Here is a 225,132-nt window from a genome sequence, read left to right as displayed (position 1 = left end):
ACAGCTTCGGGTCCAACTGGTCGGCCAGCTTCAGGGCGGCGTCACGGGTGGGGAAATCCAGGGCGACGATGATGGGCGTCTGGCAGGCGGACATGGGCGGGCTCTCAGGCAAGTCGAAATCGGCGCGCATTGTAGCGGAACCGGCGCCCGCGCGGCACCCGATGATCGGCAAATCGTGGCGAAGGCCGTGTCCGGGGCGGCGTTCGGCGCTATTGTGTCGATCCCGATACACAACCGACACGCCGGCAACATGCGTGCGCGCTAGCCTCGCCCGCCGCAACACGTCCCTACAGCAGCCCTTCCCGCCCCACGGCCGGACGCCTATGCTGAAACCACAACCTCGCAGCCTATCTTTGTGGTTGGCGGCCCACTGGCAGATGAACAGCCCCATGCACAACACCCAAGCCCCCGTGAACGAAGAGCACAAAGACGACAAGCGCTGGAGCATCCGCGCGCTGATCGTCGACGATGACGTGCCGATCCGCGAGCTGATGATCGACTACCTGGCCCGCTTCAACATCCACGCCAGCGGTGTCAGCGACGGCGCCGCCATGCGCCAGGCCCTGCTGGCCGAACATTTCGACGTGGTGGTGCTCGACCTGATGCTGCCCGGCGAGGACGGTCTGTCGCTGTGCCGCTGGCTGCGCGCCGAGTCGGACATCCCGATCCTGATGCTCACCGCCCGCTGCGAACCCACCGACCGCATCATCGGCCTGGAACTGGGCGCCGACGACTACATGGCCAAGCCGTTCGAGCCCCGGGAGCTGGTGGCGCGGATCCAGACGATCCTGCGTCGTGTGCGCGACGACCGCACCGAGCAGCGCGCCAACATCCGCTTCGACAACTGGCGCCTGAACAGCGTCCTGCGCCAGCTGATCGCCGACGACGGCCTGGTCGTGCCGCTGTCCAACGCCGAGTTCCGCCTGCTGTGGGTCTTCATCGAACGCCCGCGCCGGGTGCTCAGCCGCGAACAGCTGCTCGACGCCGCCCGGGGCCGCTCGATCGAGGCGTTCGACCGCAGCATCGACCTGCTGGTGTCGCGCCTGCGGCAAAAGCTGGGCGACGACCCGAAAGCGCCGCAGCTGATCAAGACCGTGCGCGGCGAGGGCTACCTGTTCGACGCGCGGGACATCGGCTGATGCGGGCGCGCTTCGACACGCTGTTCGGCCGCCTGTTCGGCGTGCTCTTTCTGGCGATCGTCCTGGCGCACCTGTTGGCCTTCGCCTGGTTCAGGCTGTACGGCCCTCCGCCGCCGCCCCCGATGCCTGCGCAGTTCTCCGGGCAGTTCGACCCCAAGCGGCCGCCGGACCCGCGCTTTGCCCAACGCCCTCCCCGGCCCTGGTTCGGCGGCCCGCTGGTGCCGCTGACCTTCCAGTTCGTCTCGCTGATGATTGCCGCCTGGTACGGCGCCAAGCTGCTGAGCCGGCCGATCCAGCGCCTGAGCGACGCCGCCGAACGCCTGAGCGAGGATCTCGACAGCCCGCCGCTGGACGAATCCGGCCCGCGGGAGGCGCGGCAGGCGGCGCACACCTTCAACCTGATGCAGCGACGCATCCGCGAGCAGGTGCAGCAGCGCGCCCGGATGCTCGGCGCGGTGTCCCATGACCTGCGCACGCCGCTGTCGCGCCTGAAGCTGCGCCTGGAGAACATCAGCGACGACCGCCTGCAAGGCCAGATGCGCCAGGATCTGGACGACATGATCGGCATGCTCGACGCCACCCTGACCTACCTGCACGAACAGCGCACCAGCGAAGCGTTGCAGTGGATGGACGTGCAGGCGCTGGTCGAGTCGTTGTGCGAGAACGCCCAGGATCAGGGCGCCGACGTCCAGGTCAGCGGCCACTGCGCGCCGTTGCAGGTGCAGCCGATGGCGCTGCGTTCGTGCATCAACAACCTGATGGACAACGCCCTGCGCTACGCCGGCCAGGCGCACATCGAACTGCACGACCAACGCGGGCACTTGCTGATCCGGGTGGTCGATCACGGCCCCGGCATCGCGGCGGACAAACGCGAAGCGGTGTTCGAGCCGTTCTACCGGCTGGAAGGCTCGCGCAACCGCAACTCCGGCGGCGTCGGCCTGGGCATGACCATCGCCCGGGAGGCGGCGCAGCGCCTCGGCGGGCAACTGACCCTGGAAGAGACCCCGGGCGGCGGTCTCACCGCCGTCATCCTCCTGCCCCGCGCCTGAGATCCGGCCGAGCCCTCTATGAGGGCGAGCCTGCTCGCGATAGGGCCCTCACCCCCACCAGAGAGACTGGCTGACAGAACGCCTTCGCCAGCAGCCTCGCCCTCACGCGTGTGTACTGCCCGGTACAAAACCCACATACCCACGACAACTCGCGCCCCGAGGCTGCACAAGCCGGTGCACCCACCGGTTTCCAGCCCAAGGAGTGAGCCCGATGATCGGCAGCGTCAGCAACTACACGAGCTATACCGGCACCAGCAGCACCGCCACGCAAAACGCCCGCAGCCAGCAACTGCAGAAGGAGCTGTTCGCCAAGCTCGACAGCAACGGCGACGGTTCGGTGGATCAGGACGAATTGGGCAGCGCCCTGTCGCAGAAGTCCGACGATGGCCTGCTGGTCAGCCTGAGCCAGCAGTTCGGCGATCTGGACAGCGATGCCAGCGGCAGCCTCAGCGCCGAAGAAATGACCGCCATGGCGCCTCCGCCGCCACCGCCCCACGACCAAGCGCCGAACACCGAACTGGCCGATGCCCTGATCAGCGCCCTGGACACCGACGGCGACGGCGCCATCAGCGGCGACGAACTGAGCACCGGCCTGACCAGCGCCGGCAGCACTGCCGACAGCAGCGAAATCTTCTCGGTTTTGGACAAGAACCAGGACGGCGTCGTCAGCCAGGACGAGCTCGCCGCCAGCCTCGCTCCTCCATCGCCGCCGCAGCAGCCGATGTCCGGCGATGAACTGTTCAGCCAGCTCGATGCCGACAGCGACGGCAGCGTCACCGCCACCGAACTGAGCAGCGCCGTGCAGACCGGCGCCAGCGCCTCGTCCTCCGACACCGACAACGCCGCCGCGCTGCTCAAGGTGCTGGACAGCGACGGCAGCGGCGGTGTCAGCAGCGACGAGTTGAAGGCTGCGCTGCAGGCCGGCCGCGAACGCCCGAACGACGAAGCGACGGCCGACACCCGACAGTCCACGGCCCAGGCGCTGAACCGCATGATCGCCAACCTGAGCAAGCAATACTCGCTCGACAACGCGGCGCCGGTGGGCAAGTACCTGAATGTGTCGACTTGAGCCGAAGGCATGACGGGCAGGCCCGCTCTTGCAGGTTCCTGTGGGCGCAACTGCCTTGATCCGGCCTTGCGGCGCCTCGACTGACGCCATCGCCAGCAGGCTGGCTCCTACAGGGGATCTCTGCTGAACGCGAGATTGTCGTTCAACGCAAAACCCTGTGGGAGCCAGCCTGCTGGCGATGGGGGCGCAGCCGATGGCCGGGCAACGCCTCAGCGCCGGTCTTCGACCCGCGCCTGGCTCTTGCTCCAGTCGGTCAGCAGGCTGTAGGCCACCGCCAACAGGGTCGGCCCGATGAACAGGCCGATGAAGCCGAACGCGATCAAGCCGCCGAACACTCCGAGCAGCACGATCACCAGCGGCAGGTTGCCGCCGCGGCTGATCAGGTACGGCTTGAGCACGTTGTCCACGCCGCTGATGATGAACGTGCCCCAGATCCCGAGAAATACCGCCATCCCGTAGTCGCCCTTCCAGGCCAGCCACGCCGTGGCCGGGATCCACACCAGCGGCGGCCCCATCGGGATCAGGCTGAGCAGGAAGGTGACGATCCCCAGCACCAGCGCCCCCGGCACCCCGGCGATCAGGAAGCCGATCAGCGCCAGCAGCCCCTGGGCCGCCGCCGTGCCGATCACCCCGTTGACCACCCGCTGCACCGTGCCGGCCACCAGTTCGATGTAGTAACCGGCGCGGTCGCCGATCAGCCGCTCGAGCAGGCTGTGGACGAACGCCGCCAACCGCGGGCCGTCACGGTAGAAGAAGAACACGAAGACGATGCTCAGGGTCAGTTCGAGCATGCCGCTGCCGATCTGCGCGCTGCGCGCCAGCAGCCAGTTGCCGACCTGCCCGAGGTAAGGCTTGACCGCCACGATCACCGCGGCGCCCTGCTGATCGATGCTGTTCCAGACCCGCACCAGCCGCTCGCCCACCAGCGGCACGGCGCCCAGCCAGTCCGGCGCCTCCGGCAGGCCGTCGACCTGCACGTCCTTGATGAACGACGTGGCGTCACGCACATGGTCGGCCAAGTTGAACCCCAGCCATACCAGCGGCGCCGCCACCAGCAGCATCCAGCCGAGGGTCAGCACCAGCGCCGCCAGGGACTCGCGGCCATTGAGCCAACGGGTCAGCAGGCGCATCAGCGGCCAGCTGGCGAACGCCAGCACCGCGCCCCAGAACAGCGCCGACCAGAACGGCGCCATCACCCACAGGCTGGCGCCGAACAGCACCAGCAGGAGGATCTGCACCAACAGCCGATCGTTATTGAGCATGTGAGGTCCCGAAACAATGATTCAGCCAAAGAGTAGGCGAACACGCCGCCCGTGTCCGCCCGATGTGCCTAGCGCAACAGGTCGATGCGCAGGCCGGAACCATCCCCGCTGCCGGTTTCCATTCGGGCCGCACGCACGCCGGAGCCGATCAGCGCCTGGCGCCAGGCCTCGGCCTTCGGTCCTGCGACCGTCACCCGCAGCGTAGTGTCGAGGTTCAGCCCACGGGACAGCAGGCGCAGCCAGGTGTCGTCCGGCTCGCCGGAGAGTTTTGGGAAATCCAGCTCGCCGGTGCTCTTGAGCTGGCGCAGCAAGGTCGCGGAGGTCGGCAGCAGGTCACCCAGCGGCGCGCCGGATTCGAACTGCTCGACGTGCAGGTAGGCCTTGCGGTTGCCCCGCGTGATGCCGTAGAGCGCCACCAGCGTGTTGTCCCGTGGCGCCGCCAGCCTCAGCAGCAGATAGGCCTGCTGCTCGTCGGCGCCGTACAGCTTGGCGTTGCCGAACACTTCGTTGGCCCACAGGCTGCTTTCGCCGCAATCCCGGGCCTGACACCAGAACAGCAGTTCGGCGTCCTGCTTCTGCAGGGCCTCGCGGGCGACGGTGAAGGCTTCGGTGGAGGAATGCTCCGGCGGCAGCTCATAGGTGACGGAGGTGGTCTGGCCGCGGGCGCCGACCTGGCCGTCGAAGCGCAACTGGCCGCTGATCTTGCGGATGGCGCCCAACGGGTAGATGCGTTCCATCTCGACGGGCGCGCGGTAATCGACGATCTGGGCGTCGGCCAGGCGCGGCACGATCGGCAGATCCTGGCTGCCGGGCAGGTCGGCGGCCGACGCCGCGGCGCTGAAGCAGCCCAGCGCCAGCAGGCTGATGAATCGAATGCGCAGGCTCATCGGATCGGCATGGCCTGGGCGCCCTGGAGGCGGTGCGGGGTTGCGGTGCGGAAATCCATCTTGGTCGTCTCCCATTTCAACCCGCTCAGCCTCGACAGTTGCCCGGCGCAAGTCAAGGAATGGCGAAGAACCGATTGAAACAGTCTGCGACAAGCCCCGCGCCGGACGCGTCGTTCAGGTGCAGGTGGTGCCCGCCGGGCAGCTGTTCACGACTGAAGGGTAGACGCTCCAGCAGCTCCGGATGCTTGGCCAGCATGCCGTCGGCCGCCACCACCAATTGCGCGGGGCAGGTGATGCGCTGGACGAACGCTAGCGCCTGCTCCTGGGTCAGGCGCAGCGGCGACGGCAAGGTCAGGCGATTGTCGGTGCGCCAGGTGTAGCCGCCCGGCACCGGCATCAGCCCGCGTTGCGCCAGCAGTTCGGCGGCCTCGCGGCTGACCGCCACCAGGCCTTTCATGCGCGCTTCGATGGCGCGGTCGAGGGTGGCGTAGACCGGTTTGCGCTTGTCCCGCAGATCCAGTTGCGCCTGGAGGGCCATGCCCATGCGTTCGGCGGCGTTTTCGCCCTTGTCGGTGGGCGGGATCACCCCGTCGATCAGCGCCAGGTGGCTGATGCGCTCCGGCATCGAGCCGGCCAGCACCAGCGAAACGATGGCCCCCAGCGAATGCCCGAGCAGGCCGAAGCGCGTCCAGCCCAATTGCTCGGCGACTTGCAGCACATCGTGGGCGTAGTCCCACAGCGCATAGCCGGCGCCGTTCGGGCGGTGCCCGGAATGCCCGTGGCCGGCCATGTCCAGGGCGACGATGCGCAGGCCTTTGAGCATCGGCGCCAGGCGGGCGAAGCTGTTGGCGTTGTCCAGCCAGCCATGCAGGGCGATCACCGGCAGGCCGTCTTCGGGGCCGAACAGGTGCGCCGCCAGTTCGATGTGCGGCAGGCTCAGGCGCACCTCTTCGACGGCCGGGCTCATGCGCAGTCCTTGCTTTGGCGGCTGTCCCAGCGTTCGAACAGCCCTTTGAGCAGCCGCGCCGTGTCCTGCGGGCGTTCGAGGGGAAACATGTGGCCGCCGGGCATGCTCAGCGCCTCGCCCTGGGGCAGGCGCCCGACGTGACGGGTGTGGTGGTTCATCACCACACGGCTCTTGTGCCCGCGCACCACCGCCAGCGGCACTTTCAGCTGACGGGTGCGGCCGGGGCTGGTGTGCGGCACGCTGCGGTAGATGCTGATTTCGGTGGCCGGGTCGAAGCGCAGGCGCAGCTTGTCGCCGACCTTGTGCAGGCCGTGCTGCAGGTAGGCATCGAAGCATTCCGGGTCGAAGCCCCGGAACAGGGTCTTGCCGGCGAAGTAGCTGCGGGCGCTGGCGAGGTCGGCGAACTCTTCGCGCCGGCCCAGGGTGCGCCCTGCCGGGGTCAGCCGGTCGATGAAGCCGAAACGCTTGGCGGCGCGGATCACCCACTGATCGGTGCGGGTCAGCACCGGCGAGTCGAGCATCACCACCCCGCGGTACAGCTCCGGGCACCGCAGGGCGGCATGCAGGTGCAGCATGCCGCCGAAGGAGTGGCCGACGCCCCACACCGGTTCGTCTTGCTGGCGCAGGTGATGAACCAGCTCGTCCACGAGGTTGTGCCAGTTGTCGTCCGCCGGGAAACGCGGGTCATGGGCGTGCTGCTCCAGATGCGCGACCCGGTATTCCGGCGCCAGCGCCGCGAACAGTTTGCCGTAGGTGCCCGAAGGGAACCCGTTGGCGTGGGCGAAGAAAATCGGTTGCGGCATACCGGCAGATCCATGAGCGGAAAACATGCGGCGATTGTCCGCAAGAGCGCGCCGCGCAGCAATGACCGTAACTGCCAGGAATGATGACAGTCCGGTCATGGCTATGGCGCAATCGTCACTCAGCGCGCCGGCGGTCGCTCGCCCAGCGGCACCACCGCCATGGTCAGCCGCGACACGCAACTGGCCTTGCCTTCGTCGCTGGTCAGGCGGATGTCCCAGACATGGGTGGTGCGCCCTAAGTGAATGGCCTTGGCCACCGCCGTCACCCGCCCGCTGCGCAGGCCGCGCAAGTGGTTGGCGTTGATCTCCAGGCCCACGCAATAGAATTTGCTGGCGTCGATGCACAGGTAGCTGGCCATCGAGCCGACGGTCTCGGCCAGCACCACCGAGGCGCCGCCGTGCAGCAAGCCATAGGGCTGGTGCGTGCGGTGGTCGATCACCATGCTGGCGGTCAGGGACTCGTCGTCGAAGGCTTCGAAGCGGATGTCCAGCACTTCGCCGATGGTGTTTTTCTGGATCGCGTTCAACTGCTCGATGTTCGGGGTGGTGCGCCACAGGCTCATCGCAGGGTTCCCTTTATTGTTTTGTTCGTCGCTCAATCCTGCCACAGCACCGCCTCGCCGCGCTCGCTCCATTGCGCAAAGCTTGCCCCGTAGGCGTCCTCGATGACGTTGCGCTTGATCTTCAGGGTCGGCGTCAGGAAGCCGTTCTCCACCGCCCACGTGTCCTTGACCACCACCAGCCGATGCAGGCGCTCGTGCTTGTCGAGTGCGGCGTTGACGTCCTCCAGCAGCCTTTCCAGGCTCGAATGCAGCCCGGCGCGGCCCTCGTCCCGGCCGGCGAGCGACAGCACGCACAGCCCCAGCGGCGCGATCAGGCCGTCCCCGACCACGCACACCTGCTCGATCCGCGAATGCACCGCCAGGCGGTTCTCGATGGGCGCCGGCGCCACGTACTTGCCTTTGCTGGTCTTGAAGATTTCCTTCAGCCGCCCGGTCAGGCGCAGGCGCCCCTCGGCATCCTGCTCGCCCTTGTCGCCGGTGCGCAGGAAGCCGTCGTCGGTCAGGGTCTCGGCGGTCTTCTGCGGATCCTTGTAGTAGCCGAGCATGTTCGCCCGGCTGCGCACCAGCACTTCGCCGGACGCGTCGATGCGCACCTCGACGTCCGGGCACGGCTTGCCGATCCAGCCCTGCCGGTACTCGCCGGGCAGGCAGATGTGCGAATAGCCGCAGCTTTCGGTCATGCCGTAGACCTCCAGCACCTCAAGGCCAAGCTTCTGATACCAGTCGAGCAAGGCCTGCGGCACCGGCGCCGCGCCGGACAGCGCCACGCGCAGGGCGTCCAGCCCCAGCCCGGCCAGCACCTTGTGGCCGACCCGCTTGCCGATGAAGGGCAGCCCCAGCAGAAAATCGAGACGCTTGGCCGGGATCTTGCCGTACACGCCCATCTGGAACTTGGTCCAGATCCGCGGTACGCCGAACATCGCCGTCGGCCGCGCCCGTCGCAGGTCGGTTAGGAAGGTGTCGAGGCTTTCGGCGAAGAACACCGTCTGGCCGGTGTAGACCGCCGCCAGTTCGACGAACATGCGCTCGGCGACGTGGCACAGCGGCAGATAGGACAGCAACCGGTCGTGCTCGCCCAGGCCGAATAGCTGCGTGCCGCGGGTGGTGGCGAAACCGAGGTTGCCGAAGCTGTGCATCACGCCCTTGGGCAGGCCGGTGGTGCCGGAGGTGTAGATGATGGTCGCCAGTTGATCGGCGTCGGGACGCGGATCGTCCTGGATCGGCGAGCTGCGCTGCAGGTCTTCCCAGCTGAAGTCGAAGCTGCCCCCAGGATGCAGCGGCAGGCTGACGGTCGGCAGGCCCTCCGGCACGCCGGCCGACATCGCCGGCCAGTCGTCCAGCTTGCCGATGAACGCCAGCACGCTGTCCGAATGGCGCAGCACCTGGCCGGCCGACTCGGCGGTGAGGTTCGGATAGAGCGGCACCGACACGTGCCCGGCCATCCAGATCGCCAGATCGGCGATGATCCAGTGCGCGCAGTTCTTCGAGATCAGGGCGATGTGGCTGCCCTGGGGCAGTTCGCGGGCGCGCAGCCAGTGCGCCGCGCAACGGGCCTGATGGCCGACGTCGGCCCAGGTCAGGGTTTCGACCTGCCCGCCGCCGAGGGGCTGCACCAGGAAGCGTTGTCGGGGGTGACGGGCCTCGCGTTCGTAGAACACGTCCAGCGGCAATCGGAAAGGGGCAGGCATGGGACTCGCTCCTGGTTTTGGGTCAGGAGCAAGCGTAGTCAACCAAGCAAGTGCTTGGTTGGAAATTTCGCACAAATCATTTCAAGGCAATCCCGTGCTGCGGTGCGCCGTCTGACGCCATCGCGGGCAAGCCCGCTCCCGCAGGGATCCGGGGTGCATGCAGAATCTGCGGCCGCCGAAAAACAAAGTGGGAGCAGGCGCCTGCGCCTCAAGGATGCTTGAGGCTGTTGAGCGTCATCGAGCCGATCAGCAGTTCGCTGTGCTCAAGTTCGGCCAGCCCGGCGGTGCTGACCTTCTCCGGCGGATAGCCGGCGCCGTGCTGCAGGTAGCTCAACAGGTGCCCCACCAGCGGGTTGTGGCTGACCAGCAAGACATTGCTGACCGACACCAGTTGCTCGGCGACCTTGTCCGGGTCGGTTTCCGGCATGAGCCAATCCACCGTGCGGATCTCCGGCTCGAAGCCGAGCGCCTCGCGCACCAGTTGCGCCGTCTGCTGCGCCCGCAGATAGGGGCTGGCGTAGATCGCCGTCAGCGGCTGGCCCATCAGCCTGGCCGCGCTGCTCAGCACTTCCTTGCGGCCATGGGCGGTCAGTTCCCGCTCGGAGTCGGCGCGCGAGCCGTAGGGCTCGGCCTCGCCGTGACGCAATACCCAGAGTTTCATAGCTTGGGTTCCTCATCTCGAACCGGGTGCGCAGCCGGCGCAACGGTGTGCGGCGCTTCGCCTTCCGGGGTGCGCGGCGTCGGCCAGTCGGCGAACGGCCAGGGTTTCTGGTCGCTGTGGAAACTGCCGAAACGGCCGATCTGGGCCAGGAACTGGCTCAGGCTGTCGCCGAAGTTCATCAGGCCGGCGTTCGGGGCGCCGTAGATCAAACGATAGATCAACTGCACCAGCACCACGGCCCCGAGGATGAACTGCGCCACCTGCCAGACCAGCGCGTACACGATCATCCACAGTACCCGCAGGAGAATGGATTCGTAGCCCGCTTCGTTTTTCGGATCGCTCATGTCTCGTCCCCTGCTGACTCAGTTGAAACCACTGGTGGAAATGAAATCGACATCGGTCTTCGGCTCGCCGCGCATCAACAGGCCGATGACCTGCTCCAGCGTGCGCCCTTCGAACAGAATCGCATGCAGCCCGGCGACCAGCGGCATGTACACGCCGACCTCCTGCGCCTTGGCCTTGAGCACCTTGAGCGTGTTGACCCCTTCGGCCACCTCGCCCAGGCGCGACACCGCCTCGTCCAGGCTCAGCCCTTGGCCCAGGGCGAAGCCGACCTGGTAGTTGCGGCTCTTGGGCGACGAACAGGTGACGATCAGATCGCCCACCCCGGCCAGCCCCAGGAAAGTCATCGGGTTGGCGCCCTGGTTCACCGCGAACCGGGTCATCTCGGCCAGGGCTCGGGTGATCAGCATGCTCTTGGTGTTTTCGCCCATGTCCAGCGCCACCGCCATGCCGGCGATGATCGCGTAGACGTTCTTCAGCGCCCCGCCCAACTCCACGCCGAAGCGGTCGGCGCTGGCGTAGACGCGGAAGGTGCGCCCGTGCAGCGCGGCCTGCACCTGGCGGCACAGGTCTTCGTCCTCGCTGGCGACCACCGTGGCGGTCAACGCATGCTCGGCGATCTCCCGCGCCAGGTTCGGCCCGGACAGCACGCCGATGCGCGCCTCTGGGGCGATCTCTTCGAGGATCTGGCTCATCAGCTTGAAGGTGTGGGCTTCGATGCCCTTGGTCAGGCTGACCAGCATCTTGCCCCGCAGCCGTTCGGCATGGCTGGCCAGCACGGTGCGCAGCGCGCTGGAAGGCAGCGCGACAAAGCACAGGTCGCAGGCGTCGAGGGTCTCTTGCAGGTCGGTGACGGGGGTCACCTGAGGCAGGATCTTGATGCCTTTGAGGTAACGCGGGTTCTCGCGGTTGACCCGGATGGCCTCGGCCTGCTCGGGGTCGCGCATCCACTGCCGGACTTGATGGCCGTTCTCGGCCAACAGATTGGCCACGGCGGTACCGAAACTTCCGCCTCCCAGGACCGCGATCGGGCGCTGTTCAGTCATATGTAATCCGTCAATCCATACCAGTGGCGATGGCGGCATTATACGGGGCGGCCCCCGCCGGGACAGCCCCGGCAACAATTACCGCCGCATGTAGGAAGAAGACCAATAAAACCGAGGAAAATGCCTGCATCGTGAATGGAAAAGTCACTGCGCTCGGTTAACATGCGCGCCACTTATTCGCTATCAAGGCTGTCTCGTGTCTTTTGGTCCATCTTCCACACGTTCCTCCCTGCTGCTGGCGCTGCTGTTCAGCCCGGCCGTGCTGGCGGACGACCTCTTTCTGGACAGCGAGGCCCTGCCGCAGATCCTGACCGCCACCCGCCTGAAACAGTCGCCGGCCGAAGTGCCCGGCAGCATGACCGTGCTCGACAGCGAACTGATCAACGCCAGCGGCGCCCGGGACATCAGCGAACTGCTGCGCCTGGTGCCGGGCATGATGGTCGGCGACATCAGCGGCAACCAGGCCGCCGTCAACTACCACGGCACCAACGCCACCCAGGCACGGCGCATGCAGGTGCTGATCGACGGCCGTTCGGTGTACCGCGCCGGCCTGGCCACGGTGGACTGGAGCGACATCCCGGTGGCCATGGAAGACGTGGAGCGCATCGAGGTGTTCCGCGGCCCCAACACCGTCAGCTACGGCGCCAATGCGCTGATGGCGGTGGTCAACATCATCACGCGCAACCCGGCGGACAGCCACGGCACGCGCATCAAGATCAGCCGCGGCCAGCGCGGCATCAACGACTACTACGCCAGCCAAGGCACCGGCTGGAACGGCGGCAACCTGCGCCTGTCGCTGTCCGGCCAGCAGGACGACGGCTTCGATGAAGACCGCACCGGCGCCGACTACCGCGACAGCCGACGCCTGGACCGCGTCAGCCTGGCGGTCAGCCACACGCTCAGCGACGATCAGAGCCTGGATTGGCAGATCAACGCGAAGGACGGCACCAACCAGCGCCCCTACACCTACCGACCGGTGTTCTACGGCATCACCGCGGCCGGCAACAATTCCGACGTGATCGCCAAGGACTACGCCGGCTCGGTGCGCTGGAACCTCGACGTCAATCCCGACCACAGCCTGTATGTGCAGGGTTCGGCGCAGCACTGGGACCGGCAGCAGACCTGGCGCGCCTGCGACGCGGAAGTGTCGTTCAGTCCGCAACTGACCGAGCTGTGGAAACTCAACCCCAACTACACCGAACTGCTGGCGCGCAACATGAACCGCTTCACCGGCCCCGGCGCACCGCCCGGCACGCCGGCCGAGATGGCGCTGGCCAACCAGGTGCTGGACCAGTGGCGCAACGGCGCCAGCCGCACCGTGTGCGGCGACATCGACCAGAGCATCCGCGAGTCGCGCTATGACCTAGAACTGCAGGACACCCTCAGCCTGTCCGACAGCCTGCGCCTGGTCAGCGGCATGAACTACCGTTACGACCGGGCCGAGTCCGAAACCTATTTCAACGGCACGCTGGACGACACCACCTGGCGCACGTTCGGCCAGTTGGAGTGGCGCGCCAGCGAACACTGGCTGCTGCAGGGCGGTGCGATGTTCGAAGACACCCGTCTGGTGGGCAGTTCGCTGACGCCCAGGTTCGCGGTCAATTACCTGATCAATCCGCGCCACGGCCTGCGCGCGGTGTATTCGGAGGCGATCCGTTCGCCGGGCATGTTCGAGAACAACGTCAACTGGAGCTATCAGGTCTCGGGGCTGCGGCCCTACGCCTACGGTCAGTCCTCGGCCCGCTACTTCGTCAAGACCCGCGGCCCCGGCGACCTCGACCAGGAACGCATGCGTTCGCGGGAACTGGGCTACAACGGCTTTTTCGCCGACCTGGGCCTGGCCCTGGACGTGAAACTGTTCTACGACGAAATCACCGGCATGATCAGCGAGCCGCTGCGCAACAATCAGTTCATCGCCAGCAACGCCAACAGCGCCCGCTTCCGCGGCACCGAAACCCAGGCGGACTGGCGCCTGAGCGCCGCCGACCGGTTGCGCCTGACCTATGCCTTCGTCGACGCGCAGGCCAGCAACCCCCAGGACCAACAGTTCACCGCGCGCAACAGCGGTTCCGCCGGCTGGCTGCGCGACTGGGGCCGGGGCTGGAGCAGCGCCCTCTTCTACTACGGCGACAACGCGCTCAACGGTTACCGCTTCGAGCGGGTGGACACGCGCATCGCCAAACGCATCCCCCTGGGCAAGGCCCAGCTGCAATTGGCCGGCGTGGTGCAGCAGCGTCTGGACCATGAGCCGACCACGTTCGTCGACAACAACTACGACGACCGCCGCGTGATGTACCTCAGCGCGGAGCTGGAGTTTTAAGATGCGTCTGCCCCTGTCACGGAAGATGCCGGGCGTCGGCCACTGGCTGGCCGGGCTCTGCCTGTTCCTGACAGCGTGGCTGCACGGCGTGGCCGTGCAGGCGGCGGACATCCTGTTGACCGGCGCCGAGGAAAGCCCGGGGGTGCAGTCCTTCGTCCAGGCCCTGAGCGAGCTGCGCCCCACCGACCGCGTACGCTTCCAGCCGTTGGCCAGCCTGCCGGCCCCGGGCAAGCTGCCGGCCAGCCTGCGCCTGATCCTGCTGGATCTGCCGAGCCTGGACTGGCGCCTGCAAGAGACCCCGGGGCCGGCCACCCTGGTGCTGCGCATCAGCCGCCTGCAAGCGCAGCAGCGCTTCGGCAACGCCCAGCCGCCGTCGCACCTGAGCCTGCTGTGGAGCGACCCGATGCCCGGCCGCCAACTGCAGCTGATCCGCCGGCTCCTGCCCCAGGCCCGCCGGGTCGGCGTGCTGTTCGACCGGCACAGCGAGTTTCTTTTGCAGGAGCTGCACCTGGCGGCCCGGTCGCTGGATCTGGAAATCGTCGGCGAGCGCTGGGACAACACCCGCGACAGCCGCCCGTTGCAGGCCTTGCTGAAAAACAGCGACGTGCTGCTGGGGCTCGACGACCCTGACCTGTACAACCCCAAGACCGCGAAAAACCTGCTGCTCAGCAGTTATTCCCGACAACTGGCGCTGATCGGCCCCAACGTCGCGTTCGTGCGCGCCGGCAGCCTGGCCAGCAGCTACAGCGACCAGAGCGACTGGCTGGCCATTCTCGACGCCTTGCTCGACCGTCCGCCGGCCAACTGGCCGCGCACGCTCTACCCCGATCGTTTCAAGGTCTCAAGCAATGCCCAGGTGGCTCGTTCCTTAGGTATCGAACTGCCCGATGAAGTGTCTGTGGCCAAGGATTTGGCCGAAGGAGAGCGCCGACCATGATTTTCCGCCGCCGCTGGGACATCAACACCCGCACCCAACTGATCAGCCTGGGCCCTGCGCTGTTGCTGACTTTGCTCCTGATCACCTTCTTCACCTTCGTGCGCATCCAGGATCTGCGCCAGGAGCTCACCCGCACCGGCCAACTGATCGCCAACCAACTGGCGCCGGCCACCGAATACGGGGTGATCTCCGGCAACAACGAAGTGCTGGAGAGCCTGCTCAAAGCCACCCTGGCTACGCCCAACGTACGTTTCCTGGAGGTGCAGGACAGCGGCAACCGAGTGCTGGCCTACGTCGAGCAAGCGGCGAACGCCCACAACCGCCCGCATCAGGTCGAGGTGTTCCAGGCGCCGGTCAGGCTGCAGCGGATCGCCCTGCACAACGACTTTTTCCAGGACAGCCGTCCGGCCAGGAACGGCACCGGCGAGGATTACCTGGGCCGGGTGATCGTCGGCCTGTCCAGCGACGCCTTCAGCCAGCGCCAGCAGGAAATCCTGCTCAAGGCCGGCATCCTCGCGCTGTTCGCCCTGCTGTTCACCTTCGTCCTGGCACGGCGGCTGGCCGGCAGCCTGTCCCAGCCGATCCGCGACATCGGCCATGCGGTGCGGGCCATCCAGGACGGCGACTTCAAGACGCCGCTGCCGATCGTCGACGACACCGAACTGGGCGCCCTGTCGCAGCACATCAACAACCTGGCCCAGGCCCTGGAACAGGCCAGCCGCGAACAGCAGCAGGCCATGGCGCAACTGATCCAGACCCGCGAAGAGGCGGAAAAGGCCAACAACGCCAAATCGGACTTCCTGGCGATGATGAGCCATGAACTGCGCACGCCCATGAACGGCGTCCTCGGCATGCTGCAGTTGCTTGAGACCACCGAGATGACCGAAGAGCAGATCGAGTACGCCGCCCTGGCGTCCGAGTCCACCGAGCACTTGCTCAAGGTCATCAACGACATCCTGGACTTCTCGCGCATCGAGCGTTCGGAGCTGGAACTGGAGCACATCCCCTTCAACCTGGCCGACCTGATCGCCGCCTGCGCCCAGTCGTTCCAGCACAGCGCCCTGCAGCGCGGCTTGAGCCTGCAGTTGCGGATCCCGGACGACATGCGCGATCTGCAGGTGCAAGGCGATCCGACGCGGATCCGGCAGATTCTGGTCAACCTGGTGGGCAACGCGCTGAAGTTCACCGAACAGGGCCAGGTCGGCATCGAAGCGCAATGGCAGTCGCTGGATCACGAACTGCTCTGGTTCACCTGCTCGGTGCGCGACAGCGGCATCGGCATCTCCCCGCAAAGCCTGGAACTGATGTTCAACGCGTTCCAGCAGGCCGACAGCTCGATCTCCCGGCGCTACGGCGGGACGGGGCTGGGCCTGCCGATCGCCCGCACCCTCGCCGAACGGATGGGCGGCACCCTGCGGGCGCAGAGCGAAGAAGGCCGCGGATCGGTGTTTACCCTGGAAATCCCCTTGGCTATATATAAGCAGGCGTTGCCGACGCTGGCGGCGCCACGCCTGCCCGCCGGCGACGGCCACGGCGAGGGGCGCAAGGTGCTGCTGGTGGAGGACAACCCGGTCAACCAGACCGTGATCGAAGCGATGCTGCGCAGCCTGGGCTTTGCCGTCAGCATCGCCACCGACGGCGCGCAAGCGGTGCGCTGCGCCGACGGGCAGCGATTCGAAGCTATCCTGATGGACTGCCGGCTGCCGGTCATCGACGGCTACGAGGCGACGCGCCAGATCCGCCGCCTGCCCGCCTGCAACGATGTGCCGATCATCGCGCTGACCGCCAACGCCTTGCAGGGCGACCGGGAAAACTGCCTGTCGGCGGGGATGAACGACTATCTGGCCAAGCCGTTCAAACGCAACGATTTGCAGCAGATCATGCAGCGCTGGGTGCAGTAAGGGACAGCCTTTCAAGCATCTGCGACTGGCGTGGAAAGCGAAAGTGCGGCAGTCTTAGGCTCCCGAACGGGCCTCAAAAGGGGCTTGAATAAAAATTTCAGTGCACAAGTGTACATTCATGTCCTTGGTGCTGTGACTTTCACTACAACGCAATAGTCTATGAGTAGGCTGCCGGATCGAGGCATGAACGCTTCGGTCGGCCGGGAAGAACGCCCCACCTGCCGCATGGGACTATTGAGGAGCTCGCATGACCAAACAAAACGCCTTTACCCGGGAAGACCTGCTGCGCTGCAGTCGCGGTGAGCTGTTCGGCCCAGGTAACGCGCAACTGCCCGCCCCGAACATGCTGATGGTGGATCGCATCACCCACATCTGCGAAGAAGGCGGCAAGTACGGCAAAGGTGAATTGGTCGCCGAGCTGGACATCACCCCGGACCTGTGGTTCTTCGCCTGCCATTTCGAAGGCGATCCGGTGATGCCGGGCTGCCTGGGCCTGGACGCCATGTGGCAACTGGTCGGCTTCTTCCTGGGCTGGCAAGGCCTGCCGGGCCGCGGCCGTGCGCTGGGTTCGGGCGAAGTGAAGTTCTTCGGCCAGGTGCTGCCGACCGCCAGCAAAGTCACCTACAACATTCATATCAAGCGCGTCCTCAAGGGCAAGCTGAACATGGCCATCGCCGATGGTTCGGTCAGCGTCGACGGTCGCGAAATCTACACCGCCGAAGGCCTACGGGTCGGCGTGTTCACCTCCACTGACAACTTCTAAGGGTTATCCGCATGCGCCGCGTCGTTATCACTGGTCTGGGCATCGTTTCTTGCCTGGGCAATGACAAAGAGACCGTCTCCGCCAACCTGCGTGCAAGCCGCCCTGGCATCCGGTTCAACCCGGAATACGCCGAAATGGGTCTGCGTAGCCAGGTTTCCGGCTCCATCGACCTCAACCTCGAAGAACTGATCGACCGCAAGGTCTACCGTTTCGTCGGTCACGCAGCCGCCTACGCCTACCTGGCGATGGCTGACGCGATCAAGGACTCCGGCCTGACCGAAGAGCAGGTGTCCAACCCGCGCACCGGCCTGATCGCCGGCTCCGGCGGCGCCTCCACCCTGAACCAGATGGAAGCGCTGGACATCCTGCGCGAGAAAGGCGTCAAGCGCGTCGGCCCGTACCGCGTGACCCGCACCATGAGCAGCACCGTGTCGGCCTGTCTGGCCACACCGTTCAAGATCAAGGGCCTGAACTACTCCATCGCCTCCGCCTGCGCCACCAGCGCCCACTGCATCGGCACTGCGATGGAACAGATCCAGATGGGCAAGCAGGACATCGTCTTCGCCGGTGGCGGCGAAGAAGAGCACTGGAGCCAGTCGTTCCTGTTCGACGCCATGGGCGCCCTGTCCAGCAAGCGCAACGACACCCCGGAAAAGGCCTCCCGCGCCTACGACGCCGACCGTGACGGTTTCGTCATCGCCGGCGGCGGCGGCATGGTGGTGGTCGAGGAGCTGGAGCACGCTCTGGCCCGCGGCGCGAAGATCTACGCGGAAATCGTCGGCTACGGCGCGACCTCCGACGGCTACGACATGGTCGCCCCGAGCGGCGAAGGCGCGATCCGCTGCATGCAGCAGGCGCTGTCCACCGTCGACACCCCGATCGACTACCTGAACACCCACGGCACCTCGACCCCGGTCGGCGACGTCGCGGAAATGAAAGGCGTGCGCGAAGTCTTCGGTGACAAGGCGCCGGCCATCAGCTCCACCAAGAGCCTGTCGGGTCACTCCCTGGGCGCCGCCGGCGTTCACGAAGCGATCTACTGCATGCTGATGATGGAAGGCAACTTCATCGCCGGCTCCGCCAACATCGACGAGCTGGATCCGGAAGTGGCCGACCTGCCGGTGCTGACCCAGACCCGCGAGAACGCCAAGATCGACACCGTGATGAGCAACAGCTTCGGCTTCGGCGGCACCAACGCCACCCTGGTGCTGAAGCGCTGGACCGGCAAGTGATTTCACGCTGCTGAGCCGCACATGAAAAACGCCCCGACCGGTTCGGGGCGTTTTTTTTCGCCTGGAGAAACCTCGCCGCCGGACGCCCGCCAAGGCACAACGGCTTGCGCAAAGGGGTGCGCAACGCCCCGCCAACATGAAACATCTGTCATGCAACTTCCCGCCCTGCGACTGAATGTCGCGTATCACGCGGGCTCCAGCACTGTTGCGAAATCCGCAAGGATACATTGCAGAAACCGAACGTTTACTTAGCAAGCTAACAAACTCTATAAAAGAGTCCTGCACATGCCTTGCTGCAGATAACAGAGATTGGAGCTAGCAGATGACTGTAAAAGTGACTGAACGCGACGATTCACACATGTCCCATGAAGGCGTGGCCGCCGGCGTACGGATCTGGGACGTGCATCAACAGGACTTGCTGGTGGGGATGTTCCACAACGAGGCCGACGCCCACAGCTACAAGGCCGAGCTGGAGCTGCTGGAGCGCCAGCGCGAACAGGGCTGAGCGGCAAGCGACACAGCATCCATAACGACGAACCCCGCCATGAGCGGGGTTCGTCGTTATGCGTGTCGGACGCTTACCACATCAGATCGTCAGGGATCTGATAGGCCGCGTACGGATCGTCCTCGTCCGTGACCTCTTCGGTCTTCTCGTTCATCTGCACGATGCGCTGCGGATCGCGCTCCTGGATCTTCAGGGCGGCCTCGCGCGGGATCACTTCGTAGCCGCCGGCGTGGTGCACGATCGCCAGCGAACCGCTGCTGAGCTTGTTGCGCATCAGCGTGTTGACCGAGAGGCGCTTGACCTTCTTGTCATCGACGAAGTTGTAGTAGTCCTCGGTGTTCAGCTTCGGCAGGCGCGACACCTCGATCAATTGCTTGATCTGCGCGGCGCGGGCCTTGGCCTCAGCCTTTTCCTGCTGCTGGCGGTTCAGCTCCTGGTCGCGCTTGACCTTCTCGGCCTGGGCCTCCTGGGCCGCGCGCTGCTGCGAGTCGTCCAGCTCGATTTGCCCCTTGTGGGCCAGGCGTTGCTGCTTTTGCTTGTCCTTGCTGACTTGCTTGACCTGCTTTTGGTTGACCAGCCCTGCCTTGAGCAACTGGTCGCGAAGGGAAATACTCATGGTGCTTACTCACTTGGGCAAATTGCTCAGCCGCAGCCGGGCGCATTCTTTTCCTGTCGTTTGGCTTCGCCCCACAAGGCGTCCAACTCTTCGAGGGTGCAATCTTCCATGGGACGACGGGTGTCGCGCAATGCCTGTTCGATAAAACGGAAACGCCGCTCGAACTTGCCGTTGGCGCCGCGCAGCGCGGTTTCCGGATCGACCTTCAGGTGCCGGGCCAGGTTGACCACCGTAAACAGCAGATCGCCGATCTCGTCGGCCACCGCCGCCGGGTCGTTTTCCGACATGGCCTCAAGCACCTCGTCGAGTTCCTCGCGCACCTTGTCCAGCACCGGCAAGGCGTCCGGCCAGTCGAAACCGACCTGCCCGGCGCGCTTCTGCAGCTTGGCCGAGCGCGACAAGGCCGGCAGCGCGGCGGGCACGTCGTCGAGCAGCGACAGTTGCCGCGGCTCGGCGGATTTCTCGGCGCGCTCTTCGGCCTTGATCTCTTCCCAACGCTCCTTGACCTGCTCTTCGTTCAGCCGCGGCACGTCCAGCGGCGCATACAGATCGCCGGTGGGAAACACGTGCGGGTGACGGCGCACCAGCTTGCGGGTGATGCTGTCCACCACGCCGGCGAACTCGAACCGCCCCTCCTCCCGGGCCAGCTGGCTGTAATACACCACCTGGAACAGCAGATCGCCCAACTCGCCCTGCAAGTGATCGAAATCGCCGCGCTCGATGGCGTCGGCGACCTCGTAGGCCTCTTCCAGGGTGTGCGGGACGATGGTGGCGTAGGTCTGCTTGATGTCCCACGGGCAGCCGTACTGCGGATCCCGCAGACGGTTCATCAGGTGCAGAAGGTCTTCCAGGCTGTACGTCATGTCTGTCTCACCACAAAACCCTGCGCAAGCGGGCAGGCCCGCTTGCGCCGTTGCTCCTCAAGGCGTGCGGTTGCGCCGCGTCTCGATGATGTTCGGCAACTGGGAAATCCGCCCCAGCAACCGCCCCAGCGCGTCCAGACCCGGGATCTCGATGGTCAGGGACATCAGCGCGGTGTTGTCCTCCTTGTTCGAGCGGGTGTTGACCGCCAGCACGTTGATGCGTTCGTTGAGCAGCACCTGCGAGACGTCACGCAGCAGCCCGGAACGGTCGTAGGCGCGGATGACGATGTCCACCGGGTAGGTGAGCACCGGCACCGGGCCCCAGCTGACCTGGATGATGCGCTCCGGCTCGCGGCCGGCCAGTTGCAGCACCGAGGCGCAGTCCTGGCGGTGGATACTCACGCCGCGGCCCTGGGTGATGTAGCCGACGATCGCGTCGCCCGGCAACGGCTGGCAGCAGCCGGCCATCTGCGTCATCAGGTTGCCGACGCCCTGGATCTGGATGTCGCCGCGCTTGCCCGGCTTGTAGCCGGCGGCCTTGCGCGGGATCAGCTCCAGCTGCTCGTTGCCGCGCTCCGGCTCGACCAGCTGCTGCGCCAGGTTGACCAGCTGCGCCAGGCGCAGGTCGCCGGCACCGAGGGCGGCGAACAGGTCTTCGGCGGTCTTCATGTTGGCCTTGTCGGCCAGCTTGTCGAAGTCCACCGCCGGCAGGCCGAGGCGGTTGAGCTCGCGCTCGAGCAGGGTCTTGCCCGCCGCGACGTTCTGGTCCCGGGCCTGCAGCTTGAACCAGTGGACGATCTTGGCCCGCGCCCGGGACGTGGTGACGTACCCCAGGTTCGGGTTCAGCCAGTCGCGGCTCGGGGTGCCGTGCTTGCTGGTGATGATCTCGACCTGCTCGCCGGTCTGCAGGCTGTAGTTGAGCGGCACGATCCGCCCGTTGATCTTGGCGCCGCGGCAGTTGTGGCCGATCTCGGTGTGCACGCGGTAGGCGAAGTCCAGCGGCGTCGCGCCCTTGGGCAGGTCGATGGCATGGCCGTCCGGGGTGAAGATGTAGACTCGGTCCGGCTCGATGTCGACCCGCAGCTGTTCGGCCAGGCCGCCGATGTCGCCCAGCTCTTCATGCCACTCGAGCACCTGACGCAGCCAGGAGATCTTCTCTTCGTAGTGGTTGGAGCCGGACTTGACGTCGGTGCCCTTGTAGCGCCAGTGCGCGCAGACGCCGAGTTCGGCCTCCTCGTGCATGGCGTGGGTACGGATCTGCACCTCCAGCACCTTGCCTTCCGGGCCGATCACGGCGGTGTGCAGCGAGCGGTAGCCGTTCTCCTTCGGGTTGGCGATGTAGTCGTCGAACTCTTTGGGGATGTGCCGCCACAGGGTGTGGACGATGCCGAGCGCGGTGTAGCAGTCGCGCATCTCCGGCACCAGCACGCGCACGGCGCGCACGTCGTAGATCTGGCTGAACTCCAGGCCCTTGCGCTGCATCTTTCGCCAGATCGAATAGATGTGCTTGGCCCGGCCGCTGATGTCGGCCTCGACGCCGGTGGCCTGCAGTTCGTTCTTGAGCTGGGTCATCACGTCGCTGATGAAGCGTTCGCGGTCGAGCCGCCGCTCGTGCAGCAGCTTGGCGATCTGCTTGTACTGGTCAGGCTCCAGGTAGCGGAAGGACAGGTCCTCCAGCTCCCACTTGATGTGGCCGATGCCGAGCCTGTGCGCCAGCGGCGCATAGATGTCGAACACCTCCCGGGCGACCCGGTTGCGCTTCTCGTCGTCGGCGGTCTTCACCGCCCGGATCGCGCAGGTGCGCTCGGCCAGCTTGATCAGCGCGACGCGCACGTCGTCGACCATGGCCACCAGCATCTTGCGCAGGTTCTCGACCTGGCCCTGGGTGCCCAGCACCATGGACTGACGGGGGCTGAGGCTGGCGCTGATCGCCGCCATGCGCTGCACGCCGTCGATCAGCTTGGCGACCACCGGGCCGAACCGCTGGCTGACCGCCGCGAGCTCGATCTGGCCTTCGCGCACGCCGCGGTACAGCACGGCGGCCACCAGGGAATCCTGGTCGAGCTTGAGGTCGGCCAGGATCTCGGCGATCTCAAGACCGGTGCTGAAGCTGCCGCTGCCCTCGGTCCACAGATTGTTCGCCGCTTTGGATTGCTGCTCGGCCTGACGGGCGTATTCGCAGGCCTCCTTCAAGGCTTCGCGATCCAGCGCCAGATCGACGCTGACCGCATGATCGAGCCAAGCCTCGAGATTGATACTGCCGTCGGTGTTGATCGGCTGGTGTGCTCTCACCTGTACCATCTTGCTTTACCTTCCCTACGACGCAGATTCAATGCGTCAAATCGCTGACCTTCATTGCCCGTTCGCGCTCGCGGGGCTGGGACGAGCGCTGTCCGGGCGGACCAGACGGATCAGACGGGCCATCCTAGCCCGCTTCAAATAACGCCATGGCCTCGACATGCGCCGTCTGAGGAAACATATCGAGAATCCCGGCACGTTTTAACCGGTAGCCCTGCTTGATCAATTCGACCGTGTCGCGCGCCAGAGTTGCAGGGTTGCACGACACGTACACCAGCCGTTGGGCACCCAGGGTCGCCAGCTTGCGCACCACCTCGAAAGCACCGTCACGGGGTGGGTCCAAGAGTACCGCAGAAAAGCCGTTTCCGATCCATTCGGCATCGGTCAAAGGCTGGGATAAATCGGCCTGAAAAAACTTTGTGTTATGCAAATTGTTGCTGGCGGCGTTCTCCGCCGCACGGTCGACCATCGTCTGCACGCCTTCGACCGCCACCACCTCACGCACGGCCTTGGCCAACGGCAAGGCGAAGTTGCCCAGGCCGCAGAACAGGTCGAGCACACGCTCATCGCCCGTGGGCTTGAGCCACTCCAACGCCTGGGCGACCATCGCCTCGTTGACGCCGGCGTTGACCTGGATGAAGTCGCCCGGACGCCAGGCCAGCTCCAGCCCCCACGTCTCCAGGCGGTAGCCCAGCGACTGCGTAGGGTCCGCCGGCTGCGGCTCGCCTTCGCCGTGCAGCCACAGCTGCGCCCCGTGGAACGCGCAGAAATCCTTGAGGATCGTCAGGTCCGCATCCGACAGCGGCGCCGTGTGCCGCAGCAGCACCGCCAGCGACGAGCCGCTGAACAGTTCCACATGCCCCAGCGCCTGAGGCTTGCCCAGGCGGCGGAGCATGTCCGGCAGCCGGCTCATGATCGGCTGCAAGGGCTGTACCAGCACCGGGCACTCGTCGATCGCGACAATGTCCTGGCTGCCGGCGGCGCGAAAGCCCACGTCCAGCCGCTTCGCCTTGGCGTCCCAGCGCACCGCCACCCGGGCGCGGCGTCGGTAGCCGAATTCGGGGCCGGTCAACGGCGCGGCCCATTCTTGCGGTTCGACGCCGGCGACCCGCGACAGCTGCTCGGCCAGCATGCGCTGTTTCAGGGCAAGCTGTTCAGCGTGGGGCAGGTGCTGCACGCTGCAGCCGCCGCAGCGGCCCGCGTGCGGGCAAAGGGCCGGACGGCGCAGTTCGCTGGCCTTGAGCACGCGCTCGGCGCGGGCCTCGACCACTTTACCGTGGGCGCCGAGCACCCGCGCCTCGACCTCCTCGCCTGCGAGGGCGCCGAGGACGAACCAGGTGCGGCCTTCGAAGAACGCGATGCCGCGACCGTCATTGGCCAGGCGCTCGATGCTCAGGCGCTGCTTCTTGCCGGTCGGGAGTTGCGGGGCCTTGCTGCCGCCGGTGGGCTGGAAGCGCAGGCCTCTTGCTTGCTTGGCCATCAGTTGGGCGCGTCGAACAGGCCGGTCGACAGGTAGCGGTCGCCGCGGTCGCAGATGATCGCGACGATCACCGCGTTCTCGACTTCCTTGGACAAGCGCAGCATCGCCGCCACCGCACCGCCCGAGGACACGCCGCAGAAGATGCCTTCTTCGCGGGCCAGGCGACGGGTGACGTCTTCGGCTTCGCTCTGCGCCATGTCGACGATGCGGTCGACGCGGTCGGCCTGGTAGATCTTCGGCAGGTATTCCTGCGGCCAGCGGCGGATGCCGGGAATGGCCGAGCCTTCCATCGGCTGCAGGCCGATGATCTGCACGTTGTCGTTCTGTTCCTTGAGGTAGCGCGACACGCCCATGATGGTGCCGGTGGTGCCCATGGAACTGACGAAATGGGTGATGGAGCCCTGGGTCTGGCGCCAGATCTCCGGGCCGGTGGTGGCGTAATGGGCTTCGGGGTTGTCGCCGTTGGCGAACTGGTCGAGCACCTTGCCGCGGCCTTCGGCCTCCATCCGCTGGGCCAGGTCGCGGGCGCCTTCCATGCCCTCTTCCTGGGTGACCAGGATCAGCTCGGCGCCGTAGGCGGTCATCGCCGCCTTGCGCTCGGCGGTGGAGTTGTCCGGCATGATCAGGATCATCTTGTAGCCCTTGATCGCAGCGGCCATCGCCAGGGCGATCCCGGTGTTGCCCGAGGTCGCCTCGATGAGCGTGTCGCCGGGGCGGATCTGCCCGCGCAGCTCGGCGCGGGTGATCATCGACAACGCCGGACGATCCTTGACCGAACCCGCCGGGTTGTTGCCTTCCAGCTTGAGCAAGAGGGTGTTGCTGGTGGCGCCGGGCAGGCGCTGCAAACGCACCAGCGGCGTGTTGCCGACGCAATCGGCGATGGTTGGGTACTGCAAGGTCATGGCGTTTTTCGCAATCCGGACAGCGGGGGCGCCTATCATACCGGCAAACCCGCGCCGGCCATATCACGCAAAGTATGGTGCTTATGGCTTATGGGAATAAGTGAAGAAACCGCGGGGCCGTCAGCTGATCTGCGGCTGCAGCCCGTCCGCCGCCGGCGCAGGCCGGCCCTGCACCGCCTCGCAGGCGGCGTCGTGCGCCTTCAACCGCAGGTTCAGCCGCAAGCCGTCTGCGCCGTTCTCGGCCCACAGCCTGCCGCCCTGACGCTGCACCGCATTACGCGCGATGCTCAGGCCCAGGCCGAACCCGCCGTCGCCGGGCCGCGAGCCGTCGAGCCGGATGAACGGCGAGAAGATCCGCTCCAGGTCCGCCTCGGCCACGCCGCCCCCCTGATCCTCCAGCCACAGGTGCCAGTAATCGCCGTCGCGCCGCCCGCCGAGCCGCACCACGCCGCCCGGCGGCGAATGGCGGATGGCGTTGCGCAGAATGTTTTCCAGCGCCTGGGCCAAGGTGTTGAGGTGGCCGCGCACCCAGCAGGAGGCCTTCACCGTGCACTGCAACTGCAGGCTCGGCCAGCCGCTTTCGTAGCAGGCGTTGTCGGTCAGCATTTCCCACAGGGCCTGGATCTGGATCGCCTCGTCGGGCAGCGGCGTGCGCTCGGTGTCGAGCCAGGCCAGCTGGAGGGTGTCTTCCACCAGCCGCTGCATGATGTCGACCTCGCGCCCGATCCGTTCGCGCAACGGCAACAGCGCCTGCTCGCCTTCGCTGGCCACCCGCAGGCGGCTCAATGGCGTGCGCAGTTCGTGGGACAGGTCGCGCAACAGTTGCTGCTGCAGCGCGACGGTCGATTGCAGGCGCTCGGCCATCGAGTCGAAGGCCCGGGCCAGTTCGCCGAGTTCGTCGGGACGCTCGGTGATGCCGCTCGACAGCCGCACATTCAGTTGGTCGGCGCGCCAGGCGTTGGCCTGTTCGCGCAGGTTGTTCAGCGGCATCACCAGCAGGCGGTACAGGCCGACGCACAGCAGCAGCGTGAACAGGCCGGGGATCACCCCGTTGGTGATGACCCGCCAGAACGTCTTGTAGCGCCCCGGCAGGAAGCGCTCGGGCAGCTCGATCACCAGGCTGCCGGCGGACGGGTTCTCGGGGAACGGCACCCGCAGCCACGGCAGGCCCTTTTTGTGGATCGGCCAGTCAGGCCCGCGCAGGAAGGTCAGGCGCAGGGTCTCGGCCTCGCTCAACGGCTGGCTGCCCAACGATTGCAGGTGGCCGCCGATCACTCCGACCCAACCCGCCTCGCGCCAGTGCATGGTCCGCAGCCAGGCGTCGACGCCCTCCTGCCGCCCTTCCCGCCAGGCCTGCTCGGCCTCGGCCGCATAACGGGCCAACGTGCCCCGAGCCTCGTCGGACAGGAACTGATTGCGCTGCTCCATGTAGCGGCCCCAGGACCAGCTCAGCCAGATCATCAGCAGACAGAACGCCACCAGCAGGCAGGCCAGTTTCCAGAACAGCGAGTGTCGCCCCGGCAGCTCAGACGGTTTCATCGGGTGCGCTCAATACGTAACCCTTGCCCCACACCGTGCGCACTTCGCGCTCGCCGTAGCCGACGGCCTTGAGTTTGCGGCGGATCTGGCTGATGTGCATGTCGAGGCTGCGGTCGTGGGGCGCGTAGCCGCGCTGCAGCACGTGCTGATAGAGGAAGGCCTTGCTCAGCACCTCTTCGGGGTTGCGGTCGAGGGTCTCCAGCAGGCGGTACTCGCTGCGGGTCAGGCCGGCGGGCCGGCCTTGGTAGGACACATCGCACTGTTCATCGTCGAAACGCAGCGCGCCCGCCGCGACGGGTTCGGCCAACGGCGCCGGACGCCGGTCGAGCGCGACGCGCCGCAGGATCGCCTCGATGCGCACATGCAGCTCGGCCATGCTGAACGGCTTGGGCAGGTAGTCGTCGGCGCCGAGGCGAAAGCCGCTGATGCGGTCGGCTTCGGCGCCCAGGGCGGACATCAGCAGCACCGGCGTGGAGTGGCTCTGGCGCAGTTGCGTGAGCACATCGAGCCCGTCCAGCCCCGGCAGCAGGATGTCCATCAGCACCACGTCGAACGGCTGGTGCCGGGCGACATCGAGGCCCTCCTGGCCGTTGCGGCACCAGGTCACCTGAAAGCCGCTGCGGCCCAGGTGCTCGTGGACATAGGCACCGAGCACAGGATCGTCTTCGATGGAAAGGATGCGGGGCTGGCCAACAGAGACAGGAGTCATGACTATCTGCAAATAATTCTCAGTTGGCGGATTATTCAAGATTGCCGGGCGCCGGGCAACCCGAGCCTGATCCGGCAGACGGACGTCGCGGCTTCGGCCGATGGACGGCGGCGGCATTTTTCCCAAGATTGCCCGCGAGCAAATCGCTACACTGCGCCAAAGCCGCGTGCCGGACGCACGCGAGAGTCAACGGATCAGCGGGATGCGGGAGATGGGCGTGCTCAAGAAACTGGGAATCAAAGGTCGCGTGCTGTTGCTGACCCTGTTGCCCACCAGCCTGATGGCGCTGGTGCTGGGCGGCTACTTCACCTGGACGCAGCAAGTCGACCTGCAGGCCCAACTGATGCAGCGCGGCGAAATGATCGCCGAGCAACTGGCGCCGCTGGTGGCGCCGGCCATGGGCCACGGCGACAGCGAACTGCTCGAACGCATCGCCACCCAGTCCCTGGAGCAGTCCGACGTGCGCGCCGTGACCTTCCTGGCGCCGGACCGCTCGCCCCTGGCCCACGCCGGCCCGACCATGCTCAACCAGGCCCCCAGCGGCGACAGCCTGCAACTGCTGCGGCGCAGCGGCAACGATGCGACCCGCTACCTGCTGCCGGTGTTCGGCAAGCACCGCAACCTGGCCGGCGAACTGATCCCCGAAGAGTCCGACCGCCTGCTCGGCTGGGTCGAACTGGAACTGTCGCACAACGGCATGCTGCTGCGCGGCTACCGCAGCCTGTTCGCCAGCCTGCTGCTGATCGGCGCAGGCCTGGCCGGCGCGGCGCTGTTGGCCGTGCGCATGGGGCGCACCATCAACCGGCCGCTGAGCCAGATCAAGCAAGCCGTCGCGCAGCTCAAGGACGGCCACCTGGAAACCCGCCTGCCGCCCCTCGGCAGCCAGGAACTCGACGAGTTGGCCTCCGGCATCAACCGCATGGCCGGCACCTTGCAGAACGCCCGGGAAGAACTGCAGCACAGCGTCGACCAAGCCACCGAAGACGTGCGCCAGAACCTCGAAACCATCGAGATCCAGAACATCGAACTGGACCTGGCGCGCAAGGAAGCCCTGGAGGCGAGCCGGATCAAATCCGAGTTCCTGGCCAACATGAGCCACGAGATCCGCACGCCGCTCAACGGCATCCTCGGCTTCACCCACCTGCTGCAGAAAAGCGAGCTCACCCCGCGCCAGCTCGACTACCTGGGGACCATCGAGAAGTCTGCCGACAGCCTGCTGGGGATCATCAACGAGATCCTCGACTTCTCCAAGATCGAGGCCGGCAAGCTGGTGCTCGACCACATTCCGTTCAACCTGCGCGACCTGCTGCAGGACACCCTGACCATACTGGCCCCGGCCGCCCACGCCAAACAGCTGGAGCTGGTCAGCCTGGTCTACCGCGACACGCCGCTGTCGCTGGTCGGCGATCCGCTGCGGCTCAAGCAGATCCTCACCAACCTGGTCAGCAACGCGATCAAGTTCACCCGCGAAGGCACCATCGTCGCCCGGGCGATGCTCGAAGAAGAGCACGAGGACAGCGTGCAGCTGCGCATCAGCATCCAGGACACCGGCATCGGCCTCTCGGCCCAGGACGTGCGCGCCCTGTTCCAGGCCTTCAGCCAGGCGGACAACTCGCTGTCGCGCCAGCCGGGCGGCACCGGCCTGGGGCTGGTGATCTCCAAGCGCCTGATCGAGCAGATGGGCGGCGAGATCGGCGTGGACAGCACGCCTGGCGAAGGCTCGGAGTTCTGGATCAGCCTGAGCCTGCCCAAGACCCGCGACGACACCGACGACCTGCCGGCCGCGCCATTGCTCGGGCGCCGGGTGGCGGTGCTGGAGAACCACGAACTGGCCCGCCAGGCGCTGCAGCACCAACTGGAGGACTGCGGCCTGGACGTCACCCCGTTCAACACCCTGGAGAGCCTGACCAACGGCGTCACCGGCGCCCACCAGACCGAGCAGGCCATCGACCTGGCGGTGCTCGGCATCACCAGCAACGACATGCTTCCGGAACGGCTGAACCAGCACATCTGGGATCTCGAACACCTGGGCTGCAAAGTGCTGGTGCTGTGCCCGACCACCGAACAGACCCTGTTCCACCTCTCGGTGCCCAACCCCCACAGCCAGCTTCAGGCCAAACCGGCCTGCACGCGCAAACTGCGGCGGGCGCTGTCGGACCTGGTGCTGCCGCGCCAGACCCGCAGCGAGCCGGGCGAGCCGCTGTCCAGCCGTGCACCGAAAGTGCTGTGCGTCGACGACAACCCGGCCAACCTGCTGCTGGTGCAGACGCTGCTCGAAGACATGGGCGCCAAGGTGCTGGCCGTGGAAAGCGGCTACGCGGCGGTCAACGCCGTGCAGAGCGAAGCGTTCGACCTGGTGCTGATGGACGTGCAGATGCCGGGCATGGACGGCCGCCAGAGCACCGAAACCATCCGCCAGTGGGAAAGCGAACGGCACTGCACGCCGCTGCCGATCGTCGCCCTCACCGCCCACGCCATGGCCAACGAAAAGCGCGCCTTGCTGCAAAGCGGCATGGACGACTACCTGACCAAGCCGATCAGCGAACGGCAACTGGCCCAGGTGGTGCTGAAGTGGACCGGGCTGGCGCTGCGCAATCCGGTGCAGGAGCGCGCCGCCGACGGCGTGGCCGGCCCTCAGGATCTGCCGGTGCTCGATCACGAGGAAGGCCTGCGCCTGGCCGCCGGCAAGGCGGATCTGGCGGCGGACATGCTGGCGATGCTGCTGGCCTCGCTTGAGGCCGACCGGGAAGCGATTCGCACGGCCCGCGACGGCAACGACCAGAACGCCTTGCTCGAACGGGTGCACCGCCTGCACGGCGCCACCCGGTACTGCGGCGTGCCGCAACTGCGCGCCGCCTGCCAGCGCAGCGAAACCCTGCTCAAGCAGCAGGATCCCAACGCCGCCCAGGCGCTGGACGAGCTGGATCGGGCGATCAACCGCCTGGCCGCGCAAGCCAGGATCAGTGCCTGATCCAGGACAACGCCGGCGGCGCCACGGACGGCTACAGTGAGCGTGGGCCATCAGGCCCCGCGACCCGGTTTCAGGAGGCCAGCATGCGCACGATCGTTTTCAGCAGCCAGACGTATGACCGCGACAGTTTCCTCGCCGCCCCCTGCCCGGACGGCATCGAGCTGCACTTCCAGCCGGCGCGGCTGTGCCTGGACACCGCCGCGCTGGCCGAGCATCACGAGGTGGTCTGCGCCTTCATCAACGACGACCTCGGCGCACCGGTGCTGGAACGTCTGGCCGCCGGCGGCACGCGGCTGATCGCGCTGCGTTCGGCCGGCTACAACCACGTCGACCTGGCCGCCGCCCGGCGCCTGGGACTGGCGGTCGTGCGGGTGCCCGCCTACTCGCCCCATGCCGTGGCCGAACACGCGGTGGCGTTGATCCTGGCGCTCAACCGGCGCCTGCACCGCGCCTACAACCGCACCCGCGAAGGCGATTTCAGCCTGCACGGCCTGACCGGCTTCGATCTGGTGGGCAAGACCGTCGGCATCGTCGGCACCGGGCAGATCGGCGCCACGTTCGCCAAGATCATGCACGGCTTCGGCTGCGAACTGCTGGCCTACGACCCGTACCCCAACCCCGCCGTCGAAGCGCTGGGGGCCCGCTACCTGAGCCTGCCCGAGCTGCTGGCCCGGTCACGGATCATCAGCCTGCACTGCCCGCTGAACGCGCAGAGCAAGCACCTGATCAACCGCCAATCGCTGGCGTGCCTGCAACCGGGGACGATGCTGATCAACACAGGGCGCGGCGGGCTGGTCGACACACCCGCGCTGATCGACGCCCTGAAGGACGGCCAGTTGGGGTATCTGGGGCTGGACGTCTATGAGGAGGAGGCGCAGCTGTTCTTCGAAGACCGCTCCGACCTGCCGCTGCAGGACGATGTCCTCGCCCGCCTGCTGACCTTCCCCAATGTGATCGTCACCGCCCACCAGGCCTTCCTGACCCACGAGGCCCTGGGGGCGATCGCCGAGACGACCCTGCGCAACATCGCCGCCTGGGCGCAGGGCGCGCCGCAGAACCGGGTCGAGGCCTGAGCCGGCTCAGGACGGCTTGAGCGACGACGCCAGGATCAGCAACGCCAGCCAACCGAAGCCCAGCAGCCGCTGTTTGGCCGAGTGGCCGCTGCGCAGCAGGAACCAGACAAAAAAGCCCGGCAGCAGGAACACCATGATCTTCAGCCAGCCTTCCACCGGCCGCGAACCGTCGGCGTTCAACTGAGGCTCGACCGGTTGCGCCGCCTGCGCACGCCGGCGGCGACCGGCCGCCGCCGGCGTGGCCCGTGGCTGCGGCGCAGGCGCTGCGGGCGCGATCGGAGCTTCGGGAACGGATTCGTTGCGCGGCAGGCGGCCAAAGGAAATCGGCGACTTCGTTGCTTCAGCGCCGGCCGCGCCCTGCTCCAGCGGGGCTCCGCAATGGATGCACGCCGACGTCTGCGAGCTGATACTGCGCTTGCATTCATAACATTCGATCAGCGCCATGTTCCGTTCCTTAGAAAAAAGAAGCGGCAGTTTGCCATGACTGCGGTGCCGGTTTGAACCGGATCGAAGGTCGCAAGCGCGCGTCATTCTGCAATCCGGCCCGTGCTAGCATGTCGCGCATATTTGGAGGCTCCATGGTCGAACACGATTTCCGCTACACCCTGATGAACCCGCAACACACCCTCACCGAATGCCGCGCCATCGTGCCGGGCCGCTATCAGGTCACCGGCAACGGCGGCTCGATCCGCGTCGGCGACGTCCTGGTGGTCACCCTCAAGGGCAGCAAGGACCTGTCCATGCGCCTGACCGTCGAAACCGTCCGCCACCTGATCAACCCGCCGGGCCAATGGACCGCGATGACCCAGGGGCCGGTGTTCGGCGAACTGGCGATCCACACCTGGCAGGTCAACTGCGATGCGTGCGCCAAAGCCCTGAGCTTCGAGTTCGCGGTGGACGCCAAGCTCGGCAAGCCGGCCGAGACGGCCGCCGCCACCGCACGCATCGCCGAACTGGGCTGGCAGGCCGTGGGCGGCAAGCATGTGTGCCCGAGCTGCCGGGAGTCCGCGTGATGAAACACCTGGCCCTGACCGCCGCCGTCGGTGCCGGCCTCGCCGGGTGCGCCGCCGAGCCGGTGCAGCTGCAGCAGAACCGCAGCTACATCCTGGAATGGATCGGCGAACGCCCGCTGATGGACTACAGCCACTTGACCGTCACCCTGGGCGACGATGGCCGGGCCTACGGCAACGGCGGCTGCAACCATTGGTTCGCGCCGTACACCCTGGACGGCGACAAACTGAGCTTCGGCAAGATCGGCAAGACCCGCAAGCAATGCGCGCCGGCGCTGATGGAGCAGGAACAGCGCTTCTTGCAGGCGCTGGAGAAGGTCGAGCGCTGGGACGTCTCGCCGATCGAGCAGATGCGCTTCTGGCCCGTCGAAGGCAAGCCGTTGCGCTGGTGGCTGGAAGAAGGCTGAACCCGTTTTGCGGCGAGGGAGCACGTTCCCTCGCCACAGCGCCCCTTCAGTTGGTCGCCTTCAGCGCCTCCAGCTTCGCCATCACCCCCGCCGCCGTCTGCTCGCCCAGCAACTGCTCACGCACCTTGCCCTTGTTGTCGATGATGTAGGTCACCGGCAAGGCCTCGCTGCGCGGCAGTTCGAACAGGTCCGCCGGATCCTGCGCCAGCACGGTGAAGCGGATGCCCAGCTTCTCGCTGGCGCCTTTGAGCTCCTCACCTTGCACGTTGTCGAAGTTGACCCCGAACACGCCGATCTTCCTGTCCTTGAGCTGCTCGGCCAAGTGGTTGAGCTCCGGGATCTCGGTGCGGCACGGGCCGCACCATTCGGCCCAGTAGTTGAGCACCACCCACTGCTTGTCGAGGCGCTCGGAGGCCACTTTCTGCCCGTTCTGATCGATGCCATAGTCGTTACCGCAGCCCCCCAGCATCAACGCTCCGATGATCGTCAATGCCGCTGCCAGTCGCCGTGTCATGTCATGTTCCTTGTGAAAAATTGAATGCGCCTGCGACCCGTCGCCTCCCGAGGTTCTGGATTGCGCGCTGCACAGTTAGAATAGCCGCCACTTTACGCCATAAGCGACCCGCCATGACCGATCTGACGCTCTATCACAACCCGCGCTGCTCGAAATCCCGTGGCGCACTCGAACTGCTCGAAGCCCGTGGCCTGACCCCGAACGTGGTGCGTTACCTCGAAACCCCGCTGGACGCCGCGCAGATCAAGGCCTTGCTCGGCAAGCTGGGGATCGGCGCCCGGCAACTGCTGCGCACCGGCGAAGATGAATACAAAACGCTTCAGCTGGCCGACAGCAGCCTCAGCGAAGAACAACTGATCGCCGCCATCGCGGACCATCCGAAACTGATGGAGCGCCCGATCCTCGAAGCCGGCGACAAGGCCGTCATCGGCCGTCCGCCGGAGCGGGTCCTGGAGCTGCTGCCGTGAGCGATCCGTACATTCTGGTCCTGTATTACAGCCGCAGCGGCTCGACCAACGAGATGGCCCGGCAAATCGCCCGCGGCGTCGAACAGGCCGGGCTCGAAGCGCGCCTGCGCACCGTGCCGGCGATCTCCGCCGAGTGCGAAGCGGTGGCGCCGGACATTCCCGACGAAGGCGCGCTGTACGCCACGCTGGACGACCTGAAGAACTGCGCCGGCCTGGCCCTGGGCAGCCCGACCCGCTTCGGCAACATGGCCGCGCCGCTCAAGTACTTCCTCGACGGCACCAGCAACCTCTGGCTGACCGGCGCCCTGGTGGGCAAGCCGGCCGGCGTCTTCACCTCCACCGCCAGCCTGCACGGCGGCCAGGAGACCACGCTGCTGTCGATGATGCTGCCGCTGCTGCATCACGGCATGCTGATCACCGGCCTGCCCTACAGCGAATCGGCGCTGCTGGAGACCCAGGGCGGCGGCACGCCGTACGGCGCCAGCCACCATGCCGGGGCCGACGGCAAGAGCGGCCTGGACAGCCACGAAATCGCGCTGTGCCGCGCCTTGGGCGCACGCCTGGCGAAAACCGCGCAGAAGCTGGGGAGCTGAGGATGGCGAAAAAGCCCAAAGTCTTGCCCGCCGTCGAATGGCTCGCGCCGCGGGTGTGGGTGATGCGGATCGTCAGCCTGCTGTGCTTCTTCGCCCTGGCCGGACTGCTCGCCGCCTACTACCTGGTGTTCGCCGACCTGCACGGCGCGCGCCCCTGGGTGATCCTGCTGATCGAGCTGATCCCGTGGATCGTGCTCGCGCCGGGCATGGTCACGGGCAGCCCGCGGGGGCATTCGTGGATGTGCTTTGCGGTGAACCTGTACTTCATCAAGGGCGCGCTGGCCGCGTATGACCCGGGCCGTCAGCTGTTCGGCGTGCTGGAGATGATCGCCAGCCTGGCGGTGTTCTGCTCGGCGCTGCTGTATGTGCGGTGGCGGTATCAGCTGGACCGCAAGCGGGCGGGCGAAGGCGAGGTCAGCGTCGCCTGACCGCTCGCCATCGCCAGCAGGCTGGCTCCCACACGGGATCTGCGGTGCTCACAAATCCCCTGTAGGAGCCAGCCTGCTGGCGATCGCAGACAACCCCGATCTTAATGATTGACGGTATAGGCCAGCATCATCGAGATCTGGCTCATCGGCCGTCCGCCGCTCTCTTCGTGCCAGCGGTTGAAGGCGTCCTGCACCGTGGCCAGGTCGCGCAGGCTGCTCGGCACCTTGTCGATGATGCCTTGGGCGTTCAGCGCCGCCACCACGTCGTAGCTCGGCACGAAGGTGTCCTTGCCGGCCATCCGCAGGAACCGCGGCGCCGACAGCCCGCCCAGTTGGTGGCCGCGCTTTTTCAGGTACGTCCACAGGCCGACGATGTCGGTCACCGGCCAGTCGGCGAGCAAGGCGCCGAAGCTGCCCTTCTCTTTCTCCACGTCCAGGATGAACTGCGCATTGCGCGGCACGCTCTTGAGCTTGCCCAGGTGGCGGATGATCCGCGCGTCCTGCATCAGGCGCTCAAGGTGCTCGGCGCTCATCAGCACGACCTTTTCCGGGTCGAAGCCGAAGAACACCTCCTCGAAGGCCGGCCACTTGGCGTCCACCAGGCTGTGCTTGAGCCCGGCGCGGAACACTCGCAGGGCCATGGTCGACAGGTAGCGGTCGTCGCCCACCGCACGCAGTTGCGCCGCGGTCTTGGGGACAGGCAGGTGGGCTTCCAGTTCGGCCGCCGAACCGAAACGGTTCAGACAGTATTCGTGCAGCCACTTGTAGTCGCGCATGCCCTCTCCTGAGGTCTGAAATGAATGTCGCCCGAGAACACAAACGACAGTGGGAGCCAGCCTGCCGGCCCACAGGGTTCCCGGCTATAGCAGAATCCCTGTGGGAGCTGGCTTGCCAGCGATGAGGCCGGCACATCCAACATCACCGGAGCCTGACCCACCGCCATCGCCAGCAGGCTGGCTCCCACCTTGACGGGGCCTAGAGATTGACGACGTTGACGAAGCGCGAAGCCGCCGTCTCGTCGATCTTCAGGCTGGTGAAGTCGAACAGGTTGCGGTCGGCCAGTTGCGACGGCACCACGTTCTGCAGGCTGCGGAAGATGCTTTCGGTGCGGCCCGGGGTCTTGCGTTCCCAGTCCTGGAGCATTTCCTTGACCACCTGGCGCTGCAGGTTTTCCTGGGATCCGCACAGGTTGCACGGGATGATCGGGAACTGCTTGAAGTCCGAGTAGGCCTGGATGTCCTTCTCGTTGCAGTAGGCCAGGGGGCGGATCACCACGTTGCGGCCGTCGTCGGCGCGCAGCTTGGGCGGCATGGCCTTGAGGGTGCCGTTGAAGAACATGTTCAGGAAGAACGTCTCGACGATGTCGTCGCGGTGGTGCCCCAAGGCCATCTTGGTCGCGCCGATCTCGTCGGCGAAGGTGTACAGCGTGCCGCGGCGCAGGCGCGAGCACAGCGAGCAGGTGGTCTTGCCTTCCGGCACCAGTTCCTTGACCACCGAGTAGGTGTCCTTCTCGACGATGTGGTACTCGATGCCCAGCTCTTTGAGGTAGGCCGGCAGGACGTGCTCGGGGAAACCCGGCTGCTTCTGGTCCATGTTCACCGCGACGATCTCGAACTTGACCGGCGCGACCTTCTGCAGGTGCATCAGCACATCGAGCATGGTGTAGCTGTCTTTGCCCCCGGACAGGCAGACCATCACCTTGTCGCCGTCCTCGATCATGTTGAAGTCGGCGACCGCTTCGCCGGCCAGGCGGCGCAGGCGCTTTTGCAGTTTGTTCTGGTTGACGGTGAGAGTGCCCATGACGCGAAATCCGTGAGGTGTGACGAAGGGCGGGCATTTTACGCAAAAACGCCGCCCGGGCGAAGGGCCGCGGGTCTGTCGCTGCGCCGGCGGCTCAAGTCCCTGCGGCGATTAAGCCCTGGGTTTACAGCGCGATTTGCTCTAAGCCCCTACACCCTGTGCGGTCAAGACCTTCCTATACTGCGACATAAGGTCGCATCGATGTCTGGAGACCTGAATTTGCTCGGCCACCTTGGCCCGAAGGCGCTCCGTTGGGGGGCGATGGCAATACAAAGAGGAGTGACTGGCATGATCCATCACGTAGTGGGGCTCTTCACCCACCCCGATCAGGAATGGAAGGAAATCCGTGGCGACCAGGAAGAAAGCATCAGCCACATGTACCTGACGCACACGCTGATCCTGGCGGCGATCCCGGCGGTCTCGGCGTTCATCGGCACGACCCAGGTCGGCTGGGTGATCGGCAGCCGTGCGCCGGTGATGCTGACCCTCGAGAGCGCGCTGTGGATGACGATCATGTCGTACCTGGCGATGCTCGGCGGCGTGGCGGTCATGGGCGCGTTCATCCACTGGATGGCCCGCACCTACGACGCCAACCCGAGCCTGGCCCGTTGCGTGGCCTTCGCCACCTACACCGCGACGCCGCTGTTCGTCGGCGGGCTGGCGGCGCTGTATCCGCACATGTGGCTGGGGATGATCGTCGGCACGGCGGCCATCTGCTACACGGTGTACCTGCTCTACGTGGGCCTGCCCACCTTCATGAACATACCGACCGATGAGGGATTCCTGTTTTCCAGCTCGGTGCTGGCGGTAGGCCTGGTGGTGCTGGTGGCCATCATGGCGTTCACCGTGATTGTCTGGGGGCTGGGCGTGGGCCCGGTCTACACCAACTAGCGATCCCCCCGAAAAGAACAAGATCCGCCAACACCAGGCCGCCGCAAGGCGGCCTTCTCATGCCCGGGAAAGCCGCGACCATTCGGCGGTCCGGCGATGCGCAAGGCCGGAAGGTTGCGGCATACTCCAAGCCTCTGGAGATCCATCAAGCATGCCCGAGCAACTCAATACCCGCGTCGAAGACTGTTTCCAACTCGCCGAATCCTTTTTCAAACGTCCTTTCAAGCGCCCCGTGGTGAGCCTCAAGCTGCGCGGGCAAAAAGCCGGGGTCGCGCACCTGCACGAGAACCTGCTGCGCTTCAACCCGCAGCTGTACCGGGAAAACACCGAGCATTTCCTCAAGCAGACCGTGGCCCATGAGGTCGCGCACCTGATCGCCCATCAACTGTTCGGCGACCGCATCCAGCCCCACGGCGAGGAATGGCAGCTGATCATGCGCGGCGTCTACGAATTGCCGCCCGACCGCTGCCACACCTATGAGGTCAAGCGCCGCAGCGTGACCCGCTACATCTACAAGTGCCCGTGCGCCGACAGCGACTTCCCGTTCACGGCCCAGCGCCATAGCCTGGTCAGGCAGGGGCGACGGTACCTGTGCCGCAGATGCCGGAACACCTTGGTGTTCAGCGGGGAGATGCGGGTCGAATAGCGCGGATCCTGTGGCGCCTGTTCCGGCCCGATCGCCAGCAGGCTGGCTCCCACACTGGATCTTTGGCGTTCACACATCCCCTGCTGGCAAAGGGCCGGGACAGCCGCTAGAGCACCACCTTGGCCTGCCGCAGCGCCTCGATCTCCGCAGCAGCGAAGCCCAACCCCTCCAGCACCTGATCCGTATGCGCCCCCAGCGCCGCCCCGACATGCCGCGGCGGCGGCAACGCTTCGGAGAACTTCAGCGGGCAAGCAATCTGCGCCTGGGCCGTGCCGTCCCCACGCGGTACCTGCGCCACCAGCGCCCGCGCCTGCAACTGCGGATGCCCCACCGCCTCGCCCAGATTCAACACCGGTTCGACGCAGGCATCGATGCCGGCGAACAGCTCGCACAGGTCGGCAAAGTCATGTTTCTCGAACTCGACCTTCAAGGCCTCCTTGAGCGCCCGTTGCTGCTGCGGCTTGGGTGACAAACCCTGGGCCGCCAGTTCCGGCCGCCCCAGCGCCGCACACAGTTGCTGCATGAAGGCCGGCTCCAGGCTGCCCACCGACATCCAGCGCCCATCCCGGGAGCGGTAGTAATCGTAGAAGCTGCCGCCATTGAGCATCTGATCTTCCCAGCCCGGTAGTTCACCACACGCCAGATACCCGGCGCCGGCCATGGCGTTCAGGCTGAAGGCGCAGTCGGTCATGCTCACGTCCAGGTGTGTGCCCTGCCCGCTCTGCTGGCGAGAAATCACCGCCGCCAGCAAACCGATCACCCCGTGCAGCGAGCCGCCGGCGATATCCGCCACCTGCATGCCCAGCGGCAACGGCCCGCTGTCGGCGCGCCCGGTGTGGCTGGAGAGCCCGGCCAGGGCCAGGTAATTGATGTCGTGGCCGGCGCGATCCTTGTAAGGGCCGGTCTGGCCGTAGCCGGTGATCGACACGTAGATCAGCCGGGGGTTGATCGCCTTCAGTGCCTCATAGCCCAGCCCCAGGCGCTCCATCACGCCGGGACGGAACTGCTCCAGCACGATGTCGTAGTCCGCCAGCAAACGCTTGATCACCTCCAGCGCTTCGGGCTGCTTCAGGTCCAGGGCCAGGCTGCGCTTGTTGCGGTTGAGGTAGGCGTGGCTGGCCGATATCCCGTGATCGTGGGGCGGCAGCACCCGCACCAGATCCAGGCGGATCGGAGATTCGATGCGCAGCACCTCGGCGCCCATGTCCGCCAGCAGCAGCGACGCGAACGGCCCCGGCAGCAGGGTCGAGAAATCCAGGATTTTCAGTGAGGCCAGCGGTGCGGACATGGGCGATCTCCGTGAACGATCCCAGCAGCCTAGGCAGCCCCGGCCGGGGCGGCAATCACCGGATGCGTCAGCGGCAGTGACCGTTGCGCTCAAACCGCAGGCAAGAAAAAACCCGCCGCAGCGGGTTTCTTCATGACGCCAGCGTTACTTGACGCTGCTTGGGGTCGCGCCTTCGGCCACGCCCAGGTCGTCTTCCGGACGGGTATCGGCGATGCCGCGACCGCCCGAGGCCAGCTCGGCCTGCAGTACGTCGGTGTCCAGCTCCTTGACCCACTTGGCGACCACGATGGTGGCGACGGCGTTGCCGACCAGGTTGGTCAACGCACGGGCTTCGGACATGAAGCGGTCGATGCCCAGGATCAGCGCCAGGCCGGCCACCGGCAGGTGACCGACGGCCGACAGCGTGGCCGCCAGCACGATGAAGCCCGAACCGGTCACGCCGGCCGCGCCTTTGGAGGACAGCAGCAACACCACCAGCAGGGTGATCTGATGGGTGATGTCCATGTGCGTGTCGGTGGCCTGGGCGATGAACACGGCGGCCATGGTCAGGTAGATCGCGGTGCCGTCGAGGTTGAACGAGTAGCCGGTCGGGATCACCAGACCCACGACGGATTTCTTCGCGCCCAGACGCTCCATCTTGATCAGCATGCGCGGCAGCACCGATTCCGACGACGAGGTGCCGAGCACGATCAGCAGCTCTTCACGGATGTAGCGGATCATCTTCAGCACGCTGAAGCCGTGCATGCGGGCGATGGCGCCGAGCACGATCAGGATGAACGCCAGGCACGTGATGTAGAAGCACGCCATCAGTTGACCCAACTGCACCAGCGAGCCGACGCCGTAGGCGCCGATGGTGAACGCCATCGCACCGAAGGCACCGATCGGCGCAAGCTTCATGATCATGTTGATGATGTTGAACATCACGTGGGCGAAGCGATCGATGAAGTCGAGGATCGGCTTGCCGTAGGCGCCCAGGCGGTGCAGGGCGAAACCGAAGATCACCGAGAACATCAGCACTTGCAGGATGTCGCCGGTGGCGAAGGCGCCGACGATGGTGCTCGGGATCACGTTGAGCAGGAAGCCCACGACGCTCTGCTCGGCGCCTTGCTGCACGTAGGTCGCGACTTTCGAGGCGTCCAGGGTGCTCACGTCGACGTGCATGCCGTTGCCGGGCTGCACGATGTTGACCACGACCAGGCCGACCAGCAGGGCGATGGTCGAAACGATTTCGAAGTACAGGAGCGCGTAGCCGCCGGTCTTGCCGACCGATTTCATGTTCTGCATGCCGGCGATGCCGCTGACGACGGTGCAGAAGATAATCGGGGCGATGATCATTTTGATCAGTTTGATGAACCCGTCACCCAGCGGCTTTACGGCCACACCGAGCTGCGGATAGTAGTGGCCGAGCGCGATACCGATGCAGATTGCGACGATCACCTGGAAATACAGGGATTTGTACAGTGGCTGACGAGTCGTCATTGCAAGTTTCCTCAAGAGTCCCGCGGGCAACATCCATCTGTTGAACACGACACTTGAATTGCGAACCCTCCTGCACTGGAGGGATTTGTTGTGTCGAGCGACGCTTTCCGGACCGGCTCGGCGCACGCTTCTGGCGCTTGTATCGCAAACCGCGTGCCACTTTGGCGCATTTCGCTGAAAGCCTTTTGATATCAGGGATTGCGGCCCGATCACGGTCACCGTTGCGCCGACTCGACGTGGCGGATTTCCGCCAACACGCCCGCTCTCGTCCTACAATTTGGCGGAAATCCGCCTTGTTGCACGTTCGGGCCGCCAGCTACCATCCGTCGCCTGAGGGAGGACTTGCCGCTTATGCGCGAACGCACCATTGCCAGCCATTTCGCCCGCGCCGCCCTGGTCGGCGCGCAGCGTGCGGGCCACGACTGCTCGCCGTTGCTGCAGCAGCTGGGCATCAGCCCCGAACTGCTGGAGGAGCCGCGCGCGCGAATCGCCCCTGAGCAGTTCACCCGGCTGATCCAGGGCCTGTGGCTGGCGCTGGACGACGAGTACCTGGGCTTCGGCCGGGCGCCGAGCAAACCCGGCAGCTTCGCCATGATGTGCCATGCCGTGATCCATTGCCGCACGCTGGAGAAGGCGCTCAACCGCGGTTTATTGTTTTATAGCCTATTCCCCGAGGCCCCGCGCCTGACCCTGCACCGCGAGGACGAGTGGGTGCGCCTGAGCCTGGACGATTCGCAGTTGTGGGATCCGGATCACTTTCTGACCGAAAGCCTGCTGGTGATCTGGCATCGCCTGGGCAGCTGGATGATCGGCCAGCGGATCCGCCTGGAGCAGGCGACATTCAGCTACCCCAAGCCTGCCCACGGCGCCGAGTACGATCTGCTGTTCTCCTGCCCGTTGTCGTTCTCGGCCGGGCAAAGCAGCCTGCGCTTCCACAGCCGCTACCTGAACATGCCGCTGCTGCAGGACGAGCGCACCCTCAAGCATTTCCTCGAACGCTCCCCCGCCGACCTGCTGTCGCGCCCGGACGACGGCAACAGCCTCAGCAGCCGGCTGCGTCGCCTGCTCAGCCAGGACAGCGCGCGCTGGCCGGACCTGGAAGCGGTGGCGGCGCACCTGCACATCAGCCCGCAGACCCTGCGCCGGCACCTGCGCGAGGAAGGCACCAGCTTTCAGGAGCTCAAGGATCAGCTGCGGCGGGATATCGCCATCTACCACCTGGGACGGGCCGATCTGTCGTTGCAGGCGATCGCCGAGCAGTTGGGGTTTTCCGAGCCGTCGGCGTTTCACCGGGCCTTCAAGAAGTGGACGGGTCTGACGCCGGGGGCTTACCGGGCGCAGGAGCATTGAGCCGGATATTCGACCGGATCGAATGGCCCCTTCGCGGGCAAGCCCGCTCCCACAGTGATCGTGGGTGTTCACCACTGTTGTGCAGACCGCGGAACCTGTGGGAGCAACTGTCTTGACTATGCCCTGCGGCGCCTGATCCACCGCTATCGCTGGCAAGCCAGCTCCCACAAGGGATCCTGGTCGCCCATAGGGGACAAGTACCCCAAAAAAACTGTGGGAGCGGGCTTGCCCGCGATGAGGCCCGCAAGACCAACGCCCAACGGTCAGACCGCCGGAAAGTGAATCCTGAACGCCGCCCCGCCCATCGGCGAATCCCCCAAGGTCAGCTTGGCGCTGTAGCTTTCGATGATGTCCTTGACCACCGCCAGGCCGATGCCCTGCCCCGGATGCTGCCGGTCCAGCCGCTCGCCGCGCTCCAGGATCCGTGCACGCTGATCCTGCGGCACGCCGGGGCCGTCGTCTTCCACGCACAGCTCGACCCCGGCCAGGCTCTCGCGCACGCTGATGCGCACTTCGCCCAGGCACAGGCGGTAGGCGTTCTCCAGCAGGTTGCCCATCATTTCCAGCAAGGCGCCCTGCTCGATCGGCACGTAGCAGTGCTCGGGCAGGTCGAAGGCGACCCGCACACGCTTGTCGCGGTAGACCTTGTCCAGGGTGTCGCACAGGCTCTGCAGCACCGGGCGCAGGCGCACCTGATGGCGCACCAGCCCGCTCTTGCGCAGGCTGGCCCGCTGCAGCTGGTAGCTGATCTGCTGGCTCATGCGTTCGATCTGGTTCTGCAGCACCCAGGCCTGGTCCCGGTCCTGGGGGCGCAGGGCCATGTCTTCGCTGACGCCTTGCAGCACCGCCAGCGGGGTTTTCAGGCTGTGGGCCAGGTCGTCGAGGGAGTCGCGGTAACGGCTGCGCTGCTGGCGTTCGCTGTGCAGCAGGCGGTTGAGCGAGCCGGTCAGGCGCAGCAGTTCGCGCGGGTGCTGTTCGCTGAGGCTCTCGCGGGTGCCGCTTTCGATTTCGTCCAGCTCCTGGCTGAGCCGGCGCAGGGCCTTGAGGCCCCAGGTCAGGCCGATCCACAGCAGCGCCAGCAGCACCAGCAACGCGGCGCCGAAGCCCAGATAGAGATTTTCGCGCAGGCCCTCCAGGGTGGTTTCGTACTCGCGCACCGGTTGCAGGGCGACGATGCTGAACGCCGCGCTCTTGCCGCCCAGCAGCTTGACTTCGACGTCGTAGACGAAGAACTCCTGGCCGTTGCTCTCGCGGATCCGCGCGAACTCGTTGCCGAGGCCGTCGTAGCGCGGCTTGTAGTTGATCTGCTCTTCCTGGGTCGCCTTGGAGCGCCAGACCAGATGCCCTTCGCGGTCGTAGATGTAGCCCAGCAGGCGGAAATCGGCGAGGTTGAAGCGCTCGTCCGGCAACTGCGTGGGCATCACCAGGCGACCGTTCTCCACGCGTGCGGCGGAGATCAGCGTGGTGACGTCCGACGCCAGGCGCTGCTCGATGGAATCCTGCAGCGCCAGGCTGAACGCGCCCTGCATCGCCGGCAGCAGGGCGAGCATGAACAGCACCGCCAACGTCGTGGCGGCGAGCATCAAGCGAACGCGAAGGGAGCGGATCAAGTGCAGCGCTCGTTGAACAGGTAGCCCAGGCCGCGCACGGTGTCGATCGGCTTGAACCCGGCCGGGCCTTCCAGTTTGCGACGCAGCCGGCCGACCAGCACTTCGATCACGTTCGGATCGCGCTCGTCGTCATCCGGGTACAGTTGCTCCATGAGGCGATCCTTGGGCACCACCTGCTGATGGTGGCGCATCAGGTATTCGAGGATCCGGTACTCGTAGGCGGTCAGCGCCAGCGGCTGTTCGTCGAGGGTCGCCTGCTTGCGGTTGAGGTCCAGCAGCAGCGGGCCGGCGACGATGGTCGACTGGGTGAACCCGCTGGAGCGGCGCAGCAGCGCATTGAGGCGCGCTTCGAGCTCCTCGAACTGGAACGGCTTGACCACGTAGTCGTCGGCGCCGGCGGCCAGGCCTTCGACCTTGTCCTGCCAGTTGCCGCGGGCGGTGAGGATCAGGATCGGGAACGCCTTGCCCCCCGAACGCAGCTGACGGATCAGGTCCAGCCCGCCCATGCCCGGCAGGCCGAGGTCGATCACCGCCAGATCGAAGTTGAACTGGCCGGTCTGGTACAGCGCCTCCTCGGCGTTGGCCACGGACTCGACCACATGGCCGCTTTCCGTGAGGCGGGTTTGCAGGTGATGGCGCAGCAGCGCTTCATCTTCGACGACCAACAGCTTCATGACCTTCTCCCAGTCAATCGATATTTCCGGACACAACAGGTGGAAGCCAGCCCGCCGGCGATGGCGGTCCGGCAGCCGACAAAGGGTCGACCGTCAGGACGCCATCGCCAGCAGGCTGGCTCCCACAGGGCTTTGCAGTCAACCGCGCCTCAGAAAGCGTAGTTGGCCGACAGGTACGTCTGGGCGCTGCTGGTCAAGTCCAGCGAGCCCTGCTTGCTGCCGCCGCGCTCGCTCATCTCGGTGCTGGCGTTGCTGCGCAGGTAACGGTAACCGAGTTCCACCGAGGTGTTCTGCGACACTTGCTGCAACACACCGAATTGGCCGCCGACGGCGTAACCGATGTCGCTGTCGTGGCTGAAGCCCGGGGAATTCTGGCTCAGCTTGGTCAGGCCGGCGGTGGCGCCGCCGAACAGTTTGGTGCTGTCGCCCACCGGATAGAACAGATCGTAGCTGCCGAGCAGGTTTTCCTGGCGCAGTTTAATGCCATTGTGCGAACCGGACACGGTGTCGTAGGTGGCGTAGTAGCGGCCCTGGCTATTTTGCTGACCGAGGCGCACGCCCCAAGTGTTGTCCTTGCCGATCACGCCGTCGGCGTCCGGGTGACCCAGGTTCTCGTTCAGGGCGTTGGACTTCTTCACTTTGTCGCTGGTCTGGCCGAACGTCAGGCCGGCGAAGTTGGAGGTGGTATCGGCATGGGCGGCGATGCTTGCGCTCATGACGGTGAAGGCCAGCAGCAGTTTGTTCAAACGAGTCATCGGATGTTCCTCTTGGGTGCTCTTCAGGTATGGCGCAAGGTTAACGGCCCTCCCCTGTACCGCCCCTGAACGCTCTCTGAACCTGCGCTGAACCAAATGGACTAGGCTGTCTTGACCCCTTTTCTGTCAGGAGACCCGACCATGCGCCTGTTCCTCGCCCTCACCCTGCTCCTCGCCAGCGGTTTCAGCCAGGCGGCGATCAAGACCCAGGAGATCCCTTACCAGAGCGCCGACGGCACGAAGCTCATCGGCTACTACGCCTACGACGACGCCCTCAAGGGCCCTCGCCCGGGCGTGGTGGTGGTGCATGAATGGTGGGGGCTGAACGACTACGCCAAGCGCCGCGCCCGCGACCTCGCCGGGCTGGGCTACAGCGCCCTGGCCATCGACATGTACGGCGACGGCAAGAACACCGAGCACCCCAAGGACGCCATGGCCTTCATGCAGGCGGCGCTCAAGGACAGCGCAGCAGCGGGCGCGCGGTTCCAGGCCGGCCTGGACCTGTTGAAGAAACAGCCGCAGACCGACCCGCAAAGACTCGCCGCCATCGGCTACTGCTTCGGCGGCGGCGTGGTGCTGAACGCCGCGCGCCAAGGCGTGCCGCTGGCCGGCGTGGTGAGTTTCCACGGCGCGCTCGCCACCAGCACCCCGGCCGCGCCCGGCAGCGTCAAGGCGAAGATCCTCGTCGAGCACGGCGCGCTGGACAGCATGGTCACCCCAGACAACGTCGCGGCCTTCAAGGCGGAAATGGACAAGGCCGGGGCCGACTACCGTTTCGTCACCCTCGACGGCGCCAAGCACGGCTTCAGCAACCCCGACGCCGACCGCCTGAGCCACGGCGAACATGGCGGCCCGGACATCGGCTACAACAAGGCCGCCGATGAAAAGTCCTGGGCGGACATGCAGGCCTTCTTCAAGAACATCTTCGGTTGACCCGAAGGCATCGCCGGCAGGCTCGTTCCGATGCGGGAGCGAGCCTGCCGGCGATGAATCCGCCGCCGGCCTTGAGCTGAGCACCGGCCACCCGGCAAAATGCCCCCCATGAATGCCGAACCCCTGCTCCCCGCCTGCTGCTCCGCGCTCGACGCCCATTGGCCGTTGCCCACGACGCTGCCCGACACCGTGCTGCTGAGCACCCGTTTCGACCCGTCACGCCTGCTCGGCGATGACTTTGCCCGCGCCGCCATCGAGCCCCCGCCGAGCATCCAGCGCTCGGTGGCCAAGCGTCAGGCCGAGTTTTTGGCCGGACGCCTCTGCGCCCGCGCTGCGCTCCAGCAGTTGGAAGGCATAGGCGTGGTGCCGGCCATCGGCGAGGACCGCGCCCCGGTGTGGCCGGCGCACATCTGCGGTTCGATCACCCACGGCACCGGCCGCGCGGCGGCGATCGTCGCCCGCAAGCGGCACTGGCGCGGGCTGGGCATGGACCTGGAAAACCTGCTCGACGCCGAACGGGCCGAGCGCCTGGCCGGGGAAATTCTCACCCCGCCGGAACTGCAGCGCATGGCCGCCGGGCCCAGGGACCAGATCGCGCTGTGCGTGACGATGACGTTCTCGGTGAAGGAAAGCCTGTTCAAGGCCCTGTATCCGATCGTGCAGCAGCGCTTCTACTTCGAGCATGCCGAAGTGCTGGAGTGGACGCCGGAAGGCGCCGTGCGGTTGCGCCTGTTGACGAACCTGTCCGGCGAATGGCGTAACGGCACGGAACTGGAGGCGCAGTTCGGGGTGCAGGACGGGCAACTGCTGAGCCTGGTCAGCATTCCCTCCTGAAGGATTGAGCCTTCACTGACGCCATCGCCAGCAGGCTGGCTCCCACAGGTTCTGCGGTGAAAGGTAGGAACAGGCTGGCACAGCCGACGTTTCAGCGCCTGTCCCGCCGCCATCGCCGGCAAGCCGGCTCCCACATTGTCCGGTGCCATCCATCAAACGGTGGGAGCCAGCCTGCTGGCGATGACGCCGTTGAGGACAATCGGTGCAATGCCATGCCTGCAGACACTGTCACACAGTGTGGGAGCGGGCTTGCCCGCGATGACGATGGCACCGTCACCGCAGGACTCAGCGCCGTTCCTGATTGCGCGGCCAGCTCAGGCTGAAGCACGCCCCGCCCAGGCTCTTGCTCTTGCCGATCAGCGCCCGGCCATCGTGCCAGTGGATGATCCGCCGCACGATCGACAAGCCCAGCCCATGCCCGCCGGACGCCCGTGTGCGGCTGTCGTCCAGGCGCAGGAACGGGGTGAAGATCTTCTCCCACGCCGCCTCCGGCACACCGGGCCCATCGTCCTCGACGTCCACCCGGCAGCGCAGCTGGCCCACCTGATAGCTCACCGTGACCTTCGAGCGCGCATGCCGCATCGCGTTGCGCACCAGGTTCTGCAGCGCCCGGTGCAGGTAGCGCGGCTCGGCCTCGACCCAGGCATCGTCGCAATCGGCCGCCGACAGGCACAGCCCGCGCTGCACCGTGACCTCGGCGCGCAGCGGCGCCAGCTCGGCGATCACCTGATTGACCAACGCATCAAGGTCGATGCGCTGGAAGGTCAGCGCCGGCGAGCCTTGCTCCAGCCGCGCATAGGTCAGCATCTCGTCCACCAGCTTGTCGAGATCCTCGATGTCGTGGTCCATGCCTTCGCGGTATTTCTCCAGCGCCTGCGGGGTGGTGGCCGAGCCGATCATCTCCAGCCCGAAGCGCAGGCGCGCCACCGGCGTGCGCAACTCATGGGACACCGCACGCACCAGCTCGCGCTGGATGGCCAACAGCTGCTGCAGGTGCTCGGCCATGCCGTTGAACGCCGCCGCCAACTTGCCCACCGAGTCGGCGCCCCGCGCCGGCACGCGGGTCTCCAGGCTGCCCTTGGCGATGCGCGTGGCCGCCGCCTCCAGGCCGCGCAGGCGCCGTTCGAGCTGACGCACCAGCAGATAGACGATCAGGCCGATCAGGGTCAGCCCGAGGGCGGCGATCAGCACCAGCCATTCCGGTGGATAAGGGTTCATCTGGTACAGCGGGCCGATCTCCAGCACCCACGGCGTGCCGACCATGCCGGCGAACACCCGGATCGAGTCGCCGCCCTTGCCCAGCGCCATTACCGTGTCGCCCTCGGCCACGCGGCGGCTCTGGTCTTCGTCCATGTCGGCGTCCTGCACCGTGACCAGCCGCAGGTCGAAGCCGAAGCCCTTGTCGTCCTTCAGTTGCGCCAGCCGCTTGGGCTGGTCGCCCACCGGCACCCGCACCAGTTCGTCGGCCAGCAGATAGATAGTCGCCCGCGCCAGTTGCTCGCTGATCTGCTGCACGTCGCCGGTGAGCACCAGTTGCTCCTTGTCGCTGACCAGCCGGTAGACCCGCGCGGCGTGCGGCCCGGTCTGCTCCACCAGGGCCTGGCCGCGCAGCACGCGGGTGCGCTGGGTCAGGTCAAGGTCGGTCTGGGCGAAGGTCTTCAGCGCCAGGGGAATGCCCAAAAGCCGCTCCCACACCAGCAACGCGCGGTGGCGCTCGGTTTGGTTCATCGGCTGCAGGTTGTCGGCCATCAGCGAAAAGGTGCCATGGGCCAGGCGCTCGCGGTACTGCTCGCTGCGCACCTGATTGAGCAGGTGCAGGGCCAGCACGCCGAGCACCGCCACCAAAATCAGCGCGGCGCACATGCCGCCGTAGATGCGCAGGAAGATCGAATTCACAGCGGCAGTTCTGCGCAGGCTTCCGGCACGAACAGGTAGCCTTTGCTGCGCACGGTCTTGATCAGCCGCGGATGGTCCGGGTCATCGCCGATCTTGGGGCGGATCCGCGAAATGCGCACATCGATCGAACGGTCCTGGCCGTCGTAGCCGATGCCCCGCAGCGCGGTGAAGATTTCCTCCCGGGACAGGATCCGCCCGGCGTTGGACACCAACAGCCAAAGCAGGTCGAACTCGGCGCTGGTCAGCTCGATGCCGCTGTCGCCCAGCCAGGCCTCGCGCAGCGCGCTGTCCACCACCAGGGGGCCGAACTGCAGGCGGCGCGCCTTCTCCGCCGCCGGCTCCGGCGCTTCGCTGCGCCGCAGCAACGCCTGGATGCGGGCCAACAGCAGGCGCGGGCGCACCGGTTTGCAGACGTAGTCATCGGCGCCCAGGTCCAGGCCCAGAATCTGGTCGGCGTCATCGGTGCGGGCGGTGAGCATCAGGATCGGCCCGTCGTAGCGGTCGCGCACCTTGCGGCAGATGCTCAGGCCGTCTTCGCCCGGGAGCATCAGGTCGAGGATCACCAGATCCGGCTGCTCCTTGACGATCCGCGCCGCCGCCAGGGCGCCGTTGCCTTCGATCTCCACCCGCAAACCGTTGGCCTGCAGGTATTCGCGGGTCAGTTCGGCCAGACGCTGGTCGTCCTCGACTATCAATACCTGCCAGGCTTCTTGCTCCACGGGTGACCTCTGCTTGCCGATGCTGCCGATAAAGGAAGGGGTTTCCCGGCGGGGAAACCATCAGGATCCTCCCGTCTTTTTGTCATGTTTGGGGAGGATAAGAATGCTAGCGCACGGGCCGATTGTATAAACGTCGACCGGCGAGAACACAAGTCGGCAAATGCGTCTGGACACGCTGCCTTTTTGTGATAGGGTTCGCGCCCTCAAAAATTTGCCGGCGTCATTTTTTGCGGCGGAAAACAGTGACAAACGGTCTGGCCCGGCAGGTTCGCGGCCTACACGCGATTTCTCGTTTTCCCACACAATTTACGCACAGGGTTATCCACAGGTAGTACGTTGCAATCCCTCCCCCAAACGCATTATCTTGTAGCCCGCGCGCAAAAAAACCCTAGATGTTGGGGTTGGCGCCCAAAACCCAAACACAAACCCGGCAGTGAATTCAAGGCTTTTTATTGCCATTGTCGGGTTGAACCAAACGTATTTTCAGAAGCCCAAACCGCGCCTGCGGATGGCAACCGTTTTTCAGCCGTTCACGGCGATGACGGTACGGGAGTTGCAGTCCGGAACTGCCCCCGGAACGGAATGCGGTTTCACGCGCACCGCGCGTGACCGAAGACTTCGGCATGGAAGCGGCGCCCACAAGGCCCCCTTCCTGAACTGTCCCGAAGTCGTTATGCCCGGCGCTTGCCGGCTGTAGTGCTTCAGGACGGAACGGTGGGCACCGAGACGGTGCCCAAACAAACATAGAGAACGTGGAGACACCCATGCAAACCGACACAACTCGCGAGAACCCGCAGGGCACCTTGCCGCAGGCCGCCGATTCGAATTCGGATCTGGCCGCCACCGCGCCTGGCCAACTGCGCGTGATCAAGCGTAATGGCACTGTCGTTCCTTACACCGATGACAAGATCACCGTCGCTATCACCAAAGCGTTCCTCGCAGTTGAGGGCGGCACCGCTGCCGCCTCGTCGCGAATCCACGACACCGTCGCCCGCCTGACCGAACAGGTCACCGCGACCTTCAAGCGCCGCATGCCGTCGGGCGGCACCATCCACATCGAAGAGATCCAGGACCAGGTCGAACTGGCCCTGATGCGCGCCGGCGAGCAGAAAGTCGCCCGCGACTACGTGATCTACCGCGACGCCCGCTCCAAGGAGCGCGCCACCCGCACCACCGCCGAAGCCCCGGTGCAGGCTCACCCGTCGATCCGCATCACCCGTGCCGACGGCAGCCTGGCGCCGCTGGACATGGGCCGCCTGAGCACCATCGTCAGCGAAGCCTGCGAAGGCCTGGAAGAAGTCGACGGCGAACTGATCCAGCGCGAAACCCTGAAGAACCTGTACGACGGCGTGGCCCTGAACGACGTCAACACCGCCCTGGTGATGACCGCCCGCACCCTGGTCGAGCGTGAGCCGAACTACTCGTTCGTCACCGCTCGCCTTTTGATGGACACCCTGCGCGCCGAAGGCCTGGGCTTCCTGGGCGTCGCCGAGAGCGCGACCCACCACGAGATGGCCGACCTGTACGCCAAGGCCCTGCCGGCCTACGTCGCCAAAGGCATCGAGTTCGAACTGCTGAACCCTGTGCTGGCCGACTTCGACCTGGAGAAACTGGGCAAGGCGATCAACCACGAGCGCGACCAGCAGTTCACCTACCTGGGCCTGCAGACCCTCTACGACCGTTACTTCATCCACAAGGACGGCGTGCGCTTCGAACTGCCGCAGATCTTCTTCATGCGCGTGGCCATGGGCCTGGCCATCGAAGAGAAGCAGAAAGAAGACCGCGCGATCGAGTTCTACAACCTGCTGTCGTCCTTCGACTACATGGCGTCGACCCCGACCCTGTTCAACGCCGGCACCCTGCGTCCGCAGCTGTCCAGCTGCTACCTGACCACCGTTCCGGACGACCTGTCGGGCATCTACGGCGCGATCCACGACAATGCCATGCTGTCCAAGTTCGCAGGCGGCCTGGGCAACGACTGGACTCCGGTGCGTGCGCTGGGCTCGTACATCAAGGGCACCAACGGCAAGTCGCAAGGCGTCGTGCCGTTCCTCAAGGTGGTGAACGACACCGCCGTGGCCGTGAACCAGGGCGGCAAGCGCAAGGGCGCTGTCTGTGCGTACCTGGAAACCTGGCACATGGACATCGAAGAGTTCATCGAGCTGCGCAAGAACACAGGTGACGACCGTCGCCGCACCCACGACATGAACACCGCCAACTGGATCCCGGACCTGTTCATGAAGCGCGTCTTCGACGACGGCAAGTGGACCCTGTTCTCGCCGTCCGAAGTGCCGGACCTGCACGACCTGACCGGCACCGCCTTCGAAGAGCGCTACGAGTACTACGAAGCCCTGACCGAGTACCCGGGCAAGATCAAGCTGTTCAAGACCATCCAGGCCAAGGACCTGTGGCGCAAGATGCTCTCGATGCTGTTCGAGACCGGCCACCCGTGGCTGACCTTCAAGGATCCGTGCAACCTGCGCAGCCCGCAGCAGCACGTGGGCGTGGTGCACAGCTCGAACCTGTGCACCGAGATCACCCTGAACACCAACAAGGACGAGATCGCGGTCTGCAACCTGGGCTCGATCAACCTGCCGAACCACATCGTCGACGGCAAGCTGGACACCGCCAAGCTGCAACGCACCGTGAACACCGCCGTGCGCATGCTCGACAACGTGATCGACATCAACTACTACTCGGTGCCGCAGGCGAAGAACTCCAACTTCAAGCACCGTCCGGTGGGCCTGGGCATCATGGGCTTCCAGGACGCGCTGTACCTGCAGCACATCGCCTACGGCTCGCAGGAAGCGGTCGAGTTCGCCGACAAGTCGATGGAAGCCGTCAGCTTCTACGCGATCCAGGCGTCCTGCGACCTGGCCGACGAGCGCGGCGCCTACGAGACCTTCGAAGGCTCGCTGTGGTCCCAGGGCATCCTGCCGCTGGACTCCCAGCAGATCCTGATCAAGGCCCGCGGCCAGAAGTACATCGATGTGGACCTGAACGAATCCCTGGACTGGGCACCGGTTCGCGCCCGTGTGCAGAAAGGCATCCGTAACTCCAACATCATGGCCATCGCACCGACCGCCACCATCGCCAACATCACCGGCGTGTCGCAGTCGATCGAACCGACCTACCAGAACCTGTACGTGAAATCGAACCTGTCGGGCGAATTCACCGTGATCAACCCGTACCTGGTGCGCGACCTCAAGGCCCGCGGCCTGTGGGACTCGGTCATGATCAACGACCTGAAGTACTACGACGGTTCGGTGCAGCAGATCGAGCGCATCCCGGCGGAGCTCAAGGCGCTCTACGCCACCGCGTTCGAAGTGGACACCAAGTGGATCGTCGACGCCGCCAGCCGCCGCCAGAAGTGGATCGACCAGGCTCAGTCGCTGAACCTGTACATCGCCGGCGCATCGGGCAAGAAGCTGGACGTGACCTACCGCATGGCCTGGTACCGTGGCCTGAAGACCACCTACTACCTCCGTGCCCTGGCCGCGACCAGCACCGAGAAGTCGACCATCAACACCGGCAAGCTGAACGCGGTATCCGCGGGCGGCAACCACGGCGACGACGCTGTCCTGGCGGCACCGACTGCACCGGCAGGTCCTGCTCCGGTGCCGAAGGCCTGCGCCATCGACGAGCCGGATTGCGAAGCTTGCCAATAAGCTGAGCGCCTTCAGGCGTTGCGAGACGCCTGAACGAACAACCCCCGACAGACCTTCGGTTTGCCGGGGGTTTTCTTTGGGCGCAGGAAAAACGGGCCACAAAAAACGGCGAAGCCCCTTCAGGCTTCGCCGTTTCCTTTGCCGCTACGGGGTATCAGACCATGAACGACTCGGTCATCGCCTGCCCTACGACCGGAATGGTGAAGCTGTCACCGTTGGCGGTCGTGAAGGTCTCGATGGTGGCGGAACCGGCGTACCAGTCGGCCAGCACCACCGCGTTGCCCTTGTAGCCGGCGTTCCAGTCGGACGCCTTGTAGATGTAGGCATTGACGCCGTCGCTCGCGATGAACACATCCGCTTTGGACTGGATGTTCGACAGCACGACCTGATCGCCGCTGGAGCTGCCGTCATCCTTGATCACGAAACGTCCCCCCGTCCCGGTCACCTTGTAGGTGTCGGCGCCTTCTCCGCCGAAGGCAAAACCGTTGCCGACCATGATCAAGGTGTCTACGCCCGCGCCACCGAACAGCTGGTAGCCCGGCCCTTCGCCCACCATCGCGTCGTTGCCTTCGTCACCGTAGGCGATGCCGGCGTAGACCGTGATGCTGTCATTGCCGGCGTCGCCGTGCAGAATGCTGCCGCGGTCGTTGCTGGCGCTCCACATGTCGTCATCGCCGTTGCCGCCGAACAGCATGTCCGCTTCCGCCGGACCGCTGCGGTCAGGGCCGTTGAACGCAAACGGCTCGTACTTGCCGCCGTGGATCGTGTCATGGCCGTCGCCGCCGCGGATCACGTCATTGCCCGCACCGCCATAGAGCTCGTTGTTCAGGGCATTGCCGGTCAACGTATCGTCGAAGGCCGAACCGTGCAGGCCTTCGATGTTGACCAGCACGTCGCCGGTGGCGTCGCCGCCGGTCACGGTGTTGGCCAGCAGGTCGATCTGCACCGCCGCCGAGCTGCCCAGGTACCAGGCCGCGTCGGCGCCCGCGCCGCCGTCGATGTAGTCGGCGCCCTTGCCGCCGATGAACGTCTCGACGCCGGCCGTGCCGATCAGCGTGTCGTTGAACGCGGTGCCTTCCCAGTTCTCGATGTTCAGGTAAGTGTCGCCGGCCGCAGCCCCGGTCAGCGGCTGGCTGAGATCCAGCGTGATGGCCGAGCTTTCGAACGCAAAGCTGACAGTGTCACGTCCGTAGCCGCCGTCGAAGATGTTGGCCTGGTCGTTGCCCATGAAGGTGTCGTCGCGACCCGAGCCGACGATCTTCTCGATGCTCTGGAAAGTGTCGCCCTTGGCGATCGCCGTGTGCTCGCCGGTCTTGAGGTTGACGACCACGCCCACCGGGCCGATGTCTTCATAGCTGACGGTGTCGAAGCCGTCGCCGCCGATGAAGGTGTCGCCGCCGTCGCCGCCCATCAGCACATCGTTGCCGGCACCGCCGGTGATGACGTTGTCCAGCGCGTTGCCCCGGGCCAGGAAGGTGCCGGTGCCGGTGTAGGTCAGACGCTCGATGCCGGCGTTCATGACGTAGAAGGCCTGGTTGGTGCGCACCTCATCGTTGCCGCCGTCGGCCAGCTCGATGATCGAGCCGAACGTGGCATTGTTGAGGATGTAGACGTCGTCGCCGGCGCCGCCCTGCACGGTGAAGGAGCCCGAGTTGGCGTTGCTGACGAATACGTCGTTGTTGGCCGAACCGATGATCTTCTCGATCCCGGTGAAACTGTCGCCTTCGGCGTCGCCGCCGGCACCGGTGCCGGCTCCGGCGCCGGTGGCGCCCAGGGTCAGGGTCACGCCCTGTGCCGACTGCGAGTAGTCCGCCACGTCGACGGCCGTGCCGGCGCCGCCGTCGAAGCGGTCCGCGCCGCTGCCGGACATGAACGTGTCGCCGTACTGCGAGCCGCGGATCAGCTCGATGTCGGTATAGGTATCGCCTGCGGCGATGCCGCTGTGCACCCCGGTCTTGAAGTTGAGCGTGACGGCCGCGCCGCTGTCTTCGTAGCTGACGGTGTCGGTGCCGGCGCCGCCGATGAAGCGGTCGGCGCCTGCGCCGCCCATCAAGGTATCGTTGCCGGCGCCGCCGGTGATGATGTTGTCGGAGGCGTTGCCGCGACCGGTGAAGTTGCCGGTGCCGGTGTAGGTCAGGCGCTCGACCTCGGCGCTCAGCGTCATGTTCGCCAGCGTCGTGCGCACTTCGTCGTTGCCGCCGCCGGCGGTCTCGACGATGGTCTGGAAGGCCGGGCCGTTGATGATGTACAGGTCGTCGCCCGCACCGCCCTCCAGGGTGAAGGCCCCGGCGCCGGTGGTGAACACATCGTTCTGGGCCGAACCGACGATCCGCTCGATGTTGGTGAAGGTGTCGCCCTGAGCGTCGCCGCCCTGCCCGCTGCCCGTGCCGACCGTGGCGAGGGTGATGTTGACGGCCTGTTCGGAGGTCGAGTAGTCGACGGTGTCCACGCCACCGACGACGCCGCCGTCGAAGATGTGCGCCTCCAGCCCGCTGACGAAGGTGTCGCCGAACTTGCTGCCGCGGATGATCTCGATGTCGGTGAAGGTGTCGCCGGCGGCGATGCCCCCATGGACGCCGGTCTTGAGGTTGACCGTCACGCCTGCTGCGGTGCTGTCTTCGTAGCTGACGACATCGGTGCCGGCGCCGCCGATGAAGCGGTCGCCGCCGGCGCCGCCCATGAGCAGGTCGTTGCCGGCGCCGCCGGTGATGATGTTGTCCGAGGCGTTGCCGCGGCCGGTGAAGTTGCCGGTGCCGGTGTAGGTCAGGCGCTCGACTTCGGCCGACAGCGTCAGGCTGGCCTGATTGGTGCGCACTTCGTCGTCGCCGCCGCCCACCGATTCGATCACCGCCGCCGAGCCGTTGCCGTTGATGACGTAGACGTCGTTGCCGGCGCCGCCGCTGAACGTCGTGGAGCCGGCCGTCACGGTGAACACGTCGTCGAAGGCCGAGCCGTAGAAGCCTTCGATGTTGCTGAACAGGTCGCCTTGGGCGTCCCCGCCCGAACCGCTGCCGGCGTTGCTCGCCACGGTCAGGCTGACGCCCTGGGCAGAACCGGCGTAGCTCACGGTGTCGGTGCCGGTGCCGCCGTCGAAAGTGGTGGCGCTTTCATCGGCGACGAAGTTATCGGCGTAACTGGAGCCGCGGAACACTTCGATGCCGCTGAACGTATCGCCCGTGGCGATGCCCGTGTGGACGCCGGTCTTGAGGTTGACCGTCACGCCGACGCCCGAAACGATGTCTTCGTAGCTGACGGTGTCGATGCCCGCGCCGCCGATCAAACGGTCCGCGCCGGCACCGCCGATCAGCAGGTCGTTGCCCGCGCCGCCGGTGATGATGTTGTCGCCGGCGTTGCCGCGGCCGGTGAAGTTGCCGCTGCCGGTGTAGGTCAGGCGCTCCACTTCGGCGCTCATGTTCATGCTGGAAAGGTTGGTGCGAATCTCGTCGTCGCCCCCGCCGGCCAATTCGAGGGCCCCCGCACCGCCGGCGCTGTTGATGATGTAGATGTCGTTGCCGGCGCCGCCGGTGAACGACGCGTTGCCGGACGTGATGGTGAAGACGTCATCGTAGGCCGTGCCGATGTACGACTCGATGTTGCTGAACATGTCGCCTTGGGCATCGCCGCCGGAGCCGGTGCCGGTGGTGCCCGTCACGGTCAGGTTCACCGCCTGGTCGGACAGGGCGTAGCTCACGCTGTCGTAGCCGACGGCACCGTCGAAGGTGTTGGCCGACGCATCGGCGAAGAATTTGTCGTGGTAGGTGGTGCCGCGGATGACCTCGATGCTGTCGAACGTGTCGCCCTTGGCCAGCCCGGTGTGCTCGCCGGTCTTGAGGTTGACCGTCACGCCGAGGCCGGAGTTGTCGTCTTCGTAGCTGGCGGTGTCGATGCCCGCGCCGCCGATCAGACGGTCCGCGCCGGCGCCGCCGATCAGCACGTCGTTGCCCGCGCCGCCGGTGATGATGTTGTCGCCGGCGTTGCCGCGGCCGGTGAAGTTGCCGCTGCCGGTGTAGGTCAGGCGCTCGACTTCGGCGCTCATGCCCATGCTGGACAAGCTTGTGCGGATCTCGTCGTCGCCGCCGCCCGCCAGTTCGCTGACACCGGAGAAGGTGGCGCTGTTGATGATGTAGACATCGTTGCCGGCGCCGCCGCTGAAGGATCCGCCGCCGGACGTCACGGTGAAGACATCGTCGTAGTCCGAGCCGATGACCACCTCGATGTTGCTGAACGTGTCGCCCTGGGCGTCGCCGCCGGTCCCGCTGCCGACACCGCCTGCCATCGTGATGTTCACGGCCTGCTCGGAGAGGGCGTAACTCAGGGAGTCATAGCCGTTGCCGCCATCGAACGCGTAGACGTTGCCGTCGGCGACGAATTTGTCGTGGTAGGTCGTGCCGCGGATGACCTCGATGCCTTCGAAGGTGTCGCCCAAGGCCAGCCCGGTGTGCACGCCGGTCTTGAGGTTGACCGTCACGCCCGCACCCGATACGTCATCTTCGTAGCTGGCCGTGTCGGTGCCGGCGCCGCCGATCAACCGGTCAGCCCCCGCCCCACCCATCAGCACGTCGTTGCCGGCGCCGCCATCGAGGATGTCGTCGCCCGCCATTCCGCGGATCTGGTCATCTCCTGCGGTGCCCACCAGATTGTCAGGGCCGTTGGAGCCATTAATTACCGCCATTGCATCTTCCTTGTGTGTGTTGTGGAAACTACGGTGAAACAGGGAATGAAGCTTCCTGATTTCCATATCGCCAAGCCGTGTCCTGGCTCAATGAAGCAGGTGAAAGGGTTTTTGACACGTACGTGCCGGATGCGGCGGGAGTGCAAAAATCAAACCAAGAATCCGACGAACGGCAGTCAGTTGTTCTATAGACGATTTCGGCAGGCATAAAAAAACCGGCGCCACTGGCGCCGGTTCTCTTGTTGCGATCAACCCGGATCAGGTCATCTGAATGATGGTCTGCATGATGGTGCTTTGGGTCGAGATGGTCTTGGCGTTCGCCTGATAGTTGCTCTGGCCCTTGATCAGATCCACCAGCTCGTTTGTCAGGTTGACGTTCGACTCTTCCAGCGAGTTGGATGCCACTTCGCCCAGGGTACCGGTCTTCGGTGCGTCGTAGCCCGGGATGCCCGAAGCGTAGGTCTCTCTCCAGGCGGTGCCGCCGACAGGCTGCAGGCCCTGTTCGTTGGTGAAGCTGGCCAGCGCGACCTGGCCGATGGCCTTGCTCTGGTTGTTGCTGAAGTTGGCGAACAGGGTGCCGGTGCCGTCGATGGTCAGGTTGGTGATCTGGCCGGTGGCGTAGCCGTCCTGGGTCGGGATCGAACGGGCGGTGTCGGCGTTGAACTGGGTGGTCTTGGCCATCGAGATGGTGATGCCCGCCGGGTTGGCCGACGCGCCGTTGGCTTTCCAGACGCCGTTGGTCACGGTGCCCGGCACCCAGCCAGTGAGTTTCAGGTCGCTGCTGATGATGGCAGGGCCACCCGCAGGATCCGGAGTGCTGACCTGAGTCAGTTTGCCGGCGGTGTCGAAGGACATGGTCGAAGCCACCGGTGGGGTGGTCTTCGGATCGCTGCCGGTGGCGTCCGGGTTGCGGCCGTCCACCAGGGTGTAGACCTTCCAGGTGTTGGCGCCGGTCTTGACCATGTACTGGTCCATGACGTGGGAGTTGCCCTGGCTGTCGTACACCGGCGTGCTGAACGACTTGGTGTAGGTCGCGGTGTTGCTCGGGTCGAACTTGCCTGCCGCCACGGTATCGTCGATCACCGGCGCGGTGGAGTTCAGGTTGATGGTCGAGGTCACGAGCGAGGTGGACTTCGGCGCCAGGTTCGAGGTGTCGATCTTCAGGTCGGTCAGCACGCCGTTGATGATCTTGCCGTTGGCGTCCACACCGTAGCCTTGCAGGCGCGAGGTGTAGTCGGTGTTGGTGATGAAGCCGTCCTTGTCGACCTTGAACGTGCCGGCACGGGTGTAGGTGATCGAACCGTTGTTGCTCAGGGTGAAGAAGCCGGAACCGTTGATGCCCATGTCCAGCACGTTGCCGGTGTTGCTGATGTCACCTTGGGTGAACTGCTGGGACACGTTGGCCAGGCGCACGCCGTTGCCGATGACCTTGCTGCCGCTGCCCAGGCGGGTCGACGAGTAGACGTCGGCGAATTCGGCGCGGGAGGACTTGAAACCGGCGGTCGCGACGTTGGCGATGTTGTTGCCGGTCACGTCCAGTTGTTTGTTGGCTGCATAGAGACCGCTGAGGCCGATGTTAAAAGACATATTTCACTCCTTTGTGCCGGTGGGTCGGCTCTATATACCAATGGTTTGTACTTTGGACAGGGCGACGGTGCCCTTGCCGGACAGGTTGAGCATCAGCTCGCCGCCGGTCTGGCTGATCGTCACGCTGGTGACGGTGGCCGGCAGGTAGGTCGCCAGGTCCGTCGCCGTGCCGTTGATCGGGGCATTGGCCTTGACGGTGTAGGTGCCGGCGGCGACCAGGTTGCCGTCCTTGTCCTTGCCGTCCCAGGTGAAGCTCGCATTGCCTGCGGCGCGGCTGCCCAGGTCGATGGTGCGCACGGTCTTGCCGGCGCTGTCGGTGATGGTGACGGTGCCGCCGGCGATCGACGAGGTGACGTTGACCGAACCGGTCATGCCTTTGCTCGGGTCGTCGAGCTGCACGGTGTTGGTCTGCACAATCACGTTGCGGCCCACCAGCGACGAGGCCTGCAGGGCCTGCGACGAGTTGTAGTTGCCGGCCAGCGAACTGACGGTGCTGTTGAGGGTGGTGATGCCTTCAAGGCTGCTGAACTGCGCCAGCTGGGCCACGAACGCGCTGTTGTCCTGCGGGTCCAGCGGGTTCTGGTTCTTCAGCTGGGTCACCAGCAGTTGCAGAAACGCGTCCTTGCCCAGGGCTTTGCCGCCGGTCGAACTGTTGGTGGCCGAAGCGATGCCATCGGCGGTCGAACTGGTCTTCTTCGACGAGTTCGCCAGGATGTCGTTCAGGCTCAGGCTGCTGGTGGTATCGGTAACGCTCATGGCAGTCGCCCCTTATCACTGACCGAGGGTCAGAACCTTCTGCATCATGGTCTTGGCGGTGTTCATCATTTCCGCGTTGGTCTGGAACGAACGGCTCGCGGAAATCATGTCGGCCATCTCTTCCACCACGTTGACGTTCGGGTAGTAGACGTAGCCCTTGGCGTCGGCCGCCGGGTGGTTAGGCTCGTAGCGCGCCTCCAGGTTGCTCTGGTCTTCGACCACGCCCAGCACCTGCACGCCCTGGCCTGCGGCGTCCTGGTTCTGGAACAGGGAGTTGCCGCCGGAGCTCTGCTCGCCCTGGAACATGGTGGCGAACACCGGGTGACGGGCGCGGTAGGTCTGGTCGATGCTCGACGAGACGGTCTCGGCGTTGGCGATGTTCGACGCCACGGTGTTCAGGCGGGTGTTCTGTGCGCTCATGCCGCTGCCGGCAATGTTGAAAACGCTGGACAGGGACATGGATTACTCTCCGCGCAGGGCCGATACCAGCCCTTTGAATTTGCTGTTGAGCAGGGTGAAGCTGGCCTGGAAGCCGACCGCGTTCTGCGCGTAGTTCGACTGCTCCAGTTGGGCGTCCACGGTGTTCTGGTCGATCGACGGCTGCATCGGCGTGCGGTACATCAGCGACTCGTCGCCGTTGCCCAGGCCTTCGGCCTCGATGTGACGGCTGTTGGTCATGTTCAGGGCGAAGGTGCCGTTGGCGTTCTTCTGGCTCTGGGCCTCCAGCACCTTGGAGAAGTCCAGGTCCCGGGCCTTGTAGTTCGGGGTGTCGGCGTTGGCGATGTTGTTGGCCAGCACCTCGGCGCGCTGGGCGCGGAAGCCCAGAGCCTTTTCGTGGATGCCGAGCGCTTTGTCGAAGCTGATGCTCATGTCGGGAACCTTCAGGTGACCGGAGTTTTTCGTAATCGGGTTATAGCAAGCGGCATGCCAATTTATAAAAGCCCCGGATTACGGGGCCTTGCCGACCAACGGCAAGGCGGCAATGCCAGAAAAGCGGCAACGGGTTTCCGCCGCCTGCCGCTTTTCTGCCGCTTGAGGCACAAAAAAACGGGAGCCCTCGCGGACTCCCGTTTCTTGTGTCGCCATGTGCCGGTCACTTCGCCTGGTAGATGATCCCCGGGCTGCACTGCACCATCTGGTAATGGTCGGGCAGCCCGTTCAGCGCTTCGGAAGCGCCGAGGAACAGGTAACCGCCCGGCTTCAGCGTGCTGTGGATGCGCATCAGGATGTCTTTCTTCACCTCGGCGGAGAAGTAGATCAGCACGTTGCGGCAGAACACGATGTCGAACTTGCCGAGGCTGGCGTAGCTGTCGAGCAGGTTGAACGAGCGGAACTCCACCCGGCTCCTGATCGGCGCCTTGACCGCCCAGCGGCCCGGCCCCTTCGGATCGAAGTAGCGCTGCAGGCGATCGGCGGACAGACCGCGGCCGATGGCCAGGCTGTCGTACTCGCCGGTCTTGCAGTTGGTCAGCATGCTGCCGGACAGATCGGTGGCGACGATCTGCACGCCCATCTTCAGCTGGCCGATGTTGGTCCGCTCGAACTCGTCGATCGACATCGACAGCGAATACGGCTCCTGGCCCGACGAGCAGGCCGCCGACCAGATCCGCAGACGCTGGTTGGGGCTGGCCTTGATCGCCTCGGGCAGCACCTTGTTCTTGAGGACCTCAAACGGATAGGTGTCGCGAAACCACAGGGTCTCGTTGGTCGTCATGGCATCGACCACCTGCTCGCGCAAACCGCTGCGCGGCTGGGTCTGGATGCGCTGCACCAGCTCACCCAGGGACTTGATGCCTTGCTGCTCCATCAGTTTGTTGAGACGGCTCGACACCAGATACTGTTTGTTTTCACCGAGCAAGATGCCACAGGCTTTCTCCAGGAACACCCGGAACTGTTCGAAATCCAAATTACCCGTAGACAAATTGATGCCGCCTCTTAAATCGTGTTGACCGCCAGGGGCGAACGCCCCTAGCTGATATCTGCTGCTTTGATCCGGTCGACTACCCGGGATGCCAGGTCATCAGGACGGAACTTGGCCAGGAAGTCATCGGCACCGACCTTCTTGACCATCGCCTGATTGAACACACCCGACAACGAAGTATGCAGGATGATGTGAAGCTTTTGCATGCGCGGGTCGCTGCGGATCTCGGCCGTGAGGGTGTACCCGTCCATCTCCGGCATCTCGATGTCGGAGATCATCATCAGGAACTCTTCTTCCGGCTTCTTCCCTTCGTCGACCAGCTTGCGCAGGTAATCCAGCGCCTGCCGGCCGTCGTTCAGCGCCACCACCTCGACGCCCACCGTCTGCAGGCAACGCGTGACCTGCTTGCGCGCCACCGACGAGTCGTCGACCGTCAGCACCCTGAGCGACAACGCCTTGCTCTGGGTCTCGACGTCCACCACGCCGTGCGAAATCGCCTCCGGCGTCGGCGCGACTTCCGCCAGCACCTTCTCGACGTCGATGATTTCGACTAACTGATTGTCCACCCGAGTCACAGCGGTCAGGTAGTGATCGCGACCGGTGCCCTTGGGCGGCGGATGGATCTCTTCCCAGTTCATGTTGACGATGCGCTCCACCGAGCGCACCAGGAAACCCTGGGTCTTGGTGTTGTACTCCGTGATGATCACGAACGGACTGTTCTTGTCTTTCAAAGCCCCGGAACCGGTCGCCATCGCCAGATCAAGGATCGGAATGGTCGCCCCCCGGATATTCGCCACCCCGCACACGACAGGACTGGACTTGGGCATCAGCGTCAGTTGGGGACATTGCAGCACTTCCCGAACCTTGAACACGTTGATCCCGTAGAGCTGCTGACCGTCGAGACGGAACAACAGCAGCTCCAGGCGATTCTGCCCCACCAGTTGCGTGCGCTGGTTCACCGAATCCATTACACCAGCCATGCACAGACTCCTACGCCAACGCCAAGTGTTGTTGCGACGCACATTCGTTGCCAAACGGCACGGCGCTTGCTTTTTAACCCGTATGAACACTCAAACGACATTTTTTCGACGCCCGGCATCCCCGATCCGCAGATGGCTTTGCGCGGCGTCGGCCGTTTGCTTCTTTTTCGCTGGCAGCCCTGCCGTTGCTGATGCGGTTACCTTGCCTGACATGCTTATCGGCGTCACTCAAGGCTTTCTTGAATTCACCGTAGAAGACTATCTGGCCACCAGTCAAACGGAAGGCCGCTACGAAATCGAAGTCAACCAGCTCGACCCGCGCATGCGCATGCCTATGTGCGACAAGGAATTGACAGCCTCCCTGGAGAGTCCCGCACGTCCGCTGGGACGGGTGACGGTCAAGGTGCGCTGCGAAGGCGCATCCCCCTGGACGGTGTTCGTGCCCGCTCAAGTCCGCCTGTTTCGCGAGATCGTGACCACCACCCGTCCCCTCAAGCGCGCCGGGATCATCGAACCCCAGGACGTGACCTTGCGCGAGCGCGACGTGAGTCAGATCAACCAAGGTTTCCTGACGTCGGTGGATCAGGCGATCGGGCAGAAATTGACCCGACCAACGGTCGCCGATCAGGTGATCACCCTGGTGCACCTGGAGCAGGCGGAAGTCGTGCGCAAAGGCGATCAGGTGGTCATCACCGCCCGCAGCGGCACGCTGGCCGTGCGCATGCCGGGCGAAGCCCTGTCCAACGGCGGGCTCAAGGAACAGATCCGGGTGAAGAACCTCAATTCCCAACGGGTCATCAAGGCGCAGGTCATCGCGCCCGGCCAAGTGGAAGTGGCGATGTAGAAAACTGGCGCAGACCGCAGCCGTTCCCTAAACTGTGCCGCATCGGCAGACGTGCCGGCGCTTGCAGGCTCATTGACGAAAGGGCCTAAAGTTTTCCAGGGGATGGCCGAGAACATGGCAAGCGTCCAAATTCCCAGAGGTTTTTTTGACATGGTCATCGATTTCAGCCGTTTGAACAGCTCCTCGTCACTTACGGGCGGCACACGCACCAGCGCTCCCAAGGAAACTGCCGAAACCGGCGCTTCCGCACCGCTGAACGCCCCGGCCGAACAGGCCACTGCCGCAAAAAGCGGGGAATCGGTACACCTCAGCAATGAGGCTCAACAGTTGCAGAAGATCACTGACAAGCTGCGCGACCAGCCCGTCGTCGACAAAGGCCGGGTGGCCGAGTTGAAGGCGGCGATCGCCGATGGCAGCTACAAGGTCGACAGCAACCGTGTAGCCAGCAAACTGCTCAACTTCGAAGCCCAGCGCTAGGCCCCGGTCTGCGCCAGGCTTTTGGACGCTTAAAACCCAAGGCCAGCCATGCACGACACAACTTTATTGCAACTGATCATCGACGACTTTGCTCCAGCTCAACAATTGCTGGAGTTGCTGCAAAGCGAGTACCTTGCCCTGCACGGTCGCGACATGCCGCTGCTGGAAGAAATTCTGGCGAGCAAGCAGGCGTTGATCATTCTGCTCGAACAGCATGGCCGCAAGCGCAGCGAGATCCTCGCCAGCCTCAACCTGCCCGCTGACCGCCAAGGCCTGGAGCAACTGGCCAGCCAATCGAGCGTCGGCGACCGGCTGCTGTCCCAGAGCGACGTGCTGACCGACCTGATCGCCCAGTGCCACGCCGCCAACCTCAAGAACGGCCAGTCGATCCGGATCCAGCAGGCCGCCACGGCCAACCAGCTGAAGATCCTCACCGGCGGCGAGCCTCCCGCGCTCTACGATGCCAGCGGCGCCTTCGCGAACCTGCAGAAACCACGCGCACTCAGCCAGGCGTGAGCCCTTCCATGCCGGCGCCCTATCAACACGTGAAACATGCTGGCAAAATGCTGGCTAGCCGTAGTCAAATTTTGTCTGGAGATTGATTCAACGTGTCCAATGCCCTCAGCGCGGATGATGCTCCGCAGCCACCCAAGGTGCTCACCACGCCCCTGGAGATCTCCAGCAACCTGCGCCAGCTGCAAGAAAGCCACGACCCTTTGATCATCACGTTCCTGGAGCGCAGCCAACGCTTTCAGAGCTACCTGATCAAGGTCGACCGTGACAGCGGCACCATCGCCCTGGACGAAATGATCCCGCGCGACGGCGAGCGTTTCCTCCAGGCCGGCGAGCCGTTCAAGGTCGAAGGCTTCCACGAGGGCGTACGCATCGCCTGGGAATGCAGCACCCCGCTGACCATCGAAGAATCCGCAGGCGACCGCTTCTACAGCGGCGCCATGCCGACCGAAGTGGTCTACCACCAGCGCCGCAACGCCTTTCGCGCGGCCCTGAAGCTGACCGACCTGGTCAATGTCGAACTGGGCGGCGAAAAGCTCAAGTCGCCCCTCTCCGGCAAACTGCTCGACATTTCCGCCACCGGCTGCAAGCTGCGCTTCGAAGGCGACATCACCGGGCGCCTGCAACTGGGCCAGGTCTACGACCGCCTGATCGCTCCCCCGCTGTTCGGCAACCAGTCGGCCTCGGTCGAACTGCGCTACCTGCATTTCGAAGAAAAGCTCAACATGACCTTCGCCGGCCTGCGCTTTCACAACATCAGCGGCCCGGCGGCGCGCAACGTCGAGCGTTTCGTCTACCAACTGCAGCGCGAGGCCCGTCGTTTCGACAAGGACGACTTCTGACCGTCAGGCCAGCGCCATGAAAAACGGGCAGTCACTCAGGGTGACTGCCCGTTTTTCGTTGCGGCAAAGGAAAGGGCCCGTCAGGGCTTGGCGGGCTCGGCGTCCGCCTTGGCAGGCACATCCCCCGCCGCTGCCGGATCGGCATCCGCCGCAGGCTCCGGGCTGACCGAACTGTGCATCTGCTCCTGCACCACCTGCTCGTCCACGCGCGGGTCAAGGGCCGCCACCAGCGGCGAGCTGGACATGCTGTCAGGCATCGCCACGTGATGCAGCGGCGCGTCGTCGACCTGATGCAGGTTGGTCACGGCCTTCGGCCGGATCCGCCACACCAGCACCAGCGCAAAGAACGTGAAGAACGCATACAGGCTCTGGCTGCCGAACAGCTTCATCAGCACCCCTGCCGCCAGCGGACCGATGCTCGCGCCCACGCCGTAGGTCACCAGCAGCATCGCCGTCAGCGACACCCGCCGCTCGCTCTCGACATGGTCGTTGGAAAACGCCACCGCCAACGGGTACAGGCAGAACTGCACCAGCGAACACAGGAAGCCGACGATGAACAACACCTCCAAAGGCACCTGCGGCAGGATCGCCAGGGGCAACGCGGCCACCGCCAGCACCAAGGCAAAACTGCGGATCAGCAACGCCCGGTCGTAACGATCCGACAGCCAGCCCAACGGCCACTGCACCAGCAGCCCGGCGAAGATGCAGCTACCCATGAACAGACCGACCTGCTCGGTGGACAGCCCCTGCTGCGAGGCGTACAGCGGCGCCAGGCCGTAGAACGAACCGATGATCAGCCCCGCCCCCAGCACCGTGCTCAGCGACTGTGGCACGCGCTTGATGAAGAAGCGCGGTTCCATCGGCGCCGGGTGCAGCGGCGCGGGGTGAATCCGCCGGGTCAGGGCCACCGGCACCAGGCACAGGGCAAAGCACAGCGCCACCAGCATCAACAGCTCCGGGCCCAAGCCCGGATGCATCACCAGGATCAGTTGGCCCAGCACCAGCCCCAGGTACGAGGCGATCATGTAGCCGCTGAACACCAGGCCGCGCTGGTTGGCGTCGGCCTGCTCGTTGAGCCAGCTCTCGATGACCATGTACTGGCACATCATGCCGAGGCCGACGATGGTCCTGAGCACCAGCCACGCCGGCAGCCAGTCCACCAGGCCATGGCCCAGCACCGCCGCACCGACGATCCCGGCGCACGCGGAATAGGCGCGGATATGCCCGACCCGGGCGATCAGCCGGTGGCCGATCTTGCCGCCCAGCACCAGGCCGAAATAGTTGGCCGCCATCAACGCACCGACCCACAGTCCGTCGACATGGTCGGCCGCCAGGCGCAAAGCCAGATAAGTGGAAAGGAGGCCCGAACCGATCAGCATCATCAGCGAGGCGAAATACAGCGCTCGAAAGGATTTCCAGATTTGGCGCATCGGCGTTCCGAGCGGCTCCTTGCGGTAAGTGTCGGGCTATCCGAACGATAGCCCGACGGCGGCGGTTCGTCAGGCCTGGGCAGCTAGAACGCGCCGTTCCCAGGGAGTGATTTCATCGAGGAAACTGGTCAACTCCATGCTCTTCGAAGCGATGTAGCCTTCGATGAACTCCTTGCCGAACAGTTCCCGGGCCAACTGGCTACGCTTCAGACGCTCCAGCGCCGCGTGCAAGGTACATGGCAGCGAAAGATTGTCCGGCACCTCGAACTCGCCCTGGATCGGCGCGGTCGGCTCAAGCTCATGCTCGATGCCGTGCAGGCCGGCGGCCAGGCTGGCGGCGATCGCCAGGTACGGGTTGGCGTCGGCGCCCGGCAAGCGGTTCTCGACCCGGCGGGCCACCGGCGAGCTGGCGGGAATGCGCAGGCCCGCCGCACGGTTGTCGTGGGACCAGCAGGCGTTGTTCGGCGAGGCATAGGGATGGCACAGGCGCTGGTACGAATTGACGTTCGGCGCGAACAGCGCGGTGAAGTCGGCCAGGCCCGCCTGCTGCCCGCCGATGAAGTGGCGGAACATCGCGGTCGGCTGCCCGGCCTCGTCGCTGAACACGTTCTTGCCGCTGCCGGTTTCGACGATGCTCTGGTGAATGTGCATCGAACTGCCCGGCGTGTGCGCCAGCGGCTTGGCCATGCACACCACGGTCAGGCCGTGCTTGAGCGCGACTTCCTTGAGCAGGTGCTTGAACAGGAACGTCTGGTCGGCCAGGAGCAGCGGATCGCCGTGCAGCAGGTTGATCTCGAACTGGCTGACGCCCATCTCGTGCATGAAGGTATCGCGCGGCAGGCCCAGGGCCGCCATGCATTTATAGACGTCGCTGAAGAACGGCCGCAGGCCGTTGTTGGAACTGACGCTGAACGCCGAATGGCCGTCCTCGCGGCGCCCGTCCAGGCCCAGCGGCGGCTGGAACGGCTGGGTCGGATCAGTGTTCGGCGCAAAGACAAAGAACTCAAGCTCGGTCGCCACCACCGGCGCCAGGCCGCGGGCCGCGTAACGGGCGATGACCGCCTTCAGCTGGCCGCGGGTGGAGAGGCTGGAGCTTTCGCCGGTCAGCTCGTCGGCGTCGCAGATCGCCAGCGCCCGGGGCTGTTCGCTCCACGGCAGGCGATGGATCTGCGCAGGGTCGGCCACCAGCGCCAGGTCGCCGTCGTCGCTGCCGTAGAACCGCGCCGGCGGATAGCCGCCCATGATGCACTGCAGCAGCACCCCCCGGGCCAACTGCAGACGCCGCCCTTCGAGGAAGCCCTCGGCGGTCATCACCTTGCCCCGTGGCACGCCGTTCAAATCCGGCGTGACACATTCAATCTCATCAATGCCCGTCAATCGCTGCGCGAGTGAACGCTGGCCATCGGTTGTCATGACGCAATCCTTGTTATTGTGCGAGCCGCGAACGGCGACCCGTACAAAATAGGCTTCGGCTGTTCGGAATATCAAGCAGTCGCCAACAAAAAGCCGAACAACCCGCAGAACACCTGAAAAGCCGGGGCTTCACGGCAAATAGAGACTGAACACCCCGCCGCCCAACGGGCCGCCGTTGCGGATCTCGGTACGCCCCTCGACACCGTTGCGCTGATGCAGCGCGGCGATGCGCCCGGCGAAGTACAGCCCCAGCCCGGTGCTGCCGCTGCTGTGGTTGATGCCCTGCACATAGTCGGCCTGGCGCTCAAGCATCTCGGCCGGGTAGCCTTCGCCGTCGTCGTTGACGCTCAGCACCAATTGCCCGGCTTCGTCGCTGACGGTGATCAGCAGCGACTCTCGGGCATAACGGATTGCGTTGTTGATGATGTTGCCCAGCACCGAGGCGACCAGTTCGCGGTCGAAGAAGCCCAGCGGGCTGAGGGGATCGACCTCGTACGTGACCACGATCCCGCGACTGGCGAACACCTCCTGGTGCGCGGCCAGTTGCGCTTCGATGAAGTCGTCCAGCTCGTGGTAGGCCGGCTGCAGGGGCATCTGGTTGACGCCCAGCTTGTACAGCGCCAGCAGCTGCACCAGCATGCCGTTGAGGTGCGCGAACTCGAAGTCGATCACCCCCTGCTCCGGCCCCTGGCGCTGCGCCTCGGGCAGCCGCGCCAGCCATTGGCTGTGGGCCTGGGTCAGCATCGCCAGAGAATTCTTCATGTCGTGCACGGTGGATGCGATCACCGTGGAGAAATCCAGTGCCTGCTCGTCTCGGTTCATTCGCCAAACGCCTTGCTTTTCAGCTTCTGGTAGCGCGGGTAACGCGCGTCGGTGTCGGGCATCAGGCCAACCGTTTTCAGGCAGGCCCGACATTCTTCCAGCTCCGCCGACGGCACTTTGGTGTCGGTGCCGTGCAGCAGCGACTGCGCCATGTTCAGCGCGATGCTGATGTTCTTCGGTTGCATCTTCAGCGCCCGGCGGAACACCTCGCGGGCTTCGGCCAGGTTGCCGGTCTTGTACACCCGCACGCCCTGACGGTTGAGTTCGGCGGCGGCGTTGCTGGAACTGAGGATAGCCGGGTCGTCGGTCAGCTTGGCGATGTCTTTCATCACCGTCGGATCGTCGCCGTAGATTTCCGCGCAGCTCTTGAGCACCGAGGTGCCCGCCTCGGTCTGGCCGAGCATCTGCAACTGCTTGGCCACCAGCAGCGCCGCTTCCGGGCTCATGAACTGCTCCATGCCGTCCAGGCGCAGCAACGCCTGCTCGGTGAGCTTCTCGGCGGTTTCGGCATCGTTGAGCAACAGGCTGGTGGCCTTCATCAGGCGCGCACGGATCTGCAGGCCCGGATCGGACGGGTTTTCCTTGGCCACCAGGCTGAGGGTGGTGTTGATCTCCAGCCGGGTGCGGGTGTCCAGCCCCTTCTCGCTGCCCTTGCTGATCAGCGCATGGGCCAGGCCGAGATTGCTTTCCGGATCCTTGAAGCGCGACTGCGCGCCCTGGTGCACGGCCTGGCGGTAGGCGCGGGAGGCGGTGTCGAAATCTTCGTTGGCCATCGCCAGCTTGCCCAGCAGCGCCTGCCGGCGCACCGCCAGCGGCGACAGGCGGATCGCTTCTTCGAGCACTTTCTGCGCGCCCTTGCTGTCGCCCTCGGCCACCAGCACCTCGGCCATGCCGTCGTACAGCGCCGGCATCATCGGGAACATTTTCAGGGCCTTTTCATAGACGCCCTTGGCCTGGGCGATCTGGCCGCGCTTGAACAGCAACTGGCCCAGCCCGGCGAACGCCCACGGCAACGGACGGTCGGCCAGGATGCTGTCGTACAGGCGTTCCAGCGCTTCGTTCTGGTTCATGTCGCGCAGGGCATCAGCGCGGTAGCGCAGGCACAGCGGCGAATAGCGGATGTCCTGCTTGCACAGGGCGATGCAGGCGTTGAGCACCTCGACCGGCTTGCCGCGGTCCAGGGCCTGCAGAATCGGCTTGAGCAGGGTCTTGCGCTGCTCCAGGCGCTCCAGGCGCTGGGCCAGGCCGATGCGGTTGAACGGCTTGGTCAGGTAGGCATCGGGCTCGTGTTCCAGGGCACTGAGCACCATCGCCTGACTGGTCTCGGCGGTGACCATCACGAACACCGCCTCGTGGCTGATCAGCTTTTCCATCATCAGGTCTTCCAGCACCTGCTGACCGTTCTTCTTGCCGTCCCCCAGGTGGAAGTCCTGGAGGATGAAATCGTAGGACTTCTGCGAACACATCTTCAGCGCCTGCTCGCCGCTGTCGGCGGTGTCCACGTCCTTGACCCCGAGCTCGCGCAGCATAGAACGCACGGAACTGCGGTAATCCGAAAAATCATCGACGATCAGAAAACTCTTTTGGTGATACGACGACATCGAGGATTTCCAGGCAATTGAAGAGGACGGATCGAGGCTTTGCGCAGGCGCGCAGATGATAACGGCAGGCCAAATGCTATCAAGCGATTTCGCGCGATTCCGCCGTCACCCCAAGGGTTATCGGCCGGATCAACGGTTCTCTTGAAGCCGGGCTTCAAGATTCCTTGCGGCGGGATTACCCTTCGCGGCTGTTCTTTTCATCCAACCGCAAGGGATTGATCGTGTTCATCAAAGGAAGCTGTGTTGTATCGGCGTGTGCGTTGTTGTTCGCCCAGGCCGCTTGGGCGAGCGGCATGGATTGCGAGAAGGCGCAAAGTGTCGTGGAACACGCCATTTGCGCGGACAAGCCGCTGTATGGACTGGATGCGGAGATGGGCTCGACCTACCGCAAACTGATCAAAGCCGCCCCGCAGGCGCAGGCCGAACTGAAGTCGAGCCAGCGCCAATGGCTGAAGACCCGTGACGGGTGCGCCGACAACATCGCTTGCCTGCACCAGCAGTACCAGGATCGCTTGCAGACATTGAACGCGCAGTGGTTCGAGGCTATCGCCTACAAGCCCGACGACATCGACCGGGAGGTCATGGAGGATCTGCGCCAACGCGCTCTCAAGAAGATCGAGGACAACTCGGAGTTTGCGCTGGAACGGGCACTGGGCACGCTCGCGAGCAAAAGAGGCGAAAGCTCGTTCTCCGGCGATCCGAGCGAGGACGGCGCCTACGATCAAACGACCTTCCCCAAGGCCCGGCCCGAAGGGGTCTCGCCGGATGAATGGAAAGCCCTGAACGCCTCCGGCCTTGATGCGGATGCGGAGCAAGGCCGGGCCACTTACACCTTGATCGACCTGGACGGCGATGGCCAACGGGATCTGTTCGTCTCCACCTATTCCGGCGGAACCGGCCTGGTCAACATCTATGAAACGTTCCATCGCGACGGAGCGCGGTTCACACGACGAAAGGCCCCTTACGATCCTGAAGCGATCAATGACCGCTACTCGTTATCGACCAGTGATCGCGGCGCCAACCAATCGGTTGGCTGGATCGAATCTCACGGAAGGATGTACCTCACCTACTTCAACGGCTCCTACGGCACCGACCGGCTCTATCTGCTCAACCCGCTGAAAATCAACAGCCAGATCCCCACCGTGACGGTCCGTTACGAGTACCGACTGACCGTACCCGCCACCCAGTACGCCGAAGACAACAACGCCAGCTACACGCTGGAGCCGGGCCTGCAAACGGCGCTCACCGAAGCCTTGACCGAATCGAACGCCGGCAACCCCCAACAGCTCAAGCAGGGCACGGCCCCCCTCTGCCCCATTCCGGCCTCCGGGCAAGGCGACGATGACTACTACAGCTACGGTGCGGGCTACTACGCCATCGAATCGGTCACGGACATGGCGGTGACCATCGGCAACGAGTGCTTCATCGCCAGGCTGAACAACTGGTTCGGCAGCTACAGCGAAAAGGATGGATTGCCCGCATTGCTCACACTGCGCAAACCCGGGGTTGAGGGTCAGGAGCGGAGTTATTCGGTCAACGGCCGGCGCCGAGCTACCGAGGTCAGCGCCACGATCGGCAAGGCTGAAGAAGGGATCGGGCTCTTTTGAGGGCCGGCGGAACACCATGAAAAAGCCCCGCCAGATCGCTCTGCACGGGGCTTTCGAAAGGATGGTGTCCCAGGGCAGGTTCGAACTGCCAACCTTCCCCTTAGGAGGGGGATGCTCTATCCAATTGAGCTACTGGGACACGCGGTTGCCGTTGTGACGGACGGCGTGCATGTTAACGGCCATGCCCCTGTTTGTCATGTCATCCGTAGGGCTTTTTGAGCGTAGGCAGGCACCCTGCAATGTCGCGGGAGCTTTCGTCGTGCATTTTGCATCCCATTAAAAGGCCACCCTTGCGAAATGCACGTCAACCCCTGCGAAAGACCCTTTCAAATGCTTGTTTTTAAAGGACTTCACAGCGGTTAGACTATTGGCACGCCGGCTGCTTCGCTTGTTCCCAAAGAACAAACGGAGATCAGCCCATGAACAGCGCTCTCTTGCTCGCCAATGCGATCGCCCTCGCGGTTCTGGTGGGGTTTCATTTTGCGCCACGGGAAGACGCCTCGGTGGCCCAACGCCTGCCGCACTACCTGATGGTGCAGAAAGCGCCGCAATGGGCGGTGCTGAGCGACCGCCAAGTCTTCGCGCCGCAGGAGGTCAACGAGCCAGGGCACGCATTGCCGGCGCAATCGACCGAGCGCCTGGCGTTCTAACTTTTTTCAGGAGGACTGCATGTCCAGATCGGCCTTGGGATTGTTGATCCTCGCCCTGCTCAGCGGCATCGCTCACCTTTCGCTCTTCGAAGAGACGGAGATTTCCCTGCCGTTGATCGGCTGCGGCGCATTCGCCGTCCTGTTCGTGCTGGCGCTGGTGGCCGGCCGCAAGATCAAGTTCGACCCGGTGCTGCGCTGAGCTTCACCCACGCCAGCAAGCGGGCGACGGTGTCCGCCAAAGCCCCCGAATTGTCGAGCCGATGGATCGGCGCCTCGCCGACCGCATCGCCCGCCACGAACAACGCATTGCGCGCCAGCCGCGCATCGATCTGCGCCAGGGTTTCCCGCCCCCGCCTGAGCAAGCGCTCGCGCAGCACGTCATCCCGCACCGTCAACAGCACCGGCAACAGCGTCGGATAGCGCTCGAACGCCTCGGCCAAGTGTCCGCGCGAGCCGTTGACCAGCACATGCCGCCCGGACTGCAGCCATTGATCGATCTGCACCGGAATGCCGTAGCTAAGGCCGTTGGCCTGCCATGACAGCGCGAAATCGCCGGCGCTGCGGCGTCGCTCGAACTCCTGCGGCGTCACGCCGACCGCCTCTTCGCCCACCGACTCCGCCGACCGGGTGATCACCCGCCGCACCACTTCGCAGCCGAGCGCCCTGAGCGGTTCGCGCGCAGCGTCGATCAGGCTGTCCTTGCCCGAACCGGACGGCCCCATCAGGTAAATCAGCCTGCCGTCCATCCTGAAAATGCCCTCCGGCAACGGTTGCGCCCTAGAAAATCGGCCATTTGCCACTATCCTTTAAAAGGTAGGGAAGAAGGATCGAAGCCACATAGCATGCACGTTCTGGCGCCGTCGGGCACCCGTTCTCGTGCATCGGGATGCGGTCGGCGATGCGCACTGGGCGATCTTTTCAAACCAGTCCGCATTTCTGATAATTGGTGCTGGCATTACGCCTTTACCCAGATCAATATTTGTCACAGAATTGACGCCAAGGATCTGGCAATTTTGAGGCATGATGCGGGCCTCTTAACAATTCAGGTTGAACCATTTGGCGAGGGTGCTTGTCCTACCACTCATCCTGCGGCCAATTCCGAGAACCGCTCCCCTGAACTAACCGGTTAACTATATGCGCCCATTGAAACAGGCAATTTATTCCAGCCGCACGGCTGACAAGTTCGTCGTACGCCTGCCAGACGGAATGCGTGAACGCATCGCCGAGGTGGCTCGCAATCATCACCGCAGCATGAACTCAGAGATCATTGCCCGTCTTGAGCAGAGCCTCATTCAGGAAGGCGCACTGGGCGAAGAGTTGAGCATGCGCCTGGACAGCCCCGAGCTGTCGCTGCACGAACGCGAACTGCTGCAACGCTTCCGTCAGCTCTCCCACCGCCAGCAGAACGCCCTGGTGTCGCTGATCGCCCACGACGCCGAAATGGCCGCCGACGCGTCCTGAGCCGCACAGAACATCTCAAGCCAGCCTGCATGCTGGCTTTTTTTTGCCCGGCATTCGGCCAAGCGCTTTTTTGCAGGCAACAAAAAGCCCGCCGATGGGCGGGCTTTTCAGGTGCGGTCAGAGCAGGAAGATCGTCGCCAACCCCAGGAAGATGAAGAAACCGCCGCTGTCGGTCATCGCGGTGATCATCACGCTGGAGCCCATGGCCGGGTCACGCCCCATCTTCGCCAGCGTCATCGGGATCAGCACCCCCATCAACGCCGCCAGCAGCAGGTTCAGGGTCATGGCCGCCGTCATCACCACTCCGAGCGACCAGCTGTGGTACAGCAGGTAAGCGACCACACCGATCACGCCGCCCCAGATCAAACCGTTGATCAGGGCGACCGCCAGCTCCTTGCGCATCAGGCGCGAGGTGTTGCCGGTGCTGACCTGATCGAGCGCCATGGCCCGGACGATCATGGTGATGGTCTGGTTGCCTGAGTTGCCGCCGATGCCCGCCACGATCGGCATCAGCGCCGCGAGCGCCACCAACTTCTCGATCGAGCCTTCGAACAGGCCGATCACCCGCGAGGCGACGAACGCCGTGATCAGGTTGATCGCCAGCCAAGCCCAGCGGTTGCGCAAGGACTTCCAGACCGAAGCGAAGATGTCTTCCTCTTCGCGCAGACCCGCCATGTTGAGGACTTCGCTTTCGCTTTCCTCACGGATCAGGTCCACCATTTCGTCGATGGTCAGACGGCCGATCAGCTTGTCGTTCTTGTCCACCACCGGGGCAGAGACCAGGTCGTACCGTTCGAACGCCTGTGCTGCGTCGTAGGCGTCCTCGTCCGGGTGGAAACTCACCGGATCGCTGGCCATGACTTCGGCAACCTGCTTCTCAGGATCGTTGACCAGCAGACGCTTGATAGGCAGCACGCCCTTGAGCACGCCGTCGTAGTCGACCACGAACAGCTTGTCGGTATGGCCCGGCAGCTCCTTGAGACGACGCAGGTAACGCAGCACCACTTCCAGGCTGACATCCTCACGGATGGTCACCATCTCGAAGTCCATCAGCGCACCGACCTGCTCCTCGTCATAGGACAGGGCCGAACGCACACGCTCGCGCTGCTGGTTGTCGAGGGACTCCATCAGCTCGTGGACGACGTCCCGCGGCAACTCAGAGGCCAGGTCGGCGAGCTCGTCGGCGTCCAGCTCCTTGGCGGCGGCCAGGAGCTCGTGATCGTCCATGTCGGCGATCAGCGACTCACGGACGGAATCGGACACTTCAAGAAGGATGTCGCCGTCGCGGTCAGCCTTGACCAGTTGCCAGAGCGTCAGACGGTCGTCCAGCGGCAAGGCTTCGAGGATGTAGGCGACGTCGGCGGAGTGCAGGTCATCGAGCTTGCGCTGCAGCTCGACCAGGTTTTGCCGGTGAACCAGGTTCTCGACCCGGTCGTGATGAGCGCCTTCCTGGCGATGGGTCAGGTCTTCGACGACCTTCTGGCGCTGCAGCAGCTCAACGACCTGAGCCAGGCGATCCTGCAGGCTTTCCTGTGTTTTCTTTACTTCAACTTCAGACATAGGCGAACTCCACTCCCAGCAGCGGGGCACGCCGGAAGGATCAATCAGTCAATTCTTGATTGGTGAAACGGGCTACTGAACAACTACTGGGTAAGTCCATGGAGGTTTTCCATAAGCCCCGGCGGGGCTGACGGGCGCAATGATACACCGCTTGACGGTTTAAAACGTTAAAAAATCATGGCTGAAACAAGCGCTTGCGAGACAAAGCTCAGCGCCGCCCTGATCCATGGAACTGCGACGACTCATCCTGAAAAGAAAACACACCGGCAACGGAAAAAGCAGCGGCTACCCTTGGACATTGCCCGTCACGGAGGACGCCCGATGCCCTTGAAACCAACCCCGATCGTTTTGACCACCCTGCTCTGCCTGCCGCCCGCCGCCGGGGCGACCACCGTCCATCGCTGCGAGGCCGAAGACGGGCGCATCACCTTCACCACCTTGAGCTGCACAAATGGCGAACGCCTTTCACGACACGAAGTAAGCCCCTACGCACCGGGGTCGGTCGTACCCCTGCTGCCGGAAGCCCGTCATGAAGAAACCGCCGGCCACCCAGGCAAAAGGCGCGAGCCGGCCATCATCGGCCGCGCACAAGACCCCTGCGGCAACCTGATCGACGCCAGGCAGAGGCGTGAAGCGATCATCAACCGTAGAGTCATCACCGGCATGAACCCGCTGGATGTCGAGAGCGCCCTGGGCAAACCGGACAAGATCACCCAGCGCAACTCATCCATGACCTATCGCTACGACCTCAAACGGGGCCGCAGTGCGCAGGTGGATTTTGACGAGAAAGGATGCGTGACGGGAAAAGCCAAATCCCGGACAGCAAAAAGCCCGCGTTAAACGCGGGCTTTTTGGTGTATGGTGCACTCGACAGGATTCGAACCTGTGACCGCTCGGTTCGTAGCCGAGTACTCTATCCAGCTGAGCTACGAGTGCATTTTGTGTTTTTAGACCAGACCACAACTGGTTGAAGCCGAGTCGCCTATATCGCTATAAACAACTCTTAAATGGTGCACTCGACAGGATTCGAACCTGTGACCGCCCGGTTCGTAGCCGGGTACTCTATCCAGCTGAGCTACGAGTGCATTTGTTGCCGCGCATTATAGACCGTTGAATCTTTTTGTAAAGCACTTTTTCTAGTAATTTCAACAACTTACCGAAAAAGCCAGATTACAACGAACTACGAAAATAATGGCGGAGAACGGGGGATTCGAACCCCCGACACCCTTGTGAGGTGTACTCCCTTAGCAGGGGAGCGCCTTCGGCCACTCGGCCAGCTCTCCGCAACACGGGGCGTATATTAACCAGCTTCTTCCCCGTTTGCAAACATAAAAATCGATAAAAATTAATGGGTTGGTTCTTCGTCCTTCTCTTTCTTGATACGCAGGTAAATTTCCTCACGGTGCACGGCCACCTCTTTGGGGGCGTTGACGCCGATGCGCACTTGATTTCCTTTGACGCCGAGCACGGTCACGGTGATTTCGCCATCACCGATAATCAGGCTTTCTGCGCACCGACGAGTCAGAATCAGCATACCTTTCTCCTCACGCATTTCAGTTCAGGGACAACAGTCTGCAAAAAAAAGGCACCCGACCTACAACCGGAGCGATCGTAGCCCTACATGCCTGAGTATTGACCAGCGCAAGCAAAAGAACAGTTTCCCGTCTGCGCCATTCAAAAAATAAAGGGCGCGGTCAGACCGCGCCCTTCAGGTGACGCGTCACTCGCCCTGGCGGGCTGGAGCGTCCAGTTCGAAAGCCGTGTGCAGGGCGCGCACGGCCAGTTCCAGGTACTTCTCTTCGATCACCACGGACACCTTGATTTCCGAGGTCGAGATCATCTGGATGTTGATGCTTTCCTTGGCCAGGGATTCGAACATGCGGCTGGCAACGCCTGCGTGGGAACGCATGCCGACGCCGACGATCGAGACCTTGGCGATCTTGGTGTCGCCGACGACCTCACGGGCACCGATCTCGCGGGCGGTGTTTTCCAGCACAGTCTGCGCGGACTGGTAGTCGTTGCGGTGCACGGTGAAGGTGAAGTCGGTGGTGTTATCGTGCGCGACGTTCTGCACGATCATGTCGACTTCGATGTTCGCGGCACTGATCGGGCCGAGAATCTTGAACGCCACGCCCGGGGTGTCTGGCACGCCACGGATGGTCAGCTTGGCTTCATCGCGGTTGAAGGCGATGCCGGAAATGATCGGCTGTTCCATGGTTTCCTCTTCATCAATGGTAATGAGGGTGCCCGGACCCTCCTTGAAGCTGTGCAGTACGCGCAGCGGGACGTTGTACTTGCCGGCGAACTCCACCGCACGGATCTGCAGCACCTTGGAGCCGAGGCTGGCCATTTCCAGCATCTCCTCGAAGGTGATCTTGTCCAGGCGCTGAGCCACGGACACCACACGCGGGTCAGTGGTGTAGACACCGTCGACGTCAGTGTAGATCTGGCATTCGTCAGCCTTGAGCGCGGCGGCCAGCGCCACGCCGGTGGTGTCGGAACCGCCACGGCCCAGGGTGGTGATGTTGCCGTGTTCGTCGACGCCCTGGAAACCGGCGACGACGACGACGCGGCCGGCCTTCAGGTCGCCGCGGATCTTCTGGTCGTCGATCTGCAGGATGCGCGCCTTGTTGTGCGCGCTGTCCGTCAGGATCCGCACCTGGTTGCCGGTGTACGACACCGCCGGCACACCGCGCTTGATCAGCGCCATGGCCAACAGGGCGATCGTGACCTGCTCACCGGTGGAGACGATCACGTCCAGTTCACGGGGAACCGGCTGGTCGTCGCCACTGATTTGCTTGGCCAGATCGATCAGACGGTTGGTTTCGCCGCTCATTGCAGACAGCACAACCACCAGGTCATCGCCGGCATCGCGGAATTTCTTAACCTTGTCGGCGACCTGCTCGATTCTCTCGACGCTGCCGACCGAGGTGCCTCCAAATTTCTGTACGATCAAAGCCATTTCAAAGCCGCCTCTGCCCATGAAGGGCGCCCAATAATCACTCGAACGGCCATCGGGCCCGCCACTAGACTGCGGGCCCGGCGGCGCGTCTTATAAACCCTGCTCGACGAACGGAACGGTCAGCGCCAATGCGCTGTCCAGTGCGCCGGCGTCTGTACCGCCGCCCTGCGCCATGTCCGGGCGACCGCCGCCCTTCCCGCCCACTGCCGCAGCAGCCTGTTTCATCAAATCACCGGCTTTGAGTTGGCCAGTCAGGTCCTTGGTCACGCCAGCGACCAGTACGACCTTTTCCTCATGGACACTGCCGAGCAGGATCACTGCGCGGCCGAGTTTGTTCTTCAGCTGATCGACCAGCGCCAGCAGCGCCTTGCCGTCCTGACCGTCCAGACGCGCAGCCAGCACCTTCACGCCCTTGACGTCCGCAGCCTGGGCCGACAGATCGTCGCCGGCGGCGCTGGCGGCCTTGGCCTGCAGCTGCTCGAGCTGCTTCTCCAGCAGGCGGTTGCGCTCCAGCACAGCCGACAGCTTGTCGATCAGGTTGTCGCGGCTGCCCTTGACCAGGCTGGCCGCTTCCTTGAGTTGCTCTTCGGCCGCGTTCAGGTAGGCCAGCGCCGCAGCGCCGGTCACCGCTTCGATGCGGCGCACGCCGGAGGCCACACCGCCTTCGCTGATGATCTTCAGCAGGCCGATGTCGCCGGTGCGGTTGGCATGGATGCCGCCGCACAGCTCAACGGAGAAGTCGCCGCCCATGCTCAGCACGCGCACGCTGTCGCCGTACTTCTCGCCGAACAGCGCCATTGCGCCTTTCTTCTTGGCGGTGTCGATGTCGGTCTCTTCGGTCTCGACCGCCGAGTTCTTGCGGATCTCGGCGTTGACGATGTCTTCCAGCGCCTTGAGCTGTTCAGGCTTGATCGCCTCGAAGTGGCTGAAGTCGAAACGCAGGCGCTGACTGTCCACCAGCGAGCCCTTCTGCTGGACGTGGTCGCCCAGCACCTTGCGCAATGCCGCGTGCAGCAGGTGGGTGGCCGAGTGGTTCAGCGAGGTGGCGTGGCGCACGTCGGCTTCGACGTGGGTCTCCACCGGTGCGCCGACGATCAGGCTGCCCGAGGCCAGCACGCCGTGGTGCAGGAACGCGCCGCCGGTCTTGGTGGTGTCGCGCACGTCGAAACGGCTGTTGCCGGCCTGAATGTAGCCGCAGTCGCCGACCTGGCCGCCGGACTCCGCATAGAACGGGGTCTGGTTCAGCACGATCACGCCTTCCTGCCCTTCACTCAAGACGTCCACGGACTGGCCGTCTTTATAGAGCGCGACGACTTTCGCCGAACCGCTGGTGGCGTGGTAGCCGGTGAATTCGGTGTCGACGTCGACCTTGACCAGGCTGTTGTAGTCCAGGCCGAACGAGCTGGCGGAACGGGCGCGCTCACGCTGGGCTTCCATTTCGCGCTCGAAGCCGGCTTCGTCGATGGTCAGGCTGCGCTCGCGGGCGATGTCCGCGGTCAGGTCCATCGGGAACCCGTAGGTGTCGTAGAGCTTGAACACCACGTCGCCCGGCACGACTTCGCCCTTGAGCTCGGACAGGTCCTGCTCGAGGATCTTCAGGCCCTGCTCCAGGGTCTTGGCGAACTGCTCTTCCTCGGCCTTGAGCACGCGCTCGATGTGCGCCTGCTGGGACTTGAGTTCAGGGAAGGCTTCGCCCATCTCGGCCACCAGCGCGGCGACGATCTGGTAGAAAAAGCTGCCCTTGGCGCCCAGCTTGTTGCCGTGGCGGCAGGCGCGACGGATGATCCGGCGCAGCACGTAGCCGCGGCCTTCGTTGGAAGGCAGCACGCCGTCGGCGACCAGGAAGCCGCAGGAACGGATGTGGTCGGCCACCACTTTCAGCGAAGCCTGGCCGTCGTTGGTGCAGCCGATGGCCTTGGCCGAAGCGGTCAGCAGGCTCTGGAACAGGTCGATCTCGTAGTTCGAGTGCACGTGCTGCAGCACGGCGCTGATCCGCTCAAGGCCCATGCCGGTGTCCACCGACGGTGCCGGCAGCGGATGCAGCACGCCGTCGGCGGTGCGGTTGAACTGCATGAACACGTTGTTCCAGATCTCGATGTAGCGGTCACCGTCCTCTTCCGGCGAGCCCGGCGGGCCGCCCCAGATGTCGGCGCCGTGGTCGTAGAAGATCTCGGTGCACGGACCGCACGGGCCGGTGTCGCCCATGGTCCAGAAGTTGTCGGAGGCGTACGGCGCGCCCTTGTTGTCGCCGATGCGCACCATGCGCTCGGCCGGCACGCCGACTTCCTTGGTCCAGATATCGTAGGCTTCGTCGTCGGTGGCGTAGACGGTCACCCACAGCTTTTCCTTCGGCAGGTTCAGCCACTTGTCGGACGTCAGGAACGTCCAGGCGAAGGTGATGGCGTCGCGCTTGAAGTAGTCGCCGAAGCTGAAGTTGCCCAGCATTTCGAAGAAGGTGTGGTGACGGGCGGTGTAACCGACGTTTTCCAGGTCGTTGTGCTTGCCGCCGGCGCGCACGCATTTCTGGCTGCTGACGGCGCGGGTGTACGCGCGCTTTTCCTGGCCCAGGAAGCAGTCCTTGAACTGGTTCATGCCTGCGTTGGTGAACAGCAGGGTTGGGTCATTGCCCGGAATCAAAGAGCTGGAGGCTACACGGGTGTGGCCTTGCTCTTCGAAGAAGCGAAGGAAGGCTTCACGGATTTCTGCGCTTTTCATTAGGTTCTTCCACGGAGGCTGCGGCCAAAGGCCTGTGCAAAACGTCGACAGACGAAGCAACGGCAAAGGGCCGCATTATATCGGCCCTGCGCGCGGGGTACAGCGTGTTTATACGATAGAAGCAGTCAATTGGGCCGCCAACGCTGTCACTTGCGCGAAAACGCGACGAATGCCTCGACCACCTGCCCGATTTGCGAGCGATTGACGTCCATGTGCGTGACCATCCGCAGCCGGGCGGCGGCGCTCAGCCGGATCCCGCGCTCCGCCGCAAACGCCTTCAGGGCGTGGGCACGGTCGCCCATCTGCACGTAGACCATGTTGGTCTGCACCGGCTCGACGCTGAACCCTGCATTGCGCAGCCCTTCGGCCAGCAACTCGGCGTTGGCGTGGTCGTCCGCCAGGCGCTCGACGTTATGCTCCAGCGCGTACAGCCCCGCCGCCGCCAGCAGACCGGCCTGGCGCATGCCGCCGCCGACCATCTTGCGCAACCGGCGGGCCTTGCCGATCAGCTCGGCCGAGCCGCACAGCACCGAGCCGACCGGAGCGCCGAGGCCCTTGGACAGGCACACCGAGACCGAATCGAAATGCCGGGTGATCTGCCGGGCATCGACGCCCAGCTTGACCGCCGCGTTGTACAGGCGCGCGCCGTCCAGGTGCAGGGCCAGGCCGTGCTCCTGGGTGAAGCTTCGGGCCCGGGCCAGGTATTCCAGCGGCAGCACCTTGCCTTGCATGGTGTTTTCCAGGGCCAGCAGACGCGTGCGGGCGAAATGGAAGTCATCGGGCTTGATCGCGGCGGCCACCTGGTCCAGATCCAGCGAACCGTCGGCCTGCACCTCCAGCGGCTGCGGCTGGATCGAGCCGAGCACCGCCGCACCGCCGCCTTCGTACTTGTAGGTGTGCGCCTGCTGGCCGACGATGTATTCGTCGCCCCGCCCGCAATGGGCCATCAAGCCCAGCAGGTTGCTCATGGTGCCGGTCGGCACGAACAGCGCGGCGGCAAACCCCAGCCGTTCTGCCAATTCGGCTTCCAGACGGTTGACCGTCGGATCCTCGCCATACACATCGTCACCGGTGGCCGCGCGGGCCATCGCTTCAAGCATTGCGGGAGACGGTTGGGTGACGGTGTCGCTGCGAAGATCGATAACGCTCATGAACCTGGCCTCAAGTCAGCAGGGGAAATCCCTTTTCGTTTTGGAATTACTGCGGGCATGGCGCGGATTAATCAACCCTTGGGCAAGGAAAAGTCGCCGCGTGAAGCGAAAAATTCGATGGCAATCATCACAAAGGCGCAATGCATCGCCAAAGGAACTGTGTTAAAAACGCTGCGCCGCCGGACAAAGGGCGGCACAACGTTCTCAGGGCGGGGTGCAATTCCCCACCGGCGGTAATTGCGCGCAACGCGCATAGCCCGCGAGCGCTTGGCGGCAGGCACGGTTCAGATCGTGTCCGACGGCAAGGTCAGCAGACCCGGTGTGATTCCGGGGCCGACGGTCACAGTCCGGATGAAGAGAGAACGGGATTGACGCCAAAGGGCCGTCTGCGTGCTTGCGCGCGCGTACCCTTGATCCCTTTCGATTCATATCGCCCTGTTTTTCACACAAACAGGAGTCAGAACATGCAACCCACCGCAATCGACAGCAAAGCCAAACACACCCAGGGCGAGCGCGTCGCGTTCATCCAGGCCTGCTGGCACAAGGAAATCGTCGACCAGAGCCGTAAAGGTTTCGTCGCCGAAATGATCGCCCAGGGCTACCAGGAATCGGACATCGATTTCTTCGAGGTCGGCGGCGCGTTCGAAATGCCTCTGCACGCCAAGCTGCTGGCCAAGACCGGTCGTTATGCCGGTATCGTCGCGGCCGCCCTGGTGGTGGACGGCGGGATCTACCGTCACGAGTTCGTCGCCCAGTCGGTCGTCAGCGGCCTGATGCAGGTGCAGCTGGAAACCGAAGTGCCGGTGTTCTCGGTGTCCCTGACCCCGCACCACTTCCATGCCGGCGAAGAGCACCAGAAGTTCTTCTTCGAGCATTTCGTGCACAAGGGTCAGGAAGCGGCGAGAACCTGCGCCGACACGCTGCTGAAGATCCGTGCGCTGCGCCGCAGCGAGCCGCGTGCCGTAGCGGTCTAAGCGCCGAAACCTGTGGGAGCCCGCCTGCTCGCGAGGGCGGCGGGTCAGTCACCATCGATGTCGGATGGGCCGGCCGATTCGCTGGCAAGCCCGCTCCCACAGGATCTGCGGTGCTTCCGGATTCAGTGAAGGAAGCCTGCAGGGTTCGTGCGGCGTGATCAGGCCAGTTGATCGTCCGTGGTCGGCACGATCAGGATGCCGGCGCGCAGGCCGTTCTTGACCTTGGGGTTGGGGAAGATGATCCGCGCGCCCTGCTCTTCGATGATCCAGCGGGTATTGGCCAGGTCTTCGGCCAGCACATACCCCATGTCCAATTCCGAAAAGTTCTCGATGTCCGCCGGCAGGTTCAGGCGGAAGGCGTCGCTGTGCTTGATGATTTCCCGGGCCACGCTGAACAGCTGCAGGCCGTCCAGGCCTTCTTGCGCCTGTTCGGGCTCGTTGCCTTCGATGATCTGCTTCAGGCGGTTTTCCAGCAGCGACACGTTGACCCCGGCGTTCTGCCCGAACGGCCGGGCCTTGCCCAGCTCGAGGGTGAAGGACTCGGCGCCGAGCTTGTCGTAGGTGTACGAGCTGAACACGATCGACGGCTTGTTCTGCAGCAGCACCGCTTCCATGCCCGCCGCCCGCAGACGGGCCAACTCGCGCCGGGAATGCTGGCGCCCTTCCTTCCACGGGTACAGGGCAAACTGCTCGATCTTCGAACCGCGGATCGCGGTGTGCAGGTCGTAGTGCAGGCGCTGACGGTCCGGCAGGTTGAAGAAACTCGCCGCAAGGCGCTCCAGCTCACAGGCACGCAAGGCTTCGCAGCCGCTGCTTTGTTCGTGACGGCCGTTGAACAGCCGGTTGACGTCCTGCTCGATGAAGCGCTCGCCCTTGCGGATCGCTTCCGGGTTGCCGAACAGGAACAGAATGCGTGCGCGCGGCTTCAGGTCGCCGCGGGCGATGTCATGCAACAGGCGGTCGAGCAATTCGATCGGCGCGGTCTCGTTGCCGTGGATCCCTGCAGACAGCAGCAGGTCCAGGCCATTGTCGCGCGCTTCGGGCGGCCGCACTTCCAGCGCGCCCTCGCTCAACCAGCGCATGCGCACGCCTTCGACAGTCAGTTGAGTCTTCTCCGCCGGTTCGCGGCCGGCGAGGGTCAGTTCAAGCAGTTTGCCGAGGGCGAGCATAGAGCGGTTTCCTTAGTGGTCGTGGTTGCAATCCGGGCCGTGCACATGTTCCTCGCCACCGAGGTCGGCCGGTTCCATTTCCAGTTGCAGACTTACCAGATTAGTCGCCAACGGGCGCAGCAGCAGGTTGGCGTACTCTTCGTCGTCTTCTTCGACGTCGACGCCGATCAGCAGTTGGCCGCGGCCGTCCTGCTGGATCCACAGCTCCTTGCCTTGCCACATGACCGCGACGCGGGTGCAGGAGGTTTGCAGTTGCGTGCCGTCGGTGTCTTCAAGGATCAGCTGCAGGGAATCACTCATGTTTACGCTCTCTTGGGAGATGAAGCCGTGCGCCGCGCGAAGGCGGCGCACCGGCCATCAATTGATCTGGAATGGATAAACCGCGCCCAGTTTAAGGATTTGCGTCAGTTCATCCAGTGCCGTCCGGCATTCAAGCAGCAATTGCGGATCCGCCAGATCGTTTTCGGTCAGGCGGTCGCGGTAGTGCTTTTCAACCCATGCGGTCAACGAACCGTACAACGGTGCCGTCATGATAACCCCTGGATTGACCGCCGCCAGTTCGGTTTCGTTGAGTGCGACACGCAGCCTCAGGCAAGCGGGGCCGCCGCCGTTCTGCATGCTTTGCTTCAGGTCGAAGACCTTGACCTCGCGAACCGGGCCGCCGGAGCCGGTCAGGCTTTGCAGGTAGTTCCAGACGCGCTCGTTGCCGCGGCACTCTTCCGGCACGATCAGCAGCATCGAGCCGTCAGGGCGCGACAGCAACTGGCTGTTGAACAGGTAGGAGCGCACCGCGTCATCCACGGTGACCGCCGAACGCGGCACGCAGATCGACTGGAACTTGCCGCCGACCTTGGCGAGCTTGGTTTGCAGCTCGGCCAGCATCTGTTCGGTCTCCAGGAACGCGTCCTCGTGATAGAACAGCACCTCGCCGTTGCCCACCGCGATCACGTCATTGTGGAACACGCCCTGATCGATCACCGCCGGGTTCTGCTGGGCGTAGACCACGCCGTCGTCACGCAGGCCGTGCAGGCGGGCGACCGCCTGGGACGCTTCGAGGGTCTGGCGCGCCGGGTACTTCTGCGGCGCCGGATAACGGGTGTCGAACGCGCTGCGGCCGAACACGAAGAACTCGACGCCGGCCTCGCCGTACTCACGGCAGAAACGGGTGTGGTTGGCCGCGCCTTCGTCGCCGAACTGCGCCACCGCCGGCAACGCGGCGTGATGGGCGAAGTGCTGCTGATCGGCGAACATCGCCCCCAGCACGCGGCTGGTGGTCGGGTGTTCGATGCTGCGGTGGTACTTGCAGTTGAGGTTGGCGGCGGTGAAATGCACGCGGCCGTCGGCGGTGTCGGCGCTCGGGCTGACCGTGGCGGCGTTGGCCACCCACATGCTCGACGCCGAGCAGCTGGCGACCAGCAGCGGCATCGCTTCCTTGGCGGCGCGCTCGATCACCTGGGCATCGGTGCCGCCGAAGCCCAGACGGCGCAAGGCAGCCACGTCCGGACGCTCCTGCGGCGCCAGCACGCCCTGGACAAAGCCCATGTCCATCAGCGCCTTCATTTTCGCCAGACCCTGCAGCGCGGCTTCCTTCGGATTGGAGGACTGCTGACTGTTGCTTTGGGAGGCGACGTTGCCGTAGGACAGGCCACCGTAGTTGTGGGTCGGCCCCACTAGACCGTCAAAATTGACTTCACAGGATTTCATCAGCGAGGCTCCACGAGAATCTGTTGTTATAGGCTTGCGTAACGGTTCTTTGAGACTGCGGCGCGGCTTTCGCGGGCAAGCCCGCTCCCACAGGTCGGCAGGTGTTTGCACCTATGTGCCCTGCATCGATCCCGTGGGAGCCAGCCGGCCTGCCGGCGATGGGCATCACGCCATCTTCACGCCCGGCGTCAGGGCCGCCGGCAGCACCAGGTCCGGGGTTTCGAGCGAGGCCACCGGGTAGGCGCAGTAGTCCGCCGCGTAGTAGGCGCTGGCGCGGTGGTTGCCCGACGCGCCGACGCCGCCGAACGGTGCGCTGCTGGCGGCGCCGGTCAGTTGCTTGTTCCAGTTGACGATGCCGGCACGGCTTTGCAGCCAGAACTGCTGGTAACGCGCCTCGGAATCCGACAGCAGGCCGGCAGCCAGACCGTAGGCGGTGTCGTTGGCTTCGGCGATGGCCGCGTCGAAATCGGCGTAGCGGATCACTTGCAGCAGCGGGCCGAACAGTTCTTCGTCCGGACGCCCGGCCACAGCGGTCACATCCAGGATGCCTGGCGTCAGCAAGGCCGACTGCGCCTGCGGTTGGGTCATTTCCAGCAGCGGCACCGCACCGTTGGCCAAAAGATGCGCCTGGGCATCCATCAGGGCCTTGGCCGCGCCCAGGGAAATCACCGAGCCCATGAACGGCGCCGGCTGGCGGTCGAACGCGCCGACCTCGATGGTCGACGTCACCGCCACCAGGCGCGCCAACAGGCTGTCGCCCCAGGCGCCTTGCGGCACCAGCAGACGGCGGGCGCAGGTGCAGCGCTGGCCGGCGGAAATGAACGCCGACTGAATGATCGTGTAGACCGCTGCGTCGAGATCGGCGACCTGATCCACCACCAACGGGTTGTTGCCGCCCATCTCCAGGGCGAGGATCTTGTCCGGGCGCCCGGCGAACTGCTGGTGCAGGTGATTGCCGGTGCGGCTGGAGCCGGTGAAGAACAGGCCGTCGATGCCTGGATTGGCCGCCAGGGCGATGCCGGTTTCGCGGGCGCCTTGCAGCAGGTTCAGCACACCGGCCGGCAGACCGGCCTCGATCCAGCACTTGACCGTGAGCTCGGCGACCTTCGGCGTCAGCTCGCTCGGCTTGAACAGCACGCTGTTGCCGGCCAGCAACGCCGGCACGATGTGCCCGTTCGGCAGGTGGCCAGGGAAGTTGTACGGACCGAACACCGCCACCACACCGTGGGGCTTGTGGCGCAGCACGGCGGTGGCGTCGCCCAGCGGGCCGCTCTTCTCACCGGTGCGTTCACGGTAGCTCTGCACCGAGATCGCGATCTTGTTGACCATGCTGGTGACTTCGGTCGCCGCTTCCCAGAGCGGCTTACCGGTTTCCTCGCCGATGGCGCGGGCCAGCTCGTCGCTGTGGCTCTTCAGAGTGGCGGCGAATGCTTCGAGCACGCCGATGCGCTCCTGCAGAGAACGCTTGGCCCAGGCCGGAAATGCCTGGCGCGCGGCGTGCACCGCCGAATCGACCTGGGCGGCGGTTGCGCCCTGGCCTGACCACAGCACTTGCTGGGTCACCGGGTTCAGCGACTCGAACGCATCCCCCTGGCCGGCCAGCCACTGACCTGCGATGTATAGCGAATTCATTGTTTCGACTCCCGGGCTGCGGACAACGGAACGGCGCGCACCTGATCGCCGGCATTGAGTTGAAGGCGTTTGGCGGTCAGCGGATCGACCACCAGGGTGCCGGCGGCCAGACGCGCCGGGGCTGCAGTGATCCGGCAGTCCTCGCGCTTGCGGTTATGGATGATGAACGGCGTGGCGTCGTCGCCCGGCGTGCCCACCGCCAACACCAGCGCCTGGCTGTCGCGCACCGCGCGGATCTTGCCGGTTTCGCACTCGATGGCGGGGCCGGCGTCGAAGATGTCGACGTAGCCCTGATAGCTGAAGCCTTCGCCCTTGAGCATCGCCAGCGCAGGCTCGGTGTCCGGGTGCACCTGGCCGATCACGGCACGTGCGTCTTCGGACAGGAAGCAGGTGTACAGCGGGAACTTGGGCATCAGCTCGGCGATGAACGCCTTGTTGCCGACGCCGGTCAGGTAATCGGCCTGGCTGAATTCCATCTTGAAGAAATGCCGGCCCAGGCTCTCCCAGAACGGCGAACGGCCCGCCTCGTCGGAGACGCCGCGCATCTCGGCGATGATCTTGTTGCCGAACAGCTGCGGAAACTCGGCGATGAACAGCATCCGCGCCTTGGACAGCATGCGGCCGTTGAGGCCGGTGCGGTAGTCGGCGTGCAGGAACAGCGAGCACAGCTCGGAGTTGCCGGTCAGGTCGTTGGCCAGGAACAGGGTCGGGATCTCGCGGTAGATGTTCAGCTCCTGGGAGGCGCTGACGGTCAGGCCGACCCGGAAGTTGTACCACGGCTCACGCAGGCCGACGGCGCCGGCGATGGCGGAGATCCCCACCACGCGGCCGTTGTCGTCTTCGAGCACGAACAGGTAGTCCGCATCGCCGCGGCCGGCTTCGCCGCGAAAGGTCTTCTCGGCCCAGCCGACCCGGTGGGTCAGGCGCTCTTCGTTGGCCGGCAAGGTGGTCAGGCCGGTGCCGGTGCTGCGGGCCAGGTCGATCAGAGCGGGTAAATCGCTGCTGCGTACGGGACGAACGATCATGCTATCTCCTCAAACGGGCCGCCAACGCCACCCGTGAAACTCGCTAAGGCGTTAAACCGCCACCAGGCGCACGCTGGCGCCCTCGCCGACGCCCAGGGCTTCGGCCGCTTCCAGGTCCAGGGTCACCGGTTTGCCGGGCGCGTAGTCCAGCTCCAGCAGAACGGCGCGGTAATCCTGCAACTGCGCGTTGGCCACCAGGTACTGGCGCCCTGCGCCCTTGACCGGCTCGCCGATCTTCACCGGCACGACGCGGCTCTGGGCGATCGAGCGGATCCCCGAGACGCGGGCGTGCAGGGTCGGGCCGCCGTCGAAAATGTCGATGTAATGATCGGTCTCGAAGCCTTCGCGCATCAGGATGTCGAAGGTGATCTGCGCACGCGGGTGCACCTGGCCCATCGCCTCCTGGGCGGAGTCCGGCAGCAGCGGCACGTAGATCGGGTAGTGCGGCATCAGCTCGGCCAGGAAGGTGCGGCTCTTGAGGCCGCACAGGCGCTCGGCCTCGGCGTAGTTGAGGTCGAAGAAGTTGCGGCCGATGGCGTCCCAGAACGGCGAGTCGCCGTTCTCGTCGCTGTAGCCGACGATCTCGGTCACCACCGAGTCGGCGAAACGCTCAGGATGGCTGGCGACGAACAGCAGGCGGCCACGGGAGTTGAGCTCGGCCCACGGCGAGCCCACCAGGTCGCGCTGCACGTAGAAACTGGTCAGCAGGCTGTTGCCGGTGAGATCGTGGCACTGCGAAAGCACGTGGATCTTGTTGTGGATCTTCAGCTCGCGGGAAGCGTGCACGAAGGTCTCGTTGCGAAAGCTGTAGAACGGTTCGGAGTAGCCGGCCGAGGCGACGATGGCCGAGCAGCCGACCAGCTTGCCGGCGACGGTGTCCTCAAGGACGAAGAAGTAGCTTTCCTCGCCGTTGAAGCTGACCTCGGCGGAGAACGACGCCTCGCTGGCGGCGATCTTGTCGCTCAGGCGCTCCACGTCGTCCGGCAACGAAGTGACACCGATCGGGCTGTCCGCAGCCAGACGCTGTACCTCGCCCAGGTCAGCCATTTGCGCAGGGCGCATCACCAGCATGGTGTCACTCCTTTCTCTCATGAAAATCACAGGTGAAAAATTCCGCACCGTCCCCGGGTCGACCCAGAGTCGATTGTGGGAGCCAGACTGCCGGCGATTGCGTCCTTTCAGGCAACAGTGATGTTGGCTGTCAGGCCCTCATCGCCAGCGGGCTGGCTCCCACAGTATGTGTCGGTGCGAAACGAAAATCGGGTCCGGCGCCTGAGCGGTCAGGCGCCGGAGGGTCAATCAGGCTTGCGTCAGCTTGGCCACGGCGCGCTCGAAGCGCTCCAGGCCCTGATCGATGTCGGCGTCGTCGATCACCAGGCTCGGCGCGAAACGGATCACGTCCGGGCCGGCCTGCAGGATCATCAGGCCTTCACGCTCGGCGGCGTTGAACACGTCCTTGGCCTTGCCTTTCCAGGCATCGCTCAGCACGCAGCCGATCAGCAGGCCCAGACCGCGCACCTGGGTGAACAGGCCGTACTTCTGGCCGATCTGCTCCAGGCGGGTCTTGAACTTGTCGTGCTTGGCGTTGACGCCGTTGAGCACTTCAGGGGTGTTGATCACGTCGACCACTGCCTCGGCCACCGCGCACGCCAGCGGGTTGCCGCCGTAGGTGGTGCCGTGGGTGCCGACGACCAGGTGCTTGGCCAGCGCTTCGGTGGTCAGCATCGCCGCGATCGGGAAACCGCCGCCCAGGCTCTTGGCGCTGGTGAGGATGTCCGGGGTCACGCCGAAATGCTGGTAGGCGAACAGTTTGCCGGTGCGGCCCATGCCGGTCTGCACTTCGTCGAACACCAGCAGCGCGTTGTGCGCATCGCACAGCTCGCGGGCGCCTTGCAGGTACGCCAGCTCGGCCGGCAGCACGCCGCCCTCGCCCTGGATCGGTTCCAGCACCACGGCGCAGGTCTTGTCGGAAACGGCAGCCTTCAGGGCCGCCAGGTCGTTGTACGGCACGTGGGTGATGCCGGTGATCTTCGGACCGAAACCGTCGGAGTACTTCGACTGGCCGCCGACGTTCACGGTGAACAGGGTGCGGCCGTGGAAGCTGTTCAGCGCGGCGATGATTTCGTACTTCTCGCTGCCGAAACGGTCGAACGCCACGCGGCGGGCCAGCTTGAACGCGGCCTCGTTGGCTTCGGCGCCGGAGTTGCAGAAGAACACACGCTCGGCGAAGGTGGCGTCGATCAGCTTGTGCGCCAGGCGCAGGGCCGGCTCGTTGGTGAACACGTTGGACACGTGCCACAGCTTGTTCGCCTGCTCGGTCAGGGCGCCGACCAGCGCCGGATGCGCATGGCCCAGCACGTTGACGGCAATCCCGCCGGCGAAGTCGATCAGCTCGCGGCCGGTCTGGTCCCAGACGCGGGAGCCTTCGCCACGCACCGGAATGAAAGCGGCAGGCGCATAGTTGGGAACCATTACCTGGTCGAAATCGGCGCGTTGTACCGCAGCGTGCTCAACGGACATCGGAGTCTCCTGATGAGGAACACCCGCCTGAAACTGGCGGGAGATGGGGGGATTGTAAGGACAGTTCTCAGCCCGGCCTTGTCGCCAAGCGACAACTTCTTATAGCGCAAACCCCGGTTTTTCCCGGGTTTACGGCAATGCGACAAATAGGGTCGCAAAGGCGCAGTTTAACTGGCGACCGGGGTTTGCGGCAGACCTGTCACTTTGTATCCGATGCCGTTTTTCCGTGTGCGGTACATATGTACCGCACATGGCGCTCACCGATGGAGTCTGCTGTCCGCCCATCAATCAGCACGGCTCGCCCTGCGATGAACCCCCACCCTGTTGCCATCATCCGACCGACAATGCCATCACCGAAATGCCCCCCCGGATATTCTGGAATTGCCCATGGAAATCGCCCAAATCATTGAGTTGCGCGGCAATCCGCTTGCGCAGGAGAGCATGCGGTGCTGTCGGCTTGTTTCCGAACGGCAGCGGTCGATTTCGGCGCGCAAGCCATCATCGAACAAACGGAGGGGAGATTACGGACAGCGGGGCCTGCGGAACCGAAGAGCAAGCGCCCTCAAGCGCGGATCAACCGCGCTCCGGCGGCACCGAGGACAGCTCGAACGGGCTGCTGCTGCGCCGCTGGTTGCGGTCTTCCCGCGGCGTGGCGCCGAAGAAGTTGCGGTAGGCGCTGGAGAAATGCGGCCCCGAGGAGAAACCGCAGGACAGGCCGATCTGGATGATCGACTTGCTGGTCTGCATCAGCATCTGCCGGGCCTTGTTCAGGCGCAGCTCCAGGTAGTACTGGCTCGGCACACGGTTGAGGTACTGCTTGAAGATCCGCTCCAGCTGCCGGCGGGACACGCACACGTGCTGGGCGATTTCGTCGGTGGTCAGCGGCTCTTCGATGTTGGCTTCCATCAGCAGCACCGCCTGGGTGAGCTTCGGATGGCTGGAGCCCAGGCGGTTCTGCAGCGGAATGCGCTGACGCTCGCCCCCTTCGCGGATGCGCTCGACCACCAGTTCCTCGGAGACCGCGCCGGCCAGTTCAGCGCCGTGGTCACGGGCCAGCACCGCCAGCAGCAGGTCGAGCACCGACATGCCGCCGCAGGCCGTGAGACGGTCGCGGTCCCAGTCGAACAGATGGCTGGTGGCGATGACCTTGGGGAAGCGCTCGGCGAAATCGTCCTGCCAGCGCCAGTGCACGGCGGCACGGTAGCCGTCGAGCAGCCCCAGTTGCGCCAACGGGTACACGCCGGCGGACAGCCCGCCGATCACGCAACCGGCGCGCACCAGTTGCTTGAGCGCGCTGGTGAGGTTCGGCGCCAGGGCGGCCGGCGGCTCGTCGGCGAGCAGGAACAGTTTCTGGAAGTTCTCCAGCTTGCCGGACCAGGGTTCGCCAGGCAGTTGCCAGCCGCTCTCGCTCGGCGGTTCGGCCTGCAAGAACGACAACTCGTAGACCACCTCCGGATGCACCCGCTGAGCGACACGCAAGGCTTCCTCCGCCAGCGCCAGCGTCAGAGCTTTAGTGCTGGGCCAAATCAGGAAACCAATTCGATGGGCAGTCATGGGCGGGCAATCCGAAACGAGGTAACAGTATTGAAGGCATGGGCCAATGCTAGCCCGTAATCCTGAACCCGACATAGATCCAGTGTGGGAGCGAACCCGCTCGCGAAAGGGTTGGGTCAGTCAACGATGAGAATGACTGACCTGCCGCTTTCGCGGGCAGGCTCGCTTCCGCAGGGGAAATGAGCCAGCATCCAGGCTGCGAAGCATGCACTAACGTGGTGCATAAAGGGAGCGTTTACTTGAGGCTGCCCGAGAGGAATTGCTGCAGACGTTCCGACTGCGGGTTGACCAGCACTTCGCGCGGGTTGCCGCTCTCTTCCACCAGGCCTTTGTGCAGGAACACCAGCTGGTTCGACACTTCACGGGCAAAGCCCATTTCGTGGGTCACCACCACCATGGTGCGGCCTTCCTGGGCCAGGGACTGCATGACCTTGAGCACATCGCCCACCAGTTCCGGGTCGAGGGCCGAGGTCGGCTCGTCGAACAGCATCACTTCCGGCTCCATCGCCAGCGCACGGGCGATCGCCACACGCTGCTGCTCGCCACCGGACATGTGCCCCGGGAAGGCGTCCTTGCGATGGGCCACGCCCACCTTGTTCAGGTAGTGCTCGGCCTTCTCGCGGGCCTCGGCCTTGGACACGCCCAGCACATGCACCGGCGCTTCCATGATGTTTTCCAGCGCGGTCATGTGCGACCACAGGTTGAAGTGCTGGAACACCATCGACAGGCGCGAGCGCATGCGCTGCAGCTGTTTCGGGTCGGCCGCCTTCAGCGCGCCGTCCTTGTTCGCCACCAGCTTGAGCTCTTCGTTGTTGAGCAGGATCTTGCCCGCGTGCGGCTGCTCGAGCAGGTTGATGCAGCGCAGGAAAGTGCTTTTGCCGGAGCCACTGGAGCCGATGATGCTGATCACATCGCCGGCTGCCGCCTTCAGGGACACGCCCTTGAGCACTTCGTGACTGCCGTAGCGTTTATGCAGGTCTTGGACTTCAAGTTTGTACATGCGGTCGGTTCTCACAAAAACAGTCAGTCAGTCGTTGAGCAAGCGCCCGTGACGCAGCGCTTCGCGCCCCGCCACCTTGGCCAGCCAGAAACCGGGTTGGGCATATCGCAGCCGTTCAATGGCAAACAGCACCCCGGACGTACCAGCACACACCGTGCTGACCCGATCGGACACAGGGTCGATCACTTCAAAAATCTCATCGCCGGCCTCGACCCATTCGCCGGGCCTGCGCAAAAAGCTCACCACACCGGGGTGCGGCGCGAACAGCAACTCAGTGCCCTCGAACGGCATGCCTTCGCAAGGCTCGTGCGCCGGCTTCGGCCACTCGCCGCCGATCAGGCCCTGCTCGGCGAGGAACGCCAAGATACCTTCGGCCCAGTCCTCGGCCTGCGCCCGGCCGGTGTCGGCCTGGCCGCCCAGCTCGACGGTGGTCGCCAGGCAGGCCAGGGGAATCGACGCCTCCGGGAACTGGCGCGACAGGCGCAGCCACGGCAGCGAGCAGGCTTCGTCGAAGGAGCTGCCGCCGGAGTCTTCCGCCAGCAATCCCACTTTAACGTTCAGGTGCGCGGCCAGCGAACGCCACTGCGGCCAGTGCTGCGGCAACGCGTACAGGTGCAGCGCGGCTTCGGCGTCGCAGTGCAGGTCCAGCACCACGTCAGCGGTGCAGGCGTGGCTGAGCAGCACGCGCTGCATGCCTTGCAGTTGGCTGCTCGCCTCGGGCAACGCCGCCAGGTGATCGGCCATCGCCTGACGGATCAGCCGGACGTTGGCGTGCGGATCATCGCCCAGGCGTTCGCCCAGCGCCGCTGCGACCGGTGCGCTCAACTCGACGAAGTCGCGGTTGAAGTTCTTGCCGCTGCCCGCCTCGAACCGGCCCTGGTGATTGCCTTGCAGCAATTGGCCAAGACCCAGCGGGTTGGCCACCGGCACCAGTTCGATGACGCCGTTGAGCAGGCCTTGGGCTTCGAGCTCGCCGAGGCGCTTCTTCAGTTCCCAGGCGGTACGCATGCCCGGCAGTTCGTCGGCGTGCAGGCTGGCCTGGATGTAGGCCTTGCGCTCCCCGCCTCCGAAGCGGAACACCGAAATCCGGCGCTCGCTGCCCAGGTGGCTCCACGGCAATACGTGGTCGATGCGTTCCATGTCAGTGCTTCCGCGGGGCCAGGTAGCTCAGCCAGCGGCGCTCGGCCAGCTTGAACAGGCGCACCAGGATGAAGGTCAGGCACAGGTAGAACACGCCGGCGGTGATGTACGCCTCGAACGGCAGATAGAACTGCGCGTTGACGGTGCGGGCCGCGCCGGTGATGTCGATCAGGGTCACGATGGACGCCAGGCTGGTGGTCTGCAGCATCATGATCACTTCGTTGCTGTACTGCGGCAGCGCCCGGCGCAGGGCCGACGGCAGCAGGATGCGCTTGTACATCTTGAAGCGCGACATGCCCACGGCCTTGGCCGCTTCGATCTCGCCGTGCGGCGTGGCCTTGAGGCTGCCGGCGATGATTTCGGCGGTGTAGGCGCTGGTGTTGATCGCGAAGGCCAGGCATGCGCAGAACGTCGCGCTGGACAGCCACGGCCACAGGAAGCTTTCGCGCACGGCCTCGAACTGGGCCAGGCCGTAGTAGATCAGGAACAGCTGCACCAGCATCGGCGTGCCGCGGATCACGTAGGTGTAGAGCCAGGCCGTCATGTTGACCACCGGGTTCTTCGAGACGCGCATCAGGCCCAGCGGCAGCGCCGCGAGCAGGCCGAACAGCAGCGACAGCGCGAGCAGTTTGAGGGTGGTCACCAGCCCGCCGAGGTACAGCGGCAGCGACTCCCAGATGACGTTGTAGTCGAAGATCATAGCTCAGCCGCCCTTACGCCTACCGAGTAGCGCTTCTCGAGGTGACGCAGCGCCAGCAACGAGACGCTGGTGATCACCAGGTACATCGCCGCCACTGCCAGGAAGAAGGTGAAAGGCTCGCGGGTGGCGTCGGCCGCCTGCTTGGCCTTGAACATCATGTCTTGCAGGCCGACCACGGAAATCAGCGCGGTGGCCTTGGTCAACACCAGCCAGTTGTTGGTGAAGCCCGGGATCGCCAGGCGGATCATCTGCGGCACCATCACCCGGAAGAACACCTGCACACCGCTCATGCCGTAGGCCATGCCCGCTTCGGCCTGCCCCTTGGGAATGGCCATGAACGCGCCACGGAAGGTTTCCGAGAGGTACGCACCGAAGATGAAGCCGAGGGTGCCGATGCCGGCGGCCAGCGGGTTCAGGTCGATGTATTCGTCGTAGCCGAGCATCGGCGCCACGCGGTTGAGCATGTCCTGGCCGCCGTAGAAAATCAGCAGGATCAGCACCAGGTCGGGCACTCCGCGGATCACCGTGGCGTACAGGTCGCCCAGCCACGCCAGCCAGCGCACCGGCGACAGCCGCAGCGCGACACCGATCAGACCGAGAACGATCGCCAGGGCCATGGACGACAAGGCGAGCTGAAGCGTCAGCCATGCGCCGTCGAGGATGACAGCCCCGTAGCCTTTCAACATGATTCAGGTCCTCGAAAGTTGGGATGAAAAAATGGCGCAAACCGCAGAGATTCTGTTGCTTGCGCCATTTCGGACGGATCGTGCGACGAACTTACTTGCCGTAAATGTCGAAGTCGAAGTACTTGTCCTGGATTTGCTTGTACTTGCCGTTCTCGCGGATGGCCGCGATGGCAGTGTTGATCTTGTCCTTGAGCGCGTCGCCCTTGCGCACGGCGATGCCGACGCCGTCGCCGAAATACTTCTCGTCGGTGAACTGCGGGCCGACGAACGCGAAGCCCTTGCCGGCGTCGGTCTTCAGGAAGCCGTCATTCAACAGGGTAGCGTCTGCCACGGTGCCGTCGAGGCGACCGGCGGCCACGTCGAGGTAGATTTCGTTCTGCGAGCCGTACGGCTTGATCTCGGCACCCAGCGGGGCCAGGATCTCACGGGCGAAGCGCTCGTGGATCGAGCCGCGCTGCACGCCGATGTTCTTGCCCTTGAGCTCGGTCAGGCCGTCGCTGACAGCGGTGCCTTCCTTCATGACCAGTCGGGCCGGGGTGTTGTAGTACTTGTTGGTGAAGTCCACGGATTTCTTGCGGTCTTCGGTGATCGACATGGACGACAGGATCGCGTCGATCTTGCGCACCTTCAGGGCCGGGATCAGGCCGTCGAACTCTTGCTCGACCCACTGGCACTTAACCTTCATCTCTTCGCACAGGGCGTTGCCGATGTCGTAGTCGAAACCGACGATGCTGCCGTCCGGGGCCTTGGAGGCGAATGGAGGGTAGGCCGCTTCGATACCGATCTTCAGAGGCTTTTCGTCAGCGAACGATGGCAGGGACAGCACGGACAGTGCCAGGGCGCCAAGCAGCACAAGTTTCTTCATCTTGGGACTCCATCGGTAAAGGGCAAAAACGGCAGAGTGAGCGACAGCCCAATATGCGAATGGGTGGATCGGAAAGCGGCGCTGCATCGGTCGGACGTTTCCCGGCGAAAACGCCTGGGGTTTAAACACGAGCCACGACGAGCGAGTGATCGGCATTCTAGCGACAGGCCCGAAGCCGATATTTCTTCAATGCGACAACTAATTACAGATGCACCGAGAAACCCGCCCGAGCAGATTGACAGCTCCGCAATTTCATGCAAGAGCAAAAGACAGTGAACCGATCTATGTTGCAAATTGCGGGCCTATTATTCGCAAACCCTTCTAATCCGGCAAGCGCAGCGTTCCGTCTAATTTTGCGCAGGGCATTTTGAGGCCCTGAAACCGGGCGCGGCGTTTCCCATTGCCCCGTTGCGGAGCGGGCGGTTACACATTCAGTAACTTGAAGACGGGCCGGTAACAGCGGGAAGCGTCTGACGGGGGAAACCGATAATTATTGGTTGGGGAGTTTTCGCAGATTCTTCACTTGCCTGACCGATTGCCATCGCTGGCAAGCCAGCTCCCACAAGGTTTCGTGGCGGGTTAGGGATATCGGTTTCCATGCAAATCCCTGTGGGAGCTGGCTTGCCAGCGATGACGCCAACCCTCCCGCCCGAGAATCCGCAGACAGAAAAAAGCCCCGCCCGGCATGCGCCGGACGGGGCTTTTCAGCACGTCAGACCCGCCGCTTACGCGACATTCATGGTCTTGTGGGTATCGATCAGGTGCTGCACCACGCTTGGGTCCGCCAGGGTCGAGATGTCACCCAGCCCTTCGTACTCCGCGGTGGCGATCTTGCGCAGGATCCGGCGCATGATCTTGCCCGAACGGGTCTTCGGCAGCCCCGGCGCCCACTGGATCACGTCCGGCGAAGCGATCGGGCCGATTTCCTTGCGCACCCAGTTCTTCAGTTCCAGGCGCAGTTGCTCGGTCGGCTCCTCGCCGTTCTTCAGGGTGACGTAGACATAGATGCCCTGCCCCTTGATGTCGTGCGGCACCCCGACCACCGCCGCTTCGGCGACTTTCGGGTGGGCGACCATCGCGCTTTCGATCTCGGCGGTGCCCATGCGGTGGCCGGACACGTTGAGCACGTCGTCCACCCGCCCGGTGATCCAGTAGTAGCCGTCGGCGTCGCGACGGGCGCCGTCACCGGTGAAATACATGCCGCGGAAGGTCTTGAAGTAGGTGTCGACGAAACGGTCGTGATCGCCGTACAGGGTGCGCGCCTGGCCCGGCCACGAATCGAGGATCACCAGGTTGCCCTCGGCCTCGCCCTCGATGATGTTGCCCAGGTTGTCCACCAGCGCCGGCACCACACCGAAGAACGGACGCGCCGCCGAACCCGGCTTGAGGGCGTGGGCGCCCGGCAGCGGGCTCATCATGTTGCCGCCGGTCTCGGTCTGCCACCAGGTGTCGACGATCGGGCAGCGGGACTGGCCGACGTTCTTGTAGTACCAGTCCCAGGCTTCCGGGTTGATCGGCTCGCCCACCGAACCGAGCAGGCGCAGGCTGCTGCCGTCCGCCCCTTCGACGGCCGCCGTGCCGGACGCCATCATGGCGCGGATCGCGGTCGGTGCGGTGTAGAGGATGTTGACCTTGTGCTTGTCGACGATCTTCGCCACCCGGGTGATGTCCGGGTAGTTCGGCACGCCTTCGAACAGCAGCGTGGTCGCGCCGTTGGCCAGCGGGCCGTAGACGATATAGGAGTGCCCGGTGACCCAGCCCACGTCGGCGGTGCACCAGTAGATTTCCCCCGGACGGTAGTCGAACACGCGCTCGTGGGTCATGGCCGCATACAGCAGGTAACCGCCGGTGGTGTGCTGCACGCCCTTCGGCTTGCCGGTGGAGCCGGAGGTGTAAAGGATGAACAGCGCCTCTTCGGCGCCCATCTCTTTGGGTGCGCACACGGTGCCGGCCACTTTCATCAGGTCTTCGTACCAGATGTCGCGGTGCTGGTTCCACTTGATGTCGCCGGCGGTGCGCTTGCACACGATGACTTTCTGGATGCTGCTGGTTTCCGGGTTGGTCAGCGCGTCGTCGACGTTGGCCTTGAGCGGGATCTTCTTGCCGGCGCGGATGCCTTCGTCGGCGGTGATCACCACTTTGGAGCGGCAGTCGATGATGCGCCCGGCCAGGGCTTCCGGCGAGAAGCCGCCGAACACCACCGAGTGGATCGCGCCGATCCGGGTGCAGGCCAGCATGGCGACCACGGCTTCAGGGATCATCGGCATGTAGATGGTGACCACGTCACCGCGGTGCACATCCTGGCCGCGCAGGGCGTTGGCGAACTTGCAGACTTGTTCGTGCAGTTCGCGGTAGGTGATGTTGCGGCTTTCGGAAGGGTCGTCGCCCTCCCAGATGATCGCGATCTGATCGCCGCGCTCGGCCAGATGACGGTCGAGGCAGTTGTAGGAAACGTTCAGGGTGCCGTCGGCGAACCACTTGATGTCGACGTGATGGTCGTCGAACGACGTCTGCTTCACCGCGGTGAAAGGTTTGATCCAGTCGAGGCGCTTGGCCTGTTCGCGCCAGAAGCCGTCCGGGTTGACGACCGACTGCTGATACATGGCTTTGTAGGTTGCCTCGTCGGTCAGCGTATTGGCCGCAACTTCAGGGCGAACGGGATACAGGGAAGCCGCACTCATCTTTCCTACCTCGGTGTAATAGTTGTTTTTGTATGACCCTGTTGTAGCCGGGGCGCCCGTATAGAACCATTCGACGATGGTAGTAACAAGCCCCTACAAAACATCCAGACAATCCCGAAGCACGCCATAACCGAGCCCGCCCAGTTAACCGCAGCCCTTGTGGGATCTGGCCTGCCGGCGATTCCGGCGACTGGGTATTCCAAGCGGTCCACCTCCGCGGTAAGCCTCCGCTTACACGATATCGGGCGATTGTTACGAAATCTGCCAAAGGTGTTTATCAAAACCCGCTCTGTTTACCCCCACCCCGCCTCCCTAGAATCTGCCTCGCCGACAAGGCAAAGCGATTAACAACGTTACAGCCCCCACGAAGGCCGTTAATCACGCTCCGCTTCAAGTAACCCAAGCAATGAAGTTCCACACGCAACCCCAAAAAGGTTGCGTGCCCCCACTCGACCTCAAGAAGGTAACTTTGAAATGAAAGCTTTATTGGTTCTGGCCCTCAGCAGTCTGTGCGCAACCGCCATGGCAGACGAGGTCCCGACTGATGTCGCGCAGCAACAACCGGTGATCGAGGAATACACTTACTCCACCCACCTGGACATCGCCAAAGTGGTGTCCATGAGCGAAGTGCCGAATGTGTGTGAAGTGGTGCCGATGAAAATGGAATACGACGACTCCAAGGGCCAGCGCCATATCCTGCGTTACAGCGTCATGGGCAACGGTTGCTCCAACGGCTGACCGGGACTGCACCGCACCGGCCCGTTCAGCGATGCGCTGAACGTCGATTCCAGCCCGGCTTCGGCCGGGCTCAGTTGTGTTTTCCGATGCCGAAAGGGCTTGCAAAACACAACATATAGTGAAAACACGGTTTTTTTGTTCGTTTTTTGAACAAACCCGCAAACGCGAGATTTTTGCGAAAAAAAATCTTCTGCCGCCAAAGCCCCATAAACTCTCGCTCCGACCGAAAAAGCCGCCCTCCTGACCGCCCCATGCGCGGATTCGCCCCACCACGGCGGGGAAAAATTCCCTATAATGCCGCCCTAAACGGGCCTGCAATATTCCCTTACAGGGATCCGCAGCCAGTCCGGAGCCTCGCAGCAGCGTCCGACGACGCCTGCGCCCGTCAGAGGCTCCCGGCACCCGTACAAATTCAAGTTTTATTGCCTGCCTTAGCTGCTGCAAAAAACGATTCCTTTAGATCCAACGCGGCCGGTACGGCCGTGTGAACAACCCACAACCGGTTTTCACACGGGCATCCGGCCCTCACGCAGGAGACGACACGTCATGCTGAGCTGGGACGATTTCGACAAAGAAGACAGTGAAGCAGCGGCCAAACCAGCCGCCGCCGGCAACAATGCCGAAGCCACCCTGGACCGCCTCGACAGCGCCGGCGGCGCCGCCGCCCTCGAGGCCCGCGCCGTGACCGCCAACGACTCGGCCGCCGTCGCCCGCGCCAAGGCCGCACTGGATTCGCTCGACGTCGCCGAAGGCCTCGCCGAACTCGAAGGCTCCGCCGCCCGTGTCGCCGTCGACGAAAAGCGCATGATCAACTGCCGCGCCGACCTCAACCAACTCGTACCGTTCAAGTACGACTGGGCCTGGCAGAAGTACCTGGACGGCTGCGCGAACCACTGGATGCCGCAAGAAGTCAACATGACCGCCGACATCGCCCTCTGGAAAAACCCGGAAGGCCTGACCGAAGACGAGCGCCGCATCGTCATGCGCAACCTGGGCTTCTTCTCCACCGCCGACTCCCTGGTCGCCAACAACCTGGCCCTGGCCGTGTACCGTCTGATCACCAACCCGGAATGCCGCCAGTACATCCTGCGCCAGGCCTTCGAAGAGGCGATCCACACCCACGCCTACCAGTACTGCATCGAATCGCTGGGCATGGATGAAGGCGAAATCTTCAACATGTACCACGAGATCCCGTCGGTCGCGAAGAAAGCCGCCTGGGGCCTGAAATACACCCGCGCCATCTCCGACCCGGAATTCAACACCGGCACCGTCGAAACCGACAAGGAACTGCTGCGCAACCTGATCGCCTACTACTGCGTCCTGGAAGGCATCTTCTTCTACTGCGGCTTCACCCAGATCCTCTCCATGGGCCGCCGCAACAAGATGACCGGCGTCGCCGAGCAGTTCCAGTACATCCTGCGCGACGAATCCATGCACCTGAACTTCGGCATCGACGTGATCAACCAGATCAAGATCGAAAACCCGCACCTGTGGGACGCCGAAATGAAGGAAGAAGCTTCGCAGATGATCCTGCAAGGCACCCAGCTGGAAATCGAATATGCCCGCGACACCATGCCTCGCGGCGTGCTGGGCATGAACGCGGCGATGATGGAGGACTACCTGAAGTTCATCGCCAACCGTCGCCTGTCGCAGATCGGCCTGAAGGAAGAATACCCGGGCACCACCAACCCATTCCCGTGGATGAGCGAGATCATGGACTTGAAGAAAGAGAAGAACTTCTTCGAGACTCGTGTGATCGAGTACCAAACCGGTGGTGCGTTGAGCTGGGATTGATCCCCGGTTCGCCACGGTTTGACGGTTGCGGCCTGAGTCGACCAGCCGAAAAAGCAAAAGCCCCGATCTGATCGGGGCTTTTTTTTGCCCGAATATCCGTCCTCTGTGGCGAGGTAGCCGCTCCCTCGCAACGGCGCCTTGACCTGGTCGCCGCAACGCTCCCATGCTTGTCCGCAGACGCAAGCCCCAAGAGGCGGATCGGTATGTGCGCAGACCGGATCACGGCAGAGCAGCGCTCCAGGCTCATGGCGCAGATCAAGGGCAAGGACACCAAGCCTGAACGGGTCGTCCGCTCCTTGTGCCATGCGATGGGGCTGCGGTTTCGTTTGCATCGGCGAGACCTGCCGGGGTCGCCTGACCTGGTCTTTCCCAAGCATCGGCTGTGCCTCTTCGTGCACGGTTGCTTTTGGCATCGGCATGGCTGCAAGTTCGCGTCCGTTCCTAAAACGCGCCCTGAGTATTGGTCGCAGAAGTTCGAGGCCAATGCCCAACGGGACGAGCGTTGCATTAACAAGCTGAAGCTGTTGGACTGGCGTGTCGATGTGATCTGGGAGTGCGAACTCAAGGATCTTGATCGCATCAAGGAACGCATTCAGACGCTCACCGCCCCGCTCCACTGAAGGAACCAGTACCCGCCATGAAGTTCGACCTCGCCTATTGCGTCAGCCTCGACGACAAACTTTCGATCTATGACGTCCGCGACCTCAACTTCGACGAGACAGTGGACTTCGATTCGGCCAAAGAACAATTCCAGTGCCCCAACGATGCCTGCCGCACGGCGTTCGAGGCGTCGAACGGACTGGTGACGTTCAATGCCAAGAACGTGAACTACGTACGCACACCGCACTTCAAGAACCTGCCGACGACGCAGCATGTGGCGGGATGTCCGTACGCGAGCCTGAAAGCGTCGGCGTCGGGAAGCGAAACAGAGGACGGCGACGAAGGGCGGGAAGAGCACTTTCCGTCTGAGTTGCTGCTGACCCGACGTGAATACGTGCGCAAGCCGCCGGCTGTGGAAGTGGGGGCGGATGTGCGGCGGGACGATCCGCTCCGTGCAGAGCCGACGAACGCCAAGCCGTCCGCAGGCCGCGACACGGCGCCGGACAAGACCACGGTCTTCGCCCACCCGGTGGAATGTTTCGTGTCGAACTTCGCCGACAAGGAACTGCTCAAGCGCATGCCGCTCAAGATCGGCGAACACACCGCGCCCTATGGTTCGTTCTTCAAGAAGGTCGAATACCTGCTGGACAACAAAGGGCTGATCTACTGGGGCAAGATCAAGGAGATCAAGGACTACACCCAAAGCCTGCGCATCGACTTCGAACAGAAGGTCTGGTTCAAGCAAGCGGACGAGGCGAAGAAGAAACCGTATTCGGTGAACGTGTACCTGAGCAAGAAACTCATCGACAACTACCGCAAGCGCAAGGCGTTCCTGGAAGAGATCAAGCACGCTATCGACAGCGACAAGGAACTGTTCTGTTTCTTCTATGGCGTGACGCCGGAGCTGAAGCAGGTGCCGAGCAAGAAAAACCCCGAACAGACGTTCGGGGTGTTCAGTGCAAACATTGAAAACCTGGATCACTTCATAGTGCGGGAAGCGCCGGGGTTGGCGTGACCCTCAGCCCTGGGGCAGTTGCAGTTTGACGACGCCGGGGTGTTGCTTGACCACCGAGTACGGCAACACGGACCACTCGGGGTTGTCACAGTTGCGTTGGATGCGCGCGAAGTAAGCGCCCATGTAAATGCCCTTCGCCGTGAAGTGCCAGTTGGAATATCCCCAGACACTTTCGTCGGTGTAGTCGCACTCGCCGTCGTCTTCGGCAGGCTTCTTCATTTCTTCGGGATAGAGCGTGGCGAACTGTTTGACCAGCCATGGCGCCATGACCTTGCCCTGATCGTATTCGGTCGCTTGACTGTCAGGCTTGCCGATCCACAGCACATCCTTGAGCTTCAACAGCTCGCCGGTGCGCACATCGAGGTTGATCGGCGAACTGCCGAAGTCCGGATGGGCACCGCCGCAGTTGTAGCCGGTGGAAATCTCCAGGCTGACCACTTCCGGCGACAGGAACGTGGGGGCAGCCCCTTGATCGAACTCGGCATATTCGCCGCCATCCATCATGCAGCGGTGATAGTCGCTGACTTCGCTCCAGAGCCGGCCGAGCAGATGTTCGTTGATGCGTTGCCGTTCTTCTTTTGCGTAGCCGGACTCGACCGTGAACAGTGAAATCTTCGACTCAGGCTCTGCCCACCATTGCAGGTCGTAGCCCATGAACGTCTCTTTTTTCACCGGCTTGAGCGTGAGCCCGCGCAGCCGCAGATACTCGTAGGGGTCGCTGCCCGGCAATGCAGCGACATAGGGCAATGCGCCTGGCGCCGGGGCAGGCAATGCGGCCTGAGTGAGACGCACCGGCAGCTTTTTGCCCTGCGGGCTCTGCCACTCGCCCTGCCAGCCGTTGCCGGCCCGTGTCAGCGTGAGAGTCGGCAAGGGTTTGTCTTCTGCGCTGTAACGGGAGTTGCCTTCGTTGAGCGTGAGCACGCCGTCCTGCAGCGTACCGCCGAGCTCCAGGTCACGGTGGTACTTCTCGTAGAAATAGCGACCGCTCACCTGTTCCGCATCGGCGGTGTTCACTTCCAGGACGATCGGCATCTTGCCCAGCGTACCGGTAAAGACCTGACGGGTATCGGCGGCGTGAGCAGCCGTCATAAGCGCGAACAGCGCAGTGGCCGCCAAGGCCGGACGCAACAATCCCTTGAACATGAATCGATCCCTGAATGAGTAGGAGGTCGCGCCGGGCTTGGAACCGGCGCAGTCAAACGCGGGGCGCATTATGGCGAGGTTGCGTGCGGGAATCGAGGCGCAGCCGCTTGCACCGTTCGTCCGGTCAACTGCCGTTGGTTCGCAAAAACGCGAAATTGCGTTTGATCCGGCCTGAAAACAACTGTACAAAAACACAGTACATTTTCAGCCAGCATTTCTGCGCCCGGAGCACACCACCATGGCCACTTCTGCGATGAACCTCATTCTCGAACGCATTGCCCTGTTCCAGTTCACCCCGACGCACTGCGCCCAGGCCCGGGCGATGCTGGGCTGGAGTGTGGAGGCGCTGGCGCGGGAGGCCGGCGTCTCCACGGATGACATCCAGCGCTTCGAAGCGCAGCAGGACGTGGCGGAGGCCTCGCGCCTCGCGTTGACCTACCGCTTCGAGGCGCAGGGGCTGGTGTTTTTCCCCGGCTTTGCGCCGGCGCGGGGCGGGAATGTGAAGGGCATGACGCACGACCTTGGCGGCCGCAGCGACTTCGCGATGGCGGAATAGTCCGGTTTGCCTCGCAGGCGCGAACCGGTTCGGTACCCTCAGGCCCCCTGCACCAGCACCTCTGCATCCCCTTCCACCGCCAGCCACCACGCACTCCCGCGATGTGGCTGCGCCAAGTTGAAGACCTCCCCCATCTGCGGAGTGGTGATGGCGACGCTGCGGTCCCAGGCGAGGGCCAGGATACGGTCGAAGGGTTCGTGCCAGGCGTGCATCGCCAGGTCGAACGTGCCGTTGTGGATCGGAAACAGCCAGCGGCCCTTGAGGTCGAGGTGGGCCTGCAGGGTCTCCTCCGGTTGCATGTGCACGTGGGGCCATTCGACGTTGTAGGCACCGGTTTCCATCAGGGTCAGGTCGAACGGGCCGAACTGTTCGCCGATGCGCCTGAAGCCATCGAAGTAGCCGCTGTCGCCGCTGAAGAAAATTCGCGTGTCACCGTCGATGATCACCCACGAAGCCCAGAGGGTGCTGTTGCCGTCGAACAGGCCACGACCGGAAAAGTGCTGCGACGGCGTGGCGATGAAGCGGATGCCGGCGACGTCGGTGCCTTGCCACCAGTCGAACTGGCGAACCTTGTCCGCGTCGATGCCCCACTTGGTCAGGGTGTCGCCCACGCCCAACGGGGTAAGGAACACCTTGACCTTGTCCGCCAGCGTAAGCACGGCCTGTTGGTCGAGATGGTCATAGTGGTTGTGGGACAGGATCACCGCCTCGATCGGCGGCAGTTCGTCGATGCTGATCGGCGGCTGGTGAAAGCGCTTGGGGCCGGCCCATTGCACCGGCGAGGCACGTTCGGCGAACACCGGGTCGGTGACCCAGAACTTGTCTTGCAGCTTGAGCAGCAGGGTCGAATGGCCAAGGCGGTAGACGCTGTGGTTCGGTGCCGCCAACAGGTCGGCGCGGGTCAGGGCCTGCACCGGAATGGCGGCGGCCGGACGGGTATTGCGCGGTTTGTGGAAGATCATGTTCCACATGATGCGCATCATCTTGCCAAAACCTTCACGCTGCACCGGCGCATGGTTGCGAAACAGCCCCTGGGCCTGGCGGGAGGCTTCGGGCGCGGTGGCGTTGCTCATCGAAGAAACGGATTCGGCCATGACGGAATGACTCCAGAGAACCGCGCCATGCACGGTCTTCCAAGGGTAGGACAGTAAATGGCCAAGGCACGCACGCATCAGCCGGACATCTGGTTTTAGGGTGCACCGATTAACGCAACATTACACTGACCGGTGTACTTTCTAGGTTGCATCAAACCGGACGGCAAGTAAACTGCCGAGTGTAATTTCACCCTCTGCCTGCCGAATCGAACTTATGACAGCCCCCCAACGCCTCACCGACCGCAAACGCGAAGCCATCATCCAGGCGGCGATCGCCGAATTCCGCGCCAACGGGTTCGACGTCACCAGCATGGACAAGATTGCGGCCACCGCCGGGGTGTCGAAACGCACGGTGTACAACCACTTCCCCAGCAAGGAGGAGCTGTTCACCGAAATCCTCAACCAACTGTGGGCGCGGATTTCCGCCGAGCAGACCACGCCCTACAGCGCCGACCAGCCCCTGCGCGAGCAATTGCGCGAGCGGGTAATGGCCAAGGTGCAACTGATGGCCGACGAAAACTTCCTCACCTTGGCCCGGGTGGTGATCGCCACCACCATTCATTCCCCGGAAAGGGCACAGAACATGGTGGCGCGTCTGGGCGAGCGGGAGGAAGGCCTGACCTCCTGGATACGGGCCGCCCAGGCCGACGGCCGGTTGAAGCCGGCGGATCCCGAATTCGCGTCCCAGCAGATACAGGGTCTGATCAAAGCGTTCGGTTTCTGGCCACAGATGTCCATGGGCCGGGCGGCTCTGAACCCAGACATGCAGCACACCGTCGTGGAGGCGGCGCTGGACATGTTCCTGGCCCGCTATCAGCTCTAGCCCGGGCTTCCGTTGCTTCTGCCCACGGTTAAATGGCTCGGAAGGACACTGATTATTCCCGCTGGAATAAATGACAATGTCCGACAATTTGCCGATGAACGGTAAGTCCGAGAAGAACACATCAAAGTGTTTCAGAATGAATCTGGCGCAGAACATCATGGAAAACCAACGCGGCAAAGGCTTGTCATTCGCCAGACGCATTTACTTGCCGCGGGCCATCGGCCTGGGTGTCGGCTTCTTCAGCGTCGGCGCCGCCCTCTATCCGCTGGGCATGCCGGCCTGGCTCTGGGCCTTGCTGGTGTTCAACGGGTTTATCTGGCCCCACCTCGCCTACCAATGCTCCAGCCGCTCGGCCTTCCCCTACCGCGCCGAACGCCGCAACCTGCTGTATGACTCGGTGTGCGGCGGTTTCTGGACCGCGTGCTTCCAGTTCAACCCGCTGACCACCGTGACCATCCTCTCGATGATGACCATGAACAACGTCGCCGCCGGCGGCCTGCGCCTGTTCGTGCCCGGCGCCCTCGCCCAGCTGGCCGGAGTGCTGCTGGGCTGGGCGCTGTTCGGCGTGCGGTTCACGCTCACGGCCACGCCGATTCAGGTCTGGGCCTGCCTGCCGATGCTCACCCTCTATCCGCTGGCGTTGGGCATGGTCTGCTACCGGTTGGCGATCAAGCTGGCCGAACACAAGCGCACCCTCAGCGCCTTGAGCCGCACCGACAGCCTGACCGGCCTGCTCAACCACGGCGCCTGGAAAGACCTGCTGCACCTGAAGTTCGACCAATGCCGGGCGCACGGCAGCCAGGCCATTCTGGCCTTGATCGACATCGACCACTTCAAGGCGATCAACGACAGCTACGGTCACATCGTCGGCGATACCGTGCTGCGACAACTGAGCCATGAAATCAAACGCCTGCTGCCGGACAGCGAACTGGCGGGCCGCTACGGCGGCGACGAGTTCTGCGCGATCCTGCCCAACCTGCCGCTGAACAAGGTCGAGGCCTTGATGGAGCAACTGCGCCAGGCCCTGGATCGCTACCGCCACCCGGACGTGCCCGCCTTGCGGGTCAGCCTGAGCATCGGCCTGGCCCGTTACCAAGGCCTCTACCCCGACGCACTGGACTGGCTGGATGACGCCGACAAGGCGCTCTACACCGCCAAGCACACCGGACGGAACACCGTCTGCGTGGCCTTGAGCCGATCCAGCGTCTGAGTCCGCCCAGGCGTCTTGCAGCGCCGAGGCTGCCGCCATCGCCAGCAGGCTGGCTCCCACAGTGTTTTACGTGACCACCAGCCCGGCCTCGGCCATCCGCCCCCCGCACAACGCTATAGTGACCCGTAACCCCAGAGCCCCACCGAGCCGACCATGACCCCGTCCAAACCCGATTCAGCCGCTGTCGACCACCTGCGTTTCCACCGCCCCCATGCCCACCTCGCCCCCACCTTCGGCACCGACGCCTTCGCCCTGCGCGCCGAGGCCTTTGCGCGGTTCTTCGGCACGCCCATGTTCTTGGGGGCGCAGACGCTGGTGGTGGTGCTGTGGGTCGCGCTCAACATGTCCGGCGTCACCCATTTCGACGTGTACCCGTTCATCCTCCTCAACCTCGCGTTCAGCCTGCAATCGGCCTACGCCGCGCCGCTGATCCTGCTGGCCCAGACCCGCCAGGCGGCCCGGGACAAGGCCCAGTCGGAGGCCGACGCGCAGCACCGCGAAGCGCTGGCCGTGGCCAACAGCGAACGCCAGGCCCAGGCCGCGAAGAACGCCGCGCAACTGCTCGAACTGCTGGAGCAGAACACCCGGCTCACGGAAATGACCAAGAACCTGACCGAGCGCATCGAAAGCCTGACCAGCGAGCTGCATCAGCACATGCGCGACAATCCGCAGCGCTGAGCCGCGTCACGGCAAGCGCAACGCCCGCCCGAGCTCGTCGAACAGCGTGACCACCGCACGCAACGCCCGGCAGTCCGGCCGGGTCAGCAGCCAAAGGGCCGTGTCGTGGCCGTGCAGCGGTTCGCTCAAGGCTTGCAGACCGTCGCCGATGAGAAAGTCCGGCAACGCCGCCACCCCCAATCCGCCCCGCACCAGTTCAGTGACAGACAGCATGCTGTTGCACCGATAGGCAGGCGTCACGCCGGGCCAGTGCTGACGGCGCCAGACCACGGTCGGGTGATCGGGCAGGAAGTCGTCCGGTGCGATCCAGGCCAGTGCGCCAAGATCCGTGGCATCGACGTTGCGCAGGTAACGTTCGCTGGCGCACACCCGGTAGGAAATCTTCGCCAGCTGCCGTCCGACCAGATGCTCCGGCGGCGTGCGGGTCAGGCGCAGGGCGATGTCGGCGTCGCGGCGGCTGAGGTTGGCGAAATCGTTGGAGGTGCAAAGCTCCAGGGTCAGCGCCGGATAGTTGGGCATGAACTGCGCCAACGCCGGCAACAACAGGCCCTGCAAGACCGAGTCGGTGCAGGTCAGGCGCACGGTGCCGCTGACCACTTCCCCGCCCTGCTCCACGCCGATCCGCGCCGCCTCCAGCGCCTGCTCGGCGCGCTCCGCCTGTTCGGCCAGCGTCCGCGCCAGCGTGGTGGGCAGGTAACCGGCGCGGCTCTTTTCGAACAGTTGCTGGCCGAGCGCGGATTCGAGGCGGCGCACCGCGCGGAACACGGTCGACACATCCACCTTCAGCAACTGCGAGGCCCGGGCCAGGGAGCCGCCGCGCACCAAAGCGAGGATCAGCGACAGATCCGGGTAGTCGAGACGATAGTGCGTGGCTGCATTGATCACTTGGGCAAACGCCAATATTGAGTGCGTGGACGCCAATCTATAGTGGGCCCGATCCCACAACAAGCACGGTGAACCCTCATGGAATCCAGAGCCCTGCGCATCGCCCTGATCGGCGACCGCGACCCGAACGTCACCGCTCACCAGGCAATCCCCGTCGCCCTCGGCATGGCTGCCGAACACACCGGCCTGACTGTGCAGTTCGAATGGCTGGCCACCGACCGGATCGACGCCGATACGCCCTTGGCGGCCTTCGACGGTGTCTGGTGCGTCCCGGCCAGCCCTTACAGAAGCGAAGACGGCGCGTTGCGGGCGATCCGTTTTGCCCGCGAACGGCAGCGCCCATTCCTCGGCACCTGCGGCGGCTTTCAGCATGCGGTGCTGGAGTTTTCCCGCCATGTGCTGGGCTGGGCCGATGCCGAACACGGCGAAGTGTCCCCGGATTCGAACCGCGCAGTGCTTTCGCCGCTGAGCTGTTCGTTGGTGGAGACGATGGACAGCATTCACCTGGAAGCCGGTTCGTTGATCGCCAAGGCGTATGAAACGTCGCAGATCCTTGAGGGCTATCGCTGCCGCTACGGTGTGAATCCGCAGTTCCAGCAAGACTTGCTGAACGGCCCTCTGCACGCGGTGGGCCACGACTCGTCCGGCGATCTGCGCGCCATCGAACTGACCGGTCACCCGTTCTTCGTCGCCACGCTGTTCCAGCCCGAACGGGCGGCGCTCAAAGGCCAGTTGCCGCCGTTGGTGCGTGCGTTTGTCCAGGCCTGCGCGGAGGTACGACCATGATCGCCCAGACCCCGAAGGCGCCCTACTACGCGGTGATTTTCACCTCGTCCCGCACCGAAGGGGATCAGGGCTATGCCGAGGCGGCCGCCCGCATGGTGGAGCTTGCGCAACGCCAGCCGGGTTTCCTGGGCACCGAGTCGGTCCGGGGTGACGACGGCGTGGGGATCACGGTGTCGTACTGGACGAGCGAGGCGGCGATCCTGGCGTGGAAAAACCATCCGGAACACCAGGCCATCCGCGAGCGCGGGCGTTCGACCTGGTATTCGGCGTTTCATACGCGGGTGTGCAAGGTGGAGCGGGATTACCGGTTCGGCTGAAGGCTGCAGTGTCATTGAGGCCCCATCGCCAGCAGGCTGTCACCAGATCCCCTGTGGGAGCCAGCCTGCTGGCGATGGCGATAGGCGGGTCACCCCGGACTCAGCCCTTGACCAGGCTGCGCACCGCCACGATCTCCGGCACCTCCCGCTTGCGCATGTACACCCGCAGCGGTTCGGTGATGTTGATCCGGTCATCGATGTGTTGGTCGAGCAGCAGCTGGATCAGTTCGCGCTTGAGGGTCATGGCCTGGTCCGGGGCCTGGGCCCAGACGAATTCGCTGGCCGGCACGATGCCGTCGTCGGCCACGTCCATGCCGAAGGAGTCTTCGCTGAAGCGCACGATGTAGCGGCCGGTCTTGCGGTTGAGGCCGACGAAGCCCTTGAGGTCGTCGGCCGCCTGGCAGATGAGTTGGGATGTGATGCGCATGGTAAACCTCACAAGAGTGATCGAAGGTTTACACGCAGGGCATTGAGGCACACCCTCTGCCGGGGTGGTTGCCGTGGCCAAGCGTACTGCAAACAAACGCACAAAAGTGCGGAAATTTTCGCTTTCAGTACGTTTATGTCGGTCTTGCGATAGCACGTTTTCGTTTGAGTTGCTAAAAGGGACATCTTCGAAAATACCTGCGAAAGGACCTCGACATGCCCGCCACTTTCACCAAAAGCGCCCTGATGCTGAGCCTGATGCTCGGTCTCGGCCAGGCCCACGCCGCCCAGCCGGCCCCTGCCGAACTGGCCGCTTCCCTGGGGATTCCGCGCCCGGCGGTGATCGCCCACCGCGGTGCCTCCTTCGACGCGCCGGAATCCACCGCCGCGTCCTACAAACTGGCCCGCGACCTGGGCGCCGATTACCTGGAGATGGATCTTCAGCGCAGCAAGGACGGCGTGCTGTTCGCCCTGCACGACAACAACCTGCAGCGCACCACTGACGTCGCCACCAAGTTCCCTGAGCGCAAGGACAGCCCGGCCAACGCCTTCACCATGGCCGAGCTGAAAACCCTGGACGCCGGCAGCTGGTACAACAAGGCTTATCCGGACCGCGCACGCGCCTCCTATGCGGGCCTGAAAATCCTGACCCTCGACGAAATCATCGACATCGCCCAGGCCAACCCCAAGCACAAGCCGGGCCTGTACATCGAGACCAAGGAGCCGCAGCTGTTCCCCGGCATCGAACATGACCTGAAGGAAAAGCTGCAGGACCGCGGCTGGCTCAGCCCGGCCGGTTCGAAACTGGCCAAGAGCGAACTGGGCGTCGGCCAGGGCAAAGGCAAGGTGATCCTGCAGACCTTCGAGAAGAACAGCCTTGAGCTGCTGGAGAAGGAAATGCCGCAGGTGCCGAAGATCCTGCTGCTGTGGGTCGGTGAAGGCAGCATCGAACCGAAATCCAAGGTGGCCTTCGCCGACTCCGGCGAGAAGGACAAGAACGCCTACTACGGCAAGCAGGAGCCGAAGTCCGAGGCCGAGTTCAAGCAGTGGATCGACTACGCCAAGGCCCAAGGCGCCATCGGCACCGGCCCGTCGGCGAAGCTGACCCACGGCGGCGACCAGAGCTACTCGGACCTGGTGCAACCATGGATGAACCAGTACACCCACGATCAGGGCCTGCTGGTGCACGTCTACACCGTCGACGAGCCGGTGGACTTCGAGAAGGTCATGGCCGCAGGCGTGGACGGCATCTTCACCAACCGCGCCAGCGAACTGCTCAAGTTCTACAAGCGCCCGGCCGCCGCCAGTGTGGATCAGGTGCTCAAGAACAACGGTTTCTGAGTGAAGCCGGACACCCCGTGGACAGGCCGCCTGTGGCTCGGGCACGACCATGGCCTGATCCACGGGATGTCGGGGCGCACCGCGCCCCATTCCCACTACGCCCACCAATTGATTCTGGCCCCCGACCGCCCGGTGACGGTGTTGCTGGATGATGCCCCCGTCACCGCCTCCCGCCTGCTGATCCCTTCACAGGTTCGCCATGCCATCGTCGAGGCGCCGGATCCGCTGTTCACGGTGTACGCCGAGCCCTTGGCGCTGGAGGCGCAGGTACTGCGCGATGCGCTGTTCGATGCGGATCTTTCCCTGACCGCGCTCGAACAGACGCTGCGCGACTGCCCCCGCCGCCGGCACGCCGATCCCCGGATCGAACGTGCGCTTGTGGCCATCGACGCCTCGCTGGCGGACAAGGTCGCCGCCCGTACCGTGGCCGACAGCGCCCATGTGTCCCTGAGCCAGTTGCAGCGGCTGTTCGTCAGCCAGGTCGGCCTGCCGGTGCGGCGCCTGGTGCTGTGGCGGCGCCTGCGGTTGGCGATGGCGCAGGTGCTGGCCGGCCGACCGGTGACGGAGGCCGCCCATGCCGCCGGGTTCGCCGATTCGGCGCACTTTTCCCGCAGCCTGAAGAAACTGTTCGGCGTCACCGCCCGCCAAGCCTTGCAGCACATGGAACTGCGGCTGCTGGACTGACTCAGCGGCGCAGCGCCTCGGGCACCGCCGGCTCCTTGGCCAGGTGCGCTCTCGCAAACGGGTCGAGCAACTGCGCCACGTAGTCCCGGGGGAAATCCGGCCGGCTGCCGATGCCCAGATCGCCTGCACCGATCCGGTAATCCTGCGTGTGGAAAGCGGTGCCCAGCAGCCGATCCCACACGGTGAAGAACAGCCCGAAATTGACGTCCCCCGCCCGCCCGTACTTCATGTGATGGAAGCGGTGCAGCGGTGCCCAGGCGAAGACATGGCGCAACGGCCCCAGGCGCATGTCGACGTTGGAGTGCTGCAGCAAGAGCTGGATCGCGATGGCGAACGCCAGCAGCACCGCGACCTCGGCGGGAATCCCCAGCACCAGCAGCGGCAGCAGCCCCGCCGTGGCTTCCAGCGTCTGATGCAGCGGATGCTTCATCAAGCCGTTGAAGCCGTACAAGCGCTCGACGCTGTGGTGCACCGCATGCAGCCGCCATAGCCAGCGCACCCGGTGGCTGGCGTAGTGCATCAGGCTCATGCCGACGTCGGCCACCAGCACCGCCAGGCCCAGTTGCAGCCACAACGGCCACGCCCGCGGCCACAGCCCGTCGACCGCCAGCAGCGCCGCCAGCCCCGGCAGCGCCAGCAGGCCGAGGGCGTTCAACGCCTCGTTGACCGACGCGTGCAGCAGGTCACGGCGGCGGTCGCCGATGGGCCGGTTCCAGTCGGGTTCGTAGGGCAAGGCCCGTTCCGCCGCGAACGACACCGCCAGCGCCAGCACAAACAACAGCAGCAGCCACCCGGCCGATCCGCCCGCCAGCCACACGGCGGCGCCGATGAATCCCACGAAGAACAGCGGCGCGTAACACCACGCAAGGATGAGTCTCATGTCCACCTCCATTGATTGAAGGCTGAGCATGAAAGGGAGGGACACCAGGCAATTGAACAAACGACGCAAACCGCCGCGGCGCTTTTTAAGGGTGAATTAAGTTGCGGCGGTTAACCTGAACTCACTTGAACGAATCACCTGAAAGGAATAACCCATGAAGACTTTGACTGCCCTGTTCACCGCCGCCGCCCTGACCCTCACCGCTGGCCTGGCCCAGGCCGACGTGCGCGTCGACCAGATCCCGCAACTGGTCAAGGACGGCAAGATCAAGCCGCTGGAGGACATGAACCAGGCCGCGCTGAAACTGCATCCCGGCGCCACCATCACCGACACCGACCTGGACAACCACTTCAACGGCTACGAATACGAAGTCGAACTGCGCACCGCCGACGGCAAGGAGTTCGACGTGGACTTCGACGCCACCACCGGCAAGGTGCTGAGCAACAAGCAGGACACCTGATTCGGCAGATGGTCCCTCCCAGCAGGGCAATTGACTTGATCCTGGCCGGCGGTGGCTGAACGGACGCCATCGCCAGCAGGCTGGCTCCCACAGTGTCTGGGTTCAAACCTGTATCTGTGAACGACCCGGAACCTGTAGGAGCTTGCCTGCAAGCGATGAGGCCGGCACTGCCAACATCCCTGTTGCCTGCCCCACCGCCATCGCTGGCAAGCCAGCTCCCACAGTGTCTGGGCTCAACCCTGCATCTGAGAACGACTCAAAACCTGTGGGAGCTTGCCTGCAAGCGATGAGGCCAACCCAGTCGATATCCCTGTTGCCTGACCCACCCCCATCGCTGACAAGCCAGCTCCCACAGTGTCTGGGTTCAACCCTGCATCTGTGAACGCCCCGGAACCTGTGGGAGCTTGCCTGCAAGCGATGAGGCCAACCCAGTCGATATCCCTGTTGCCTGACCCTCCCCCATCGCTGACAAGCCAGCTCCCACAGTGTCTGGGTTCAACCCTGCATCTCCCACAGTGTCTGGGTTCAACCCTGCATCTGTGAACGCCCCGGAACCTGTGGGAGCTGGCTTGCCAGCGATAGGGCCGGCACTGTTGACATCTCCAGTGCCTGCCCACCGCCAACAGTCTGCCCCCCACAGGTTCGCAGGCGTCAGGCGCTCAGGCGGGCGGTGACTTCGTTCAGTTGCCCCGACAGCCCGTGCAGGTTCTGGCTGGCGCTTTCGGTGCGCTGGACGTTGTCGAGGTTGGTGCTGGCGATCGAGGTGATTTCGGTCAGGTTGCGCGAGATGTCTTCGGCCACCGACGTCTGTTCCTCGGCCGCTGTGGCGATCTGACGGTTCATGTCGCGGATCGCTTCCACCGCGTGGGTGATGCGCTCAAGCATGGCGCCGGCCTGGGTCACCTGCTCGACGCTTTCGTCGCTGCGGGTCTGGCCGCTGTCGATGGCATGGGCGGCGTCCACCGCGCCCGTCTGCACGCTGTGGATGATCTGGTTGATCTCGATGATCGACTCCGCCGTGCGCTGCGCCAGGTTGCGCACTTCGTCGGCCACCACCGCGAAACCGCGTCCGGCCTCACCGGCCCTGGCCGCTTCGATGGCGGCGTTGAGCGCCAGCAGGTTGGTCTGCTCGGCGATGCCGCGGATCACTTCCAGCACCTTGCCGATGCGGCCGCTGTCGGCCTCCAGGCGACGGATCACCGTGGCGGTGTTGGCGATCTCGCCGCGCATCTGGGTAATGGCGTGAATGGTGTTCTGCATGACCTTCTCGCCCTGCTGGGCGGACTGGTCGGCATCGTCGGCGGCCCGCGCCGCGTCCGCCGCGTGACGGGCGACTTCCTGGGCGGTGGCGGACATTTCGTTCATCGCGGTGGCCACCTGGTCGGTGCGGCTGAACTGCTCGTTGGTGCCGCCGGCCATCAGGGTGGCGATGGCGTTCAGCTCGCCGCTGGCGCTGTCCAGATCCTTGGCGCTGCGTTGCAGGTGGCTGAAGGTCTCGGCGAGGAAGTCGCGCAGGGTGTTGGCCGCCGCGGCCAGGTTGCCCAGCTCGTCCTGGCGGTTGCTGGCCACCCGCTCGGCGAACTTGCCCTGGCTCAACAGGCTGACGTAGTCGATCAGTTTGCGGATCGGCTCCACCAGGTTGCGGTTGACCAGCCACAGGCTGAGCAGGCCGATCAGCAGTCCGGAGGCGAGCATCACCAACAGGCCCAGCCACACGGTGCGGTCGGCGCTGGCGCTGATCAGCGCCGATTGCTCGGTGCCTTGCTTGCGCAGTTCGACCACCAGCTCGCTCATCTGGTCGCTGGCGGCGCGGTCCACGCCCTTGACGGCGGCGTCGCCGGCCGCAGGATCGGCCCCGGCGGCCACGTAGGCGTCACGGCCCTTCTGGTAGGCGGCGCCCAGCAGACGGTGCTCTTCGCGCAGGCGTTCGATGCGGCTCTTGAGTGAAGGCTCGATGCCGGACTGGCTCGCCAGTTCGCCCAGGATGGTCTGGACGTCACGCTGACGCTCCTCGAACTGGCCCCAATACTTGGCCAGGTCCGCCGGCTGCTTGCCGCGCAGCAAGACATTCTTCCACTCCTGCACCTGCACCTTGAACTGCAGGTTGGCTTCGTCGATCAGTTGCGAGGTGTGCAGCGGGCCGGCGATCAGCTGGCTGTAGCTCTGCACGCCGTTGGACAGGAAATGGAAGCAGGACAGCGCGATCAACAGCATCGCCAGCAGGCTGCCGCTCAGCAGGGCGAGAATTTGCGCTCTCAGGGATTTTTGCAGCATCGCAAGGTACTCATGACAGGGATGAGGCACGCCCGGTAAGACGTGAATGGTGCCGGACATCCGTGTCGGCGGGCCTTGGCTCTTGGCCGAAGGCGCGCAACCTAACCCATGCGTGATCGGCGCGCCAGCGCGCTTCTTGAGAAAGATCCGACCGCCGGTAAGCCCTTGACCCGCCGTCACTTTACCGTCACGCAACGGTCACAAAGCCTCGCCATGATGGGGCACACGTGAGCCTGTCTCTCCCGCGACAGACGCCCTCCCCTGCGAGTCTCCATGAACCACAGCCTCGACCTCGGTCATCGCGACCCCGACCTGTTCGGTTTGCTCTACGGTTTTCGCTTCCGCCCCGGCGAACGCGGCCGCGAAGTCGATTCGGCCACCGCCCTGCGCTGCCTGCAGAACGACGGCGAAGGCGACGAGTTCCTCTGGCTGCACCTGAACCTGGCCCACGCCGCGTGCGAGCGCTGGATGAAGAGCCACCTGCAATTGCCGGAGGAGTTCTTCGAAGCGCTGCACGAAGGTTCACGCTCGACCCGCATCGAACACGTCGACTCGGCCTTGCTGGCGGTGGTCAACGACGTGGTGTTCAACCTCAGCAGCATGGTGTCCTCGGACGTCTCGACCTTGTGGGTCTGCGTGCGCGGCAAGCTGATCGTCAGCGCGCGCCTGCAACCGCTGCACTCGGTGGACAAGCTGCGCTCCTCGGTGAAGGCCGGCGAATGCTTCCGCTCGCCGCTGGAGCTGCTGGTACACCTGCTGCGCGACCAGGGCGAAGTGCTCACCCAGATCGTGCGCAAGACCAGCCTCAGCGTCGATCAGGTCGAGGACGAACTGCTGTCCTCGCGGCTGTCGACCAACCGCGCCGAGCTTGGCGCCAACCGCCGGGTGCTGGTGCGCCTGCAACGGCTGCTGGCGCTGGAGCCGGGCTCGCTGCTGCGCCTGCTCAACCGCCCGCCGGCGTGGCTGCAGAAGGAGGACGTCAAAGAGTTGCGCAAATCCACCGAAGAGTTCGCCTTGATCATCAACGACCTCACGGCCCTGGGCGAGCGGATCAAACTGTTGCAGGAAGAGATCGCCGCCAACGTCAACGAACAGAGCAACCGCACGCTGTTCACCCTGACCGTGGTCACGGTGCTGGCGCTGCCGATCAACATCATCGCCGGTTTCTTCGGCATGAACGTCGGCGGCGTGCCCCTGGCGCAGGATCCGGAGGGGTTCTGGATCCTGGTGGCGCTGGTGGCGACGTTCACCCTGATCGCCGGACGCTGGGCGTTTCGCAAACGGCGCGATTACTGAGTCGCCGCCATCGCCAGCAGGCTGGCGATGATCCGGACCAACGGCGCAGCCAATCCACCAAACACTGATCTGCCGCAGTCTCTCTGTAATATTCAGCAACGATCATGGGCGACACTCCTTCCCCCGCTCAGGATTGTCCTCCCATGGCGACGCCCTCCCTGACCGCCGGCCAACCGACTGCCTCCAGCGGCCGGCCGACACTCGACAAGAAAACCGGCCCCTTTACCTACGTGGTGTTTTTCGCGGTGCTGGCCCTGGGGCTGCTGTTCACCGCCTACAGCCTGGTGCACGACATGCACGAGCTGGGCACGGTGGTCACCACCTGGACACCGTTCCTGCTGTTGGGCGTGGCACTGCTGATCGCGCTGGGGTTCGAGTTCGTCAACGGCTTCCACGACACCGCCAACGCGGTGGCCACGGTGATCTACACCCACTCGCTGCCGCCGCACTTCGCGGTGATCTGGTCCGGGTTCTTCAACTTCCTCGGGGTGCTGCTCTCCAGTGGCGCGGTGGCGTTCGGCATCATCGCCCTGCTGCCGGTGGAGCTGATTCTGCAGGTGGGCTCCTCCGCCGGTTTCGCGATGATCTTCGCCCTGCTGATCGCCGCGATCCTGTGGAACCTCGGCACGTGGTGGCTGGGCCTGCCGGCTTCTTCGTCGCACACCCTGATCGGCTCGATCATCGGCGTCGGCGTGGCCAACGCCCTGATGCACGGGCGCGACGGCACCAGCGGCGTGGACTGGGCCCAGGCGACCAAGATCGGCTACGCGCTGCTGCTGTCGCCGCTGGTGGGCTTCGGCTGCGCGGCGCTGTTGCTGCTGGCCCTGCGCGCGTTCGTCAAGAACCGCTCGCTGTACAAGGCGCCGAAGGGCAACACCCCGCCGCCATGGTGGATCCGCGGCCTGCTGATCCTGACCTGCACCGGCGTGTCGTTCGCCCACGGCTCCAACGACGGCCAGAAAGGCATGGGCCTGATCATGCTGATCCTGGTCGGCACCCTGCCGATGGCCTACGCGCTGAACCGCACCATGCCCGCCGACCAGACCCTGCAGTTCGCGGCGGTGGCCGAAGTCACCCAACAGGCGCTGGTCAAGAGCGCGCCGCTGCCGGCCCCGGCCGACCCGCGCCCGGTGCTGTCGGACTACGTGCGCAGCAAGGAAACGACGCCGCAGTTGGTCCCGGCCCTCGCTGCGCTGACCGGCCACATCGGTGAAGAAGTGAAAGGCTACGGCTCGCTGTCCAAGGTGCCCGCCGAGGCCATGGGCAACGTGCGCAACGACATGTACCTGGCCAGCGAAACCATCCGCCTGATGGACAAGAACAAGGTCGGCGGCTTCGACGCCGACACCACCGGCAAGCTGCAACTGTTCAAGCAGCAGATCGACAACGCCACCCGCTTCATTCCGCTGTGGGTGAAGATCGCCGTGGCCATCGCCCTGGGCCTGGGCACCATGGTCGGCTGGAAGCGCATCGTGGTGACGGTCGGCGAGAAGATCGGCAAGACCCACCTGACCTACGCACAAGGCGCCTCGGCCGAGTCCGTGGCGATGCTGACCATCGGCGCCGCCGACATGTTCGGCCTGCCGGTGTCGACCACCCACGTGCTGTCCTCGGGCGTGGCCGGCACCATGGTCGCCAACGGCGGCGGCCTGCAGATGAAGACCATCCGCAACCTGCTGATGGCCTGGGTGCTGACGCTGCCGGCGGCGATCGTGCTGTCGGGCAGCCTGTATTGGCTGTTCACCCTGATTTTCTGAACCGCCCGTCACCGTAAAATCCCGGCCCGCTTCAGGGCCGGGATTCTTTCGTGCCCGCCTGCCGGGCGCCCGGCCGTCCGATAACCCTGCCATCGGACACCGACCGCTCAGATTGCGCTTCAGTTTGCCGGCATGATGCCGACTCATAAGTCATTCGATGCATTCAGGGAAAAGAACCGTGAACCTGTATATCAATCAGCTGCAGCAAAAGGCTGACTTCAAAGAAGCCATCTACGCCGGCGACATCTTCCTGAACACCCAACTGCGCGCCGCCCGCCAGTTGTGCGAATTCGCCCAGGAAAGCATCACCGCAGCGTTCGACGGCGAAACCCGCCACCAGGCGCTGCACACGCTGATGCCGGTGGAAGAGTTCGTGGTGCGGGTGACCCGCCTCAAGGGCCAGTTCACCAACAGCCTGCGCGCCAAGGAGCTGATCCTGAGCTTCATCGACGAGATCGGCGTCGACCCGCACGAATACATCTTCGACGTGCCGCGCATCCGTGTGGTGCCGAACTACGACTACCTGCACGCCGGCGTCAGCTACGCCTACAAGCCGCACCGCGACACCTGGTACGGCAGCGTCGATTGCCAGATCAACACCTGGATGCCGGTGCACACCATTTCCCCGGACCAGACCATGATGATCAACACCGGCTACTTCGATGTGCCGGTGAAGAACTCGTCCGCCCAGTGGAGCCTCAACGACTGGATCAACAACCAGCGCCACAAGGCCAAGGACAACCTCAAGGAAGAAGTCCGCGTGCACCCGGTGCCGCTGGAAGAGATCGACACCGCAGCCGAACTGCGCGTGGCCGGCAACACCGGCGACATGCTGATCTTCTCCGGCTCGCACCTGCACGGCACGGTCGCCAACCACACGCAGCACACCCGTTTCAGCGTCGACTTCCGCCTGATGCACCTCGATGACCTCAAGCACAACCGCGGCGCGATCAACGTCGACAGCGCGTGCCCGGACGTCGGCGCCGGCTTCAAAGACTACTTCCACGCCCACGACTTCTCGAATTTCCAAGGAATCCAGCAATGACCAAGCGTCGCATCACGCCTGCCGAAGCCCAATACAACGAAACCCGCGCCGGCGTCCTCAAGCGCGTGGACGCCGAATACGTGGCCGACGCCCCGTTCGTGTTCGCCAACCGCATCGGCGTCACCGCCGCGCTGTCGCGCATGGAACTGTTCAAGAAAGTCGCCGAGATCCCGGGCGCGATCATCGAGTGCGGCGTGTACAAGGGCAACTCGCTGATGCTCTACATGCACCTGTCGATGATCCTGGAGCCGTACGCGATCAACCGCTCCATCGTCGGCTTCGACACCTTCGAAGGCTTCCAGAGCATCAGCAAGACCGACGATCCGGCCGACGTCAACGAAACCATGTTCTCCGACACCGACCAGTCGCTGATCCAGGACATGATCGACGCCAACGACCTGCTGCGCCCGGTCAACCGCATCCCGCGCTGCGAACTGGTCAAGGGCGACATCGTCAAGACCGTGCCGGAATGGGTCAAGACCCGTCCTGACCTGGTCGTGGCCATGCTGATCCTGGACACCGACCTGTACGAGTCAACCAAGGTCGCGCTGGAGACTTTCCTGCCGTACATGCCCAAAGGCGCCATCGTGGTGCTGGACGAAGTGGCCTACCGCAACTTCCCGGGCGAAACCAAGGCCCTGCGCGAAGTGCTGGACCTGAACAAGATCGAACTCAAGCGCCTGCCGTTCGATTCGTGCGTGGGTTACTTCCACGTTTGATCGCGTAGCGGGGGCAGTTGCCTTGCGCTGCCCTCACTGACGTATCGCCAGCAGGCTGGCTCCCACAGGGGATCCGGGTGAACGCAACCTTTGTGTTCACCGCAGAACCTTGTGGGAGCCAGCCTGCTGGCGATGGCGCCGGGCCGGCCGGCGCCGTTCCCTTCAGCCCTCGCAGGCACTGCGCAGCACCAGCCGCTCGCGCACCACGTCATACGCCCAGTGGTACACATAGGTGTAGGGCAGGAAGAACAGCAGCACGCCGATGTCGAGCAGGAACGCCTGCCACAGGCTCACCGACAGCCACCAGGCGATCAGCGGCACGCCCAGCAGCACCAGTCCCCCCTCGAACAGCAGCGCGTGCACCACCCGCACCCAGGCGTTGTGGCGGATGCGCAAACGCTTGAGCACACGGTCGAACGCACCGTTGAACACCACGTTCCACACCAGCGCCAGCACGGCGACGACCACGGTGACCACGCCCATGTCGAGCAGCGGCTTGCCCATGATCCAGGCCAGCAGCGGCGTGCAGATGAGGATCGCCAGCACCTCGAAACCGATGGCCTGGCAAATGCGTTCAGTGATGGATTTAGGGGCCGTCATGACCTGACTCCTTGAGTGATGATGGTTGCCATCATCCAACCCCGCATCGATACTTCATAATCAATAACCATCGATCAAGGCGATAGTTCATGGCCTCTCAAGAAGTGCTGCAGGCGTTTGTCCAGGCCGCGACCCAAGGCTCGTTTTCGGCGGCGGCGCGCAAGCTGGGGCGCAGCCAGTCAACCGTCAGCGCCGCAGTGGCGAGCCTTGAGATCGACCTGGATCTTGTCCTGTTCGACCGCAGCAGCCGCAAGCCGACCTTGACCCCGGCGGGCCATGTGATGCTGCAGCGGGCCGAGGCGATCCTGGCGGCCGGCAGCCGCCTGGAAATGACCGCGCGGCAACTGGCCCAAGGGGTCGAGCCGAAGCTGACGGTGGCGATTTCCGACACCTACCAGTCCGACCGCTTCGAAGCGTCGCTCAGCGCGTTCGAACAGCGTTACCCGGATCTGGAGCTCGAATGCCTGATCGCCGAATGCGACGACCTGATCGCCTTGGTGCAACGGGGCCGGGCCCATCTGGCGTTCGTCGAGATGCGCGACCATTACCCGCCGGACCTGGAGACCGCCACGGTGAACGAGCGCACTGAGATCGCGTTGTTCGTCGGACGCGGGCATCCGCTGGCGGCGCTGGAATCCATCGATCCGCAGACGCTGGAGCAACACCGCGAACTGCGCCTGGCGACCATCGTCAATCCCTACGGCTCCCGGGCCAAGGGCCGCGTCTGGTCGGCGCCCAGCTACCTGATGCTGTTGGAGATGGCCCAGCGCGGGTTCGGCTGGGCGCCGCTGCCGCGCTGGCTGGTGGGGCGCTTCGGCAACGGCACGTTGACGGAGCTGAACGTGCGCGGCTGGCCGAAACCGGTGTTCGTCGATGCGCTGTGGTCGCGGCAGTTTCCGCCGGGACCGGCGGGCAGCTGGATGCTCAGCCAGATGCTGGAATAGCGGCGCGGCCGATCGCGAGCAGGCTCGCTCCTACAGAGGAATGAGCGCCCTTGCGGGAGCGAGCCTGCTCGCGATGGCGTCCCCGCAAACAACCGCTCAAGCCGCGTCGATCACCGCAGGCCCGTTCACCTGAAAGAACTCATGCAGGCCACGCATAGCCGGCAGCTCCAGCGCCTGCGCCGCATAGCACAGGCCCACCCGCCGGGTCGGTGCCGGCAGGTGCAGCGCCCGCACCGCCACCCGCTCGTGCCCCGCAGCCAAGGAGCGTGGCAGCATCGCAGCGCCGATGCCTGCCGCCACCATGTGCAGCGCCTGACGCAATGATCCGGCATGCCCGGCCACGGCCTGAGGCGAACGGCCGTACAGCGCCATCAGGCGCTGATGGGACGGGTGCTGCGGGCAGGTGATCCAGTCTTCGATGGGGGCCCACGCCGTCTCGGCAGCGGCCATCGGGTGATCGGCCGACAGTGCCAGCACGTAGGGTTCCTCCCACAGCGGCAGGAACAGTTCGTCCTCGCAGCACATCTCTTCGACCGCCAGCCGACCGTCGCCCAGGCACCCCTCCTCCAGCGTCAGCAGCAGGTGAGGCAAGGCTTGGCGGGCCATGCGCACGAAGGCTTCGATGTGGCTGGCGGCGATGTCGCCTTCGATGCCCAGGGTCAGTGGCACACGGTGCTCGCCGCTGCGGAACATCCGGCTCAGGGCCTGGGCCTCGGCCACCATGCGCCGGGCCTGCGGGTACAAAAGGCGCGCCTCGTCGCTGACCTCCACCCCGCGCGGCTGGCGCAGGAACAAGGTGGCGCCGAGCTCCTCCTCAAGCTGTTTGACCGTCACCGACAGCGTCGGCTGGCTGATGAACAGGCGCTGCGCCGCTGCGGTGATGTTGCGTTCCTCGAACACGGCGAGAAAGGCTTTGAGATGGCGGATATCCATAGAGCGTTCCGATGCCAGACAGAGAAATAAGGCATTTTTCAGCCTGAAACGGGCTAAATATACTGCGCCGCACATCCAGCCATTCGTTTTTTTTGCTTCAGGAGTGCAGTCATGAGCAAACCGTTGATCATCGTCACCGGAGCCAGTTCCGGCATCGGCGAAGCCGCCGCCCGCCGCCTGAGCGCCGCCGGCCACCCGCTGCTGTTGCTGGCCCGGCGCATCGAACGCCTGGAGGCCCTGGCGCTGCCGAACACCCTCAGCCGTCGGGTGGACATCACCGACCGCACCGCGCTGCTGGCCGCCGTCGCCGAGGCCGAAGCGCAGTTCGGTCCGGCCGATGCGCTGATCAACAACGCCGGGGTGATGCTGCTGGGCGAGATCAGCCAGCAGGATCCGGCCCAGTGGGAGCGCATGCTCGATGTGAACGTGAAGGGCCTGCTCAACGGCATCCACGCCGTGGTGGCCGGCATGATCGAACGCAAGCGCGGCACGATCATCAACGTCAGTTCCGTGGCCGGGCGCAAGACGTTCCCCAACCACGTGGCGTACGTCGGCACCAAGTTCGCCGTGCACGGGCTGTCGGAGAACCTGCGCGAGGAACTGGCGCCGCACAACGTGCGCGTCACCACCATTGCGCCGGGTGCGGTGGAGACCGAGCTGCTGAGCCACACCACGGACGAAGCGATCAAGACCGGCTACCAGGCGTGGAAACAGGAAATGGGCGGCACGGTGCTCAGCGCCGAGGACGTGGCCACGGCGATCGCCTATGCCTATGAACAGCCCCAGGGCGTGTGCATCCGCGAAATCGTCATGGCGGCGACCCGGCAGCAGGCCTGATTGCCGCGCTGCCGGCCTTGAGGGCCCCATCGCCAGCAGGCTGGCTCCCACAGGAGGACGATGTGCACCGCAACACTTTGTGAGGGCCAGCCTGCTGGCGATGGCTGCGTATCAAGCAGCATGGATGCCGTCAGTGCCGGCCTCATCGCTTGCAGGCAAGCTCCTACAGGATTTTGTGGTGGGCGGGGATCTTGCGGACACCGGCGATCATTGTGGGAGCTGGCTTGCCAGCGATGGGGCCGGCACTGCCCCCCCACAACGGCGATGCACACCGCAACATCTTGTGGGAGCCAGCCTGCTGGCGATGAGGCCGGCACCGGTACACAAGGCTCAACCCAACTCGCGCAACCGCCCCTCGATGAACCGCCGCTCCGGCGCCTGCCGGGTCAGTTCCAGTGCCCGGGCATACGCCGTCCGCGCCTCGTCGGTCCGCCCCAACTGCCGGCAGAATTCCGCCCGCGCCGAATGCGCCAGGTGGTAATCCTGCAGCTCGCCGCGCTCCAGGATCCCTTCGATCAGCGTCAGCCCGGCCAGCGCCCCGTCGCGCTTGGCCACCGCCACCGCCCGGTTCAGCTCGATCACCGGCGACGGCGTCACCCGCAGCAGCACGTCGTACAGGCCGACGATCTGCGCCCAGTCGGTCTCGTCCGCCGTCGGCGCCTCGGCATGCACCGCCGCAATCGCCGCTTGCAGGCAGTACGGCCCGAACCGCCGGGTGGTCAGCGCCCGCTCGACCAGCGCGCCGCCCTCGGCGATCAATTGCGCATCCCAGCGCGTACGATCCTGGTTCTCCAGCAAAATCAGCTCGCCTTCAGGCGACGTCCGCGCCGCCCGCCGCGACTCATGCAGCAGCATCAGCGCCAACAGGCCCATGACCTCCGGCTCCGGCAACAGCTCCATCAGCAGCCGGCCGAGGCGGATCGCTTCGCGCGTCAGGTCTTCGCGCACGACCTGCGCGCCGTCGGAGGCCGAATAGCCTTCGTTGAACACCAGGTAAATCACCCGCAGCACGCTGTCCAGCCGCTCGGGCAACTCACTCAGGCTCGGCACCTGATAGGGAATCTTCGCGTCACGGATCTTGGCCTTGGCGCGTACGATGCGCTGGGCGATCGTCGCCGGCGCGCAGAGGAACGCCCGGGCGATCTCTTCGGTGGTGAGGTCGCAGACTTCCCGCAGCGTCAGCGGCACCTGCGCATCCGCCGCCAGGGCCGGGTGGCAACAGGTGAACATCAGCCGCAGGCGGTCGTCTTCCACGTCATCGTCGCTCCACTGGGCCTGTTCCAGTTCTTCCACCTGGGCCAGCAGCCAGGGCCGCGACGCCTTGAACCGCGCACGGCGGCGCAACACGTCGATGGCCTTGAAGCGCCCGGCGGACACCAGCCAGGTGCGCGGATTGTCCGGCACGCCGTCGCGCTGCCAGCGCTCGACCGCGACGAAGAACGCCTCGTGCAAGGCTTCTTCGGCGAGGTCGAAATCCCCCAGCAGACGGATCAGCGTCGCCAGGATCCGCCGCGAGTCTTCGCGGTAGACCTGCTCGACCCGCGCCTTGACCTCTGCGTCCGCCATGGGTCAGACGTTCAGCTGACGAACCGGGCGCACCTCGACGCAACCGACCCGGGCCGCCGGAATGTGGCCGGCGACCTGAATGGCTTCGTTGAGATCCCGGGCGTCGATCAGGTAGAAGCCGGCCAACTGTTCCTTGGTTTCGGCGAACGGGCCGTCGGTGACCGACACCTTGCCGTTGCGCATGCGCACCGTGGTGGCGGTCTGCACCGACTCCAGCGCCTCGGCGGCGACCATCCGGCCGCTGCCCTGGATCGACTCGGCATACGCCCAGCATTCGGCGTCTTCGGGGCTGTCGGGCGACGAGTGCAGCAAGCGCTCGTCGCTGTACACCAGGCATAGGTATTTCATCGCTCACTCCTGAACCGGACGGATCAACTATGGCCGCAGATCGGCGCTTTGGCGAACCGTGCGCCGCTTACGGCTGCACGTCGAACAAGGTCGCGCCGCTCATCGGATCGAACGGGGCCGACCAGTGCTCGTGGACGATCTTCCATGCGCCGCCCTCCTGCCGGTAGCACGCGGTGACCCGCATCCAGCAGCTCTGGGTTTCGCCCTTGTCGTTGGTGCCGCCGCAATTGGCCACCCAATGGGCGAAGGCGATTGTGTCCGCCGTCTCGATGGCGACTTCGTGGAACTCGAAGATGTGCGGGCCGGGGCACATTTCCATGCAGGCGATCCAATGCGCCCGGTAGGCGGCCTTGCCCTTGAATTGCAGGGCCTTGATCGCGTCGAAGGAGACGATGTCGTCGGCGTAGAGGGCCATGACCTTGTCCACGTCCTTGGACATGACGGCTTGGCGGTAGGTGTCGATCAGGGTCTGGATCTGCGCTTGTGCGTTCATGGGTGTTCTCCGTGATTGTTGTTGGAAGACACCCTTAGTCGTACGGCGATCCGCCGGATCGACAAGGCACGAAAATTAAATGTTTCGCCCTCACCGTGCTCGGTAGAATCCGTTGCTCAACTTCGTAGGAAAAAGGAAATTCCCGTGTCAGCCAAACTCGTGCCGTACGACAGCCTGAATGCCGCCCAGCGTCAGCAGATCGAGACGATCGAAATCCACCCCGGGCAGATCAAGTTTTCCGGCGACATCCACACCGCCCTGCAGACCCTGCGCACGAATGCCGGCGTGAAGGGCTTTGCCCTGCTGGACGACGACGTGCCCGTCGCCTTCCTGCTGCTCAAGCGCCCGCCGGCGATGCCGGAATGGGCCGACGAGCACAGCGCCACCCTGCATGCGCTTCAGGTCGACCACCGCGCCCAGGGCCGTGGCTACGGCAAGGCCTGCCTGCGAGCGCTGCCCGAGGCCGCGCGCCAGGCCTGGCCGCAGATCAAGGGCCTGCAACTGGCGGTGGACGCCGACAACGATGCGGCCATCGCGCTGTATGCCCGGCACGGTTTCGTCGACAGCGGTCAGGCGATCCTGGGCCGGGTCGGCTACGAACGGCGCATGGGCCTGGTGTTCTGAAACCGTGGAGGGATGCACGATGATCGATTCGATTGAAGCCCTGGAAGCCCTTTACGGCCTGCCTCACGAACGTGCGGTGCGCAAGCAGATTGGCTTTCTCAACGAGGACTACCAGGCGATGGTGCGGCTCTCGCCGCTGGTGATCGTCAGCTCCGTGGGCGCCGACGGCCTCGACAGTTCACCGCGCGGCGACACCGCAGGCTTTGTGCGGATCCTCGACGAGCGCACCCTGGCCCTGCCGGACCGGCCGGGCAACAACCGCATCGATACGCTGCGCAACGTGCTGCACGACCCGCGGGTGTCGCTGCTGTTCATCATTCCCGGCATCGGCGAGACGTTGCGGGTCAACGGCACGGCCGCCATCAGCGCCGATCCCGACCTGCTGGCCAGCTTCGCGGTCAACGGCAAGCCGGCGCGCACGGTCCTGCTGGTGACGGTGGAGGCGGCGTTTTTCCATTGCGCCAAAGCGTTCGTGCGCTCGGATGCGTGGAACCCGGACACCCACCTGCCGCGCTCGGCGCTGCCCAGTGCGGGGGCTTTCCACAAGCGCCTGAACGATGGCCAGTTCGACGCCGAAGCCTACGACCGGGAAGCGCCGGCGCGGGTGCAGAGCACGCTGTACTGAGCGAAGTCATGCGGTGTCTTCAATGACGCCATCGCGGGCAAGCCCGCTCCCACAGGGGACTCGGCCGGATGCAGAGTCTGCGATCACCCCGATCCAATGTGGGAGCCAGCCTGCTGGCGATGGCATCAACGCATCGTCACTCCCACAAAGAAATCCTGTGGGAGCGGGCTTGCCCGCGATAGCGGCCTGTCAGCCAACACCGCTCTCAGAGCGTCAGGATCATCTCATGCCACGCCATCCCGCCGTGGTCGGACTCGGACGGTTTGATGTAGGCAAAACCGAACCCGGCGTACAGCGGGATGTGCCGCTCTTTGCACATCAGATGGATCGTCGCCTTGCCCAGGCCGCGCATGCGCTCGATGAAGGCGGTCATCAGCAGCTTGGCCAGGCCTTGCCCCTGATAGTCCGGGTGCACCACCACCGACATGATCACCACATTGGGGCCGGCCGGGTCGTGGCCGATCAGTTCCTTGAAGGCCTCGTCCGACATCTGCACCTCGAACGCCGCACCGGAGTTGACGAACCCGGCCACGACGCCGTCCACCTCGGCGACGATGAAACCGTCCGGCCAGGTGGCGATGCGCGTGGCGATCTTCTCGCGGGTGGCGGCCTCATCGCCTTCGTAGGCGAGGGTTTCGATGGCGTAGCAGCGATCCAGGTCGGCAGCAGTGACGTGGCGGATGACGGGGTTCATGGCGGCTCGGAATCAGTGAAGACAGGGCCGCCAAGAATAAAGGAATAAGGTGTTCATATCGATCCGCATGGGCGCAGTAAAGCCTGCGTAAAAGCGCTTTTCTTCGGATTCGGGACGGTCTATTCCTGACGCCTGTCTCTGATCACCCGAGGGGGGGAACCGTTTATGAGCAGCGTGGAAATCGGTTTGTTGATGGTGTTGGGCATCAGCTTCTTCGGCTTCGTCACCCTGGGCATCGACCTGTGGCGGGCACGACGGATCAAGGGCAAGTAAGGCTCGACCGGCAGCGCGAATCGGATTCGCGCTGCCGATGGCCGATCAGGTCTTCTTTTCGACCGGGACGCAGATTTCCAGCTTGCCGGTCTTGAGCTTCGGATTGAAATCGGCGCTGTAGCGTTCCAGCTCCGGGGCGTTGAGCCCTTTGTACTCGGACGCCGGCAGCCAGGTGTTGTAGATGTAGTCAATGGTCTGCGGCAACAGATCCAGCGAACCCTTGTGTTCGAACACCGCGTACTGGCGCGGAAGGATTTCGATCCAGGGATACTTTTCCTGCGGGAAGTCATCCAGCTTGCGGATTTCGACCCCGGCCATGTAATCGAAACCGCCGTTGCCGTCGAAATTGCTGCAGACGCCGTAGGTGACTTCGCCCTTCTGCCCCGGAATGTTTCCGATGTGCGGAATCAGTTTTTCCCATAGCGCGGGGATGTCTTGAACAGTCTCTTTGGTGAAGCGATCGCGAAAACCTGCAATCAGCAGGAAGTGTCCATGTTCGAAGCGAGGTTCAGCCACTTCGACGCGTTTCTGCTCATCCATGACTCGACTCCTTGAACGAAAAAAGTGGGTTCGGCTGGGAGTATAGAAGCCAAACCCGATTCGCACATTCAGAGCGAATGCAGGGCCTCGGCGGCGCCGGAACCGACGAATTCGTTATAGCCGGATACGATCACGTAGACCGCGAAATAGCAGAAGATCGCTGCAGATGCCAGGTAGGAGTAGCGCAACAGCTTGTCACCCAGCAGCTTGCCGCCATGGCTCGCGGCGAAGCACAGCCCCGCCGACCACAACAGCCCGGCGCACAGGAAACCGCCGAGGAACAGCGCCGAGCTCAAAGGGCCGCCGCCACCGGAGCGGGCGATCAACGTGCCGCCCACCGCCGCGAACCAGAGGATGGCGCTGGGCGACGACATGGCGAGAAAGATCCCGCGAAAGAATTCCTTGCGGTGGGAGTTCTGGCTCACCTGCGCCGTCTCGGCCAGCAGCGCTTCGTGATGGATCGCCGAATAAATCATCTTCGCCGCGAAGTAGACCAACAGCGCGGAGCCACCGATCCACAGCGTCCAGCGCACGGTTTCGTACTGCAGCAGCACGGTCATCCCCGCCAGCGCCAGCACCGCGTAGACCAAATCGCCGACGCAAGTGCCGAGGCCCAGCGCGAAGCCTTGAAAATAGCCGCGCTGCATCGCCAGGGTGATCATCGCGATGTTGGCCACGCCGATATCCAGGCACAGCGAAAGGCTCAGCAAGAAGCCGCTGGTGAATTCCATTGACCGTTTTCCTTGGGAAAAAATTGTTGTCGTGCACGCTGGACAGTCTGCCACCGCTGCCCTTATCTTCCGCCACAGGTCACCGCAGTGACCAGCGTCGCTCGGACGGTTCCGGGCGCTTACGTTATCCGAGGCAACAATGGCTGAACAAGGTTCGCCGCGCCGCTTTGCGCGCATCGATCGACTCCCCCCTTACGTCTTCAACATCACCGCCGAGCTGAAGATGGCCGCCCGCCGCCGTGGCGAAGACATCATCGACCTGAGCATGGGCAACCCCGACGGCGCCACGCCGCCGCACATCGTCGAGAAACTCGTCACCGTCGCCCAGCGCGAAGACACCCACGGCTACTCGACGTCCAAGGGCATTCCGCGCCTGCGCCGGGCGATCTCCAACTGGTACAAGGAACGCTACGAGGTCGACATCGATCCGGAAAGCGAAGCCATCGTCACCATCGGTTCCAAGGAAGGCCTGGCGCACCTGATGCTGGCGACCCTGGACCAGGGCGACACGGTGCTGGTGCCCAACCCGAGCTACCCGATCCACATCTACGGTGCCGTGATCGCCGGCGCCCAGGTGCGCTCGGTGCCGCTGGTGCCCGGCGTGGACTTCTTCGCCGAGCTTGAGCGGGCCATCCGCGGCTCGATCCCGAAACCGAAGATGATGATCCTCGGCTTCCCGTCCAACCCCACCGCCCAGTGCGTGGAACTGGACTTCTTCGAACGGGTGATCGCCCTCGCCAAGCAGTACGACGTGCTGGTGGTGCACGACCTGGCCTACGCCGACATCGTCTACGACGGCTGGAAGGCCCCGTCGATCATGCAGGTGCCCGGCGCCAAGGACATCGCGGTGGAGTTCTTCACCCTGTCCAAGAGCTACAACATGGCCGGCTGGCGCATCGGCTTCATGGTCGGCAACCCGGAACTGGTCAGCGCCCTGGCGCGGATCAAGAGCTACCACGACTACGGCACCTTCACCCCGCTGCAGGTGGCGGCCATCGCGGCGCTGGAAGGCGACCAGCAATGCGTGCGCGACATCGCCGAGCAGTACCGCCAGCGGCGCAACGTGCTGGTCAAGGGCCTGCACGAACTGGGCTGGATGGTCGAGAACCCGAAGGCTTCGATGTACGTCTGGGCGAAGATCCCCGAGGCCTACGCGCACCTGGGTTCGCTGGAGTTCGCCAAGAAACTGCTGGCCGAGGCCAAGGTCTGCGTGTCGCCGGGCGTCGGTTTCGGTGAGTACGGCGACGACCACGTACGCTTCGCCCTGATCGAGAACCAGGACCGGATCCGCCAGGCCGTGCGCGGGATCCGCGGGATGTTCCGGGCGGACGGGCTGGCCCCGAAGACCGGCGCCTGATCTGGCGGCACTCAATGTGGCGAGGGCGCTTGCTCCCCCGCCGCGAAAGATCCCTGTCCCATGGCTTCAGGCACAAAAAAACCGCATCGCTGCGGTTTTTTTGTGCCTGCCGGATCGTTTACACGAACAGCGACAGCAGCAGGATGAAGCCCAGGCCGACCACCGACAGGATGGTTTCCATCGCCGTCCAGGTCTTGAAGGTTTCCGCTACGGTCATGTTGAAGTACTGCTTGACCAGCCAGAAACCGGCGTCGTTGACGTGGGACAGGATCAGGGAACCGGCGCCGGTGGCCAGCACCAGCAGCTCACGGTTCACGCCCGGGATCATCCCCACCACCGGCACCACGATGCCGGCGCCGGTGATGGTCGCCACGGTGGCCGAACCTGTCGCGATGCGGATCACCGCCGCCACCAGCCAAGCCAGCAGGATCGGCGAGATCTGCGCGCTGACCGCCATGTGGCCGATCACGTCGCCCACGCCGCTGGTCACCAGCATCTGCTTGAAGCCGCCGCCGGCGCCGATGATCAGGATGATCGCGGCGGTCGGCGCCAGGCTCGCGTCGAGCCACTTGAGCATCTGGTTCGAGCCGATGCCCTGCTTGTAGCCGAAGGTGTACAGCGACAGCAGCAGCGCCAGCAGCAAGGCCGAGATCGGGTGGCCGATCATGTCCATCCAGGTGCGGAAGAAATGGCCGTCCGGCAGCGCCACGTCGGCGAAGGTCTTGAGCAGCATCAGGAACACCGGCAGCAGCACGGTGAGCAAGGTGATGCCGAAACTCGGCAGGTCGGTCGAATCGGTCTCGCGGGCCAGTTGGTCCACCAGCTCCTGATTCGGGTGACCCGGAATGTGCTTGGCGATGAACGTACCGAAGATCGGGCCGGCGATGATGGCGGTCGGCAGCGCGACGATCAGGCCGTACAGGATGGTCTTGCCGATGTCGGCGCCGAACACGCCGATGGCCAGCAGCGGGCCCGGGTGCGGCGGCACCAGGCCGTGCACGGCGGACAGGCCGGCCAGCAGCGGGATGCCGATCTTGATGATCGACACGCCGGTGCGCCGGGCGACGATGAACACCAGCGGGATCAGCAGCACGAAGCCGATCTCGAAGAACAGCGGAATGCCCACCAGGAACGCGGCGAACATCATCGCCCACTGCACCCGCTCCTTGCCGAAGGCGCGGATCAGGGTCTGGGCGATCTGGTCCGCGCCGCCGGATTCGGCCATCATCTTGCCGAGCATGGTGCCCAGCGCCAGGATGATGCCGACGAAACCGAGCACGCCGCCGAAGCCGTCCTGGAACGCCTTGATGATGGTGCCGATGGGCATGCCGGAAGTCAGGCCGAGGAACGCGGCGGCGATGGTCAGGGCGATGAAGGGGTGGATCTTGAACTTGGTGATCAGGACGATAAGCCCGATCACCGTGACCACTGCATCGAGCAGCAGGTAGGCGTCGTGGGACATGCCAAACATAGGGGGTGTCTCCTGGTTTGTTGTTGTTATTAAAGCGGGTTGATCAGAAGTCGGGAGGACAGCGCTATCTCTTCGAACACAGTCATACCGCCTGTTTCAGACCGTTGGCCAGCCACCATTGGTGGGCCTGGGCGGCCAGCTCGTCGACGCTGTGCACCGAGGCGTCGAGCGCCAGGGTCAGCGGTTCGCCCTTGGGCGATTCGAGCGTGGCGAACTGGCTTTCGATCAGCGTGGCCGGCATGAAGTGGCCCGGCCGGTGGGACACGCGGTCGGCGGCCACTTCGGGGGTCAGTTCGAGGAACACGAAGCCCAGGCCCGGCAAGGCGCTGCGCAAGCGTTCGCGGTAGGCATGCTTGAGGGCCGAGCAGGTCAGCACCGGGCGCTCGCCCAATGCGTCGACGCGGCGCAGCTCTTCGCACAGGCTGTCGAGCCAGCCGGCGCGGTCTTCATCGTTCAGGGGGATCCCCGCGCTCATCTTGTCGATGTTCGCGGCCGGATGGAAAGTATCGCCTTCAATGGCAGTGGCGCCGCTCAACTGGCACAGGGCCTGACTGACGCACGTCTTGCCGCAACCGGCAACGCCCATGATGACCAGGGCGGTGATGGGATGATTCATGTAACACCTCAGCGCGCAGACAGCGCTACCTTTGCTAGCTATGACTCTAGTGCACAGGCAGACATTGCCGACGCCTTCTTGTCGTTTTTTTGGGTTGCAGCAGGTTGATGCCCCACGCCAAAGAGCGAGGATCAGGCAAGCCTCGCTCACGCATTTGCAGCTGCAAAAGGACAGCGCTACCTTAGTGCCTTGATTTTTGTTTGGCAAGCCGCCCGATGACCACCCCCAAGAACGATAAAAACACCCGCACCACCGGCCGTCCCACCCTCAATGAAGTCGCCCGCCTGGCCGGGGTCAGCCCGATCACCGCATCGCGCGCGTTGCGCGGGGTCAGCACCGTCGCCACCGAACTGGTGGAAAAGGTGCAGAAAGCCGCCCTCGACCTCAACTACGTGGTCAACCCCGCCGCCCGTGCCCTGGCCTCGGCCCAGAGCCATTCGGTGGTGGTGCTGGTGCCTTCCTTGTCCAACTTGCTGTTCATCGACACCCTGGAAGCCATTCATCGGGTGCTGACGCCCAAGGGCTTCGAAGTGCTGATCGGCAACTTCCACTACTCCCGCGACGAAGAAGAGAAACTGCTGCGCAACTACATGGCCTACCAGCCGCGCGGCCTGCTGCTGACCGGCTTCGACCGCACCGAAAGCTCGCGGCGGATGATCGAGGCCAGCAACATCCCCTGCGTCTACATGATGGAACTGGACAGCGCCGCCGGGGTGAACTGCGTCGGTTTCTCCCAGCTCAGCGCCGGCGAGACCGCCGCCGAGCACCTGTTGTCCCGCGGGCGCAAGCGCCTGGCTTACATCGGCGCGCAGCTCGACCAGCGCACCCTGCTGCGCGGCGAAGGCTTCCGCCGCGCCGTGCAGCAGGCCGGCCTGTACGACCCGGACCTGGAGGTACTGACCCCGCGCGCCTCGTCCGTGGGCCTGGGGGGCGAGCTGTTCCTGCAACTCTTGGCGACGCACCCGGACGTCGACGCGATCTTCTTCGGCAACGACGACCTGGCTCAGGGCGCCCTGCTCGAAGCCCTGCGGCACGGGATCAAGGTGCCCGAACAGGTGGCGATCCTGGGCTTCAACGACCTGCCCGCCTCGGAACACATGGTGCCGCGCCTGAGCAGCATCAGCACCCCGCGCGAGGCGATCGGCCGGCGCGCGGCAGAACAGATGCTGACCCTGATGGCCGGCAACAGCGTCGCCCGGCCGGTGGAAGACATGGGCTTCGAACTGAAGGTCCGCGAAAGCACCTGACCGCGAAAAGCCTGCTCGCGATAGCGGCGCGTCAGCGCGGCATCGGTCACTGACCGATCGCCATCGCGGGCAGGCTCGCTCCTACAGGGGCAATCCGCCGGGCTCAGGAGCCCAACAACTCGACCAACGCCAGCGCCCCCTTCTGCAAGGGCTGGCGCTTGAGCCACACCGCATGCACCGGCAGCACCAGGCCGTTTTCGATGTTGCGAAAGTTCAGCCGCTTGAGCCGCCCCGCATCGAGCCACGGCTGCACCACCGACAACGGGAAGTTGCCCCAGCCCAACCCCGCCTCGACCATCTCCAGGGCCGTGGCCAGGCTGTCGGTGCGCCAGTGGGACTCGGCCACCAGCGGGCGGGTGTCGCTGACCGGCAGGTCGCGGCTGGCGACGACGATCTGCCGCACGTGCACCAGATCCTCCAGAAACAGGTCCTGCCCTTGCCACAGCGGACTGTCCGCCGCCAGGGTGGCGATCATCCGTTCGCTGCCGACGAACTGAAACCGCTCGAGCACGTTCATGCTCAGCCCGGCGAACGCCAGGCACACACTGACCCGACCGCTGTGCAGCATCGCCAGCACATCATCCTGCGGGGCGGTCAGCACTTCGACGTCCAGCAGCGGATGGCGTCCGGCGAGCACCTTGATCGCCGCCATCAGCCGGCGCCGGTCGATGTCCGCCGCCACGCCGATCGACAGCCTGCTCTCCAGCCCCAACGACAACTGCACCGCGTGCACCTGCAACTGCTTGAGCTGTTCGGCGATCAGCCGTGCGTGGGGCACCAGCGACAGGGCCATCGCCGTGGGCTGCGGCTCGCGGTGACGGCGGTCGAACAGCGGATAGCCAAGTTCAGCCTCCAGGTTGCCGATGCCCATGCTCACCGCCGACGGCACCTTGCCCAAGGCCCGGGCGGCGGCGGAAAACGAGCCGCGCTCGATCACCGCCAGGAACAGTTCGATGCTGTCGCTGCTGAAATTCAAACCCATCACCTATCAATAAACCTGAAAGCTTCTGACTTTTTCTGTCACTAACATTGAAGCTATCTTTCGCCGACTTGGCCAGCCCCGCTGGCCGTCAGTCGCAAGAAAGAGGCAATCCCCATGCAAGGCGTCAAACGCAAACTGGTCTACGTGTCGCTCTACGAAGTGATCGGTATGACCTTCTCCGCCCTCGGCCTGGCGCTATTGTCCGGCACCTCCCCCGGCAGCACCGGGCCGTTGGCGGTAATCATCACCACCATCGCCGTGACCTGGAACTTCATCTACACCTCGCTCTTCGAGCGCTGGGAAAGCCTGCAGACGTCCCGCACGCGCACGGTCAAACGGCGCATCGCCCATGCCGTGGGTTTCCAGCTGACGCTGATCGTGTTCCTGATTCCGCTGATCGCCTGGTGGATGGACATCAGCCTGGTGCAGGCTTTCCTGCTGGATCTGGCGCTGATCGTGTTCATCCCCTGCTACACGTTTGCCTTCAACTGGCTGTTCGACCGGGTGTTCGGCCTGCCGGCCTCGGCGTTGCCGGATCCGGTGGCGTGAGGGGCAACGGTCAGCCACTGCCGCCGACCGGCAAAGGCTGACCGCCCAGAAGGCTGCAGCCGCACTCAACCCATTGAAAATATTGAATTTAAAAGAAGGCACGGTAATTGCTGAAGTTAACCCGACAGTCATTACCTACAGGTCAATCCATCATGTTGGTCAGTGCCAAACAACAGCAAATCATCCATCTGCCCAAGCATTTGAATGACGATGCCACCACCACTGCGGCCGCCGGTCTGCAAGGCGGCCTCGCCCCGATGCTGCAGACCCTGCAAGCCCAGGCTCAGGCGCAGAATGCCGAAACCACCGCCAAGGTGCAGGACTCGGCGACCCAGGTCGCCACCCAGCAAGTCAGCGAGGCCGCGCGCATCAGCGACAACGTCGACGAAGCCTTCGCCAAGACCCGCGTCGGCCTGCAGACCACCGACGCCTCCAACGCCAAGACCGGCGCCAAGACCGCCACCGAAGAGTTCAAGGACTACATGAGCAAGTCGCCGGAGCAGCGCCTGCGCGACAGCATCCTGCAGGAAATGGGCCTGACCGAGGACGACATCAAAAACATGCCGCCGGAGAAGCAACTGGCCGTGGCCAAGGAAATCGCCCAGCGCCTGCAGGACAAGATGAAACTGGCGCAATCGGACAAAGAGAACGTCAACGACATCAAGGACAGCGACAAGATGGCGGACAAGTTCCTCGCCTCGCTCTGAGCACCTTGAATCGGTCGTAAAGGAAAACCCGTGGGAGCCAACGCCAGCAGGCCGGCTCCCACAGGGATCGTGGGTGAACGCCGAATTCGCGGCCGCCGCAAGACAATGCGCGAGCCGGCCGGCGAAGGCGTCAGTTCAACTGCAACGTCTCATTGAACTGGCTGATCGCATCCACCACATGCCGCGACCCCTGCTGGATCTCGCGGATCGCATCCCCCGCCTCGTTCGCCAGCTCCACCCCCAGCCCCGTGCGGCTCAGGCTCGACTGCATGCTCGACACCGCGCTCAACGACAGGTCATGGTTCTTGCGCACCACTTCGACGATTTCCAGGGTCGCCTGACTGGTCCGCGCCGCCAGGCTGCGCACCTCGTCCGCCACCACCGCGAACCCGCGCCCGTGCTCCCCCGCCCGCGCCGCCTCGATGGCCGCGTTGAGCGCCAAGAGGTTGGTCTGGTCGGCGATGCCGCGGATGGTCTGGACGATGGTGCCGATGATGTCCGACTGCTTGCTCACCGCATCGATGCTCAGCGCCGCCTCGTTGAGGTCGCGGGAAATGTCCTGAATGATCTGCACGGTCTGCTGCACGACCTGCGAACCCTTTTGCGCGCAGGCGTCGTTTTGCACCGAAGTGCTGTGGGCCGACTCCGCAGCGGTCTGCAACGTGTTCATCTGGTGGGTGATGTCGCTGGCGAACTTCACCACTTTGTACAACCGTCCCTTGGCGTCGAACAGCGGGTTGTAGGAGGCTTCGAGGTACACCGTCTGCCCGGACTTGTTCTTGCGCTCGAAACGGTGCGAGTGATATTCGCCGCGGTTGAGCGACGCCCAGAACGCCTTGTACTGCGCCGACTCGGCCTCGGCCCGGTGACAGAACAGGCTGTGGTGGTGGCCGATGATCTCATTGAGCGAATACTGCATGGTCTTGAGGAAGTTCTCGTTGGCGGTGATGACATTGCCTTCGGGCGTGAACTCGATCACCGCCATGGATCGGCCGATCGCCGCGAGCATGTTTTCCTCTTCGTGCTCCTTGTTGACGCGGTCGGTAATGTCCGACGCCACTTTGATCACGCTGCGCACTTGTTTGTCCGGGCCGTACACCGGCATGTAACTGGCTTCGAGCCAGATTTCCCGACCGCTCTTGTGCAAGCGCAGGAACGTACCGCTGATCGGCTCCCCACGGGCCAGGTCGCGCCACAGCTTCGCGTACTCTTCGCTGCGGTAGAACGCTTCCTCGCAAAAGATCCGGTGATGCTTGCCGCGCACCTCGTCGGCACCGTAGCCCATGGTCCGGCAGAAGTTTTCGTTGGCATCCAGCACGATGCCTTCGGGGGTGAATTCGATCATGGCCATCGACCCGCTGATGGCCGCCAACTTGGCGTTGGCTTCGGTCAGGGCACAACTGAAACGTTCGATTTCCTGCAGGTCAGCCTTGTGATGTAGGTTGAACATGTTTCTGTCACCTTCCGCGCGGTCTTTTGATTTGATGAAAGTTCAGGTCTTTCAAGATCCACCACTACGTTCCACAGAACAGGCACACGCCTTCCTCCACGGGAGGAAGTTGTCAGGTGATAAATGATGTTTAATCCGAGCGTCCCTCTGGCGACGTTCTTATCAAGACATCCTTCTCTTGATAGCCCGCACGCGGGCCAACCCTAACATGCACGAGAACTTCCATTTAACAGATGCTCCTTGTCGGTACAGTGTCGGTGCCTTTAATTGCGCACTCTGGCAGCTATTGTTCAGCCACTAACTGTTTGCGGTCGAATCGCATTGAGTTGCGATCGACATAGTTAGTTACACGTGAGCATAGACAGGGCAATACCCGGCGCAAGGCCATTAGTCGGCCAGTACCGAGGGCGAAATGAACAAGAAACGGTTCAGCGCAAGGGACGCGGAGAAGGAAACCGGGTGAAGTGTGTCGCCCCTGCTCCAGACCTGCCGGAGCGACAACATAGATCAGGCCAAGGGGCGTTTTGACGGAAGCCATCGCCAGCAGGCCGGCGCCCACCCTATTTGCCCGTCAGTGAACTTCAAAGGCCCGCCGTCACGTTGCTGGCCACCTGCGCCGGCACCCACGGTGTCCATACCTGCGGCTGATCGCGCAGGAACGTTTCGGCGACCTGACGCGGCGGCTGGCGTTTCTCGCTCATGCCCGCCAAGGTGCGGTTCAGCTGATCGATGGGAAAGTCGACCTTCTCGAAAAACGCCACCAGGTCCGGGTACTGCGCCTTGAACGGCGCCGACACGCCGATGGCCAGGCTGGCCGGCATCGAACGGGTGCCCTTGGGGTTGGGGTTGCTCGCGTCGGCCAGGGTCTTCCAGGCTTTGGCGTCGAACGGCGGCTCGTCGAGCTTGACCAGTTTGTAGCGGCCCAGCAAAGGCGTCGGCGACCAGTAGTAGAACAGCACCGGCTTGCCGCGCTTGATCGACGACGCCACTTCCGCATCCAGCGCCGCGCCGGAACCGGTGCGGAAGTTGACGAAACTGTCGGTCAGCGCGTACGCCTTGAGCTTCTGGCTGTTGACGATCTCCGACGTCCAACCGGTCGGGCTGTTGAGGAAACGCCCGCGGTTCGGATCCTCTGGATCGCGGAACACGTCCTTGTAGAGCGGCAGGTCCGCCACCGACTTCAGCTCCGGCGCCAATGGCTTGATGCCGCGCTCCGGGTCGCCCTTGATCACGTATTCCGGCACCCACCAACCTTCGGTGGCGCCCTTGACCGTGTCGCCCAGGCCGAACACCTTGCCTTCGGCGGCCGCCTTGACCCACGCCGGACTGCGCCCGGCCCACTCTTCGCCGATCACCTGGATATCGTTCTTCGCCAGTGCCGCTTCCAGGCTGACGGTGCTGCCCGGCAACGTGTCGGTCGGGTAGCCGTAGCCCTTCTCGACGATCAGGCGCAGCACTTCGGTGATGAAGCTGCCGCTTTCCCAGGTGATGTCGCCGAAATGGATCGGCGCGGTTTTCTCGGTGGCCACGGCGTGGCCGACGGTCAGGCTCAGGGCGAGCAGCGAACCACCGAGCAGTGTTTTGGTCGATCTCATGCGGACCTCTTGTTCTGTAGGGGGCGGATCAGGGGTTGGTTGGCGCTGTGGCGGTCGCACAGGGCTTGGGAACGGGTCATGTAGTCGCTGACCGAGCGCTGGGAAATGCCCAGTTCGGCGGCGATCTGCGGGTAGGTGAGGCCATCGACGCGGGCCAGCAGGAAGGCCGAGCGCACCTTGCCCGGCAAGCGCTTGAGGCTGCGGTCCAGACAGCCGAGAGCCTGCGACAGCTGCGCCAGCTCTTCGGGAGACGCGCAGGCCTGCGGCTCGCACAGGTGCAGGGCATTGAGGTGACGCCGCTCTAGGTCGGCCCGCCGCCAACGCTGGTACAGCAGGCGCCGGGCGATGGTGGTGAGCATGGCCCGGGGCTCGCGGATCGCGTCGGGGCCGGAGGACTCGAGCAATTGGGCGAAGGTTTCGGCAGCGATGTCCTCGACGCCGGCATCGTCGCTCAGGTGCTGCCGCAGGCGAGCGCACAGCCAGCGGTAATGGGCCCGGAACAGGCCTTCGACGGGGTGACGACGGGACAGGACGGCGCCGGACATGTGGGCTCCTTGGGTTAGGGTCGCGGTATGTCCGGTTGTCCGGTGGCGCGATCCTAGCAAGGCGCCTTATGCGTTAAAAATACTCAAAAAGAATTTTTATATTCCAGATTTGAATTGATGAACCCGCTACTGCACATGGCCATAACCCAACGCCTGCGCCTCGTCCCGATAGCCGAGCAGGATCCGGTAATCGCTTTCGTTGGCCGGCAGCACTTCCGGCAGGCCGAGGGTCTGCGCCACGTCCGGCAACGCCCTCAGCGCCCGGTTCATTGCCTGACGCAGGTTCTCGGCCTGTTCGTCCGTGGCGCCGATCCGGGTGATGAAAGGCAAGGTGGGGCTCGGTTCGCTGCGCTCCACCACCCGCAGCCCCTCGACCTCGACGGCGGCATGTCGCGCCAGGTAGGCGTAGGTCACGCTGTCGATGGCCGCCAGATCCGCGCGCTCCTCGCGCAGCCAGCGCAGGCTCTCGCGGTGGCCGCCGCTGTGCCCCACCGATCCGAAGAACCTTCCCTCACGTTGCAGCGGCGCCAGGCGCTGGCGCAGCAGGTTCATGCCGCTGTTGGAATCGTCGCTGTTGATCACCCCGCGACTGCCGCGAAAGTCCGCCAGTGCGCTGCGCGGATCGGCGGCCCGGGCGAGGATCAGGCTGCAATGGTGGCCGGCGCCGCTGTCGGGCAGTTCGTAGCGGGGCCGTCCGACGAGGCGCACCCGGCCGTTCAACGCCGTCACCAACGGATAGCCGCAGGTCTGGGCCAACAGCAAATCGGGGGACAGCCAGAGCTCAGGCAGCGACAGGCCTTCGGCGCTGAGCCGGCTATGGCCCAGGTGGTCGAGGATCTGCGCCAACCAGCGTTCGTTGGCGGCGCGGATCGGTTCCGGGGCCGTGTACATCAAGAGTTCGGCGTGGCGTCGGGTCATGAACGGTCATCCATTCAGCGAGTTTCCTGTGTAGGCGCGAGCCGGCTCGCGATGGCGGTGGATCAGTGAAAGGGATGCTCAGGGCTGTCGATCGGCTTGAGCCCATGCCTGCGCCACAACTGCCCGTATCCCTGCACCACGAACCCGCCGCTGCGCGCCACCCACTGCGCCCGGCGCATCCGGTAAGCCTGGGGCAGGTCGTACCACGCCAGTTTCGGCAGGTCATGGTGCACCAAGTGAAAGTTGAGGTTCAGGAACAGCCAGCGCCATGGCCATCCCGCCTCGTTGAGCACGGTGCGCTGCTCCGGTCGCACGTGCGGGCGGTGTTCGTAGTAGGAGCGGATCATCGCCACCGACAGCGCCGGCACGCTGATCAGCAAGAGGTAATGCCATACCGGCAGTACGCTGCAACGGGCGATGAACACCAGCATCAGCACGGTCAGGGCGCCGTGGGTCAGCCACATGCGCCAGGCCTGCCGCTCGCCGCGCTTGAGGCGTTGCAGCTCTTCGCCGGCCAGCGCCAGCAACGCCAGCGGCGCGCCGAGGATGAAGCGGCCGAGCACGGTCTTGTTCAGCCAGTGCAGGCTGCGCCCGAGCAGCGAACTGCCGCGCCAATGTTCGGCGCTCAGGTAGCGGCTCTCGGGGTCGATGCCGGGGGTCGTCAGGTGTTCGTCGCGATGGTGCTGCAGGTGACTGTCGCGGTAGAGGGTGTACGGATACCAGACCGCGAACGGCGCATAGCCCAGCAGCTTGTTCAGCGCCACCCAACGGGTCGGGTGGCCGTGAAGCAGTTCGTGCTGCACCGACAGCCACAGCACCAGCAACGGGATCAGCAGCGCGGTGCTCCACCACAGACCGAGCCGACCGCTGCCCAGCACCACCGCGAACCAGGCACCGTAAACGCCGATCAGCAGCAGCCAGGTCGGCCATTCGGTGCGGGCGGTGAAGCGTCGGCGCAGGGCTTCGATCTGCTGGCGATGGTCATCGTCGAAATAGTGGGTCATGGCAAGGCTCGGCACAGGATTCACCTCCTTCTGTGCAACGGCCCTCGCCAATCTTGCAGATTATTTTTTCAGGGATGCGCGCCGTATAATCCGCCCCTTTCGCCAGCCCGGTGCCCCGCCATGCCCGACACCCTGTACGCCCGGCTCGACGCCCTGTCCTGGCCGCTGATGAACAAGTTCTACCGTACCCACGGCTCGTCGATGAAAGCCGTGCGCGAAGCGCAGCTGTGGGTGGCCCGGCGCGAAGAGATCGTCGCCGCGCTGTGCCTGCGGCCGGTGGCCGGCGGGCACTGGCTGACCGGCTTGTTCGTCGCTCCCGACTGCCGCGCGCAGGGCCTGGCGGCCCGGCTGATGGCCCAAGCGGTGAGCGGTGTGGATGAACCGGTGTGGCTGTTCTGCCATCCGGACTTGCGGGGTTTCTACGAGCGGCACGGGTTCAGCGTCGACACCGCCCTGCCCTACGCCCTGGCCGAACGCCTGAGCCGCTATGCGCGAAGCAAGCCGATGATTGCGATGGGGCTTGAGCCGCGTCGGAGCTGACCGGCGGGCTGATTGACTGATTGGCTGATTGGCTGATTGGCTGATTGGCTGATTGGCTGATTGGCTGATTGGCCAGGATTCTCCTGTGGGAGCCAGCCTGCTGGCGATAGCGCAATGTCAGCCACCTCTTCCTCGACGGACGCGCCGCCATCGCCGGCAGGCGGGCGCCTGCAGGTCCAGAATCAGTCGTCGGCGTTGGGATCGAGGTCGGGGAACATCACCTCGGTGAAACCGAACTTGCTGAAATCGGTGATGCGCGACGGGTACAGCCGGCCGATCAGGTGGTCGCACTCATGCTGCACCACCCGTGCATGGAAGCCCGACGCCGTGCGCACGATCGGCTGGCCCTTGGGGTCGACGCCTTCGTAGCGGATCTGTTGATAGCGGTCCACCGCGCCACGCAGGCCGGGCACCGACAGGCAGCCCTCGAAGCCCTCTTCCGTCAGCGGGCTCAACGGCGTGATCAGCGGGTTGATCAGGATCGTCTGCGGCACCGCTTCGGCGTCCGGATAACGCTCGCTGCGCTCGAAGCCGAAGATCACCAGCTGCAGGTCGACGCCGATCTGCGGCGCCGCCAGCCCGACGCCGCCGACGCTTTCCATGGTCTGGAACATGTCGTCGATCAATTGCCACAGTTCAGGGGTGTCGAACATCTCGGCCGGCACCGGCGGCGCGATGCGCAGCAGGCGCTCGTCGCCCATCTTCAGGATTTCACGGATCATGGTCAGGCTTCGTCTGCGTTCGGCTTGAGCGAATGGTCGCGCCCCAGGCCGGAAACGTGTTGTTTGGGATGTTCGGCGAGCTCGCCGGGGACTTTCTCGCCCGGATCCTTGCCCTCGCTGGACATGTGTTCGATCACCGCGTTCATCTCCGCGCCGAGCAGCAGCACCGCCGCGGAAATGTAGAAGTACAGCAACAGCACGATGATCGCGCCGATGCTGCCATACATCGCGTTGTAGTTGGCGAACGTCTTGACGTAGAACGCGAAGCCCAGGGAGGCGACGATCCAGACCACCACCGCCAGCACCGAGCCGGGGGTGATGAAGCGGAACTCCTGCTTGACGTCGGGCATCACGTAGTAGATCACCGCCACCGCGACCATCATCAGGATCACGATCACCGGCCAGCGGGCGATCGTCCACACCGTGACGACCGCTTCCTCCAGCCCCACCTGCGACGCGATCCAGCCCATCACCTGGGGCCCGAGCACCATCAGCGCGGCGGCCACCAGCAGCATCCCGGCGATGCCGACGGTGTAGATGACCGACAGCGGAAAGCGCTTCCAGATCGGCCGGCCCTCGACGACGTCGTAAGCGGCGTTCATCGCGCTCATCATTAGCCGCACGCCGGCGGACGCGGTGTACAGGGCGACCACGATACCCACCGACAGCAAGCCGCCCTTGGACTGCTGCAACTGGTCGATCACCGGGTTGACCTGCTCCAACGCCTGGGGCGGCAGCACCAGCTCCGATTGCAGGCGCAGCCAGGAAAAGAAGTCCGGCAGGTGCAGGAAACCGATCAGGGCGATCAGGAACAGGATGAACGGGAACAGCGAGAACAGCATCTGGTAGGCCAGCGCCGAGGCATAGGTCGACATCTCGTCGGCGATGAATTCAGTGACCGTGCGCACCATCACCCGGTGCAGGGGCAGACCTTTCATGTCCGGAAAAATCATTCGCGTCTCCTTTCGCCGCAAACAGGTTCAAGTCGTGGCGACTCAGGGGCCGTGCTCTTTCATCAAGGTAGCTTACTTGGCGCCGTTGAAACACCGTGTTCCGTGACCGCAGGTGAACGGCACAAAAAACGGCCATCCTTGGATGGCCGCCGGGGTGAATCGTTCAAGGCCGGGTCACGCCTTGTCGACACCTTTCTTGATCGCGTCCTTGGCTTTGCCGACCGCTTGCTGGGCTTCGCCTTTCTTTTCCTGCAGCTTGCCTTCAGCCTGCAGACGCTGGTTGTCGGTGGCCTTGCCGACGCCTTGCTTGACGTTGCCGACCGCTTCGTTGGCCATGCCTTTCACTTTATCGCTCGTGCTGCCCATGGTGATTCTCCTTGGAACATTGACGGGGAAATGTCATTACGCAACGGTGGACTGACCGCGTTCGCCCAAGGTTTCATTTATTTTCGGCGGCCTTCATTCGTCGCGCCGGGCATGCCGGGCTTTATGTTTGCCGGGTTTGCCCCGAGAATGGCCACCTGACGGGCGCCACGCGCCCAAGACCGACCCGCAGGATTCCCATGAAACTCGACAAACCGCAGGCCATCGCCCGAATCAACCAGCAACTGGGCGGAGCCGTGCTCGGCGTCAACAACTGCCACTTCACCGAACTGAACCGCAACCGCAACATCTGGTGGTTCGACATCCCGATGTCGCGCCTGGCGATCGGCCAATACCCGTGGATCCACCTGCTGATGCACACCCCGGCCACCGACGAGTTGCTGCACGTTAAGGTGCCGACCGCGTTCCTGCGCGAACAGCTCGACGGCCTGGTGGTGCGCAACCAGGGCAAGCGCAAGGCCGCCCTGAGCCTGGAACTGAGCGCCGACAAGGATTCGTTCCTGCAGGACATGCGCCCGGCGGGCACGAACGTGAACTTCGCCAGGTTCCGCCAGTAAGGCAGAACCCGCCCTCGCCACGGCCACCGGCAAAAAAAAGCCCCGCATCTGCGGGGCTTCTTGTCTACGCGGCGCTGGCGTTCTTGGCCTTGATCTTCTTGAGCTCTTCGTCGCGCAGTTCGCGGCGCAGGATCTTGCCGACGTTGGTGGTCGGCAGCGAATCGCGAAACTCCACCGAACGCGGCACCTTGTAGCCGGTGACGTTGGCGCGCATGTGCTCCATCACCTGTTCCTTGGTCAGGGTGACGCCCGGCCGCGCGACGATGAAGATCTTGATCGCCTCGCCCGACTTCTCGTCAGGGATGCCGATGGCCGCGCACTGCAGCACGCCCGGCAGGGTCACCAGCACGTCTTCCAGCTCGTTCGGGTACACGTTGAAGCCCGAGACCAGGATCATATCTTTCTTGCGGTCGACGATGCGCATGTAGCCGTCCGGCTGGATCAGCGCGATGTCGCCGGTCTTGAGCCAGCCTTCGCTGTCGAGGATCTCGTCGGTGGCCTCCTGGCGCTGCCAGTAGCCCTTCATCACTTGCGGGCCCTTGACGCACAGCTCGCCGATCTCGCCCATCGGCTGCTCGACGCCGGCATCGTCGACGACCTTGCACAGGGTCGACGGCACCGGAATGCCGATGGTGCCGATCTGGATGTTCTGGATCGGGTTGACCGTGGCCACCGGGCTGGTTTCGGTCATGCCGTAGCCTTCGCAGATCGGGCAGCCGGTGACCGCTTTCCAGCGCTCGGCCGCCGCCAGTTGCAGGGCCATGCCGCCGGACAGGGTGACCTTCAGCGCCGAGAAGTCCAGCTTGCGGAAGCCTTCGTTGTTGCACAGCGCCACGAACAGGGTGTTGAGGCCGACGAAGCCGCTGAACTTCCACTTCGACAGTTCCTTGACCATCGCCGGCAGGTCGCGCGGGTTGCTGATCAGGATGTTGTGGTTGCCGATCAGCATCATCGCCATGCAATGGAAGGTGAACGCGTAGATGTGGTACAGCGGCAGCGGCGTGATCAGGATCTCGCAGCCCTCGTTGAGGTTGGAGCCCATCAGCGCCTTGCACTGCAGCATGTTCGCCACCAGGTTGCGGTGGGTCAGCATCGCGCCCTTGGCCACGCCGGTGGTGCCGCCGGTGTACTGCAGCACGGCCACGTCGCCGCTGGCCGGGCTGGCCTCGGCCACCGGCTGGCCCTGGCCCTTGCTCAGCACGTCGTTGAACTTGACGGCCTTGGGCAGGTGATAGGCCGGCACCATCTTCTTCACGTACTTGATGACGCTGTTGATCAGCAGGCGCTTGAACGGCGACAGCAGGTCGGCGACCTCGGTGACGATGACGTGCTTGACGCCGGTCTTGGGCACCACGGCCTCGGCCAGGTGGGCCATGTTCGCCAGGCACACCAGGGCCTTGGCGCCGGAGTCGTTGAACTGGTGTTCCATCTCCCGCGCGGTGTACAGCGGGTTGGTGTTGACCACGATCAGCCCGGCGCGGATGGCACCGAAGACGGCCACCGGGTACTGCAGGACGTTGGGCAGCTGCACGGCGATTCGATCACCGGGCTGCAAATCGGTATGCTGTTGCAGGTACGCGGCAAAGGCACCGGACAATTCGTACAGTTCACCGTAGGTGATCGTCTTGCCCAGGTTGCTGAAAGCCGGTTTGTCGGCGAAGCGCTGGCAGGACTGCTTCAGCACTGCTTGAATATTCGGGTACTCGTCTGGATTGATGTCGGCAGCAATTCCAGCGGGGTACTTATCCTTCCAAAAGTCTTCGATCATGGAAGCCCACTCCTCAGCAACGCGAATTCAACACCGCATTCGATGCGATTGTTATTGGTGTGTGTTTATTGTGGTGAGTCTGGCTTTTCTTCAAGGCCGAGAAGTCACAAAGCGCGCCGAGAGTAGCAGCTTTGCCAAGGGGCGACTAGAGCCAAAAGTGGTCGCCACAGTCATTTAAATGACTCAAGACCTTTTAAAAGTCATTTTAGAGCAAAAAACCTATACACCCTTGAAAGCCCCGGTTTTCGGGGACATCCCCCTAAAAAATCGCGAGCAGGCCCGCGCCTACAGAAGTGTCCATGCCTCTGTAGGCGCGAGCCTGCTCGCGATGGCGTCAGACGCAGTTCGTCAGGCGATGTCCCGCAGCTCCCGCCGCAGGATCTTGCCGACCGGCGTCATCGGCAACGACTCGCGCAGCACGATGTGCTTGGGCACCTTGTAGGCGGTGAAATTCTCTTTGCAGTAGGCCTTGAGCTCTTCCAGGCTCACGCCGGTTTCCCGGGCCACCACAAACAGCTTCACCGCCTCGCCGGAGCGCTCGTCCGGCACGCCGATCACCGCGCAGTTGGCCACCTTCGGGTGGGCCATCACCACGTCTTCGATTTCGTTGGGGTACACGTTGAAGCCCGAGACGATGATCATGTCCTTCTTGCGGTCGACGATGCGCACGAAGCCGTCGGGATCGATCACGGCGATGTCGCCGGACTTGAACCAACCGTCGGCGTCGAGCACCTCGGCGGTGGCTTCGGGCTTCTGCCAGTAGCCCTTCATGATCTGCGGCCCCTTGATGCACAGCTCGCCGCGCTCCCCTGTCGCCTGCTCGACCCCTGCGTCGTCGATGACCTTCAAGGTGGTGCCCGGCACCGGCAGGCCCACCGTGCCCAGCCGCGACTGGTCGCCATAGGGGTTGGTGCAGGCCACCGGCGAGGTTTCGGTCAGGCCGTAGCCCTCGGTGATGCGGCAGCCGGTGAGCTGTTCCCAGCGCTCGGCGGTGGCCTTGACCAGCGCGGTGCCGCCGGAGTTGGTGAGCTTGAGGCTGGAGAAGTCCAGGGACTTGAAGTCCGGATGATCCATCAGCGCGACGAACAGGGTGTTGAGCCCCAGCAGCGCCGAGAAGCGCCAGTTCTTCAGCTCCTTGATGAAGCCGCCGATGTCCCGCGGATTGGTGATCAGCACGTTGTGGTTTCCGGAGACCATCATGCACATGCAGTTCGCCGTGAACGCATAGATGTGGTACAGCGGCAGCGGCGCGATCATCACCTCCTGCCCTTCGCGCAGCAGCGGCTGGCCGTCGCTGCCCAGCTGGGCGAGGCAGGCGCGCACCTGCTGCATGTTGGCCACCAGGTTGCCGTGGGTGAGCATCGCGCCCTTGGCCAGGCCGGTGGTGCCGCCGGTGTACTGGAGCACGGCGATGTCGTCCAGGCCGACCTTCAGCGGCTTGATGCCCAGGCCCCGGCCCAGGCGCAGCGCGCTCTTGAACGACAGCGCCTGGGGCAGCGAATAGGCCGGCACCATCTTCTTCACCTTGCTGACCACCGTGTTGACCAGCCAGCCCTTGGCGGTGGGCAACAGGTCGCCCATCTTCGCTTCGATCAGGTACTGGATGTCGGTGTCCGCCAGCACTTGCTGCACCTTCTGGCCGAACATGTTCAGGTACACCAGCGCCCGGGCGCCGGAGTCCTTGAACTGGTGACGCATCTCCCGCGCGGTGTACAGCGGGTTGGTGTTGACCACGATCAGCCCGGCCCGCAACGCGCCGAACACGGCGATCGGATAATGCAGGACATTGGGCATCTGCACCGCGATGCGGTCCCCCGGCACCAGATCGGTGTGCGCCTGCAGGTAGCCGGCGAACGCCGCGCTGTGACGTTCGAGCTCGGCGTAGGTCAGGGTCACGCCCATGTTGCTGAACGCCGGGCGGTCCGCGAATTTCTTGCAGGAACGCTCGAACACCTCGATCACCGACTTGAACTCACCCGCGTCGATGTCCAGGGGCACGCCCGCCGGGCGTTTGTCATTCCAGAAATCAGGTTGCATTGTTCTTGTCCTCTTTACCTGAGCCGTTCCGGGGCCGCCTCTCTGTCACTTTTGAATGCGCAGCGCGAAAAGCGGGGCTCCCCGGACACTAGCAGCTATGGTCAATCAGGCAAATACGGGCAGCGTCCCCATTGATCCCGTGAATCTTGCGGCCGTGGCGCGGGCGGATCGGACGCGCTATACAATGCAACGACCTCGAACCGGGCAGCTCTGCAAAGGAATCGCCATGATCCACGACACCTTCTGGCTGGACGCGAATGACCGCACCCGCCTCTTCGTCAACCAGTGGCTGCCCGCCGCGCCGCTGAAGGCGGTGATCCTGCTGGCCCACGGCATGGCCGAACACAGTGCCCGCTACGCCCGGCTGGCGGATCGGTTGTGCGCCGAAGGCTACGGCGTGTACGCGCCGGACCTGCGCGGACATGGCAAAACCGCCGATTCCGGCACCCTCGGGCATTTCGCCGACGACGACGGCTGGTGCAAGGTCGTCGGCGACCTGGCCAGCCTCAACCAGCACATCGGCCAGGCCCACCCCGACGTGCCGATCGTGCTGCTCGGCCACAGCATGGGCAGCTACCTGGCCCAGGCCTATCTGCTGCACCACAGCGCCAGCCTGCACGGGGCGATCCTCAGCGGCTCGAATTTCCAGCCCGTGGCGCTGTACCGCGCGGCACGGCAGATCGCCCGCTTCGAGAAACTGCGCCAGGGCGCCAAGGGCCGCAGCGCGCTGATCGAATGGCTGTCGTTCGGCTCGTTCAACAAGCGCTTCAAGCCGGCGCGCACCGCTTTCGACTGGTTGAGCCGCGATCCGGCCGAAGTCGACAAGTACGCCACCGATCCGCTGTGCGGTTTCCGCTGCACCAACCAGTTGTGGATCGACCTGCTCGGCGGGTTGCAGCAGATCAGCAAAGCGTCCAATCTCGCCCAGATCGATCCGGGCCTGCCGCTGCTGGTGATCGGCGGCGAATGTGATCCGGTGAGCGAAGGCAAGCGTCTGACTGATCTGGCCGATGCCTTGCGCGCGGCCGGCAGCCAGAACCTGCAACTGAAGATCTATCCGCAGGCGCGGCACGAATTGTTCAACGAGACCAACCGCGACGAAGTGACCGCCGATGTGCTGGCCTGGATCGACCAGGCCCTGAGCCACCGCCGGCCGCACCGGTCCGAGTAATCTTTCTGGATTCACCCCATCCGTCACAGGAACCGAAACCGATGACCCAGGTTACCAACATCCCTTACGAAGCCCTTGAAGTCGGCCAGACCGCCAGCTACAGCAAGACCGTCGAAGAGCGCGACATCCAGCTGTTCGCCGCGATGTCCGGCGACCACAACCCGGTGCACCTGGACGCCGAGTTCGCCGCCGCCAGCATGTTCAAGGAGCGCATCGCCCACGGCATGTTCAGCGGTGCGCTGATCAGCGCCGCCGTCGCCTGCGAGCTGCCTGGGCCCGGCACCATCTACATCGGCCAGCAGATGAGCTTCCAGAAGCCGGTGAAGATCGGCGACACCCTGACCGTACGCCTGGAGATCCTTGAGAAACTGCCGAAATTCCGCGTGCGCATCGCCACCCGCGTCTTCAACCAGCGCGACGAGCTGGTGGTGGACGGCGAAGCCGAGATCCTGGCGCCGCGCAAGCAGCAGACCGTGACGCTGCCGACCTTGCCGGCGATCAGCATCGGCTGACGCGAACCGGCATGGCCCAAAACAATGCGGGAGCGAGCCTGCCCGCGAAAGCCGTCTGACAGTCGATACCGATGCTGACTGTTCTGACGCCATCGCGGGCAGGCTCGCTCCCACAGTTCCGGCTTTAGCGGTGTTGGATCATGAGCGCGCGCGGGCCTGATTGCGCAGGGCCTTCACCTGATCGTGATTGCGCTGCACACCGTGGTACTGGCGTTCGACCAGGTCACGGATGCCCACCAGATTGTGCTTGTTGATCTTGTCGATGGCGTCGCGGTACGCCTTCAGGGCGTGGTCCTCGCCGCGCTCGGCCTCATTGAGCACCGCTTCTTCATCCTTGCCGGTGAACATCGCCTTGACGTCGACCCAGCGGCGGTGCAGATCGCCGCTGACGCTGGTGGAGGTTTCCGGATCGCCGCCCATCGAACGCACGGTCGCCTGCAGTTCGGCGGCCGCCGCGGCGCAGTCGCCGGAGCGTTTGACGAACAGCGCCTTGAGTTCCGGATGCTTGATGTCTTCGGCACAGGTCTTGAACCCTTCCTGACCGTCCTTGCTGGTTTCGATCAGGTCGTTGAGTACGGAGATGGCCTCTTTGTTCATGTCGGTCATTTTTCGATTCCTCACATTCGATGGAAGATGCAAGGAGGTGTTGCAGCGGCCGTGCCAGCGCCAGATTCTGAATTAACCCATTAAAAATCAATGAGTTATAAAGAAAGGCAAAATCTGTATCCCCTTTATTTGCATGATCTGTCATTTGGCCTGCATGCAGAATGCCTGTATTTTCCGAAGCGTAACGAATCCGGATCTACCCCCGATGAACCCTGAGAAACTCGAACTGCTGATCACCCGCGAAATGCCTTTCGGCAAGTACAAGGGACGCATCATCGCCGACCTGCCCGGCCCGTACCTGAACTGGTTCGCCCGTGAGGGCTTCCCGAACGGCGAGCTCGGTGGCCTGCTGGCGCTGATGCACGAAATCGATCACAACGGTCTGTCGGACCTGCTTGAACCGCTGCGCGCCAAACACGGCAAACCCGCCCCGCGCCACTGAGGCGCCCCCCCTGTTGCGAGCCGACCATGCCCGATAACACCCGCCGCGCCCGAGACGAAGCCTTCTGGCAAACCTTCGCCGACCGCTACGATGTCCAGCCCGGCCCGATCAACCTGGAAAACGGCTACTTCGGACGCATGTCGCGCACCGTGGTCGAGGAATACCAGCGCAACATCGAGCTGATCAACAACAGCAACTCGGTCTACGTGCGCCAGCGTTTCGAGCAGCACGACAGCCTTGAGATCCGCGCGCATCTGGCCGAGCTGATCGGCGTGCGGGCACAGAGCGTCGCCTTCACCTGCAACGCCACCGCCGCCCTGCAGTCGCTGATCCGCAACTACAACCGGCTGCGGCCGGGCGACCAGGTGCTGATCAGCGACCTGGAGTACGACACGGTCAAGAGCGCCATGCGCTGGCTCGCCGGCAGCCGCGGGGTCGAGGTGATCGAGATCGAGCATGCGCACCCGGCCAGCTTCGACGGCTTGCTGGCGACGTACCGCGAAGCGTTCGTCCGCTACCCGAACCTCAAGCTGATGGCGCTGACCCACGTCACCCACCGCACCGGCCTGGTGATGCCGGTGCAGGCCATCGCCGCGCAGGCGAAGGAGCACGGGGTGGACATCATCCTCGACGGCGCCCATGCCCTCGGCCAGATCGATTTCGACCTTGAGGCGCTGGACATCGCCTTCGCCGGCTTCAACCTGCACAAATGGATCGGTTCGCCGCTGACCCTCGGGTTCCTCTACATCGCGCCGCAGCGTCTGGCCGACATCGATCCGGACATGGCGGAAGCGCACTTCCCGGTCACCGACATCCGCTCGCGCACCCCCTACAGCACCCCGAACTTTCCGGCGCTGATGACCCTGCCCCTGGTGTTCGAGGAACACCGGGCACTGGGCGGCGCACCCGCCAAGGGCGCGCGGCTCAACCACCTGCGCGACCTGTGGGTGAAGGCCGTGCGCAACCTGCCGGGCATCGAAGTGATGACCCCGGACGACCCGCGCCTGTACTGCGGCATCACCTCGATGCGCTTCACCCGTCACCCCGACCAGCAGGTGCTGGTTGATCGCTTGCTCAACGAGTTCAACCTGTTCACCGTGGCGCGCAACGGCTCGGCGTGCGGCCCCTGCATCCGCATCACGCCGGGGCTGACCACCACCGCAGCCGACATGCAGCGCTTGGTCGTCGCCCTCAACGAACTGCGCTGACCTCCTGCACCGTGTACTTGTCGAAGTCCTCGGGCTTGATCTGCGTCGACACCGCAAAGGTGTCGATGCCGATCGTCAAATGGCCGAAGAACCCGTCTTCGTGGCTGTCGCGCCCCACCGGCCAGACGGTCAGCGTCGAGGCCTCGCCGCCCATGCCGCTGAAGTAGGCGTCCTGATCGTTGCCCAGGGGTGACGAGGCGCGTCCGCGATAGGCCTTGGCGTTGAGCACCGCCCGGGAGACGACCTCGGGAAAGTACAGCTGGCCGACCCAGGCGACATGACGTTCCTCCAGGTACGCGTGGCCGCTGGGGATGCGCACCGCCACATGGATGTGCAGCGTGCGCCCGGCGTAGTAGCCGGGATAGATGGTGGTGAAGCGTACCCGCCCCTTGGGGTCGCTGAACTGGCTGCCACGCAAGTAAGTGTCGTCGTCGGTGCGCGGCACCGAACCGACGGCCTCCGCGTCGACCTCCACATCCGGATCGACCCGGCTCCAGCCGGAATAGGCACCGCGGGCATTGCAGTGCCAGATGTCCACCAGCGCACCGTTGACCGGCTCGCCGGTCATGGCGTCCACGATGGTCAGGCGCAGCAGCAACGGCAGGCCCTCGGCGCCTTCGCTGATGTTGCGCCGCAGCAGTTTCGGATTGCGGAAGTACGGCCCGGCGACTTGCTCGGGGGCCAACTGGTAAACCGTGCAAGACGACGGCGCTGAAGACTGATCATCCATGACGCGTTCTCCTTTGCGTAAGAAGCACGCAGGTTAGCGCCGCTGGTGATCGGTCGTGCGGTAACTATGTATCGCGGCATGTATCGCGGCATGTATCGCGGCATGTATCGCGGGATGTATCGCGGGATGTGCTGCGGGATGTCCCCCGCCGCTTTTCGCCGGGCAAAAAAAAACGGTGCACCGACCAAGCGCACCGTAAAGCCGTAGAACACACAACGAAGTGTCGGGTGAAGCGGAATCAGTCCAGCAGCGCCAGGGCCTCGGCGGTGCATTCCTGAATGCGGGCCCAGTCGCCGTTCTTGACCCACTCCGGATCAAGCATCCAGCTGCCGCCCACGCACATGACGTTCTTCAGCGCCATGTAGCTCTTGATGTTGGCCGGGCCCACGCCGCCGGTCGGGCAGAATTTCACTTCGCCGAACGGGCCGCCGAGGGCCTTGATCGCTGCCACGCCGCCGCTGACTTCGGCCGGGAACAGCTTGAAGCGGCGGTAGCCCAGGCCATAGCCTTCCATGATGCCGGAGGCGTTGCTGATGCCCGGCAGCAGCGGCACCGGGCTGGCGACGCTGGCTTCGAGCAGGTCGCGGGTGATGCCCGGCGTGACGATGAACTGCGAGCCGGCGGCTTCGGCGGCGGCCAGCATGTGCCGGTCGAGCACGGTGCCGGCGCCGGTCACCAGTTCCGGACGCTGTTCGCGCAGGATCTGGATCGCCTTGAGGCCGAACTGCGAACGCAGGGTCACTTCCAGTGCCGTCAGGCCACCGGCGGCCAGGGCGTCGGCCAGCGGCAGCACGTCCTGTTCGCGGGCGATGGTGATCACCGGCAGGATCCGCGCCTTGGCGCAGAGGCTGTCGATCAGGGCAACTTTGTCCGCCATGGAAACGGTCGGGGATGGGTTTGTCATAGCGGCTGTTCCTTGGCTCATGGGCACCAGTAGATCTCTAACGTGGGTTGCAGAAACGCGCGAACCGGCATGGCGGCGACATCGTCGCCGGCCACTGCGGCGTTCAGGGTGGCCAGTTTGGACTGGCCGGAAATCGACAGAATCTTGTGCCGGGCCGAGGCCAGCAGCGCTCGGCTCATGGTCAGGCGCTGACGCGGCACGCTCGGCGCCAGCATCGGCCAGCAACGGCGGGTGCCGTCGGCCTGCAGGGCCTGGGCCAGGTTCGGGCTGTCGGGGAACAGCGAGGCGGTGTGCCCGTCGTCGCCCATGCCCAGCACCAGCACATCGATGGCCGGCAGCTCGCCCAGCAGGCGGTCGGCCTGTTCGGCGGCCTGTTCGACGCTGGCGGCAGCGCTGTACAGGCTCAGGAACTGCGCCTTGGCCGCCGGGCCCTTGAGCAGGTACTGCTTGAGCAGGCCGGCGTTGCTGTCGGCGTGTTCCACCGGCACCCAGCGCTCGTCGGCCAGGGTCACGGTAACGTTCGCCCAGTCCAGGTCCTGCTTGGCCAGGTGCTGGAAAAACGCCACCGGGCTGCGCCCGCCGGACACCACCAGCACCGCGTGGCCACGGGCGGCGATGGCATCGCCCAGTTGCTTGGCCACGCTCAGCGCCAGGCCTTCGGCCAGCAGCACCGGGCTCTTGAAGGCATGGGCGCTGACGCCCGCCGGCAGTTTCACATCAGATATCGCCATACCACGACCTCCCGTCCCGCGTGATCAGTGCGATGGAGCTCATCGGCCCCCACGACCCGGCCGCATACGGCTTGGGCGCATCGCCGGACTTCTTCCACCCGGCGATCAGTTGGTCGCACCACTTCCACGCGGCTTCGATTTCATCTTTACGGACAAACAGGTTCTGGTTGCCGTTCATCACTTCCAGCAACAACCGCTCGTAGGCGTCGGGGATCCGCGCGCTGCGCCAGGTGTCGGAGAAATTCAGCTGCAGCGGCCCGCTGCGCAGTTGCATGCCTTTGTCCAGGCCTTGGTCCTTGGTCATCACACGCAGGGAAATGCCTTCGTCCGGCTGCAGGCGGATGATCAGTTTGTTGCTGATCTGCAGGCGCTGCTCCGGCGCGAAGATGTAGTGCGACGGTTCCTTGAAGTGGATGACGATCTGCGACAGCTTCTGCGGCATGCGCTTGCCGGTGCGCAGGTAGAACGGCACGCCGGCCCAGCGCCAGTTGCGGATGTCGGCACGCAGGGCGACGAAGGTTTCGGTGTCGCTCTGGGTGTTGGAATTGGGTTCTTCGAGGTAGCCCGGCACGGACTTGCCTTCGCTGTGGCCGGCGATGTACTGGCCGCGCACCACCTGGGTGGTCAGGCCTTCCGGACTGATCGGCGCCAGGGCCTTGAGCACCTTGACCTTCTCGTCGCGGATGCTGTCGGCGGATAGGTCGGCCGGCGGGTCCATGGCGATCAGGCAGAGCAGCTGCAGCAGGTGGTTCTGGATCATGTCCCGCAGTTGGCCGGCCTTGTCGAAGTAGCCCCAGCGGCCCTCGATGCCGACCTTCTCGGCCACGGTGATTTCCACGTGGGAGATGTAGTTCTGGTTCCACTGGGTCTCGAACAGGCTGTTGGCGAAACGCAGGGCGATCAGGTTCTGGACGGTCTCTTTGCCCAGGTAGTGGTCGATTCGGTAGGTGCGGTTCTCCGGGAAGAACTGGGCCACGGCGTCGTTGACCTTGCGCGAGGATTCCAGGTCCGAGCCGATCGGCTTCTCCAGCACCACGCGGGTGTTCTGGGCCAGGCCGACCTTGGCCAGGTTCTCGCAGATCGCGCCGTACACCGCCGCCGGGGTGGCGAAGTAGGCGATCATGCGCTGGGCGGTGCCGGCCGCCTCGGCCAGCGCCTCATAGTCTTCGGCCTTGAGGAAGTCGACGTGCAGGTAGCTCAGGCGCGCCAGGAAGCGCTCGGCCACCGCCTCGTCCAGCTCCTTGCCCACGTAGCGGCGCAGCTCGGCGGCGATGAACGCCAGGTGCTGCTCCACGGTGCCGGCTTCACGGGCCAGCGCGATGATGCGCGTGTCCTCGTGCAGCAGGCCGGCGCCGTCCAGGTGGTAAAGGGCAGGAAACAGCTTGCGCAGGGCCAGGTCGCCGAGGGCGCCGAACAAGGCAAAGGTGCACGGTTCTACCGTAATCGAAGGCATGATGTTTGTTCTTTTATCAAGTTAAGCTACAAATACCTTTTTTCAAGGCATCACTCAAGGGAAAATGTAGTAATAACCACAACATTTTCGCAAAATGCAGATTCCGAGTGGTGGTCGATCGGAGCCGACAGTAGGATAGGCCACCGTCACGGGCCGCATCAAAGGCCCAATTTGCATAGCCGCGCGCCTACCCGCGCCGGTGAATTAGGAACCCCATATGGACCGCGTGCGAAATTTACTGGAACAGATCCAGAGTCGCCTTGAAGAGCTGAACAAGGCCGAACGCAAAGTCGCCGAAGTGATCCTGCTCAACCCACAGCAGGCCACCCGCTTCAGCATCGCCGCCCTCGCCCAGGCGGCCTCGGTCAGTGAGCCGACCGTCAACCGCTTCTGCCGTTCGTTCGGCGTCAGCGGCTACCCCGAACTCAAGCTGCAACTGGCCCAGAGCCTGGCCAGCGGCGCCGCTTACGTCAGCCGCGCAGTGGAGGCCGACGACAACCCCGAGGCCTACACGCAAAAGATTTTCGGCAGCGCCATCGCCTCGCTGGACAGCGCCTGCCAGGCCCTGGACCCGAACCTCATCAGCCGCGCCGTCGACATGCTGATCCAGGCCCGGCAGATCCACTTCTTCGGCCTCGGCGCCTCGGCCCCCGTGGCCCTGGATGCGCAGCACAAGTTCTTCCGCTTCAACCTTGCGGTCTCCGCCCATGCCGACGTGCTGATGCAGCGCATGATCGCGTCGGTGGCGCACACCGGCGAGCTGTTCGTGATCATTTCCTACACCGGGCGCACCCGCGAACTGGTGGAAGTGGCGCGCATCGCCCGGGAGAACGGCGCCTCGGTGCTCGGCTTGACCGCCGAGAACTCGCCGCTGGCCAAGGCCAGCACCCTGAGCCTGAACATTCCGCTGCCGGAAGACACCGACATCTACATGCCGATGACCTCGCGGATCATTCAGCTCACCGTGCTGGATGTGCTGGCGACCGGCATGACGCTGCGCCGCGGGGTGGATTTCCAGCCGCACCTGCGCAAGATCAAGGAGAGCCTGAACGCGAGCCGCTATCCGGTGGGCGACGAGTTCGACTGATCCGCAACTTCCGTGACCGTCCCGCTCCCACAGGGAGCCGTGTCGCCAATCAAACTGTGGGAACCAGCCTGCTGGCGATGGCGGAGTGTCAGCACCCTAGATGTCGGCAGCTGCGGCGTCATCGCTTGCAGGCAAGCTCCTACAGGATTCGGTGAGATACCGCAGGCACCCACGATCCCCTGTGGGAGCCAGCCTGCTGGCGATGGCGCCAGCAAAGGCAGCGCAAAACCCGGCTCAGGCCGCCGCCCAGGCCTGCAGGCTCAGGTGCGCCTTCTCCCCCGGCGCCAGGTGCAGGCTGTCGGTGCCCCCCGCCGCCGCTTCCACGCAGACGAATTCCGTCACCTCGTCCCAGCTCACCCCCAGCAACGGCCGTGAACCGGGGTGCCACACCACGGTGTCGGCGCTCTCGCCGGTGTCGATGCACAGCTCGCGCTGCCAGGCGCGGTCCTTGAGCTGCAGTTCGCCGTCGTGCTGGAACACCCGCTGGCAGCCACCATCGACCCGCAGCTCGCCTTCCTGCTGGCAAGCCTCACGGCTCAACTGGTCGTAGCCCTGCGCCCCTTCCAGTCCAGACAGCGCTATCTCACTGACGTCGCCAATGCGCCAGTAAGCGTGCAACGCCTGGCTCAACTGGCACGGCATGTCGTCCTGATGCTCGGTGCTCAGGCGCAGGTCCATGCGCTCGCCCAGGTGCGCATGCAGGTCCACCTGCCAGTCGCACAGCTGCAGTCGCCAATGCAGGCGCACGCCGTCCTCGGCGCTGGCGCTGTCGAGCAGCTTCCAGTCCAGCAGCCGCGCCCAACCGTGGGACGGCCAGGCGTTCTCGCTCGGATGGCGGCCGTACCACGGCCAGCACACCGGCACCCCGCCGCGGATCGCACCGACGTGCGGCCACTTCGCCGCGCACCACAGCCACGGTTTCTGCCCGCGCGGCTGAAAGTGCAGCAACTGCGCGCCCTGACGACTGAACACCGCCTGGCACAGCGGATGGTCGATCACCAGCACGTCGCGCATCTGATAGCGCTCCCAGGCGAACACCGGCCGTTCGCGCAGGGATCTGAAGAAGCGTTGCAGCGGATGCTCATGCATGGGCCACGATCCTGAAAATCACGTGTCACAGGGCGGCGCCGGCCCCAAAAAAAAGCGGACAGCCAGGGCCGTCCGCAAATATGCGCACATGGAGAGGAGCTTATCGCAGACGCGTCAGAACACCGACTGAATTTTCAGGCCGGCGACCAAAGCGTTGTCGACTTCATCCACACCGCCCGGATGGGTGATGTATTGCAGGTTAGGGCGCACGGTCAGCCAGTTGGTGACATGGAAGCCGTAGTTGATCTCGTAGTTGTATTCGGTTTCGCGCAGCGGCGAGAACACTGGGTTGTCGTAGTCCGAAACGCCGTTGGCGACGTTGAGCAGCTCGGCGTTCTTCTTCACGTCGTCGTTGACGTGGATGCGCGCGAAGCCGATGCCCACGTCATCCTTGGGACGCGCGTCGAACGGGCCCTTGTAGACAAACATCAACGACTGGTAGTTGTCGATGAAGTTGGTGTCCTTGTCGTGGAAGGTGGCGTTGGCCGCGATGTTCAGGCCACGGGACGCGTCGCCGTTGTGGCTGGTGAGCTGCTGCTGGGCCACGAACCAGTAGCCGTGCTTGCTGCTGTGCACGCGGTAGGCGTCGCCGGTGGTCGCGGCGTCCAGGCCGTTGCCGTCCTCACGCACGTCGTTGGCGTCGGCGGTGCTCTTGTAGTAACCCACGCGGTATTCGCCCGGCAGGCCGTTGACCTTCGGCGACCAGACCAGCTCGACCGGCAGCACGGTGCCGGCGGTGCCGCTGCCGCTGAGCTTGAAGCCGTTGCCGTGCTCCAGCTGCGACGGGTTCTGGTTGTACGCGCCGATCTGCGCATACAGCTCGTCGTTGATGTTGTACTTCACGCGGATCGCCGCCTGGCTGACCGGCCAGTTGTACCAGATGTTGGTCGCCCAGTTGCCCACCTGGGAGCCGCAGAACGCCAGGTTCTGGAAGTCGCACGGGAAGGTGTTGAAGTCTTCGCCTTCGCCGAAGTAACCGGCCTTGACGTCGAGCTTGTTGTCGAAGAACTGATGCTGGATCCACAACTGGGTCAGACGCACCATGTGGCCGCGGCCGTAGACTTCCTGCGAGGAGCTCAGGGTGCCGGCGCGCGGGTCGCCGATGCGGTCGTTGGAGATGTTTTCGCCGTTGCGGTTGGTCAGCTGGATCTTGGCCTGGGTGTTGTCCCAGCCCCACAGTTTCTGCAGGTCCAGGGCCACGCCCAGACCGAACTGGTCGCTGTAGCGGCCGGTCTTGTCGTCGTTGTAGCCGCCGTGCAGGTTGGCGCCCATCTCGCCGACGTAGTCCATCTTGATGTCGATGCCTTGCTCGATGAGCTTGGTGCGCTCGCCGCCCCAGTCGCCGGTCATCCACTTGGAATCGGAGCTGAACGCATCGGCGGCCATCGCGTTGCCGGCCAGCACCAGTGCGGCGGCGGCCGACATCCGGCAGATCAAACGGGCATTGACGTGTTTCATTTTCATCCCTACATCCTCGTCTTTATTGTTATTAACTGTTTTTTTCCAACGCGGTTTACACCCCTGTGGGAGCGGGTTTGCCCGCGCCCACATTTGTTCTTCAGCGCCCCTTGAACTGGGCGACATTGGCCGAATGCGCTTCGGCCTTCGCAACACCCGCAGTGCCCAAGCGCTCCCCGGTCTGGGCATCGAACAGCAGCACCTTGGCCGGATCGAACTGCAGGGTCAGGGTCTCGCCCACCTGCGGCGCCACGTCCGGCGCCAGGCGGCAGCAGACCTTGGTGTCGTTGAGGTTGACGAACACCAGGGTGTCCGGACCGGTGGGCTCGGTGACCTGCACTTCGGCACGGATGGTCGGCGTACCGTTGGCGTCGCCGTAGGCCAGGGCGATCTGCTCCGGGCGCAGGCCGAGGATCACTTCGCGATCCTCAAGCCCCGCGTCCTGCACGCCCAGCGGCAGTTCGCAGCGGGCCTGGCCGCTGTCGAGCAGCGCCACCAGACGGCCGTCCTTGCGTTGCAGGCGCAGGGGGATGAAGTTCATCGGCGGCGAACCGATGAAGCTGGCCACGAACTGGTTGGCCGGGTCGTTGTAGATTTCCTTCGGCGTTCCGAACTGCTGGATGATCCCGTCCTTCATCACCGCCACCTTGTCGCCCAGGGTCATGGCCTCGATCTGATCGTGGGTCACGTAGACCGTGGTGGTCTTGAGGCGCTGGTGCATCAGTTTCATTTCGGTGCGCATCTCGACCCGCAGCTTGGCGTCGAGGTTGGACAGCGGCTCGTCGAACAGGTAGATCTTCGGCCGCCGCGCCAGCGCCCGGCCCATCGCCACGCGCTGCTGCTGGCCGCCGGAGAGCTGGCCCGGCTTGCGGTTGAGCAGGTGCTCGATCTGCAGCAGCTTGGCGACCCGGGCGACTTCCTCGTCGATGGCCGGCTGGCTCATCTTGCGGATCTTCAGGCCGAACTCGATGTTCTCGCGCACGTTCATGGTCGGGTACAGCGCATAGGACTGGAACACCATGGCGATGTCGCGGTCCTTGGGGCTCATGCCGCTGACGTCCTGGTCGCCGATCATGATCGCGCCGCCGGTGATGGTCTCAAGGCCGGCGATGCAGTTCATCAAAGTCGACTTGCCGCAGCCCGAAGGCCCGACGAGGATCAGGAACTCGCCGTCCTTGATCGACAGTTCGATGTTCTTCAGGGTGTCCGGCAGGCCGGCGCCATAGGTCTTGTTTACATTGCGAAGTTCGAGCGTAGCCATGATTACCCCTTGACCGCGCCGGCCGTCAGCCCGCGCACGAAATACTTGCCTGCCACCACATAGACCAGCAGGGTCGGCAGCCCGGCGATCATCGCCGCTGCCATGTCAACGTTGTATTCCTTGACCCCGGTGCTGGTGTTGACCAGGTTGTTCAGCGCCACCGTGATGGGCTGCGAGTCGCCGCTGGAGAACACCACGCCGAACAGGAAGTCGTTCCAGATCTGGGTGAACTGCCAGATCAGGCAGACCATGATGATCGGGGTGGACATCGGCAGGATGATCCGCCGGAAGATCGTGAAGAACCCGGCGCCGTCCAGCCGCGCCGCCTTCACCAGCGCATCGGGGATGGTCACGTAGTAGTTGCGGAAGAACAGCGTGGTGAACGCCAGGCCGTAGACCACGTGGATGAACACCAGGCCCGTGGTGGTGCTGGCCAGGCCCATCTTGCCGAGGGTGAACGAGGCCGGCAGCAGGACGGTCTGGAACGGCAGGAAGCAGCCGAACAGCAGCAGGCCGAAGAACAGTTGCGAGCCGCGAAAGCGCCACATCGACAGCACATAGCCGTTGAGCGCACCGATGGCGGTGGAGATCAGCACCGCCGGAACGGTGATCTTGATCGAGTTCCAGAAGTAGCCGTCCACCGTGCCCCAGGCCTTGACCCAGCCGATGCCGCTGACCACGGCCGGCCAGCTCAGGAGGTTGCCGGTGCTGATGTCTTCCGGGGTCTTGAAGCTGGTCAGCAGCATGACCACCAGCGGCACCAGGTACAGCACCACGGCGAGCAGAAGCACGGCGTGGATGGCGATGCGGCTCAGGCTGACGGAAGGTTTGTCGGCGAGGTTAGTCATGGCGCTTGGTCCTCAGCTCGGAATACAGGTACGGCACGATGATCGCGAGGATCGCGCCGAGCATCAGGATGGCGCTGGCCGAGCCCATACCCATCTGGCCGCGGCTGAAGGTGAACGAATACATGAACATCGCCGGAAGGTCCGAGGAGTAGCCCGGGCCGCCGGCGGTCATCGCCGCCACCAGGTCGAAACTCTTGATCGCGATGTGGGCCAGGATCATCACCGCGCTGAAGAACACCGGACGCAGGCTCGGCAGCACAACTTTCCAATAGATGGTCGGCATGCTCGCGCCGTCGATCTGGGCGGCGCGGATGATCGACTGGTCGACGCCGCGCAGGCCCGCCAGGAACATCGCCATGATAAAGCCCGAGGCTTGCCACACCGCCGCGATCACCAGGCAATACACCACCCGGTCAGGGTCGATCAGCCAGTCCAGACGGAAGCCTTCCCAGCCCCAGTCGCGCAGCAGCTTGTCCAGGCCCATGCCGGGGTTGAGCAGCCATTTCCACGCCGTGCCGGTGACGATCATCGAGAGCGCCATCGGGTACAGATAAATGGTGCGGATGAACCCTTCGCGGCGGATGCGCTGATCCAGGAACACCGCCAGCAGCACGCCGATCACCAGGGTGATGCCGATGAACAGGCCGCCGAACACCGCCAGGTTCTTGCTCGCCACCCACCAGCGGTCGTTGTCGAACAGGCGCGCGTACTGCGCCAGCCCCGCCCACTTGTAGGTCGGCAGGAACGTCGAGGTGGTGAACGACAGGACGAACGTCCACAGGATGTAGCCATAGAAGCCCACCAGCACGATGAACATGCTCGGCGCCAGCACCAGCTTGGGGAGCCAGCGCTGCAACGCATCGAACGGCGAGGCCTTGCTGAACACAGCGACAGAACTCATGGGGAAATCCAGTACAGGGATTGAGGATCGCAAGCTGCGGGAGCCAGCCTGCCGGCGGTCGCGGTTCGTCAGCCGACACATCGGCCGGCTGCTCCACCGCTTTCGCGAGCAGGGCTCGCCCCTGCAGGGGCGAGCGTTACTTGGCCGACTTGACGGCGGTGCCCAGCTTCTTGGCCGCGTCGGCCGGGTCGGCTTTCGGGTCGTTGATGTAGTTGGTCACCACATCGAAGAACGCGCCCTGCACCGCCAGCGTGGTGGCCATGTTGTGCGCCATGCTCGGCTGCAGGCCGCCGGTCTTGGCGTCCGCCAGGAAGTCCTTGGCGGCGGTCTGGGCGCAGGAGTCGAAACCGAACTTGCCCATGTCGGCCAGCATGTCGTTGCGCACCGGGATCGAGCCCTTGTTGATGCTGAAGACCTTCTGGAAGTTCTCGCCCAGCACCACCTTGGCGATGTCCTGCTGACCGGCCGCGGTGCCCGCGTCCTTCTGCTTGAACACGGCCAGGGAGTCGATGTTGTAGGTGAAGGCCTTGTCGGTGCCCGGGAAGGCCACGCACTCGTAGTCCTTGCCGGCGACTTTCTTGGCCGCGGTCCATTCGGACTTGGCCCAGTCGCCCATGATCTGCATGCCGGCCTTGCCGTTGATGACCTTGGCGGCTTCCAGGTTCCAGTCCTGGCCTTTGCCGTCGGCGTCCATGTAGGTCGCGACTTTCTTCAGCTCGGTCAGGGCCTTGACCATCTGCGGGCCGGTCAGGGCCGCGTCGTCGAGGTCCACCAGGGCTTTCTTGTAGCCGTCCACGCCCATGACCGAGAGCACCACCGCTTCGAACACGGTGCTGTCCTGCCATGGCTGGCCGCCGTGGGCCAGCGGGATGAAGCCGGCGGCCTTGAGCTTGTCGCCGGCGGCGTAGAATTCTTCGAGGGTGGTCGGGGCCTTTTCGATGCCGGCCTTCTTGAAGACTTCCGGGTTGATCCACAGCCAGTTGACGCGGTGGATGTTCACCGGCACGGCCACGTAGTCGCCTTCGAACTTCACGGTGTCGGAGACTTTCTTGTCGAGCAGGCTGTCCCACTTCTCGGCCTTGGCGACGTCCTTGAGCACGTCGGTGTCGAGCAGGCCAGTGGAGGCCCAGTCCTGGATGTCCGGGCCCTTGATCTGGGCCACGCCCGGCGGGTTGCCGGCCACTGCGCGGCTTTTCAGCACGGTCATGGCGGTCGCGCCGCCACCGCCGGCCACGGCGCCGTCCTTCCAGGTAAAGCCGTCTTTTTCGACCTGGGCCTTGAGCACATCGACCGCTGCCTTCTCGCCGCCGGACGTCCACCAATGCACGACTTCCACCGATCCTTTGGATTCGGCGGCGGAAACACTCAGAGGGAGCGCAGCGAGCGGGAACAGGGAGGCAACAGAAATGACAGTGGCGAGGCGAGAAATCGCATTCATCTGAGAGGTACCTTTCTTGTTGTTATGCATGCAAGTCTGGAGCTTGCGCTGCACACGAGTTTAAACAGCGCGCATCCCTGCGCAGGTAACGAAGGGACGCGCGAATGTCACGACATGGTTACACAGGAACGCTCTGGGACCACTGCGCCAGGGCCGTGGCCATGCTCGGCGCCAGGGGCAGGCGGGGAATCAGCACGGCCTGCCAGGCATGGTAGAGATCCGGCTTGCCCGGCCAGATGTCGGCGCTGGGGCGGTTCAGCGGATCGAGTTCGTGGTGCCAGCTGCCGTCGCAGCGGTCGATGAACTTCGATTCGCAGAATTCCCAGAACAGCCGGTACCAGGCTTCGTAGCGCTCTTCGCCGGTGCGTTTGAGCAAGGCGCTGGCGGCGGCGCTGGCTTCGGCGTGCGTCCAGTGCAGGCGATGGCGCACGACGGCCTTGTTGTCCCAATCGAGGGTGTAGACGATGCCCGGCGCACCGTCCGCCGCCCAACCGTGACGGCAGTTTTCCTCGAACAGTTTCTGCGCATCGGTGGCCAGCCAGCCGGGGGTGAGCATGCCGGCCCGTACCCGCGCCGCCTCCAGGTGCAGCATCAGCCGTGCCCATTCGAAGCCGTGGCCCGGCGTGGTGCCGTAGGGGCGGAAACCGTCGGCGGGATTGTCGCGGTTGTATTCGCGCAGCGGCTGCCAGTCGCGGTCGAAGTGCTCGATCACCAGGTAGCCGTTGGCGGCGGCGTGGCCGTGGATCACCCGTTCGACGATGCGCTGGGCGCGCACCAGCCAGCGCGGGTCTTCGGTGACGTCGGCCAGGGCGAGAAAGGCCTCGGTGGCGTGCATGTTGCTGTTGGCGCCGCGGTAGGCTTCCTCTTCGCGCCAGTCGCGGCTGAAGGATTCGCGCATCGCGCCCTCTTCGTCGCTCCAGAAGCAGGTGTCGATGATGTCGATGGCGTCGTCGAGCAGCGCTTCGGCGCCGGGGCGTCGGGCGACCACCGCCGAACTGGCGGCCAGGGCGACGAACGCGTGCAGGTAGGCGTTCTTGCCGGTGTTGCCGTCGCGGTGCTCGGCGGTGGCGAACCAGCCGCCGTGCACGGCGTCGCGCAGCGGGCCGCGCAGCGAGCGGACACCGTGATCGACCAGCTCGGCGAAGCCTGGCAGGCCCTGGATGTGGGCCATGGCGAAACTGTGGGTCATGCGGGCGGTGTTCATGGTTTCGGCGTGCGCACCGGCCGGCAGGCGACCGCGCCCGTCGAGGTTGCCGAAGCCCTCCGGCAGCCACGAGGCCTTGGCGAAGTCCAGCAGGCGCAAGCCTTCGTCGGCGAGCCAGCGCTGGTGGGCAGGGGCGTTCAGCCAACTGCTGAAGCCTGGATTGAAGTGATCCATGGGTGGCCTTTTTTGTTGTTATGACTGCGGGGAGTCTAAACAACGGGCCGGGGCGGGCTTGTAACGAAGGGGACGGGGTTTGTCACCGACCGGTGACATTTGTGTCGTTTCGCAGGACGCCTTCGCGGGCAAGCCCGCGAAAAAAGCTGACGCGGCCCGGCTAATCGGCGCTGCGCGGCAACTGCAACGTCACCCGCAGGCCGCCCTCGCGCAGGTTCTGCAGCGTGACCTCGCCGCCGTGGCTGTGGGCGATGTTGCGCGCAATGCCCAACCCGAGCCCATAACCTTGCTGCTGCCCGGCCAGGCGGAAATGCGGCTCGAACACCTGCTCCAGCCGCTGCTGCGGCACCCCCGGCCCTTCGTCGTCGACGTGCAGCACGAAGGCGCTCTCATCGTCGTCGATGTGCAGGTGCGCGTTCTGCCCGTACTTGAGGGCGTTGTCGATCAGGTTGCCGATGCAGCGCTTGAGCGCCAGCGGCTTGCCCGGGTATGTCGCCAGCGCCCGCCCGTGCTGGGTCACGCGGCCATTGCCGTTGGGCGCCAGGTACGGCTCCACCAGGCATTCCAGCACATGGTTGAGATCCACCGGCTCGATGTTTTCGTGGATGTCGGTGTCCTTGACGCATTGCAGCGCGCCCTTGACCAGCATCTCCAGCTCATCCAGGTCGCGGCCGAACTTGGCCTGCAGCGCTTCGTCCTCCAGCAGTTCGACCCGCAGGCGCAGTCGGGTGATGGGCGTGCGCAGGTCATGGGAGATCGCGCTGAACAACTGGCTGCGCTCGGTCAGGTAACGGCTGATGCGCTCGCGCATGGTGTTGAACGCCCGGCCCACCTCGACCACTTCGCTGCCGCCGCCTTCGGCCACCGGTTCCACGTCGGCCCCCAGCGACAGTTCCCGCGCCGCCCTTGCCAGGCGCTTGAGCGGGCGGCTCTGCCAATGCACCAGCAAGCCGATGAACAGCAGCAAAAAGCCGCTGGTGAAGACGATGAACCACACCTGCTGCGTCGGCAGGCCCTGCTCTTCGAGGCTGGTGTACGGCTCGGGCAACAGCGAGGCGATGTACAGCCATTCGCCCGGCGCCAATTGGATCTGGGTGACCAGCACCGGCGGGTTCACCGGCTCCAGGGTCAGCGCGTAGTGGGCCCAGGACCGCGGCAGTTCATCGAGCTTGAGTCCGGCGTTGAAGATCCGCAGGTCTTCGGGGCTGACGAAGGTCACGAGGATGTCGGTGTCGTGCCCCAACGATTGGTGCAGCACTTCGTCCACCGCCGTGATCACGGCAGCCTTGCGCGGCGTGACCGGCAGCACGTCCATGTCCAGCGGCTTGTCGTTGAGGGTCACCACGAAACGGGTGCCGCCCATGCTGCGCAACTGATCGAGCACCAGCGGCCGGTACGCCACCGGCAACGAGCGGAAGTAACTGACGCTGGCGGTCATCGAATGGGCGAGGCTGCGGGCGCTGGTGACCAGGCCTTCGAGCTGGGTCGCCCGCAGCTGCGAGACCCAGATCACGCTGGACAGGGTCTGGGCGAACAGCACCGCCAACAGCGTCAGCAGCAGCATCCGCCCGAGCAACGAACGCGGCATCGGCACCTTGCCGGCCAGGTTGCGCAAAAACTCAGTGGCCATTGCCGGCAACCACATTGGCCGCCAGTTGATAACCGCTGCCGCGCACGGTGCGGATCAGCCTCGGCGGCTTTTCCGTGTCGCGCAGGCGCTGGCGCAGACGGCTGACGGCCATGTCGACGATGCGGTCGAGGGGCATCAGCTCGCGGCCACGGGTGGCGTTGCCGATGGTGTCGCGGTCGAGGATTTCCTGGGGGTGGTCGAGGAACAGCTTGAGCAGCGCGAAGTCGGCGCCGGACAGGATCACTTCTTCGCCGTCGGTGTGGAACAGCCGGTGGCTGACCATGTCCAGCCGCCACTCGTCGAAGCTCAGCACCTCGCTGGCGCTGCGCTCCTGGGCGAACTGGGCCCGACGCAGCAACGCCTTGATCCGCGCCTGCAGCTCACGGGGGCTGAACGGTTTGCCGAGGTAGTCGTCGGCGCCCAGCTCCAGGCCGATCACCCGGTCGGCCTCGTCGGAACTGGCGGTGAGCATGATGATCGGCACCTGGGCCTGGCGCGGATGCTGGCGCACCCAGCGGCACAGGCTGAAGCCGTCCTCGTCGGGCAGCATCACATCCAGGATCACCAGATCGCTCGGCGCCTCGTTGAGCGCCTGGCGGAAACCGGCGCCGTCAGCCGTGGCCCGTACCTGAAACCCTGCGCGGGTCAGGTAGGTCTGCAGCAACTCGCGTATCTCCTGGTCGTCATCGACCAACAAAATCGACTTGTTGACTGAGCTCACTTCGAAGGCATCCTGATTATTGGAATTGGGACGGATTATGCCTGATGAACCTTGGAAATTTGTCACCGACTCTGATCCCATCGCTGTCCAGCCAGCGCCCACAGGGGTCTGCGTTGATCACAACACCTGTGGAAGCTGGCTCGCCAGCGATGAAGCCGACTCGGCCCTAAGCCTGTTCGAGCGCCACACCGGCGCCCGTCAGGCCCGAATACGGCGCCGTCACCAGCCACACCGGGATGCCCTTGAAGTAGTCGCTCATGCAGCCCTTGTCGGCGAAGCTCTTGGCGAAACCGCTGGCCAGGAAGAAATCGGCGAAGCGTGGCACCACACCGCCGACGATGAAGACCCCGCCCCGGGCACCGGTGGTGAGCACGTTGTTGCCGGCCACGCGGCCGAGCCAGCGGCAGAACTGCTCCAGCACCTCCAGCGCCACCGGATCCCCCGCCAGGCCGGCAGCGGTGATCGCCTCCGGCGTGTCGAGCGTGGGCTCATGCCCGTCCACCGCGCAGATCGCCCGGTAGACCCGCGGCAGGCCGCCGCCGCTCAAGGCGGTCTCGGCGCTGACATGGCCGATCTCGCTGTGGATGTGCTGCCACAGTTGGGTCTCGCGCGGGCTGCTCAGCGGCAGGTCGACGTGCCCGCCCTCCCCCGGCAGCGCGGCGAACCGGCCCTCGCCCAGGTCCAGCAACGTGCCGACCCCAAGCCCCGTGCCCGGGCCGATCACCACCGCCGGGCGCAGCGGCTCCGGCGTGCCTTCGCAGACCACGCGGAATTCGCCGGGCTGCAGGCGGGTCATGCCCAGGGCCATGGCCGAGAAGTCGTTGACCAGCAGCAGCCGCTCGACCTGCAAGGCTTCGCAGAACGCCTTGCGGCTGAGGCGCCAATGGTTGTTTGTGAACTTGAACTCGTCGCCGCTGACGGGACCGGCCACCGACAGGCACACCGACCCGATGGCGCCCGGCGCCAGGCCCAGCCGGCTCAGGTAGAGGCCGATGGCCTCTTCCGGGCTGGCATGGTCGGCCGTGGCCAGCACCTGCACCGATTCGAGCTGCTGATCTTTCCACAACGCAAACCGTGCGTTGGTGCCTCCGATGTCACCGACCAAAGCCAGTTTCAATTAAGCGTCTCCAGGGCAGAAGTGAAGGCGCTGGCGCCCTGCTCCGCCGAGCTGAAGGCCATGCGCATGAAGCCGAACAGCTCACGGCCGCTGCCGATGTTGTTGCCCAACAGGCCTTTGGCGGGTTCGCGCACTGCGAATTCGGCGGCGTCCACCTTGAGTTCCAGGGTGCCTTTGACGCCGTCGACGCGGATGATATCGCCCTCTTGCACCCGCGCCAAAGCGCCGCCCACATAAGCTTCGGGGCTGACGTGGATCGCCGCCGGGATTTTCCCCGAGGCGCCGGACATGCGCCCGTCGGTCACCAGCGCCACCTTGAAGCCGCGGTCCTGCAGCACACCGAGGAACGGCGTCATCTTGTGCAGCTCCGGCATGCCGTTGGAGCGCGGGCCCTGGAAGCGCATCACGGCGACGAAATCCTTCTCCAGCAGGCCGGCCTTGAACGCGTCGGCCAGGTCCTGCTGATCCTGGAACACCATGGCCGGCGCTTCGACGATCTGATTCTCCAGCGCCACGGCGGAGACCTTCATCACGCCGCGACCGAGGTTGCCTTCCATCACCCGCAGACCGCCCTCCGGCGAGAACGCGCGGGCCACCGGGCGCAGGATGTTTTCGTCGAGGCTCTCGGTCGGGCCGTCGCGCCACACCAGCTCGCCGTTGTCGAGGAACGGCTCCTGGGTGTAGCGGCGCAGGCCGTGGCCGAGCACGGTGTTGACGTCTTCATGCAGCAGGCCGGCGTCGAGCAGTTCACGGATCAGGAACGCCATGCCGCCGGCGGCCTGGAAGTGGTTGATGTCGGCCTTGCCGTTCGGATAGACGTGGCTCAGGGTCGGCACGACTTCGGAGAGATCGGCCATGTCCTGCCAGGTCAGCTGGATGCCCGCCGCCATGGCAATGGCCGGCATGTGCAGGGTGTGGTTGGTGGAGCCGCCGGTGGCGTGCAACGCGACGATGGAGTTGACCAGCGCCTTCTCGTCGACGATCTCGCCGATCGGCAGGAAGTGGCCGTTCTGCTTGGTCAGGCGGGTGACCTGGTGCGCGGCTTCGCGGGTCAGCGCGTCGCGCAGCGGCGTGTTCGGGTTGACGAACGACGCGCCCGGCAGGTGCAGGCCCATGACTTCCATCAGCAACTGGTTGGTGTTGGCGGTGCCGTAGAAGGTGCAGGTGCCGGGGCTGTGGTAGGACTTCATCTCCGATTCCAGCAGCTCTTCGCGGGTGGCCTTGCCTTCGGCGTACTTCTGCCGCACGTCGGCTTTCTCCTTGTTGGAGATGCCCGAGACCATCGGCCCGCCCGGCACGAAGATCGTCGGCAGATGGCCGAAGCGCAGGGAGCCCATCATCAGGCCCGGCACGATCTTGTCGCAGATGCCGAGCATCAGCGCGCCGTCGAACATGTTGTGCGACAGCGCCACCGCCGTGGACATCGCGATCACTTCGCGGCTCGGCAGGCTCAGCTCCATGCCCGGCTCGCCCTGGGTGACGCCGTCGCACATGGCCGGGGTGCCGCCGGCGAACTGGCCCACCGAGCCGATCTCGCGCAGGGCGCTCTTGATCAATTCCGGGTAGACCTCGTACGGCTGGTGCGCCGAGAGCATGTCGTTGTAAGACGAAACAATGGCGATGTTCGCCGAGTTCATCATCCGCAGGCTGTGCTTGTCCTGGCTGCCGCAGCCGGCCACGCCGTGGGCGAAGTTGGCGCATTGCAGCTTGCCGCGCATCGGCCCGTCGGAGGCTGCGCCGCGAATCAATGCAAGGTAAGCCTGGCGCGTGGCGCGGCTGCGGGCGATAAGCCGTTCGGTGACCTCAAGAACGCGGGGATGCATGTGTAGAACTCCAGGCTAACGGATGTGGCGACCTGATTGTCTATGCTGATCAAAGGCCCGCGCGCTCGGGATGACGGACGGTTTTCTTGATCATTCGGACCAGTTGATTCAGGTCACTCGTTGTAGATAAAACAAAATACTGCCACCAAAAAGGCTTGTTTTCTATTTTTTTGCGAATAATCTTGTAATTCCAACAACAAAACGACGGCGGCGCTGTTCAATGACTCTTCGAATCGCAATCAATGGTTTTGGCCGCATCGGCCGTAACGTCCTGCGCGCACTGTATACCCAAGGCTATCGGCAGGACTTGCAGATCGTCGCCATCAACGACCTGGGTGACAGCGCGATCAACGCCCATCTGCTCAAGTACGACACCGTTCACGGCACGTTCGATGCCGAAGTCGCCCATGACAACGAGAGCCTGACCGTCAACGGCGACCGCATTTCCGTCAGCGCCATCCGCAATCCGGCCGACCTGCCCTGGGCCGCGGAAAAGATCGACGTGGTGTTCGAATGCACCGGCCTGTTCACCGACCGCGCCAAGGCCGCCGCGCACATCAGCGCCGGCGCCCGCAAAGTGATCATCTCGGCGCCGGCCAAAGGCGCCGACGCCACCGTCGTCTACGGCGTGAACCACGACATCCTGCGCGCCTCGCACCAGATCATCTCCAACGCCTCGTGCACCACCAACTGCCTGGCCCCGGTGGCTCAGGTGCTGCACCGCGAACTGGGGATCGAAAGCGGCCTGATGACCACCATCCATGCCTACACCAACGACCAGAACCTGACCGACGTCTATCACAGCGACCCGTACCGCGCCCGTTCGGCCACCCAGAACATGATCCCGAGCAAGACCGGCGCCGCCGAAGCGGTGGGCCTGGTGCTGCCGGAACTGGCCGGCAAGCTGACCGGCATGGCCGTGCGCGTGCCGGTGATCAACGTGTCGCTGGTGGACCTGACGGTGCAGCTCAAGCGCGAGGCGTCCGCCGACGAGGTCAACGCGCTGCTCAAGGCCGCCAGCCAGCACTCGAAGATCCTCGGCTACAACGCCCTGCCGCTGGTTTCCAGCGACTTCAACCACAATCCGCTGTCGTCGATCTTCGACGCCAACCACACCAAGGTCAGCGGCAAGCTGCTCAAGGTGCTGGCCTGGTACGACAACGAGTGGGGCTTCTCCAACCGCATGCTGGACAACTGCCTGGCGCTGTGCAACGCCGAGTGACCCCGGATCGTTCTGTGGGAGCGACTGCTTTCGGCAGGCTGGCTCCCACAGGGACAGGGGGATGCCACCGCTCCCGCATGAAGTGCCTGATTTCAATCTGAAATCAGAGCTTGACCATTCTACTGGATGATAAGCATTATCATTTGATCGAAACGGATCAGGTTCTCCCGTGAGTCAGGCACAGTTCAACCACGTCTTCCTTGCCCAGCGCAGTTCGCTGCTGCGCACGCTGCAACGGATGGTCAACAACCCCAGCACCGCCGAAGACCTGCTGCAGGAGACCTACCTGCGCGTGACCCGGGCCTTGGGCGAGCGGGCCATCGATCACCTCGAACCCTTCGTCTTCCAGACCGCCCGCAACCTGGCGCTGGATCATCTGCGCGCCCGCAAGATCCACGCGCGCACCATGGTCGACGACGTCCCGCAGGAGGTGGTGCACAGCGTCGCCGCCCCCGCCAGCAGCGCCGAAGACGCCGCCCATGCCGAACAACTGCTGGAGCGCCTGAACGTGAGCCTCAGTGAACTCAGCCCCCGCCAGCAGCAGATCTTCATCCTCAGCCGCCTGCACGGCCACAGCTACCAGCAGATCGCCGACGAGCTGGACGTGTCCCTCAGCACCGTGCAGAAAGAACTCAAGCTGATCATGACCATCTGCATCGGCGTCGCCGAACGCTTGAACGGCGACTGAAGCCGTAGGAAAGGTCTGTAAGTCCGAGCAGCGACTGCACGGATCATCGGGCTTTGTTACCCTTGCCCGACTTTTACGCTTCACTAAAAAAACAGCCGTGCAACGACACTGCCGAGGAAACACCGTGACGGACACCCACCGCCCGCCTTCGCCCGATACGGCGCAGGACGCCGCCAACGCAATGGACCAGGCCCTGGACTGGCTCATCGCGCTCGGCAGTCCGGACGAAGAGCAGACCCGGCAGTTCCACGCCTGGCTGGCGGCCGATCCGCGCAACGCCGAAGCCTTCGCAAAGGCCCAGGCCATTTGGGACGGCCCGCAAGTAGCGCAGTGCGCCCAGGCGCTGGCCGCCAAACCGCAGAAAGTCACCGTCCTCACCCGCCTGCGCCCGCACTGGAAACCGCTGGCCACCGCCGCCGTGCTGGTGCTCGGCCTGTTCAGCTTCAGCAACCTGCCGATGCGCCTGCAGGCCGATCACCTGACCGTGGTCGGCGAGCGCCAGCGCCTGCAACTGGAGGACGGTTCCAAAGTCCTGCTCAACACCAACTCGGCATTTTCCAGCACCATCAACGACCGCCAGCGGGTGGCGCGGCTGTACCAGGGCGAAGCGTTCTTCGAGATCGCCGCCAACCGCAGCCAGCCGCTGGAGATCGACGCCGGCCCCGTGAAGGCCAGCGTGCACGACACCGCGTTCGCCGTGCGCTACCTGGACGGCGTGGCCCAGGTGCGCGTGCAGCGCGGCGACGTCGACCTGCGCGCCACCGGGGACGACGCCCGGGTGCGCCTGTCGGCCGGGGAAAGCATCCGCATCGGCCCCAACGGCTTCGACCGCCCGGCCAAACAGGACGCCGCCACCGACCTTGCGTGGGTGCAGGGCCGGCTGATCTTCGAGAACTGCCCGCTCAGCCAGGTCCTGGCGGAGCTGCGCCGCTACTATCCAGGCTGGATCATCAACACCAACGAGCAGTTGGCCGACGTCGCCGTCACCGGCAACTACCGCCTCGACCAGCCGCTGGACGTGGTGCGTTCCCTGGCCCACATCACCTCCGCGCGCCTGAAGGAATTCCCGGCGCTGGTGATCCTGAACTAAATGAGAATTATTTTTACTCGATAGCCGAAGCTCGTACGTCTCGTTATAGCCAATGCAATTGATTCGCATCTCCGGACGCGGATCAGCACCTATAAAGATTCGTGCGACACGGAGCGCTATCGATGTCATCACGCCTTACCCGCCAGACCGCTTCCCCTTCCCGCGTACTGTCGCTGCTGACGGCCGCCATCCTGATGGCCGGCACCGCACCGCTGATGGCGGCCACCGAACAGCCAGCGCGCAACATGGGCGACTACTCGTTCGCCATCGCCCAGCAGCCGCTGGTGTCGGCGCTCAATGCGTTCACCGCCGTCACCGGTTGGCAGGTGGGCCTGCCGGCGCAACTGGGGGAAGGCGTGTCGTCGCCGGGCGTGCGCGGTTCGCTGCCGCCGGAAAAAGCCCTGGAGCGCCTGTTGGCGGGAACCGGCCTGAGCTTTCGCAAGATCGGCAACAACAACGTCGTGCTGGAGAAACGCAGCACCGCCGGCGCGCTCAACCTGGATCAGGTGACCATCAGCGCCACCCGCCAGGAACAGTCGGTGAACAGCGTGCCCGCCACCGTCACCGTGCACACCCGTGAAGAGCTCGACCGCAGCAACGTCAACACCATCAAGGACCTGGTGCGCTACGAGCCCGGCGTCTCCGTGGGCGGCGCCGGCCAGCGCGGCGGGATCAGCGGCTACAACATCCGCGGCATCGACGGCGACCGCATCCTGACCCAGGTCGACGGCGTCGAAGTGCCGGACGGCTTCTTCAACGGCCCCTACGCCAAGACCCAACGCAACTACGTCGACCCGGAAATCGTCAAGCGCGTGGAGATCCTCCGCGGCCCGGCCTCGGTGCTGTACGGCAGCAACGCCATCGGCGGCGCCGTGAGCTACTACACCCTCGACGCGGACGACATCATCAAGCCCGGCAAGGACGTCGGCGCCCGCCTCAAGACCGGCTACAGCTCCGCCGACGAAAGCTGGCTGAAGTCCGCCACCGTCGCCGGCCGCGCCGACCGGTTCGACGGCCTGCTGCACTACAGCCAGCGCGACGGCCATGAAACCGACTCCTACGGCAGCAACAACGGCACCGGCCTCGACCGCACCGCCGCCAACCCGGAAGACGTCAAGGCGAGCAACGTGCTGGCCAAGCTCGGCTGGAACTACGCCGAGGGCTCGCGCCTGGGCCTGACCTACGAGAAATACAAGGACGACCGCGACACCGACCAGAAAAGCGCCTACGGCGGCCCCTACTTCAACGGCGCGCCGACCCTCCCCAACAGCGTGCTGCCCGGCGGCATGTACCAGTGGCGCACCGGCAACGACACCATCACCCGCGAGCGCTTCGGCCTGGAGCACAGCTTCGAGCTCAACAGCCTGCTGGCGGACAACGTGAAGTGGAGCCTCAACCACCAGACCGCCAAGACCGACCAGAGCACCGAGGAGTTCTACTACCCGATGACCCGCAAGGTGCTGCGCACCCGCGACACGGTCTACGAAGAAAAGCAGTGGGTGTTCGACGCGCAGTTGGACAAGGCTTTCAGCCTCGGCGCCACCGACCATGTCCTGACCTACGGCACCACGATCAAGCGGCAGGAAGTCACCGGCTCGCGCAGCGGCGACGGCAAGTGCCTGGCGGTCGGCCGCGGCTGCACCGCCATCGGCGCCACCAGCGCGGCCGACGTGCTGAAGAAGTCCAGCGACTTCCCGGACCCGACCATCAATACCTACAGCCTGTTCGCCCAGGACCAGATCAGCTGGAACGACTGGACCTTCCTGCCGGGCCTGCGCTACGACTACACCCAGCTCAAGCCGCACATCACCCAGGAGTTCCTCAACACCGTGGCCGCCGACGGCAAAGGCACAGTCAGCGATTCGAACAAGACCTGGCACAAAGTCTCGCCCAAGTTCGGCCTGACCTACGCCCTGACCGAGAACTACACCTGGTACGGCCAGTACGCCGAAGGCTTCCGCACCCCGACCGCCAAGGCGCTGTACGGCCGCTTCGAGAACAGCACCACCGGCTACAACGTGGCGCCGAACCCGGATCTGGAGCCGGAGAAAAGCAAGAGCTACGAGACCGGCCTGCGCGGCAACTTCGAATCCGGCTCGTTCGATGTGGCGGTCTTCTACAACAAGTACCGCGACTTCATCAACGAAGACGCGGTCACGCCCGGCTACAGCGAGCTGACCTTCCAGACCAACAACATCAAGCACGCCACCATCAAGGGCGCCGAGGTCAAGGGCCGCCTGAACCTGGACGCGTTCGGCGCGCCGCAGGGCCTGTACACCCAGGGTTCGGTCGCCTACGCCTACGGTCGCAACAACGACACCGGCGAGCCGCTCAACAGCGTCAACCCGCTGACCGGCGTGTTCGGCCTGGGCTACGACCAGGACAACTACGGCGGCCTGCTGAGCTGGACCGTGGTGAAGAAAAAGGATCGCGTCGACGACAGCCAGTTCAAGTCGCCGGACGGCGTCAGCAGCCAGTTCAAGTCGCCGGGCTTCGGCATTCTCGACCTGACCGGGTTCTACAAGGTCACCGACGACGTCACCGTCAGCGGCGGCATCTACAACCTGACCGACAAAAAGTACTGGCTGTGGGACGACGTGCGCGGCTATGACAGCGTCGGCGAAGCCGCGGTGCTGAGCCCGGCCAACCTCGACCGCCTGACCCAGCCGGGCCGCAACTTCGCGGTCAACCTGGTCTGGGACATCTGACCCGGCCCGCCTCACTGCGCGCGTGCATCGCCGCGCAGTGAGGTTTTTTTACGCTCATGCGTCTTCTTGTACGTCTCGTTATCAAGTGCCACTGCTTTTCAAGGACATCCCATGATCGCCCCGGAAAAATCCCTGCGTTCGCAACGCCTGAACCAGATCACCCACGAGCCGCACAGCAAGCTCGATGCGCTGGTCAAGGCTCACGCGCCCTTCGAGACCCGCGAAAGCTTCGCCCGCTTCGTGGTCGCCCAATACCTGTTCCAGTCGGAACTGGTGGCGCTGTACAACGATGCCGAACTGACCGCCATCGTCCCTGACCTGCCGGCCCGTTGCCGCGCCGAAGCGGCCAAGGCCGACCTCGCCGACCTCGGCACCGACGTCCCGGCCCCGGTGGCCGGTGCGGTGCACAACCCGAGCAAGGCCCGTGCCCTGGGCTGGATCTTCGTCTCCGAAGGTTCGAAGCTCGGTGCGGCCTTCCTGATCAAGCGCGCCGTCGCACTGGACCTGAGCGAAACCTTCGGTGCCCGTCACCTGGGCGAACCGGAAGGCGGCCGCGCCGAAGGCTGGAAGCGCTTCGTCAAGACCCTCGATTCGCTGCCGTTCACTGCCGAAGAGGAAGCCGAAGCCGAGCAAGGCGCCCTCGACGCCTTCAACCGCTTCACCGTGCTGCTGGAACAGGCCTACTCGACCGAAGCCGAACCGGCCTGACCGGCCGCCGTCTCCCTGTGAACGGCAACTGCCTTGATCTGCCTTTAAGGGCTCCCACAGTGTTGACATCACCTGTGGGAGCCAGCCTGCTGGCGATGACGTCCGTGCAGGCGCCGCAAGGCAGTTGCCTCAACCCCAGACCGCACAAGCCTGTAAGATCCCCTTCCGCCTCACGTGCCCCACCGACTCCATGCCCCGACCCGCCTCCTCGAAACTCGCCCGCCTGCTGTTCGGCCTGCTGGCCTACGTCAGCCTCGGCATCGGCCTGATCGCCATCGTGGTGCCCGGCCTGCCGACCACCGAGTTCATCCTGCTCGCGGCCTGGGCCGCCACCCGCAGTTCCCCGCGCCTGAGCGCCTGGCTGGAGAACCATCGGCTGTTCGGCCCGATCCTGCGCAACTGGCGCAACGGCAAGCTCATCGCCCGCCGGGCCAAGCTCAGCGCCACGGCCAGCATGCTGCTGTGCGCCACGCTTATGCTGGTGATGCTCGATCACGGCTGGCCGGTCTACCTCGCCATCGCTGGCATGACCCTGGGCAACCTGTGGATCTGGTCGCGGCCGGAACCGTTGCCGAAGATCTCCTGAATTTTCTGCCCTTTTCAGGGCATTTTCCTGCGCAAACGTTTAGCCATGACCGTTCGTCGGTCGGCGCCTCATGCGGCTGTGCCCCAAGCCGATGAGCAAGGCATGGCGCTGAATGGATTTGGCGAAACGGGTGAGTCCGCCCCGTGGCCAACCTTTCATTCATTCGCGAGATCGCCCCATGTTCGACTCTCTTTCCATTCGCCTGAAAATCGTCCTGCTCTCCGGCCTGTGCCTGCTCGGCGTGGTGGCGCTGATCGTCGGCATCAACACCCACCAGACCAACCGCAACGACGAACTGGTCAGCGACTCCAGCAGCAAGATGCTCATCGCCAGCGTGCAGGACCTGCTGCAGGCCAAGGCCGCCGAACAGGCGGTGCGGGTGCAGAAGACCTTCGGCGAAAGCCTGCTGGCGGTCACCGCCCTGGCCGACCAGATCAAGGACATGCGGGTGATGGCCGCCAAACGCTCGATGGATGCCGGCGCCCTGCGCGAAGAGTTGAACCAGAGCCTCAAGACCGCCTTCGAGCGCAACGCCAAGGTGCTCGGCATCTGGCTGGCGTTCGAACCCGACGGCCTGGACGGCAAGGACAGCGAATTCAAGAACGACGCCGCCCGCCAATCCAACGAGGCCGGCCGCTTCGCCAGCTACTGGAGCCGCGCCGCCGGCACCGCGCTGAACACGATCATGGTCGAAGAGGACATGACCAAGACCACCCTCAGCCTCAGCGGCACGCCGTACAACAGCTGGTACACCTGCCCCCGCGACAACAAGCGCACCTGCCTGCTCGACCCGTACGCCGACACCGTGGGCGGCAAGGAAATGCTCATGACCACCATCTCCGTGCCGCTGCTGGTGGACGGCAAGGCCATCGGCGTGGTCGGCGTCGACATCGCCCTCGACGCCCTGCAAGCGGCGGCGGTGGATTCCCAGCGCGAACTGTTCAACAGCGCCGGGCACATGCTGATCGTCTCCGGCAGCGGCGTGCTGGCCGCCTACAGCGCCGACGCCAGCAAAGTCGGCAAAGGCATCGCCGACACCCTGGGCGCCGAAGGCAAGGACATCCTGCAACTGCTCGGCGGCGGCAGCCCGAAGATCCTCGAACAGGGCGACCTGATCCGCGCCGTGTACCCGGTCAACCCGATCGGCGACGCCCGCGCCTGGGGCGTGGTCATCGACCTGCCCAAGCAAGTGCTGCTGGCCGACTCGGTCAAACTGCAGGCGGTGCTCGACGACGCCCAGGAGGCCGGCACGATCACCGCCTTGTCGGTCGCCGTGGTGGCCGGCCTGCTCGGGCTGCTGCTGATCTGGCTCACCGCCTCGGGCGTGACCCGGCCGATCAACAGCGTCGCCGACATGCTCAAGAACATCGCCAGCGGCGAAGGCGACCTGACCCAACGCCTGAACTACGGGAAAAAAGACGAACTGGGCGAACTGGTGAACTGGTTCAACCGCTTCCTCGACAAGCTGCAGCCGACCATCGCCCAGATCAAGCAGAGCATCACCGACGCCCGCGGCACCGCCGACCAGTCGTCGGCCATCGCCCGCCAGACCAGCGAAGGCATGCAGGTGCAGTTCCGCGAGATCGACCAGGTGGCGACCGCCTCCAACGAAATGAGCGCCACCGCCCACGACGTCGCCAACAGCGCCTCGAACGCGGCCAACGCCGCCAAGGGCGCGGACCAGTCGGCCCGGGACGGCATGTCGATCATCGAGCGCAGCACCCGCGACATCAGCCAACTGGCCGATGAAGTCAGCAAGGCGGTGGCCGAAGTCGAGGAACTGGCGCTCAACAGCGAACAGATCGGCTCGGTGCTGGAAGTGATCCGCAGCATCGCCGAACAGACCAACCTGCTGGCGCTCAACGCCGCCATCGAGGCCGCCCGCGCCGGCGAGAGCGGCCGCGGCTTCGCGGTGGTGGCCGACGAAGTGCGCAACCTGGCCAAGCGCACCCAGGACTCGGTGGAGGAGATCCGCGTGGTCATCGAACGCATCCAGTCCGGCACCCGCGGCGTGGTCGCGACCATGCACTCCAGCCAGAGCCAGGCCCAGAGCAACGCCGGGCAGATCCGCCAGGCCGTGGACGCGCTGGGCAAGATCAGCGAAGCGGTCACCGTGATCAGCGACATGAACCTGCAGATCGCCAGCGCCGCCGAACAGCAGAGCGCCGTGGCCGAAGAGGTCAACCGCAACGTCTCGGCGATCCGCACCGTCACCGAAACCCTGACCGAACAGGCCAGCGAATCGGCGGCCATCAGCAGCCAGCTCAACGCCCTGGCCAGCCAGCAGATGAAGCTGATGGATCAGTTCCGCGTCTGACCCCTGCCATGCGGTGCCCCTGCTGGCGTCATCGCCAGCAGGCTGGCTCCCACAGGGTTCCCGGGTGCTCCTTTTGCACTATGCTGCGCTCTCCTTCCGGAGGGCCTTCGATGACCGATCTGCTCGCATCCATCCAAGCCGCGCTCGGCCTGCCCCGCACGCCGATCCCCTTCACCGCCGTCGGCGCCCTGCCCTCGGCCTTCGCCGTCACCGACCTGGCCTGCGCCAGCATCGCCGCCGCAGGCCAAGCGGTCAGCGAACTGTTGCTCCGGCAGACCGGCCACCGGCCCGCCGTCGAAGTCGACCGCCGCCTCGCCTCGTTCTGGTTCGCCGCCTCGCTGCGCCCGGACGGCTGGAACGTGCCGCCGTTGTGGGATCCGGTGGCCGGCGACTACGCGACGCAGGACGGCTGGATCCGCCTGCACACCAACGCCCCGCACCACCGCGCCGCCGCCGAACGCGTGCTCGGAGCCTGCGCCGACCGCGCCGCCATGACTGCGAAGGTCGCGCAGTGGACCGCCGCGGAGCTGGAGCACGCGGTGGTCGAGGCCAACGGCTGCGCGGCGCAGATGCGCAGTTGGGCCCAGTGGCAGCAGCACCCGCAGGGACTGGCGGTGAATGCCGAACCGCTGGTGCATTTCTTTGACGGTCAGCCGCAAAGCCCCAGGCCGTGGACCGGCTCGGCGGCGCAACCGCTGGCCGGGCTCAAGGTGCTGGACCTGACCCGGGTGCTGGCCGGGCCGACCGCCACCCGTTTTCTCGCCGGCCTGGGCGCCCAGGTGCTGCGCATCGATCCGCCGACCTGGAACGAGCCCGGCGTGGTGCCTGACCTCACCCTCGGCAAACGCTGCGCGCGGCTGGATCTTCACGCTCCGGCGGATCGTGCGGTGTTTGCGGCGCTGCTCAAGGACGCCGACATCCTGGTGCACGGCTACCGGGCCGATGCCCTGGAAAACCTCGGTTTCGGCGCCGAATCCCGGCGCAAGTGGGCGCCGGGGCTGATCGACGTCAGCCTCAACGCCTACGGCTGGAGCGGCCCGTGGCGCAACCGTCGGGGCTTCGACAGCCTGGTGCAGATGAGCAGCGGCATCGCCGAGGCCGGGCAGCGCTGGCGGCGCAGCGACACGCCGACGCCGCTGCCGGTGCAGGCGCTGGATCACGCCACCGGGTATCTGATGGCGGCCAGCGTGATCCGCCTGCTGACCGAGCGCCTGCACAGCGGCAAGGCCGGCTCGGCACGGTTGTCTTTGGCGCGCACGGCGAAGCTGTTGATCGAGCAGGGGCCGGGGACGGATGAACCGTTGCGGGCCGAGGACGGCCAGGATCAGGACGCGCGGGTGGAGCAGACGCCGTGGGGGCCGGCCCATCGGCTGAAGGCGTCGCTGAACATCAGCGGGACGCCGTTGCGCTGGGCGTTGCCGGCCACCGAACTGGGTTCGCATTCCCCGCATTGGCTGTGACTTCGCCGGCTCGCTGCCCGGGCGCCTTCACCGGCGCCATCGCCAGCAGGCTGGCTCCCACAGGGACTGACGGTGCCTACAGATTTTGTGCTCACCGCAAAAACTGTGGGAGCCTGCCTGCTGGCGATGAGGCCGGTGCAGCCGACACAAAACCCGCGATCAATCCCCCCGCCCCAACGACGTCCACAGCACCTGCGCCGCATACCCCCGGTACGGTCGCCAGGCCTCGGCCCGCGCCGTCAGTTCCCGCGCCGTCGGCCGCCGGCCCTCCAGCACCTCCAGCGCCCGCAGCAACCCCACATCCCCGGTCGGAAACCCGTCCATGTCGCGCAATTGGCGCAAGGCGATGTACTGCGCCGTCCAGTCGCCGATGCCGTGCAAGGCCAGCAGCCGCGTCACCCCGGATTCGAACAGCGACGGATCGTCCAGCAGCGCCTGCGCCACGCCGGACAACGTCCGCCCCCGGCTTTTGGGCATGCCCAACGCCGCCAGATCGGCGACCGCCAACACGTCAGCCTCGGGAAAGGCATGGGTCAACCCCGGCACCGGCGAATGGATCGGTTCGCCGTAACGCGCCACCAGTTTCCCCGCCAGACGGATCGCCGCCGTCACCGTGATCTGCTGCCCCAGCACCGCACGGAACGCCAGCTCCAGCCCGTCCCACGCCCCCGGCACCCGCAGTCCCGGCCGTTCGGCGATCAACCGCGCCAACAGCGGGTCCGCCGCCAGGTGCCGCTGCATCCGCACCACATCTGCATCCAGGCCGAACAATCGACGCAAACGCGCGACGATCTCCGGCACCGCCGCCGGCTCGGGAAAATCCAGTTCCACGTCCAGGCCATCCCCGTCACCGGGCCGGACCGACACGCTGCCGCTGACCCTGTTCAAACCGATGATCCGCGAATACACGCCGGCCTCGACCGTCTCCATGCCGGCCACCGCCCGTGCCCCAAGGAATCCGAGCATCGCCGGCCAGTCGTAGGGCGCCTGAACGTCCAGCCGCAGCCTCACAGCGACAGCAGGCCGCTGTACAACCCATACGCCGCCAGCCCGGCCCCGCCGATCACGCAGGTGAAAATCCCCTTCTCCAGCGTGGTGAACAGCGGCTCACCCTGCTCATGCTTGGCCTTGGCGAACAGGATGACGCCGGGCGCGTACAGCAGCGCCGACAGCAGCAGGTACTTCACCCCGCCGGCATACAGCAGCCACACCGCGTAACACAGGGCGATGCCGCCGATGAGCAGGTCCTTGGTGCGCTCGGCCGAGGCGTGCTCGTAGGTTTCGCCCCGGCCGCTGAGCAGCACCGCATAGGCCGCCGACCACAGGTACGGCACCAGAATCATCGACGAGGCGAGATAGATCAGGCTGGTGTAGGTGCCGGCGGAAAACAAGGTGATCAGCAGGAAGATCTGGATCATCACGTTGGTCAGCCACAGCGCGTTGACCGGCACGTGGTTGGCGTTCTCCTTCTTGAGGAACGCCGGCATGGTCTTGTCCCGGGCCGTGGCGAAGAGGATCTCGGCGCACAGCAGCGCCCACGAGAGCAACGCGCCGAGCAGCGACACCGCCAGGCCGATGCTGATCAGCAGCGCGCCCCACGGCCCGACGATGTGCTCCAGCACCGCCGCCAGCGACGGGTTCTGCAGGGTCGCCAGTTCCGGCTGGCTCATGATCCCCAGCGACAGCACGTTCACCAGCACCAGCAGCGCCAGCACGCCGATGAAGCCGATCACCGTGGCCCGGCCGACGTCGCTGCGTTTCTCCGCCCGGGCCGAATACACGCTGGCCCCTTCGATGCCGATGAACACGAACACCGTCACCAGCATCATGTTGCGCACCTGGTCCATCACCCCGCCGAAGCTGGGGTTGCTGCGGCCCCAGATGTCGCGGGTGAAGACGTCGGCCTTGAACGCCACCGCCGCGATGACGATGAACATCACCAGCGGGACGATCTTGGCCACGGTGGTCAGTTGGTTGATGAACGCCGCCTCCTTGATCCCGCGCATCACCAGAAAGTGCACCGCCCACAGCAGCAGCGACGCGCAGCCGATGGCCACCGGCGTGTTGCCCTGGCCGAACACCGGAAAGAAATAGCCCAGGGTGCTGAACAGCAGCACGAAGTAACCGACGTTGCCCAGCCACGCGCTGATCCAGTAGCCCCAGGCCGACGAGAACCCCATGTAGTCGCCGAAGCCGGCCTTGGCGTAGGCGTACACCCCGGAATCGAGTTCCGGCTTGCGGTTGGCCAGGGTCTGGAACACGAACGCCAGGGTCAGCATGCCGACCGCCGTGATCGCCCAGCCGATCAGGATCGCGCCGGCGTCGGCCCGGGCCGCCATGTTCTGCGGCAGGGAGAAGATGCCCCCGCCGATCATCGAGCCCACCACCAGGGCGATCAGTGCGCCAAGGCGCAGTTTTTGCGTCGGTTGCGACATTCCAGCGTCTCCAGGTTCCCGTGGGTCGAAGGCCGTAAACAGCGTCATGTAACCGTCGTTAATCAAACGGATTCAAGCGTAATAACGTTTATTGGATATCGCCAATAAACCCCTTTTATATATAGCCATTGACTCTAACGGCGAGTGCCGAAAATCAATTTTGTGCGCCATTCGTAATAAATCATTTCTGTACTGAAAACAGATGCGGAAAATTTGCCAAACCGGCAAAACGGACTAGCTTCAACATCCCAAGGGAATACGAGTTATTCCCGTTTTCTCTTGCAGACCCTTCTGCCACGGGCCTTCCAGGCGAGCGACCTTATGCCCTAGGCGAATTCATAAGTCATTCATTTAGCAATGGAATGTGCCCATGAACTGATCTAAGTCAGCTGTTTGACCGACCAACAGACTTAACCTGACGTCTCTCTTCTCCTGCAATGGAGTCATGCAATGTCTGAGTCCTCCGCAAAACTTAAACTCGGTGCGCTGACTGCACTGGTCGTCGGTTCCATGATCGGTGGCGGGATCTTTTCATTGCCGCAGAACATGGCCGTCAGCGCCGATGTCGGCGCCGTGCTGATCGGTTGGGCCATCACCGCCGTCGGCATGCTGACCCTCGCGTTCGTGTTTCAGACCCTGGCCAACCGCAAACCCGACCTGGACGGCGGGGTGTACGCCTACGCCAAGGCCGGCTTCGGCGACTACATGGGCTTCTCCTCGGCCTGGGGCTACTGGATCAGTGCCTGGTTGGGCAACGTCGGTTACTTCGTGCTGCTGTTCAGCACCCTGGGCTACTTCTTCCCGATCTTCGGCGAAGGCAACACAGTCGCCGCGATCATCGGCGCCTCCGTGCTGCTGTGGGCGGTGCACTTTCTGGTGCTGCGCGGCATCAAGGAAGCGGCGTTCATCAACCTGGTGACCACCGTCGCCAAGGTCGTGCCGCTGCTGCTGTTCGTGCTGATCGCGCTGTTCGCCTTCAAGCTGGACATCTTCACCGCCGACATCTGGGGCGCGAAGAACCCGAGCCTCGGCAACGTGATGAACCAGGTGCGCAACATGATGCTGGTCACCGTGTGGGTGTTCATCGGCATCGAGGGCGCGAGCATCTTCTCGGCCCGGGCGGAAAAGCGCACCGACGTCGGTAAGGCCACCGTGATCGGCTTCATCACCGTGCTGCTGTTCCTGGTGCTGGTGAACGTACTGTCGCTGGGGATCATGACCCAGCCGGAACTGGCCAAGCTGCAGAACCCGTCGATGGCCGCCGTGCTCGAGCACGTGGTCGGCCACTGGGGCGCGGTGCTGATCAGCGTCGGCCTGATCATCTCGCTGCTGGGGGCGCTGCTGTCGTGGGTGCTGCTGTGCGCGGAGATCATGTTCGCAGCCGCCAAGGACCACACCATGCCGGAGTTCCTGCGCCGCGAGAACGCCAACCATGTGCCGGCCAACGCCCTGTGGCTGACCAACGCCATGGTGCAGCTGTTCCTGGTGATCACCCTGTTCTCGGCCAGCACCTACCTGTCGCTGATCTACCTCGCCACCTCGATGATCCTGGTGCCCTACCTGTGGTCGGCGGCCTACGCCGTGCTGCTGGCGGTGCGCGGCGAAAGCTACGAGGGCGCGGCGGGCGAGCGGCAGAAAGACCTGATCATCGGCGCCATCGCCCTGCTCTACGCGGTGTGGCTGCTCTATGCCGGCGGCGTGAAGTACCTGCTGCTGTCGGCCCTGCTCTACGCCCCCGGCGCGATCCTGTTCGCCAAGGCCAAGCTTGAAGTCAAGAAACCGGTTTTCACCCCTGTCGAGAAGCTGATTTTCGCCGCAGTGGTCGCGGGCGCCCTGGTGGCTGCCTACGGTCTCTACGACGGCTTCCTGACCCTGTAACCGCGAGATAACCATCTCTGGAGGATCACAGTAATGACCACGGAAAAAGTTAAGTACGGCGTCCATTCCGAAGCCGGCAAACTGCGCAAAGTCATGGTTTGCTCCCCCGGCCTGGCCCACCAGCGGCTGACCCCGAACAACTGCGACGAACTGCTGTTCGACGATGTGATCTGGGTCAACCAGGCCAAGCGCGACCACTTCGACTTCGTCACCAAGATGCGCGAGCGCGGCATCGAAGTCCTGGAAATGCACAACCTGCTGACCGAGACCGTCCAGAACCCCGAAGCGCTGAAATGGATCCTGGACCGCAAGATCACCCCTGACACCGTCGGCGTCGGCCTGACCAACGAAGTGCGCAGCTGGCTCGAAGGCCTGGAGCCGCGCAAGCTGGCCGAGTTCCTGATCGGCGGCGTGGCCGGCGAGGACCTGCCGGACAGCGAAGGCGCCAGCGTGATCAAGATGTACCGCGACTACCTGGGCCACTCCAGCTTCCTGCTGCCGCCGCTGCCCAACACCCAGTTCACCCGCGACACCACCTGCTGGATCTACGGCGGCGTGACCCTCAACCCGATGTACTGGCCGGCCCGCCGCCAGGAAACCCTGCTGGCCACCGCCATCTACAAGTTCCACCCCGAATTCGCCAACGCCGACTTCGAAGTCTGGTACGGCGACCCGGACAAGGACCACGGCCAAGCCACCCTTGAGGGCGGCGACGTCATGCCGATCGGCAACGGCGTGGTGCTGATCGGCATGGGCGAGCGCACCTCGCGCCAGGCCATCGGCCAACTGGCGCAGTCGCTGTTCGCCAAGGGCGCGGTGGAGAAGGTCGTGGTGGCCGGCCTGCCCAAATCCCGCGCGGCGATGCACCTGGACACCGTGTTCAGCTTCTGCGACCGCGACCTGGTGACGGTCTTCCCGGAAGTGGTCAAGGAAATCGTGCCGTTCATCATCCGCCCCGACAGCAGCAAGCCTTACGGCATGGACGTGCGCCGCGAGAACAAATCGTTCATCGAAGTGGTGGCCGACGCCCTCAACCTCAAGCAGCTGCGCGTGGTCGAGACCGGCGGCAACAGCTTCGCCGCCGAGCGCGAACAGTGGGACGACGGCAACAACGTGGTGGCGCTGGAACCGGGCGTGGTCATCGGCTACGACCGCAATACCTACACCAACACCCTGCTGCGCAAGGCCGGCATCGAGGTCATCACCATCAGCGCCGGCGAACTGGGCCGCGGACGCGGCGGCGGCCACTGCATGACCTGCCCGATCGTGCGCGACCCCATCGACTACTAAACGACCATTTTCCCGGCCGCCCCCACCCGGCGCGGCCGGGCCGATCACCGAATCCAAGGAGAATCATCATGGCGTTCAACATCCACAACCGTAACCTGCTCAGCCTGGAACACCACACCGCCCGCGAGCTGCGCTACCTGCTCGACCTCTCCCGCGACCTCAAGCGCGCCAAGTACACCGGCACCGAACAGCAGCACCTCAAGGGCAACAACATCGCCCTGATCTTCGAAAAGACCTCGACCCGCACCCGCTGCGCCTTCGAAGTCGCCGCCTATGACCAAGGCGCCAACGTCACCTACATCGACCCCAACTCCTCGCAGATCGGCCACAAGGAAAGCATGAAGGACACGGCCCGCGTGCTGGGCCGCATGTACGACGCCATCGAGTACCGCGGCTTCAAGCAGGAGATCGTCGAAGAACTGGCCAAGTTCGCCGGGGTGCCGGTGTTCAACGGCCTGACCGACGAATACCACCCGACCCAGATGATCGCCGACGTGCTGACCATGCGTGAGCACGCCGACAAGCCGATCCACGAAATCAGCTACGCCTACCTGGGCGACGCCCGCAACAACATGGGCAACTCGCTGCTGCTGATCGGCGCCAAGCTGGGCATGGACGTGCGCATCAGCGCGCCCAAAGCCCTGTGGCCCCATGACGACCTCGTGGCCCGCTGCAAGAAATACGCGGAAGAAAGCGGTGCGCGCATCACCCTGACCGAAGACCCGAAAGCGGCGGTCAAGGGCGTGGACTTCATCCACACCGACGTCTGGGTGTCGATGGGCGAGCCGGTCGAAGCCTGGGGCGAACGCATCCAGCAACTGCTGCCGTACCAGGTCAACGCCGAACTGATGAAGGCCTCGGGCAACCCACGCACCAAGTTCATGCACTGCCTGCCGGCGTTCCACAACAGCGACACCAAGGTCGGCAAACAGATCGCCGAGCAGTACCCGCACCTGGCCAACGGCATCGAGGTGACCGACGACGTGTTCGAATCGCCGGCCTGCATCGCCTTCGAGCAAGCGGAAAACCGCATGCACACCATCAAGGCGATCCTGGTCTCGACCCTGGCCGACCTGTAAACCGGCGAAGCTCCCACTGACGCGACACGGTCACTGTGGGAGCTGGCTTGCCAGCGATAGCGGTGTGTCAGCCAAAGACAATGCTGACTGCCCCGTCGCCATCGCGGGCAAGCCCGGCTCCTACAGTGACCGCACTTGTTCCGTCTGACCTTATTGCTATTCAGAAGGACTCGCACCATGCGTATCGTCGTTGCTCTGGGCGGTAACGCCCTGCTCCGCCGGGGTGAACCCATGACCGCGGACAACCAGCGCGCCAACATCCGGATCGCCACCGAGCAGATCGCCAAGATCCATCCCGGCAACCAACTGGTCATCGCCCACGGCAATGGCCCGCAAGTGGGCCTGCTGTCGCTGCAGGCGGCGGCCTACACCTCGGTCACCCCTTACCCGCTGGACGTGCTCGGCGCCGAGACCGAAGGCATGATCGGCTACATCATCGAACAGGAACTGGGCAACCTGCTGGACTTCGAAGTGCCGTTCGCCACCCTGCTCACCCAGGTCGAGGTGGACGCCAAGGATCCGGCCTTCCAGAATCCCACCAAACCCATCGGCCCGGTCTACGGCAAGGCGGAGGCCGAGAAGCTGGCCGCCGAAAAAGGCTGGGCGATCGCCCCGGACGGCGACAAGTTCCGCCGCGTGGTGGCCAGCCCGCGGCCCAAGCGCATCTTCGAGATCCGCCCGATCAAGTGGCTGCTGGACAAGGGCAGCATCGTGATCTGCGCCGGCGGCGGCGGCATCCCGACCATGTACGACGAAAACCGCAACCTCAAGGGCATCGAGGCGGTGATCGACAAGGACCTGTGCTCGTCGCTGCTGGCCGAACAGCTGGACGCCGACCTGTTGGTGATCGCCACCGACGTCAACGCGGCCTACATCGACTTCAACAAGCCGACCCAGAAGGCCATCGCCCAGGCCCACCCGGACGAACTGGAACGCCTGGGCTTCGCCGCAGGCTCCATGGGGCCGAAGGTGCAGGCAGCCTGTGAATTCGCGCGCCATACTGGCAAGGTCGCGGTGATCGGTTCGCTCGCGGACATCGAAGCCATCGTCCAGGGCACCGCCGGTACGCGGGTCAGCACGGCAGCGCCGGGCATCACCTACCGATAAAAAGAAACGGCGGGGCAGATCGAAGGTCTGCCCTTCTCCAATGCCTTGAAAGGAGAGAACACCATGGCCCAGTTCGAACCTGGTCATTTGCACATCGAGCGGCACGCGTTGACCAAAGATGACGTCGACTACAACATCCGCCTCGAATACGAGGTGTCGCAGGATCCACAAAAAGGAAAAGGGATACAATTCCGGCTGCTTGGAAGCATCCAGGGCAAAGACGTCAACGAACCGTTCTTTCTGCCCAAGGAAGAGGCCTACAACTTCGCTCGCAACGTGACGCAGATTGCCGAAAAGTATGGCATCCCCAAAAGTCACAGCCAGATCGGCTCGGTGCACAAGCATTACGACTTGATGTTTGAAGACATTCGTACGCAGCTGAATATGAAATCCGGGGATCCGGTCAATCCCGAGCATTTCGAGTAACCCGAACTCACCCCCATTCCCCCTCCGGGAGCGAGCTTGCTCGCGAAAGCGCTCTGTCAGTACAGATCTTCATTGCTGATACACCGCATTCGCGAGCAAGCTCGCTCCCACAAGGGCATGTATCCAGCGGAAGAACGCGTCCGGTTTCACCATTTCCCCGCCCCAAGGCATACTTGCCACCCTCCGCACCGCAGAACACTGAACCGCCCCATGCGTATTCACGTCAGCTTCATCGACCGCGTCGGCATCACCCAGGAAGTCCTGGCCCTGCTCGGCGGGCGCAACCTCAACCTGGATGCGGTGGAGATGGTGCCGCCCAACGTCTACATCGACGCGCCGACCCTCAGCCCGCAAGTGCTCGAAGAGCTCAAGGACGCGCTGTTCCGCGTGCGCGGCGTGGAGGCGGTGACGGTGGTCGACATCCTGCCCGGCCAGCGCCGGCACCTGCAGCTCGACGCCTTGCTCGCCGCGATGACCGACCCGGTGCTGGCCCTGGACAGCGCCGGCAAGGTGCTGCTGGCCAACCCGGCGCTGATCGCGCTGTACGGCCGGGAGCCGGCGGGCGAGAGCGTCGCCGAACTGTTCAACGACCCGGGCCTGCTGGACGCCCTGCTCGAACACGGTTTCCGCCTGCCGCTGCGGGAAATCACCGTCAACGGCCAGACCCTGCTGCTGGACGCCACGCCGATCACCGACGCCGGCGCCCTGCTGACCCTGTACCAACCCAACCGCATCGGCGAACAGCTCTCGGCCCTGCACCACGACCACGCCGAAGGCTTCGACGCGCTGCTGGGCGATTCCCCCGCCATCCGCACCCTCAAGGCCCGGGCGCAGCGGGTGGCGGCCCTCGATGCGCCGCTGCTGATCCAGGGCGAGACCGGCACCGGCAAGGAACTGGTGGCCCGCGCCTGCCACGCCATCAGCGCCCGGCACAGCGCGCCGTTCCTGGCCCTCAACTGCGCGGCGCTGCCGGAGAACCTCGCCGAGAGCGAACTGTTCGGCTACGCCCCCGGCGCCTTCACCGGTGCCCAGCGCGGCGGCAAGCCGGGGCTGATGGAACTGGCCAACCAGGGCACGGTGTTCCTCGACGAGATCGGCGAGATGTCGCCGTACCTGCAGGCCAAGCTGCTGCGCTTTCTCAACGACGGCAGTTTCCGCCGGGTCGGCGGCGACCGCGAGGTGAAGGTCGATGTGCGGATCCTCAGCGCCACCCACCGCGACCTGGAGAAAATGGTCAGCGAAGGCCTGTTCCGCGAAGACCTGTTCTACCGCCTCAACGTGCTCAACGTCGAAGTGCCGCCGCTGCGCGAGCGCGGCCAGGACATCCTGCTGCTGGCCCGCCATTTCATGCAGCAGGCCTGCGCGCAGATCCAGCGCCCGGTCTGCCGCCTGGCGCCCGGCACCTATCCGGCCCTGCTCGGCAACCGCTGGCCGGGCAACGTGCGGCAACTGCAGAACGTGATCTTCCGCGCCGCCGCGATCTGCGAAAGCAGCCTGGTGGACATCGGCGACCTCGACATCGCCGGCACCTCGGTGGCGCGCCAGGCCGACACCGACGTCGACAGCCTCGAACAGGCCGTCGAAGCCTTCGAGAAATCCCTGCTCGAAACCCTCTACGTCAGCTACCCCTCGACCCGCCAACTGGCCAGCCGCCTGCAGACCTCCCACACGGCCATCGCCCATCGCCTGCGCAAGTACGGCATTCCCAACAAGCCCTGAGCGGGTGCCGCGTTCTTGCGCACGCCGTCGCCAGCAGGCTGGCTCCCACAGGAATCCAGGCTGTGCGCAACAGCTTGGACACAGCAAACATTTTGGGAGCCAGCCTGCTGGCGATGGCGCCACCAAAGGCCTCCGCAGCCCAAAAGCGACCTCCAACTGTACTGAAAGCGCTACAGCGGAACGATATCGATACACCCGCCTGCAGCCACCGCCGCGCAAGGCTTTGATCCGGTTCAGCTTTTCTCCCCGCCCCCATCTGTAGCGATTTCGCTACAGCGAGTCGATCCCAGACACTCTCTAAACTACTTAAGTCATTGATTTAAAAAGATAAATAAACATTGGCCGCGTTCTTGCTAAGTACCCATCCATAAACAAGGGCTTTATTGCCCCAGCCTTCCACCGCGTCCACCGGACGAGTCCGGCCCCTAGGAGTTTCCATGAGCGAGTTGCGTTTCACTGAAGATCACGAATGGCTGCGCGCCGAAGCTGACGGCACCGTCACGGTCGGCATCACCGCTTTCGCGCAGAACGCCCTGGGCGACGTGGTCTACGTTCAGTTGCCGGAGCTTCAGGCCTACGAAAAGGGCGCCGAAGCCGCCACGGTGGAATCGGTGAAGGCGGCCAGCGGCGTGTACATGCCGCTGGACGGTGACGTCGTCGCCGTCAACGAACTGCTCAACGACAGCCCGGAACAAGTCAACGAAGACCCGCTGGGCGACGGCTGGTTCTTCCGCTTCAAGCCGAGCGACGCCAGCGCCGTCGGCAAACTGCTGGACCAGGACGCCTACGACCGTCTGCTCAAAGCCAACGCCGACGCCTGAGGAGACCGGACATGACTCAAGTGAACCTGACCACCACCAACGAATTCATCGCCCGTCACATCGGCCCGCGCGCCGGCGACGAGCAGGCCATGCTCAACAGCCTCGGCTTCGACTCCCTCGAAGCCCTGAGCGCCAGCGTCATCCCGGAAAGCATCAAGGGCACCAGCGTGCTGGGCCTGGACGACGGCCTGAGCGAAGCCCAGGCCCTGGCCGCGATCAAGGCCATCGCCGGCCAGAACCAACTGTTCAAGACCTACATCGGCCAGGGCTACTACAACTGCCACACCCCGTCGCCGATCCTGCGCAACCTGCTGGAGAACCCGGCCTGGTACACCGCCTACACCCCGTACCAGCCGGAGATCTCCCAGGGCCGCCTCGAAGCGCTGCTGAACTTCCAGACCCTGATCAGCGACCTCACCGGCCTGCCGATCGCCAACGCCTCCCTGCTCGACGAAGCCACCGCCGCCGCCGAAGCCATGACCTTCTGCAAGCGCCTGAGCAAGAACAAGGGCAGCCACCAGTTCTTCGCCTCGGTCCACAGCCATCCGCAGACCCTCGACGTGCTGCGCACCCGTGCCGAGCCGCTGGGCATCGACGTGGTCGTGGGCGACGAGCGTGAACTGACCGACGTGACCCCGTTCTTCGGCGCCCTGCTGCAATACCCGGCGAGCAACGGCGACGTGTTCGACTACCGTGAGCTGACCGAGCGCTTCCACGCCGCCAACGCCCTGGTGGCCGTGGCCGCCGACCTGCTGGCCCTGACCCTGCTGACCCCGCCGGGCGAGTTCGGCGCCGACGTGGCCATCGGCAGCGCCCAGCGCTTCGGCGTGCCGCTGGGCTTCGGCGGCCCGCACGCGGCGTACTTCTCCACCAAGGACGCGTTCAAGCGCGACATGCCGGGCCGCCTGGTCGGCGTGTCGGTCGACCGCTTCGGCAAGCCGGCCCTGCGCCTGGCCATGCAGACCCGCGAGCAGCACATCCGCCGCGAGAAGGCCACCTCGAACATCTGCACCGCGCAAGTGCTGCTGGCCAACATCGCCAGCATGTACGCCGTTTACCACGGCCCCAAAGGCCTGACCCAGATCGCCAACCGCGTGCACCACCTGACCGCTATCCTCGCCCAAGGCCTGAGCGCCCTGGGCCTGAACGTCGAGCAGGCGCACTTCTTCGACACCCTGACTTTGGCCACCGGCGCGCAGACCGCCGCGCTGCACGACAAGGCCCGTGCCCAGCGCATCAACCTGCGCGTGGTCGATGCCCAGCGCCTGGGCCTGTCGGTGGACGAAACCACCACCCAGGCCGACATCGAGAGCCTGTGGGCGCTGTTCGCCGACGGCAAGGCCCTGCCGGACTTCGCCGCCCTCGCCGCCTCGGCGCAAGGCACCCTGCCGGCGGCGCTGGTGCGCCAATCGCCGATCCTCAGCCACCCGGTGTTCAACCGCTACCACTCCGAAACCGAGCTGATGCGCTACCTGCGCAAGCTGGCGGACAAGGATCTGGCGCTCGACCGCACCATGATCCCGCTGGGCTCGTGCACCATGAAGCTCAACGCCGCCAGCGAAATGATCCCGGTGACCTGGGCCGAATTCGGCGCCCTGCACCCGTTTGCCCCGGCCGAGCAGAGCGCCGGCTACCAGCAACTGACCTCTGAGCTGGAAGCGATGCTTTGCGCCGCCACCGGCTACGACGCGGTGTCCCTGCAGCCGAACGCCGGCTCCCAGGGTGAATACGCCGGCCTGCTGGCGATCCGCGCCTACCACCAGAGCCGTGGCGACGAGCGCCGCGACATCTGCCTGATCCCGTCGTCGGCCCACGGCACCAACCCGGCCACCGCCCACATGGCCGGCATGCGCGTGGTGGTGACCGCGTGCGACGCCCGCGGCAACGTCGACATCGAAGACCTGCGCGCCAAGGCCATCGAGCACCGCGAGCACCTCGCCGCGCTGATGATCACCTACCCGTCCACCCACGGCGTGTTCGAGGAAGGCATCCGCGAAATCTGCGCGATCATCCACGACAACGGCGGCCAGGTGTACATCGACGGCGCCAACATGAACGCCATGGTCGGCCTCTGTGCACCGGGCAAGTTCGGCGGCGACGTGTCCCACCTGAACCTGCACAAGACCTTCTGCATCCCCCACGGCGGCGGCGGCCCGGGCGTCGGCCCGATCGGCGTCAAGTCGCACCTGGCCCCGTTCCTGCCCGGCCACGCCGAGATGGCGCGCAAGGAAGGCGCGGTCTGCGCGGCGCCGTTCGGCAGCGCCAGCATCCTGCCGATCACCTGGATGTACATCCGCATGATGGGCGGCGCCGGCCTCAAGCGCGCCTCGCAGCTGGCGATCCTCAACGCCAACTACATCTCGCGCCGCCTCGAAGAGCACTACCCGGTGCTCTACACCGGCAGCAACGGCCTGGTGGCCCACGAGTGCATCCTGGACCTGCGTCCGCTCAAGGACAGCAGCGGCATCAGCGTCGATGACGTCGCCAAGCGCCTGATCGACTTCGGCTTCCACGCCCCGACCATGTCGTTCCCGGTGGCTGGCACGCTGATGATCGAGCCGACCGAAAGCGAATCCAAGGAAGAGCTGGATCGCTTCTGCGACGCCATGATCCGCATCCGCGAAGAGATCCGCGCGGTGGAGAACGGCACCCTGGACAAGGACGACAACCCGCTCAAGAACGCCCCGCACACCGCGGCGGAGCTGGTCGGCGAGTGGACTCACCCGTACAGCCGCGAGCAGGCGGTGTACCCGGTGGCGTCGCTGGTCGAGGCCAAGTACTGGCCGCCGGTCGGCCGCGTCGACAACGTGTTCGGCGACCGCAACCTGGTCTGCGCCTGCCCGTCGATCGAAAGCTACGCTTGAGACAGGGCGGGACCGGTTCGCCGGTTCCGCCTGCACCGCAGCCCCCTGTGGGAGCGAGCCTGCTCGCGATAGCGGTATGTCAGTCAAACAATGCATCGACTGAAGCACCGCTATCGCGAGCAGGCTCGCTCCTATAAGGGAATGCGGCAACCAAGATTCCGCTGATACCCCATAACAAGAAACCGGAGAACAACCATGTCGTTAAGCGTGTTCGACCTGTTCAAGATCGGCATCGGCCCCTCCAGCTCCCACACCGTCGGCCCGATGCGCGCCGCCGCGCGCTTCGTCGAGGGCCTGCGCCGGGACAACCTGCTGGCCGCCACCGCCTGCGTGAAGGTCGAGCTCTACGGATCCCTCGGCGCCACCGGCAAGGGGCACGGCAGCGACAAGGCCGTGCTGCTGGGCCTTGAAGGCGAACACCCGGACACCGTCGACACCGACACCGTCAGCGCCCGCTTGGCCGACATCCGCGCCAGCGGCCGTCTCAACCTGCTCGGCGAACACAGCCTCGCGTTCAACGAGAAAGAACACCTGGCGATGATCCGCAAGCCCCTGCCCTACCACCCCAACGGCATGATCTTCCGCGCGTTCGACGCCGCCGGCCTGCAGATCCGCGGCCGCGAGTACTACTCGGTGGGCGGCGGTTTCGTGGTCGACGAGGACGCCGCCGGAGCCGACCGCATCGTCGAGGACGCCACCCCGTTGACCTTCCCGTTCAAGACCGCCAAGGAACTGCTCGGCCACTGCGCCACCTACGGGCTGTCGATCAGCCAGGTGATGCTGACCAACGAAAGCGCCTGGCGCCCTGAAGCGGAAACCCGCGCCGGCCTGCTGAAGATCTGGCAAGTGATGCAGGACTGCGTGGCCGCCGGCTGCCGCAATGAAGGCATCCTGCCGGGGGGCCTGAAGGTCAAGCGCCGGGCGGCGGCGCTGCACCGGCAACTGTGCAAGAACCCGGAATCGTCGCTGCGCGATCCGCTGTCGGTGCTGGACTGGGTCAACCTCTACGCCCTGGCCGTCAATGAGGAAAACGCCTACGGCGGACGGGTCGTCACCGCACCGACCAACGGCGCAGCCGGGATCATCCCGGCGGTGCTGCATTACTACATGCGCTTCATCCCCGGCGCCAACGACGACGGCGTGGTGCGCTTCCTGCTGACGGCGGCGGCCATCGGCATCCTGTACAAGGAAAACGCCTCGATCTCCGGCGCCGAAGTCGGCTGCCAGGGCGAAGTCGGCGTGGCCTGCTCGATGGCCGCCGGCGCCCTGTGCGAAGTCCTCGGCGGCAGCGTGCAGCAAGTGGAGAACGCCGCGGAGATCGGCATGGAGCACAACCTCGGCCTGACCTGCGACCCCATCGGCGGCCTGGTGCAGGTGCCCTGCATCGAACGCAACGCCATGGGCTCGGTGAAGGCGATCAACGCCGTGCGGATGGCCATGCGCGGAGACGGCCAGCACTTCGTCTCCCTCGACAAGGTCATCCGCACCATGCGCCAGACCGGCGCCGACATGAAAAGCAAATACAAAGAGACCGCCCGCGGCGGTCTGGCAGTCAACATTATCGAATGCTGATGCCTGCGCGCATCGGCAGCAGCCCACCTTCCAAGGAGTTGAAGATGTCCACCGAACAATTGTCGAAAACCCCGCTCCACGCCCTGCACCTGGAACTCGGCGCCCGCATGGTGCCGTTCGCCGGCTACGACATGCCGGTGCAGTACCCGCTGGGCGTGATGAAGGAACACCAGCACACCCGTGAACAGGCCGGCCTGTTCGATGTCTCGCACATGGGCCAGATCCGCCTGACCGGCGCCGGCGCCGCCAAGGCCCTGGAGAGCCTGGTGCCGGTGGACATCATCGACCTGCCGGTGGGCATGCAGCGCTATGCGATGTTCACCAACGAAACCGGCGGCATCCTGGACGACCTGATGGTGGCCAACCTGGGCAACGACGAACTGTTCCTGGTGGTCAACGCCGCCTGCAAGGATCAGGACCTGGCCCACCTGCAAAAACACATCGGCGGCCAATGCACCATTGAGGCGCTGTTCGAGGAGCGTGCGCTCCTCGCCTTGCAAGGCCCGGCGGCGGTGACCGTGCTGGCGCGCCTGGCGCCGGAGGTGGCGAAAATGACCTTCATGCAGTTCACCCGCGTGAACCTGCTGGGCGTGGACTGCTTCGTCAGCCGTTCGGGCTACACCGGTGAGGACGGCTATGAAATCTCGGTGCCGGCCGCCGACGCGGAAAAGCTCGCCCGCGCCTTGCTGGCCGAACCGGAAGTCCAGGCCATCGGCCTCGGCGCCCGCGATTCGCTGCGCCTGGAAGCCGGTCTGTGCCTGTACGGCCACGACATGAACACCGACACTACCCCCATCGAAGCCAGCCTGCTGTGGGCCATCTCCAAGCCCCGCCGTGCCGACGGCGCACGGGCCGGCGGCTTCCCGGGCGCGGACAACGTGTTCACCCAGCAGCAGAACGGCGTGGCACGCAAACGCGTCGGCCTGCTGCCCCAGGAGCGCACGCCGGTGCGCGAAGGCGCGGAAATCGTCAATGAAGCGGGCGAAATCATCGGCAGCGTGTGCAGCGGCGGTTTCGGCCCGACCCTGGGCGGGCCGGTGGCGATGGGTTACCTCGACAGCGCCTATGTCACCCTCGACACGCCGGTCTGGGCCATCGTGCGTGGGAAAAAGGTGCCAATGCTTGTAAGCAAAATGCCATTTGTTCCACAACGCTACTATCGCGGCTGATTGACTGTTTCTATAAGTAACGCGATTGCGTTATGCGTGCACTAATGTGTAACGCAATCGCCATAAAACAGTGCATTGATTTAACAGCCGATTCGAATATGAACTTGGCTTATAACGATCGAAAACAATTGAACAACGCAATCGTCTAAGCCTGCGCCCGCGTACCGGTAAGTGGCGGCAAGCTCAGGAAAACCGGGGGCTTCACAGGGCTTGTTTTTCCTCCCGTAGTTGGCGTAGAGTTTGCCCACTGTGTTTGCATGGGTCAGCTTGGAATCGTGACCTGGGCAGTAGCCTACAAGTTAGCTACATCCCGTTCGACGTCTTCTTACTCTCCTGCAACCAGCCCCAGTACTCTTTCATGAGAAAGAGACTGTCATCAATTTTTGCGTCAAAGGAAATAAGAAATGTCCACACGTCAGAGCGGCACCGTCAAGTGGTTTAACGACGAGAAAGGTTTTGGTTTTATCACTCCAGAAAGCGGTCCGGATCTGTTCGTGCATTTCCGCGCCATCCAGGGCAGCGGCTTCAAGAGCCTGAAAGAAGGCCAGAAAGTGACCTTCGTTGCCGTGCAAGGCCAGAAAGGCATGCAGGCTGATGAAGTCATCGCAGAAGGCTGATCTTCTGTAACGAAAAAGCCCCTGATATTGATATCAGGGGCTTTTTTGTGCGCGCGAATCCGTAAAATGGCGCTTCATTTTCCGTCCAGAGGCTGCCATGTCGAAACACCTGCTCTCCCCCCAGGGCGACTTTCCCGCCGTCGGCCTGGGCCGTCGCCTGGCAGCGATGTTCTATGACTTCCTGCTCTGCACCGCCCTGCTGATCGTCACCGGCGGCATCTACAAGATGATCCAGGCCGCCCTCATCGGCGAGGAACGCCTGCGGGTGATGACCGATGCCGGCCAGCTGGACGGCGATCCCCTCTATTCCACCGTGCTGTTGCTGGTGCTGTTCGGCTTCTTCGCCAAGTTCTGGACCCACGCCGGCCAGACCCTAGGCATGCAGGTGTGGGGCATCCGCGTGCAGAACGCCGACGGCACCGCCATCAGCCTGTGGCAGGCGCTGCTGCGCTTCATGGTGTCGATGGCGTCGTGGCTGTGCCTGGGGCTGGGGTTCTTCTGGTCGCTGTTCGACAAGCAAAAGCGCACCTGGCACGACATCTATTCCGATACCCGCGTGGTGCGGATCCCGAAAAAGGCCAAGTGATCCTTGGCGCAGAAACGACTGCAGGAGCGAGCCTGCTCGCGATGGCGGTGCGTCAGTCGATGGATTATTTGACTGACATACCGTAATCGCGAGCAGGCTCGCTCCTACATCGTGGGCCGGAACTCAGGTTTCAGGCGTTGCCGGCCAGCTTCATGCGCGCCGCCTGGGTGAAGTCCAGCATGCGCTTGAGCGGGCGGATCGCCTGCGGAATCAGCGCCGGGTCGACAAAGATCTCGCCGGTGCCCTCTTTAAGGCACTTGAGCGTGCGCTCAAGCGTGTTCATGGCCATCCACGGGCAATGCGCGCAGCTGCGGCAGGCGGCGCCGTTGCCGGCGGTAGGCGCCTCGATGAAGACCTTGTCCGGGCACACCTGCTGCATCTTGTAGAAGATGCCGCGGTCGGTGGCGACGATCAGGGTCTTGTGCGGCAGCGTCTTGGCCGCGGCGATCAACTGGCTGGTGGAACCGACGGCGTCCGCCAGCTCGATGACCGACGTCGGCGATTCCGGGTGCACCAGAATGGCCGCGTCCGGGTACAGCGCCTTCATGTCTTCGAGCTGCTTGGCCTTGAACTCTTCGTGAACGATGCAGGCACCGTCCCACAGCAGCATGTCGGCGCCGGTCTGGCGCTGGATGTAGGTGCCCAGGTGCTTGTCCGGGCCCCAGATGATGGTCTCGCCGTTGTCCATCAGGCTCTCGACGATCTCCAGCGCGCAGCTGGACGTCACCACCCAGTCGGCCCGCGCCTTCACCGCCGCCGACGTGTTGGCGTACACCACCACCGTGCGCTCCGGGTGCTGGTCGCAGAACGCCGAGAACTCATCCACCGGGCACCCCAGATCCAGGGAGCAGGTGGCGTCCAGCGTCGGCATCAGCACGCGCTTTTCCGGGTTAAGGATCTTGGCGGTCTCGCCCATGAACTTCACGCCGGCCACCACCACGGTCTTGGCCGGGTGGGCATTGCCGAAGCGGGCCATCTCCAGGGAATCGGACACGCAGCCGCCGGTCTCTTCGGCCAGGGCCTGGATGACCGGATCGCAATAGAAGTGGGCAACCAGCACGGCGTCCTGAGCCTTGAGCTCGGCGGCGATGGCGGAACGGTAGTGAGCCTCTTCCTCGACCGTCAGCGGCTTGGGCTGCTTGGCATCGAGGTGGGCTTGAACCAGAAGGCGTTCGGAAATCTGCGTCATGTTCGCAAGACCTGCAGGCGCATTCGCGCGAAAGTCGAGTATACACCCGGCTCCGGACCACTTGAGGGCACCGCCGGGAGAGTGAGTGTCATCAGGCACGGACAGCATTGAAGCTGCGCAAGGCTACAGAATATCCCGTTGATGCAAAAGATGATTCTGACCTGCGTCACGGCAGGTCGGCACCGGGTCGGGCATGCCCGAATCGCAGGCAAAAAAAAATCCGGAAATCCTCACTTGCGTGGGCCTTCCAGACTTTTTGAAATTTCGAAAATGGTGGGTCGTGTAGGATTCGAACCTACGACCAATTGGTTAAAAGCCAACTGCTCTACCAACTGAGCTAACGACCCGCTTCGTTGTGGCGCGTATAATACTGATTTTTAAGGACTATTCAACACCTAATTTGAAAAAAATCAAAAATAAGGGGTTGGATCGCTGATTCCGGCCGCTGCGAAGCCGTCTGCGCGCAGGCGGCAGCTGTCGCACTTGCCGCACGCACGGCCCTCATCGTCAGCCTGATAGCAGGAAACGGTCAGCCCGTAATTCACGCCCAGCTTCACACCGGCCTGAACGATCTGTGCCTTGCTCAGGTTCTGCAGCGGTGCCTGGATGCGGAAACCGTTGCCTTCCACGCCAGCCTTGGTCGCGAGATTGGCCATGCGCTCGAACGATTCGATGAACTCGGGACGGCAGTCCGGGTAACCGGAATAGTCCACCGCGTTGACGCCGATGAAGATATCGCGAGCCCCGAGCACTTCCGCCCAACCCAATGCCAACGACAGGAACACGGTGTTGCGCGCCGGCACGTAAGTCACCGGAATGCCCTCGCCCAGCTCCTCCGGAATGTCGATGCTGCTGTCGGTCAGCGCCGAACCGCCCATGCCGTTCAGGTTCAGGCCGATCACCTTATGCTCGATCACGCCCAGGTCACGAGCCACCCGAGCGGCAGCATGCAATTCGGCGTGGGAGCGCTGACCGTAGTCGAAGCTCATGGTGTAGCAGCTGTAGCCCTCTGCACGGGCCATCGCCACGACGGTCGCGGAGTCCAGGCCACCGGACAGCAGAATGACCGCGCGTTTTTCAGTGGTGTTCAGTTGTTCAGTCATCTCAGCGCCCCGGCTCGTCGTTCCAAAGATATTTGTGCAACTGCAACTGCAGGCGTACCGGCAGGTTGTCCGCCACGATCCAGTCCGCCAGGTCCCGTGCGTTCAGGTCATGGTGGCTGGGGGAAAACAGCACTTCGCCGGCACGGCGGTCGAGGCCGTACTGGATCAGCTTGGAGACCGCCCAGTCGTAGTCCTCCCGCGAACAGATGACGAATTTCACCTGGTCGTTGGACGTCAGCAGTTCGATGTTTTCGTAGCGGTTGCGGTGGGCCTCTTTCGAGCCCGGCGTCTTCAGGTCCAGCACACGGCTGACCCGCGGATCGACGGCCGAAATGTCGAGGGCGCCGCTGGTTTCCAGCGAGACCTCGTAACCGGCGTCACACAATCGCTTGAGCAAAGGAATGGCATTGGGCTGCGCCAGGGGCTCGCCGCCCGTCACGCAGACATAGCGTGGACGGAAGCCGGCCACCTGCTCGGCGATGTCGTCGAGGGTGCGCAGGGTGCCGCCGCTGAAGGCGTAGGCGCTGTCGCAGTACTGGCAACGCAGAGGGCATCCGGTCAGGCGCACGAAAACCGTGGGCAGCCCGGCAGTCCGCGTTTCCCCCTGCAACGAGTAGAAAACTTCGGTGATTCTCAATGTGTCTTGCATAGTCGCCACGGGCGTAACAGCTAAACAGGCTGTCCGCCTCCGTCAGGCACTTCAGGCCACCCCGCCAACGCGCAGATCGCCAAAAGCGTGTTTCATGAAAAAAGGGCGTGAATTCTAACGAAAAAACCCGCGACAGGCGCGGGTTTCTTCTGAACGGGTAACGCTTTCCCAGGCAGCAGCCTTACATGCGCTGCAGATCGCGTTGGGCCAGCTGAGCAGCGGACGTGCCCGGGTATTGGGCAACCACCTGCTGCAGAATGCCTTTGACCTTGTCGGTGTGACCCAGTCGGCGCTCCACGTCAGCCAGCTTGTACAGCGAGTCCGGCACCTTGGCGTGCTTGGGGTACAGCTGCGAAACCTTGGCGAACGCCTGACCTGCGCCTTGCAGGTCGCCCTTCGCCAGGTTCACTTCACCCAGCCAGTACTGGGCGTTGCCCGCGTATTGGCTGTTCGGGTACTTGCGCAGGAACGCGGCGAAGGCCTGGCTGGCCTTGTCGAAGTCCTTGGCCTTGATCAGGTCGAAAGCGGCATCGTAATACAGCTTTTCCTTGGCCGGATCACCGGGTTCGCTGCTGGCCGCAGGCGCCTGGGCAGCAGCCCCGGCACCCGCAGCAGCACCGGCGGCAGCACTTGCATCGCCGCCGGCGGAAGAATTCTCAGGAGTCGCGGCAGGTGCAACGCCGGATCCTATGCGCCGATCAAGATCCTGGTATCGCTCCAGGGATTCCTGCTTCATGCGCGCAACCTGATTCTGCAGTTCTTCGATCACGCCTTGCTGGCGCGAAATCTGATCCTGCATCTGTTGCAGTTGGTTGAACAGCATGCCTTGTGCCGAGGCAGGGGCCGTAGCCGCTCCCCCGGCATAGGCGCCGTTCGTACCGTAACCCGCAGGCGGATAACTGCTCCCGCTACTGTTGTAACCGGAGTTGTCATCGACCACAGGAACCGCAGCCCACGCCGCAAGCGGCGCGAGGCTGAGAGCCAGGACAGTTACAGCACGACGGCACGTTCGCATATCGAATTACTTACGCAGTTCGACGCGACGGTTTTGAGCCCAGGACTGCTCGTCGTTGCCGGTGGCAACTGGACGCTCTTCGCCGTAGGAAACCAGTTCCAGCTGAGCTGGGGAAACACCTTGCAGTACCAGGTAGCGCTGAACGGCTTTCGCACGACGCTCGCCCAGTGCCATGTTGTACTCACGAGTACCACGTTCGTCGGTGTTGCCTTCCAGAACAACGCGAGCGCCGTTTGCTTTCAGGTCTTTGGCGTGAACGTCCAGAGCGCGCATGGCTTCTGGCTTCAGGTCCGAGCTGTCGTATTCGAAGTAGAAGGTGGTGATTGCGCGCAGAGCAGCTTCTTCGCTCAGGGAACCGTCAACGGCGCCGGTGTTTGCACCGTAGCCAGCGTTTGGATCGACAGCGCCTTCACCGGCGTTGTCGCCGCCCTTGGACGAGCAACCTACAGCTACGGCCATGGCCAGAGCCAGCGCAGCAAATTTACCAAACTTCAGCATTTCCATCGTGAAACTCCTAATGAACCCCAGTGTGTTAAGTAAAACGTAAAGCGCCGCGTCAGTTCAGGTAAGGGGACCAGGACGGTTCTCTGACTTCGCCTTGAGCGGTAGGAAGCGGGAGCCTCACGCGTCCGTTAATGGACACGAGCATCAAGACTCCCCGGCCCTGCTGGCGGGTGGCGTAGATTACCATGGTGCCGTTGGGCGCAACAGTAGGCGACTCGTCCAGAGTGCTATCAGTGAGGATTTTTACGCTTCCGCGCTGAAGATCCTGGGCCGCCACTTTGAAATTGGTGAAACCGTCCTGACGATGGATCATCACCAGGGTCTTTTCGTCGGCCGACAGTTTCGGGTTGGCGTTGTAGTTGCCCACGAACGTCACGCGCTCGGCACCGCCGCCACCGGCGCTGGTCTTGTAGATCTGCGGCTTGCCGCCACGGTCGGAGGTGAAGTAGATGGTCGAGCCATCCTTGCCCCAGTACGGCTCGGTGTTGATGCCGGGACCTGCGGTGACGCGGGTGATCTGGCGCGAACCGAGGTTCATCACGTAGATGTCCGGGTTGCCGTCCTTGGACAGCACGAACGCCAGGCGATTGCCGTCAGGCGACCAGGCCGGCGCGCCGTTCAGGCCTTCGAAGTTGGTGATCTGCTCGCGGCGGCCGGTGTCGATGTTCTGCACGAAGATCCGCGGACGCTTCTGCTCGAACGACACGTAGGCGATGCGCTTGCCGTCCGGAGCGAAACGCGGCGACAGGATCGGCTCACGCGATTGCAGAAGGGTCACGGCACGGGCACCGTCGTAGTCCGAACGCTGCAGGGTGTAGCGGGTGTTCTTCTCGGAGAAGCGTTCGGCCGTCACGTACAGCAGACGGGTCGAGAACGCGCCCTTGATGCCGGTGAGCTTCTCGAACGACTGGTCGGAGATGTAGTGCGCCATGTCGCGCAGCTGCTCGGTGGTGCCGGAAACGCTGCCGTCGGCCACTTTCTGCTCGGTGGCGACGTTGAACAGCGCCCATTGCACCTGCAGGCGACCGCCCGCCGGAACGATGCTGCCGACCATCATGTACTGGGCGCCCACCGCCTTCCAGTCACGGAAGATGATTTCGCTCGGCTGGCTTGGCTGGCTGATCATGTTTTGCTTCGGAATCGGCGAGTAGTAGCCCGAGTTGCGCAAATCGTTACCAATGATTTCAGCCATGTCGTCCGGCAGGACGGCACCGCCCTGGAAACCGAACGGCACGACGGCGATCGGGGTCGCCCGATCGCTGCCGCTGGTGACCAGAATGTTCTTTTCATCCGCCATCGCGATCCCTGCCATGCAGCAGACCGCGATCAGCAATCCTCGAAGAAGGTTTCTCACAAGGCTAGATCCTCAGGTGTGAATGTCATCTTGAAGGAACGATACGGAGCGAAATCGCTCGCCTTCATTCCCTGCATTTCCGTCAATCGTCCAATGTTCTTGACCGCCGCCACCGCCGAAGCGTCGAACGGACCGTCGCCGCTGGACTTGGCCACGCTGACCGTGGTCACGGTGCCGTCCGGCAACATGCCGATCTGCAGCACAACCGTCATGCCTTTGCGTGCCGAAGGCGGACGGGCCCAGCCTTCCGCTGCCCGCGCACGAATCAGGTCATCGAAACTGCCCGCGACTTCGTCGCCCTGCTCATCGGCCAAGGCCTGCTGGCGCTGCGGCGTGTCGGAAAGCAGATCTGCCAAGGCCTGGGCCTTCTTGTCTTCGGCAGACTTGCGCGCGGCGTCCTGCGCTTTCTTCTTCGCAGCGTCGGCGGCAGCTTTCTTCTTCGCTTCTTCGGCGACTTTCTTCTTCGCCTCTTCAGCTTCAGCTTTCTTCTTGGCGTCTTCGGCGGCTTTCTTCTTCGCGTCTTCGACGATCTTCTTCTTGGCTTCTTCAGCGGCCGCTTTCTTGGCCTCTTCTTCAGCAGCCTTCTTGGCTTCTTCTTCAGCTTTCTTCTTGGCTATATCAGCCAATTGTTTCTCTTCTGCCTTCTTGGCTTCGGCGGCTTTCTTCGCGTCGTCGGCCTTCTTGGCTTCGTCAGCCTTCTTCGCCTCTTCCGCTTTCTTCGCCTCGTCGGCCTTCTTGGCTTCCTCGGCCTTTTGAGCCGCTTCTTCTTTCTTTTGTTCCGCGGCCTTCACCGCTTCCTGCTCGACCTTTTTCTGCTCCATCTGCTCGACTTCGGTCTGGCGTGCGGCGGATTTCTTCGCCTCACCCGCAATCTTCTGATTGGTCTGGGTGGTCGCCTGACTTTTCGATTTCAGCTGGTACAAGGTCGCCTGGACGATCGGCTTGGCCGGCGGCAGCTCAGGCGTCAGGGCAAAACTGACGAACAGCATGCCGAACACCAGCACGTGCAAGCCGATTGCCCAGACGCTGGGCCAGAAGTAGCTTTCCGAGGCTGACGGCTCTCGCTGTGCCTGCATCAGGGGGCCTCGGTGATCAAGCCAACGTTACCGACCCCGGCTTTCTGCAGCCCGCCCATGGCGCCCATGACGGCGCCGTAGTCCACGGACTTGTCGCCGCGGATGAAGACCTGGGTGTGCTTGCCGCCTTCGTTGCCGGCACGGATGATCTTGGTCACCGCATCCGTCATCTGCGGCAGGGTCATGGCGCGGTCCTGCTGCTTCTCGGTGTCCACTTCGCTGCCCAGGTTCCAGTAGTAGGTCTTGTCGGCCTTGATGGAAATGGTCAGCACCTGGGTGTTGTTGTCCTGCGGCAAGGCATCGCTGGATACCTTCGGCAGATCCACCTTCACGCCCTGATTGAGCATCGGCGCAGTCACCATGAAGATGACCAGCAGCACCAGCATCACGTCGATGTAAGGCACCACGTTCATCTCGGCGACCGGCTTGCGCTTGTGTCGGGCTCGAGTGATTAAAGCCATTGGGATTTACCTGCTCAGTCTTCGCTGGTGTGCACTTTGCGGTGCAGGATCGCCTGGAACTCATCGGCGAAGGTGTAGTAGCGGCCCAGCAAGGTTTCGCTGCGGGCGGAGAAGCGGTTGTAGGCGATGACCGCCGGGATCGCGGCGAACAGGCCGATCGCGGTGGCGACCAGGGCCTCGGCGATGCCGGGGGCCACGGTGGCGAGGGTCGCCTGCTGGGCGCTGGCCAGGCCGCGGAAGGAGTTCATGATCCCCCAGACGGTGCCGAACAGGCCGATGTACGGGCTGACGGAACCGACGGTGGCGAGGAACGGCAGGCTCTGCTCCAGTTTCTCTTCTTCGCGGGAGATCGCCACACGCATGGCACGGGCCACGCCTTCCATCACCGCCTCAGGGTCGACGCCGGGCTGCTGGCGCAGGCGGGAGAATTCCTTGAAGCCGGCACGGAAGATCTGCTCCACGCCCGAGTCCGGATCCGGGTTGCTGCCGGCCTGGCGGTACAGCTTGGACAGGTCGATGCCCGACCAGAAGCGCTCCTCGAAGGTCTCCAGGGCGCGTCGACCGGCGCGCAGCAGGTTGCTGCGCTGAAAGATCATGATCCATGAGGTCACCGATGCGGCCACCAGGGTCAACATTACCAACTGCACCACGATGCTGGCATTGCTGACCAGGCTCCACATGGAGGAATGGTCGACGACGTTAGCTTCCACGCTTTATCTCCTGCTTTGAGTGTGTACCCGTGCCGACCGCGTCGGCGAAGGCCGCACGCAGGTCATCGGGAAGGGCCCGGGGTTTCAAACTGTTAGTGCGCACACAGGCCACCAGAAACTGCCCCTCGCAGAGCAGCGCATTATCCGTCGCCCGCCTGACTTGCTGTCTGAAGCGCAGGCTGGCGCGGTTCAATTCGATTACATCAGCGCTTACCAGAAGCTCGTCGTCCAGTCGCGCCGGCGCGTGGTAGCGCGCTTCGCTGGAATGCACGACGAACAACAGGTCCTCCCCGGCCAGCGCCGACTGGGCGAAGCCCAGCGTCCGGAGCCGCTCGGTTCGAGCCCGTTCCATAAACTTGAGGTAATTAACGTAATACACGATGCCGCCGGCATCGGTGTCCTCGTAATAAACGCGACAACGATGTGCGAACGGCTCAAGCCCGTTTTGCGCGCGCATACTCTAGTGCTTACTCCTCGGGTTGCCAATCGGGGCAGGCAACTGTTTTTCGTTGAACGGTGGCTTCACCGCAAAAGTACCGTCCTCGGACAGCGCAAATGCGGAATAAATCGCCACACGATGTGTATCAATCGTCCAGGGCATCGAGAAACTCGTCTGCCACGGGGGTTTCGCCCATCCGCGACGGAATATTCAGGCCGAAGTGCAGGTACGCATGCCGGGTCACCACCCTGCCCCGCGGCGTGCGCATGATGTAGCCCTGCTGGATCAGGTAAGGCTCCAGCACGTCCTCGATGGTGTGACGTTCCTCGCTGATGGCCGCCGCCAGGCTGTCGATCCCCACCGGTCCGCCGTCGAACTTCTCGATCATGGTCAGCAGCAGCCGCCGATCCTGGTGGTCGAAGCCATGCTCGTCGACATCCAGCAGGTTCAGCGCCAGATCGGCGACGGCCTTGGTGATGTGCCCCTTGGCCCGCACTTCGGCGAAGTCCCGCACCCGGCGCAGCAGCCGGTTGGCGATCCGCGGCGTGCCGCGGGCGCGGCGGGCCACTTCGAACGCCCCGTCCGAATCCAGCGGCAAGCCCAGGATGCCGGCCGAACGGCTGACGATGGTCGCCAGGTCCGCCGTGCTGTAGAACTCCAGGCGCTGGACGATCCCGAAACGGTCGCGCAACGGGTTGGTCAGCATGCCCGCCCGCGTGGTTGCGCCCACCAGGGTGAACGGCGGCAGGTCGAGCTTGATCGAACGCGCCGCCGGCCCTTCGCCGATCATGATGTCGAGCTGGAAGTCTTCCATGGCTGGATACAGCACTTCCTCGACGATCGGCGACAGACGATGGATTTCGTCGATGAACAGCACATCGTGCGGCTCAAGGTTGGTCAACAGGGCCGCCAGGTCCCCCGGCCGTTCGAGCACAGGCCCGGAGGTGCTCTTGATCGACACGCCCATTTCCTGGGCGATGATGTTGGCCAGGGTGGTCTTGCCCAATCCCGGCGGGCCGAAGATCAACGTGTGGTCCAGGGACTCGCTGCGCCCGCGCGCGGCCTGGATGAACAGCTCCATTTGCTCGCGCACGGTCGGCTGGCCGATGTAGTCGGCCAGACTGACGGGGCGAATCGCCCGATCCTGGACTTCTTCGCGCTCACGCGGACTGTGCGTGGCGGCGATCAGACGATCAGCTTCAATCACTTAAATCATTCCCTTCAGGGCGCGTCGGATCATGTCTTCACTGCTCAAGCCTTTCTCCTTGATCGCGGAAATCGCCTTGCTCGCCTCCTGCGGCTTGTAGCCCAGGGAAATCAGCGCGCTGACCGCGTCGTTCTCGGCGTGGTTGACCGGCGCCGGGCCGTCCGGCTGGTTCGGCACCAGCGCAAACATCGCCGGCACGGTCTCCCAGGCCTTGAAGCGGTCCTTGAGCTCGACCAGCAGACGCTCGGCGGTCTTCTTGCCCACGCCCGGCACCTTGGTCAGGGCCGAGGTGTCCTGGGACTGCACGCAGCGGATCAGCTCGTCCACCTCCAGGCTCGACATCAGGGCCAGGGCCAGTTTCGGGCCGACACCATTGAGACGGATCAGCTCGCGGAAAAAGTCTCGCTCACGCTTGCCGGCAAAGCCATAGAGTAACTGCGCGTCCTCGCGAACGACCAAATGGGTGTGCAAGGTCAGCGGTTCACCGACCGACGGCAGGCGATAGAGGGTGGTCATGGGCACTTCCAGCTCATACCCGAGGCCGTTTACATCCAGAATCAGGTGCGGCGGCTGCTTTTCAGCCAGGGTGCCGCGCAAGCGTCCAATCACGTTTCAGATCCTTGAGCGTTGGCCAGCCCATGGCTGGCGGGGGCCGGAACCGGGGAGGCGGGCCGACGGCCCGGGCGCTCGGCCCCCATTCCGGAAAATTGACTGCTGATGCTATCAGAGACGCAGGCGCCCGCCACGACTGCGTGCCGCCCCCAACCCGTGGGGCAGCAGGCTGGCACGGGTGTGCGCATGGCAAATGGCGATGGCCAGGGCGTCCGAGGCGTCGATCTGCGGTTTGCTGGTGAGCTTGAGCATGTGCATGACCATCATCTGCACCTGCTCCTTGTTCGCCGCACCGGTGCCGACCACCGCCTGCTTGACCTGGGTCGCCGTGTACTCGGCGATCTCCAGGCTTTCCTCGGCGCCGGCCACGATCGCCGCGCCCCGGGCCTGGCCCAGCTTCAGCGCCGAGTCGGCGTTGCGCGCCATGAACACCTTTTCGATGCCCATGGTCACGGGGCCGTAGGTCTGGATGATCTCCCGCACACCGCGGTAAACGATCTGCAGCCGTTCGTGCAGCTCGCCGCCGCCGGTGCGGATGCAGCCGGAGGCCACGTACACGCAGCCGCGTCCGGTGTCGCGGACCACGCCGTAACCGGTGATGCGCGAGCCGGGGTCGATTCCAAGGATTAAAGTCATAACGCCTGCGGGTTCGAAAAATCCACGAAATTCAAGATAACGCATTACGAATGCGGGAGCCGGCTTGCCGGCGATGACGTTGTGTCAGGCGACATCAATGCTTGATGCGCCGACGCCATCGCTGGCAAGCCAGCTCCCACAGGGCTCAATGCAGGACTTCAGTTGAGTTGGGCGGCCACATCTTCCGGGATGTCGGCGTTGGAGTAGACGTTCTGCACGTCGTCCAGGTCCTCGAGCATGTCGATCAGCTTGAGCACCTTCTCCGCGCCTTCCAGGTCCAGCTCGGCGCTGGTGGTCGGCTGCATGACGATTTCCGCGTCGTCGCCCTTGAAGCCGGCGGCCTCCAGCGCGTTCTTCACGGCATAGAACCCGGAGAACGAGGTGAACACCTCGATGGAACCGTCCTCATGGGCGACGACGTCATCGGCGTCGGCTTCCAGCGCCGCTTCCGTCAGGGCATCTTCGTCGACGCCCGGCGCGAAGCTGATCTGGCCCTTGCGCTCGAACAGGTACGCCACCGAACCGTCGGTGCCGAGGTTGCCGCCGCACTTGCTGAACGCATGGCGCACGGCCGCTGCGGTGCGGTTGCGGTTGTCGGTCATGCACTCGACCATCACCGCCACGCCGCCCGGGCCGTAGCCTTCGTAGGTCAGCTCTTCGACATTGTCGGCCTCGGTGGCGCCTGCGCCGCGGGCGACAGCGCGATCGATGATGTCGCGACTCATGTTCGCGCCCAGGGCCTTGTCCAGGGCCAGGCGCAGACGCGGGTTGGAGCCCGGGTCGCCGCCGCCCTGCTTGGCCGCCACGGTCAGCTCACGGATCCACTTGGTGAAGATCTTGCCTCGTTTGGCATCCTGGCGTTCTTTGCGGTGCTTGATGTTCGCCCACTTGGAATGACCTGCCATATCTCGCTCCGAATTCTCTTTGACACATTGCCCGCCCCGCGAAGCCGCGCCGGCCGGCAAACAAAAATTTCGACCTGTTTTCCAGTCCTTGCAGAATGAAAAAAGGCGCATCCGAAGATGCGCCTTCAGGCCCGTCTTACTCAGCCTTTGGCGTTTCGCGCAAACGGATGTGCAGTTCGCGCAGCGCCTTGGCGTCCACCAGACCCGGCGCCTGCGTCATGACGCACGCCGCGCTCTGGGTTTTCGGGAAGGCGATCACTTCGCGGATCGACTGGGCGCCGGTCATCAGCATCACCAGACGGTCCAGGCCGAAGGCCAGGCCACCGTGCGGCGGCGCACCGTACTTCAGCGCGTCGAGCAGGAAGCCGAACTTCTCTTCCTGTTCCGCTTCGTTGATGCCCAGCAGGCGGAACACCGCCTGTTGCATTTCCTTGCGGTGGATACGGATCGAACCGCCGCCCAGCTCGGTGCCGTTCAGGACCATGTCGTAGGCGCGGGACAGCGCGGTGGCCGGGTTGGCCTCCAGCTCCTCCGGCGTGCACTTCGGCGCGGTGAACGGGTGGTGCAGCGCGGTGAAGCTGCCGTCGTCGTTCTCTTCGAACATCGGGAAGTCGACGACCCACATCGGCGCCCACTCGCAGGTCAGCAGGTTCAGGTCGTGGCCCAGCTTGATGCGCAGCGCGCCCAGGGCTTCGCTGACGATCTTGGCCTTGTCGGCACCGAAGAACACGATGTCGCCGTCGACCGCGCCGACGCGATCGAGGATCACGTTCAGGTTGGCTTCAGGGATGTTCTTGACGATCGGCGACTGCAGGCCATCGACACCGGCGGCGCGCTCGTTGACCTTGATGTACGCCAGGCCCTTGGCGCCGTAGATGCCGACGAACTTGGTGTAGTCGTCGATCTGCTTGCGCGGCATGCTCGCCCCGCCAGGGACGCGCAGCGCGGCGATACGGCATTTCGGATCGTTGGCCGGGCCGCTGAACACCTTGAATTCCACGTCCTTGAGCTGATCGGCAACGTCCACCAGTTCCAGCGGAATACGCAGGTCAGGCTTGTCGGAACCGTAGCGGCGCATGGCCTCTTCGAAGGTCATGTGCGGGAACTCGCCGAACTCCAGACCCAGCACTTCCTTGAACAGGGCGCGGATCATGCCTTCGGTCAGGCCCATGATGTCCTTTTCATCGAGGAAGCTGGTCTCGATGTCGATCTGGGTGAATTCCGGCTGACGGTCGGCGCGCAGGTCTTCGTCGCGGAAGCACTTGGCGATCTGGTAGTAGCGGTCGAAGCCGGCCACCATCAGCAGTTGCTTGAACAGCTGAGGCGATTGCGGCAGCGCGAAGAACGAACCGGCGTGGGTACGGCTCGGCACCAGGTAGTCACGGGCGCCTTCCGGCGTCGCGCGGGTCAGGATCGGCGTCTCGACGTCCAGGAAGCCGTTCTCGTCCAGGTAGCGGCGGATGCTGGTGGTCATGCGCGAACGCAGACGCAGCTTCTCGGCCATTTCCGGGCGGCGCAGGTCGATGAAGCGGTAACGCAGGCGGGTCTCTTCGCCGACGTCGGAGTATTCGTTGAGCGGGAACGGCGGGGTTTCCGCCTCATTCAGCACTTCCAGCTCGTAGCCCAGCACTTCGATCATGCCCGAAGCCATGTTCGCGTTGCCGGCGCCGGCCGGACGCAGGCGCACCTTGCCGGTGATCTTGACCACGTATTCGCTGCGCACGCGGTCGGCGGCGGCGAAGGTCTCGGCGCGGTCCGGGTCGAAGACCACCTGGGCCAGGCCCTCACGATCACGGATATCGAGGAAGATCACCCCGCCGTGGTCGCGGCGACGGTGAACCCATCCGCAAAGGGTAACTTCCTGGCCTTCCAGGCTTTCGTTCAGTTGGCCGCAATAATGGCTGCGCATCATGGTAGTGGTTTCGCTTCTCGTAATTCGAAATTCGGTGGAGATCCTGCCGCACCCAAGCGGTGTGCCGACGCCGGAAACTCGCGCGTGTCGTTCGACCCAGGCCCTAAACCCTAGTCAGATTTGTCGCCACCGGCCAGATTCTTCTTCGCGCCGGTCTTGAAATCGGTTTCGTACCAACCGCTGCCACTCAGGCGGAAACCGGGCATGGACAGCAGCTTCTTGAGTGCCGGCGCCTGACAGGCCGGGCAATCGACCAGCGGTGCGTCACTGATCTTCTGAATGGCTTCCAACTGATGACCACAGGAAGCACATTGGTAATCGTACATCGGCATGGCGGGGTGTCTCGGCGAACAGGTTGCCGCCGCATGCAGGGCCGTGCGGCGAAAGGGCGGGATTATAGCCATTAAATTCGCCCTGTGCAGCCGTAGACTGCACAGGGCGGATCAGCCTCTCAACACGGGGGCGATGCTGCGCCCGTCGGGGCCTTGAGCCCGCGCATCACGCACACCACCCGCACCAGCGCGCTGAAGTTCTTCACGCCGCCGTGCCGCAGATGCACTTCCCGGTCCACATGGGAGAGCAGCGCATTGACCGAACATGCGTTGTCCTGCGCCATGCCGCCGAGAATGTTCCAGTAGACCTGCTCCAGCCTCAGGCACGTCGCGAATCCGTTCAGACGCACGGACCGGGACAACGGCCTGATCAATGCCATGTCGAGGCCGTCGTCAAACGGGTCGACCTTCAGCTTCCCCTGCGCGGCGACCGTCCTGTCGCTTCGCCTGTCTCCATCTGCCATATCGTTGACACTCCTTTGCCATCTCTACGTTTTGCCAGGGACAATCTCTGCCCCCTCATAGAAACGCAGCCGCAAAGTTATATCCAGATGACTATTTGACCGTCGCCGTAGGATAAGCCAACGGAAAAAGTCAGAAACAGCAGACCGGCGCGAACGCCCGGCGCAAGCGTCCGCGCCGCCCGGTCAGGCCTCGAGCAGTGCGCGGAGCATCCACGCGGTCTTCTCATGCACCTGCATGCGCTGAGTCAGCAGGTCCGCGGTAGGCTCGTCGCTGACCTTGTCCAGCAGCGGGAAAATGCCGCGGGCGGTGCGGGTCACGGCCTCTTGCCCGGCAACCAGTTGCCGGATCATGTCTTCGGCGCTCGGCACGCCTTCCTCTTCCTTGATCGAGGACAGCCTGGCGTAGGTCGAATAGGCCCCCGGCGCCGGGAAGCCCAGGGCGCGGATGCGCTCGGCGATCAGATCGACGGCCAGGGCCAGTTCGTTGTACTGCTCCTCGAACATCAGGTGCAGCGTGCGGAACATGGGGCCGGTGACGTTCCAATGGAAGTTGTGGGTCTTCAGATACAGCACGTAGGTGTCCGACAGCAGCCGGGACAACCCGTCGACGATGGATTTGCGGTCTGCTTCACTGATACCGATATCGATGGCCATGCTTACCCCCTAACGGCGATTGAGTTCATCCAGCAGGTGCAGACCCACTCTAGCAAGCCCGGCGATGCCCCGCAGCCCTGCATCCCGGCGCAGGCTGCGGCAAAACGTCCGGCCGCCCGCCATTGGCCGGGCCGGTTTGAGAACCCGCAATCTTTGCTGTTAAATAGGCAGTGTGTCGCTACGCCCCGTTTTCCGGGCGTTGCGCATAGGCTGATGCCGTGCGCGTGTCCAACGCCTCTTCATCGTTTCGAAGCGAACCGTGCGCCTTCAGCTCTTCCTTGTGAGCCGTCATAACGTGAGTCAATAAAAATGTTGAAAATCGTCCACCTGCTAATGGGCGCAGCAGCCTTGCTGCTGTCCTTCATACCCAGCCTGAGGTCCGAAGCCGTACCTTACCTGCAACAGCCCGATGCCCTGTACCTGGCCCTTTTCGGCCTGCTGAACCTGGTGCTGGCGCCTGTGATCCCGCAATGGAACAAGGGCCCTCGCCAACACCTGCAAAACCTGGCCAGCGCGTTGCTGCTGCTGACCGTGGTCCTGCAGACCCTGACGCTGATCGCGCCGATGCCGGTCATCGCCGGCCAGCCGGCCGTGCTGTTCAGCCTGGCCATCGCCCTGGTCGCCGTGGCGCTGCACTTGGCCGTCGGCTTCCACAAGTCCTCGCCGGCCGCCGCAGCGCCGAGCTACGACATGAGCAACCGCGATACCGGCACGGTGAAGTGGTTCAACACCTCCAAGGGCTTCGGCTTCATCTCCCGGGATTCCGGCGACGATATCTTCGTCCACTTCCGGGCCATCCGCGGTGAAGGCCACCGTGTCCTGGTCGAAGGCCAGCGCGTGGAGTTCTCGGTGATGAACCGCGACAAAGGCCTGCAAGCCGAGGACGTGATCGCAGCCCTGCCCCGCCGCTGATCCGAAGCCTGAAAAAAAAACCGCGGACAGCCAAGGCTGCCCGCGGTTTTTTATTGCCCGCCGAAAAGTCGGCGACGCTCAATAGTGGGGCGGCGGCGCATCCTCTTCGAAGGAGCCGATCTGGCCGACCAGCTCTTCCTGACGCTTGAGCAGCGCGGCCATCTGCAATTGCAGGCGCTCGACCACCCGCTGCTGCTCCACCAGCACATCGTTCAGCGCCTGGATGGTGTCGTCCTGAAACGCCAGACGGCTTTCCAGATCGGTAACCCGTTGTTCAAGGCTCATGGCTCAGGCCTCCAGAAACGTGAATTCATCGCCCAGCACCAGGCGCAGCCGCTCGCGGATGGCCGTCACCTGCGCCGCCTCGTAAGGCTTGGCCGGGTGCTTGCCCCAGACCGGCGCCGGCCAGGCGGCGTCGTCACGCTTGCGCACGATCACGTGCATGTGCAGTTGGCTGACGACATTGCCCAGCGTCGCGACATTGAGCTTGTCGGCATCGAACGAATCCTTGAGCACCTCGGCCAGGGCGGTGGTTTCCTGCCACAGCCGTTGCTGGTCGGCGACATCCAACTGAAACAACTCGCTGATATCTTCGCGGCGTGGCACCAGGATGAACCACGGATAGTTGGAGTCGTTGGACAGCAGCAAGCGGCAGAGCGGGAAGTCGCCGATCGTCAGGGTGTCCTGTTGAAGTCGTGAATCTAAAGCAAACACTGCGCGCACTCCCGGCTGATCACATTATTCAGCTTAGCGGCCCGTCCCGGGGGCGGCGCGCCAAGCGACCGGACGGCAGCATACCTGCGAATGCCCGATCCTTCACGGCGAACGACGCGGCATCGGGGGACGGCTGCGCTGCCCCGAGATGCGGCATTTGCGCTTTCCTTGCACCAGCAAGCGACGCGCAAGGCAACCGGACGGCGGGAGAATGCAGCCGCGTTCAGGGCTGAACGGCATGAATCCGGTACGGCCCCAAAATTTTTTGCACCAAAACCGCACAGTGGGTCTACGCTCATTGCTTCGGGCATCCGCCGAATACTCACTGGCGGGGTGAACCGGTAACGTTTTTGGTTGTCGCGGGCCGAAACGGCCGTGGCAACACCATAGGAGGAATGGCGTCAAGCCCGCTGAAACACGCGCTTGAACGCCCGTATTTACAAGGTTTTCACAGCGGCAGGCGGGCGTTTTGAAAAATATCCGCATCAGAAATGCGGTTTGTGCACGCTTGTTGCATTCGTACTCATATGGTCTATGGGCACGCCACGGGAAGTGGTTACCCCAAGGCCAAAAAAAACAGTGGCAGGGTTGCCCGATGGAGATTCAAGCGTTTTGCCAAGGGACTCTTTTTTACCGATGCTCAAGCCCTGTAAAACAGTGCTGAAGTTGCCAGTCCCATTGCATTCGGACTGTAAATTTGCGACATCTACGAAGCCGATTGCGACAGGGTCGTAAAGAAGCTGAAAGGTTGGATGCGCAAGTATCGCCAACATGGTCGGCGTGATATAAGTTTGCGCCGACACAAAAAGAAAGAGCCGCCCAGATAATAAAACCGGTGGGACGGCAGTACTCTTCTAAAACCAAAGGAGCAAATCACGATGCGCGTGATGAAGTGGAGCATGATCGCACTGGCAGTTGCTGCAGCTGCCGGTTCTCAGTTGGCTACGGCCGCACCGTTTGTTAGTGACCAGGCAGAAGCCAAAGGCTTCGTTGAAGGCGCGAAAGCTGATTTGCTGATTCGCAACTATTACTTCAACCGTGACAACAAAGACGGTGGACGTGACCAGAAAGACTGGACTCAAGGTCTCTGGGGCAACTTCAGTTCCGGTTACACTCAAGGCACCGTAGGCGTCGGCATCGATGCATTCGGCTACCTGGCCATCAAACTCGATGGCGGCGACGGCACCAGCGGTTCCGGCAACATGAGCCGTGACAACCTTCCTGACGCCAACGGCATCCGCCACGCCAACGACAGCCAGGGCAAAGCCGGCGCTGCCGTCAAGTTCCGCATTTCCAAAACCGAGCTGAAAGTCGGCGACATGCAGCCTAGCACCGCTCCGGTCTTCGCTGTCGGCGGCTCCCGCATCCTGCCTCAAACCGCCAGCGGCCTTCAGCTGCAGAGCAGCGAAATCAAAGACCTTGATCTCGAAGCCGGTCACTTCTACTCGGCTACCAGCCAGGACAAGAACGCCCGTGATGGCGAACTGTGGGCAACCTATGCCGGCGTACAAGCTGACTCCATCGACTACTTCGGCGGCAAGTACGGCATTACCGACAACCTCAGCGCTTCGCTGTATGGCGCCAAGCTGGAAGACATCTGGAACCAGTACTACGCCAACCTGAACTACACCATCCCAATGGGTGGTGATCAGTCGCTGAACCTGGACGGTAACATCTACCGCACCACCGACACCGGCAAGGCCAAAGCAGGCGACATCAGCAACACTGCTTTCTCCCTCGCCGCCGCTTACTCGTTCCTGAAAGCACACACCGTGACCCTCGCATTCCAGAAGGTCAATGGCGATACTCCGTTCGACTACATCGGCGTAGGCGGTCACGGTCCATCCAACCGTGGCGGCGACTCGATCTTCCTCGCCAACTCCATCCAGTACTCCGACTTCAACGCCCCTGGCGAGAAATCCGCACAGATCCGTTACGACCTGAAAATGGCCGAGTACGGCGTACCTGGCCTGAGCTTCATGACCCGTTACGTGAAAGGCTGGGACATCGACGGCACCCACACTCCGGCAGGCAGCGCCTACACCGGTCTGTACGGCGAAGACGGCAAGCACAACGAAACCAACTTCGAAGCCAAGTACGTTGTTCAATCCGGTCCAGCCAAAGACCTGTCCTTCCGTATTCGTCAAGCTTGGCACTTCGCCAACGCCGACGAAGGCGAAGGCGACGTGAAAGAGTTCCGTCTGATCGTCGACTACCCGCTGTCGCTCCTGTAATCGCATCCTGTTAGTTTGCGATAACAAACAAAAAGGCCCATCTCTCGATGGGCCTTTTTTATTGCTTGGGCATTGACTCCAAATGAACAACCCGACACCCGACAACTGACCAAAGAGTCAATTGCCGAACTGTCAGTTCATTCACTGCACTGCCGATTCCTGAACCACACGAATCACCCGTTGCGGAAACGGAATATCAATGCCGGCGGTCTTTAAACGGTCGCGGGACAGTTCATTGAACATGAACATCACATCCCAATAGTCTGCGGTCTTGACCCAGACGCGCAGGGAAACAGTGATCGAACTGTCGCCCAGGGTCGAAATAACCGCTTGCGGCGCAGGATCCTGCAACACGCGCTCATCTTTGGCCAACTCCAACAGCACCTGACGGGCCTTTTGCAGATCGGCTTCGTAGTCGACGCCGACATCGAACACGACCTTGCGGGTCGGCTGACGGTTGGTGTTGGTGATGATGCCGTTCGACAGATTACCGTTGGGCACGATGATGGTCTTGTTGTCGCCGGTGCGCAGCACGGTGTGGAAAATCTGGATGCTGTCGACGGTGCCGGCCACGCCTTGGGCCTCGATCCAGTCACCGATGCGGAACGGACGGAACAGCAGGATCAGCACGCCGCCGGCGAAGTTCGCCAGGCTGCCCTGCAACGCCAGGCCGATGGCCAGGCCGGCCGCACCGATGGCCGCGACGAACGATGTGGTTTCGACGCCGATCATCGACGCCACGCTGACGATCAGCAGCACCTTGAGAATGATGTTCGCCAGGCTGCTGATGAAACCTTGCAGCGCCAGGTCGGCATTGCGCAGGGCCAGCAGGCCGCCGAGCTTCTGGGTCACCTTGTTGATCAGCCACCAACCGATGGCCAGGGTCACGACCGCCAGCAAGACGCGGCTGCCGTACTCCATGATCATCGGGATCCACGCCTGAGACACCTTGACGAGGTTGTCCACCTCAGCATTCAAATCCATGTTCTATCTCCTGAATTTTCCGGCTACCCGGGCTATAAAAACCAGCGGCAGAAAGACCGGGCCGAAGGGGCCGGATCGTTTCTGCCGCTGCTTGGGCCTCGGACGCCTTAAACGCCGAGAGGTTCCACAATGATGGCTCAGTCGCGGAAGTTGTTGAACTGCAGCGGCATGCCGAATTCCTTGGCGCGCAGCGCCGCGATGGCTTCCTGCAGGTCATCGCGCTTCTTGCCGGTGACGCGCACCTGCTCGCCCTGGATGGCGGCCTGCACCTTGAGCTTGGCGTCCTTGATGTGCGCGACGATCTTCTTCGCCAGCTCTTTGTCGATGCCTTCCTTGAGCACGGCTTCCTGTTTCATCACCTTGCCCGATGCGAAAGCGTCCTTGACCTCAAGGCACTGCACATCGATCTTGCGCTTGACCAGGGCCAGCTTGAGGATCTCGATCATCGCTTCCAGCTGGAACTCGGCTTCAGCGGTCAGGTTGACGGTCAGGTCCTTGTCCTTGAACTCGAAGCTGCCCTTGCCTTTGAGGTCATAGCGACGATCGAGCTCCTTCACGGCGTTCTCGACCGCGTTGGTGACTTCGTGTTTGTCCAGCTCGGATACCACGTCGAACGACGGCATGTAATCTCTCCAATGAAAAGGCGCGCCCGTACAGGACGCGGCGCGCTTGGCTTGCGGTTAAAATCGGGCTCATTATAACGGGTCTTTTCCCCACCACACGGCGAGCCTTGCATGCCTTTACCCCAGCGAGCGAAAAACTGATGTCCACCCCTTGGCATGTGCTCGGCGCCGGCAGCCTCGGCACCTTGTGGGCCACGCGGCTGGCCCGGGCGGGACGGCCGGTGCGGCTGATCCTGCGTGACGCGGCGCGCCTGCGCGACTACGAAGCGACCGGCGGGCTGACCCTGGTGGAACACGGCGAGCCGGGCACCTGGGCCGTGCCGGCGCAGACGCCGGATCACCCTGAGCCCATCCGGCGGCTGCTGGTGGCGTGCAAAGCCTATGACGCCGAAAGCGCCGTCGCCCGCCTCGCCCCGCGCCTGGCGCCGGATGCCGAGCTGATCCTGCTGCAGAACGGCCTCGGCAGCCAGGAAGCGGTCGCCGCCCGGGTGCCGCACGCACGGTGCATTTTCGCTTCCAGCACAGAAGGCGCCTTCCGCGACGGCGACTGGCGCGTGGTGTTCGCCGGCCATGGCTACACCTGGCTCGGCGACGCCGCGCATCCGGTGGCGCCCATTTGGCTGGACGACCTGAGCGCCGCGAAGATCCCCCACGAGTGGAGCACCGACATCCTCACCCGCCTGTGGCGCAAATTGGCGCTCAATTGCGCGATCAATCCCCTGACGGTGCTGCACGACTGCCGCAACGGCGGCTTGCAGCAGCATGCCTGCGAAGTCGCCACCCTGTGCGCCGAGCTGACCGACCTGCTGGAGCGCTGCGGCCAACCGGCGGCGGCCGACAACCTGCAACAAGAGGTCGAACGGGTGATCCAGGCCACGGCCGCCAACTTTTCCTCGATGCACCAGGACGTGGCGAACCGGCGCCGCACCGAGATCAGCTACCTGCTGGGCCACGCCTGCAAAGCCGCCGAGCGGCACCGGGTGAACCTGCCTCACCTGCATCAGTTGCAGCAGCGCCTGATCACCCATCTGCAACGCCTCGGATTGCCCGGCGATTGAGCAGCGGCTACGCTGGCCACTTGTTCCTTTGCTGCGATAAACCCGATGCCATTGCGCCAGCGCCTCGAAAACCTGCCGGTCGGCCAGAAACTGCTGGCCGCCCTGCTGGTGCTGTTGACCACCGTCCTGCTGGTCGCCAACCTGACCTTCATCAGCGCCGCCTACTACATTTCCCAGGAAAGCATGGCGCCCCAGGCGTTGCAGACCATCGGCCGGCTGGTGTCGAACCCCGCCCTGGTGGCC

At 64.4% G+C, this 225,132-nt stretch carries 213 protein-coding genes, 5 tRNA genes, 3 pseudogenes and 1 riboswitch (2 of these 222 only partly in view); of the genes and pseudogenes, 89 read left to right on the top strand and 132 right to left on the bottom strand.

Annotated features, from left to right (window positions below):
• Window positions 1–94: the 5' end (the start) of an orotidine-5'-phosphate decarboxylase gene (pyrF, locus tag CAG29_RS05810; RefSeq protein WP_170929932.1), read on the bottom strand. It extends 605 nt beyond the left edge of the window; 94 of the gene's 699 nt are visible here — the first part of the coding sequence; its start codon is at window positions 92–94; its stop codon lies beyond the left edge, outside the window.
• Window positions 95–389: 295 nt separating this feature from the next.
• On the opposite strand from pyrF, the gene CAG29_RS05805 reads away from it, so the two are divergent.
• From CAG29_RS05805 to xopAW, 3 genes are all read left to right on the top strand, one after another.
• Window positions 390–1,139 (top strand): response regulator, encoded by a 750-nt coding sequence (locus tag CAG29_RS05805; protein WP_085578158.1) that lies wholly within the window; start codon window positions 390–392, stop codon window positions 1,137–1,139.
• A complete protein-coding gene (locus tag CAG29_RS05800; RefSeq protein WP_085629663.1) occupies window positions 1,139–2,188 on the top strand; it encodes a cell wall metabolism sensor histidine kinase WalK in 1,050 nt (349 codons plus the stop codon). Before CAG29_RS05805 ends, CAG29_RS05800 begins: the two co-directional genes overlap by 1 nt.
• A gap of 211 nt (window positions 2,189–2,399) precedes the next feature.
• Entirely contained in the window at window positions 2,400–3,257 is an 858-nt protein-coding gene (gene xopAW / locus CAG29_RS05795; protein ID WP_085693956.1) for an EF-hand domain-containing protein, read from the top strand.
• 209 nt (window positions 3,258–3,466) lie between these two features.
• Here the strand turns inward: xopAW and CAG29_RS05790 are convergent, their stop codons facing one another.
• From CAG29_RS05790 to CAG29_RS05750, 9 genes are all read right to left on the bottom strand, one after another.
• On the bottom strand, window positions 3,467–4,519 hold the full coding sequence (locus CAG29_RS05790) for an AI-2E family transporter (RefSeq protein WP_085578161.1): 1,053 nt from the start codon (window positions 4,517–4,519) through the stop codon (window positions 3,467–3,469).
• Between the two features lie 68 nt (window positions 4,520–4,587).
• Window positions 4,588–5,394 (bottom strand): DUF4892 domain-containing protein, encoded by an 807-nt coding sequence (locus tag CAG29_RS05785; protein ID WP_085578290.1) that lies wholly within the window; start codon window positions 5,392–5,394, stop codon window positions 4,588–4,590.
• 124 nt (window positions 5,395–5,518) lie between these two features.
• Complete coding sequence (locus CAG29_RS05780) at window positions 5,519–6,373, bottom strand: alpha/beta hydrolase (RefSeq protein WP_085693954.1); 855 nt, start codon at window positions 6,371–6,373, stop codon at window positions 5,519–5,521.
• On the bottom strand, window positions 6,370–7,176 hold the full coding sequence (locus CAG29_RS05775) for an alpha/beta fold hydrolase (RefSeq protein WP_085578163.1): 807 nt from the start codon (window positions 7,174–7,176) through the stop codon (window positions 6,370–6,372). Before CAG29_RS05775 ends, CAG29_RS05780 begins: the two co-directional genes overlap by 4 nt.
• A 119-nt stretch (window positions 7,177–7,295) precedes the next feature.
• Window positions 7,296–7,739 carry a hotdog fold thioesterase gene (locus CAG29_RS05770; RefSeq protein WP_085629657.1) on the bottom strand — a complete coding sequence of 148 codons (444 nt, stop codon included), beginning with the start codon at window positions 7,737–7,739 and terminating at the stop codon, window positions 7,296–7,298.
• Between the two features lie 32 nt (window positions 7,740–7,771).
• A complete protein-coding gene (locus tag CAG29_RS05765) occupies window positions 7,772–9,427 on the bottom strand; it encodes an AMP-binding protein (RefSeq protein ID WP_085578165.1) in 1,656 nt (551 codons plus the stop codon).
• A 208-nt stretch (window positions 9,428–9,635) separates the two neighbouring features.
• The gene (sixA, locus tag CAG29_RS05760) at window positions 9,636–10,088 is read right to left on the bottom strand and encodes a phosphohistidine phosphatase SixA (RefSeq protein ID WP_085578166.1); all 453 of its coding nucleotides are present in this window, start codon (window positions 10,086–10,088) and stop codon (window positions 9,636–9,638) included.
• The gene (locus tag CAG29_RS05755; protein WP_085578167.1) at window positions 10,085–10,432 is read right to left on the bottom strand and encodes a DUF4389 domain-containing protein; all 348 of its coding nucleotides are present in this window, start codon (window positions 10,430–10,432) and stop codon (window positions 10,085–10,087) included. The genes sixA and CAG29_RS05755 overlap by 4 nt, the downstream gene beginning before the upstream one ends.
• 18 nt (window positions 10,433–10,450) lie before the next feature.
• Window positions 10,451–11,476 carry an NAD(P)H-dependent glycerol-3-phosphate dehydrogenase gene (locus tag CAG29_RS05750; protein ID WP_085578168.1) on the bottom strand — a complete coding sequence of 342 codons (1,026 nt, stop codon included), beginning with the start codon at window positions 11,474–11,476 and terminating at the stop codon, window positions 10,451–10,453.
• Between the two features lie 196 nt (window positions 11,477–11,672).
• Between CAG29_RS05750 and CAG29_RS05745 the strand changes: the two genes are divergently transcribed.
• The 6 genes from CAG29_RS05745 (at window position 11,673) to CAG29_RS05720 (ending at window position 19,134) form a co-directional block, all read left to right on the top strand.
• The gene (locus CAG29_RS05745; RefSeq protein WP_085578169.1) at window positions 11,673–13,796 is read left to right on the top strand and encodes a TonB-dependent siderophore receptor; all 2,124 of its coding nucleotides are present in this window, start codon (window positions 11,673–11,675) and stop codon (window positions 13,794–13,796) included.
• A 1-nt stretch (window position 13,797) separates the two neighbouring features.
• The gene (locus tag CAG29_RS05740; protein WP_085578170.1) at window positions 13,798–14,733 is read left to right on the top strand and encodes an ABC transporter substrate-binding protein; all 936 of its coding nucleotides are present in this window, start codon (window positions 13,798–13,800) and stop codon (window positions 14,731–14,733) included.
• Window positions 14,730–16,634 carry an ATP-binding protein gene (locus tag CAG29_RS05735; RefSeq protein ID WP_085693952.1) on the top strand — a complete coding sequence of 635 codons (1,905 nt, stop codon included), beginning with the start codon at window positions 14,730–14,732 and terminating at the stop codon, window positions 16,632–16,634. Before CAG29_RS05740 ends, CAG29_RS05735 begins: the two co-directional genes overlap by 4 nt.
• Before the next feature lie 247 nt (window positions 16,635–16,881).
• Window positions 16,882–17,397: a 3-hydroxyacyl-[acyl-carrier-protein] dehydratase FabA gene (fabA, locus tag CAG29_RS05730; protein WP_085578172.1), complete on the top strand. Its 516-nt coding sequence runs from the start codon at window positions 16,882–16,884 to the stop codon at window positions 17,395–17,397.
• 11 nt (window positions 17,398–17,408) lie between these two features.
• Complete coding sequence (gene fabB / locus CAG29_RS05725) at window positions 17,409–18,629, top strand: beta-ketoacyl-ACP synthase I (protein ID WP_085578173.1); 1,221 nt, start codon at window positions 17,409–17,411, stop codon at window positions 18,627–18,629.
• A 322-nt stretch (window positions 18,630–18,951) separates the two neighbouring features.
• Window positions 18,952–19,134 carry a hypothetical protein gene (locus CAG29_RS05720; protein ID WP_085578174.1) on the top strand — a complete coding sequence of 61 codons (183 nt, stop codon included), beginning with the start codon at window positions 18,952–18,954 and terminating at the stop codon, window positions 19,132–19,134.
• Between the two features lie 73 nt (window positions 19,135–19,207).
• On the opposite strand, the gene CAG29_RS05715 is transcribed toward CAG29_RS05720, so the two are convergent.
• The 7 genes from CAG29_RS05715 to CAG29_RS05685 all read right to left on the bottom strand — a co-directional run bounded on the left by CAG29_RS05715 (window position 19,208) and on the right by CAG29_RS05685 (window position 27,541).
• Window positions 19,208–19,750 carry a DUF2058 domain-containing protein gene (locus CAG29_RS05715; RefSeq protein WP_085578175.1) on the bottom strand — a complete coding sequence of 181 codons (543 nt, stop codon included), beginning with the start codon at window positions 19,748–19,750 and terminating at the stop codon, window positions 19,208–19,210.
• A gap of 26 nt (window positions 19,751–19,776) precedes the next feature.
• Window positions 19,777–20,613: a nucleoside triphosphate pyrophosphohydrolase gene (gene mazG / locus CAG29_RS05710; protein WP_085693950.1), complete on the bottom strand. Its 837-nt coding sequence runs from the start codon at window positions 20,611–20,613 to the stop codon at window positions 19,777–19,779.
• 57 nt (window positions 20,614–20,670) lie between these two features.
• On the bottom strand, window positions 20,671–22,914 hold the full coding sequence (relA, locus tag CAG29_RS05705) for a GTP diphosphokinase (RefSeq protein WP_085578177.1): 2,244 nt from the start codon (window positions 22,912–22,914) through the stop codon (window positions 20,671–20,673).
• 124 nt (window positions 22,915–23,038) lie between these two features.
• Window positions 23,039–24,391 (bottom strand): 23S rRNA (uracil(1939)-C(5))-methyltransferase RlmD, encoded by a 1,353-nt coding sequence (gene rlmD, locus CAG29_RS05700; protein WP_085578178.1) that lies wholly within the window; start codon window positions 24,389–24,391, stop codon window positions 23,039–23,041.
• Entirely contained in the window at window positions 24,391–25,293 is a 903-nt protein-coding gene (gene cysM / locus CAG29_RS05695; RefSeq protein WP_170930365.1) for a cysteine synthase CysM, read from the bottom strand. Before cysM ends, rlmD begins: the two co-directional genes overlap by 1 nt.
• Before the next feature lie 120 nt (window positions 25,294–25,413).
• Window positions 25,414–26,832 (bottom strand): sensor histidine kinase, encoded by a 1,419-nt coding sequence (locus CAG29_RS05690; RefSeq protein ID WP_085693948.1) that lies wholly within the window; start codon window positions 26,830–26,832, stop codon window positions 25,414–25,416.
• Window positions 26,819–27,541, bottom strand: a complete 723-nt coding sequence (locus CAG29_RS05685) for a response regulator transcription factor (protein WP_085578181.1) — start codon at window positions 27,539–27,541, stop codon at window positions 26,819–26,821. The genes CAG29_RS05690 and CAG29_RS05685 overlap by 14 nt, the downstream gene beginning before the upstream one ends.
• 217 nt (window positions 27,542–27,758) lie before the next feature.
• Here CAG29_RS05685 and CAG29_RS05680 point away from each other — a divergent pair, with 217 nt between their 5' ends.
• Entirely contained in the window at window positions 27,759–30,512 is a 2,754-nt protein-coding gene (locus CAG29_RS05680; RefSeq protein WP_085578292.1) for a response regulator, read from the top strand.
• An 83-nt stretch (window positions 30,513–30,595) separates the two neighbouring features.
• Window positions 30,596–31,585 (top strand): 2-hydroxyacid dehydrogenase, encoded by a 990-nt coding sequence (locus CAG29_RS05675; RefSeq protein WP_085578182.1) that lies wholly within the window; start codon window positions 30,596–30,598, stop codon window positions 31,583–31,585.
• A gap of 6 nt (window positions 31,586–31,591) precedes the next feature.
• On the opposite strand, the gene CAG29_RS05670 is transcribed toward CAG29_RS05675, so the two are convergent.
• Window positions 31,592–32,029 (bottom strand): hypothetical protein, encoded by a 438-nt coding sequence (locus CAG29_RS05670; RefSeq protein ID WP_085578183.1) that lies wholly within the window; start codon window positions 32,027–32,029, stop codon window positions 31,592–31,594.
• Between the two features lie 134 nt (window positions 32,030–32,163).
• On the opposite strand from CAG29_RS05670, the gene CAG29_RS05665 reads away from it, so the two are divergent.
• On the top strand, window positions 32,164–32,598 hold the full coding sequence (locus CAG29_RS05665) for a hypothetical protein (RefSeq protein ID WP_085578184.1): 435 nt from the start codon (window positions 32,164–32,166) through the stop codon (window positions 32,596–32,598).
• Entirely contained in the window at window positions 32,598–33,002 is a 405-nt protein-coding gene (locus tag CAG29_RS05660) for an META domain-containing protein (RefSeq protein ID WP_085578185.1), read from the top strand. Before CAG29_RS05665 ends, CAG29_RS05660 begins: the two co-directional genes overlap by 1 nt.
• Window positions 33,003–33,048: 46 nt before the next feature.
• Here CAG29_RS05660 and CAG29_RS05655 read toward each other — a convergent pair whose 3' ends face one another.
• A complete protein-coding gene (locus CAG29_RS05655) occupies window positions 33,049–33,516 on the bottom strand; it encodes a TlpA disulfide reductase family protein (RefSeq protein WP_085578186.1) in 468 nt (155 codons plus the stop codon).
• A gap of 113 nt (window positions 33,517–33,629) precedes the next feature.
• Here CAG29_RS05655 and arsC point away from each other — a divergent pair, with 113 nt between their 5' ends.
• Genes arsC through CAG29_RS05640 form a run of 3 tightly spaced genes read left to right on the top strand, consistent with a single transcriptional unit; the run spans window position 33,630 to window position 35,004 of the window.
• Window positions 33,630–33,983: an arsenate reductase (glutaredoxin) gene (gene arsC, locus CAG29_RS05650; protein WP_085578187.1), complete on the top strand. Its 354-nt coding sequence runs from the start codon at window positions 33,630–33,632 to the stop codon at window positions 33,981–33,983.
• On the top strand, window positions 33,980–34,576 hold the full coding sequence (wrbA, locus tag CAG29_RS05645) for an NAD(P)H:quinone oxidoreductase (protein ID WP_085578188.1): 597 nt from the start codon (window positions 33,980–33,982) through the stop codon (window positions 34,574–34,576). The genes arsC and wrbA overlap by 4 nt, the downstream gene beginning before the upstream one ends.
• A 2-nt stretch (window positions 34,577–34,578) precedes the next feature.
• Entirely contained in the window at window positions 34,579–35,004 is a 426-nt protein-coding gene (locus CAG29_RS05640; RefSeq protein WP_085693946.1) for a DUF2069 domain-containing protein, read from the top strand.
• A gap of 101 nt (window positions 35,005–35,105) precedes the next feature.
• On the opposite strand, the gene CAG29_RS05635 is transcribed toward CAG29_RS05640, so the two are convergent.
• Together CAG29_RS05635 and ttcA are read right to left on the bottom strand one after the other, a co-directional pair.
• On the bottom strand, window positions 35,106–35,780 hold the full coding sequence (locus tag CAG29_RS05635; RefSeq protein ID WP_085629637.1) for a DNA-3-methyladenine glycosylase I: 675 nt from the start codon (window positions 35,778–35,780) through the stop codon (window positions 35,106–35,108).
• 199 nt (window positions 35,781–35,979) lie between these two features.
• Window positions 35,980–36,804 carry a tRNA 2-thiocytidine(32) synthetase TtcA gene (ttcA, locus tag CAG29_RS05630; protein WP_085578191.1) on the bottom strand — a complete coding sequence of 275 codons (825 nt, stop codon included), beginning with the start codon at window positions 36,802–36,804 and terminating at the stop codon, window positions 35,980–35,982.
• Between the two features lie 288 nt (window positions 36,805–37,092).
• Here ttcA and CAG29_RS05625 point away from each other — a divergent pair, with 288 nt between their 5' ends.
• On the top strand, window positions 37,093–37,695 hold the full coding sequence (locus CAG29_RS05625) for a Yip1 family protein (protein ID WP_085578192.1): 603 nt from the start codon (window positions 37,093–37,095) through the stop codon (window positions 37,693–37,695).
• Between the two features lie 151 nt (window positions 37,696–37,846).
• Window positions 37,847–38,341 carry a SprT family zinc-dependent metalloprotease gene (locus tag CAG29_RS05620; protein WP_085578193.1) on the top strand — a complete coding sequence of 165 codons (495 nt, stop codon included), beginning with the start codon at window positions 37,847–37,849 and terminating at the stop codon, window positions 38,339–38,341.
• 106 nt (window positions 38,342–38,447) lie between these two features.
• On the opposite strand, the gene CAG29_RS05615 is transcribed toward CAG29_RS05620, so the two are convergent.
• Both CAG29_RS05615 and CAG29_RS05610 read right to left on the bottom strand, forming a co-directional pair.
• Window positions 38,448–39,629 (bottom strand): CaiB/BaiF CoA-transferase family protein, encoded by a 1,182-nt coding sequence (locus tag CAG29_RS05615; protein WP_085693944.1) that lies wholly within the window; start codon window positions 39,627–39,629, stop codon window positions 38,448–38,450.
• A gap of 144 nt (window positions 39,630–39,773) precedes the next feature.
• Window positions 39,774–41,108: a dicarboxylate/amino acid:cation symporter gene (locus CAG29_RS05610; RefSeq protein WP_085578195.1), complete on the bottom strand. Its 1,335-nt coding sequence runs from the start codon at window positions 41,106–41,108 to the stop codon at window positions 39,774–39,776.
• A 351-nt stretch (window positions 41,109–41,459) separates the two neighbouring features.
• Here CAG29_RS05610 and CAG29_RS05605 point away from each other — a divergent pair, with 351 nt between their 5' ends.
• A complete protein-coding gene (locus CAG29_RS05605) occupies window positions 41,460–42,458 on the top strand; it encodes an AraC family transcriptional regulator (protein WP_085629633.1) in 999 nt (332 codons plus the stop codon).
• 263 nt (window positions 42,459–42,721) lie between these two features.
• On the opposite strand, the gene CAG29_RS05600 is transcribed toward CAG29_RS05605, so the two are convergent.
• From CAG29_RS05600 to CAG29_RS05590, 3 genes are all read right to left on the bottom strand, one after another.
• Window positions 42,722–44,068, bottom strand: a complete 1,347-nt coding sequence (locus CAG29_RS05600) for an ATP-binding protein (protein ID WP_085578197.1) — start codon at window positions 44,066–44,068, stop codon at window positions 42,722–42,724.
• Window positions 44,065–44,742 (bottom strand): response regulator transcription factor, encoded by a 678-nt coding sequence (locus tag CAG29_RS05595; RefSeq protein WP_085578198.1) that lies wholly within the window; start codon window positions 44,740–44,742, stop codon window positions 44,065–44,067. The genes CAG29_RS05600 and CAG29_RS05595 overlap by 4 nt, the downstream gene beginning before the upstream one ends.
• 149 nt (window positions 44,743–44,891) lie before the next feature.
• Window positions 44,892–45,497, bottom strand: a complete 606-nt coding sequence (locus CAG29_RS05590; RefSeq protein WP_085578199.1) for a hypothetical protein — start codon at window positions 45,495–45,497, stop codon at window positions 44,892–44,894.
• A gap of 141 nt (window positions 45,498–45,638) precedes the next feature.
• On the opposite strand from CAG29_RS05590, the gene CAG29_RS05585 reads away from it, so the two are divergent.
• The gene (locus CAG29_RS05585) at window positions 45,639–46,430 is read left to right on the top strand and encodes a dienelactone hydrolase family protein (RefSeq protein WP_085693942.1); all 792 of its coding nucleotides are present in this window, start codon (window positions 45,639–45,641) and stop codon (window positions 46,428–46,430) included.
• A gap of 108 nt (window positions 46,431–46,538) precedes the next feature.
• Window positions 46,539–47,264: a 4'-phosphopantetheinyl transferase gene (locus CAG29_RS05580; protein WP_085693940.1), complete on the top strand. Its 726-nt coding sequence runs from the start codon at window positions 46,539–46,541 to the stop codon at window positions 47,262–47,264.
• Between the two features lie 285 nt (window positions 47,265–47,549).
• Here CAG29_RS05580 and CAG29_RS05575 read toward each other — a convergent pair whose 3' ends face one another.
• Both CAG29_RS05575 and CAG29_RS05570 read right to left on the bottom strand, forming a co-directional pair.
• Window positions 47,550–49,160, bottom strand: a complete 1,611-nt coding sequence (locus tag CAG29_RS05575; protein WP_085578202.1) for an ATP-binding protein — start codon at window positions 49,158–49,160, stop codon at window positions 47,550–47,552.
• A complete protein-coding gene (locus tag CAG29_RS05570) occupies window positions 49,157–49,879 on the bottom strand; it encodes a response regulator (protein ID WP_085578203.1) in 723 nt (240 codons plus the stop codon). The genes CAG29_RS05575 and CAG29_RS05570 overlap by 4 nt, the downstream gene beginning before the upstream one ends.
• Window positions 49,880–50,643: 764 nt before the next feature.
• Between CAG29_RS05570 and CAG29_RS05565 the strand changes: the two genes are divergently transcribed.
• Window positions 50,644–53,547, top strand: coding sequence for a ribonucleoside-diphosphate reductase subunit alpha (locus CAG29_RS05565; RefSeq protein ID WP_085578204.1), 2,904 nt, complete (start codon window positions 50,644–50,646; stop codon window positions 53,545–53,547).
• A gap of 154 nt (window positions 53,548–53,701) precedes the next feature.
• Here the strand turns inward: CAG29_RS05565 and CAG29_RS05560 are convergent, their stop codons facing one another.
• The 7 genes from CAG29_RS05560 to CAG29_RS05530 form a co-directional block, all read right to left on the bottom strand.
• Entirely contained in the window at window positions 53,702–58,219 is a 4,518-nt protein-coding gene (locus tag CAG29_RS05560) for an S-layer family protein (protein WP_256576781.1), read from the bottom strand.
• 258 nt (window positions 58,220–58,477) lie between these two features.
• On the bottom strand, window positions 58,478–59,806 hold the full coding sequence (gene flgE / locus CAG29_RS05555) for a flagellar hook protein FlgE (protein WP_085578205.1): 1,329 nt from the start codon (window positions 59,804–59,806) through the stop codon (window positions 58,478–58,480).
• Window positions 59,807–59,836: 30 nt separating this feature from the next.
• Window positions 59,837–60,562 carry a flagellar hook assembly protein FlgD gene (gene flgD, locus CAG29_RS05550; RefSeq protein ID WP_085578206.1) on the bottom strand — a complete coding sequence of 242 codons (726 nt, stop codon included), beginning with the start codon at window positions 60,560–60,562 and terminating at the stop codon, window positions 59,837–59,839.
• 15 nt (window positions 60,563–60,577) lie between these two features.
• On the bottom strand, window positions 60,578–61,021 hold the full coding sequence (gene flgC / locus CAG29_RS05545) for a flagellar basal body rod protein FlgC (RefSeq protein ID WP_085578207.1): 444 nt from the start codon (window positions 61,019–61,021) through the stop codon (window positions 60,578–60,580).
• A gap of 3 nt (window positions 61,022–61,024) precedes the next feature.
• Complete coding sequence (flgB, locus tag CAG29_RS05540; protein WP_085578208.1) at window positions 61,025–61,432, bottom strand: flagellar basal body rod protein FlgB; 408 nt, start codon at window positions 61,430–61,432, stop codon at window positions 61,025–61,027.
• Window positions 61,433–61,655: 223 nt separating this feature from the next.
• Window positions 61,656–62,483 (bottom strand): protein-glutamate O-methyltransferase CheR, encoded by an 828-nt coding sequence (gene cheR, locus CAG29_RS05535; RefSeq protein WP_085578209.1) that lies wholly within the window; start codon window positions 62,481–62,483, stop codon window positions 61,656–61,658.
• Between the two features lie 47 nt (window positions 62,484–62,530).
• Complete coding sequence (locus tag CAG29_RS05530) at window positions 62,531–63,463, bottom strand: chemotaxis protein CheV (protein WP_085578210.1); 933 nt, start codon at window positions 63,461–63,463, stop codon at window positions 62,531–62,533.
• Window positions 63,464–63,545: 82 nt separating this feature from the next.
• Here CAG29_RS05530 and flgA point away from each other — a divergent pair, with 82 nt between their 5' ends.
• From flgA to CAG29_RS05510, 4 genes are all read left to right on the top strand, one after another.
• Window positions 63,546–64,307, top strand: coding sequence for a flagellar basal body P-ring formation chaperone FlgA (flgA, locus tag CAG29_RS05525; RefSeq protein ID WP_085578211.1), 762 nt, complete (start codon window positions 63,546–63,548; stop codon window positions 64,305–64,307).
• Between the two features lie 150 nt (window positions 64,308–64,457).
• Entirely contained in the window at window positions 64,458–64,784 is a 327-nt protein-coding gene (flgM, locus tag CAG29_RS05520) for a flagellar biosynthesis anti-sigma factor FlgM (protein ID WP_085578212.1), read from the top strand.
• Window positions 64,785–64,832: 48 nt separating this feature from the next.
• Window positions 64,833–65,300: a flagella synthesis protein FlgN gene (locus CAG29_RS05515; RefSeq protein WP_085578213.1), complete on the top strand. Its 468-nt coding sequence runs from the start codon at window positions 64,833–64,835 to the stop codon at window positions 65,298–65,300.
• Between the two features lie 92 nt (window positions 65,301–65,392).
• Complete coding sequence (locus tag CAG29_RS05510) at window positions 65,393–66,139, top strand: flagellar brake protein (protein WP_085578214.1); 747 nt, start codon at window positions 65,393–65,395, stop codon at window positions 66,137–66,139.
• An 80-nt stretch (window positions 66,140–66,219) separates the two neighbouring features.
• On the opposite strand, the gene CAG29_RS05505 is transcribed toward CAG29_RS05510, so the two are convergent.
• The 4 genes from CAG29_RS05505 to CAG29_RS05490 form a co-directional block, all read right to left on the bottom strand.
• The gene (locus tag CAG29_RS05505; protein ID WP_085693938.1) at window positions 66,220–67,569 is read right to left on the bottom strand and encodes an MFS transporter; all 1,350 of its coding nucleotides are present in this window, start codon (window positions 67,567–67,569) and stop codon (window positions 66,220–66,222) included.
• A gap of 69 nt (window positions 67,570–67,638) precedes the next feature.
• Window positions 67,639–68,880: a glutamine synthetase family protein gene (locus CAG29_RS05500; protein ID WP_170930267.1), complete on the bottom strand. Its 1,242-nt coding sequence runs from the start codon at window positions 68,878–68,880 to the stop codon at window positions 67,639–67,641.
• 231 nt (window positions 68,881–69,111) lie between these two features.
• Window positions 69,112–69,804 (bottom strand): sensor histidine kinase KdpD, encoded by a 693-nt coding sequence (locus tag CAG29_RS05495; RefSeq protein WP_085578217.1) that lies wholly within the window; start codon window positions 69,802–69,804, stop codon window positions 69,112–69,114.
• A complete protein-coding gene (locus tag CAG29_RS05490; RefSeq protein ID WP_085578218.1) occupies window positions 69,801–71,405 on the bottom strand; it encodes a tetratricopeptide repeat-containing response regulator in 1,605 nt (534 codons plus the stop codon). The genes CAG29_RS05495 and CAG29_RS05490 overlap by 4 nt, the downstream gene beginning before the upstream one ends.
• Window positions 71,406–71,626: 221 nt before the next feature.
• Here CAG29_RS05490 and CAG29_RS05485 point away from each other — a divergent pair, with 221 nt between their 5' ends.
• Complete coding sequence (locus tag CAG29_RS05485; protein ID WP_085694006.1) at window positions 71,627–73,012, top strand: lysozyme inhibitor LprI family protein; 1,386 nt, start codon at window positions 71,627–71,629, stop codon at window positions 73,010–73,012.
• 62 nt (window positions 73,013–73,074) lie between these two features.
• Here the strand turns inward: CAG29_RS05485 and CAG29_RS05480 are convergent.
• Window positions 73,075–73,151 (bottom strand) — tRNA-Arg (locus CAG29_RS05480).
• A 280-nt stretch (window positions 73,152–73,431) separates the two neighbouring features.
• Between CAG29_RS05480 and CAG29_RS05475 the strand changes: the two genes are divergently transcribed.
• Entirely contained in the window at window positions 73,432–73,662 is a 231-nt protein-coding gene (locus tag CAG29_RS05475) for a hypothetical protein (protein WP_085629621.1), read from the top strand.
• Between the two features lie 19 nt (window positions 73,663–73,681).
• Window positions 73,682–73,861 (top strand): PA3371 family protein, encoded by a 180-nt coding sequence (locus tag CAG29_RS05470; protein ID WP_085578220.1) that lies wholly within the window; start codon window positions 73,682–73,684, stop codon window positions 73,859–73,861.
• Here the strand turns inward: CAG29_RS05470 and phnN are convergent.
• The gene (gene phnN, locus CAG29_RS05465; protein WP_085578221.1) at window positions 73,836–74,408 is read right to left on the bottom strand and encodes a phosphonate metabolism protein/1,5-bisphosphokinase (PRPP-forming) PhnN; all 573 of its coding nucleotides are present in this window, start codon (window positions 74,406–74,408) and stop codon (window positions 73,836–73,838) included. The genes CAG29_RS05470 and phnN overlap by 26 nt on opposite strands.
• A 388-nt stretch (window positions 74,409–74,796) precedes the next feature.
• Between phnN and CAG29_RS05455 the strand changes: the two genes are divergently transcribed.
• Window positions 74,797–75,123 carry an Arc family DNA-binding protein gene (locus tag CAG29_RS05455; RefSeq protein ID WP_003178899.1) on the top strand — a complete coding sequence of 109 codons (327 nt, stop codon included), beginning with the start codon at window positions 74,797–74,799 and terminating at the stop codon, window positions 75,121–75,123.
• Window positions 75,124–75,240: 117 nt separating this feature from the next.
• On the opposite strand, the gene mgtE is transcribed toward CAG29_RS05455, so the two are convergent.
• On the bottom strand, window positions 75,241–76,683 hold the full coding sequence (gene mgtE / locus CAG29_RS05450) for a magnesium transporter (RefSeq protein ID WP_085578223.1): 1,443 nt from the start codon (window positions 76,681–76,683) through the stop codon (window positions 75,241–75,243).
• Between the two features lie 321 nt (window positions 76,684–77,004).
• Between mgtE and CAG29_RS05445 the strand changes: the two genes are divergently transcribed.
• The gene (locus tag CAG29_RS05445; protein ID WP_085578224.1) at window positions 77,005–77,523 is read left to right on the top strand and encodes a DUF4124 domain-containing protein; all 519 of its coding nucleotides are present in this window, start codon (window positions 77,005–77,007) and stop codon (window positions 77,521–77,523) included.
• A gap of 19 nt (window positions 77,524–77,542) precedes the next feature.
• Here CAG29_RS05445 and CAG29_RS05440 read toward each other — a convergent pair.
• The 7 genes from CAG29_RS05440 to ltaE form a co-directional block, all read right to left on the bottom strand.
• A tRNA-Arg gene (locus CAG29_RS05440) sits at window positions 77,543–77,619 on the bottom strand.
• 72 nt (window positions 77,620–77,691) lie between these two features.
• Window positions 77,692–77,768 (bottom strand) — tRNA-Arg (locus tag CAG29_RS05435).
• Window positions 77,769–77,875: 107 nt separating this feature from the next.
• A tRNA-Ser gene (locus CAG29_RS05430) sits at window positions 77,876–77,966 on the bottom strand.
• A 62-nt stretch (window positions 77,967–78,028) separates the two neighbouring features.
• The gene (gene csrA / locus CAG29_RS05425; RefSeq protein WP_010226667.1) at window positions 78,029–78,217 is read right to left on the bottom strand and encodes a carbon storage regulator CsrA; all 189 of its coding nucleotides are present in this window, start codon (window positions 78,215–78,217) and stop codon (window positions 78,029–78,031) included.
• Between the two features lie 186 nt (window positions 78,218–78,403).
• Window positions 78,404–79,645: an aspartate kinase gene (locus CAG29_RS05420; protein ID WP_085578225.1), complete on the bottom strand. Its 1,242-nt coding sequence runs from the start codon at window positions 79,643–79,645 to the stop codon at window positions 78,404–78,406.
• Window positions 79,646–79,735: 90 nt separating this feature from the next.
• Window positions 79,736–82,360, bottom strand: coding sequence for an alanine--tRNA ligase (gene alaS / locus CAG29_RS05415; protein WP_085629617.1), 2,625 nt, complete (start codon window positions 82,358–82,360; stop codon window positions 79,736–79,738).
• Between the two features lie 146 nt (window positions 82,361–82,506).
• Window positions 82,507–83,511: a low-specificity L-threonine aldolase gene (gene ltaE / locus CAG29_RS05410; RefSeq protein ID WP_085578227.1), complete on the bottom strand. Its 1,005-nt coding sequence runs from the start codon at window positions 83,509–83,511 to the stop codon at window positions 82,507–82,509.
• Between the two features lie 196 nt (window positions 83,512–83,707).
• A riboswitch (FMN riboswitch) is annotated at window positions 83,708–83,879 on the top strand.
• Window positions 83,880–83,975: 96 nt separating this feature from the next.
• Between ltaE and CAG29_RS05405 the strand changes: the two genes are divergently transcribed.
• Window positions 83,976–84,485 carry a 6,7-dimethyl-8-ribityllumazine synthase gene (locus tag CAG29_RS05405; RefSeq protein WP_085578228.1) on the top strand — a complete coding sequence of 170 codons (510 nt, stop codon included), beginning with the start codon at window positions 83,976–83,978 and terminating at the stop codon, window positions 84,483–84,485.
• Between the two features lie 158 nt (window positions 84,486–84,643).
• Here CAG29_RS05405 and astE read toward each other — a convergent pair whose 3' ends face one another.
• From astE to acs, 14 genes are all read right to left on the bottom strand, one after another.
• Window positions 84,644–85,654, bottom strand: coding sequence for a succinylglutamate desuccinylase (gene astE / locus CAG29_RS05400; protein ID WP_085578229.1), 1,011 nt, complete (start codon window positions 85,652–85,654; stop codon window positions 84,644–84,646).
• A gap of 12 nt (window positions 85,655–85,666) precedes the next feature.
• Entirely contained in the window at window positions 85,667–85,954 is a 288-nt protein-coding gene (locus tag CAG29_RS05395) for a topoisomerase II (RefSeq protein ID WP_085578230.1), read from the bottom strand.
• A 57-nt stretch (window positions 85,955–86,011) separates the two neighbouring features.
• Window positions 86,012–87,358: an N-succinylarginine dihydrolase gene (gene astB / locus CAG29_RS05390; RefSeq protein ID WP_085578231.1), complete on the bottom strand. Its 1,347-nt coding sequence runs from the start codon at window positions 87,356–87,358 to the stop codon at window positions 86,012–86,014.
• Between the two features lie 165 nt (window positions 87,359–87,523).
• A complete protein-coding gene (gene astD, locus CAG29_RS05385; RefSeq protein WP_085578232.1) occupies window positions 87,524–88,990 on the bottom strand; it encodes a succinylglutamate-semialdehyde dehydrogenase in 1,467 nt (488 codons plus the stop codon).
• The gene (gene astA / locus CAG29_RS05380) at window positions 88,987–90,015 is read right to left on the bottom strand and encodes an arginine N-succinyltransferase (protein ID WP_085578233.1); all 1,029 of its coding nucleotides are present in this window, start codon (window positions 90,013–90,015) and stop codon (window positions 88,987–88,989) included. Before astA ends, astD begins: the two co-directional genes overlap by 4 nt.
• 51 nt (window positions 90,016–90,066) lie before the next feature.
• The gene (aruF, locus tag CAG29_RS05375) at window positions 90,067–91,086 is read right to left on the bottom strand and encodes an arginine/ornithine succinyltransferase subunit alpha (protein ID WP_085578234.1); all 1,020 of its coding nucleotides are present in this window, start codon (window positions 91,084–91,086) and stop codon (window positions 90,067–90,069) included.
• 228 nt (window positions 91,087–91,314) lie between these two features.
• On the bottom strand, window positions 91,315–92,535 hold the full coding sequence (locus CAG29_RS05370; RefSeq protein ID WP_085578235.1) for an aspartate aminotransferase family protein: 1,221 nt from the start codon (window positions 92,533–92,535) through the stop codon (window positions 91,315–91,317).
• A 573-nt stretch (window positions 92,536–93,108) separates the two neighbouring features.
• Window positions 93,109–94,089, bottom strand: a complete 981-nt coding sequence (gene argR, locus CAG29_RS05365) for a transcriptional regulator ArgR (RefSeq protein WP_085636663.1) — start codon at window positions 94,087–94,089, stop codon at window positions 93,109–93,111.
• 235 nt (window positions 94,090–94,324) lie between these two features.
• Window positions 94,325–95,089 carry an ABC transporter ATP-binding protein gene (locus CAG29_RS05360; protein ID WP_085578237.1) on the bottom strand — a complete coding sequence of 255 codons (765 nt, stop codon included), beginning with the start codon at window positions 95,087–95,089 and terminating at the stop codon, window positions 94,325–94,327.
• Window positions 95,090–95,116: 27 nt separating this feature from the next.
• Entirely contained in the window at window positions 95,117–96,229 is a 1,113-nt protein-coding gene (locus CAG29_RS05355) for a M14 family metallopeptidase (RefSeq protein ID WP_085578238.1), read from the bottom strand.
• A 1-nt stretch (window position 96,230) separates the two neighbouring features.
• Window positions 96,231–96,929, bottom strand: coding sequence for an ABC transporter permease (locus CAG29_RS05350; RefSeq protein WP_085578239.1), 699 nt, complete (start codon window positions 96,927–96,929; stop codon window positions 96,231–96,233).
• Entirely contained in the window at window positions 96,926–97,615 is a 690-nt protein-coding gene (locus tag CAG29_RS05345) for an ABC transporter permease (RefSeq protein WP_085636661.1), read from the bottom strand. The genes CAG29_RS05350 and CAG29_RS05345 overlap by 4 nt, the downstream gene beginning before the upstream one ends.
• 91 nt (window positions 97,616–97,706) lie before the next feature.
• Window positions 97,707–98,480 carry an ABC transporter substrate-binding protein gene (locus tag CAG29_RS05340; RefSeq protein ID WP_085656019.1) on the bottom strand — a complete coding sequence of 258 codons (774 nt, stop codon included), beginning with the start codon at window positions 98,478–98,480 and terminating at the stop codon, window positions 97,707–97,709.
• Window positions 98,481–99,205: 725 nt separating this feature from the next.
• Window positions 99,206–101,161, bottom strand: a complete 1,956-nt coding sequence (acs, locus tag CAG29_RS05335; RefSeq protein WP_085578242.1) for an acetate--CoA ligase — start codon at window positions 101,159–101,161, stop codon at window positions 99,206–99,208.
• A 474-nt stretch (window positions 101,162–101,635) separates the two neighbouring features.
• Between acs and CAG29_RS05330 the strand changes: the two genes are divergently transcribed.
• The 4 genes from CAG29_RS05330 to CAG29_RS05315 all read left to right on the top strand — a co-directional run bounded on the left by CAG29_RS05330 (window position 101,636) and on the right by CAG29_RS05315 (window position 105,308).
• A complete protein-coding gene (locus tag CAG29_RS05330) occupies window positions 101,636–101,899 on the top strand; it encodes a DUF2790 domain-containing protein (RefSeq protein WP_085578243.1) in 264 nt (87 codons plus the stop codon).
• Between the two features lie 546 nt (window positions 101,900–102,445).
• Window positions 102,446–103,693, top strand: a complete 1,248-nt coding sequence (locus CAG29_RS05325) for a ribonucleotide-diphosphate reductase subunit beta (RefSeq protein ID WP_085578244.1) — start codon at window positions 102,446–102,448, stop codon at window positions 103,691–103,693.
• A 203-nt stretch (window positions 103,694–103,896) separates the two neighbouring features.
• Window positions 103,897–104,313 carry a very short patch repair endonuclease gene (locus CAG29_RS05320; protein ID WP_085578245.1) on the top strand — a complete coding sequence of 139 codons (417 nt, stop codon included), beginning with the start codon at window positions 103,897–103,899 and terminating at the stop codon, window positions 104,311–104,313.
• A gap of 17 nt (window positions 104,314–104,330) precedes the next feature.
• Window positions 104,331–105,308, top strand: a complete 978-nt coding sequence (locus tag CAG29_RS05315) for a hypothetical protein (protein ID WP_085693936.1) — start codon at window positions 104,331–104,333, stop codon at window positions 105,306–105,308.
• 3 nt (window positions 105,309–105,311) lie between these two features.
• Here the strand turns inward: CAG29_RS05315 and CAG29_RS05310 are convergent, their stop codons facing one another.
• Complete coding sequence (locus tag CAG29_RS05310; RefSeq protein ID WP_085693934.1) at window positions 105,312–106,451, bottom strand: hypothetical protein; 1,140 nt, start codon at window positions 106,449–106,451, stop codon at window positions 105,312–105,314.
• Between the two features lie 238 nt (window positions 106,452–106,689).
• Between CAG29_RS05310 and CAG29_RS05305 the strand changes: the two genes are divergently transcribed.
• The gene (locus CAG29_RS05305; protein ID WP_085629607.1) at window positions 106,690–107,007 is read left to right on the top strand and encodes a hypothetical protein; all 318 of its coding nucleotides are present in this window, start codon (window positions 106,690–106,692) and stop codon (window positions 107,005–107,007) included.
• Window positions 107,008–107,045: 38 nt separating this feature from the next.
• On the opposite strand, the gene CAG29_RS05300 is transcribed toward CAG29_RS05305, so the two are convergent.
• On the bottom strand, window positions 107,046–108,101 hold the full coding sequence (locus tag CAG29_RS05300; protein ID WP_085578249.1) for an MBL fold metallo-hydrolase: 1,056 nt from the start codon (window positions 108,099–108,101) through the stop codon (window positions 107,046–107,048).
• A 214-nt stretch (window positions 108,102–108,315) separates the two neighbouring features.
• On the opposite strand from CAG29_RS05300, the gene CAG29_RS05295 reads away from it, so the two are divergent.
• From CAG29_RS05295 to CAG29_RS05285, 3 genes are all read left to right on the top strand, one after another.
• Complete coding sequence (locus CAG29_RS05295; protein WP_085578250.1) at window positions 108,316–108,924, top strand: TetR/AcrR family transcriptional regulator; 609 nt, start codon at window positions 108,316–108,318, stop codon at window positions 108,922–108,924.
• A 157-nt stretch (window positions 108,925–109,081) separates the two neighbouring features.
• Window positions 109,082–110,134: a diguanylate cyclase gene (locus CAG29_RS05290; protein ID WP_085578298.1), complete on the top strand. Its 1,053-nt coding sequence runs from the start codon at window positions 109,082–109,084 to the stop codon at window positions 110,132–110,134.
• A gap of 153 nt (window positions 110,135–110,287) precedes the next feature.
• On the top strand, window positions 110,288–110,812 hold the full coding sequence (locus tag CAG29_RS05285; protein WP_085578251.1) for a DUF1003 domain-containing protein: 525 nt from the start codon (window positions 110,288–110,290) through the stop codon (window positions 110,810–110,812).
• Between the two features lie 6 nt (window positions 110,813–110,818).
• On the opposite strand, the gene CAG29_RS05280 is transcribed toward CAG29_RS05285, so the two are convergent.
• Complete coding sequence (locus tag CAG29_RS05280) at window positions 110,819–111,733, bottom strand: LysR family transcriptional regulator (protein ID WP_371856088.1); 915 nt, start codon at window positions 111,731–111,733, stop codon at window positions 110,819–110,821.
• 42 nt (window positions 111,734–111,775) lie between these two features.
• Between CAG29_RS05280 and CAG29_RS05275 the strand changes: the two genes are divergently transcribed.
• Together CAG29_RS05275 and CAG29_RS05270 are read left to right on the top strand one after the other, a co-directional pair.
• Entirely contained in the window at window positions 111,776–112,483 is a 708-nt protein-coding gene (locus CAG29_RS05275; protein WP_085636648.1) for a CTP synthase, read from the top strand.
• On the top strand, window positions 112,480–112,800 hold the full coding sequence (locus CAG29_RS05270) for an antibiotic biosynthesis monooxygenase (RefSeq protein WP_085578256.1): 321 nt from the start codon (window positions 112,480–112,482) through the stop codon (window positions 112,798–112,800). The genes CAG29_RS05275 and CAG29_RS05270 overlap by 4 nt, the downstream gene beginning before the upstream one ends.
• Window positions 112,801–112,900: 100 nt before the next feature.
• On the opposite strand, the gene CAG29_RS05265 is transcribed toward CAG29_RS05270, so the two are convergent.
• Window positions 112,901–113,227 (bottom strand): DUF2025 family protein, encoded by a 327-nt coding sequence (locus tag CAG29_RS05265; RefSeq protein WP_085578258.1) that lies wholly within the window; start codon window positions 113,225–113,227, stop codon window positions 112,901–112,903.
• Window positions 113,228–113,442: 215 nt separating this feature from the next.
• Between CAG29_RS05265 and CAG29_RS05260 the strand changes: the two genes are divergently transcribed.
• Both CAG29_RS05260 and CAG29_RS05255 read left to right on the top strand, forming a co-directional pair.
• A complete protein-coding gene (locus tag CAG29_RS05260; protein WP_085629599.1) occupies window positions 113,443–114,567 on the top strand; it encodes a glycerophosphodiester phosphodiesterase in 1,125 nt (374 codons plus the stop codon).
• Window positions 114,568–115,251 (top strand): AraC family transcriptional regulator, encoded by a 684-nt coding sequence (locus CAG29_RS05255; RefSeq protein WP_256575493.1) that lies wholly within the window; start codon window positions 114,568–114,570, stop codon window positions 115,249–115,251.
• A gap of 1 nt (window position 115,252) precedes the next feature.
• Here CAG29_RS05255 and CAG29_RS05250 read toward each other — a convergent pair whose 3' ends face one another.
• Window positions 115,253–116,131 carry a sterol desaturase family protein gene (locus CAG29_RS05250; protein WP_085693933.1) on the bottom strand — a complete coding sequence of 293 codons (879 nt, stop codon included), beginning with the start codon at window positions 116,129–116,131 and terminating at the stop codon, window positions 115,253–115,255.
• Window positions 116,132–116,285: 154 nt separating this feature from the next.
• Here CAG29_RS05250 and CAG29_RS05245 point away from each other — a divergent pair, with 154 nt between their 5' ends.
• A complete protein-coding gene (locus tag CAG29_RS05245; RefSeq protein WP_085578264.1) occupies window positions 116,286–116,591 on the top strand; it encodes a PepSY domain-containing protein in 306 nt (101 codons plus the stop codon).
• 651 nt (window positions 116,592–117,242) lie between these two features.
• Here the strand turns inward: CAG29_RS05245 and CAG29_RS05240 are convergent.
• A complete protein-coding gene (locus tag CAG29_RS05240) occupies window positions 117,243–118,865 on the bottom strand; it encodes a methyl-accepting chemotaxis protein (protein WP_085580636.1) in 1,623 nt (540 codons plus the stop codon).
• Window positions 118,866–119,138: 273 nt separating this feature from the next.
• On the opposite strand from CAG29_RS05240, the gene CAG29_RS05235 reads away from it, so the two are divergent.
• The 4 genes from CAG29_RS05235 (at window position 119,139) to CAG29_RS05220 (ending at window position 123,682) form a co-directional block, all read left to right on the top strand.
• Window positions 119,139–120,161 carry a transporter gene (locus CAG29_RS05235; protein WP_085629593.1) on the top strand — a complete coding sequence of 341 codons (1,023 nt, stop codon included), beginning with the start codon at window positions 119,139–119,141 and terminating at the stop codon, window positions 120,159–120,161.
• 143 nt (window positions 120,162–120,304) lie between these two features.
• Window positions 120,305–121,918 carry an inorganic phosphate transporter gene (locus tag CAG29_RS05230; RefSeq protein ID WP_085629591.1) on the top strand — a complete coding sequence of 538 codons (1,614 nt, stop codon included), beginning with the start codon at window positions 120,305–120,307 and terminating at the stop codon, window positions 121,916–121,918.
• A 178-nt stretch (window positions 121,919–122,096) separates the two neighbouring features.
• A complete protein-coding gene (locus CAG29_RS05225; RefSeq protein WP_085580630.1) occupies window positions 122,097–122,963 on the top strand; it encodes a hypothetical protein in 867 nt (288 codons plus the stop codon).
• Complete coding sequence (locus tag CAG29_RS05220) at window positions 122,960–123,682, top strand: TylF/MycF/NovP-related O-methyltransferase (protein ID WP_065259304.1); 723 nt, start codon at window positions 122,960–122,962, stop codon at window positions 123,680–123,682. The genes CAG29_RS05225 and CAG29_RS05220 overlap by 4 nt, the downstream gene beginning before the upstream one ends.
• A gap of 162 nt (window positions 123,683–123,844) precedes the next feature.
• On the opposite strand, the gene CAG29_RS05215 is transcribed toward CAG29_RS05220, so the two are convergent.
• Window positions 123,845–124,282, bottom strand: coding sequence for a multidrug/biocide efflux PACE transporter (locus tag CAG29_RS05215; RefSeq protein ID WP_085629589.1), 438 nt, complete (start codon window positions 124,280–124,282; stop codon window positions 123,845–123,847).
• Window positions 124,283–124,371: 89 nt separating this feature from the next.
• Here CAG29_RS05215 and CAG29_RS05210 point away from each other — a divergent pair, with 89 nt between their 5' ends.
• Window positions 124,372–125,226 (top strand): LysR family transcriptional regulator, encoded by an 855-nt coding sequence (locus CAG29_RS05210; RefSeq protein ID WP_085580626.1) that lies wholly within the window; start codon window positions 124,372–124,374, stop codon window positions 125,224–125,226.
• A gap of 96 nt (window positions 125,227–125,322) precedes the next feature.
• Here CAG29_RS05210 and CAG29_RS05205 read toward each other — a convergent pair whose 3' ends face one another.
• Window positions 125,323–126,159: a LysR family transcriptional regulator gene (locus tag CAG29_RS05205; protein WP_085580624.1), complete on the bottom strand. Its 837-nt coding sequence runs from the start codon at window positions 126,157–126,159 to the stop codon at window positions 125,323–125,325.
• A 111-nt stretch (window positions 126,160–126,270) separates the two neighbouring features.
• Here CAG29_RS05205 and CAG29_RS05200 point away from each other — a divergent pair, with 111 nt between their 5' ends.
• Window positions 126,271–126,996: an SDR family oxidoreductase gene (locus tag CAG29_RS05200; RefSeq protein WP_085580622.1), complete on the top strand. Its 726-nt coding sequence runs from the start codon at window positions 126,271–126,273 to the stop codon at window positions 126,994–126,996.
• A 330-nt stretch (window positions 126,997–127,326) separates the two neighbouring features.
• Here CAG29_RS05200 and CAG29_RS05195 read toward each other — a convergent pair whose 3' ends face one another.
• The 3 genes from CAG29_RS05195 to CAG29_RS05185 form a co-directional block, all read right to left on the bottom strand.
• Complete coding sequence (locus CAG29_RS05195; protein ID WP_085580620.1) at window positions 127,327–128,562, bottom strand: RNA polymerase sigma factor; 1,236 nt, start codon at window positions 128,560–128,562, stop codon at window positions 127,327–127,329.
• 3 nt (window positions 128,563–128,565) lie between these two features.
• Complete coding sequence (locus CAG29_RS05190) at window positions 128,566–128,910, bottom strand: YciI family protein (protein ID WP_085580618.1); 345 nt, start codon at window positions 128,908–128,910, stop codon at window positions 128,566–128,568.
• A gap of 67 nt (window positions 128,911–128,977) precedes the next feature.
• Window positions 128,978–129,403 (bottom strand): nuclear transport factor 2 family protein, encoded by a 426-nt coding sequence (locus tag CAG29_RS05185; protein ID WP_085580616.1) that lies wholly within the window; start codon window positions 129,401–129,403, stop codon window positions 128,978–128,980.
• Between the two features lie 144 nt (window positions 129,404–129,547).
• On the opposite strand from CAG29_RS05185, the gene CAG29_RS05180 reads away from it, so the two are divergent.
• Both CAG29_RS05180 and CAG29_RS05175 read left to right on the top strand, forming a co-directional pair.
• Complete coding sequence (locus tag CAG29_RS05180) at window positions 129,548–130,027, top strand: GNAT family N-acetyltransferase (protein ID WP_085580614.1); 480 nt, start codon at window positions 129,548–129,550, stop codon at window positions 130,025–130,027.
• A 19-nt stretch (window positions 130,028–130,046) separates the two neighbouring features.
• Window positions 130,047–130,652: a pyridoxamine 5'-phosphate oxidase family protein gene (locus CAG29_RS05175; RefSeq protein ID WP_085580612.1), complete on the top strand. Its 606-nt coding sequence runs from the start codon at window positions 130,047–130,049 to the stop codon at window positions 130,650–130,652.
• Window positions 130,653–130,857: 205 nt separating this feature from the next.
• Here the strand turns inward: CAG29_RS05175 and CAG29_RS05170 are convergent, their stop codons facing one another.
• From CAG29_RS05170 to CAG29_RS05160, 3 genes are all read right to left on the bottom strand, one after another.
• Window positions 130,858–131,346 carry a GNAT family N-acetyltransferase gene (locus CAG29_RS05170; RefSeq protein ID WP_085580610.1) on the bottom strand — a complete coding sequence of 163 codons (489 nt, stop codon included), beginning with the start codon at window positions 131,344–131,346 and terminating at the stop codon, window positions 130,858–130,860.
• A 318-nt stretch (window positions 131,347–131,664) separates the two neighbouring features.
• Window positions 131,665–132,159: a GyrI-like domain-containing protein gene (locus CAG29_RS05165; RefSeq protein ID WP_085580608.1), complete on the bottom strand. Its 495-nt coding sequence runs from the start codon at window positions 132,157–132,159 to the stop codon at window positions 131,665–131,667.
• A gap of 68 nt (window positions 132,160–132,227) precedes the next feature.
• Window positions 132,228–132,890 carry a LysE family translocator gene (locus CAG29_RS05160; protein ID WP_085580605.1) on the bottom strand — a complete coding sequence of 221 codons (663 nt, stop codon included), beginning with the start codon at window positions 132,888–132,890 and terminating at the stop codon, window positions 132,228–132,230.
• A gap of 139 nt (window positions 132,891–133,029) precedes the next feature.
• On the opposite strand from CAG29_RS05160, the gene alaC reads away from it, so the two are divergent.
• On the top strand, window positions 133,030–134,247 hold the full coding sequence (gene alaC / locus CAG29_RS05155; RefSeq protein WP_085580603.1) for an alanine transaminase: 1,218 nt from the start codon (window positions 133,030–133,032) through the stop codon (window positions 134,245–134,247).
• A gap of 118 nt (window positions 134,248–134,365) precedes the next feature.
• Here the strand turns inward: alaC and CAG29_RS05150 are convergent, their stop codons facing one another.
• Both CAG29_RS05150 and CAG29_RS05145 read right to left on the bottom strand, forming a co-directional pair.
• Window positions 134,366–135,718 (bottom strand): GntP family permease, encoded by a 1,353-nt coding sequence (locus CAG29_RS05150; RefSeq protein WP_085580601.1) that lies wholly within the window; start codon window positions 135,716–135,718, stop codon window positions 134,366–134,368.
• An 82-nt stretch (window positions 135,719–135,800) separates the two neighbouring features.
• Window positions 135,801–136,334: a gluconokinase gene (locus CAG29_RS05145; RefSeq protein WP_085580599.1), complete on the bottom strand. Its 534-nt coding sequence runs from the start codon at window positions 136,332–136,334 to the stop codon at window positions 135,801–135,803.
• A gap of 215 nt (window positions 136,335–136,549) precedes the next feature.
• On the opposite strand from CAG29_RS05145, the gene CAG29_RS05140 reads away from it, so the two are divergent.
• Window positions 136,550–137,581, top strand: a complete 1,032-nt coding sequence (locus CAG29_RS05140; protein WP_085629583.1) for a LacI family DNA-binding transcriptional regulator — start codon at window positions 136,550–136,552, stop codon at window positions 137,579–137,581.
• A 103-nt stretch (window positions 137,582–137,684) separates the two neighbouring features.
• On the opposite strand, the gene CAG29_RS05135 is transcribed toward CAG29_RS05140, so the two are convergent.
• On the bottom strand, window positions 137,685–138,557 hold the full coding sequence (locus tag CAG29_RS05135) for a LysR family transcriptional regulator (protein ID WP_085629897.1): 873 nt from the start codon (window positions 138,555–138,557) through the stop codon (window positions 137,685–137,687).
• Window positions 138,558–138,677: 120 nt separating this feature from the next.
• Between CAG29_RS05135 and CAG29_RS05130 the strand changes: the two genes are divergently transcribed.
• Both CAG29_RS05130 and CAG29_RS05125 read left to right on the top strand, forming a co-directional pair.
• On the top strand, window positions 138,678–139,112 hold the full coding sequence (locus CAG29_RS05130; RefSeq protein WP_085580595.1) for a PACE efflux transporter: 435 nt from the start codon (window positions 138,678–138,680) through the stop codon (window positions 139,110–139,112).
• A gap of 152 nt (window positions 139,113–139,264) precedes the next feature.
• The gene (locus CAG29_RS05125; RefSeq protein ID WP_085693932.1) at window positions 139,265–139,819 is read left to right on the top strand and encodes a hypothetical protein; all 555 of its coding nucleotides are present in this window, start codon (window positions 139,265–139,267) and stop codon (window positions 139,817–139,819) included.
• Between the two features lie 130 nt (window positions 139,820–139,949).
• Here CAG29_RS05125 and CAG29_RS28985 read toward each other — a convergent pair.
• The 6 genes and pseudogenes from CAG29_RS28985 to CAG29_RS05100 form a co-directional block, all read right to left on the bottom strand.
• A pseudogene (locus CAG29_RS28985) lies at window positions 139,950–140,381 on the bottom strand (methyl-accepting chemotaxis protein); the annotation flags it as partial.
• Between the two features lie 117 nt (window positions 140,382–140,498).
• Window positions 140,499–141,164, bottom strand: a pseudogene (locus CAG29_RS28980) (PAS domain-containing protein); the annotation flags it as partial.
• A 686-nt stretch (window positions 141,165–141,850) separates the two neighbouring features.
• Entirely contained in the window at window positions 141,851–142,864 is a 1,014-nt protein-coding gene (locus CAG29_RS05115) for an ABC transporter substrate-binding protein (protein ID WP_085693931.1), read from the bottom strand.
• Window positions 142,861–143,409, bottom strand: a complete 549-nt coding sequence (locus CAG29_RS05110) for a sigma-70 family RNA polymerase sigma factor (RefSeq protein WP_085629577.1) — start codon at window positions 143,407–143,409, stop codon at window positions 142,861–142,863. Before CAG29_RS05110 ends, CAG29_RS05115 begins: the two co-directional genes overlap by 4 nt.
• A gap of 126 nt (window positions 143,410–143,535) precedes the next feature.
• Window positions 143,536–144,327 carry a phosphate/phosphite/phosphonate ABC transporter substrate-binding protein gene (locus CAG29_RS05105; RefSeq protein WP_085693930.1) on the bottom strand — a complete coding sequence of 264 codons (792 nt, stop codon included), beginning with the start codon at window positions 144,325–144,327 and terminating at the stop codon, window positions 143,536–143,538.
• A gap of 62 nt (window positions 144,328–144,389) precedes the next feature.
• Window positions 144,390–145,331, bottom strand: coding sequence for a fatty acid desaturase (locus tag CAG29_RS05100; protein ID WP_085580583.1), 942 nt, complete (start codon window positions 145,329–145,331; stop codon window positions 144,390–144,392).
• A gap of 120 nt (window positions 145,332–145,451) precedes the next feature.
• Here CAG29_RS05100 and CAG29_RS05095 point away from each other — a divergent pair, with 120 nt between their 5' ends.
• Window positions 145,452–145,871 carry a GNAT family N-acetyltransferase gene (locus CAG29_RS05095; RefSeq protein ID WP_085580582.1) on the top strand — a complete coding sequence of 140 codons (420 nt, stop codon included), beginning with the start codon at window positions 145,452–145,454 and terminating at the stop codon, window positions 145,869–145,871.
• 182 nt (window positions 145,872–146,053) lie between these two features.
• On the opposite strand, the gene def is transcribed toward CAG29_RS05095, so the two are convergent.
• The 3 genes from def to CAG29_RS05080 form a co-directional block, all read right to left on the bottom strand.
• A complete protein-coding gene (gene def / locus CAG29_RS05090; protein WP_085580581.1) occupies window positions 146,054–146,593 on the bottom strand; it encodes a peptide deformylase in 540 nt (179 codons plus the stop codon).
• A gap of 2 nt (window positions 146,594–146,595) precedes the next feature.
• A complete protein-coding gene (locus tag CAG29_RS05085) occupies window positions 146,596–147,546 on the bottom strand; it encodes a YihY/virulence factor BrkB family protein (RefSeq protein WP_085580580.1) in 951 nt (316 codons plus the stop codon).
• A 174-nt stretch (window positions 147,547–147,720) separates the two neighbouring features.
• Window positions 147,721–147,912, bottom strand: a complete 192-nt coding sequence (locus CAG29_RS05080; RefSeq protein ID WP_085580577.1) for a CsbD family protein — start codon at window positions 147,910–147,912, stop codon at window positions 147,721–147,723.
• Between the two features lie 197 nt (window positions 147,913–148,109).
• Between CAG29_RS05080 and CAG29_RS05075 the strand changes: the two genes are divergently transcribed.
• Window positions 148,110–148,487: a hypothetical protein gene (locus CAG29_RS05075; protein WP_085580575.1), complete on the top strand. Its 378-nt coding sequence runs from the start codon at window positions 148,110–148,112 to the stop codon at window positions 148,485–148,487.
• A 64-nt stretch (window positions 148,488–148,551) separates the two neighbouring features.
• On the opposite strand, the gene fadD1 is transcribed toward CAG29_RS05075, so the two are convergent.
• Complete coding sequence (gene fadD1, locus CAG29_RS05070) at window positions 148,552–150,255, bottom strand: long-chain-fatty-acid--CoA ligase FadD1 (protein WP_085580573.1); 1,704 nt, start codon at window positions 150,253–150,255, stop codon at window positions 148,552–148,554.
• A 348-nt stretch (window positions 150,256–150,603) separates the two neighbouring features.
• Window positions 150,604–152,292 (bottom strand): long-chain-fatty-acid--CoA ligase FadD2, encoded by a 1,689-nt coding sequence (fadD2, locus tag CAG29_RS05065; RefSeq protein WP_085580571.1) that lies wholly within the window; start codon window positions 152,290–152,292, stop codon window positions 150,604–150,606.
• Between the two features lie 226 nt (window positions 152,293–152,518).
• Between fadD2 and CAG29_RS05060 the strand changes: the two genes are divergently transcribed.
• Window positions 152,519–153,463, top strand: a complete 945-nt coding sequence (locus tag CAG29_RS05060) for an alpha/beta hydrolase (RefSeq protein WP_085629573.1) — start codon at window positions 152,519–152,521, stop codon at window positions 153,461–153,463.
• A 41-nt stretch (window positions 153,464–153,504) separates the two neighbouring features.
• On the top strand, window positions 153,505–153,975 hold the full coding sequence (locus tag CAG29_RS05055) for a MaoC family dehydratase (RefSeq protein WP_003227420.1): 471 nt from the start codon (window positions 153,505–153,507) through the stop codon (window positions 153,973–153,975).
• 138 nt (window positions 153,976–154,113) lie between these two features.
• On the opposite strand, the gene CAG29_RS05050 is transcribed toward CAG29_RS05055, so the two are convergent.
• The gene (locus tag CAG29_RS05050; protein ID WP_085580567.1) at window positions 154,114–154,581 is read right to left on the bottom strand and encodes a PA2169 family four-helix-bundle protein; all 468 of its coding nucleotides are present in this window, start codon (window positions 154,579–154,581) and stop codon (window positions 154,114–154,116) included.
• Window positions 154,582–154,786: 205 nt separating this feature from the next.
• Between CAG29_RS05050 and CAG29_RS05045 the strand changes: the two genes are divergently transcribed.
• Both CAG29_RS05045 and CAG29_RS05040 read left to right on the top strand, forming a co-directional pair.
• Entirely contained in the window at window positions 154,787–155,023 is a 237-nt protein-coding gene (locus CAG29_RS05045) for a DUF3820 family protein (RefSeq protein WP_085580565.1), read from the top strand.
• 26 nt (window positions 155,024–155,049) lie between these two features.
• Entirely contained in the window at window positions 155,050–156,231 is a 1,182-nt protein-coding gene (locus tag CAG29_RS05040) for an aminotransferase class V-fold PLP-dependent enzyme (RefSeq protein ID WP_085629571.1), read from the top strand.
• Here CAG29_RS05040 and CAG29_RS05035 read toward each other — a convergent pair.
• From CAG29_RS05035 to zwf, 4 genes are all read right to left on the bottom strand, one after another.
• A complete protein-coding gene (locus CAG29_RS05035; protein ID WP_085580561.1) occupies window positions 156,215–156,961 on the bottom strand; it encodes an intradiol ring-cleavage dioxygenase in 747 nt (248 codons plus the stop codon). The two genes, CAG29_RS05040 and CAG29_RS05035, sit on opposite strands and share 17 nt — an antisense overlap.
• 238 nt (window positions 156,962–157,199) lie before the next feature.
• Window positions 157,200–157,865 carry a bifunctional 4-hydroxy-2-oxoglutarate aldolase/2-dehydro-3-deoxy-phosphogluconate aldolase gene (locus CAG29_RS05030; RefSeq protein WP_085580559.1) on the bottom strand — a complete coding sequence of 222 codons (666 nt, stop codon included), beginning with the start codon at window positions 157,863–157,865 and terminating at the stop codon, window positions 157,200–157,202.
• A 17-nt stretch (window positions 157,866–157,882) separates the two neighbouring features.
• A complete protein-coding gene (pgl, locus tag CAG29_RS05025) occupies window positions 157,883–158,596 on the bottom strand; it encodes a 6-phosphogluconolactonase (RefSeq protein WP_085629567.1) in 714 nt (237 codons plus the stop codon).
• A complete protein-coding gene (gene zwf, locus CAG29_RS05020) occupies window positions 158,583–160,049 on the bottom strand; it encodes a glucose-6-phosphate dehydrogenase (protein ID WP_085629565.1) in 1,467 nt (488 codons plus the stop codon). The genes pgl and zwf overlap by 14 nt, the downstream gene beginning before the upstream one ends.
• Before the next feature lie 226 nt (window positions 160,050–160,275).
• On the opposite strand from zwf, the gene CAG29_RS05015 reads away from it, so the two are divergent.
• Window positions 160,276–161,136: a MurR/RpiR family transcriptional regulator gene (locus CAG29_RS05015; RefSeq protein WP_170929938.1), complete on the top strand. Its 861-nt coding sequence runs from the start codon at window positions 160,276–160,278 to the stop codon at window positions 161,134–161,136.
• A 234-nt stretch (window positions 161,137–161,370) separates the two neighbouring features.
• On the opposite strand, the gene CAG29_RS05010 is transcribed toward CAG29_RS05015, so the two are convergent.
• The 11 genes from CAG29_RS05010 to edd form a co-directional block, all read right to left on the bottom strand.
• Window positions 161,371–162,225, bottom strand: a complete 855-nt coding sequence (locus tag CAG29_RS05010) for a D-hexose-6-phosphate mutarotase (RefSeq protein WP_085629563.1) — start codon at window positions 162,223–162,225, stop codon at window positions 161,371–161,373.
• A gap of 114 nt (window positions 162,226–162,339) precedes the next feature.
• Window positions 162,340–163,689, bottom strand: a complete 1,350-nt coding sequence (locus tag CAG29_RS05005) for a carbohydrate porin (protein ID WP_085580548.1) — start codon at window positions 163,687–163,689, stop codon at window positions 162,340–162,342.
• A gap of 94 nt (window positions 163,690–163,783) precedes the next feature.
• Window positions 163,784–164,944: an ABC transporter ATP-binding protein gene (locus CAG29_RS05000; protein WP_085693929.1), complete on the bottom strand. Its 1,161-nt coding sequence runs from the start codon at window positions 164,942–164,944 to the stop codon at window positions 163,784–163,786.
• A gap of 2 nt (window positions 164,945–164,946) precedes the next feature.
• Window positions 164,947–165,792: a carbohydrate ABC transporter permease gene (locus CAG29_RS04995; RefSeq protein ID WP_085580544.1), complete on the bottom strand. Its 846-nt coding sequence runs from the start codon at window positions 165,790–165,792 to the stop codon at window positions 164,947–164,949.
• Window positions 165,785–166,693, bottom strand: coding sequence for a carbohydrate ABC transporter permease (locus CAG29_RS04990; RefSeq protein ID WP_085580542.1), 909 nt, complete (start codon window positions 166,691–166,693; stop codon window positions 165,785–165,787). Before CAG29_RS04990 ends, CAG29_RS04995 begins: the two co-directional genes overlap by 8 nt.
• 136 nt (window positions 166,694–166,829) lie before the next feature.
• The gene (locus CAG29_RS04985) at window positions 166,830–168,131 is read right to left on the bottom strand and encodes an ABC transporter substrate-binding protein (protein ID WP_085580540.1); all 1,302 of its coding nucleotides are present in this window, start codon (window positions 168,129–168,131) and stop codon (window positions 166,830–166,832) included.
• 118 nt (window positions 168,132–168,249) lie between these two features.
• Window positions 168,250–169,509: an AGE family epimerase/isomerase gene (locus tag CAG29_RS04980; RefSeq protein ID WP_085693928.1), complete on the bottom strand. Its 1,260-nt coding sequence runs from the start codon at window positions 169,507–169,509 to the stop codon at window positions 168,250–168,252.
• 160 nt (window positions 169,510–169,669) lie between these two features.
• Window positions 169,670–171,139, bottom strand: coding sequence for an ATP-binding protein (locus CAG29_RS04975; protein WP_085580536.1), 1,470 nt, complete (start codon window positions 171,137–171,139; stop codon window positions 169,670–169,672).
• On the bottom strand, window positions 171,129–171,860 hold the full coding sequence (locus tag CAG29_RS04970) for a response regulator (RefSeq protein ID WP_085580534.1): 732 nt from the start codon (window positions 171,858–171,860) through the stop codon (window positions 171,129–171,131). The genes CAG29_RS04975 and CAG29_RS04970 overlap by 11 nt, the downstream gene beginning before the upstream one ends.
• A 166-nt stretch (window positions 171,861–172,026) precedes the next feature.
• Window positions 172,027–172,977: a glucokinase gene (locus tag CAG29_RS04965; RefSeq protein ID WP_085693927.1), complete on the bottom strand. Its 951-nt coding sequence runs from the start codon at window positions 172,975–172,977 to the stop codon at window positions 172,027–172,029.
• Window positions 172,974–174,800: a phosphogluconate dehydratase gene (edd, locus tag CAG29_RS04960; protein WP_085693926.1), complete on the bottom strand. Its 1,827-nt coding sequence runs from the start codon at window positions 174,798–174,800 to the stop codon at window positions 172,974–172,976. Before edd ends, CAG29_RS04965 begins: the two co-directional genes overlap by 4 nt.
• 220 nt (window positions 174,801–175,020) lie before the next feature.
• Here edd and gap point away from each other — a divergent pair, with 220 nt between their 5' ends.
• From gap to CAG29_RS04920, 9 genes and pseudogenes are all read left to right on the top strand, one after another.
• A complete protein-coding gene (gap, locus tag CAG29_RS04955; protein ID WP_085580527.1) occupies window positions 175,021–176,022 on the top strand; it encodes a type I glyceraldehyde-3-phosphate dehydrogenase in 1,002 nt (333 codons plus the stop codon).
• Between the two features lie 169 nt (window positions 176,023–176,191).
• A complete protein-coding gene (locus CAG29_RS04950) occupies window positions 176,192–176,710 on the top strand; it encodes an RNA polymerase sigma factor (protein WP_085580525.1) in 519 nt (172 codons plus the stop codon).
• Between the two features lie 124 nt (window positions 176,711–176,834).
• Entirely contained in the window at window positions 176,835–177,800 is a 966-nt protein-coding gene (locus CAG29_RS04945) for a FecR domain-containing protein (RefSeq protein ID WP_085580523.1), read from the top strand.
• Window positions 177,801–177,922: 122 nt separating this feature from the next.
• Window positions 177,923–180,508, top strand: a complete 2,586-nt coding sequence (locus CAG29_RS04940) for a TonB-dependent receptor (protein WP_085636625.1) — start codon at window positions 177,923–177,925, stop codon at window positions 180,506–180,508.
• 111 nt (window positions 180,509–180,619) lie between these two features.
• The gene (locus tag CAG29_RS04935; protein ID WP_085580519.1) at window positions 180,620–181,216 is read left to right on the top strand and encodes a biliverdin-producing heme oxygenase; all 597 of its coding nucleotides are present in this window, start codon (window positions 180,620–180,622) and stop codon (window positions 181,214–181,216) included.
• Between the two features lie 190 nt (window positions 181,217–181,406).
• A complete protein-coding gene (locus CAG29_RS04930; RefSeq protein WP_085580517.1) occupies window positions 181,407–181,802 on the top strand; it encodes a YbaN family protein in 396 nt (131 codons plus the stop codon).
• A gap of 112 nt (window positions 181,803–181,914) precedes the next feature.
• Window positions 181,915–183,213, top strand: a pseudogene (locus tag CAG29_RS28975) (chemotaxis protein); the annotation flags it as partial.
• 150 nt (window positions 183,214–183,363) lie between these two features.
• Complete coding sequence (locus CAG29_RS28970) at window positions 183,364–184,119, top strand: methyl-accepting chemotaxis protein (protein WP_371856096.1); 756 nt, start codon at window positions 183,364–183,366, stop codon at window positions 184,117–184,119.
• A 110-nt stretch (window positions 184,120–184,229) separates the two neighbouring features.
• Window positions 184,230–185,579: a CoA transferase gene (locus CAG29_RS04920; RefSeq protein ID WP_085693924.1), complete on the top strand. Its 1,350-nt coding sequence runs from the start codon at window positions 184,230–184,232 to the stop codon at window positions 185,577–185,579.
• A gap of 159 nt (window positions 185,580–185,738) precedes the next feature.
• Here CAG29_RS04920 and CAG29_RS04915 read toward each other — a convergent pair whose 3' ends face one another.
• The gene (locus CAG29_RS04915) at window positions 185,739–186,590 is read right to left on the bottom strand and encodes a DNA-3-methyladenine glycosylase (RefSeq protein ID WP_085693923.1); all 852 of its coding nucleotides are present in this window, start codon (window positions 186,588–186,590) and stop codon (window positions 185,739–185,741) included.
• Window positions 186,587–188,014, bottom strand: coding sequence for an arginine-ornithine antiporter (gene arcD / locus CAG29_RS04910; RefSeq protein ID WP_085580509.1), 1,428 nt, complete (start codon window positions 188,012–188,014; stop codon window positions 186,587–186,589). Before arcD (CAG29_RS04910) ends, CAG29_RS04915 begins: the two co-directional genes overlap by 4 nt.
• Before the next feature lie 450 nt (window positions 188,015–188,464).
• Here arcD (CAG29_RS04910) and arcD (CAG29_RS04905) point away from each other — a divergent pair, with 450 nt between their 5' ends.
• The 12 genes from arcD (CAG29_RS04905) to CAG29_RS04850 all read left to right on the top strand — a co-directional run bounded on the left by arcD (CAG29_RS04905) (window position 188,465) and on the right by CAG29_RS04850 (window position 203,142).
• Window positions 188,465–189,892, top strand: a complete 1,428-nt coding sequence (gene arcD / locus CAG29_RS04905; RefSeq protein ID WP_085580507.1) for an arginine-ornithine antiporter — start codon at window positions 188,465–188,467, stop codon at window positions 189,890–189,892.
• A 33-nt stretch (window positions 189,893–189,925) separates the two neighbouring features.
• The gene (gene arcA / locus CAG29_RS04900; RefSeq protein ID WP_085580505.1) at window positions 189,926–191,182 is read left to right on the top strand and encodes an arginine deiminase; all 1,257 of its coding nucleotides are present in this window, start codon (window positions 189,926–189,928) and stop codon (window positions 191,180–191,182) included.
• Window positions 191,183–191,250: 68 nt separating this feature from the next.
• Window positions 191,251–192,261, top strand: a complete 1,011-nt coding sequence (locus tag CAG29_RS04895; protein WP_085580503.1) for an ornithine carbamoyltransferase — start codon at window positions 191,251–191,253, stop codon at window positions 192,259–192,261.
• A gap of 177 nt (window positions 192,262–192,438) precedes the next feature.
• A complete protein-coding gene (gene arcC, locus CAG29_RS04890; RefSeq protein WP_085580501.1) occupies window positions 192,439–193,368 on the top strand; it encodes a carbamate kinase in 930 nt (309 codons plus the stop codon).
• Between the two features lie 63 nt (window positions 193,369–193,431).
• Window positions 193,432–193,794 (top strand): DUF5064 family protein, encoded by a 363-nt coding sequence (locus CAG29_RS04885; RefSeq protein WP_085693922.1) that lies wholly within the window; start codon window positions 193,432–193,434, stop codon window positions 193,792–193,794.
• A gap of 210 nt (window positions 193,795–194,004) precedes the next feature.
• Entirely contained in the window at window positions 194,005–195,513 is a 1,509-nt protein-coding gene (locus tag CAG29_RS04880) for a sigma-54-dependent transcriptional regulator (protein WP_085580497.1), read from the top strand.
• Between the two features lie 437 nt (window positions 195,514–195,950).
• Window positions 195,951–196,334, top strand: a complete 384-nt coding sequence (gene gcvH / locus CAG29_RS04875; protein ID WP_085580495.1) for a glycine cleavage system protein GcvH — start codon at window positions 195,951–195,953, stop codon at window positions 196,332–196,334.
• 11 nt (window positions 196,335–196,345) lie between these two features.
• Window positions 196,346–199,198: an aminomethyl-transferring glycine dehydrogenase gene (gene gcvP / locus CAG29_RS04870; RefSeq protein WP_085693921.1), complete on the top strand. Its 2,853-nt coding sequence runs from the start codon at window positions 196,346–196,348 to the stop codon at window positions 199,196–199,198.
• 195 nt (window positions 199,199–199,393) lie between these two features.
• Window positions 199,394–200,770, top strand: a complete 1,377-nt coding sequence (locus tag CAG29_RS04865) for an L-serine ammonia-lyase (RefSeq protein WP_085693920.1) — start codon at window positions 199,394–199,396, stop codon at window positions 200,768–200,770.
• A 44-nt stretch (window positions 200,771–200,814) separates the two neighbouring features.
• Entirely contained in the window at window positions 200,815–201,939 is a 1,125-nt protein-coding gene (gcvT, locus tag CAG29_RS04860) for a glycine cleavage system aminomethyltransferase GcvT (protein WP_085580489.1), read from the top strand.
• A gap of 404 nt (window positions 201,940–202,343) precedes the next feature.
• Window positions 202,344–202,556: a cold-shock protein gene (locus CAG29_RS04855; protein WP_085580487.1), complete on the top strand. Its 213-nt coding sequence runs from the start codon at window positions 202,344–202,346 to the stop codon at window positions 202,554–202,556.
• Window positions 202,557–202,653: 97 nt separating this feature from the next.
• The gene (locus CAG29_RS04850) at window positions 202,654–203,142 is read left to right on the top strand and encodes an RDD family protein (protein WP_085580485.1); all 489 of its coding nucleotides are present in this window, start codon (window positions 202,654–202,656) and stop codon (window positions 203,140–203,142) included.
• 130 nt (window positions 203,143–203,272) lie between these two features.
• Here the strand turns inward: CAG29_RS04850 and nadA are convergent, their stop codons facing one another.
• The 19 genes from nadA to CAG29_RS04755 all read right to left on the bottom strand — a co-directional run bounded on the left by nadA (window position 203,273) and on the right by CAG29_RS04755 (window position 218,364).
• Complete coding sequence (gene nadA, locus CAG29_RS04845) at window positions 203,273–204,331, bottom strand: quinolinate synthase NadA (protein ID WP_085629540.1); 1,059 nt, start codon at window positions 204,329–204,331, stop codon at window positions 203,273–203,275.
• 271 nt (window positions 204,332–204,602) lie between these two features.
• Window positions 204,603–204,678: transfer RNA gene (locus CAG29_RS04840), tRNA-Lys, on the bottom strand.
• A 63-nt stretch (window positions 204,679–204,741) separates the two neighbouring features.
• A complete protein-coding gene (gene queC / locus CAG29_RS04835; protein WP_085629538.1) occupies window positions 204,742–205,434 on the bottom strand; it encodes a 7-cyano-7-deazaguanine synthase QueC in 693 nt (230 codons plus the stop codon).
• 1 nt (window position 205,435) lies between these two features.
• The gene (queE, locus tag CAG29_RS04830) at window positions 205,436–206,083 is read right to left on the bottom strand and encodes a 7-carboxy-7-deazaguanine synthase QueE (protein WP_085580478.1); all 648 of its coding nucleotides are present in this window, start codon (window positions 206,081–206,083) and stop codon (window positions 205,436–205,438) included.
• A gap of 181 nt (window positions 206,084–206,264) precedes the next feature.
• Window positions 206,265–207,098 carry a tol-pal system protein YbgF gene (gene ybgF, locus CAG29_RS04825; RefSeq protein ID WP_085580476.1) on the bottom strand — a complete coding sequence of 278 codons (834 nt, stop codon included), beginning with the start codon at window positions 207,096–207,098 and terminating at the stop codon, window positions 206,265–206,267.
• 6 nt (window positions 207,099–207,104) lie between these two features.
• Window positions 207,105–207,602, bottom strand: coding sequence for a peptidoglycan-associated lipoprotein Pal (gene pal, locus CAG29_RS04820; RefSeq protein ID WP_003178634.1), 498 nt, complete (start codon window positions 207,600–207,602; stop codon window positions 207,105–207,107).
• Between the two features lie 52 nt (window positions 207,603–207,654).
• Window positions 207,655–208,914 carry a Tol-Pal system beta propeller repeat protein TolB gene (tolB, locus tag CAG29_RS04815; protein ID WP_225927298.1) on the bottom strand — a complete coding sequence of 420 codons (1,260 nt, stop codon included), beginning with the start codon at window positions 208,912–208,914 and terminating at the stop codon, window positions 207,655–207,657.
• Between the two features lie 38 nt (window positions 208,915–208,952).
• Entirely contained in the window at window positions 208,953–210,032 is a 1,080-nt protein-coding gene (tolA, locus tag CAG29_RS04810) for a cell envelope integrity protein TolA (protein WP_085580472.1), read from the bottom strand.
• Entirely contained in the window at window positions 210,032–210,484 is a 453-nt protein-coding gene (tolR, locus tag CAG29_RS04805) for a protein TolR (RefSeq protein ID WP_170929939.1), read from the bottom strand. Before tolR ends, tolA begins: the two co-directional genes overlap by 1 nt.
• A 23-nt stretch (window positions 210,485–210,507) precedes the next feature.
• On the bottom strand, window positions 210,508–211,203 hold the full coding sequence (gene tolQ / locus CAG29_RS04800) for a protein TolQ (RefSeq protein WP_085580467.1): 696 nt from the start codon (window positions 211,201–211,203) through the stop codon (window positions 210,508–210,510).
• The gene (ybgC, locus tag CAG29_RS04795) at window positions 211,193–211,660 is read right to left on the bottom strand and encodes a tol-pal system-associated acyl-CoA thioesterase (protein ID WP_085580465.1); all 468 of its coding nucleotides are present in this window, start codon (window positions 211,658–211,660) and stop codon (window positions 211,193–211,195) included. The genes tolQ and ybgC overlap by 11 nt, the downstream gene beginning before the upstream one ends.
• 127 nt (window positions 211,661–211,787) lie before the next feature.
• Window positions 211,788–212,849, bottom strand: coding sequence for a Holliday junction branch migration DNA helicase RuvB (gene ruvB, locus CAG29_RS04790; protein ID WP_085580463.1), 1,062 nt, complete (start codon window positions 212,847–212,849; stop codon window positions 211,788–211,790).
• Complete coding sequence (gene ruvA / locus CAG29_RS04785; protein WP_085580461.1) at window positions 212,850–213,458, bottom strand: Holliday junction branch migration protein RuvA; 609 nt, start codon at window positions 213,456–213,458, stop codon at window positions 212,850–212,852.
• A gap of 114 nt (window positions 213,459–213,572) precedes the next feature.
• On the bottom strand, window positions 213,573–214,097 hold the full coding sequence (gene ruvC / locus CAG29_RS04780; protein ID WP_085580459.1) for a crossover junction endodeoxyribonuclease RuvC: 525 nt from the start codon (window positions 214,095–214,097) through the stop codon (window positions 213,573–213,575).
• Window positions 214,098–214,255: 158 nt separating this feature from the next.
• Window positions 214,256–215,002, bottom strand: a complete 747-nt coding sequence (locus CAG29_RS04775; RefSeq protein WP_085580457.1) for a YebC/PmpR family DNA-binding transcriptional regulator — start codon at window positions 215,000–215,002, stop codon at window positions 214,256–214,258.
• Window positions 215,003–215,138: 136 nt separating this feature from the next.
• A complete protein-coding gene (gene aspS / locus CAG29_RS04770) occupies window positions 215,139–216,914 on the bottom strand; it encodes an aspartate--tRNA ligase (protein WP_085580455.1) in 1,776 nt (591 codons plus the stop codon).
• 110 nt (window positions 216,915–217,024) lie between these two features.
• Complete coding sequence (locus CAG29_RS04765) at window positions 217,025–217,246, bottom strand: FmdB family zinc ribbon protein (RefSeq protein ID WP_085580453.1); 222 nt, start codon at window positions 217,244–217,246, stop codon at window positions 217,025–217,027.
• A gap of 119 nt (window positions 217,247–217,365) precedes the next feature.
• Window positions 217,366–217,710, bottom strand: coding sequence for a ribbon-helix-helix domain-containing protein (locus CAG29_RS04760; RefSeq protein WP_085580451.1), 345 nt, complete (start codon window positions 217,708–217,710; stop codon window positions 217,366–217,368).
• Between the two features lie 183 nt (window positions 217,711–217,893).
• The gene (locus tag CAG29_RS04755) at window positions 217,894–218,364 is read right to left on the bottom strand and encodes a Dps family protein (RefSeq protein ID WP_085580448.1); all 471 of its coding nucleotides are present in this window, start codon (window positions 218,362–218,364) and stop codon (window positions 217,894–217,896) included.
• 309 nt (window positions 218,365–218,673) lie between these two features.
• On the opposite strand from CAG29_RS04755, the gene CAG29_RS28895 reads away from it, so the two are divergent.
• Window positions 218,674–219,276: a cold-shock protein gene (locus CAG29_RS28895; RefSeq protein ID WP_085629532.1), complete on the top strand. Its 603-nt coding sequence runs from the start codon at window positions 218,674–218,676 to the stop codon at window positions 219,274–219,276.
• Between the two features lie 78 nt (window positions 219,277–219,354).
• On the opposite strand, the gene CAG29_RS04745 is transcribed toward CAG29_RS28895, so the two are convergent.
• A complete protein-coding gene (locus CAG29_RS04745) occupies window positions 219,355–219,561 on the bottom strand; it encodes a SlyX family protein (RefSeq protein WP_085580444.1) in 207 nt (68 codons plus the stop codon).
• A 3-nt stretch (window positions 219,562–219,564) separates the two neighbouring features.
• Window positions 219,565–219,990 (bottom strand): HIT domain-containing protein, encoded by a 426-nt coding sequence (locus tag CAG29_RS04740; RefSeq protein WP_085580442.1) that lies wholly within the window; start codon window positions 219,988–219,990, stop codon window positions 219,565–219,567.
• A gap of 878 nt (window positions 219,991–220,868) precedes the next feature.
• On the opposite strand from CAG29_RS04740, the gene CAG29_RS04735 reads away from it, so the two are divergent.
• A complete protein-coding gene (locus CAG29_RS04735) occupies window positions 220,869–222,224 on the top strand; it encodes an OprD family porin (protein ID WP_085580440.1) in 1,356 nt (451 codons plus the stop codon).
• A 141-nt stretch (window positions 222,225–222,365) separates the two neighbouring features.
• Here CAG29_RS04735 and CAG29_RS04730 read toward each other — a convergent pair whose 3' ends face one another.
• A complete protein-coding gene (locus tag CAG29_RS04730; protein ID WP_085580438.1) occupies window positions 222,366–223,208 on the bottom strand; it encodes a mechanosensitive ion channel family protein in 843 nt (280 codons plus the stop codon).
• A 137-nt stretch (window positions 223,209–223,345) separates the two neighbouring features.
• A complete protein-coding gene (locus CAG29_RS04725) occupies window positions 223,346–223,831 on the bottom strand; it encodes a YajQ family cyclic di-GMP-binding protein (RefSeq protein WP_085580436.1) in 486 nt (161 codons plus the stop codon).
• Between the two features lie 140 nt (window positions 223,832–223,971).
• On the opposite strand from CAG29_RS04725, the gene CAG29_RS04720 reads away from it, so the two are divergent.
• Together CAG29_RS04720 and CAG29_RS04715 are read left to right on the top strand one after the other, a co-directional pair.
• Complete coding sequence (locus CAG29_RS04720) at window positions 223,972–224,889, top strand: putative 2-dehydropantoate 2-reductase (protein ID WP_085636608.1); 918 nt, start codon at window positions 223,972–223,974, stop codon at window positions 224,887–224,889.
• A 45-nt stretch (window positions 224,890–224,934) separates the two neighbouring features.
• Window positions 224,935–225,132 carry the beginning of a HAMP domain-containing sensor histidine kinase gene (locus tag CAG29_RS04715; protein WP_085629527.1) on the top strand. The gene runs 1,839 nt beyond the window's last position, so the window shows 198 of its 2,037 coding nt (coding positions 1–198); the start codon lies at window positions 224,935–224,937; the stop codon falls past the right edge of the window.

The organism is Pseudomonas sp. B7(2017) (genome assembly GCF_002112745.1).
Lineage (GTDB): Bacteria > Pseudomonadota > Gammaproteobacteria > Pseudomonadales > Pseudomonadaceae > Aquipseudomonas > Aquipseudomonas ekonensis.
Note: the sequence above shows the minus strand (reverse complement) of the source record. Positions and strands in the feature narration are given on the sequence as shown.

Bases quoted from the DNA above. Each gene is read 5' to 3' on its own strand.
- CAG29_RS05320 (WP_085578245.1), top strand. From the start codon at position 103,897: ATGTGCGCAGACCGGATCACGGCAGAGCAGCGCTCCAGGCTCATGGCG.
- CAG29_RS05350 (WP_085578239.1), bottom strand. From the start codon at position 96,929: ATGATCTTCGACTACAACGTCATCTGGGAGTCGCTGCCGCTGTACCTC.
- CAG29_RS05405 (WP_085578228.1), top strand. From the start codon at position 83,976: ATGCAACCCACCGCAATCGACAGCAAAGCCAAACACACCCAGGGCGAG.
- flgB (WP_085578208.1), bottom strand. From the start codon at position 61,432: ATGAGCATCAGCTTCGACAAAGCGCTCGGCATCCACGAAAAGGCTCTG.
- CAG29_RS05150 (WP_085580601.1), bottom strand. From the start codon at position 135,718: ATGTTTGGCATGTCCCACGACGCCTACCTGCTGCTCGATGCAGTGGTC.
- fadD2 (WP_085580571.1), bottom strand. From the start codon at position 152,292: ATGCAACCTGATTTCTGGAATGACAAACGCCCGGCGGGCGTGCCCCTG.
- alaS (WP_085629617.1), bottom strand. From the start codon at position 82,360: ATGAAAAGCGCAGAAATCCGTGAAGCCTTCCTTCGCTTCTTCGAAGAG.
- gcvH (WP_085580495.1), top strand. From the start codon at position 195,951: ATGAGCGAGTTGCGTTTCACTGAAGATCACGAATGGCTGCGCGCCGAA.
- CAG29_RS05505 (WP_085693938.1), bottom strand. From the start codon at position 67,569: ATGCGCCAAATCTGGAAATCCTTTCGAGCGCTGTATTTCGCCTCGCTG.
- flgM (WP_085578212.1), top strand. From the start codon at position 64,458: ATGGTCATCGATTTCAGCCGTTTGAACAGCTCCTCGTCACTTACGGGC.
- def (WP_085580581.1), bottom strand. From the start codon at position 146,593: ATGATCCGTGAAATCCTGAAGATGGGCGACGAGCGCCTGCTGCGCATC.
- CAG29_RS04850 (WP_085580485.1), top strand. From the start codon at position 202,654: ATGTCGAAACACCTGCTCTCCCCCCAGGGCGACTTTCCCGCCGTCGGC.
- CAG29_RS05780 (WP_085693954.1), bottom strand. From the start codon at position 6,373: ATGAGCCCGGCCGTCGAAGAGGTGCGCCTGAGCCTGCCGCACATCGAA.
- sixA (WP_085578166.1), bottom strand. From the start codon at position 10,088: ATGAAACTCTGGGTATTGCGTCACGGCGAGGCCGAGCCCTACGGCTCG.
- CAG29_RS05770 (WP_085629657.1), bottom strand. From the start codon at position 7,739: ATGAGCCTGTGGCGCACCACCCCGAACATCGAGCAGTTGAACGCGATC.
- CAG29_RS05140 (WP_085629583.1), top strand. From the start codon at position 136,550: ATGACCACCCCCAAGAACGATAAAAACACCCGCACCACCGGCCGTCCC.
- zwf (WP_085629565.1), bottom strand. From the start codon at position 160,049: ATGCCTTCGATTACGGTAGAACCGTGCACCTTTGCCTTGTTCGGCGCC.
- CAG29_RS05445 (WP_085578224.1), top strand. From the start codon at position 77,005: ATGCCCTTGAAACCAACCCCGATCGTTTTGACCACCCTGCTCTGCCTG.
- CAG29_RS05095 (WP_085580582.1), top strand. From the start codon at position 145,452: ATGCCCGACACCCTGTACGCCCGGCTCGACGCCCTGTCCTGGCCGCTG.
- CAG29_RS05275 (WP_085636648.1), top strand. From the start codon at position 111,776: ATGGAATCCAGAGCCCTGCGCATCGCCCTGATCGGCGACCGCGACCCG.
- queE (WP_085580478.1), bottom strand. From the start codon at position 206,083: ATGCAAGACACATTGAGAATCACCGAAGTTTTCTACTCGTTGCAGGGG.
- mazG (WP_085693950.1), bottom strand. From the start codon at position 20,613: ATGACGTACAGCCTGGAAGACCTTCTGCACCTGATGAACCGTCTGCGG.
- CAG29_RS05260 (WP_085629599.1), top strand. From the start codon at position 113,443: ATGCCCGCCACTTTCACCAAAAGCGCCCTGATGCTGAGCCTGATGCTC.
- CAG29_RS05205 (WP_085580624.1), bottom strand. From the start codon at position 126,159: ATGGATATCCGCCATCTCAAAGCCTTTCTCGCCGTGTTCGAGGAACGC.
- CAG29_RS05330 (WP_085578243.1), top strand. From the start codon at position 101,636: ATGAAAGCTTTATTGGTTCTGGCCCTCAGCAGTCTGTGCGCAACCGCC.
- CAG29_RS05325 (WP_085578244.1), top strand. From the start codon at position 102,446: ATGCTGAGCTGGGACGATTTCGACAAAGAAGACAGTGAAGCAGCGGCC.
- CAG29_RS28970 (WP_371856096.1), top strand. From the start codon at position 183,364: ATGCAGGTGCAGTTCCGCGAGATCGACCAGGTGGCGACCGCCTCCAAC.
- CAG29_RS05590 (WP_085578199.1), bottom strand. From the start codon at position 45,497: ATGACTCGTTTGAACAAACTGCTGCTGGCCTTCACCGTCATGAGCGCA.
- CAG29_RS05660 (WP_085578185.1), top strand. From the start codon at position 32,598: ATGAAACACCTGGCCCTGACCGCCGCCGTCGGTGCCGGCCTCGCCGGG.
- CAG29_RS05075 (WP_085580575.1), top strand. From the start codon at position 148,110: ATGAAACTCGACAAACCGCAGGCCATCGCCCGAATCAACCAGCAACTG.
- CAG29_RS05310 (WP_085693934.1), bottom strand. From the start codon at position 106,451: ATGTTCAAGGGATTGTTGCGTCCGGCCTTGGCGGCCACTGCGCTGTTC.
- CAG29_RS05455 (WP_003178899.1), top strand. From the start codon at position 74,797: ATGCGCCCATTGAAACAGGCAATTTATTCCAGCCGCACGGCTGACAAG.
- CAG29_RS05265 (WP_085578258.1), bottom strand. From the start codon at position 113,227: ATGCGCATCACATCCCAACTCATCTGCCAGGCGGCCGACGACCTCAAG.
- aspS (WP_085580455.1), bottom strand. From the start codon at position 216,914: ATGATGCGCAGCCATTATTGCGGCCAACTGAACGAAAGCCTGGAAGGC.
- CAG29_RS05685 (WP_085578181.1), bottom strand. From the start codon at position 27,541: ATGACTCCTGTCTCTGTTGGCCAGCCCCGCATCCTTTCCATCGAAGAC.
- arcC (WP_085580501.1), top strand. From the start codon at position 192,439: ATGCGTATCGTCGTTGCTCTGGGCGGTAACGCCCTGCTCCGCCGGGGT.
- CAG29_RS05190 (WP_085580618.1), bottom strand. From the start codon at position 128,910: ATGAAATACCTATGCCTGGTGTACAGCGACGAGCGCTTGCTGCACTCG.
- CAG29_RS05665 (WP_085578184.1), top strand. From the start codon at position 32,164: ATGGTCGAACACGATTTCCGCTACACCCTGATGAACCCGCAACACACC.
- CAG29_RS05720 (WP_085578174.1), top strand. From the start codon at position 18,952: ATGACTGTAAAAGTGACTGAACGCGACGATTCACACATGTCCCATGAA.
- CAG29_RS05195 (WP_085580620.1), bottom strand. From the start codon at position 128,562: ATGGCGGACGCAGAGGTCAAGGCGCGGGTCGAGCAGGTCTACCGCGAA.
- astE (WP_085578229.1), bottom strand. From the start codon at position 85,654: ATGCTCGCCCTCGGCAAACTGCTTGAACTGACCCTCGCCGGCCGCGAA.
- CAG29_RS04935 (WP_085580519.1), top strand. From the start codon at position 180,620: ATGATCGCCCCGGAAAAATCCCTGCGTTCGCAACGCCTGAACCAGATC.
- CAG29_RS05655 (WP_085578186.1), bottom strand. From the start codon at position 33,516: ATGACACGGCGACTGGCAGCGGCATTGACGATCATCGGAGCGTTGATG.
- CAG29_RS05765 (WP_085578165.1), bottom strand. From the start codon at position 9,427: ATGCCTGCCCCTTTCCGATTGCCGCTGGACGTGTTCTACGAACGCGAG.
- CAG29_RS05475 (WP_085629621.1), top strand. From the start codon at position 73,432: ATGAACAGCGCTCTCTTGCTCGCCAATGCGATCGCCCTCGCGGTTCTG.
- edd (WP_085693926.1), bottom strand. From the start codon at position 174,800: ATGCATCCCCGCGTTCTTGAGGTCACCGAACGGCTTATCGCCCGCAGC.
- CAG29_RS05030 (WP_085580559.1), bottom strand. From the start codon at position 157,865: ATGACAAACCCATCCCCGACCGTTTCCATGGCGGACAAAGTTGCCCTG.
- CAG29_RS05110 (WP_085629577.1), bottom strand. From the start codon at position 143,409: ATGTCCGGCGCCGTCCTGTCCCGTCGTCACCCCGTCGAAGGCCTGTTC.
- CAG29_RS04865 (WP_085693920.1), top strand. From the start codon at position 199,394: ATGTCGTTAAGCGTGTTCGACCTGTTCAAGATCGGCATCGGCCCCTCC.
- argR (WP_085636663.1), bottom strand. From the start codon at position 94,089: ATGACTGCCCATCGAATTGGTTTCCTGATTTGGCCCAGCACTAAAGCT.
- arcD (WP_085580507.1), top strand. From the start codon at position 188,465: ATGTCTGAGTCCTCCGCAAAACTTAAACTCGGTGCGCTGACTGCACTG.
- CAG29_RS05100 (WP_085580583.1), bottom strand. From the start codon at position 145,331: ATGACCCACTATTTCGACGATGACCATCGCCAGCAGATCGAAGCCCTG.
- CAG29_RS05610 (WP_085578195.1), bottom strand. From the start codon at position 41,108: ATGACGACTCGTCAGCCACTGTACAAATCCCTGTATTTCCAGGTGATC.
- CAG29_RS05085 (WP_085580580.1), bottom strand. From the start codon at position 147,546: ATGATTTTTCCGGACATGAAAGGTCTGCCCCTGCACCGGGTGATGGTG.
- CAG29_RS05215 (WP_085629589.1), bottom strand. From the start codon at position 124,282: ATGACGGCCCCTAAATCCATCACTGAACGCATTTGCCAGGCCATCGGT.
- CAG29_RS04895 (WP_085580503.1), top strand. From the start codon at position 191,251: ATGGCGTTCAACATCCACAACCGTAACCTGCTCAGCCTGGAACACCAC.
- ttcA (WP_085578191.1), bottom strand. From the start codon at position 36,804: ATGGGCACTCTCACCGTCAACCAGAACAAACTGCAAAAGCGCCTGCGC.
- CAG29_RS05105 (WP_085693930.1), bottom strand. From the start codon at position 144,327: ATGACCCGACGCCACGCCGAACTCTTGATGTACACGGCCCCGGAACCG.
- CAG29_RS05175 (WP_085580612.1), top strand. From the start codon at position 130,047: ATGATCGATTCGATTGAAGCCCTGGAAGCCCTTTACGGCCTGCCTCAC.
- CAG29_RS05285 (WP_085578251.1), top strand. From the start codon at position 110,288: ATGACCCCGTCCAAACCCGATTCAGCCGCTGTCGACCACCTGCGTTTC.
- fabA (WP_085578172.1), top strand. From the start codon at position 16,882: ATGACCAAACAAAACGCCTTTACCCGGGAAGACCTGCTGCGCTGCAGT.
- CAG29_RS28895 (WP_085629532.1), top strand. From the start codon at position 218,674: ATGTTGAAAATCGTCCACCTGCTAATGGGCGCAGCAGCCTTGCTGCTG.
- CAG29_RS05625 (WP_085578192.1), top strand. From the start codon at position 37,093: ATGATCCATCACGTAGTGGGGCTCTTCACCCACCCCGATCAGGAATGG.
- CAG29_RS04985 (WP_085580540.1), bottom strand. From the start codon at position 168,131: ATGAATGCGATTTCTCGCCTCGCCACTGTCATTTCTGTTGCCTCCCTG.
- flgA (WP_085578211.1), top strand. From the start codon at position 63,546: ATGAACACTCAAACGACATTTTTTCGACGCCCGGCATCCCCGATCCGC.
- CAG29_RS05360 (WP_085578237.1), bottom strand. From the start codon at position 95,089: ATGTACAAACTTGAAGTCCAAGACCTGCATAAACGCTACGGCAGTCAC.
- phnN (WP_085578221.1), bottom strand. From the start codon at position 74,408: ATGGACGGCAGGCTGATTTACCTGATGGGGCCGTCCGGTTCGGGCAAG.
- CAG29_RS04975 (WP_085580536.1), bottom strand. From the start codon at position 171,139: ATGGCCACTGAGTTTTTGCGCAACCTGGCCGGCAAGGTGCCGATGCCG.
- CAG29_RS05290 (WP_085578298.1), top strand. From the start codon at position 109,082: ATGGAAAACCAACGCGGCAAAGGCTTGTCATTCGCCAGACGCATTTAC.
- CAG29_RS05495 (WP_085578217.1), bottom strand. From the start codon at position 69,804: ATGAACCGAGACGAGCAGGCACTGGATTTCTCCACGGTGATCGCATCC.
- CAG29_RS05010 (WP_085629563.1), bottom strand. From the start codon at position 162,225: ATGCATGAGCATCCGCTGCAACGCTTCTTCAGATCCCTGCGCGAACGG.
- CAG29_RS05355 (WP_085578238.1), bottom strand. From the start codon at position 96,229: ATGGAACGCATCGACCACGTATTGCCGTGGAGCCACCTGGGCAGCGAG.
- CAG29_RS05690 (WP_085693948.1), bottom strand. From the start codon at position 26,832: ATGAAACCGTCTGAGCTGCCGGGGCGACACTCGCTGTTCTGGAAACTG.
- gcvT (WP_085580489.1), top strand. From the start codon at position 200,815: ATGTCCACCGAACAATTGTCGAAAACCCCGCTCCACGCCCTGCACCTG.
- nadA (WP_085629540.1), bottom strand. From the start codon at position 204,331: ATGACGCAGATTTCCGAACGCCTTCTGGTTCAAGCCCACCTCGATGCC.
- CAG29_RS05170 (WP_085580610.1), bottom strand. From the start codon at position 131,346: ATGAACCCCGTCATCCGCCACGTCACTGCTGCCGACCTGGATCGCTGC.
- flgC (WP_085578207.1), bottom strand. From the start codon at position 61,021: ATGTCCCTGTCCAGCGTTTTCAACATTGCCGGCAGCGGCATGAGCGCA.
- CAG29_RS05580 (WP_085693940.1), top strand. From the start codon at position 46,539: ATGAATGCCGAACCCCTGCTCCCCGCCTGCTGCTCCGCGCTCGACGCC.
- CAG29_RS05125 (WP_085693932.1), top strand. From the start codon at position 139,265: ATGTTGGTCAGTGCCAAACAACAGCAAATCATCCATCTGCCCAAGCAT.
- csrA (WP_010226667.1), bottom strand. From the start codon at position 78,217: ATGCTGATTCTGACTCGTCGGTGCGCAGAAAGCCTGATTATCGGTGAT.
- CAG29_RS05250 (WP_085693933.1), bottom strand. From the start codon at position 116,131: ATGAGACTCATCCTTGCGTGGTGTTACGCGCCGCTGTTCTTCGTGGGA.
- CAG29_RS05800 (WP_085629663.1), top strand. From the start codon at position 1,139: ATGCGGGCGCGCTTCGACACGCTGTTCGGCCGCCTGTTCGGCGTGCTC.
- CAG29_RS05130 (WP_085580595.1), top strand. From the start codon at position 138,678: ATGCAAGGCGTCAAACGCAAACTGGTCTACGTGTCGCTCTACGAAGTG.
- CAG29_RS05035 (WP_085580561.1), bottom strand. From the start codon at position 156,961: ATGGATGATCAGTCTTCAGCGCCGTCGTCTTGCACGGTTTACCAGTTG.
- CAG29_RS05160 (WP_085580605.1), bottom strand. From the start codon at position 132,890: ATGGAATTCACCAGCGGCTTCTTGCTGAGCCTTTCGCTGTGCCTGGAT.
- ltaE (WP_085578227.1), bottom strand. From the start codon at position 83,511: ATGAGCGTTATCGATCTTCGCAGCGACACCGTCACCCAACCGTCTCCC.
- CAG29_RS05300 (WP_085578249.1), bottom strand. From the start codon at position 108,101: ATGGCCGAATCCGTTTCTTCGATGAGCAACGCCACCGCGCCCGAAGCC.
- CAG29_RS04775 (WP_085580457.1), bottom strand. From the start codon at position 215,002: ATGGCAGGTCATTCCAAGTGGGCGAACATCAAGCACCGCAAAGAACGC.
- CAG29_RS05620 (WP_085578193.1), top strand. From the start codon at position 37,847: ATGCCCGAGCAACTCAATACCCGCGTCGAAGACTGTTTCCAACTCGCC.
- CAG29_RS05565 (WP_085578204.1), top strand. From the start codon at position 50,644: ATGCAAACCGACACAACTCGCGAGAACCCGCAGGGCACCTTGCCGCAG.
- CAG29_RS05295 (WP_085578250.1), top strand. From the start codon at position 108,316: ATGACAGCCCCCCAACGCCTCACCGACCGCAAACGCGAAGCCATCATC.
- CAG29_RS05240 (WP_085580636.1), bottom strand. From the start codon at position 118,865: ATGCTGCAAAAATCCCTGAGAGCGCAAATTCTCGCCCTGCTGAGCGGC.
- CAG29_RS04980 (WP_085693928.1), bottom strand. From the start codon at position 169,509: ATGGATCACTTCAATCCAGGCTTCAGCAGTTGGCTGAACGCCCCTGCC.
- queC (WP_085629538.1), bottom strand. From the start codon at position 205,434: ATGACTGAACAACTGAACACCACTGAAAAACGCGCGGTCATTCTGCTG.
- astA (WP_085578233.1), bottom strand. From the start codon at position 90,015: ATGATCGTTCGTCCCGTACGCAGCAGCGATTTACCCGCTCTGATCGAC.
- CAG29_RS05635 (WP_085629637.1), bottom strand. From the start codon at position 35,780: ATGCGCGACTACAAGTGGCTGCACGAATACTGTCTGAACCGTTTCGGT.
- CAG29_RS05490 (WP_085578218.1), bottom strand. From the start codon at position 71,405: ATGTCGTCGTATCACCAAAAGAGTTTTCTGATCGTCGATGATTTTTCG.
- CAG29_RS05515 (WP_085578213.1), top strand. From the start codon at position 64,833: ATGCACGACACAACTTTATTGCAACTGATCATCGACGACTTTGCTCCA.
- CAG29_RS05735 (WP_085693952.1), top strand. From the start codon at position 14,730: ATGATTTTCCGCCGCCGCTGGGACATCAACACCCGCACCCAACTGATC.
- CAG29_RS05000 (WP_085693929.1), bottom strand. From the start codon at position 164,944: ATGGCTACGCTCGAACTTCGCAATGTAAACAAGACCTATGGCGCCGGC.
- CAG29_RS04990 (WP_085580542.1), bottom strand. From the start codon at position 166,693: ATGAGTTCTGTCGCTGTGTTCAGCAAGGCCTCGCCGTTCGATGCGTTG.
- tolB (WP_225927298.1), bottom strand. From the start codon at position 208,914: ATGGCAGGGATCGCGATGGCGGATGAAAAGAACATTCTGGTCACCAGC.
- CAG29_RS05675 (WP_085578182.1), top strand. From the start codon at position 30,596: ATGCGCACGATCGTTTTCAGCAGCCAGACGTATGACCGCGACAGTTTC.
- CAG29_RS05560 (WP_256576781.1), bottom strand. From the start codon at position 58,219: ATGGCGGTAATTAATGGCTCCAACGGCCCTGACAATCTGGTGGGCACC.
- cysM (WP_170930365.1), bottom strand. From the start codon at position 25,293: ATGACCTTGCAGTACCCAACCATCGCCGATTGCGTCGGCAACACGCCG.
- CAG29_RS05595 (WP_085578198.1), bottom strand. From the start codon at position 44,742: ATGAAGCTGTTGGTCGTCGAAGATGAAGCGCTGCTGCGCCATCACCTG.
- relA (WP_085578177.1), bottom strand. From the start codon at position 22,914: ATGGTACAGGTGAGAGCACACCAGCCGATCAACACCGACGGCAGTATC.
- CAG29_RS04920 (WP_085693924.1), top strand. From the start codon at position 184,230: ATGACCGATCTGCTCGCATCCATCCAAGCCGCGCTCGGCCTGCCCCGC.
- CAG29_RS05165 (WP_085580608.1), bottom strand. From the start codon at position 132,159: ATGGATGAGCAGAAACGCGTCGAAGTGGCTGAACCTCGCTTCGAACAT.
- fadD1 (WP_085580573.1), bottom strand. From the start codon at position 150,255: ATGATCGAAGACTTTTGGAAGGATAAGTACCCCGCTGGAATTGCTGCC.
- CAG29_RS05750 (WP_085578168.1), bottom strand. From the start codon at position 11,476: ATGACTGAACAGCGCCCGATCGCGGTCCTGGGAGGCGGAAGTTTCGGT.
- CAG29_RS05755 (WP_085578167.1), bottom strand. From the start codon at position 10,432: ATGAGCGATCCGAAAAACGAAGCGGGCTACGAATCCATTCTCCTGCGG.
- acs (WP_085578242.1), bottom strand. From the start codon at position 101,161: ATGAGTGCGGCTTCCCTGTATCCCGTTCGCCCTGAAGTTGCGGCCAAT.
- CAG29_RS05005 (WP_085580548.1), bottom strand. From the start codon at position 163,689: ATGAAAATGAAACACGTCAATGCCCGTTTGATCTGCCGGATGTCGGCC.
- CAG29_RS05615 (WP_085693944.1), bottom strand. From the start codon at position 39,629: ATGTCCGCACCGCTGGCCTCACTGAAAATCCTGGATTTCTCGACCCTG.
- CAG29_RS05055 (WP_003227420.1), top strand. From the start codon at position 153,505: ATGACCCAGGTTACCAACATCCCTTACGAAGCCCTTGAAGTCGGCCAG.
- astB (WP_085578231.1), bottom strand. From the start codon at position 87,358: ATGAAATCCTGTGAAGTCAATTTTGACGGTCTAGTGGGGCCGACCCAC.
- CAG29_RS04940 (WP_085636625.1), top strand. From the start codon at position 177,923: ATGTCATCACGCCTTACCCGCCAGACCGCTTCCCCTTCCCGCGTACTG.
- CAG29_RS05185 (WP_085580616.1), bottom strand. From the start codon at position 129,403: ATGAACGCACAAGCGCAGATCCAGACCCTGATCGACACCTACCGCCAA.
- CAG29_RS05315 (WP_085693936.1), top strand. From the start codon at position 104,331: ATGAAGTTCGACCTCGCCTATTGCGTCAGCCTCGACGACAAACTTTCG.
- arcA (WP_085580505.1), top strand. From the start codon at position 189,926: ATGACCACGGAAAAAGTTAAGTACGGCGTCCATTCCGAAGCCGGCAAA.
- CAG29_RS05640 (WP_085693946.1), top strand. From the start codon at position 34,579: ATGGCGAAAAAGCCCAAAGTCTTGCCCGCCGTCGAATGGCTCGCGCCG.
- CAG29_RS05115 (WP_085693931.1), bottom strand. From the start codon at position 142,864: ATGAGATCGACCAAAACACTGCTCGGTGGTTCGCTGCTCGCCCTGAGC.
- arsC (WP_085578187.1), top strand. From the start codon at position 33,630: ATGACCGATCTGACGCTCTATCACAACCCGCGCTGCTCGAAATCCCGT.
- CAG29_RS05775 (WP_085578163.1), bottom strand. From the start codon at position 7,176: ATGCCGCAACCGATTTTCTTCGCCCACGCCAACGGGTTCCCTTCGGGC.
- CAG29_RS04760 (WP_085580451.1), bottom strand. From the start codon at position 217,710: ATGGCAGATGGAGACAGGCGAAGCGACAGGACGGTCGCCGCGCAGGGG.
- ybgC (WP_085580465.1), bottom strand. From the start codon at position 211,660: ATGCGCGCGCAAAACGGGCTTGAGCCGTTCGCACATCGTTGTCGCGTT.
- CAG29_RS05715 (WP_085578175.1), bottom strand. From the start codon at position 19,750: ATGAGTATTTCCCTTCGCGACCAGTTGCTCAAGGCAGGGCTGGTCAAC.
- gcvP (WP_085693921.1), top strand. From the start codon at position 196,346: ATGACTCAAGTGAACCTGACCACCACCAACGAATTCATCGCCCGTCAC.
- CAG29_RS04745 (WP_085580444.1), bottom strand. From the start codon at position 219,561: ATGAGCCTTGAACAACGGGTTACCGATCTGGAAAGCCGTCTGGCGTTT.
- CAG29_RS04735 (WP_085580440.1), top strand. From the start codon at position 220,869: ATGCGCGTGATGAAGTGGAGCATGATCGCACTGGCAGTTGCTGCAGCT.
- ybgF (WP_085580476.1), bottom strand. From the start codon at position 207,098: ATGCGAACGTGCCGTCGTGCTGTAACTGTCCTGGCTCTCAGCCTCGCG.
- CAG29_RS05370 (WP_085578235.1), bottom strand. From the start codon at position 92,535: ATGTCCGTTGAGCACGCTGCGGTACAACGCGCCGATTTCGACCAGGTA.
- CAG29_RS05530 (WP_085578210.1), bottom strand. From the start codon at position 63,463: ATGGCTGGTGTAATGGATTCGGTGAACCAGCGCACGCAACTGGTGGGG.
- CAG29_RS04720 (WP_085636608.1), top strand. From the start codon at position 223,972: ATGTCCACCCCTTGGCATGTGCTCGGCGCCGGCAGCCTCGGCACCTTG.
- pal (WP_003178634.1), bottom strand. From the start codon at position 207,602: ATGGAAATGCTGAAGTTTGGTAAATTTGCTGCGCTGGCTCTGGCCATG.
- aruF (WP_085578234.1), bottom strand. From the start codon at position 91,086: ATGCTGGTGATGCGCCCTGCGCAAATGGCTGACCTGGGCGAGGTACAG.
- CAG29_RS05050 (WP_085580567.1), bottom strand. From the start codon at position 154,581: ATGACCGACATGAACAAAGAGGCCATCTCCGTACTCAACGACCTGATC.
- CAG29_RS05395 (WP_085578230.1), bottom strand. From the start codon at position 85,954: ATGAGTGATTCCCTGCAGCTGATCCTTGAAGACACCGACGGCACGCAA.
- tolA (WP_085580472.1), bottom strand. From the start codon at position 210,032: ATGCAGGCACAGCGAGAGCCGTCAGCCTCGGAAAGCTACTTCTGGCCC.
- CAG29_RS05305 (WP_085629607.1), top strand. From the start codon at position 106,690: ATGGCCACTTCTGCGATGAACCTCATTCTCGAACGCATTGCCCTGTTC.
- CAG29_RS05080 (WP_085580577.1), bottom strand. From the start codon at position 147,912: ATGGGCAGCACGAGCGATAAAGTGAAAGGCATGGCCAACGAAGCGGTC.
- CAG29_RS05805 (WP_085578158.1), top strand. From the start codon at position 390: ATGCACAACACCCAAGCCCCCGTGAACGAAGAGCACAAAGACGACAAG.
- arcD (WP_085580509.1), bottom strand. From the start codon at position 188,014: ATGTCGCAACCGACGCAAAAACTGCGCCTTGGCGCACTGATCGCCCTG.
- CAG29_RS04995 (WP_085580544.1), bottom strand. From the start codon at position 165,792: ATGACTAACCTCGCCGACAAACCTTCCGTCAGCCTGAGCCGCATCGCC.
- CAG29_RS04880 (WP_085580497.1), top strand. From the start codon at position 194,005: ATGCGTATTCACGTCAGCTTCATCGACCGCGTCGGCATCACCCAGGAA.
- astD (WP_085578232.1), bottom strand. From the start codon at position 88,990: ATGAATTCGCTATACATCGCAGGTCAGTGGCTGGCCGGCCAGGGGGAT.
- CAG29_RS04930 (WP_085580517.1), top strand. From the start codon at position 181,407: ATGCCCCGACCCGCCTCCTCGAAACTCGCCCGCCTGCTGTTCGGCCTG.
- CAG29_RS05210 (WP_085580626.1), top strand. From the start codon at position 124,372: ATGGCCTCTCAAGAAGTGCTGCAGGCGTTTGTCCAGGCCGCGACCCAA.
- rlmD (WP_085578178.1), bottom strand. From the start codon at position 24,391: ATGGCCAAGCAAGCAAGAGGCCTGCGCTTCCAGCCCACCGGCGGCAGC.
- CAG29_RS05605 (WP_085629633.1), top strand. From the start codon at position 41,460: ATGCGCGAACGCACCATTGCCAGCCATTTCGCCCGCGCCGCCCTGGTC.
- fabB (WP_085578173.1), top strand. From the start codon at position 17,409: ATGCGCCGCGTCGTTATCACTGGTCTGGGCATCGTTTCTTGCCTGGGC.
- CAG29_RS05145 (WP_085580599.1), bottom strand. From the start codon at position 136,334: ATGAATCATCCCATCACCGCCCTGGTCATCATGGGCGTTGCCGGTTGC.
- xopAW (WP_085693956.1), top strand. From the start codon at position 2,400: ATGATCGGCAGCGTCAGCAACTACACGAGCTATACCGGCACCAGCAGC.
- CAG29_RS04725 (WP_085580436.1), bottom strand. From the start codon at position 223,831: ATGCCGTCGTTCGACGTGGTATCCGAGCTGGACAAACACGAAGTCACC.
- CAG29_RS05340 (WP_085656019.1), bottom strand. From the start codon at position 98,480: ATGAAGAAACTTGTGCTGCTTGGCGCCCTGGCACTGTCCGTGCTGTCC.
- flgE (WP_085578205.1), bottom strand. From the start codon at position 59,806: ATGTCTTTTAACATCGGCCTCAGCGGTCTCTATGCAGCCAACAAACAA.
- CAG29_RS04885 (WP_085693922.1), top strand. From the start codon at position 193,432: ATGGCCCAGTTCGAACCTGGTCATTTGCACATCGAGCGGCACGCGTTG.
- alaC (WP_085580603.1), top strand. From the start codon at position 133,030: ATGGCTGAACAAGGTTCGCCGCGCCGCTTTGCGCGCATCGATCGACTC.
- pgl (WP_085629567.1), bottom strand. From the start codon at position 158,596: ATGGCGATATCTGATGTGAAACTGCCGGCGGGCGTCAGCGCCCATGCC.
- CAG29_RS05270 (WP_085578256.1), top strand. From the start codon at position 112,480: ATGATCGCCCAGACCCCGAAGGCGCCCTACTACGCGGTGATTTTCACC.
- CAG29_RS05220 (WP_065259304.1), top strand. From the start codon at position 122,960: ATGACCAAGCGTCGCATCACGCCTGCCGAAGCCCAATACAACGAAACC.
- CAG29_RS05245 (WP_085578264.1), top strand. From the start codon at position 116,286: ATGAAGACTTTGACTGCCCTGTTCACCGCCGCCGCCCTGACCCTCACC.
- mgtE (WP_085578223.1), bottom strand. From the start codon at position 76,683: ATGTCTGAAGTTGAAGTAAAGAAAACACAGGAAAGCCTGCAGGATCGC.
- CAG29_RS05060 (WP_085629573.1), top strand. From the start codon at position 152,519: ATGATCCACGACACCTTCTGGCTGGACGCGAATGACCGCACCCGCCTC.
- CAG29_RS05670 (WP_085578183.1), bottom strand. From the start codon at position 32,029: ATGGCGCTGATCGAATGTTATGAATGCAAGCGCAGTATCAGCTCGCAG.
- CAG29_RS04730 (WP_085580438.1), bottom strand. From the start codon at position 223,208: ATGGATTTGAATGCTGAGGTGGACAACCTCGTCAAGGTGTCTCAGGCG.
- CAG29_RS05045 (WP_085580565.1), top strand. From the start codon at position 154,787: ATGAACCCTGAGAAACTCGAACTGCTGATCACCCGCGAAATGCCTTTC.
- flgD (WP_085578206.1), bottom strand. From the start codon at position 60,562: ATGAGCGTTACCGATACCACCAGCAGCCTGAGCCTGAACGACATCCTG.
- CAG29_RS05740 (WP_085578170.1), top strand. From the start codon at position 13,798: ATGCGTCTGCCCCTGTCACGGAAGATGCCGGGCGTCGGCCACTGGCTG.
- CAG29_RS05585 (WP_085693942.1), top strand. From the start codon at position 45,639: ATGCGCCTGTTCCTCGCCCTCACCCTGCTCCTCGCCAGCGGTTTCAGC.
- gap (WP_085580527.1), top strand. From the start codon at position 175,021: ATGACTCTTCGAATCGCAATCAATGGTTTTGGCCGCATCGGCCGTAAC.
- CAG29_RS04755 (WP_085580448.1), bottom strand. From the start codon at position 218,364: ATGGCCATCGATATCGGTATCAGTGAAGCAGACCGCAAATCCATCGTC.
- CAG29_RS04855 (WP_085580487.1), top strand. From the start codon at position 202,344: ATGTCCACACGTCAGAGCGGCACCGTCAAGTGGTTTAACGACGAGAAA.
- CAG29_RS05790 (WP_085578161.1), bottom strand. From the start codon at position 4,519: ATGCTCAATAACGATCGGCTGTTGGTGCAGATCCTCCTGCTGGTGCTG.
- CAG29_RS05230 (WP_085629591.1), top strand. From the start codon at position 120,305: ATGGCGACGCCCTCCCTGACCGCCGGCCAACCGACTGCCTCCAGCGGC.
- CAG29_RS05200 (WP_085580622.1), top strand. From the start codon at position 126,271: ATGAGCAAACCGTTGATCATCGTCACCGGAGCCAGTTCCGGCATCGGC.
- CAG29_RS05420 (WP_085578225.1), bottom strand. From the start codon at position 79,645: ATGGCTTTGATCGTACAGAAATTTGGAGGCACCTCGGTCGGCAGCGTC.
- CAG29_RS04765 (WP_085580453.1), bottom strand. From the start codon at position 217,246: ATGCCGATGTACGATTACCAATGTGCTTCCTGTGGTCATCAGTTGGAA.
- CAG29_RS05040 (WP_085629571.1), top strand. From the start codon at position 155,050: ATGCCCGATAACACCCGCCGCGCCCGAGACGAAGCCTTCTGGCAAACC.
- CAG29_RS05470 (WP_085578220.1), top strand. From the start codon at position 73,682: ATGTCCAGATCGGCCTTGGGATTGTTGATCCTCGCCCTGCTCAGCGGC.
- CAG29_RS05235 (WP_085629593.1), top strand. From the start codon at position 119,139: ATGAACCACAGCCTCGACCTCGGTCATCGCGACCCCGACCTGTTCGGT.
- ruvC (WP_085580459.1), bottom strand. From the start codon at position 214,097: ATGACTTTAATCCTTGGAATCGACCCCGGCTCGCGCATCACCGGTTAC.
- CAG29_RS05500 (WP_170930267.1), bottom strand. From the start codon at position 68,880: ATGACCGCCGAGGGCTTCCTCGAAGGGCGGCGTCTGCAGTTGGCCCGG.
- CAG29_RS05345 (WP_085636661.1), bottom strand. From the start codon at position 97,615: ATGTTGAAAGGCTACGGGGCTGTCATCCTCGACGGCGCATGGCTGACG.